Here is a 230686-nt window from a genome sequence, read left to right as displayed (position 1 = left end):
ACCTCGGTGGGCACCTCGAAGCGCTGTGAGAGCACCACCTGGAAGGCGTCCCCGGCCCGGATGTGCTCGCGGACCCGCTCCACGCCGTCCTCGAAGACCCCCGGCGCCATGTTGCTCTGCACCGCCGGCGGCGCGGCCGTGGCGAAGGTGGCCACCCCCGGCGGCGCGGCCTTGGCCAGGTCGGCGGCCATCGCGTCGAGCCGGGTGACCGCGTCGTCGTAGCGCTCCGACCCGTGCCCCTCTTCCCCGCCCCGAGCCGCCCCCGCGAACGCGTTGGCGATCAGCAGCACGGTGCCGTCGTGGTGGTCGAGCACCGCGAGGTCGGTGACCAGCATCAGCGAGAGCTCGGGCATGCCGAGGTCGTCGGTGGCGGTGACCGGCAGCCGCTCCAGCCGCCGGACCACGTCGTAGCCGAGGTAACCGACCAGGCCGCCGGTCAGCCGGGGCAGGTCGGGCCGGCGCGGCGAGCGGAGCCGGCGGGCCAGCGTGCGGACGGCGGCCAGCGGGTCGGCCGGCAGGTCGTCGGTGAAGCCGGGCAGCTGCTCGCCCAGCCACAGCGCGGCGCCGTCCCGCTCGGAGAGCACGCCGGCGCTGCGGACGCCGACGAAGCTGTACCGGCTCCACTGCTTGCCCTGCTCGGCGGACTCCAGCAGCACCGTGCCCAGGCGGTTGCCGGCGAGCTTGCGGTAGATGCCGACCGCGGTCTCGCCGTCGGCGAGCAGCCGCCGGGTGACCGGGACCATCGGCTGGTCGAGGGCCGCGAACGCCTCCCGCGACGGAGAGGTCTCACCGAGCCGCACCGGTGACCTCCAGCGGGCGGTGGAAGCACGAGCGCTCGCCGGTGTGGCAGGCCGGTCCCTCCTGGTCGACCAGGACCAGCAGCGCGTCGCCGTCGCAGTCCAGCCGGACGTCACGGACCCACTGGCGGTGGCCGGAGGTCTCCCCCTTCACCCAGTACTCGCGCCGGCTGCGCGACCAGTAGGTGGCCCGGCCGGTGGTGAGGGTGCGGCGCAGCGCCTCGTCGTCCATCCAGGCGACCATGAGCACCTCACCGGTGTCGTGCTGCTGGACGACGGCGGCGACCAGCCCGGCGGGATCGCGGCGCAGCATGGCGGCGACCGCGGGGTCCAGGGCCGACTCGGCGGCGGGGGCGGCGGACATGCGCCCGATCGTCCCACCCGCGCACCCCCGGCCGGCTCACCGGTGCGGGGACGTCCCCCTGGCGGGGTCCCCGCCGAACCACGCCCGGGCGGGGCGGCCCACCGACAGCCCCAGGGCGACCGCTGGCGCCGCGGCGGCGCAGAGGACGACGAACGGCAGCAGCCCCGACGCGGAGCCGAACGCGCCCAGCAGGCGCGCCATCCAGTAGCCGGCGAGCGCCAGCTGCAGCGCGCACGCGGCGCCCAGCGCCCAGCGGGCGAGGGGGCGGCGGCTGGTGAGCGCCAGGACCCCGGCGACCACCAGCACGACCACCGAGAGCAGCTGGACGACGGCGAGCACGCCGGCCTCGGCTGCCAGGGCGGCGGCGTCGGCCGGGAACCCGGGCTCGTCGGCGGCCGTCGAGAACACCGCCCCGAGCAGCCGGAGGTAGGCACTGGCCAGGGCGACCCCCGCGGCCTGGACGAGGGCGAGCACCGCGGCGGCGATCACCTGCGCCGGCCGCTGCGGCCGCGCGGGCGCCGGCGGCCAGGGCTGCGGCCACGCCGTCCCGTACGGCGTCGGGGGCGGCCAGCCGGGGGCGGGCCGGTGCGGCATTGTCGGCGGCGGCCCGGAGTAGGGGGCGCCGGGCTCGGTCTCCGTGGCCGGGTCCGACCAGGGGCTCGGGTACGGCGTCACGGCGTCATCCGTTCGCTCCCGCGGGGCGCTGCGCTCCGGCCCTCGCCAAGGGGCTTCCGCCCCTGTCCGCTCACAGCGCGGCCGCGAGCGCACGGCCCGCCACCCGGCCGGAGAACAGGCAGCCGCCGAGGAAGGTGCCCTCCAGCGAGCGGTAGCCGTGCATGCCCCCACCGCCGAAGCCCGCCACCTCGCCCGCGGCGTAGAGCCCGGGGAAGACCGCGCCGCCGGGCCTCAGCACGCGGCCGGAGAGGTCGGTCTCCAGCCCGCCGAGGGTCTTGCGGGTGATCAGGTTGAGCCGGACGGCGACCAGCGGGCCGGCCTCGGGGTCGAGCAGCCGGTGCGGCGGGGCCACCCGGATGAGCTTGTCGCCGAGGTAGCTGCGCGCGCCCCGGATGGCGGTCACCTGCAGGTCCTTGGTGAAGGGGTGGGCGACTTCGCGGTCGCGGGCGACGACCTCGCGCTCGACGTCGGCCAGCCGCAGCTCGGGAGTGCCGCCGGTGACCCGGTTCATGCCCGCGACCAGCTCGGGCAGGGTGCGGGCGACGACGAAGTCCTCCCCCCTGTCCAGGAAGGCCTGCACCGGCGGGGCGACGCCGGACCGAACCCGGTTGAGCAGCAGCTTGACGTCGCGGCCGGTGAGGTCGGGGTTCTGCTCGGACCCCGACAGCGCGAACTCCTTCTCCACGATCTTGTGCGTGGCGACGAACCAGGTGTGCTCGTGGCCGGTCTGCCCGATGTGCGCGAGCGTGCCGAGGGTGTCGAAGCCGGGGAACAGCGGCACCGGCAGCCGCTTGCCGGTCGCGTCGAGCCACAGCGACGAGGGCCCCGGCAGGATCCGGATGCCGTGCCGCTGCCAGACCGGCGAATGGTTGGCGATCCCCTCGGTGTAGTGCCACATGCGGTCGCGGTTGATCAGGTTCCCTCCGGCGGCCTCGGTGGCCTGCAGCATCCGCCCGTCGACGTGCGCCGGGACGCCGGAGAGCAGCCGCTGGGGTGCCGGGCCCAGGCGGGCGGGCCAGTTCTGCCGCACCAGGTCGTGGTTGCCGCCGATCCCGCCGGAGGTGACGACGACGGCCTGCCCGCGGATCTCGAAGTCCCCGACCGCCTCGCGGGAGCTGGCCTCCCCGCGCGGGACGTCGCTGGGCGCCAGGACGGCCCCGCGGACGCCGGTGACCGCGCCGCCGCTGACGACCAGCTCGTCGACGCGGTGCCGGAAGAGCAGCTGCAGCAGGCCGCGGTCGGCGGCGGCCCGGACCCGGCGGGCAAACGGCTCGACGATGCCCGGGCCGGTGCCCCAGACGATGTGGAAGCGCGGCACGGAGTTGCCGTGGCCGGTGGCGGTGTACCCGCCGCGCTCGGCCCAGCCGACCACCGGGAAGAAGCCGATGCCCTGCTCGCGCAGCCACGCCCGCTTCTCCCCCGCAGCGAACTGCAGGTAGGCCTCGGCCCACCGGCGCGGCCAGTGGTCCTCGCCACGGTCGAAGGAGGCGGTGCCGAACCAGTCCTGCCGGGCCAGCTCGAGCGAGTCGTGCACCCGCAGCCGCCGCTGCTCGGGCGAGTCGACGAGGAACAGTCCGCCGAAGGACCACCAGGCCTGCCCGCCGAGGGACTGCTCGGGCTCCTGGTCGAGCAGCACCACCCGCCTGCCCGCATCCGCCAGCTCCGCGGCGGCGACCAGCCCGGCCAGCCCCGCCCCCACCACCACGACGTCGGTGTCGATCACGTTCCTCCTCGCTGGGGCTCGTCGCCGACGTGATCGGCGATGCCGTGTCTCCGCGTGACCTCGCGAGCTCGGTCACGGTCTGCACGCTAGCCGGTGCGCTGTGTCCGGCGGCCCGGGTCGGCCGGTCGCGTCGCCCGTGCGGGGCGGGTCCACTCCCGGACCGGGCGGCGTGCGGCGAGCACCAGGCAGCCGACCGGTGCGACGAGCAGCAGCAGCGCCTGGCCCACCACCGCGCCCAGGCCGAGGGCGCCGAAGAGGACTGCGGTCCCGAGCAGGCCGAGCGCCAGGACGACGCTGACGACGGCCAGCAGCAGCCACGCCCGCGCCCGCGCCCGCCCCAGCAGCACGAGCGCCGCGCCGGCCAGGGCGAGCACGGCGAGCACCGCGGGGACGGCGACGGACCACGGGACCGCCACCTCCGGGTCGCGCAGCAGCCAGGCCAGCCACAGGTACTCGGCAGCGACCAGGACGCCGAAGGCGGCGGCGAACGGCACCAGCACCGGGCGCCCGGCCGCCGGGGGCGCGGGTGGCTGCTGGGGCGCGGCCCGCGGCGAGCGCCGCGCCGCCGCCCGGCCACGGGAGGAGGACGACGCCATGGCCGGCAGCGTAGGTCGGCCGGCTGCGGGGTCGCTGGACGTCGTCAGCGGCCGCGGCGGGACCGGACCGCGGTCAGCGGCCGCGGCGGGGCCGCCCGGCCACCCAGCGACGCACCCGCGGGGTCGCCGCCAGCACCCCGGCGAGCACCGGGGCGACCAGGAGCAGCAGCGGCAGGGCCGGGTTCCCGGCGTCCTCGGTGCCGGTGGCCGCCCAGACAACCGCACCGGCCAGCAGCGCGACCGGGACGACGGCCAGGACCAGGAGCAGCCAACTGCGGCGGGCCAGCAGCCACGTCGCGCCGAGGATCTGCAGCAGCGGTGCGGCGAGCGTCAGGTAGGCGAAGGGGTCGGGACCGGCATCGACGGAGAGCCCGCCGAGCGCCACGGCGATCACGGCGAGGAACAGCGTGGGCAGCGCCCCGATGAGCCCGAGGACGCCGGCGATCAGCGCGAGCGGCGGCATGCGCGCGTCCGGCGGCGGGAGGTCGGCGGCCGGACGGCCTCGGTCGCGGGGGGTGGCCACGACCGCAGGCTAGGCCCCCGGCTGGTGCGGTGGAGGTTGGCTCACGTACTCCGCCCGCCGCTCCGCCACCCACCGCCTGGAGGTCGGCGTCAGGGCCAGAGCGGCGGCAGCCGGCGAGATCGCCAGCTAGGGTCCCAGGGACAGCAGCAGGTCCAGCCCGTCCGCGCCGTGGCCAGAGAGGAACCCGAGCGCCGCGAGGGCGACGAGCCATCCGAGGACCAGCACGGGGGGCAGCGCGCACAGCACGAGCGGCCACCGCCTGCGGCGGCGCAGCAACCACACCGCGCTGACCACGTGCAGCACCGCGGCCAGGGCGAGCGCGGTCACGAACGGGTCGCCGAAGTCGCCATCGTCGCCATCCAGGGCGTGTCCGAGGAGGGCGAGCGCGGCCAGGACCAGGGCGCCAAGGACTCCCAGGACGCCTGCGATCCGTGCCGTGGTCGGTGGTCCGCTGTGTGAGGAGGTCGGGAGCCGTGACGGGACGGACGCCGACGGGTGAGGTGAGAGGGGCGGCATACCGACGGATCCTGGAGCCGGCTGCACCGGTGCGTGCCCGCCGCGGCAGGACTGTGGACGAGCAACAGGACTGTGGACGGCTGGTGCCCGTCGGGCCGCGGCCTGACCCGCGCCCTCGTCGCCTGTGACGCCGCACGGCGTGTCTCAGGCGGAGACGGCGCAGGTCAGGCCGCGGGCTGGGGCTCGCCCGCCGAGGACCGGCGCCAGGAGGCGTGCAGCCGTGCGTAGGGGCCCAAGGCGTCCACCAGCTCGGCGTGCGACCCGCGCTGCACCACCCGGCCGGCGTCGACGACCAGCACCTCGTCGGCCCGTTCGGCGGTGGAGAGCCGGTGGGCGATGGTGAGCGTCGTCCGGCCGTCGGTGAGCCGGTCGAGGGCGTGCGTGAGGCGGCGCTCGGTGGCCGGGTCGACGGCGCTGGTCGCCTCGTCGAGGACCAGCAGGTCGGGGTCGGCGACGTAGGCGCGCGCGACGGCGACCAGCTGCCGCTCCCCCGCCGACAGCGACTCCCCCCGCTGGCCGACCCGCGTGGCGACGCCCGCGGCCAGCCCGGCCACCCAGTCGCCCAGGCCCAGCTCCTCGAGGGCGGTGCGCACGTCCTCGTCGGTCAGGCCCGGCCGGCCGTAGCGCACGTTGTCGGCGACGGTGGCGTCGAAGAGGAAACCGTCCTGCGGCACCATGACCACCCGCTGGCGCAGCGAGGCGAAGGCGACCTGCTCCAGGGGGATCCCGGCGAGCAGCACCCGCCCCTCGGACGGGTCCATCAGCCGGGTGACCAGCTTGGCGAACGTCGTCTTGCCCGAGCCGGTCTCGCCCACGATGGCGACGCGCTGGCGCGGCGCGATCTCCAGGTCGACGTCCTGCAGCGCCGCCCGCGCCCCGGGCGCGTACCGGAAGGTCACGTGCTCGAAGCGGACGCCCAGCGGCGTGTGCGGCAGCTCCCGCGCGCTGCCCGGGTCGGCGACGGCGGGGTCGCGCACGTCGGGCTCGGTCTCCAGCACGTCGAGCACCCGGCGGAACCCGGCGATGGCGTTCTGCGCCTCGTTGAGCACCTCGCTGGCGGTCTGCACCGGCGCGACGAACAGCGTGACGAGGAAGAGGAACGCGACCAGGGTGCCGGGCGTGAGGCCGCCGCCCAGGCCGAGCAGCACGCCGACGACGACCACCGCGACGTTGGCGACCGCGGCCACGAACTCGCCGCTGACGAACACCGCCGCGGTGGTCCGCTGCGCCCGCACCTGCGCCCGGTAGTGCCGGTGGATGGCGCCGTCGAGGCGGGCGGCGGTGCGCTCGCGGATGCCGTAGGCCCGCACCGTGGGGGCGCCGACGACGGACTCCGACACCGCGGCCAGCACGTCGCCGACCCGTTCGCGCACCACGCCGTACACGACGGCCAGCCGCGCGGCGAAGAATCGGACGGCGATGGCCAGCGGGACGAAGCACAGCAGCACCACGAGGGTCAGCTGCCAGGAGTAGACCGCCATGACGACGGTGGCCACGAGCAGCTGCCCGAGGCTGACCACGCCCAGGACGCCGCCCCACTGCATGAAGGTCGACAGCTGGTCGACGTCGCTGGTGACCCGGGAGACCAGCGAGCCGCGGCGCTGCCCCTGCTGGTGCAGCACCGAGAGGTCGTGCACGTGGCGGAAGGCCCGCGCACGCAGCCCGGCCAGCGCGGTCTCCGTCGTCCGGAACAGCCGGACGTTCATCCGGTAGACCGCCACCACGGTCAGCAGCACGACGACGGCGCAGGCGAGCACGACGTTGCGGACCAGGTCGAGGTCCGGGCCGCCGGGGCCGGCCAGGCCGCGGTCGATGACCTGCTGGACGGCGATCGGCACGACCACCCGCCCGGCGGTGGCGACCAGCGCCAGGGCGAAGGTGGCCGGCAGGCCGCGGCGGAACTCCGGCATCATCCGCAGCCCGCGGCGCAGGGTGGCGAACGCCCCCTCCCCGCGGTGCTCGGCGAGGGCGCTCACGCCGCCACCTCCGTCTGCGCGTAGGCCCGCACCAGCGCCGCGTACCCGGGGACCTCGGCCAGCAGCTGCTCGTGGCTGCCGCGGGCGAGCACCCGGCCGCCCTCGAGCCAGACGACCTCGTCGGCCAGCGCGATGGTGGCCTGCCGGTAGGCGACCACGACGACCGTGGAGGGCCGCTCGGCGTCGCGCAGCGAGTCGAGGATGCGGGCCTCGACGGCGGGGTCGACGGCGCTGGTGGCGTCGTCGAGCACCAGCAGGCGGGGGCGGCGGACCACCGCGCGGGCCAGCGCGATCCGCTGCCGCTGGCCGCCCGACAGGGTCGCGCCGCGCTCGCCCACCCGGGTGTCGAGGCCCTCGGGCAGCCGGCGGACGACGTCGTCGACGGCGGCGACCCGCAGCGCGGCCCAGACCTCCTCGTCTGGGAGGTCGGCGCCCAGGGTGACGTTGCCGCGCACGGTGTCGTCGAAGAGGAAGGTGCCCTGCGGGACGAACGCCGCCTGGGCGCTGACCTCGCCCTCGCGCAGCGCGCGCACGTCGACCCCGTCGAGCAGCACCTCGCCGGTGCCCGGGTCGACCAGCCGGACCAGCAGCCCGGCCAGCGTCGACTTGCCCGAGCCGGTCGGCCCCACGACGGCGACCGTGCTGCCCGGCGCGACGTCGAAGGTGACGCCCGACAACGTGGGGCGGGCCGCGCCCTCGAAGCCGTAGTCGACCGCACGCACGCCCAGCCCCGCCCCGCCGGTGCCGGCAGCGGCGAGCTCGGCGCCGTGCGGCGTCTCGCCGGTCGCGTCGAGCACCGGCGTCACCCGGTCGAAGCCGGCGAGGGCGCGCGGCAGATCGGCCAGCACCCAGCCGATGGCGCGGATGGGCAGCGCGAGCAGGGTGAACAGGTAGGCGATGGAGACCAGGTCGCCGGCGTCGGTGGCGCCGTCGGCGACCCGGGAGGCGCCGATCAGCAGCACGGCCAGCGTGCCGAGGTTGGGCAGCGCCTCCATCAGCGGGTCGAACAGCCCGCGCACCCGGCCGACGGCGACCAGCCCGTCGCGCAACTCCTCGGCGCGCTCGGTGAAGCGGCGGGTCTCGACGTCCTCCCGGCCGAGGGTCTTGACGACCAGGGCGGCGTCGAAGCTCTCGTGGGCGATCTCGCTGACCTCGGCGCGCAGCTGCTGGGCCCGGCGCATCCGCGGGCTCATCGCCTGCGAGTAGACGGCGTTGAGCACGAACACCAGCGGGAACACCACCAGGCCCACCAGCGCCATCCACGGGTCGGTGGCGACCAGGGCGACCACGGTGATGCCGATCATCACCACCGCGCCGCAGGCGAACGGCAGCGGCGCGACGAAGAACCAGGCCGCCTCGACGTCGGAGTTGGCGTTGGACAGCAGCTGCCCGGTCGGGTGGCGCTGGTGCCAGGAGAGCGGCAGCCGCAGGTACTGGCCGGTGACCCGGCGGCGGTAGTCGGCCTGCAGCCGGTAGCCCATGACGCCCGCGAACAGCCGCCGGCCGAGGATGCCGAGGATCTTCAGGACGGCGACCCCGAGGATGGCGGCTCCCGCGAGGGTCAGCGCGCCGGCCGAGGTGACGCCGTCGTCCAGGGCCGGGAGGACGACGCGGTCGACGACCTCGCCGAGCACGTAGGCGCTGGCGACGGACATCGCGCCGTAGAGGGTGCTGGCGAGGAAGGCCAGCGTGAACATGCCCGGCTGCTCGACGATCGCGCGCCCGACGTGGCGCATCCCTCGCCGGACGACGGCGTCTCGGCGGCGGGGCACAGGTCTCCTCGGGGTCGTGCGGGGCGGCGTCTGCGACTGTACTTAGACGCGCTAAGGGAAGCGCGCGGTTTCCCGGACCCGCCCCGTCGGTAACCCCGCCCGGTGACCACCTCTTCCCGGCCGCTGGCCGCGCGCGAGCGGGCCGCGCTCGCCGACCTGCTCGACGAGCTGGGACCCGACGCCCCGACCCGCTGCGAGGGCTGGACGACGGCCCACCTGGCCGCGCACCTCGTCACCCGGGACCGCCGTCCGGACACCACGCCCGGGTTCGCCCTGGAGGCGACGCCGATCGGCCGGCCACTGGCCACCTGGTCCCACCGGGTGGAGGACCGGCTCCGCGCCGGCACCCCCTACGCCGACCTGGTCGCCCGGGTGCGCTCCGGGCCGCCGCGGTGGTTGCCCGCCGCGTGGCCACCGGTGGCCGCGGTGGTCGACACCGCGGAGTACGCCATCCACCACGAGGACGTCCGCCGGGCCCAGCCGGGCTGGTCCCCCCGCGAGCTCCACCGCGCCGACCAGGACCGCCTGTGGGGCAACGTCGTCTTCTTCGGCCGGGTCGCCGCCGGCCGGGTGCCGGGCACGCTGGTGCTGCGGCGCAGCGACGTGCCGGGGGTGGAGCGGCGCTACGGCAGCGGGACGCCGGAGACGGCGGTGTCGGGCGAGCCACTGGAGCTGCTGCTGTGGGCCAGCGGGCGGCGCGACGTCGCCCGGGTGACCACCGGCTGACGGGGTGGCAGCGGTGTCGTCCGGTAGGACGACGGTGTCACAGCGGGTGGTCGGCCTCTCGGCGGACGGGCACCCCGGCGTCGCCGAGGGCGGCCTTGACGTCGCCGATGCGCAGCTTGCCGAAGTGGAAGACGGTCGCGGCGAGCACCGCGTCGGCGCCGGCCTCCACCGCGGGCGGGAAGTGTGCGGGCTCCCCTGCGCCGCCGCTGGCGATGACCGGCACGGTGACCTCGCGGCGCACCGCGCGGATCAGCTCGAGGTCGAAGCCGGCTTCCGTACCGTCGGCGTCCATCGAGTTGAGCAGCACCTCGCCGACGCCGAGCTCGGCGGCCTGCACGACCCACTCCACGGCGTCCCGGCCGGTGCCGCGCCGCCCGCCGTGCGTGGTGATCTCGAAGCCGGAGTCGGTGACCGCCCCGTCGCGGCAGCGGCGGGCGTCGAGGGAGAGCACGAGCACCTGGTTGCCGAAGCGGTCGCTGATCTCGCTGATCAGCTCCGGCCGGGCGACGGCGGCGGTGTTGACGGCGACCTTGTCCGCGCCGGCGCGGAGCAGCCGGTCGACGTCGGTCACCGAGCGCACCCCGCCGCCGACGGTGAGCGGGATGAACACGCTCTCCGCGGTCCGACGGACGACGTCGTAGGTGGTCTCCCGGTCCCCGGAGCTGGCGGTGATGTCGAGGAAGGTCAGCTCGTCGGCGCCCTCGGCGTCGTAGACGCGGGCCATCTCCACCGGGTCCCCGGCGTCCCGCAGGTCGACGAAGTTGACGCCCTTGACCACCCGGCCGGCGTCGACGTCCAGGCACGGGATCACGCGGATCGCGAGACTCATGCCGGCGTCCCCCGGACCGCGTCGGCCTCGACCTCGACCAGCATCGCCGGGTCGATCAGCGCGGCGACCTGCACCATCGAGGTGGCCGGCCGGATGTCGCCGAAGACCTCGCCGTGCGCCCGGCCGACTTCTTCCCAGCGGGAGATGTCGGTGACGAACAGCCGGGTGCGGACGACGTCGGCGACGGTGAACCCGGCCCGCTCCAGCGCCTCGGCGATGGTGAGCAACGCCTGGCGGGTCTGCGCGCCGGCGTCCCCCGGGTGGACGACGGCCCCGTCGACGGTGGCGGTGGTGCCGCTGACCCAGGCCATGTCGCCGTGGACGACGACGCGGCTGTAGCCGACGACCGCCTCCCAGGGCGCGTCGGAGCCGAACCGGACGACGGTCACGCCAGCTCCTCGGTCACCCGCAGCGCCTCCGGCAGCGTGAACGCCCCGGCGTACAGGGCCTTGCCGACGATGGCACCCTCGACGCCGACCGGGGTCAGGCCGGTCAGCGCGCGGAGGTCGTCGAGCGAGCTGACGCCGCCCGAGGCGACCACCGGGCGCGACGTCGCGGCGCACACCTCGCGCAGCAGATCGAGGTTGGGGCCGCGCAGCGTGCCGTCCTTGGTGATGTCGGTGACCACGTAGCGGGCGCAGCCCTCGGCGTCGAGGCGGGCAAGGGTCTCGTAGAGCTCACCGCCCTCGCGGGTCCAGCCGCGGGCGGCCAGCCGGGTGCCGCGGACGTCGAGGCCCACGGCGATCCGGTCGCCGTGCTCGGCGATGGCGCGGGCGCACCACTCGGGCGACTCCAGCGCGGCGGTGCCGAGGTTGACCCGGCGGCAGCCGGTGGCCAGCGCCGCGGCCAGCGACTCGTCGTCCCGGATGCCGCCGGACAGCTCGACGTCGACGTCGAGCTCGCCGACCACGCGGGCCAGCAGCTCCCGGTTGCTGCCCCGGCCGAAGGCGGCGTCGAGGTCGACCAGGTGCACCCACTCGGCGCCGTCCCGCTGCCACTGCAGCGCGGCGTCGAGCGGGTCGCCGTAGGAGGTCTCGCTGCCGGCCTCCCCCTGCACCAGCCGGACGGCCTGGCCGTCGGCGACGTCGACGGCGGGGAGCAGCTGCAGCTTCGGCACGCTCCCCAGCCTAGGGACCCCGTGCCGGTGGCCCGCGTCACCGGCCGGACGCCGGCGCCGTCCCGCGGCCGCGGCGCCCGGGTCCCTGGGGGGTGGCAGGGTGGCGCGGTGGAGTTCGCTGACGTCGTCCGCCGGCGGCGCATGGTGCGCGACTACGACCCCGACCGGCCGGTGCCGCCCGAGGTGCGCGAGCGGCTGCTCGAGCACGCGCTGCGGGCGCCGTCGGCCGGCTTCACCCAGGGGTGGGCGTTCCTGGTGCTGGAGGACGCCGCCGACCGCGAGCTCTTCTGGTCGGCGACCACCACGGCCGGCGCCCCGGACGGCTGGCTGACCCGGATGCGGCGGGCGCCGCTGCTGGTCGTGCCGCTGTCGTCGAAGGCCGCCTACCTCGAGCGGTACGCCGAGCCGGACAAGGGCTGGACCGACCGCGACGAGGCCCGCTGGTCGGTCCCCTACTGGGACGTCGACGCCGGCATGGCCGCGCTGCTGATGCTGCTCACCGCCGTCGACGAGGGCCTGGGCGCGTGCTTCTTCGGGGTCCCCGCCGAGCGCGTGGACGCGCTGCGGACGGCGTTCGGCGTCCCGGACACCCACCGGCCGGTCGGCGTGGTGTCGGTCGGCTACCCGGGGAGGGCGGACCGCCGCTCGCCGTCCCTGCGGCGCGGCCGGCGCGGCGTGGAGGAGGTCGTGCACCGCGGGCGTTGGTGACCGGGGCCCTGGTTGACTGCCCGGCGTGAGCGAGTCCCGCGCCGTCCTGGTCACCGGTGGTTCGCGTGGCATCGGCCGCGCGATCGCCCACGCCTTCGCTGCCGCGGGCGACCGCGTCGCGGTGCACTGGGGCGCCTCCCAGGAGCGGGCCGAGGCGGTGCTCGCCGAGCTGCCCGGGGACGGTCACGTGCTGGTGCAGGCCGACCTGGGCGACGCCGACGCGGTGGGCCGGATGGTCGACGAGGCCGCCACGGCGCTCGGCGGACTGCACGTGCTGGTCAACAACGCCGGCGTGTTCACCGCCCACCCGCCGATGTCGGTCTCCTACGAGGAGTGGCAGGCGGCGTGGTCGCGGACGCTGGCGGTCAACCTGCTCGGCGCGGCCAACGCGACCTTCCGGTCGGTGCCGCACCTGGTGGCCGCGGGCGGCGGCGCGGTCGTCAACGTCTCCAGCCGCGGCGCGTTCCGCGGCGAGCCGGACACCCCGGCCTACGGCGCGTCCAAGGCCGGCCTCAACGCCTTCGGGCAGTCGATGGCGATCGCGCTGGCCCCGCACGGCATCTCGGTGGGCACGGTGGCGCCGGGGTTCGTGCAGACCGAGATGGCCCGCGAGGTGCTCGACGGACCGAGCGGGGACGCCGTCCGCGCGCAGTCGCCCTACGGCCGGGTGGCCCGCCCCGAGGAGGTCGCCTCGGCGGTGCTGTGGCTGGCCTCGCCCGGGGCGCGGTTCAGCACCGGCACGATTATCGACGTCAACGGGGCCTCCTACCTGCGCAGCTGACACACACTGGGGTCATGGCCCTGCCGTTGCCCCGCCGTGCCGGCCGGCGCACCAATGTGGGCCTGCTCGCGCTGTTCCTGCTGGCCTTGGGCACCGGCGTGCTGGCCTTCGCAGTCGGGTCGCCGGTCCCCGCGCGGCTGGTGGTCGCGGCACACGGGGCGGCCGGGCTCGGCCTGCTGCTGCTCGTCCCGTGGAAGTCCGTCGTGGTGCGGCGGGCGTGGCAGCGTCGACCGGCCGGCGGCGGTGGCGTCTCGCTGGGGGTGGCGACCGTGCTGACGCTGCTCACCGGCGTCCTGCACGCGGGAGGGGGAACCGGGCCGTGGTCCTGGTCGGCCGGCGTCCCGGTGCTGCACGTGCACGTCGCCCTCGGCGCGGCCACCGGCGCGCTGCTCGTCGTCCACGCGTGGGGACGGCGGCAGCGGCCGCGGGCCACCGACCTCGACCGCCGGGGGCTGCTGCGGGCGGGCGCGCTGGGCGCGGGGACGGTGGCGCTGTGGGGTGCGGGCGAGGCGCTGTGGCGGCTGACCGGCGCAGCGGGCGCCGCGCGCCGGGCCACGGGCTCGTTCGAGCGCGGCACCGACGACCCGGCGGCCATGCCGGTCACCCAGTGGATCTCCGACGCGGTGCCGGACTCTCCCGCTGCCGAGCTGGTGGTGACCACTCCCGGTCGGCGGGTGCGGGTGCCGGTCGGCGACCTCGACCAGGGGGACGTCTTCCGCGCGGTGCTGGACTGCACGGGCGGCTGGTACGCCGTCCAGGACTGGCGCGGCGTCCGGCTGGACCGGCTGCTCGCCTCCGTGGGCCGCGACCTGCCGGCCGACGGGGCGGTCGACGTCGTCTCGGTGACCGGCTTCCGGCGCCGGTTGCCGCTGTCCGAGGCGGGCGGGCTGCTGCTGGCCACCCACGCCGCGGGCCGGCCGCTGTCGCCGGGACACGGCGCACCGGTGCGACTGGTCGCCCCGGGACGGCGGGGCTTCTGGTGGGTGAAGTGGGTCGCGCGGGTCGAGGTCGTCGACGCGCCGTGGTGGCTGCAGTCGCCGTTCCCGCTGCAGTGAGTCAGCTCAGCGTCTGCAGCCAGTTGGTCAGCAGCTGGGCGCCGGCGTCCCCGGACTTCTCCGGGTGGAACTGGGTGGCCGACAGCGCGCCGTTCTCCACCCCGGCGACGAACCGGTCGCCGTGCTCGGCCCAGGTCACCAGCGGCGGGGCCAGCGGGGACGGCGCCCCCTCCGAGCCCAGCGGGAAGTTGCGCACGCCGTAGGAGTGCACGAAGTAGAAGCGCTGGTACTCGAGCCCGTCGAACAGCACCGTCTTCTGCGGCGCCTGCACGGTGTTCCAGCCCATGTGCGGCAGCACCGGCGCCTGCAGCTGCTCGACCACGCCGGGCCACTCGCCGCACCCCTCCGCGTCCTGGCCGTGCTCGACGCCCCGCTCGAAGAGCACCTGCATGCCCACGCACACACCCAGGACCGGCCGGCTTCCGGCCAGCCGGCGGCCGATCACCCGGGGACCGTCGACGGCCTTGAGGCCCGCCATGCACGCCGCGAAGGCACCGACCCCGGGGACGACGAGACCGTCGGCCTCCAGGGCGGCGTGCGGGTCGCCGGTCACCGTGACGTCGGCACCGACCCGGGTCAGCGCGCGTTCGGCCGAGCGGAGGTTGCCCGAGCCGTAGTCCAGGACGACGACCTTCTTCACGCTTGCCACGGTACGTGCCAGCGGTGCCGGTCCGGAGGGGATTCCCGCAGGTGGGGTGGCGGGCGTCGCAGTGCGGGAGCGGCGACGCATGTTCGGTCGAGGTGGCTCTGGGGGCGCCGCTCGCCGTCTCCGGCCAGGGAGGTGGACTCGAGGGCGACCCGGCGGCGGGGCTCTGCTACGACCGGGCGGGCAGGGACCGGGTTCTCCGGGTGCTGCTCGCGCTGGTCGTTGTCTCGCTCGTCGCCACCGGTCCGGTGGCCCTGCTCTCGTGGACCCCGCGACTCCTCGGCGGGGCGCGGGACCTCGAGCGGCGACCACCGGGCTCTCCCGCCGCTCGTGCACGAGCGACATCTGCGCTCACATCAAGCGCCTGGCTCGATCTGTGGACAGCCGTCTGAGCTGCGGATTCGCATGGCCGTGCCCCTGCGGATCGGTTAGGCTTCGAACATCTGATCGATCCGGTGGGAGGTGTCGTGGACGAACTGTTGGCCGGTCTGGATGCGCTCGCCGCCGAGGACCTGACCCCGCCGTTCGGCCCGGCGCTGCTGGAGCGGCTGCGGCCGCTGCTGGCCGCGCAGAACCGGCTGGCCGCCGAGATCGCCCGCACGGTGCGGGAGGCCGAGGTGTCCGGCGCGGCGGAGGTCGACGGGCTGACGACCATGTCCTCCTGGCTGCGGGGGCACGGGCACTTGTCGGAGACCGAGGCGGCGCGGGTGGTGCGCACCGGCCGGGCGCTGCCGCACCTGCCGGCCCTGGCCGCTGCGTTCGCCGCCGGGGCGGTGACCGGCGAGCAGGCCGGGGTGATCGCCCGGGTGGCCGAACCCGAGCACCTGACGGCCGCCGCCGAGCAGGGCGTCGACCTCGAGGTGGTGGACCGGCTGCTGACCGGCGTGGCCTGCGAGCGGCCGCACGCCGATGTGGCGAAGGCGGTGCACCACTACCTCGACCAGCTCGACGAGGACGGGCCGGAGCCCGATCCGACGGAGGACCGTCGGCTCGCCATGACCAAGCATGCCGACGGCAGCATCACGGGCCGGTTCGATCTGGACGCCGTGGGCGGGGAGAGGCTGCAGACCGCCCTGGAGTCGGTGGTGCAGGCCGGCCGGGGCGCCGGGGACGAGCGCACCCGCGCCCAGCAGCAGGCCGACGCGCTCGTGCAGTTGGCCGACAACGCCCTCGCCTCGGGGAGCCTGCCCATCCTGCGCGGCCACAAGCCCCAGCTCCTCGTCAAAGTCGCCCTCGACGACCTGGCCGACCCCGCGGTCGGCCGCGGTACCGCGCAGCTGGGCTTCGGCGCCACCATCTCCGCCGCCCGGGCCCGCTGGCTGGCCTGCGACGGGCAGATCACCCGCATCGTGCTGGGCCCCGACGGGCTGCCGCTGGAGCACGGCCGCACGCTACGGCTGTTCCCGCCGCACGTCCGCCGCGCCGCCGAGGTCCGCGACAGCGGCTGCGTGTTCGCCGGCTGCGCCGCGCCCACCTGGTGGTGCGACGTGCACCACCTGCTGGCCTGGATCGACGGCGGCGCCACCGACCTGGCCAACGCCGCGCTGCTGTGCGAACGGCACCACACCAAGGTCCACCACGGCTTCCGGGTCGAACGACAACCCGACGGCCGCTGGCGCACCTGGCGCCCCGACGGCACCGAGATCCACACCGGACCCCACCGCACCGGACCACCCCTGGTCACCGCCGCCTGACCGAATCACCTGGCCCAGCCGTGAGCCGGCGACCGACCGCCGCCCACCCCTCGGGGCCACGGTCGGCTGCCGGCTGCCCGAGCGCAGGGACCCTCACCGGTGCGGGATGCCGTCGTCCCAGGGCAGCACGGCCAGCTCCGGCCACACGCTGGTCCACCGCCGCGCCTTGGCCTCGTAGAGGTGTCGCGGCGCCGGGCTGTGCGGGTTGGGGCGCACGACCAGGGAGAACAGGCCGCCGTAGCCGTACGGGGCGTAGCCGCGGGGCCGGAACCGACTCTCGGCACTCACACCAGCCGGAGGACGCCCGACGCCGTGGCCAGCAGCGCGGCGACCAGCAGCACGACGGCGAAGGCGACCTGCGGGCCCGTACGCCCCTTCGTGTCGTGGTCGGCCCGCCAGATGCTCCACGCGCCGCCGAGCAGGAAGCCGCCGAGGACGATCAACAGGACCGCGAAGGTCATCCCTGTTACAGAGCGCCCTTCGTGGAGGGGACGTCGGTCACCCGCGGGTCGATCGCGACCGCGGCCCGCAGCGCCCGCGCCAGCGCCTTGAACTGCCCCTCGACGATGTGGTGGGCGTCCCGGCCGGCGTACAGCACGCGCACGTGCAGGCTGATCCGTGCGTTGAACGCGAAGGACTCGAGCACGTGCTTGGTGAGCGACGTCGGGTAGTCCGGCCCGATCATCGGCGTCATGTCCTCCGGCTCCGAGTGCACGAAGTACGGCCGACCCGAGAGGTCGACGGCGGCCTGCGCGAGCACCTCGTCCATCGGGATCGTCGCGTCGCCGTAGCGGGTGATGCCCTTCTTGTCCCCCAGCGCCTGCGCGAACGCCTGGCCGAGGGCGATGGCGACGTCCTCCACCGTGTGGTGGGCGTCGATGTGCAGGTCGCCGTCCGCCCGCACGGTGAGGTCGATGCCGCTGTGCTTGGACAGCGAGGTCAGCATGTGGTCGTAGAAGCCGACCCCGGTGCTGATCGAGCTCGTGCCGGTGCCGTCGAGGTCGAGCTCGACGACGAGCTTGGTCTCGCTGGTCTCGCGCTCGACGCGTGCGGTGCGGGTCATGAGGACGAGTCTCCCAGGTGCAGGCCGGCGACCACCTCACCCAGGGTGGTGCGAGACGTCTGCCAGCCGGCGCCCATCAGGCGGCACCCTGCTCGCGGACGACCTCGCCCAGCGCGGTGAGGAAGACATCGGTCTCCTCCGTGGTGCCGGCCGTCACGCGCAGCCAGCCGGGCAGCCCGACGTCGCGCACGAGGACGTCGTGCGCCAGCAGCGCCTTCCAGACCGCAGGGGCGTCGGCGAAGTGCCCGAAGAGGACGAAGTTGGCGTCGCTCGGGACGCTGGTCAGCCCCAGACCCGGCAGGGTGGCGACGATCCGGTCGCGCTCGGCCTTGACCGCGTCCACGGTCGCCAGCAGCGCGTCGGTGTGCGCCAGCGCCGTCCGCGCGGCCGCCTGGGTCAGCGACGACAGGTGGTACGGCAGCCGGACCAGCTGCAGCGCGTCGACGACGGCGGGGTCGGCGGCCAGGTAACCCAGCCGCAGACCGGCCATTCCGAACGCCTTGCTCATCGTGCGGCTCACCAGCAGCCGCGGGCGGCCGGGCAGCAGGGTGAGCGCCGAGCGGGTCCCGGTGCGCGCGAACTCGGTGTAGGCCTCGTCGACGACGACCACGCCGTCGGTGGCGTCGTAGACGGTGGTGATCGTCTCGAGCGCGACCGCGGTGCCGGTCGGGTTGTTCGGGCTGGTCACGAAGACGACGTCCGGGCGGACCTCGCGCACCTCCGCGGCGGCCTGCGCCGCGTCGATGGTGAAGTCCTCCCGGCGGTGCCCGTCGACCCAGGCGGTCCCGGTGCCCGCCGAGATGATCGGGTGCATGGAGTAGGACGGCGTGAAGCCCATAGCCGTCCGCCCCGCACCGCCGAACGCCTGCAGCACCTGCTGCAGCACCTCGTTCGAGCCGTTGGCCGCCCACACCTGCGCCGGCTCGACCGGCTCCCCGCTGGTGCGCGTCAGGTAGGCGGCGAGGTCACGGCGCAGCGCGAGCGCGTCCCGGTCGGGATAGCGGTTGAGCTCCAGCGCCGCGTGCCCGAGCGCCTCGCCGAGGTCGGCGAGCAGCTCGGGCGGCAACGGGTGCGGGTTCTCGTTGGTGTTGAGCCGGTGCTTGACCTGCAGCTGCGGGGCGCCGTAGGGCATGCGGCCGCGCAGCTCCGGCCGCAGCGGGAGCTCGTCGAGCGAGGTCATGCGCGCTGCCGGGCCCGGACGGCGGCGGCGTGCGCGGGCAGGTCCTCGGCGCCGGCCAGGGCGTCGATGTGCCCGGCGACGTCGGCGAGGGCCCGCTCGTCGTACTCGACGACGTGGATGCCGCGCAGGAACGACTGCACCGACAGGCCGCTGGAGTGCCGCGCGCACCCGCCGGTGGGCAGCACGTGGTTGGAGCCGGCGATGTAGTCGCCGAGGGAGACCGGCGACCAGGCGCCGACGAACACCGCCCCGGCGTTGCGCACCCGCATCGCCACCTCGCGGGCGTCCCGCGTCTGGATCTCCAGGTGCTCGGCGGCGTAGGCGTCGACCACCCGCAGGCCCGCGTCGACGTCGTCCACCAGCACGATGCCCGACTGGCTGCCCTCCAGGGCGGTGGTGATCCGGTCGGAGTGCTTGGTGGCGGCGACCTGGCCCGGCACCAGGTCGAGGACGGCGTCGGCCAGCCCCTCGCTGGTGGTCACCAGCACCGCGCCGGCCAGCGGGTCGTGCTCGGCCTGGCTGATCAGGTCGGCGGCGACGTGCACCGGGTCGGCGGTGTCGTCGGCGAGGATCGCCACCTCGGTGGGGCCCGCCTCGGAGTCGATGCCGATCAGGCCGCGCAGCAGCCGCTTGGCCGCCGTCACGTAGACGTTGCCCGGGCCGGTGACCATGTCGACCGGCTCGCACGAGCCCGCGCCGTACCCGAAGACGGCGATGGCCTGCGCCCCGCCGACGGCGTAGACCTCGCTGACGCCGAGCAGCGCGCACGCGGCGAGCACGCCGGGGTCGGGCAGGCCGCCGTGGTCGCGCTGCGGCGGCGAGGCGACCGCGATGGACGCCACCCCCGCGATCTGCGCGGGGACGACGTTCATCACGACGCTGGACAGCAGCGGCGCCAGCCCGCCGGGCACGTAGAGACCGACGCGGCGCACCGGCAGCCAGCGCTCGGTGACCGTGCCGCCGGGGACGACGTCGGTGGTGACGTCGGTGCGGCGCTGGTCGGCGTGCACCTTCCGGACGCGGGCGATGGCCTCCTCGAGGGCGGCGCGGACGGCGGGGTCGACGCCGGCGAGCGCGGCGTCGATCGCCTGCTGCGGGACGGCGAAGTCCGCCAGGTCGACGCCGTCGAGGCGGGCGGTGATCTCACGGACGGCCTGGGCGCCGCGGACCCGCACGTCCTCGCACAGCGGCCGCACCGTGGCGAGCACCGAGTCGATGTCGGTGGCGGCGCGAGGCAGCAGGCCGGCGAGCTCGCGCACCCCCGGCAGGGCGGATCCACGCAGGTCGATGCGGGTGAGCACGGGCGGACCTCCGGGGCGGGGACGGAACACCCCAGGGTAGCCGCCGGGGCGGGGCGGCCCGGCGTCCTGCCCGGGCCAGGGACCGGCGCACCCGTAGGCTCGCCTGCCGTGGACGTCATCCCGCTCTTCCCGCTGGGGACGCCGCTGTTCCCCGGGGTCGTCCTGCCGCTGCAGGTCTTCGAGCCGCGCTACCGGCGGCTGGTGCGCGACCTGCTGGAGCTGCCGGAGGGCGCTGCCCGGTCCTTCGGCGTGGTCGCCATCCGGCAGGGCTGGGAGGTCGAGCACGTCGCCCCGGCCGAGGCCCTCTACGACGTCGGCTGCACCGCCCGGCTGCAGACGGTGAGCCCGCAGTCCGACGGCGGGTTCCGCATCGTCGCGGTCGGCGCGGACCGGTTCCGCCTGCTCGACCTCATCGTCGGCGAGGACCCGCCCTACCTGCAGGCCGAGGTCGAGTGGCTGGCCGAGGAGGAGGCCGCCGAGGAGGCCGCCGGCGACCACGAGGGGCTGACCGCGCCCGGCGGGTGGCCCGCCGACCCGCAGCACGAGGACCTCGTGTCGGAGGTGGCACGCGGCTCGATGGGGGTGCTCGTCCGCGGGGTGGCCGACCTGTTCACCCGCTACGTCACCGCCGTGGCCACGCTGACCGGCGACGTCGACGGCGAGGAGGCCGAGATCGCCGACCTGCTCTCGTCGGTCTCCGGCGACCCGCGGGCGCTGTCCTACCTGGTGGCCTCGTCGGCGCTGCTGACCAGCGAGGACCGCCAGGAGCTGCTGGCCGAGTCCGCCACGCGCCGGCGACTGCGGACCGAGTCGCGGCTGCTGCGCCGCGAGCTGACCCTGCTGGAGACGGTCGGCGCGGTGCCCGCGCCGCTGCAGCGCTTCGTCGGCCCGCGCAGCGTCAACTAGGAGCCGGCTCCCCCAGCGTGGCCAGGAGGCGCCCGCGGGTGTCGAGAAAGCCACGGCCGCTCCGTCCCTGGGGTGAGGCGGCCAGGATGGGCCGCACCGCACGAGGGAGATCCGATGGCCAAGTACCTGCTGCTCAAGCATTACCGGGGCGCGCCCGCAGCGGTGAACGACGTCCCGATGGACCGGTGGACGCCCGCGGAGATCGACGCCCACGTGGCATACATGGAGGACTTCGCGACGCGGCTCGGGGAGTCGGGTGAGTACGTCGACGGACAGGCGCTGGCGCCCGATGGTGCGTGGGTCCGGTACGACGGCGAGGGGCGGCCGCCGGTCACCGACGGCCCGTTCCCGGAGACCAAGGACCTGATCGCCGGCTGGATGGTCGTCGACGTCGACTCCTGGGACCGCGCCGTCGCGCTGGCCGGGGAGCTGTCAGCGGCGCCGGGAGCCGGCGGGCGGCCGATCCACGAGTGGCTGGAGGTGCGGCCCTTCCTCGGCGTGCCGCCCACCGTCACCGAGTGACCGGACGGCGGCACGCGGGCACCGGCGTGGACGAGTCGAGGCTGCGGGAGCTGATCCCCGAGGTGATCGGCGTCCTCGTCCGGCGCGGAGCGGACTTCGCGTCGGCCGAGGACGCCGTCCAGGAGGCGCTGGTCGAGGCGCTCCGGACGTGGCCGGCGGACCCGCCGCGGGACCCCAGGGGGTGGCTGGTCACGGTGTCGTGGCGCCGGTACCTGGACCTGTACCGGTCCGAGCGCGCCCGCTCCGCCCGCGAGGTCGCCGTCGACCTGGAGCCGCCGCAGGGCCCGGTGTCCGCGGTCGACGACACCCTGCGGCTGTACTTCCTGTGCGCCCACCCGTCGCTGACGCCCGGCTCGGCGGTGGCGCTCACGCTGCGCGCCGTCGGCGGGCTCACCACCCGGCAGATCGCCGAGGCCTACCTCGTGCCGGAGTCCACGATCGCCCAGCGGATCAGCCGGGCCAAGCGGCGCATCGCGGACGTGCCGCTGGACCAGCCGGGCGACCTCGCCACGGTGCTGCGGGTGCTGTACCTGATCTACAACGAGGGCCACTCCGGCGAGGTCGACCTCGCCACCGAGGCGATCAGGGTGACCCGGCAGCTGGCGGCGGCCGTCGACGACCCCGAGGTCGCCGGCCTGCTCGCGCTGGTGCTGCTGCACCACGCACGCCGGGCCGCGCGCACCGACCCCGCCGGCCGGCTGGTCCCGCTCGCCGGGCAGGACCGGTCCCGGTGGGATCCCGCGCTGATCGCCGAGGGGGTGGCCGTCCTGCAGGCCGCCCTCGCCCGGGACCGGCTCGGCGAGTACCAGGCCCAGGCGGCGATCGCCGCCCTGCACGCCGACGCACGGCGGTTCGAGGAGACCGACTGGGTGCAGATCGTCGAGTGGTACGACGAGCTCGTGGCCCTCACCGGCTCGGAGGTGGCCCGGCTCAACCGCGCCGTGGCGGTCGGGGAGGCCGACGGCGCACCGGCAGGGCTGGCCGCGCTGGCCGAGGTCGACCCGGGTCTCCCCCGCCACACCGCCGCCTCGGCCTACCTCCACGAGAAGGCCGGACGGCTCGCGGACGCGGCCGACCTGTACGCCGCGGCGGCCCGGGCCGCGTCGAACACGGCCGAGCGCGACCACCTCACCCGCCGGGCCGCACGGCTCCGGCAGACCGCGTCCGGCTGAAGGGTCTCGCAGGGCCGGCGTCGCGACGGCCCTCAGAGCTCCCCGCGTCAGGAGCGGAGCGCGCCCTCGATGGCCGGGACGGCGGGCCGCGGGCCGCCGGCGAGCGGGACGTACCCCGCCGGGTCGGGCCGGTCGAGGTCCTCGGCGGCGGTGAGCAGGGTGGCCGCCACATAGCCCAGGACGGCGAGGAAGGGCGCCACCGCCAGCGCCGCCGGTGAGCCCAGCCTCAGCGGCGTGATCACCCGGGTGCCGACAGCGGCCAGCTCGGCCGGCGAGGGCCCGGCACCCAGCAACTCGCCGAGCTGCCAGGCGGCCAGCGAGGCCAGCACCGTGCCGACGGCGAGCGCGAGCACGGTCGCCACGCCGCGACGGCGGCGCAGCCGCCAGGCCACCAGTCCGGCGACCAGCCCGAGAGCGGCGAGCAGGAGGGTGAACACGCCGTCGTCGGCGATGGACAGCTCGGGCGAGGGCCGCCCGACGGGGACCGGGCCATCCGCGGTGACCTCGAAGGTCGCCCGCGGCGCCAGCACCCACCACAGCAGCCCGGCCGCGACCCCGGCCAGAGCGAGCACGCCGGTCAGCACCAGCGACGCGCGCAGGTCCGCGCGCAGCTCGGCGCGGCCGGACCACGGCGCTCCGGCGCCCCAGCGGGCGGGGCGGACCGGCGGCGGCCCGGCGGGAGCGGCTGCGGGTCTGGTGTCCACGACCCCAGTCAACCGCGCCCACCCGCCCGTCTCATCCCGGCGGCGGGGTGGCCGCTCAGCGCGCCGCCCCGGCCCGTCCCGCGTCGGCCCCGTCCAGAGGCTCACCGCGAGCCCGCGACGTACTGGAACGGCCACCCTCCGGCGGCCCGCCGGCCCCGTCCAGAAGCTCGTCCCGAGCCCCCGAGGGATGAGGACGGGGTCCTTCCACGAGGCGTGGGAGGAAGGGTGGCCCTCTCCTTCACAGCAGCGCGACGCTGGTCGGGCCCAGCAGCGCCTTGATGTCGCCCATGAGCGCCGTGCTGGGGCGTACCCGCAGGCCCTGGTCCAGCCGGAGCACAGTCTCCCGGCTGCCGTTGACCAGCTTCAGCTGCACCTCGGTCGTGCCCGGGTGGCTGCCCAGCACCTCGCGGAGCCGCTCGACGACCGGAGGGGTGCAGCGGGCCGCCGCCATCGAGACCAGGACCGGGCCGCGCGCCCCCTCGGTCAGCTCGGGGATGGTCACCTCGGAACCGAACAGCGAGGGCTGGTCGTCCCGGCGGCTGATCCGGCCCTTGACCACGACGATCTGGTCGCGGACGACCTTCTCGGACACCTCCGCCCAGGTCTTCGGGAAGAAGAGCACCTCGATGCCGGACTCGAGGTCCTCGAGGGTGGCGATCGCCCACGGGGCGCCCTGCTTGTTGGTGCGGGGGGCGACCGAGGTGAGGATCCCGGCGATGGTGACGTTGGCGCCGTCCTCGACGCCGCCGGCGTTGATCTCGACGATCGGCGTGTCCGCGTTGGCCGCGAGCACGTGCTCCACGCCGTGCAGGGGGTGGTCGGAGACGTAGAGGCCGAGCATGTCGCGCTCGAACACCAGGCGCTCGGACTTCGACCAGTCCGCCGTGGGGATCGCGATGTCCAGCGCCCCGCTGAACGGGTCGTCGCCGTCCTCGTCCCCGAAGCTGCCGAAGAGGTCGAACTGCCCCTCGGCCTCCTTGCGCTTGAGCGCCATGGCGGAGTCGACGGCCTGGGCGTGGACGGCGACGACGCCCTGCCGGGAGTGGCCCAGGGAGTCGAACGCCCCGGCCTTGGCCAGGGACTCGATGACCTTCTTGTTGCAGGCGACCGTGTCGATCTTGCGCATGAAGTCGGGGAAGTCCTTGAAGGCGCCCTTCTCCTCGCGGGCCCGACGGATCGAGTCGACGACGTTGTGCCCGACGTTGCGCACCGACGCGAGACCGAAGCGGATGTCGGTGCCGACGGCGGTGAAGTCCCAGGACGACTCGTTGACGTCCGGGGGGAGCACCTTGATGCCCATCCGCCGGCACTCGGCCAGGTAGATCGGCCGGCGGTCCTTGTCGTCACCGACGCTGGTGAGCAGCCCGGCCATGTACTCGGCCGGGTAGTTGGCCTTGAGGAACGCCGTCCAGTAGGACACCAGGCCGTAGGCGGCCGAGTGGGCCTTGTTGAACGCGTAGTCGGCGAACGGGACGAGGATGTCCCACAGCGTCTTGACCGCCGCACCGGAGTAGCCGCGCTCCTTCATGCCGGCCTCGAAGCCGACGAACTCGGCGTCCAGGACCGACTTCTTCTTCTTGCCCATCGCGCGGCGCAGCAGGTCGGCCTTGCCGAGCGAGTACCCGGCGACCTTCTGCGCGATCGCCATGACCTGCTCCTGGTACACGATCAGGCCGTAGGTCGTGCCGAGGATGTCCTCCAGCGGCTCGGCCAGCTCCGGGTGGATCGGCGTGATCTCCTGCTGGCCGTTCTTGCGCAGCGCGTAGTTGGTGTGCGAGTTCGCACCCATCGGACCAGGCCGGTAGAGGGCGCCGACGGCCGAGATGTCCTCGAAGTTGTCCGGCCGCATGAGCCGCAGCAGCGAGCGCATCGGGCCGCCGTCGAACTGGAAGACGCCGAGGGTGTCGCCGCGGGAGAGCAGCGCGTAGGTGGCCGGGTCGGTGAGGTCCTTGCTGATCTCGTCGAGGTCGATCGGCTCCTTGCCGTTCGCGACGATGTTGCGCAGCGTGTCGTCGATGACGGTGAGGTTGCGCAGGCCCAGGAAGTCCATCTTCAGCAGGCCGAGCGTCTCGCAGGTCGGGTAGTCGAACTGCGTGATGACGGCGCCGTCGGCCTCGCGCCGCATGATCGGGATGCTGTCGATCAACGGGTAGCGGCCGATGATGACGCCGGCGGCGTGCACGCCCCACTGGCGCTTCAGCCCCTCGAGCTTGCGGGCCTGGTCGACGACCTCGGCCGCGCCGGGGTCGGACTCGTAGCGGGCGCGGAACTCCGCGGCCTCCTTGTAGCGGGGGTGGGCCGGGTCGAAGATTCCCGACAGCGGGATGTCCTTGCCCATCACCGCGGGCGGCATCAGCTTGGTCAGCTCGTCGCCGACCGAGAACGGCCGGTCGAGCACGCGGGCGGCGTCCTTGATCGCGGCCTTGGCCTTGATGGTGCCGTAGGTGACGATCTGGCTGACCCGCTCCTCGCCGTACTTCTGCGAGACGTACTGGATGACCTCACCGCGGCGGCGGTCGTCGAAGTCGATGTCGACGTCGGGCATCGAGACGCGCTCGGGGTTGAGGAACCGCTCGAAGATCAGCCCGTGCGCCAGCGGGTCGAGGTCGGTGATGCCCATGGCGTAGGCGGCCAGCGAGCCCGCGGCCGAGCCACGGCCCGGTCCGACGCGGATGCCGTTGTCCTTGGCCCAGTTGATGAAGTCGGCGACCACGAGGAAGTACCCCGGGAAGCCCATCTGCGTGATGATCCCGACCTCGTAGTCGGCCTGCTTGCGCACGTGGTCGGGGATGCCGCCCGGCCAGCGCTTGTGCAGCCCCCGCTCGACCTCCTTGACGAACCAGGAGGTCTCGTCCTCCCCCGGCGGCAGCGGGAACCGGGGCATCAGGTCCGCGCCCTCGGTGAACTCCACCTCGCACTGCTCGGCCACCAGCAGCGTGTTGTCGCAGGCCTCGGGCAACTCGCTGAACAGCGCACGCATCTCCGCGGCGCTCTTCAGGTAGTAGCCGTCGCCGTTGAACTTGAAGCGGTTGGTCTCGTTGAGCCGCGACCCGGTCTGGATGCACAGCAGCGCGTCGTGCGCCTCGGCGTCCTCGCGGTGGGTGTAGTGCAGGTCGTTGGTGCCCAGCAGCGGGATGCCGAGCTCCTTCGCGATCTCCAGCAGCGCCGGGCGGGTCTTCTTCTCGATGGCCAGCCCGTGGTCCATCACCTCGGCGTAGAAGTTCTCCTTGCCGAAGATGTCCTGGAAGTCGGCGGCGGCCTGCCGGGCCTTGTCGTGCTTGCCGGCCCGCAGCCACATGTTCACCTCGCCCGACGGGCAGCCGGTGGTGGCGATGAGCCCCGTGCCGTACCGCTCGAGCAGGTCGCGGTCGAAGCGCGGCTTGCGGTACTGGCCCTCCAGGCTGGCCATCGAGGAGATGCGGAAGAGGTTGTGCATCCCCTCGGTGGTGCGCGCCAGCAACGTCATGTGCGTGTAGGCGGCCTTGCCGCGCGAGGAGCCGCCCTCGCCGTCCTCGTCGATGAGGTTGTCGCCGAAGTCGAACGGCGCGCGGTCGAAGCGCGAGCCGGGCGTGTAGTAGCCCTCCATGCCGATGATCGGCTTCACGCCGGCGGCCTTGGCCTGCTTGTAGAAGTCGTAGGCGCCGAAGACGTTGCCGTGGTCGGTCATCGCCAGCGCCGGCATCCCCTGCTCGGCGGCGGCCCTGGTGACCTCGGGCAGCTTCGCCGCCCCGTCGAGCATCGAGTACTCGGTGTGTACGTGCAGGTGCACGAACGAGTCGTTGCTCACGGTGCTGCGGCGCTCCTCACGGGTCGTGCTGGCCCAGCCGTCGGGTGCTCCGGCGGGCGACCGGCGGGGAAGACCGGGTGGTGCGGTGCGAGTCGCGGAGGACGTCGGACGCGGGCCCGGGCCGGTGCCCCCGATCCTCGCACTGGAAACTGTCTACGCCGAGGGTCTGACAGGACGTGTCTCGGCGGGCCGGGACGGCTCCGGGAAGGACCCCCTGCCCCCACCCTCGCAGGCTCGCGGCGGGCCCCTGCAGGGGGCCGCTCACAATCGCTTGCGCATGGTGAGGTGCGAGATGCCGGCCTCCTCGTACACGTCCCCGACCGCGGTGTAGCCGGCCCGCTCGTAGAAGCCCCGGGCGGTGAGCTGCGCGTGCAGCTCCACCTCGGCCAGGCCCAGCGCGGCGGCCTGCCGCTGCAACTCGGCGAGGACGGCGGCGCCGTACCCGTGCCCGCGCGCCGCGGCGTCGACCGCCATCCGGCCGATGACCGCCCGGCCGTCGCGGACCAGCAGCCGCCCGGTGGCCACCACGCGGCCCTCGTCGTCCTCGGCCAGGGCGTGCACGGCGGTGGCGTCGTGCACGTCCTGCTCCATCTCGGCGGGCACGCCCTGCTCCTCGACGAAGACGCGGGTGCGCAGCGCCGCCACCACCGGCCAGTCCGCGGCCGTGGCGAGCCGGGCGTTCACGCGGGCCGCCGGGCGACGTCGGGGATCGCCGAGGTCGGCACCAGCAGGAAGCGCAGGTCGACCAGCGCGTGCAGGACGACGGGCAGCAGCAGCGACCCGGTGCCGAGGTACAGCCCGGCCATGACCCCGCCGAGGACGCCGGTGCTCACGATGCCCGCGAGCCCCTGGTAGGCGTGCGCCAGCCCGAACGTCAGCGCACCGATCGCGACCAGCGCCGGCTCCGGCAGCCCGCCCCCGCCGACCGCGGCGACGACGGCGAGCAGGAAGCCGCGGTAGAGCCACTCCTCGCAGACGCCGGCGGTGACCCCCACCAGCGTGAACAGCCGCCGCTCCGCCGTCGTCCGCGGCAGCAGCGCCAGCGTGGCGTGCACGGCGGGCTCGGCGTGCCGCCCCTCCCCCGGCCGGCGCAGCTCGGCCGCCACCTGCGCCAGGGCGCCCGAGCGCAGCGCGCGGGTGGAGACGACGACGAAGCCGAGGACCAGCACGGTGGCCGCGACGGCGACCGGCCCGGGCCAGGCCTGCGGCCAGCGCAGGCCCACGGCCGCGGCGTCCACCCCGGGCGCGGACAGCCACACGACCAGGGCCAGCAGCGCGAGTCCCCACTCGAGCACCAGCAGCCGGGCGTAGAAGGACCGCCGGGCGCCCGCGTCGGTGCGCAGCCGGCCCTCGAAGCGCCGGTGCAGCACGTGCCCGACCACCGGCTCGCCGACCACCAGGTAGCCGGCGACGACGACCGCGGACAGCGCGGCCGGGCCGAGGTCGGCGAGCGAGTCGGGCAGGCCGACCGCGGTCACGGCCGGGCTCGCGGGCTCGCTGGCACCGGCGTCAGGACTCGGCGCGCAGGATGTCGAGCGCGCCGGCCAGGTCGGGCGGGAAGGGGCTGGTGAACTTCGTCCAGGAGCCGTCGGCCGGGTGCGGGATGCCCAGCCGGGCGGCGTGCAGCCACTGCCGGGAGACGCCGAGCCGGGCGGCCAGCGTCGGGTCGGCGCCGTACGTGGTGTCGCCGACGCAGGGGTGGCGCAGCGCGGAGAAGTGCACCCGGATCTGGTGGGTGCGGCCGGTCTCCAGCCGGATGTCGACCAGGCTGGCGGCCGGGAAGGCCTCGACCACCTCGTAGTGGGTCACCGACGGGCGACCACCCTGGACGACGGCGAACCTCCAGTCGTGTTTCGGGTGCCGGTCGATGGGCGCGTCGATCGTGCCGCGGGAGGGGTCCGGGTGGCCCTGGACGAGGGCGGCGTAGCCCTTCTCGACGGTGCGCTGCTTGAACGCCGCCTTGAGCGCGGTGTAAGCCCGCTCGCTCTTGGCCACCACCATCAGCCCCGTCGTCCCGGCGTCGAGCCGGTGGACGACGCCCTGCCGCTCGGCCGCGCCGGACGTGGCGATGCGGTACCCCGCGGCGGCCAGCCCGCCGACCACGGTGGGTCCCTCCCAGCCGGGGCTGGGGTGCGCGGCGACGCCGACGGGCTTGTCGACCACGACGATGTCGTCGTCGTCGTGGACGACGGTCAGGCCCGGGACCGGCTCGGGCGGGAGGAGCCGGGATGGGTGGGCATGTGATGGCGGGGGCAGCTCGACCTCCAGCCAGCTGCCGCCGCTCACCCGGTCGCCCTTGCCGCGGACCCGCCCGTCGAGGACGACCCGGCCCTCGTCGGCGAGGTCGGCGGCCGCACCGCGGGAGAGGCCGAAGAGCCGGGACAGCGCCTGGTCGACGCGCTGCCCCTCGAGCCCGTCGGGCACCGGGAGTGCACGGTGCTGGCCGGCGGGGGTGCTCACGGCGTCCATTCTGACCGTCGCGGCGACACGGCCCGCGCAGCACCGCCCGGGCGTGGTGAGGTGCTGGAACGGCCCCGCGTCAAGGGCCCGTCCCGAGCGTGCGAGGGATGGGGGACGCGGCGTCCTCCTTCAGTCGCGCGCCGGGGCGTCGCCCCCGGCGCGGCCGCCGGTGCTGCGGGTGCCGTCGAACTCGATGCCGCGCAGCGCGAGGACCACGCCCAGCAGGCCCCCGCAGACGATGGCGGAGTCGGCGATGTTGAAGACCGGGTAGAACTCGCCGTCCGGCGCGAACACCGAGATGAAGTCGACGACGCCACCGCGCAGGAAGCCCGGCTCGCGGAAGACCCGGTCGACGAGGTTGCCCACCGCGCCGCCGAGCACCAGGCCGAGCGCGACGGCCCAGCCGGTGGAGAACAGCCGCCGTGCCGTGCGCACGATGACCACCGCGACCACGACGGCGATGAGCGTGAAGACCACGGTGAAGCCCTCGGCGAAGGAGAACGCCGCGCCGGTGTTGCGGGTGTGCGTCAGGTACAGCGCCCCGCCGAGCAGCCGGATGTCGGCCCCGCGCCCGATCGTGGCGACGACGAGCAGCTTGGTGCCCAGGTCCAGGGCCAGCACCGCCAGCGCGAGCAGGAGGAGCAGCCGGGTGCGGGGACGCCGTCCGGGCGCGCCGGACGACGCGACGGCGCCGTCCTGGGGATCGCGCGGTCCGTCCGGGGCGTCGCTCGGTCTGGGCAGCAGGGCTCCTCGGTCGATGGCCTGGCGGGGGCCGGCGCCGGCCGGTGGGGCCGTCCCGACCGACCATAGCGGCGCGCGTCGAGCGCCCCGGCCGCCCATCGCGCCGGACCGCACCTCGGCTCCGGTGTGATCCATCTCATCGCGGTGTGCGGGGCATCCCACCACGGGGAGTGACATGTTCGTAGGTCCGCTGGTCGATGTCGGAGAAGCACCCTCTCCCTGAGCCGGAAGGCCGTCGTGTCCACCGATCTCGCCCCCGCCACCGACCCCGACGTAGTCCTCGTGGGCGGTGGCGTCATGAGCGCGACCCTGGCGTCGCTGCTCGGTGTCGTCGCCCCGGACTGGAGCGTCACCGTCTTCGAGTCCGGGCCCGCGGTGGCCGGCGAGAGCTCCGGCCCGTGGAACAACGCGGGGACCGGCCACGCGGCGCTGTGCGAGCTCAACTACACGCCGGCCGCCGGGGACGGGTCGGTCGACGTCACCAAGGCCGTGACGATCAACGAGCAGTTCCAGGTGTCGCGGCAGTTCTGGTCGCACCTGGTCCGCGCGGGGCTGACCGGCTCACCCAAGGACTTCATCACCCCGGTGCCGCACGTCAGCTTCGTGACCGGCGAGGCCGGCCGCACCTACATGCGCACCCGCCACCGGGCGATGTCCGCGCAGCCGGTGTTCGAGGGCCTGGAGTACACCGACGACGCCGCCGTCATGGCCCGGTGGCTGCCGCTGGTGATGGCCGGGCGCCCCGCCGACCAGGTGGTGGCCGCGACCCGGTCGGCCGCGGGCACCGACGTCGACTTCGGGTCGCTGACCCGGCTGCTGTTCGACGCGGCCGAGGAGCGGGGCGTGCACGTGCACGTCAACCAGCGGGTCACCGACCTCGAGCGGCGGGACGACGGTCGCTGGACCGTGACCGTGCGCGACACCGCGAGCGGCGAGGAGCGCACCGTCCGCACCCGGTTCCTGTTCGTCGGGGCCGGCGGTGGCGCGCTGCCGCTGCTGCAGAAGGCCGCCATCCCCGAGATCCGCGGCTTCGGCGGCTTCCCGGTCAGCGGCATGTTCCTGCGCACCGGCTCCCCCGAGCTGGTCTCCGCGCACCAGGCCAAGGTCTACGGCCAGGCCGCCGTCGGCGCCCCGCCGATGTCGGTGCCGCACCTGGACCTGCGGCTCATCGACGGCGACCACTCGCTGCTGTTCGGGCCCTACGCCGGCTTCTCCCCGAGGTTCCTCAAGGCCGGGTCGGTCTTCGACCTGCCGCTGAGCGTCAAGCCGGACAACTTCGGCTCGATGCTCGGCGTCGCCCGCGCCGAGCTGGCGCTGACCCGCTACCTGATCGGTGAGCTGCTCCAGTCGCGCAGCGCCCGGCACACGACCCTCACCGCGTTCGTGCCGCTGGCCGAGCAGCAGGACTGGGACATGGTCACCGCCGGTCAGCGGGTGCAGGTCATCAAGCGCGACCGGGCGACCGGCCGCGGCGTCCTGCAGTTCGGCACCGAGCTCGTCGTCGGCGGCGAGGGGACGATCGCCGGCCTGCTCGGCGCCTCCCCCGGCGCCTCGACCGCCGTCTCGGCGATGCTCACCGTGCTGGAGCGCTGCTTCCCGGACCGGATCGCCGCCTGGCGCCCGAGGCTGCAGGAGGTCATCCCCTCCTACGGCCACCGGCTCAACGAGGACCGGGCGCTGCTGGCCGAGGTCCGCGCCGACACGATGCAGACCCTGGAGCTCAACGGCTGAGTGATCGGTCGTACCGGCCGACGGTGACTCAGTCCACTTGGGTGGCGGCGCCGGTCTCGCCGCGCCAGCTGGCCAGCCGGCCGGCCCGGCTGACCGCGCGCAGCCGCCGCTCGGCCTCCGCCCGCGACCCGCGCGCGGACACCAGCAGGGCCTGGTCGCCGCGCATGAGGCGGGTCGTGGGGCCCGGCACGAACGACCGGCCGTCCCGCACGATGAGGACCACCGCCGCGTCCTCGGGCAGCCGCAGCTCCGGCAGGTAGACACCGTGCAGCCGGGACCCCTCCGGGACGGTCAGCTGCATCAGCTCGGCGTCCAACTCCTCCAGCGGCGCGGACTCGACCTGCACGTCGCGGGGCGTGACAGGGGTGGCGATCCGCAGCCGCCGCGCGAGCCACGGCAGCGACCACCCCTGGACGATCGTGAAGACGACGACCAGCACGAACACCGTGTCGAACACGGTCGCCGCCCCCGGGACCTGCTCGGTCAACGGGATGATGGCCGCGACGATCGGCACCGCCCCGCGCAGGCCCGCCCAGGAGATGAACACCTGCTGCGCCCACGGGAAGCGGAACCACACCAGGCTGGCCACCACCGACAGCGGCCGGGCGAGCAGCAGCAGCGCGCCACCCACCACGAGCGCCGGCCCCACGGCGTCGGACAGCCGGCCCGGCGACACGAGCAGACCCAGCAGGACGAACAGGCCGATCTGCGACAGCGAGGCCATGCCCTCGGCGAACCCGATGCTCGCCGCCCGGTGCGGCAGCGCGGCGTTGCCGAGCACCAGGCCGCAGAGGTAGACCGCGACGAAGCCCGAGGTGTGCGCGAGCGTCGCCGACGAGTACGCGAGCACGCAGAGCGCGAGGGTCGCCAGGGGGTAGAAGCCGGCCACGGGGAGCGCCACCCGGCGCAGCAGCGCGGCGCCCCCGAAGCCGATGCCGACCCCGATGACGGCGCCCCCGGCGAGCTCGGCGGCCACCACCAGGCCGATCAGCCACCACGGTTGCGTCGCCTCCCCGGTGAGCACCTCGGCCAGCGCGGTCACGAGCAGGATGACCGGGGCGTCGTTGAGGCCGCTCTCGGCCTCCAGGGAGGCGGCCAGCCGCCGCGGGAGGGGCAGTCGCCGCAGGGTCGCGAAGACGGCGGCGGCGTCGGTGGAACTGATGACCGCGGCCAGCAGGAGCGCGAAGCCCCAGTCGTAGCCGAGGACCAGGACGCCGACGGCCCCGGTCACCACCACGCTGACCACGACGCCGACGGTGGACAGCGCGACCCCGGGCCCGATCGCCCGACGCACGTCGCCCCACCGGGTCGTGAGGCCGCCCTCCGCCAGGATGACGACGAGGGCGGCGTACGCCAGCGTGTGGGTGAGGCGGTAGTCCTCGAACTGGACGCCGAGTCCGCTCTCGCCGAGGGCGATCCCGAGCGCGAGGTACAGCAGCAGGCTGGGCAGACCCAGGCGATCGGCCAGGCGGAGCGCCACGGCCGCCACGAGGACGACGACCGCGCCCGCGGCGAGCGCGACGGTGACCGTCGTGTTCACCGCGCGCCCCTGCCCACCTCCGCAGTCTCCCGTACCCCGAGGCCAGCACCGCCGTGCGACCCGGGGGTGCACCGGCGGCGGCCCCCGAACCGGGTCGCGCGGGGTGGGAGAATCGGCCCGTGAGCTCACCCGGCCCCTTCCGCGCGCTGCCCCCTCAGGTCGACCTGCCCGCCCTGGAGCAGGAGGTCCTGGGCCGCTGGGAGGCCGACAAGGTCTTCGCCCGCACGCTCGAGGCCTCTGCCGGCCGGCCGCAGTGGAACTTCTACGAGGGCCCGCCGACCGCCAACGGCCGCCCGGGCACGCACCACATCGAGGCGCGCGCGTTCAAGGACGTCTTCCCCCGGTTCAAGACCATGCGGGGCTGGCACGTGCCCCGCCGCGCCGGCTGGGACTGCCACGGCCTGCCCGTGGAGATCGCCGTCGAGCAGGAGCTCGCTTTCGCCGGCAAGCCCGACATCGAGCGCTACGGCATCGCCGAGTTCAACGCCCGCTGCCGCGAGTCGGTCATGCGGCACGTCGACGCCTTCAGCGACCTGACCCGCCGGATGGGCTACTGGGTCGACATGTCCACGGCCTACTGGACGATGGACCCGGCCTACATCGAGAGCGTCTGGTGGTCGCTCAAGCAGGTGCACGGCAAGGGCCTGCTCGTCGAGGACCACCGGGTCGCGCCCTACTGCCCGCGCTGCGGCACCGGCCTGTCCGACCACGAGGTCGCCCAGGGCTACGAGTCGATCACCGACCCCTCGGTCTACGTGCGGCTGCCGGTCACCGACGGCGAGTGGGCCGGCAGGGCCGACCTGCTCGTCTGGACGACGACGCCGTGGACGCTGCCCAGCAACACCGCGGTCGCGGTCAACCCCGACGTCACCTACCTCGTGGCCCGGCGCGGCGCGGACACGCTGGTGGTCGCCGAGCCCCTGCTCGCCTCGGTGTTCGGCGACACCGACGACGTCGAGGTGCTGGCCCGCACCACCGGCCGCGACTGGGAGCGGACGCACTACCGCCGTCCCTTCGACCTGGTGGGGTTCCCCGAGGGCCCCGACGGTCGGCCGGTCGACGCGCACTTCGTCGTCCTGGCCGACTACGTGACCACCGACGACGGCACCGGGCTGGTGCACCAGTCCCCCGCGTTCGGCGCCGACGACCTCGTCGTCTGCCGGGGCTACGGGCTGCCGGTGGTGAACCCGATCGACGCGACCGGGCACTTCCTGGCCGACGTCCCCCTGGTGGGCGGGCACTTCTTCAAGGCCGCCGACCCCGCCCTCGTCGAGGACCTGCAGGCCCGTGGCGTGCTGTGGCGCGAGCAGCGGTACGAGCACAGCTACCCGCACTGCTGGCGCTGCCACACGCCGCTCATGTACTACGCGCAGCCGTCCTGGTACATCCGCACCTCGGCGGTGAAGGACCAGCTGCTCGCCGAGAACGAGAAGACGCACTGGCACCCCGAGCACATCCAGTGGGGCCGCTACGGCGACTGGCTGCGCAACAACGTCGACTGGGCGCTGTCGCGCGACCGGTACTGGGGGACGCCGCTGCCGGTCTGGCGCAACGACGCGGATCCGTCACAGATGGTCGTGGTCGGCTCGCTGGCGGAGCTGTCGCAGCTGACCGGCCGCGACCTGTCCGACCTGGACCCCCACCGGCCGTTCATCGACGAGGTGACCTTCACGCGGCCCGGCGAGGAGGGCACCTACCGGCGGGTGCCGCAGGTCATCGACGCCTGGTACGACTCCGGCTCGATGCCGTTCGCCCAGTGGGGCGCGCCGTACCGCAACCGGGCGGAGTTCGAGGCGGCCTACCCGGCGCAGTTCATCTGCGAGGCGATCGACCAGACCCGCGGCTGGTTCTACTCGCTGATGGCCGTCGGCACGCTGGTGTTCGAGGAGAACTCGTACGAGAACGTGCTGTGCCTGGGCCACATCCTGGCCGAGGACGGCCGGAAAATGAGCAAGCACCTGGGCAACATCCTGGAGCCGATCCCGCTGATGGACCGGCACGGCGCCGACGCCGTCCGCTGGTTCATGCTGGCCGGCGGCTCGCCGTGGTCCGCCCGCCGGGTCGGGCACGAGACGCTGTCCGAGGTGGTCCGCAAGGTGCTGCTCACCTACTGGAACACCGCCAGCTTCTTCACGCTGTACGCCGAGACCAACGGCTGGGACCCGACCGCGAGTCCCGCCCCGGCGCCGGCCGAGCGGCCGCTGCTGGACCGCTGGGCGCTGGCCACCCTGGCGCAGGTCACCGAGGGCGTCACCGCGGCCATGGAGGACTTCGACACGCAGGGCGCCGGCCGGCTGATCGCGCAGTTCGTCGACGACCTGTCCAACTGGTACGTGCGCCGGTCGCGGCGCCGCTTCTGGGACGGCGACCCGGCGGCGCTGGCCACGCTGCACGAGGTGCTCGACGTGCTGACCCGGCTGATGGCGCCATTCACCCCGTTCGTCACCGAGGAGGTCTGGTCCCGCGCAGTTACCCCTGGTCTGGCGGATGCCGTCGACAGCGTGCACCTGGCCTCCTGGCCGGCGGTCGACGAATACGCCCGGGACGCCGCGCTGGTCGAGCAGGTGGCGCTGGTACGCCGGCTGGTCGAGCTGGGCCGCTCGGCGCGCACGTCGGCCAGGGTGCGCACCCGCCAGCCGCTGGCGCGCGCGGTCGTGGCGGCGCCGGGCTGGGCGGACCTGCCCCGCGACCTGGTCGCCGAGGTGGCCGACGAGCTCAACGTGCAGGAGCTCGCCGACCTGTCCTCCGTCGGCGGCGACCTGGTCGACGTCAGCGTCAAGGTCGACTTCCGCGCGGTCGGCCGTCGGCTCGGCGGGCAGGTGCAGGCGGTGGCCAGGGCGGTCGCCGCCGCCGACGCGCCGGCCCTGGTGGCCGCCTACCGCGCCGGGACGGCGTCGATCGATGTCGACGGGGCGGCCGTGCCGCTGCAGGAGGGCGACCTGGTCGTCACCGAGACCCCGCGCGAGGGCTGGACCGTGGCCAGCGGCGGCGGGCTGACCGTCGCGCTGGACCTGGCGCTGACCCCGGAGCTCGAGCGGGCCGGTTTGGTCCGCGAGGCCGTGCGACTCGTGCAGGAGGCCCGCAAGAACGGCGGGCTGGCCGTCAGCGACCGCATCGAGCTGTGGTGGACCGCGGACGGGGCCGGGGGGGAGCAGATGGCGCAGGCGCTCACCGAGCACGGCGAGCAGGTGGCCGACGAGGTGCTCGCCGTCCGGGTGCACGCGCAGCAGCCCGGGGACGGCGAGGGCGTCGAGGGCCCGGCCGGCTCGCGGTTCTGGGTGGCCCGCGCGGGCGGGTGAGCGGGCGGTCCTCGGGACGGGGCCGCTCCGGGACCGAGACGCCCAGGAGGGTCCTCCTTCAGTTGCCGCGCGCGGCCTGGCGGCGGGAGCGCTCGGTGTCGGCGAGGTGCCGCACGGGGCGACAGGTGGCGCACGGCGTGAAGCCGTCGGCGCGGGCCTCGACCATCGGCAGGCCGATGCCCTCCTGGCCCTCGAGGTACGGGCAACCGGGCAGGTGGTAGCGCGGGTGCTCGTCGACGACGAGCACCTCGTCGGCCAGGTCGACGACGAGCAGCAGGTCGGTGACCTCGACGTCCTCCTCGCCGGGCTCCCCCGTCGCCGGGTCGGCCAGGACCTCGCGGGGCTCGTGGGCGCCGCGACGGCCCGGCGTGTCCTCCCCGGGGCGGCCGTTGCCCGCAGCCGACCCCAGCGGCACGGCGGGCGCCGGCTCGGCGGCGGGGAGCGGCTCCTCGGCGGGTGCGGCGGCGGGCTCGTCGGGGCGCGACGCCACGGGAGCCGGCTCCGAGTCCGGTTCCGGCTGCGGCTGCGCTGCGGGCCCGGTCCCGCGGACGGCCGTCGCGCCGGCCGGCTCGCGCGGCGGTCCCGGCGTCCGGGGCGCCGCGGTCTCCGGTCCGGGCACCGTTGCCGGTGGCGGCGCCGTGCGGCCCGCGCCGGGCGCCCGGCTGCCCGCCGGGTGCGCCCGAACCCCGGCCCCCGAGGTCCTGCGGTCGGAGTCGCCGGCCTCACGCCTCATCCGCAGCCGGGCCACGACCAGCACCACGGCGGCCACCCCGCACGCCGCCACGCAGGCCCAGTAGAGGCCCGTCGTGCCAGTGACGACCCCGCCGACGAACGAGCCGAGGCCCAGGAGGACCAGCAGCCCTGCAGCCAAGATCACCCGCTGACTGTAACCGGGGCCACGGCCGCCTCACCGCTCCCGGGAAGGGCACAGGGCCCCCGGACGGTGTCCGGGGGCCTCTCCGTGAGGTGCTGGAACGGCCGCCCTCCAGGGGCCCCCCGCCTGAGCCTGCGAGGCGTGGGGAGGAGGGTGGTCCTTCTTCAGGCGCTGGCGTGCTGGTTCTGCCGGCTGTTGGACGCCGGCTCGGCCGAGCCGCGGCTGTCCAGGTCGCGCAGGTGCGACTCGAGGTAGGAGCGCAGCCGGGTGCGGTACTCCCGCTCGAAGGTGCGCAGCTCCTCGATCTTGCGCTCCAGGCTGCTGCGCTTCTCCTCGAGCGAGCCCATGACCTCGTTGTGGCGGCGCTCGGCGTCCTGGTCGAGGGCGGCGGCCTTGGCGCGGGCCTCGCGCTCCATCGTGTCGGCGCGGGTACGGGCGTCGCCGATCATCGAGTCGGCGCGCATCTTGGCCTCGCTGACCATCTGCTCGCTCTTGGCCCGCGCCTCGCTGACCGTCCGCTCGCTGTTGGTCTTGGCCGCGACGACCATCTGGTCGGCCTGGGCCTTGGCCTCGTTGACGTACTTGTCGGCGGTCTCGGTGGCCAGGGCCAGCATCCGCGACGCGCGGGCGCTGTCGTCCTCGCGCACGGGCGCCGGCGGGGGCGGCGGGGCGGCGACGACGGGCGCCGGGGTCGGCTCGGGCACGTCGGCCGCGCGGGGGGTGCGGCCGGTCGCCGATCCGGAACGCAGCTCGTTGTTCTCCTCGATCAGCCGGGCCAGCTCCGCCTCCACCACGTCGAGGAAGGCGTCCACCTCGTCCTCGTCGTAGCCGCGCTTGCCGATCGGGGGCTTCTTGAAGACGACGTTGTGCACGTCGGCAGGCGTGAGTGGCATCGACTTCACCTCGGGTCGGACAACGGGAACAGGGACGACGTCGGACGAGCGGCGGACGACTCGGATCGGCCGCCGCGGCCGCGGCCCCGGCCGGGAGCGACGGTCACGCGGCGGCGAGCGCGAGGTTGTCCACGATGCCACGCAGGATGTACACGGCGATCAGGAGCACCATAAACGCGAGGTCCAGGCGGATCGACCCCAGGTTCAGCGGCGGGATCACCTTCCGGATCGCCTTGAGCGGTGGGTCGGTCGTGGCGTAGACGACCTCGAGACCCGCCGCCACCAGCCCGGACGGACGCCAGCTGCGGGCCAGCACCATCACCCAGTCGACGACGAACCGTGCGAACAGCAGCACGAGGAAGACGAGCAGGACCGACGAGAGGATGTTCCAGAAGAGTGCCACGGTCCTCGCTCGTTCAAAGGCACCCGGGGTGCCGGTCCGGTCCTGCTGCCAGACCTAGGACTCGGCGGCGAAACCACCCTCGCGGATCCGCGCCTTGTCCTCGGCCGTCACGTCGACGTCCCGCGGGCTGAGGAGGAACACCTTGTTCGTGACGCGCTCGATGCTACCGCGCAGCCCGAACGACAGACCCGCAGCGAAGTCCACGAGCCGCTTCGCGTCGGCGTCGTCCATCTCGGTCAGGTTCATGATCACCGGCTTGCCGTCGCGGAAGCTCTCGCCGATCTGGCGGGCCTCGTTGTACGTCCGCGGGTGCAGCGTGGTGATCCGGTAGGGCTGCGGCGCCGGGGCGGGCGCGGGGGCCCGCTCGGGGGTGGCGGCGACCGGCTCGCGGACGGCGAGGCCCGCGGCACCCACCGGGCCGGACACGGCGGTCGCGGGGCCGGGCACCGACGCGGCGCCGGACAGTCCGCCGAGCCGGGCGGCGCTGGCGCCGTTCGGGGTGGGCGCCAGGCCGAGGTTGCGGTTGGCCGCGGGACGACGCGGCAGGGCGAGCGGCTCGGGGTCCGGCGCCGGGGGCAGGTCGGCGTCGAGGTCGGCGAAGCGGTCGTCGCCCCGGTAGCCGTCGTCGCGGTAGTCCGGCTCGTAGCGGTCGGCCACGTCGTAGCGGTCGTCGTACCGGGCGTCGGCGGCGTAGCCGTCCTCGGCGGCGTACCGGGAGTACCGACGCTCCTCGAGGCGGTCGTAGTGGTCGGCCTCCGCCTCGCGGGTGTCGTACCGGCCGTAGGCCCGGGCGTCGTCGTCCTCCACGAGCCCGAGGTAGATGCCCATCTTGCGCATGGCTCCGGCCATCAGCCCTGCCCCTCTTCGTCCGCGCGCGTGGTCACCCGGGCTGCTGCGACCCGTGTGACTGGTGTGACTCGTCTCCCGGGGAGGGTAGGGGCCGCGTCCCGAACAGCGCGGTTCCGACACGCAGGAGCGTGCTGCCCGCGGCGACCGCCTCCTCGAGGTCGGCGGTCATGCCCGCGGAGAGGTCGCGCGCCCCGGGGTGGTCGGCGCGGACCCGCTCGGCGAGGGCGGCCAGCCGCGCGAAGGCGGGGCCCGGCGCGACCCCGCGCGGGGCGACCGCCATGAGGCCGCGCAGCACCAGTCCCTCCTCGGCGGCGACGGCGTCGGCCAGCGCCGGCACCTCGGCCGGGTCGGCCCCGCCGCGGGCGGCCAGCTCCCCCTCGGGGCCGCCGAGGTCGACCTGCAGGAACACCTCGACCGGCCGCCCGGTCTCGGCGCCGGCCCGGGCCAGGGTCCGGGCCAGCGGGAGGCGGTCGACGGAGTGGACGACGACGCCGAGCCGGGCGACCGCGGCGGCCTTGTTCCGCTGCAGCTGCCCCACCATGTGCCAGCGCAACGCCAGGTCGGCCAGCTCGGCGGCCTTGCTGGTCAGCTCCTGGGCGCGGTTCTCCCCGAAGTCGGCGTGGCCGAGCGCGGCGAGCTCCCGGACGGCGGCCGCGGGCCAGGTCTTGCTCACCGCCACCAGCCCCACCTCGGCGGGGTCCCGGCCCGCCGCGCGTGCCGCGGCGGCGATGCGGTCGCGGACGGCCTGCAGGCGCTCGGCCGGAGAGGTCATGGCCGGATCCTCCCCCGCTCCGTGCCCACCCACGGCCCCCGGTCGCTCGCGTCCGCGGAGGTCCGTCAACCGAGCCAGACGACCCCGGCCTGGCGCCCGGTGACGCCGTCGCGGCGGTGGGAGAAGAGGAAGCGGTCCTCGACGGTGCACCGCGGGTCGTGCACGACCTGCCCGACGCCCGCGCCGCGCAGCAGCTCGGCCAACCCGGCCCGCAGGTCCAGCCCCGGCGTCCCGCGGCGGGTGCGCACCGCCGCGGCGGGCGCGACGCGGGCCACCTCGACCTGCATCGCCCGCGGCACCTCGTAGCAGGCGCCGCAGACGGCCGGGCCGAGCAGCGCGGTCACGTCGGCGGGGCGGCTGCCCAGACCCGCCATGACGGCCAGCGTGGCGGGGACGACGCCGGCGCGCACGCCCGCCCGCCCGGCGTGCACCCCGGCCACGACGCCTTCGACGGGATCGGCGAGCAGCACCGGGACGCAGTCGGCGACCAGCACGCACAGCACCAGCCCCGGGGTGCGGGTGACGACGGCGTCGGTGCCCTCCAGCGGGCCCTCGACCGGACCGTCGACGACGGCGACCCGCGTGCCGTGGACCTGGTCCATCCACACCAGCCGGTCGAGGGGGACGCCGAGCTCGCGAGCGAGTCGCCCGCGGTTGGCCGCGACGGCGGCCGGGTCGTCGCCGACGTGCCCGCCGAGGTTGAAGGAGTCGTACGGAGACGCGGACCGGCCGCCCCGCCGGTCGGTGACGACCCGTCGGGGTCGCACCGCCGGCGAGGCGGCCGGAACGGAGCTCACGGCGCGCGCCGAGCGCAGGGGGTCACGCGCGCGGCCCCCGTGCAGGGGCCCGCCACGAGCGTGGTGAGCGCCTGGAGCGGCCACCGTTCAGGGGCCCGCGCCGAGCCTGCGAGGCGTGGGGGGAAGGGTGCGGCCCCCGTGCAGGGGCCCGCCACGAGCGTGCTGAGCGCCTGAAACGGCCACCGTTCAGGGGCCCGCGCCGAGCCTGCGAGGCGTGGGGGGAAGGGTGGTCCTTTCACTGACGGAGGAACTCCGGGATGTCGAGCTCCTCCTCGAAGTCCTCGTTGGACAGCGGCCGACGGCCCGCGGCGTTGCCGTTGGCGTTGGCACCCGGCACGGGCGGCAGCGGCGGCACGGTGATGCCGCCGCCGGCAGCCGGGCGGCCGGGCAGCTGCGAGGTCGACGGCGGGTGGGGCTGCGCCTGCGGCGGCTGGGCCGAGCCGACCAGCCGCTCCCCCGTCGGGAGGCCCGCGACCGGCTGCGGCTGCACGACCGGCATCCGCGGGGCGGTCGGCGGGGCCACCGGCGCGGCGGCCGACACCGACGCCATCCCGGCCTCCTTGCGACCCTGCGGCTTGCCACCGTCGAAGCCGGCGGCGATGACGGTGACCCGCACCTCGTCGCCGAGGGCGTCGTCGATGACCGCGCCGAAGATGATGTTGGCGTCGGCGTGCGCCGCGTCGGAGACCAGCGAGGCGGCCTCGTTGATCTCGAACAGGCCGAGGTCCGAACCACCGGAGATCGACAGCAGCACGCCGTGGGCGCCCTCCATCGAGGCCTCCAGCAGCGGGCTGGCGATCGCCTGCTCGGCGGCCAGCAGCGCGCGGTTGTCACCGCGCGCGCTGCCGATGCCCATGAGGGCCGACCCGGCGCCGGACATGACCGACTTGACGTCGGCGAAGTCCAGGTTGATCAGACCCGGCGTGGTGATCAGGTCGGTGATGCCCTGGACACCGGAGAGCAGCACCTGGTCGGCGGTCCGGAAGGCGTCCATGACGCTGACGTTCCGGTCGCCGAGCTGCAGCAGCCGATCGTTGGGGATGACGATGAGCGTGTCGCACTCGTTGCGCAGCTCCTCGATGCCCGACTCGGCCTGCACGGCCCGCCGCTTGCCCTCGAAGGAGAACGGGCGGGTGACCACGCCGATGGTGAGCGCGCCGAGCTTGCGCGCGATCGAGGCGACGACCGGCGCGCCGCCGGTGCCGGTGCCACCGCCCTCGCCGGCGGTCACGAAGACCATGTCGGCGCCCTTGAGCACCTCCTCGATCTCCTCGCGGTGGTCCTCGGCGGCCTGCCGGCCGACGTCGGGCTGCGCGCCCGCGCCGAGCCCGCGGGTGAGCTCACGGCCGACGTCGAGCTTGACGTCCGCGTCGCTCATCAGCAGCGCCTGCGCGTCGGTGTTGATGGCGATGAACTCGACCCCCTTGAGGCCGACCTCGATCATCCGGTTAACCGCGTTCACCCCGCCGCCGCCGATGCCGACGACCTTGATGACCGCGAGGTAGTTGTGCGGAGGTGTCATGTGGGGCTCCCGACCTCGACCCTCATCCTCAAGTAAAGCCTTATAGTTATGTCAACTAGGTCGACGCGCACGAAGTTAGGTGGGCGTTCACCGGCGCTACAAGCACCCTCCTGGGACCGGCGTGTCGGGATGGCGTGTGCACACGCATCCCGGACAACGCACTGGCCACATCTGCACCACCATGCGTGACGACCCGCCTGGCCGCGACCTCAGGTGGGGGTCGAGGGCCGGAACATGCCCGGCACCGGGAACCGGTGAAGTGATCTGCGGCGTCGGGCGTGTCGGCGCGTCGCGCGTGTCGGCGGCGTCTCTCCCCGGACACGCCCTGGCACCGGACGGCGACCCAGCGCAGTCCCCGCTACTGCCGGGGCACCCGTCCCATCAGGAAGAACTCCTCGTTCGGCGGGATCGCCGCCCAGTGCGGCAGCCGGTTGGACAGCGCGAACAACGACGCGATCGCCCCGACGTCCCACACGTCGTCCTCGGTCAGGCCGTGGCCACGCAGCCGGTCGAGGTCGGCGGCGGTGACCGTCGCCGGCTGCGCCGCCAGCCGGACGGCGATCTCGAGCACGGCGTGCAGCCGCGCGGACACCGGCGCCTTGCGCCAGTCGACCGCGACCTGGTCGGCGAGGTACGGGTCGCGGGCGCGGATCCGCGCGATGGCCCCGTGGGCGACCACGCAGTGCAGGCAGTCGTTGGCCGCGCTGGTGGCGACGACGACCAGCTCCCGGTCGGCGGTGGACAGTCCCGGGGTGTCCTGGTCCATGAGCGCGTCGTGCAGCGCGAAGAACGCCGCCGCCTCGGCCGGCCGCCAGGCCAGCGCGGCGAAGACGTCGGGCAGGAAGCCCGCGCGCTCCTCGACGGCCGCCTAGCGCTCGCGCAGCTGCTCGGGCAGCTCGTCGCGCGGGGGACGGGGAAGCGGCTGGCCGGCCCGGTGCTCACCGGCCCACCTGCACCCGCCGGATGCGGCTCGGCCACCGCCACGGCGGCCCCGCCGGCCCCGTCGAGGGGCTCGCCGCGAGCCTGCGAGTGCTGAGGAGGACGGGGTCCTCCTCCTGGCGAGGGGTGGGGAGGACGGGGTCCTCCGATCACCGCAGGACGACCGCCGCCGGCGTGCTGACGTCGATGGTCCCGGCCGGTTCGAGTGCCCCGCTCTCCAGCTGCACGAGCAGTGCGACCAGCGCGTCGGCCTTGTCGCCGGCCCGCTCGGCGCTCCCCCACAGCACGGTGGTGCCGTCCTCGAGGGTGAGCGTGACGTCCTCGGCGCTGGTCGCCCGGGCGTCGGCCAGGTCGACGCGGACGTCCTCCGGCAGCGCGACCAGGGCGGCCAGCGCGGCGCGGGTGGCGGGGTCCTCGGGACCGGGGTCGGCCACCTCGAGCGGCACCACGCCGACCGGCGGGTACCCGGTGACCGTGTCGAAGAGGACGCCGTCGGCATCGACCAGGGAGCGGGCCCCGGACTCCTCCACCACCGCGACCGGTACCCGCTCCACCACGGTGACGACGACGCTGCGCGGCCAGCCGCGGGTCACCTCGACGTCGGCCACCTGCGGCAGCCGGGCGACCCGGGCCTCGGCGGCGTCGACGTCGACCCGCAGCAGCGGCGTCCCCTCGTCGATGCCGGCGACGTCGACGACCTCGGCGGCGGTCAGCGTGCCGGCGCCGTCCACCCGGACGGTGGCGACGGCGAGCACGGGGCTGCCCCACAGCAGCCAGGCCGACAGGCCCAGGACGGCGGCGAGCACGCCGCCGCGCACGAGCAGCCGCCGCCGGCGGGCGGCCGGGGTGTCCCGCCGCGGCCGCCGCCGGGCGGTCGGCCGGCGGCGGGGACGCGCCTCGGCTCCGGCCCGGGAGGACCCCCCGCCGCCGGCGCGGTCGCTGGTGGTCGTCCCCGAGCGGCTCACCGCGCGGTGCCTCCCGGGTCGCCGGTCCCCGGCGCGGACCGGGCGCGCAGGGCCTCGAGCACCTCCGGGCCGACCATCGACACGTTGCCCGCCCCCATGGTGATCACCAGGTCGCCGGGCTGCGCGCGCTCGGCCAGTGCCGGCGCCGCCGCCGACCAGGACGGCTCGAAGTGCACCTGCCCGGCCGGCAGGGCGACCGCGTCGGCGACCATCGCACCGGTCACGCCGGGGACGGGGTCCTCGCGGGCGCCGTAGACGTCCATGACCACGACCTCGTCGGCGAGGCCGAGCGCCGCGCCGAACGCGGCGGCGAACTCGCGGGTGCGGCTGTACAGGTGGGGCTGGAACGCCACCACCACCCGGCCGCTGCCGGCCACCGCCCGTGCGGCGCGCAGCTGGGCCTCGACCTCGGTGGGGTGGTGGGCGTAGTCGTCGTAGACCCGCACCCCGCCGACGCTGCCCTTGAGCTCGAAGCGCCGGTGCACCCCGCCGAAGCGGCCGAGACCGGTGATCAGCTGCTCCGCCGGAAGGCCCAGCTCCAGCCCGGCCAGCAGCGCGGCCGCGCTGTTGCGGGCCATGTGCTCGCCGGGCACCCGGATCGAGACCCGGCCGAGCACCGCGCCGTCGAGGACCGCGGTCCAGGCGGTGGTCTCCGGGCCGACCTCGACGTCGACCAGGCGCAGGTCGCTGTCCTCGGCGGCGCCGTAGGTGCGCACGCGGGCGGGGATGGGCACGGTGCGCAGCCGCGCCGAGCCCGGGTCGTCGGCGCACAGCACGACGAAGCCCGCGGGGTCCAGCGTCTGCAGGAACCGGTCGAACGCGGCCTCGACGGCGGCGAGGTCGCCGTAGTTGTCCAGGTGGTCGGCCTCGACGTTGGTGACGATCGCGCCGTGCGGGGCCAGCAGCAGGAAGGAGCGGTCGCTCTCGTCGGCCTCGGCGACGAAGACGTCGCCCTTGCCGGCGTGCGCGTTGCTGCCCGACTCGTTGAGGTCACCGCCGATGGCGAAGGAGGGGTCCACGCCGCAGGCCTGCACCGCGACGGTGAGCATCGAGGTCGTCGAGGTCTTCCCGTGCGTGCCGGCGACGGCGACGCTGCGCTTGCCGGCCATCACCGCGGCCAGCGCCACCGCGCGGGGCAGCACCCTCAGGGACCGCTCGCGGGCGGCGGCCAGCTCGGGGTTGTCGTCGCGGATGGCGGTGGAGACGACGACGGTGTCGGCGTCCCCCAGGTGCGCCGGGTCGTGCCCCAGCTCCACCCGGGCACCCAGCGCCCGCAGCGCCAGCAGCGTCGGGGTGTCGCGGCGGTCGCTGCCCGAGACGGGCACGCCGCGAGCCAGCAGGATGCGCGCGATGCCGCTCATCCCGGCCCCGCCGATGCCGACGAAGTGCACCGCGCCGAGCTCCTCGAGGCTCGGCACCGGATCGGTCCAGGCCGCCACGGCTGCGGCGCTCACGTGCCGGCCACCTCCAGCACGATGTCGGCGAGACGGTCGTCGGCGTCGCGGGCGCCGGCGGCCGCGGCGTGCTCGGCGTACCGGACCAGCGTGGCCGGGTCCGTGACCATCGGGATGACGTGCTCCTCGATCCAGGACGGCGACAGGTCGGCGTCGTCCACGAGCAGTCCTCCCCCGGCCTCGACGACGGGCAGCGCGTTGAGCCGCTGCTCCCCGTTGCCGATGGGCAGCGGCACGAACACCGCAGGCAGGCCGACCGCGGACAGCTCGGCAACCGTCACCGCCCCGGACCGGCACAGGGCCAGGTCGGCGGCGGCGTAGGCGAGGTCCATGCGCTCGAGGTAGTCGACGACGACGTAGGGGGCGTGCCCGGCCGCGCGCGGCGGCACGGTCACGTCGGTGTTCTTGGGCCCGCGGGCGTGCAGCACCTGCACACCGGCGGCGGCGAGCGCGTCGGCGGCGCCCACGGCGGCCCGGTTGAGCGAGGCCGCGCCCTGCGACCCGCCGAAGACGAGCAGCGTGGGCCGGTCGGCGTCCAGACCGAAGGCGGCCCGGGCCTCGGCGCGGCGGGCGGGGCGGTCCAGCGTGCTGATCGCCGTCCGCAGCGGCATGCCGACGTGCTCGGCGCCGTGCAGCGGCGTGCCGGGCGCGGTGACCGCCACCCGCGCGGCCACCCGCGCGCCGATGCGGTTGGCCAGGCCCGGCAGCGCGTTCTGCTCGTGCACGACGACCGGCACCCGCGCCCGGCGGGCGGCCAGGTAGGCCGGCAGCGCCACGTAGCCGCCGAAGCCGACGACGACGTCCGCGGACAGCTCCCGCAGCAGCGCCCGCGTCTCGGACACCGAGCGCACCACCCGGCCGGGCACCCGCAGCAGGTCGACGGTGGGCCGGCGCGGCAGCGGCACCGGCGGGATCAGCCGCAGGTCGAAGCCGCGGGCGGGCACCAGCCGGGTCTCCATGCCGCGGGCGGTGCCCAGGCAGGTGATCCGCAGCCCGCCCATCACCGCGCCGCGACGCAGAAGCGCGTCGGCCAGGGCGAGCATCGGCTCGATGTGCCCGCCGGTGCCGCCCCCGGCGAGGACGACGCTCGTGCGTGCGCTCATCCCGTGCTCCCTGCTGCGCTCCCGCGGGGCGCTCCGCTCTTCGCTCGTTCCTCGCCGACGGGCGCCCGCCCCCGTCCGCTCACCGCGGCCGCCGCGGCGACTCGGTGGCTCGGGCCCGCGGCGGCGGCTGCCGGCGGGCCTCGGGCACCCGGCCGCGGGCCTCCGTCGTCCGCCGCTCGCGGGCGGGCGCCCGCTCGCGCGGGGCACGCTCCCCGGGCGGGGCCGGGACGACCCGGGCGACGGTGCGCGCGCCGGGGCCCGGGGCGCGGCGGGCGAGCCGCTCGGGGGTGCCGTCGGACCCCTCGTCGGGCCGCTCGGGACGGCGGGCGCGGCGCGGGCGCACCGGGTCGACGACCCGCTCGGACACCGGCAGCAGCCAGCGGGACAGCCGGCCGCGGTCGGCCCGTCGCAGGTGCTCGACGGCCTCGGGCTCGGAGCGGGCGAAGCGGATGAGCAGGCCCACGATGAACAGGGTCAGCACCAACGAGGTACCGCCGGCGGAGACCAGCGGCAGCGTCAGGCCGGTGACCGGCAGCAGACCCACCACATAGCCCATATTCAGCGCCGCCTGGCCGACCAGCCACACGGTGATCGCCACGCAGGCCAGCTGCACGAACCGGTCGGTCGAGCGGCGGGCGATCCGGAAGCCGGCGTGGGCGAGCACGCCGTAGAGGGCGATCACGGCCAGGCAGCCGAGGAAGCCGAGCTCCTCGCCGATGATCGCGAAGATGTAGTCCGACTCCGCCTCGGGCAGCAGGTTCCACTTCATCGCGCTGTTGCCCAGGCCCACACCCCACAGCCCGCCGGTCGCCAGCGCGTAGAAGCCGCGGATGGCCTGGAAACCGGTGTCGGAGGGATCGGCGAACGGGTCGAGGAACGAGGTGATCCGCTCCATGCGGTAGGGCGCGACGACGACCATCAGCGCGACCATCGCGACCCCGGCCGCGGTGAACGCGGCGAACCAGCGGCGCGGCAGCCCGCCGGCCCAGAGCAGGCCCACCAGCACCAGGCCGAGGCTCACCACCCCGCCGAAGTCCGGCTCGAGGATGAGCAGCAGCGACAGGACGCCGAACACCGGCAGCAGCGGGACCAGCAGCGTCCGGACCGTGAGGAAGCGGTCCCGCAGCGCCAGGACGTGCGCGCCCCACAGCGCGAACACCAGCTTGGCCAGCTCGGAGGGCTGGAAGTTGGTGAAGCCGAGGTCGATCCAGGCGCGGGAGCCGTTGAGCTCCATCCCGATGCCGGGCACCAGCACCGCGACCAGCAGGACCGCGGCGACGACGAGTCCGACCGGCGCCCAGCGGCGGACCAGCCCGACCGGCAGCCGCACCGCCACCAGCAGCGCGACCAGGCCGATGACGGCGAAGACGACCTGGTCCACGCCCGGTCGCCAGGCGGGCTGGTCGTCGAGCGCGGCCTCGATGGCCGAGGCGGAGAAGACCATGACCAGGCCGATGGCCAGCAGCATGCCCGCCGCGCCGACGACGAGCTGGAAGCTCGTCAGGGGGCCGTCGAGCCAGGCCGGGGGCGCGAACCGGCGGACCGGCGTCCTGCGCCCGGCCCCACCGGTCCGGCGCCGCGCGGGAGCGGTCGGGACGCCGGAGGACTCCATCCGGCCATCGTCGCCGCTGGGGCCGGTTCCCCGGCGCACCGTGCGGGCGTGTCGCAGCGGTGAGGCGCTGGAACGGCCACCCTTCAGCAGGAGGAGTCCTCCCCCCCGACACTCGGAGAAGGACCCCGTCCTCCCCAACCCTCGCAAGCTCGGGACGGGGCCGGGGACCCTGCAGGGGGCCGACGCGGCGTGGGGGAAGGGTGGCCCTTCTTCACAGGCCCGTGACGGCGAGCCAGTCGGCGTAGAACAGGCCCAGCCCGAAGGCGACCGACATCCCGGTCACCAGCCAGAAGCGGACGATCACCGTGTTCTCGGTCCAGCCGGCCAGCTCGAAGTGGTGGTGCAGCGGGGCCATGCGGAAGACCCGGCGCCGGGTGGCGCGGAAGAAGGCCACCTGGATGACCACCGACAGCGTGACCGCGACGAACAGCCCGCCCAGCACGACCAGCAGCAGCTGGGTGCGGGTGACGACGGCGAGGCCCGCGAGCAGCCCGCCCAGGGCCAGCGAGCCGGTGTCGCCCATGAAGATCCGCGCGGGGCTGGTGTTCCACCACAGGAAGCCCAGGCAGGCGCCCAGCCCGGCGGCCGCCACCAGCGTGACGTCCAGCGGGTCGCGGACGATGTAGCAGCCCTCGATCAGCTCGCTGGTGCAGTCGTGGGTGAACTGCCAGAACGAGATGATCGTGTAGGCGCCGCAGACCATCGCCGAGCAGCCGGCCGCCAGCCCGTCGAGGCCGTCGGTGAGGTTGACCGCGTTGGAGAACCCGGCGATGAACAGGTACGCGAGGACGACGAAGCCGACCGAGCCCAGGAACAGCGGGTCGATGTCGCGGACGTAGGAGACGAACTCCGAGGCCGGGGTGATGCCGGCCTCGTCGGGGAAGTTCAGCGCCAGGACGGCGAAGGCGACCCCGATGACCAGCTGGCCGACCAGCTTGGAGGTCTTGTTCAGTCCGAGGCTGCGCCGGAAGCGGATCTTGAGGTAGTCGTCGAGGAAGCCGACGGTGCCCAGGCCCACCATGAGGAACAGCACCAGCAGCCCGCTGGCCGACGGCCCGCGGCCGGGCTGGTCGATCAGGAAGAGGTGGGCGATGAAGTAGCCGCCGACGGTGGCTCCGACGATGACGGTGCCGCCCATCGTGGGCGTGCCCTTCTTCGACAGGTGGCTCTCCGGGCCGTCGTCCCGGATCTCCTGGCCGAAGCCCTTGCGGCGGAACAGGTGGACGGCGACCGGCGTGGCCAGAATCGAGATGATCAGCCCAAACGCGGCCGCGATCAGGATCGATCTCACGTGCCTGCCCCGGCGGCGAGGAGGTCGGCCGCGAGCACCTCGAGCCCGTAGGACCGGCTGGCCTTCACCAGCACGACGTCACCGGGCACCAGCACCTCCGTCAGCAGTTCCCGGGCAGCCGCCCGGTCGGGCACGCGCACGGCGCCCTGGTCTCCGCCCTCGCCCCGACCCGCCCCCGCGGCGAGCGCGCCGTCGGCTATCCCTACCGCATCCGGTCCGACGGCCACGACCAGGTCGACCCCCGCGGCCACGGCGTCCCGGCCCAGCCGCTCGTGCTCGTCGGCGGCGCCGGGGCCCAGCTCGGCCATGCCACCCAGGACGGCGACCCGGCGCCGCGCGGGCAGCCCGGCCAGCGCGGCGAGCGCGGCGCGCATCGACTCGGGGTTGGCGTTGTAGGCGTCGTTGACCACGGTCACGCCGTCCTCCCGGCGGGTGACCTCCATCCGCCAGCGGCTGCGCGGCACGGCGGCCGACAGCGCGGTCGCGACGTCCTCGGGCGTCATCCCGGCCGCCAGCGCGGCGCCGGCGGCCGACAGCGCGTTGGCGACCTGGTGCTCGCCGACGACCTGCAACCCGACCGCCGCGCGCGCACCCCCGGTGACCAGCGTGAAGCCGGCGCGGCCGGCCTCGTCGAGGACGACGTCCTCCGCGCGCACCTCGGCGCCCACCGACCGGCCGGTGGTGACCACGCGGGCGCGGGTGCGCGGCGCCATGCCGACCACCCGCGGGTCGTCGGCGTTGAGGACGGCGGTGCCCTCGGCGGGCAGCGCCGCCACCAGCTCGCCCTTGGCGACGGCGATCCCGTCGGCCGAGCCGAACTCGCCCAGGTGCGCCGAGCCGACGTTGAGGACGACGCCGACGTCGGGACGGGCCACCCGGCACAGGCGGGCGATGTGCCCGGGCCCGCGCGAGCCCATCTCCAGCACCAGGAAGCGGGTGTCGCCGTCGGCGTCGAGCACGGTGAGCGGCAGCCCGATGTCGTTGTTGTACGAGCCGGGCGGGCTGACGGTGGCGCCGGCCGTGGCGAGCACCTGGCCGAGCAGGTCCTTGGTGCTGGTCTTGCCCGAGGAGCCGGTGATGCCGATCGTGACCAGGCGGTGTCCTCGCGCTCCGCCCGCGCCCGCCAGCCGGGTGTGCACCGCGGCGGCCAGCCGGCCGAGCGCGGCGACCGGCTCGTCGACGACCACGCAGGGCAGCGCGGGGTCCGGGCGGGTGGTCAGCGCGGCGACCGCGCCGGCGTCGGCGGCGGCGCGCAGGAAGTCGGAGCCGTCGACCCGCTCGCCGGGCACGGCGACGAACAGGTCGCCCGGTGCGACGGTGCGGGAGTCGACGGTGACCTTCCCCGTGATGGCGCCGCCGCCGGCGGTCAGCTCGCCACCCACCGCCTCGGCCACGTCGGCGAGGCTCAACTGGATCACGGGGTCTCCTCGCTGGCGCTCGTCAGCCCCGTGCTCCGGGATGCTGTGTGCTCGCGCGACCTGGCGAGCTCGGTCATGAGGATGGCTCCGCCCCGGCCGGCGCGCGCTGCGCCAGGGCCTCGCGCAGCACGGCGCGGTCGTCGAACGGGTGCAGGGTGCCGGCCACCTCCTGGCCGGTCTCGTGGCCCTTGCCCGCCACGAGAACGGCGTCGCCGGGCCGGGCGCGGTCGACGGCGGCGGCGATGGCGGCGCGGCGGTCGCCGATCTCGAGCACGTCCCCGCGCCGGTCGGCGGGGACGCCGGCCAGCATCGCCGCGCGGATGGCGGCGGGGTCCTCCGAGCGCGGGTTGTCGTCGGTGACGACGAGCAGGTCGCTGCCGCCCGCCGCGGCCTCCCCCATCGCCGCCCGCTTGCCAGGGTCGCGGTCGCCTCCGCAGCCGAGCACGGTGATCACCCTGCCGGGTGTCGAGGCGCGCAGCGCGGCGAGCGCGGTGGTGACGGCGTCGGGGGTGTGCGCGTAGTCGACGACGGCGACGAACGGCTGGCCGGCGTCCACCGGCTCCATCCGGCCGGGCACCACGGTCTCGGCGACGCCGGCCAGCGCTGTCCCCACCGGGACGCCGACCGCGTCGAGCAGCGCCACGGCGAGGACCGCGTTGGCGACGTTGAACCGGCCGGGCAGCCGCACCCGCGCCGGCCACGTGCGCCCGCCGGGACCGGTGAGGGTGAACGCCGTCCCGCCGTCGGGTGCGGGGGTCAGGCCGCTCGCCGCCCAGTCGGCGTCGGCGCCCTGGCTCGAGACGGTGACCGCGCGGCGGTCGCCGAGCATGCCGGCCAGCCGTCGCCCGTGCGGGTCGTCGACGTCGACCACCTCGACGGCGGCGCGGCCGTCGAAGAGGCGCGCCTTGGCCTGGAAGTAGTCCTCGAAGTCGGTGTGGAAGTCCAGGTGGTCGCGGCCGAGGTTGGTGAAGCCGGCCGCGGCGAAGGGGATGCCGCCCACGCGGCCGAGCACCAGCGCGTGGCTGGAGACCTCCATGACCACCGTCTGCACGCCGGAGTCGGCCATCCGGGCCAGCAGCGCGTGCAGGGCGGGGGCCTCCGGCGTGGTCCGCACGCTGGGCAGGGTGGTGACCGTCGGCGCGCCGTCGGCGGCCCGACCGCGGGTGCGGGTCTCGACGGTGCCGACCAGGCCGGTGCGGCGACCGGCGGCGGCCAGGCCGGCCTCGACCAGGTAACTGGTCGTCGTCTTGCCGTTGGTGCCGGTGATCCCGACGACCTGCAGCCGCCGGGCCGGCTCGCCGTACACGCGCGCGGCGACCGCGCCGAGCAGCGCACGCGGATCGTCGACGACGCAGACCGGGAGGCCGGTGGCGGCGGCCTGCTCGCGGCCGGTGGGGTCGGTGAGGACGGCGACCGCGCCCCGCGCCGCGGCGTCGGCGGCGTAGCGCGCCCCGTGGGTGCGGGCGCCGGGGAGGGCGGCGTAGAGGTCGCCCGGGCCCACGTCGGCCGACGCCAGCGTCACGCCGGTGACCGCAGTGGCGGCGTCCCCCTGGACGGGCGCGCCGAGCAGGTCGGCGAGGTCGGCGAGGGTCAGCGGTCCGGCCCCCGTCGGCCGGGACCTCGTCCCCCTCCCGCTCTCGCTCACGGGACTCCAATCTACCGGCGGGCCGGCAGCGGCCCGCCGCCCACACGCGGCGGGCGCGCCGCCGCCCGACAGCGGCCCCGTCCCGGCCCGGGTTCCTGCTGCTCGTCACCCGCTCCCGGGGCGCGAGCGGAGCGCCGGGTCCCCGTCAGTCGTCCTGGCCGTCCTCCGGGCCGGTCAGCACGAAGTCGGGGCGCGGCGTGCCCGACGGCACGATGCCGTCAGCGGTCAGCGCCTGGCGCATGACGTCGGCGAACACCGGCGCGGCCACCTGGCCGCCCTCGGCGTCGCTGGTCGGCCGCTCGAGGTCGACGGCGACCACGTACTGCGGGTCGTCGGCCGGCGCGAACCCGACGAAGGTCGTCACGTAGCCGCCGCCGGCATAGCAGTTGCACTCGGGGTTGGCCCGCTGCGCGGTGCCGGTCTTGCCGGCCACCCGGAAGCCTTCCACCTGGGCCAGCGGAGCGGTGCCGCCGGGCCCCACGACGGCCTCGAGCATGCCCGCCACGTCCTCGGCGGTGGACTCGCTGAGCACCCGGGTGCTCTCCGGCGCCTCGGCCGGCTCGCCGCCGACCGCGGAGACGACGCGCGGCTCGACGCGCACCCCGCCGTTGGCGATCGCCTGGTAGACCGACGCCATCTGCAGCGTGGTCACCGAGACGCCCTGCCCGATCGGCACGTTGGCCGAGCGGCTCTCGGTCCAGTCCGCGGAGTCCTGCAGGATGCCGGCGCTCTCGCCGGGCAGCTCGATGCCGGTGGGGCTGCCCAGCCCGAAGGCCCGCAGGTAATCCTCGAGCTTCTCGTCGCCCACCAGGCGGGCCAGCATGATCGTGCCGACGTTGCTGGACTTGGCGAGGATCCCGGTGACCGTCCAGTCGATCGGCGCGTGGTCGTGGGCGTCGCGCACCACGACGTCCCCCGCCTCGATGTGGCCGTCGACGCTCAGCACGGTGTCCGCCGTCGCCCTGCCCTCCTCGACCGCCGCGGCGAGGGTGACCGCCTTGAGCACCGAGCCGGGCTCGAACACGCTGGAGACGATCGGGTTGCCCAGCAGCTCCGGGTCGGTCCGCGCGTAGTCGCCGGGGTCGTAGCCCGGGCACGAGCCCATCGCGGCGACCTGGCCGGTGCGCACGTCCAGGACGACGGCGGAGGCCCGGGTGGTCGCGCCGTCCTGGCAGGCCTCCTGCAGCCGCTGCTCGGTGACGTACTGCAGGTCGGAGTCGATGGTCAGCTCGACGGTGCGGCCGTCGACGGCGGGGGTGGACTCGTCGATGCCCGAGGGGATGGGGTGCCCGCCGCTGCCCACCTCGACCCGCCGCTCCCCCGGCGTGCCGGCCAGCTCCTCGTCGAAGGTCTGCTCGATGCCGGCCAGCCCCCGGCCCTCCCGGCCGGTGAAGCCGACGACCTGCCCGGCGACCGACCCGGCGGGGTAGAGCCGCACCGGGTCGTCCTCGGAGAAGATGCCGGCCAGCCCGAGCTCGTCGATGGCGTCGACGGTCTCCGGCGGCACCTGCGAGGCCAGGACGACGTAGCGGCCGTCCTCGGAGAGCAGGTCGGTCAGCTCGGACACCGGGACGTCGACCAGCGTGGTCAGCGCCAGCGCGGTGCGGGCCGGGTCGGCCACCAGCGTCGGGTCGGCGGTGATCCGGGAGGCCTCGACCGTGTAGGCCAGCGGGTTGCCGTCGCGGTCCACGACCGCGCCGCGCAGCGGCGCGATGTCCTGCACGCGGATGCGGTCCTGGGTGGCGGCGAGCGCGTACTCGCCGCTGTCGACGCCCTGCAGCAGCCACAGCTTGCCGGTGATCACCAGCAGCGGGACGACGACGAGGACGAAGCCGACGCTCAGCCGACGGGAGCTGGTCTTCAGCGCGCCGGGCACCCGCCGGCTGCCGGGGGCGCGGCGGGAGGTGAAGGCACCGGTTCCCGCGCCGCGCAGGGGGGCGCGGTCGGCGGGACGCCGGCGGGGTGCGGGCGGGCGGGGTGGGGTGGCCACAATCAGTCCCCGCCACCGGCCACGGGCGGCGCGGGGAGCGCCGGGACCTCGCTGGGCTCCGGCTGCTCGGCCGGCACCGCCTCGCCGCGCAGGGTGACGCTGCCGTCCTCCCCGACGACGAGGTAGGCCGCCGGGCCGGCGGGCACCAGGCCGGCGTCGCGCGCCTCGCGGGCCAGCTCGGCAGGCGTGCCGCCGGCGATCACCTCCTGCTCCAGGCGCTGCACCTCCTGCGCGCGGTCCTCGTTGGCCGCCGCGAGCTGGGTGGCCTTGAGCGAGTTGACCGCGATGGCGGTGTTGAGGACGAGCAGCCCCAGCGTGGTGGCGACCAGCAGGGTCACCACGAACAGGACGAAGGGCGCGCGGTGGGCGCCGACCGCGCTGCGCAGGCGGGACGCCGGCGAGCCGGACGCGGGTCGCGGCGCTGGCGGAGCGGCCGGCGTGGGCTTCGCGGCGGTGCGGCTGCGCAGCGAGCCCGCGCGCACCGGCGCGGTGTGCGCACGGGCGGGCGCCGGGACGGCGGTCCGCACGGTGCTGCCCGTGGCGTGCGTCGGCGTTCCCGTCCGGAGGCTCGCCACGGCCCCGCCCCGGCGGCCTCCCTGCAGGGTCCCGCCGCGGCCCCGTCCCGGGCCGGCCCCGTCCAGAGGCTCGCCGCGAGCCTGCGAGTGGTGAGGACGGGGTCCTCCTCGGGGTCCTCCCACGGCGTGGGGGGCGGGGTCCTCCCTCGGGGGCGGCGGGGTGCGGCGGCCGGGCCGGTCCTCACCCGGGGTGCCCGCCGCGCGGGCGGTGGCGCTCATGTGACCTCCCCGTCGTGGGTCGGCCGCGTCCGCGGCTCGTGCGTCGTCCGTGTGCCCCTGTGCGGCAGAGCCGCCGCCGCGGCGCTCACGCGGCCCGCCGGGTGCGCTCGGCGGCCCGGACGCGGGCCGACGCGGCCCGCGGGTTGGCCGCGACCTCGGCCTCCGACGGCGGCTCGCCGCCGCGGGTCAGCAGCCGCAGCGTCGGGCTCATCTCGGGCAGCGGCACCGGCAGGCCGGGCGGCGTGCGGTCCACCGCGCCGGCGGCGAGGGTCTGCTTGACGATGCGGTCCTCGAGGGAGTGGAAGGTGATCACGGCGATGCGGCCGCCGACGGAGAGCGCGTCGAGCGCCGCCGGCAGCGCCCGCTCGAGGACGCCGAGCTCGTCGTTGACCTCGATACGCAGCGCCTGGAAGGTCCGCTTGGCCGGGTGGCCGCCGGTGCGGCGGGTGGCGGCGGGGATGGCGTCGCGCACCAGGTGCGCCAGCCGCTCGGTGTGCGTGAAGGGGGCGCGCTGCCGCTCCCGGACGATGGCCTGGGCGATGCGGGTGGCGAAGCGCTCCTCGCCGTGGACGCGCAGCACCCGCGCGAGGTCGGCGGCGGGATAGGTGTTGACGACGTCCGCGGCGGTCCGCGGGGCCGACGGGTCCATGCGCATGTCCAGCGGGGCGTCGGCGGCGTAGCTGAAGCCGCGGTCGGGGCGGTCGAGCTGCAGCGAGGAGACGCCGAGGTCGAACAGGACCGCCTGCACCTCGTCGAGGCCGAGCCGGTCGAGCACCTCCGGCAGCTCGTCGAAGACGGCGGGGACGACGGTGGCCCGGTCGGCGACACCGGCGTCGGCGAGCCGGCGGGTGGCCTCGGCGCGGGCGTCGGGGTCGCGGTCGAGGCCCACCAGCCGCAGCCCGGGGTGGGCGTGCAGCAGGGCCAGCGAGTGCCCGGCCAGGCCGAGGGTGGCGTCGACGAGGACGGCGCCGTCGGCGGCGCAGGCCGGGGCGAGCAGCTCGGTGACGCGGTCGAGCAGGACGGGCACGTGCACCGCGAGCGGCGCCGGCTCGGTGCTGCTCATCGTCGGCGGCTCCTGAACGGGTCGGGGCGCCCGGGGGCGCGGGGGCCCGTCCATGGTGGGGCTGGGCGGCGGTCTGCGGGCGGAGCGCTGCGGCGTTTCGCCGGCGGATCCGAGGCGGGTGGGGCGCGGTGGGGACCGGGTGGCCGCGCGACCGCCCGGTGGGGTCCCGACCCACGGCAGGCGCCCGGCCCGCCCCCCGCGGGGTCCGCCTGGCGCCGGGGAAGTACGTCAGGTGGAGCCCCGCGGGGACGGGCGGGCGCGGCAGCCGGTGGGGACCGGCGGTGCGCCCGGTGGGCGGTGCGTCTCCTCCGGTGCCGTGGGGTCCGAGCCGCGGGGAAGACGGCTCGGGCCGGCCGGTCGAGCCGCGGGGAAGTCGGCTCGGTCGGGGTGGGGCGCGGAGGGTCGGAGGGGCGGGACGGCGGGGTCAGGAGAGGGTGGGCATCCCCTCGCTCTCCATGTCGGCGTAGGTCGCCTCCTGCTCGGCCACGTAGGCGTCCCAGGTGGGGGCGTCCCAGATCTCGAACCGGGTGTCGACGCCGACGACGACCACGTCGCGGTCCAGGCCGGCGTACTCACGCAGGTTGGCCGGGATGGTGATGCGGCCGGTCTTGTCCGGCTCGACCTCGACCATCGAGCCGAAGCTCATGCGCGCGCGCATGCGGGCGGCGGCGGTGTCCGACGGGGCCATGGCGGCGGCCGCGGCGCTCTGCTCGGCGACCCGGGCCATGGTGAGTCCGTAGACGCAGCGCTCCTGGCCCTTCTTGATCACCATGCCGCCGGCCACCTGCTCGCGGAAGCGGACGGGGAGTGCGAGCCGGCCCTTCTCGTCGAGGCGCAACGGGTAGCTGCCGACGAACACCGGAACACCTCCCCCATCGCTCCTCCTCGTGCTCCGGGGCGCCCCCGGGACGGGCCGTGCCTCCCCACCGGGCCACACAGTAACCCACTACGCCCCACCGAACACCACTCGACACCATGTCGTAACCGGTCCTCCCCACGCCTGCTCCCGCAGGTCAGCGGCCCGGACGCCGGGTGCCGCCGGCGGGTGGGGCACGGTGGGGTGTCGTCCCACCGCGCCCCACCCCGTGGCCTGCTGGTGGCGGCGGTCGCCAGGTCTCCGGGGTGGGCTGGTGGGGACCCCGGACGCGGCGTGGGAGGGACGGGTCGCCGTGTGCGACGCCACGCCCGGGAGGCGCGCAGGCACGTACGGTTGAGGACGTGACCGACTCGCGTGGTCACGCATGGGGAGCGAACCGTCGGACACGCCGCCGACGAGCGCCGGCGAGGAGGGCTGCGTGACCGAGGTGACCCCGACCAGGGCCGGCACGGAGGTGCCGGTGGACGTCGCGGCGGAGGGCGCCCGCATCGCGGCCAACATGGCGCGCGTCGTCCACGGCAAGCCCGACGTCGTCCACCTGGCGCTGGTCGTGCTGCTGGCCGAGGGGCACCTGCTGGTCGAGGACGTGCCCGGGGTGGGCAAGACCACGCTGGCCAAGGCGCTGGCCGCCTCGGTCGACGCGAGCGTGCGGCGCATCCAGTTCACGCCCGACCTGCTCCCCAGCGACGTGACCGGGGTGTCGGTCTACGACCAGGAGAGCCGCGAGTTCGAGTTCAAGCCCGGCGCGGTCTTCGCCAACATCGTGGTGGCCGACGAGATCAACCGGGCCTCCCCCAAGACCCAGTCGGCGCTGCTGGAGTGCATGGCAGAGCGGCAGGTCACGGTGGACGGCGTCAGCTACGAGCTGGCCAGGCCCTTCCTGGTCATGGCCACCCAGAACCCGATCGAGATGGAGGGCACCTATCCCCTCCCGGAGGCGCAGCGCGACCGGTTCACCGCCCGGGTCTCCATGGGTTACCCCGACCGCGAGGCCGAGCTCGCGATGCTCGACGATCTCGTGACCGCCGACCCGCTGACCACGCTGGCCCCGGCCACCGACGCGGCAGGGGTGCGCGCGCTGGTCGACGCCGTCGGCCGGCTGCACGTCTCCGAGGCGGTGCGCCGCTACGTCGTCGCGCTGGTCGAGGCCACCCGGCGCTCCCCCGACCTGCGGCTGGGCGCCTCGCCGCGCGCGGGCCTGCAGCTGCTGCGCACCGCCCGCGCCGCGGCCGCGCTGGCCGGGCGCGACCACGTGCTGCCCGACGACGTGCAGACCGTCGCCGTGCCGGTGCTCGCCCACCGCCTGCTGCTCACCCCGGACGCCGCCGCCGCGCGCCGCACCGCCGAGCAGTTGGTGGCCGACCTGCTGAGGACCGTGCCCATCCCCCGCGGACGCTGAGGTGGCCGGCCCGGTCGCCGCCGCCCTGGCGAGCCTGACGCTCAGCGGCCGCTGCCTGGTCGCCGCCGGGCTCACCCTGCTGCTGCTCGGGGTGCTGCTGGGCGAGACGCCGCTGGTGCAGGTGGCGGTCTTCGTGCTGGCGCTGCCGCTGCTGTCGGCCGTCGCCGTCGCCCGGCACCGCTTCCGCGTCGCCTCCCGCCGGACCGTCACCCCCGCCCGCGTGCCGCGCGGGCAGGACGCCGAGGTCCTGCTCGAGCTGGGCAACGCCGGGCGCGGCACCGGCGGGCTCTGGCTGCTCGCCGAGACGCTGCCGCGCGAGCTGGGGCCCACCCCGGAGTTCGTGGTGGACCGGCTGCCCGGCGGCCGGACGGCGACGCTGCACTACCGCGTCCACGGCGGACGGCGCGGCCGCTACCGGCTCGGGCCGCTCAGGCTGCGGCTGGTGGACCCCTTCGGCCTGGTGCTGCGCAGCGTCGTCGGCGCCGACACCGCCACGCTGGTCGTGGTGCCGCGGGTGGTGCCGCTGGGCCCCGGCGGCCCGGGCAGCGGGCACGGCGGCGGCGCAGGCGCGCGCCGCTCGCTCGCCGTCCACGGGGAGGACGACGTCAGCACCCGGCCCTACCGGCACGGCGACGACCTGCGGAAGGTGCACTGGCGGGCGACCGCGCGCACCGGCGAGCTGATGGTGCGGCTGGAGGAACGGCCCTGGCGCGCGCAGGCCACCCTGCTGCTCGACACCCGGGCCCGTGCCCACCTGATCGCCCGTCCCCAGCCGGCCGACCGCCGGCCCGCCGCCACCGGCTCCGGTACGGCCCCGCCGGACAGCCTCGAGTGGCTGGTCGAGGCGGCCGCCAGCATCGGCACCGAGCTGATCGCTCGCGGCGCCACTCTGCGGCTGGTCACCGAGGGCGTCGAGCTGGCGGGCGCCTCCCCCGCCGCCGGGCTCGGTGCCGACGAGCTGCTCGACCGGCTCGCCGGGGTCTCGCCGTCCCGGCTGGCGGGCCTGGGTCCGGGCCTGGCACTGCTGACCCGCGCGGCCGGGGAGGGCCCGGTGGTGGCGCTGCTCGGGGCGATCGGGCCGGACGAGGCCGCCGAGCTGGTGCGGGTGCGCTCGGGACCGGCCGCCGACCTCGCCGTGCTCACCGACATCGGCAGCTGGGTCGAGGCCGAGGGTGCGCGCCGCCGCCGGCCGGTCGGCGCCGCGGCGCGTGCGGAGCTGGCCCGGCAGCAGGAGGCGGCGGCGGACCTGTTGCGCGCCGGCGGCTGGCAGGTGGCCGTGGCGGGCGCCGGCGACACGGTGGCCGACGTGTGGGCCGAGCTGGTGCGTCCCGGCGTCCTGCAGGGCGGTGCCCGGTGACCGGCGACACCGCGCGCGCCCTGCTGCGCGACGCCGGGACGACGCTGGCCGCGGCGGTCGCCACCGCCCTGGGCACGCTGGCGCTGGTGCCGGTGTTCACCGACGGCGACTGGCGGCCACCGGTGCTCGCGGCCGTCGTCGCTGTCGCCGCGAGCGGCCTGCTGCTGCGCGTGGCCGGCGCCGCGCTCGCCGACCGGCTGGGCCCGGGCGGGACGGCGCCGGGCTGGTGGACGACGCTGGTGATCCTCGCCGTCCCGTTCGGCCAGCTGGTCGTGCTGACCAGTGTGCTGACCGCGCTGTTCGCCCCGGAGCAGGCCTGGGGCGGCTGGCTGCCGACCAGCGAGAGCCTCGGCGACCTGGGCGCGGTGATGGCCGACGGCACGGTGGAGATGGCCGAGCAGAGTACCCCCGCCCTGCCCCTGACCGGACTGGTCACGCTGACCACGCTGCTGGCCGGGCTGGTCGCCGTCGCCGTCGACCTCGTGGCCGTCGGCGCCCGGCAGCCGGCGCTGGCCGGACTGGGGCTGCTGGTCCTGTTCTGCGTGCCGGTGAGCACGGTGACCGGGACGATCGGTGTGCTGCCGGTGGCCGCGCCGGCCGCCGGGTTGGCGCTGCTGCTCTTCGCCGACCAGCACCGGCGGCTGGGGCGGCGCTCGCCGGAGGGACGGCGTCCGCTGCTGGGGGCCGGGACGCTGACCGCCGTCCGGACCGGGGCGGTGGCCGTGGTGCTCGGGCTGGTGGTCGGCGCCGTCGTCCCCACGCTGACCGAGGGCACCTTCTCCGGCGGCTTCGGTGGCGGCGGGGGCGGGAGCTCGACCGGGACCGCCCTCGACCCGGCCGCGGCGCTGCAGGGCCAGCTGACCCTCGACGAGCCGGTCGACCTGCTGCGGCTGAACGCCTCGGTGCCCGACCCCGGGTACCTGCGGGTCGTCGCGCTGGAGGTCTACGACGCCGCGGAGGGGTGGACGATCGGCAACCTCGACGGGGAGACCGGCGTCGCCGACCAGCCCGAGCTCGCTCCCCTCCCCGGGCAGCGCGGGGGCCGGCCGGTGGACGCGCTGCTGACCGCCCTCGGCCACGAGGACCGCTTCCTGCCGGTGCTGTACGCCCCCCAGGCGGTCGACGTGGCCGAGCCCGACCGCTGGCGCTTCGACCCGGGCACCGGCACGGTGTTCGGTCGCGACGTGTCCACGGCCGGGCAGACCTGGTCGGTCGCGGCGGTCGAGCCGCGCCCCGCCCCCGAGGAGCTCGTCGCGGCCGCGCCGCTGGAACCGGAGCTGCCCCTGGTGCAGCGCTACACCGCCCTGCCCGACCTCGACCCCGGTGTCGACGAACTGGTGGCCTCGCTGACCGCCGAGGCGCAGACCCCCTACGAGCGGGTGCAGGCGATCTACGGGCACTTCACCGACCCGGCCAACGGCTACGAGTACTCGCTGACCACCGAGCCGGGCACCACCGATGACGACCTGGCCGACTTCCTCCGGCTGCGACAGGGCTACTGCGAGCAGTACGCGGGGGCGATGGCGGCGCTGGTCCGGGCCGCCGGCGTCCCGGCGCGGGTGGTCCTCGGCTACACCCCCGGGACGGCGCAGCCCGACGGCAGCCGGGTGGTGACCAGCGACGACGCGCACGCCTGGGTCGAGGTCTACTTCGACGACCTGGGCTGGATCCCCTACGACCCGACCCCGATCGACACCGACCGCGCCGTCGAGCTGCCGTGGGCACCCCGGCCGCAGGACCTCGAGGTGGACCCGCGCACCGACCTGACCACCGCTCCGCTGCCCGTGCCGAGCGCCCCGGCGCCGCGGGACCAGCCGACCCCGCAGGACGTGCCGGCGCCCCAGGCCGCGCCGCAGGAGGCCGCCTCCTGGGTGCCGACCGCGCTGCGCACCGCCGGCGTCGCCCTCGCCGTACTGGCGGTGGCAGCGGTCCCGGCGGGGCTGCGGGCGCTGCAGCGCCGACGCCGGCTGGCCACCGGTAGCCCGGCGGCGCTGTGGGACGAACTCGCCGCCACCGCGCTGGACCTCGGCCGGACCGCCGACCCGGCCCGGACGCCGCGGCAGGTGGCCGAGGCGCTCGCCGAGGCGGCCGAGCCCGGCGGCGGCGCGCACCGGTCCGGCCGGCGCCCGCACACGAGGTCCCGGGTGGCCGCGGCGGTCGCCCGGCTGGCCCGGGCCGAGGAGGCGGCCAGCTACGCCCGCCCCGGCAGCGCCCCCGTCGTCGGCCCGGAGCTGCGCGCCGACCTGGCCACCGCCCGCCGCGGGCTGCTGGCCGCGGCGCCGCGGGGAGCCCGGCTGCGCGCGCTGCTCTGGCCGCCGTCGCTGCTGGCCGGGCTGGCCGCGGCGCTGCCCCGGCCGCGGTGGGGCCGCGGGACGGCGCGGCGCAGCTGAAGAGGAAGGCCCCCTTGCCCCCCGCCACTCGCAGGCTCGCGGCGGGCCCCTGCAAGGGGGCCAGTTTCAGGCCGGCCGGTCGACCTGCAGGCGCAGCAGCCGCTCGGTCAGCTCGGTCAGCGGCACGGTGAGGGTGAACCGGCCGCCCTCCGACTGCAGGCCGGCCGCGCCGACCCCCGCGGCCGCCCAGTTCGGGATGGCGTCGAGCAGCGCCTCGACGTCCAGGAACACCGGCCCCTCACCGGGCTCGGCGTCGGGCAGCGACTCGAGCTCGGCCTGCTCCGCCGCCGTCCACAGCGGGACGACGTCGTGCCCGTCGCCGTCGGTCCACGGGGCCACGCCGTCCTCGTCGCCCCAGGCCCACAGGCCACCGGCAGTGGCGAGGTCGTGCCAGACGGCTGTCGTGTCGGGATCGGTCACGGTGCCTCCTGCGGGGTGGTCGGGGCCGGGGACGACGACAGCCGCCGTCCGGCGAGGACGGCGGCTGTCGTGGGGAGCCTGCGGGCTACTGGTCGTAGCGGCGGCGGAAGCGCTCCTCGAGCCGGTTCTTCAGCGGCTGCCGGCGGACCTTGCCGCCGCCGCCGCGCCCGCGACCGCCCCTGCTGGCGGTCGCGCCGCCGGACGGGACACCGGGACCGGCCTCGACCACCCCGGTGGCCGAGCGGTAGTTCAGGACGGTGAGGGCCAGCCCGCCGAACGCGACCAGGAAGCCGAGGGCACCCAGCGGCACCGAGGGGATCACCGCGCCACCGACGAGCGCCGCCATGCCCACCACGAACAGCGCGACGCCCACCTGCAGCATGCGGCGCGCCTTGCCGCGTCGGTCACCGGAGCGGACCGACGAGGCGAACTTGGGATCGTCATCGACGAGGGCGCGCTCGATCTGCTCCAGCAGTCGCTGCTCGTGCTCGGAGAGCGGCACGTCGACCTCCACATGGGCCAAAGCCAGGACCCGGCGGCGGTGCCCGCCGTCGGTGACACCGAGGATACGAGCCCTCCGCGGGGTGCGAAAGGCGAGCCGCGCCGGGCTCGCCGCGATCACCCCGGCGGGTGGCCCACGGCCTCGGCGGGGAGACGAACGGAGCGCGGCCGGAGTTCCCGCCACCCGGTCGGGTGCGATCCGTCGGGTGCCTCCCCGGCCGTCGTCCCCGGGGTGCCTGCGGCGCGCGGGTCACCGGGTGCGCGGCCCGCCGCGGTGCAGCAGCGTCGCCGGGCGGACCGCGCCGGCGCCGAACCGGCGGGCGGCGCGGTCGGCGGCCAGCTCGGCCTCGCGGCGGCCGCGCTCCCGGGCGCCCAGCTCCAGTTGGCGCGGCGTCTCGCCGGCCGGCACGAGGCGCTCGGCGCGGACGCCGACCAGCCGGATGCGGGCCCGGTCCAGGCCGAGGGCGTCGAAGAGGGCGCGGGCGGTGTCGTAGAGCTCCTGCCCGAGGTCGGTGGGGACGTCGAGGGTGCGGCTGCGGGTGATCGTGGCGAAGTCGGCGAAGCGGACCTTGATCGTCACCGTGCGGGCCAGCCAGCCGCCCGAGCGCAGCCGGCCCGCCGTCCGCTCGGACAGCCGCAGCAGCTCCCGGTGGATGACGGCAGGGTCGTCGACGTCGGTGCCGAAGGTCTCCTCGTGCCCGGTGGACTTCTCCGGCTCGTCGGGCACCACCCGGCGCGGGTCGCGCCCCCAGGACAGCTCGTGCAGGTGCGCGCCGGCCGCCGGGCCCACCGCCCGCTGCAGCGTGCGCACCGGCACGTGCGCCAGGTCGCCGACGGTGCGCAGCCCCAGCCGCAGCAGCACCTCCTCGGTCTTGGCGCCCACCCCCCACAGCGCGCCGACCGGCAGCGGGTGCAGGAACCCCATGACCTCGGCCGGCCGGACGACCAGCAGCCCGTCGGGCTTGGCGGCGGTGGAGGCGAGCTTGGCGACGAACTTGGTGCCGGCCACGCCGACCGAGCAGGTGATGCCCTGCTCGTCGAAGACGCGGGCGCGCAGGTACTCCCCGATCTCCGCCGCGTCGCCGAGCCGCCGCCCGGCGCCGGACACGTCGAGGAAGGCCTCGTCCATGCTGAGCGGCTCGACCAGCGGGGTGATCGAGCGGAACAGCGCCATGACCGCGCGGGACACCTCGGCGTAGAGCGCCAGGTCCCCCGGCAGCACCGTCGCCGTCGGGCACAGCCGCAGCGCGCGGGACGTCGGCATCGCCGCGTGCACCCCGTAGCGGCGCGCCTCGTACGTCGCCGAGGTGACCACGCCGCGGTTGCCCGCCCCGCCGACGATCACCGGCGTCCCGGCCAGCTCGGGCCGGCGGCGCACCTCGACGCTGGCGAAGAACGCGTCCATGTCGACGTGCAGCACCGTGCACCCCGCGGCACGCGACGACCCCGACGACACCGGACCCCTCCCCGCTGGTCGAACGCGCGTTCGACCGCCGGGGGGACGCTAACCCCCGCGGCACCCGGGCGACACCTCGACGCGGCGGGGGATCGAGGTCGCGAGGTCACGGGTCGGACACGGCACCACCCGGGCGCGGGTCGCCGGTCGGCAGGGACCCGGGACCGCGTCGTCGCCCGCCCCGTCACCGCTGGTCGAGGCGGGGGTGTGAGAGCAGGATGGAGGAGGTACAGCAACGCCCGGAGGGTCGCCGGCCGGCGGCCCGGACCCGACGTGATGGGAGACCCATGGCTCTCGACGACGACGACATGACCAGCACCGAGGGCCACGGCCCGGCCGACGGCGGGGCCGCCGGTGGCGGTTCGGACGGCGGTGCCGACGGCGGGGCCGACAGCGGCGCGGGTCACGGCCCGGCCGACGGCGGGGCCGCCGGTGGCGGCTCGGACGGCGGTGCCGACGGCGGTGCTGACGGCGGTGCGGACGGCGGTGCCGACGGCGGCGCGGACGGCGGTGCCGGTCACGGTCCGGCCGACGGCGGTGCCGTGGGCGGTGGGTCGGACGGCGGGGCCGACGGCGGCGCGGACGGCTCCGCCTGACCGAGGACCACACCGCGCAGGGCCGGCCGGACACCCGGCCGGCCCTGCGCCGGTGCACCGCTCTGGACCCGCGGGTCTTCGCCGAGGAGTACTGGGCCCGCCGGCCGCTGCTGACCCGCGCCGAGGAGACGGGCGGCTCCTTCGACGACCTGCTCGACCTCGCGGCGGTCGACGAGCTGCTGTCCCGCCGCGGGCTGCGCACCCCGTTCCTGCGGATCGCCAAGGACGGCGCGGTCGTCGACGCCAAGCGCTTCACGACCTCGGGCGGCGCCGGCGCCGAGGTGGCCGACCAGGTCTCCTCCGACGCGGTGCTGCGGCTGTTCGCCGACGGCAGCACCGTCGTCCTGCAGGGGCTGCACCGGCTCTGGCCGCCGCTGATCGAGTTCGCCGACCAGCTGGCCGCCGACCTGGGCCACCCGACGCAGGTCAACGCGTACGTCACCCCGCCGTCCTCGCGCGGGTTCTCCCCCCACTACGACGTCCACGACGTGTTCGTCCTGCAGGTGGCCGGCGAGAAGCACTGGACGATCCACGAGCCGGTGCTGACCGACCCGCTGCGCACCCAGCCGTGGACCGACCGGGCCGCCGCCGTGGCCGCCGCCGCCGAGCACGCGCCGGTGATCGACGCGGTGCTGCGCCCCGGTGACGCCCTCTACCTGCCCCGCGGCTACCTGCACTCGGCGACCGCGCTGGGCGCGATCAGCGCGCACCTGACCGTCGGGATCCACTCGGTGACCCGCTGGGCGGCCGCGGAGAGCGCGCTGGACCTGGTCCGCGTGCTGGCCGCCGAGGACCCGGAGCTGCGCCGCTCGCTGCCGCTGGGCGTGGACCTCGCCGACCCGGCCGCGGTGGCCGACGACGTCGCGGCGGTCGTGACCGCGCTGAAGGGCTGGCTGGACCACGTCGACCCCGCCGAGGTCGCCGACCGGCTGCGGTCCCGCACCTGGGCGCAGGTCCGCCCGGAACCGGTGGCCCCGCTGGCCCAGGCGACCGCCGCCGCGGCCCTCTCCCCCGACACCGTGCTGCGGCTGCGCCGCCGGCTGCGCTGCCGGCTGCGCGAGGCCGTCGAGGGCCGGGTGACGCTGGTGGCCGGACGGCGCTCCCTCGAGCTGCCCGCGGAGACCCGGCCGGCCGTGGCCGGGCTGCTGGCCGCCGGCGAGCTGAAGGTCGCCGACCTGCCGGGGCTCGACGCCGCCGACCAGCTCACCCTGGCCCGCCGGCTGGTGACCGAGTCGATCGCCACCGTGCCCGGTGCGACCGCGGAGGACGATGGGGGGCGTGAGCGCGCGCCCGGGAACGGATCGTGAGCCGGCCGGACGCCGTCCCGTGACCGAGCCGGCGAGGTCGGCCGCGTCCGCAATACCGCCAGTCACGGCCCAATCGAACGCGGGCGAGGAGGGCACGTGACCGCGCCGGCCGACTTCTGCCAGGTCGCGGCAGCGCCGGGACTGCCCGCGGGGCGCCTCGAGCCGGGCCGCTGCTCGGTACAGGCGCTGGTCCGCGGCGACTCGGAGATCGCCACCGCCTCGCCGGCGCAGCGCTGGCTGCTCGTCGAGCAGCCAGGGCCGTGGGGCGTCGACGCGCTCACCCAGTCCCGCTTCGACCCCGCCGTCGCGCCACGGCTGGCGCACCGGGCGCGGGTCGAGGGCGTGCGGGTGCTCCTGGTCCGCCGTCCCGGCGACCGGCTCACGGACTCGCAGCACCGCTGGGCCATCGTCGACGGCCGGCCCGGCGTCGAGGGCGTGTGGTGGTCGGTGCGCGACAGCGACGCCGAGCTGGTCGACGCGCCGTGGGACGGCTCGGTCGGCGAGCGGGCCGACCGGCCGCTCTACCTGGTGTGCGCGCACGGCGGGCACGACGCGTGCTGCGCGTTGCGCGGGCGGCCGCTGGCCCGGACGATGCCCGCCGACGACGTGTGGGAGAGCAGCCACCTGGGCGGCTGCCGGTTCGCCAGCAACGTGCTCGTGCTCCCGCACGGCTTCTACTACGGGCAGGTGCCCGGCGACGGCGCCGAGCTGGTCGAGGCGCACGCCGGCGGCCGGGTGGCGCTGCCCTGGCTGCGCGGCCGCTCCGGGCTGCCCGCGCCGGTGCAGGCCGCGCAGCACACCGCCCGCGGGGAGCTGTTCCTGCTGGGGGTCGACGACCTGCTGCCCCGCGACGTGCGCCGGCTGACCCCCGCCGGGGTCGAGGTCGAGCGGTGGGTGGTCACCCTCGCCGGGCCGGACGGCGACATCGTGACCGAGGTCGAGAGCCGCCCGTCGGAGGAGTCGGCGCCGCTGACCTGTCGGGCCGTGCACCCCGCGCACGGCCGCACCTGGCACGTGCGGCTGCTCTCCGGCGTCTGAGTCCCCGGGGTCAGGCCCCGGCGCCGGTCGAGGCGGGCCCGAGGGCCCCGTGCGCGTCCACCGTCTCGTACACCCGCGTCGCCAGAGCCCCGAGCTGGTCCTCGTCGGGTCTGCTGTTCAGGGCCATGGCGACGATCAGCCCGGACTCGGGGAAGTAGGCGTGCAGGAGGCGGAAGCCGAGCGTCTCACCCTCGTAGAACCAGAAGGTGCCCAGGGCGTCGGTCATCTGAGCGACCCCCAGGCCGAAACCCCTGGGGTCGCCGGGGCCCGTCGCCTCGATGGGCTCCCCCGTCGCCGTCGAGACCAGGCTCAGCAGCTCGGCCTGCTGCTGCGGCGGCAGCAGCCACCCGTCGTACAGGGCGCGCTCCCACCGAGTCATGTCCGCCGTCGTGCTCAGGATGGCGCCTGCGCCGCGCGCCCAGGACAACGAGGTCCGGCTGACGTCCTGTCCCACCAGCGGGGACAGCTCGGGCTCGTCGGTCCGGGTGTAGTAGCCGGCCGGCATGCGGTCGGCGATCCCCGGGGGGTAGAGGTGCGAGCGGTAGTACGTGTCCCGGAGTCCCAGCGGTACGAGGAGCCGGGCGGAGAGCTGGTTGGCGTAACCGGTCCCGGTCACCCGCTCGATGACCATCTCGGCCAGGACGTAGTTGGTGTTCGAGTAGCTGTACCCGGACGTGGCCGGGGCCTCGACCGCGTAGCCGACCAGCTCCTCCGGGGTGAACTCCCGGAGCGGGTCGGCGGCCTGGTCGGTGAGGAAGGCCGGCTGGTCGTCGTAGGTGGGGATGCCGCTGGTCATGTCCAGCAGCCGGCGGATGGGGACGTCGTGCCACTGCGGGTACTGCGGCAACCACCGGCTGACGGGGTCGTCGATCGAGAGGCGGCCCTCCGCCTCGAGCTGCAGCAGCAGCACCGACGTGAACGCCTTGGTGTTGCTGCCGACCTGCCAGAGGGCGTCCGGCTGCACCGGCACCGACCCGCCGAACTCGGTGGTCCCGGCGCTGACGTCGATCGTCTCCAGCTGGTCCGGGAGGCTGACGCTCAACCCGGCGGCCGAGGCGTGCTCGGCCTCCCCGCGCGCCAGGAGGTACTCCTCGAGGTCCCCCCGCAGGTCCGCCACCAGAGCGGGGTCGGCGCCGACGTCCGCTCCCGCCGGTGCGGTCAGCGGCGGAGCGGCCGGGGTCGCTGCTGCGGTACCAGGGGCGAGCAGGATGGTCGTCAGGACCGCCGCCGCGAGGGCCGTGGGGACGGATCGAGCTGGTCTGACGGTCATGGGGGCTCCGCCCTGCCGGGATCGGCACGTCGAGCGCCGGTCGCCGGGCACTGTCGTCCCCGCCGCCCGAGGGGTCAACGAGCGCGGACGTCCCGTGGTCAGACCAGGGCGCGGCCCCGCGCGGCGAGCAGCGGGATGGCCAGCTCGGTCGCGGTGAGTGAGCCGTGGTAGCCGACCAGCCGGCTCGGGCCGGGTTCCCGCTCCGTGGCGGTCAGCGCCCAGGTGCCGCGGGCGAGCGCCACGACGTCGCCGATGCGGGCGGCCAGGTGGTCGTCCACCGGGCCGAAGACGCCGCTGGCGACGGCCTCGTCCCGGCCGGCGACCCAGGCGCGGTCCCCGAGGACCTCCCGCCACCGCGCCAGCAGGTCGGCCTCGGCCCCCCGGACGGCGTGCAGGTAGCGCGCCCGCGGCTCGCCGGCCAGCAGCCGGACGCCCTCGGCGAGCTCGGGGGCCGCGTCGAGGTCGAGCCGGGTGTCGGGCGGCACGTCGAGCATGCCGTGGTCGGCGGTGACCAGCAGCGCGGCGTCGTCCGGGAGACCGTCGACGACCTGCTCGACGAGCCGGTCGACCAGCGCCAGCTGGGCGCGCCAGCTGGCCGAGTCGACGCCGCGGACGTGACCGGTGAGGTCGAGCTCGGCGGTGTAGCCGTAGACGAGGGTGCGCGGTGCGGCGGCCAGCGACTCCAGCAGGACGGCGGCCAGGTCCCCGGGGCCCACGGTGCCGGTGTAGCGGGCGCCGCGGTAGGCGACGTCCGACAGGCCCGACCCGCGGAACGCGTAGGGCGCCACGGCGGCGACCTCGACGCCCGCGTCGGCGGCCTGCTCGAAGACGCTGCGCCGCGACATCCAGACGGCGGGGTCGGGGTCGTCGGTCCACTGGACGTGGTTGAGGGTGCGCTCCTCGCCGGGCACGGCCGTGACGAAACCGAGGACGCCGTGGCTGCCCGGCGGCAGGCCGGTGCCCAGGGTGGTGAGGCTGACCGGGGTGGTGCTCGGGCAGGGCGCGGCGAGGTCCCCGGCGGGGGTGGCCAGCGCGGCCAGCGTGGGCGCGACGTCGCGGTGCGCGCGGACCAGGTCGGCGCCGAGCCCGTCGACGAGCAGGACGGCGACCCGGCGGGCCCCGGCCAGCGCGGCGGCGAGTCCGAGCGGGTCGGCCGGCAGGTCCCCGCGCTCGACGGGGACGCCGAGCGCGGTGGCCACGCCGGGGAGGACGTCGGCGAGGGTGGACCTGCCGTAGTCGGGCCGGACCAGGTCGACGGGCAGTGGAAGGGCCCCGTCCTCCCCACCCTTCGCAGGCTCATCAGAAGGACCCCCCTGCCCCCCGCCACTCGCAGGCTCGCGGCGGGACCCTGCAGGAGGGCCGCCGGGACGGGGCCGCGCGGGCGGAGCTGTCACGGGCGGGTCGCGAGCACGTGCAACCCGGCGGCGACGTCGCGGTAGGGCGAGCTGCCCGCCAGCGCCAGCTCGAGCCCGCGGACCGCCTCGGGATCGGCGCCGGAGGCGACGTCGAGCAGGTCGGCGACGACCGAGACGCCGCGCCAGGTGCCCGGCTGCAGTCCGGCGGCCTCGACGAGGGCGAGCAGGTCCTGGGGGGCGAAGCGCCGGCGGGCCGGGCGGCTGGCGCGCCGCGGGGCGGGATCGCGGTCCTCGAGCAGGGCCAGTGCCTCGACGGGGTGCCCGGCGACGGCCCGGGCCAGCACCGCGCCGGCCCGGTTGGCCGAGGCGACGCTGGCGGTGCCGCCGGGGCGCAGCGCGCGGGCGAGCTCGCGCAGCGTGGCGGCCGGGTCGTCGACCACCTCGAGCACCGAGTGGCACAGGGCCAGGTCGTAGCCGTCGTCCGCGCCGGCGGGCACGACCTCGTGCAGCCGGTCGCCGTCGCCCTGCACGCCGTGCACCCGCGGTCCGACGCCGGCGGTCGCGGCCCGCTTGTTCAGCGTGGCGAGGGCGTCGGCGCTGGGGTCGACCACGGTGACGTCGTGGCCCATCTGCGCCAGGCGGACGGCGGAGTTGCCACTGCCGCCGCCGACGTCGAGGACCCGCAGCGGGTGGCCTGCCGCGACGATCGGGTCGAGGGCGGCCCAGAGGGCGGCCGCGCGGGCGGGCAGCTGGTCCGCGGCGGACGAGGCGGGAGCAGACGGCGGCACCCGTCGGAGCCTAGCCGCGGTCGGTGCCGGCCACCGGTCCGCTCGCGGGGTGCGCCCGGCGGCGGTGTGCGTTCGGGGCGCATCCCGGGCCGGGGACGCGCCGTCCGCGCACACCGCCCACGGCGGACGCGTCCTCTCAGGCGGTGACCCCGTCGGCGGCCCGCTTGATCTCCTCGATGTCGATGCGGCGCATCTGCAGCATCGCCTGGGTCGCCCGCTGCGCCCGACCGGGGTCGGGGTCGTTGGTCAAGGACAGGAGCTCGACCGGTACCACCTGCCAGGAGACGCCGAAGCGGTCCTTGAGCCAGCCGCACATGCTCTCCTCGCCGCCGTCGGTCAGCCGGTCCCAGTAGTGGTCGGCCTCCTCCTGGTCGGCGCACATGATCTGGAAGGAGATCGCCTCGCTGAACGAGAACTGGGGGCCGCCGTTGAGGCCGACGTACTCCTGGCCGTCGAGGGTGAAGCTGACGGTGAGGACGTGCCCCTCCTTCATCGGCGGAGGCATGTCGGGCCCGTAGCGGGTGACCTCGGCGATCGAGGAGTTGGGGAAGATCGAGGTGTAGTGCTGGGCGGCCTGCTCGGCCTGGCCGTCGAACCACAGGCACGGGATCTGCTTGGGCATGGGGGGCGTCCTCTCGGGTGGGTGGAGCGGGTCACTCCGGCGTCGAGGAGTAGACCGCCGTCCCGCCCGGAGGTCATCGGTCGCCGGCGCGGCGGTCCGACCGCGTGGACCGCGGGCGTGGGGGCGGCTGGGGCCTCGTCCCGGGTCCGCCCGAGCCTGCGAGGAGGCCGGGGTCCTCCCTCAGTGGCCGGAGCTGCCAGGGCTGGAGTGCCACAGCTTGCGCGGCGCCGACGACGTCCCCCGGCGGGTGGCGTCGCGGCGCGCCACGGTCATGGCGTCCTCCCCCGCCGGCTTGATGTCGGCGTAGGGCGACATCCGGAAGCCCGTGGGGTGCACCAGCACCGGCTTGACCACCACCGGCCGGGAGCCGCGGGAGGCGGCCGCGCCGGCGATCGACTGCTCGGTGTACTCCCCAGGGGCCGCCATCTGCTCGGCCACCGCCTCCAGCCCGCCGGTCTCCCAGGCCTCGTGCAGCGCCGGCAGCTCCCACGCGCCGGTGGCCCGCAGCGAGACCCCGCGCGGCCCGGTGCGCCGCAGCACCCCGCGGATGACCAGCAGCCACGAGTGGAAGACCGTCGAGGCGTAGGGGCCCTGGGCGTCCTCGAAGAAGGTGGAGTCGGTGCAGCCGGTGCCGTCGTCGAGGGTCACGAAGACCACCCGGCGACCGGAGCGGATCGGCGGCGTCTGGGTGGCCACCTTGACCCCGGCGACCAGCACCTCGGCCCCGCTGCGGCTGCCGAGCAGCTCGCCCGCCGGCACCGCGCCGATCGCGGCGAGGAACGGCCGGTAGAAGTCGACGACGTGCCGGCTGGCGTCCAGGCCGAGCACCTCCAGCTCGGCGCGCACCAGCTCGGCGTCGGTGAACTCCGGCAGCCCGCTGCCCTCGGCCCAGTCCAGCCCCGGCTCGGCCTCCTCGACGGGCAGCTCCGTGCCCCCCATGTCGAGGCCCATCAGGTCGAGGCTGAGCTGCCCGGTCGTGGCGGCCTTCGCGCCGCTGCGGCTCCACCGGTCCAGCTCGCCGATCTGCAGCAGCAGGTCGCGGCGGGTGACCTGCCGGCGGCTGCGGGTGGGCCGGCCGGCCTCGCGGTCGCGGACCCCGAAGCCGTAGAGGGAGTCGAAGCCGCCGGCCAGCACCAGCCGCTCCACCACCGGCCGGGACACCGACGCCCGGTGCCAGAAGTCGGTGAGCGAGCGGTAGGGCTGCCCGGCGACGACCCGCGCCACCTCGTCGTCGGAGATGCCCTTCACGTCGGCCAGGGACAGCCGGATGCCGTAGCGGGACGGGTCGGGCATCGCCGCCGGCATCCACTCCGGGCGCGTCCAGCTGCCCTCGACCTCAGGTGCACCCTCAGGGTCGGTGGTGGACCCGAGCCGCTCGACCCGGTAGGTGCCGGCCGAGGCGTTGACGTCCAGGCCCATCACCCGGACGCCGAAGTTGCGGGCGTCGTCGAGGATCAGCCGCTTCGGGTACATCCCCGGGTCGTGGGTGAGCACGCCGGCGAGGAACGCCGCCGGGTGGTGGGTCTTCAGCCAGGCCGACTGGTAGGTGGGTAGGGCGAACGCCGCGGCGTGGGCCTTGCAGAAGCCGAACGAGCCGAAGGCGACCAGCACCTCCCACACCTGCTCGACCACCTCCACCGGGTAGTGCTGCAGCGCCTCGGGCATGAACCAGGCGCGCACCTCGGCGTGCAGCTCGCGGTCCCCCAGCGCCCGGCGGGCCTCGTCGGCCTGGGCCAGGTCGCAGCCGGTCATCCGGGCCACGATCTGCAGCACCTGCTCGTGGAAGACCACGACGCCGGCGGTCTGCTCCAGGAACGGCGCGAGGTCGGGGTGCGGGTAGACCGGCTCCCGCCAGCCGTTCCGGGCCAGCAGGAACGGGGTGACCATGTCGCTCTTCACCGGGCCGGGCCGGAACAGCGAGATGTCGATGACGATGTCCTCGAACGTCTCCGGCCCGAACTTGCCGACCAGCTCCCGCTGCCCCGGCGACTCGATCTGGAACATGCCGAGGGTCCGGGTGCTGCGGATCAGCTCGAACGTCGTCGGGTCGTCGCGCGGGACGGCGTCGATGTCGACGGTCTCGCCGTCGACCCGGGCCACCTCGTCGAGGGCGTGCGCGATCGCCGACTGCATCCGGATGCCGAGCAGGTCCAGCTTGAGCAGCCCGAGCTCCTCGACGTCGTCCTTGTCGAACTGGCTCATCGGATAGCCCAGGTAGCTGTTCTCCACCGGGGTGCGGTCGAGCAGCGTGGCGTCGGAGATCAGCACGCCGCACGGGTGCAGCGCGATGTGCCGGGGCAGCCCGTCGAGCCGGGCGACCAGGTCGAACAGCAGGTCGAGGTCGCCGGTGCCACCACCGCGCCGCGAGCCCAGCCGGCTGGCCCGCAGCTCGGGGAGGTCCTTGAGCGCGGCGTGCACCTGGTTGGCGCGGATGTGCGGGAACGCCTTGGCGACCGCGTCGACCTCGGCCGGCGGCAGCCCGAGCGCGGCCCCGACGTCCCGGATGGCGTGCCGCACCCGGTAGGTGTCCATCATCGAGATGCAGCTGACCCGGTGGGCGCCGAAGCGGTCGAGGACCGCGTCGTACACCTCCATCCGGCGGGCGGACTCCACGTCGATGTCGACGTCGGGCAGCTGGTGGCGCAGCGGGGAGAGGAAGCGCTCCATCAGCAGGCCGTACCGGATCGGGTCGACGTCGGAGATGCCCAGCAGGTAGGTGACCAGGCTGCCGGCGCCCGACCCCCGCGCCGCGGCCCGGACCCTCAGGCTCGTGATGAGGTCGACCACGTCGGCGACGGTGAGGAAGTAGGACGGGTAGCCGAGGGTGTCGATGACCGCCAGCTCGTCGTCCAGTCGCCGGGCCACCTCCGCCGTGCGGGCCATGCCCCGCCGGCCCAGCCCGGCCTCGCAGCGGGCGCGCAGCACCGCCGGGGGGCTCATCCCCTGCTCGGCCGGGATGGTGACCACGTCGAGCTCGGGGTAGCGGACGGTGCCGACGCCGAGGTCGGCCCGGATGTCGACCGCGCACTGCTCGGCCAGCCGGGCGGTGCGCTCCAGCAGCCGCAGCGCGGCGTCCCGGTCGGGGCCGACGAGGTCGTCGGCGACCTCGGCCATCTCCTTGCCCGACTTCAGGTACCCCTCGGCGGTGCGCCGGTCGACGTGCCGGGCGTCCAGGGGGACCAGCCGGCGCGCCGCGTCCAGGACGTCGGCGGTGGGCGCGTCTAAGGCGTCGACGTAGCGGACCGCGTTGGTCAGCACCGCCGGCACTCCCTCCGCGGCGGCGAAGCGCAGCAGCGCCTGGGCTCGGGAGCGGTCGCCCCGGCCGCGGTGGTGCACGACCTCGAGCACCAGCGAGCCGGGGCCGAAGACCGCGCGCCAGGCGGCCAACCGGGCGGAGGCCACGTCGGCCCGCCCGGCGGCCAGGGCCCGGCCCACCGGGGAGTCCGGGCCCAGCAGGGCCACCAGCCCGGGCGCGTGCTCGGCGGCCAGCGCGAGCGAGCTCACCGGCTCCCCGCGCGTGCCGCGCAGGTGGGTCGCGCTGGTCAGCCGGCACAGCGAGCGCCAGCCCGCGCCGTCGCGGGCGAGGAAGGTGACCCGCGGCAGCCGCGGGTCGACGCTGGCCCCGCCGCGGGCCGGCGAGCGGCGGCCGGCGCGGCCGGGGGCGTCGTCCGGCACACCCGGCCGGCGGGCCCGTGCCCGCTGCGCCGAGTGCGCCCCGCCGATCACCGGCGCCAGAGCCGGCGGGACGGTCGAGTCCACCGAGGGCATCACCGCCAGGTCCACCCCGAACAGCGGCCGCACGTCGGCCGCCCGGCAGGCCAGCGCGAACTTCACCGCGCCGTAGAGCCCGTCACGGTCGGTGAGCGCCAGGGCCCGCATGCCGTGCTCGACCGCCCGCTCGACCAGGTCGGCCGGGTGGTTGGCCCCGTACTGCATGGAGTAGCCCGAGGCGACGTGGAGGTGGACGAAGGGGTCGGCCCTCACCTCCCGTTCCGGTGCTCGGACCCGCCGACCACCCGCGGGCGCGCGCGCCGGGGCGACTCCAGCGGCGGCGTGCCGCCCAGCGCGTTGTCGACGACGGCGAGGAAGGCGCGCACGTCGCGGACCAGGTCATCGGCCTCACGGTCGGTGACCGCGTGGGACAGCCCGGCCTCGGCGGCGGCCCGCTTGGCCGCGCCGGCGGCGAAGAAGGTGGCCCACTCCCCCAGCTCGGGCGCGACCTGGCCGAGCAGCACCCAGGCGCTGCGCGGGCGGCGCCGCCCGGCCTCCGGCCGGGTGCGGGCGGCCAGCACCGCGGCGGCGGCGCGCAGCGCGCCCAGGTGGGCGGTGGCGTAGCGCTGCCGGGCGTCGGCGCTCGCCGCCGCCTCGGCCAGCGCCCGGGAGGCCTGGCCGAGCAGCTGGCGGGCGGCCGGGGGCAGCGGCGGCGGCAGGGGCAGCTGGTCGGCCATGGCGCGGACGGCTCCCATCAGTCGTGCACCCGCACGAGCGACCAGCGGTTGTCCGCCGACTGCCAGCTGAGGTCGAAGACGCCGGCGAAGCTCATCCGCGACCGGCCGGCCCGGACCGCCTCGACCCGCCACACCTGGCGGCTGGCGACCAGCTCGGCGGAGGCGCCACCGGATCCCGCGGCACCGGGCTGCCACCACGGGGCGGTCTCCACCCACGAGTCGAGCAGCTCGCCGACGACGTACCGCGACTGCCCGCGCCAGAACTGCGCCGGCCCGAGCGGCCCACGCTCCACCTGCACCTCCTCGCCGACCCGCTCGCCGACCCCGCCCGGCACCCGGCTCATGACAGACTCCCCACCGCTCCGCCGCCCCACCGGCCCCGGCCCGCCGCACCGGGTGGGGAAGGACCCGGTACGGCGGGGGGCCGACGTCGTTCGAACGCGTGTTCGAACGACGTCGAGTACACCCGACGGCACCGACATCGTCAAGCCGACGTACGACAGGACCTGGGACGTCGTCGCCCGGGCCCGGAGCGGACCGCCCCGGCCGATGGCAGGATCGACGCATGAGCCGACCCGAGCACCCACGGGTGGCCGCCATCTCCTCGCTGCTGGCCGCGTCCGGTGCGACCGGCCGGGTGCTCGAGCTCACCGGCAGCGCCCGCACCGCCGCCGAGGCGGCCGGAGAGCTCGGCGTCCCGCTCGGGGCCATCGCCAACAGCCTGCTGTTCGACGTCGACGGCGCACCGCTGCTGGTCCTCACCAGCGGCTCCCACCGGGTCGACGTGGCGAGAGTGGCCGCGCTGCTCGGCGTCCGCGACGTGCGCCCGGCGTCGGCGGACTTCGTGCGCCGGCACACCGGCCAGCCCATCGGCGGCGTCGCGCCGATCGGCCACCCGGAGCCGATCGGCACGCTGGTCGACATCGAGCTGGCCCGGCACGACCAGGTCTGGGCCGCGGCCGGCCACCCGCACGCGGTGTTCCCGACGAGCTACGAGGAGCTGCTCCGGCTGACCGGCGGGACCGCCGCCGAGGTCGGGGACGGCCCGGTGGTCCTGCCCGAGACGGTGCGCGCGTGACGGGGACGACGCCCGCGGCGCGGGTCACCGAGCTGCCCACCGGCTGGCTGCGCGACCACATGCACGAGGCGCTGGCCATCTACGGCGAGGCGATGGGCTACAGCCCCTCGGTGGTCGCCGGCCGGTACGGCTACGCCATCCAGCACACCGAGCGCCCCGGGTTCCGCGCGGTCGGCGCCTTCGTGGCGACCCGCGACGGGGAGGTCCTCGCCGGGTTCGGCTACGGCTACCTGATCGCGCCCGGGCAGTGGTGGCACGACCAGGTGCGCGCCGCCCTCGACCGGCGGACGGCGAAGCGCTGGCTGCCCGGCGCCTTCGAGGTCTGCGAGCTGCACGTGCACCCCGACCACCAGAGCCGCGGGCTGGGCCGCCAGCTGCTGCACGCCTTGCTGGCCGGGCTGCCCTACCCGACGGCGCTGCTGTCGACCCCCGACAACGACACCAAGGCCTTCCGGCTGTACCACGCCGACGGCTTCGTCGACCTGGCCCGCAACCACCGCTTTCCCGGCGACTCGCGTCCCTTCGCCATCCTCGGCGCCCGCCTGCCGCTCCCGGCACCGGCGCCCCGGCCCGACCGCACGTGAGCGAGCCGGCGAGCTCCCCCAGGGACGCAGCAGGGCCGCCGCGGCCGGCGAGCGCCGGCGAGCCGGCCGCGGACGGCGACACCACCGTCGACGCCGTCGTCGTCGGCGCCGGGCACAACGGGCTGGTCGCCGCCTGCTACCTGGCCCGGGCCGGGCTGCGGGTGGAGGTGGTCGAGCGCGACGAGGTGCTCGGCGGCGCGGTCTCGACCGTGGAGCGCTGGCCGGGCGTGCGGGTCGACCGCGGCTCGAGCGCGCACGTCATCATCCGGCAGAGCGGCATCGTCGAGGAGCTCGACCTCGCCGCACACGGCCTGCGCTACGTCGACTGCGACCCGTGGGGCTTCGCGCCCGCCCCCTCCCCCGGCGCCCCCGGCCCCGACGGCCGGCCGCTGGTGTTCTCCGTCGACCTCGACGCCACCTGCGCCTCCGTCGCCGCCGCCTGCGGACCGGAGGACGCCGCCGCCTACCGCCGCTTCGTCGAGGTGTGGGCCCCGCGCAGCCGGGCCGTCGTCGGCTCCTTCGGGCGGCGGCCCACGGTGGGCGGGCTGGCCCGCTCGTTCTGGCCGCTCGGTGCCCCCGCCGACGGCCGGCCCCGGACCCCCGGCGGCGACCTCGCCGTCGACTTCCTCGGCTCCGGCGACGCGCTGCTCGACCGCTGGTTCACCAGCGAGCGGCTCAAGGCCGCGCTGGCCTGGTTCGGCGCGCAGTCCGGCCCGCCGGTGTCGGAACCGGGCACCGCCGCGATGGTCGCCTGGGCGACGCTGCTGCACGACGTCCCGCCCGGTCACCCGGTGGGCGGCTCCGGCGGGCTGACCCAGGCGCTGCGCCGCCGGCTCGAGGCCGACGGCGGGCGGGTCGTCCTGGGGGACGGCGCCGCTCGGCTGCTGGTGGAGGACGGCCGGGTGGCCGGTGTCGAGACGGTGTCGGGACGGCGGGTCGCGGCCCCGGTCGTCGTCGCCGCGTGCCACGTGGTGGCCACCCGCGACCTGGCCGGGGAGCACGCCCCGCCGGCGCTGGCCGACGCCGCCCCGCCGGTGGGCAACGGCTTCGGCCTGGTGGTCCGGGCGCTGACCGACGGCCCGCCGGCCTACCCCGGGGTCGCGCCCGAGCAGGCGCTGGGCGGGCTGCAGCTGCTGTGCACCGACCGCGCGCAGCTGGCCGCCGCGCACGGCGACTGGCTGGCCGGCCGGCTGCCCCGCGAGCCGGTGCCCCTGGCGATGTGCTTCTCGGCCACCGACGACACCCTCGCCCCGCCCGGTCAGCACGTGGTCACCGTGTGGGGCCAGTGGTACCCCTACGCGTTGGCCGACGGCGCCGACTGGGACGCGCTCGCGCAGGCCGAGGCCGACCGGCTGGTCGCCGCCGTCGACCGCTTCGCCCCCGGCTTCGCCGCCTCGGTGCGGCGGACGTACGTGCAGACCCCGCTGCTGCTGGAACGGGAACTGTCACTGCTGCGTGGCAACGTCATGCACGTGGAGATGGGGCTGGCCAGCATGTTCGCGTTCCGGCCGACGCCGGCGCTGTCCGGCTACCGGGTGCCCGGCCTGGCCGGCCTCTACCTCGCCGGCGCCTCCACCCACCCCGGCGGCGGGGTGTCGGGCAACTCCGGGCGGACGGCGGCGCGCGTCGTGCTCGGCGACCGCGGCGTCCCGGCCCGCGCCCGCGAGGCCCTCCGGCGCGGCCTGGCCCGGGTGCGCCGGTGAGCGGTCTGGCCTCCGCGCGGCAGGTCAGCCGGCCCGCCGCGCTTCCGTGGGTGCCCGCGGTGCTGCTGGTGCTCACCGCGATCGCCTACCCGCTGACCGACGCCGGCGGCGCGGTCCGGGACGCGGTCAGCTGGACGATCGTGCTGCTCGGCTCGACGGTGTCCGTGGTGCACGCGACGGTCAGCCGGGGCGCCCGCACCGGGGGCGGGGTCCTGCTGGTCACCGCGGCCACCGCCGTGGTGTTCGAGTCGGTCGGCCTGGCCACCGGGTTCCCCTACGGCGAGTACTCCTACAGCGACGACCTCGGGCCCACGCTGTTCGGCGTCCCGTTCCTCGTGCCGCTGGCCTGGCTGATGATGGCCTGGCCGAGCTGGCTGCTGGCCCACCGGCTCACCCACGGACGCGCGGCCCGCGTGGGGGTGGCCGCGGCGGTGTTCGCCGCGTGGGATGTCGTCCTCGACCCGCAGATGGTGCAGGCCGGCTACTGGACCTGGGCGCACCCGCGGCCCTCGCTGCCCGGCATCGACACCGTCCCGCTGACCAACCTGGCCGGCTGGCTGCTGGCCGGGCTGGTCCTGATGACGCTGCTCGACCTGCTGGTGGCCCGCACGGCGTCCGGGCCGGACACCGGTGACGGCGCCCCGCTGCTGGTGCTGGGCTGGATGACCCTCGGCGGCGCGGTCGCGCACGCCGGCTGGCTGGGGCTGCCCGGGTCGGCGGCGTGGGGCGTGCTGCTCGCCGTCCCGGTGCTGGTCGCCCTGGCGGTGCGGGCGCGCCGGTGAGCGGGCGGCTGCTGCGGGTCCTGTCCGGCGCGGCGGTCGCCGGGGCGCTGCACGCGGCGGTCAACGTGGCGCTGCTGCGCCGTCCCCCGACGGGCCCGCCGCCGGTGCGCCGGCCGGTCACCGTCGTCCTGCCGGTGCGGGACGAGGAGGCGCAGGTCGGGGGCTGCCTGGCCGCGGTGCTCGCCCAGCACGGCGTCCCGGACCTGCGCGTGGTCGTGGTGGACGACGGCTCCACCGACGGCACCGCCGACGTGGTGCGCGCGGTCGCCGACCCGCGGGTCCGGCTGGTCGCCGCCGCCGAACCGCCGCCGGGCTGGCTGGGCAAGCCGCACGCCTGCGCCACGGGGGCCGACCTCGACCCGGACGACGACGGGGTGCTGGTCTTCCTGGACGCCGACGTCCGGCTCTTCCCCGACGCGGTGGCCGCAGCGGTCGCCGTCCTCGAGGCGCACGACCTCGACCTGGTCTCGCCGTGGCCGCGTCCGGTGACCGCGACCGTGGCCGAGCGCCTGGTGCAGCCGCTCGGCCCGTGGCTGTGGGTGACCACGCTGCCGGTGCGGCTGGCCGAGCGCTCGCCGCGGCCGTCGCTGACCGCGGCCAACGGCCAGTTCCTCGCCGTCCGGCGGTCGGCGTACGCGCGGGCCGGCGGGCACGCCGCGGTGCGCGGCGAGGTGATCGAGGACGTCGCACTGGCCCGGGCGGTGAAGCGGGCCGGCGGCCGGGCGGTGCCGGTCGACGGGTCGCGGCTGGCCGCCTGCCGGATGTACGACGGCTGGCCGGCGCTGCGGGCCGGCTACGCCAAGTCGCTGTGGGCCTCGGTCGGCGGGTCGCCCGGTGCGAGTGCCGCGGTGGCCGCAGGGCTGACCGCCGTCTGGGTGCTGCCCGCGCTGGCCGCGCTGCGCGGGTCGCGGGCCGGGCTCGTCGGCTACGCGGCGGGGGTGGCCGGGCGGGCGGCGTCGGCCGCGGCGACGGGCAGCCGGGTCTGGCCGGACTCGCTGGCGCACCCCGCGTCGGTGCTGCTGTTCGACGTCCTGCTGGCCGGGTCGCTGACCGGGCGGCGGCGCGGCACGCTGTCGTGGCGCGGCCGCCCGGTCGGCGGCGTCCCGGCGGCGCGGGAGACCATGGCCGGGTGACCAGCCCGAACGCGCGCGTGCACTTCGACCCGGCGGCCATGGACGGCGGCGCCTTCTACCGGGTGCTCAACTCGATCGTGGTCCCCCGCCCGATCGCCTGGGTGGCCAGCCGCTCGACCGGGGGTGTGGTGAACCTGGCGCCGCACTCCTTCTACACGGTGGCGTGCGTGTCGCCGCCGGTCGTGCAGTTCACCTCCGTCGGCCGCAAGGACACCCTCGACAACGTGGAGGCGACCGGCGAGTTCACCGTCAGCCTCACCCCGGAGTGGCTGTTCGAGCAGGTCAACGCGACGGGCACGGACTTCCCGCACGGGGTCAGCGAGGCCGAGGAGGTGGGCATCGCGCTGGAGCCGAGCGAGCGGGTCGGGGTCCCGCGGGTCGCGGAGTCGCCGGTGGCGGTGGAGTGCACGCTGCACTCGACGGTCCGGCTGGGCGACAGCACGGTGGTGTTCGGCCGGGTGGAGCTGATCAGCGTGTGGGAGAGCGCGGTCGAGAGCGGACGGCCGCGCATCGAGCACCTGCGGCCCCTGGCCCGGTTGGGCGGCAACGAGTGGACCGCGCTCGGGGAGGTCCGCGAGATCAAGCGGATCCCCTACCGCCGCTGGTCCGAGGACCCGACCATCGGCGCGCAGCTGCGCGAGCCGTAGCGAGCACACCTCAGGCGCCCCCTCCCGACCCGGGACAGGGCGCCTGACGTGTGTTCGCCCGTGCGCCACTTCCGGGAAGTCGCTGTTCCGGTGCCCGACCGGGGCGCACCTCCCCCGACTCGCGGGAGGATCGTGGGCCGAGCCGGCTCAGCCGGGAAGGTGCGCGGCGATCTCCTCGGCGGCGTCGGGACCGAAGGCGTCGGTGAAGCGCTCGAGGAAGGGCTCGCGCCGCAGCTCGTACTCCTGGGTGCCGACGACCTCGACCGCCTCAGTGGCGACGGCCGACCCCAGCTGGGTGGCCCGCTCCAGACCCAGCCCCCACACCCGGCCGGCGATGAACCCGGCGCGCAGCGCGTCCCCGCCGCCGGTGGGCTCGACCGGCTTGGTCTCCGGCACGGCGATGACCTCGATCGGCTCGGCGCCGGCCTGCCGGACGAGCACGCCGTCGGCCGCGCGGGTGGTCACCCACGTGCCGACCCGGTCGAGCACCTCGGCGTCGCTCCAGCCGGTCTTCTGCAGCAGCAGCGCGGCCTCGTACTCGTTGGTGAACAGCAGGTCGGCGCCGTCGACGAGGTCGCGGATCATCTCGCCGTCGGCCCAGGCCAGCTGCTGGCTGGGGTCGGCGGCGAAGGGGTAGCCGCGGTCCCGGCACTCCCGGGTGTGCCGCACCATCGCCGTCGGGTCGTTGGGCCCCACCACGACCAGGTCCAGCGCGCCCACGCGGTCGGCGACGGGGGCCAGCTCGATACACGCCGCCTCGGACATCGCACCCGAGTAGAACGACGCGATCTGGTTGTTCACCGCGTCGGTGGTGCAGACGAAGCGGGCGGTGTGCTTCAGCTCCGACCAGTGCACGCTCGCGGTGTCCACACCGTGTCGGGTGAGCCAGGCGTCGTAGTCGGCGAAGTCGCTGCCGACGGCGCCGACGAGCACCGGCGCGAGGCCGAGCAGGCCCAGCCCGTAGGCCATGTTGGCCCCGGCGCCGCCGCGGTGCTGGACCAGGTCGTCGACCAGGAACGACAGCGACACGTTCTCCAGCTGGCCCTCGATGAACTGCTCGGTGAACTTCCCCGGGAACGTCATCAGGTGGTCGGTGGCGATGGAGCCGGTGACGGCGACGGGCACGGGGACGCTCCCTCGGGACGGCGTTCGGCGGGACGCCCGGTGGACGTCGGAGGACGACCCCAACACCCTAGGAGCCGCCCGGGTCGCGCGCCGGGCGGCCATCCTCCAGAGTCCCGCCGACTCCGTCCAGGGCCCACCGCGTGCCGGCGAACAGTGGACGGCGACCACTCCCAGGGTCCCGTGCCGAGCCTTCGAGGCGCGGGGGGAAGGGTGGTCCTTCCTTCAGTCGGCCAGCGCCCGCCGCAGCGACGTCCCGAGCTGGGCGACGCCGACGACGCCGAGCAGACAGCCGACCGCCGTCCCGGAGGTGACCACCGCCGCGTCCCAGCCGAGGCCGGCCACCACACCGGCCCCGCCGAGGGTGAAGCCGGTCATCGCCACCCGGGTCGGGCGCTCCCAGACCGACAGCTGCCCGGTCTCGGCGACGCCGGCCTGCCCGGCCCGGGCGCGCAGGTAGTCCGGCAGCCAGCACAGGGCGCCGAAGCCCGCGGCCAGCCAGCCGGGGGCGCCGGCCACCCAGAGAGCGGCGGCGAACGCCCCCTCGCTGAGCCGGTCGACGGCCGAGTCGAGGACGAAGCCGCGGCGCGAGGCCCGGCCGGTGGCGATCGCCAGCGCGCCGTCGAGCCCGTCGAGGACGGCCGAGAGCCCGACCAGCACCCCGGCGAGCACCAGCCACCGACCGCCGACCCAGGCGGGGACGACCGCGGCCGCCGCGACGAGCAGCCCGGCGACGGTGACCGCGACCGGCGGCAGGCCGGCGACCCGGCGGGCCAGCGCGTAGACCCCGGACAGCCAGCCGTGCACCAGCCGGCTGGCGGCCGGGTCGGCCCCGCCGTGCCACGTCGACCAGGCGGCGAGGTACTCCTCGCGGCTCAGCACGGCGCCCGCTCCATGTCGGCAGTCCACCAGGCCCGGCGGGGCGGGGACAGTGGTGGGGTGCTCGCCGGTCTCGCCCCCGCCCGACGCCGCCTGGTCGTCGCCGTCCTGGCCCTCGTGGTCGTCGCGGTCCTGGTCACCGGGGCGGCGCTGCTGCTCGGCCGGCCGTCGGGTGCCGCCGGTCGCGAGCCGGTGTCCCAGGGCACGCCCGGCCCGGTGCTGCTCGTGCCCGGCTACGGCGGGTCGACCGCGGGGCTGCAGCCGCTGGCCGACCGGCTGGCCGCCGCGGGCCGGGACGCGACGGTGGTGGCGCTGCCCGACGCGGGCACCGGTGACCTGGCCGCCGCCGCCGAGGCGCTGGACGAGGCGGCCGGCGCGGCCCTGGAGCGCACCGGCGCGGCGAGCGTGGACGTCGTCGGCTACTCCGCGGGCGGCGTGGTCGCCCGGCTGTGGGCGGCCGACGGCGGCGCGGGCCTCGCCCGGCGGATCGTGACGCTGGGCTCGCCGCACCACGGCACCGCGCTGGCCGACCTGGCCGGGCAGGTGGCGCCGGAGCAGTGCCCGGAGGCCTGTCGCCAGCTGGCCCCCGGCAGCCCGCTGCTGGCCACGCTCAACGCGGACGACGAGACGCCCGAGGGGCCGGCCTGGGTGTCGATCTGGACCGACCAGGACGAGACGGTGACCCCGCCGGAGTCCGCCCGGCTGGAGGGCGCGCTGGAGCTGCCGGTGCAGTCGGTGTGCCCCGGCGCCCGCGTGGGCCACGGCGAGCTGCCCCGCGACCCGCTGGTCCAGGCCATGGTGCTCGAGCAGCTGGGCGCGGCGGCACCGGCCGCGCTGGGTCCCGACGACTGCGCTCGCCTCGGCGGCTGAGCGAGGGCTCCCCGCTCCCACCACGGGTCAGCACGGCGTCGTTGACACATGCAGGCATTCACCTGCATGATGCGGTCGTGGCCGCCGGTACCCGGGACGTGGACAGGGTCTTCAAGGCCCTGGCCGACCCCACCAGGCGGCTGTTCCTCGACCGGCTGCGCGAAGTCGACGGGCAGACGCTGGGTGAGCTCTGCGCCCGGCTCGGCATGGCCCGCCAGTCGGCCACGCAGCACCTCGACGTCCTCGTCCACGCGGGCCTGGTGACCGTCGTCCGCCGCGGACGGGAACGGCTGCACTTCCTCAACCCGGCGCCCCTGCACGACATCGGGGAGCGCTGGATCTCGTCCTTCGACCGACCCCGCCTGGTGGCGCTGTCCGCCATCCGGTCCCGAGCAGAGGAGCTCGTCGTGTCCGACTCCGTCCCGACCTACGTGTACGTCACCTACGTCCGCGCCCGCGCCGAGCAGGTGTGGCACGCGCTCACCGACGCCGACCTCACCGCCCGCTACTGGGGCCACGCCAACGTCTCCGACTGGCAGCCCGGCTCCCGGTGGGAGCACCGGCGCACCGACGACCCGGGGGTCGCCGACGTGGCCGGCCGCGTGCTCGAGGCCGACCGCCCACGGCGCCTGGTGATCACGTTCGGCTCCCCCGACGGCGAGCGGGCGCCGGGCGGCGACTCGGTCGTGACCTTCCTCCTCGAGGAGCAGGGCGGGATCGTCCGGCTCACGGTGACCCACGAGAACCTGGCCGACGAGACCGCGCTCGGCGAGATCTCGCACGGCTGGCCCGCGGTGCTGGCCAACCTCAAGTCGCTGCTGGAGACCGGCGAGGTGCTGCCGGAGGCGCCGTGGGAGATGGCACCCGCCGGACGGTCGTCGTGACGGGCACGGTCCGGCTCGAGGTCCCCGCGGAGGTCGCCCTCTTCGCGCGTGCCGCCGGTTACGCGCTGGAGAGCCTGGCGGAGGTCCCCGACGCCGACCTCGGGCGGCCGACGCCGTGCGGGGACTGGGACCTGCGGACGCTCCTGCTGCACCTCGCCGACACCGCCGACGCCCTCACCGGCCTGGCGCTCACCGGGGAGCTCACCCTGCCGACACCGCTGCGCCCGGACGGCGCCGACCCCGCGGCCGTCGCCCGGGACCGGGTGCTGCACCTGCTCGACACCCTCACGTCGGCCACCGCGGACGACCGGCCGGACACCGGGGACCGCGCCGCGCACGCTCCCGCGGCCGCCCGCGGCGGCGCCATCGAACTCGCCGTCCACGGCTGGGACGTCGCCACGGCCTGCGGTTCGCCCCGCGTCATGGCACCCCGGCTCGCCACCTCGCTCCTGCAGGCGGCGGTGTCGCTGGTGGAGGACGACGCCCGGCCTGGGCTGTTCGCTGCACCCGTGGCCCCGCCGCCGGACGCGGACCCGGAGGCCCGCCTGATCGCCTTCCTCGGCCGTCGGCCCGCGGCAGGTCGCCACCGCGGGAGCTGACGCTCCGCCGATGAGTCCGCGGGCCGGCGGGGGTCTGCACCCCGAGGACCCGAGGAGGCGCCCCGCGCCGAAGCTGCGCGTGCACATGATGTCGGTGTCCCTCGACGGTTACGCCGCCGGACCCGACCAGGGCCTCGACGCCCCGCTGGGCGTCGGCGGTGAGGCCCTGCACGACTGGGCGGTCGCCACCGCCACCTTCTCCCGCATGCAGGGGCGGCCCGGCGGCACCACGGGCGTGGACGACGAGCTGGTGCGCCGCGGCGAGGAGGGCATCGGCGCGACGATCATGGGGCGCAACATGTTCGGCCCGGTGCGCGGGCCCTGGGACGGCAGCGACTGGACCGGCTGGTGGGGCCCCGAGCCGCCGGACCACCACCCCGTCCTCGTGCTCACCCACCACGCCCGCGACCCGGTGGAGATGGCCGGTGGGACGACCTTCACCTTCGTGACCGACGGCATCGAGTCCGCACTCGAGCAGGCGTTCGCCGCGGCCGGCGGCCGGGACGTCCGGCTGGGCGGCGGGGCGGCCACCGTGCAGCAGTACCTGCGCGCGGGCCTGGTCGACGAGCTGCACGTCGCGGTCGTCCCGCTGCTGCTCGGCGGGGGCGAGCGGCTGTTCGCCCACCTCGAGGGGGCACCGCCGCTGGAGTGCGCCGAGGTGCTCTGCTCACCGACCGCGGCGCACATCCGCCTGGCCCGCTCCTAGGCATCCCGAGCCTGCGAGGGAGTCAGGAGGGCGGCCCCGTCCCGGGTCCCGCCCCGAGCCTGCGAGGGGTGGGGAGGACGGGGTCCGTCAACTGGTGACGTCCTTGGTGGTGAAGTTGGCCCAGGCCGCGGCCAGCAGCACGCCGACGTAGACGCCCTGCAGCGCCAGCCCGCGGACGACGTCCCGCCACAGGATGGGGTCGCGGAACAGGTCGACGAACGCCAGCCAGTACCGGGTCGGCAGGTACGGCGCGATCGGCGAGGCGGCGTCCAGGGTGAACAGCAGCGACGAGGTGACGAGCACGGCCAGCGCGCCGAGCGCGGCGGCCAGCGGCGAGTCGGTCAGCGTGGAGAAGAACAGCCCGAAGGCGGCGACGCCGAGCATCGACACCGTCACGTAGCCGATGGCCATGAGGCTGCGGCCGGCCAGCTCCTGCTGCGTCAGCGAGGTGCCCGACACCGACGTCCCGCCGCCGACGGGCTGCGCGTCGAACAGCGTCGTCCCGACGACGTAGCCCACGCCGGCGACCACCAGCACGGTGGCCAGCACGAACGCGATGACCGCGACCAGCTTGGCGACCAGCAGCCGGGTGCGCCCGGCCGGCCGGACGAGCAGGTAGCGCAGCGTGCCGGCCTGCGCCTCGCCGGCGACCGCGTCCCCGGCGACGACCGCGACCGCGATCGGCAGGAACAGCGGCAGCACGATGGCCAGCGCGGCCAGCGGGAACAGCGCGCCGTTGGTGAGGACGGCGGAGAGGAACGGCGGCCCCTCCCCCGGCCGCGGCGCCAGGTCGGTCAGCTGCACCAGGACGGCGACCAGCACCGGCAGCGCGTTGAGGACGGCGATCGTCACCCAGGTGCGCGGACGGCGGAACAGCTTGCGCAGCTCGACGCCGATCACGGGGCCGCCGCCACCCGGTCGGCGCTGCTGCCGGCCGCGGCGAGCACGACCTGCTCGAGCGTGGGCCGCTGCAGCGCCAGCCCGGTGACCGGCACTCCTGCCCCCACCAGCAGGGCGTTCACCTCGGCCGGGTCGTCGCCGCGGATCACCACCCGCGAGCCCTCGACGGCGAGCACCCGGCCGTCGAGCACCGCCCGCACCCGGTCGGCGGCGGGGGTGTCCACCACCGTCGCGCCGGTGGGCGCGATGAGGCGGGCCAGCTCGTCCTGCAGCACCAGCCGGCCGCGGTCGAGCACGCCGACGCGGGTGCACAGCTGCTCGACCTCGGCCAGCAGGTGGCTGGAGAGGAAGACCGTCGTCCCGCCGCGGTGCAGCTCGAGCAGCAGCTCGCGGATCTCGGTGATGCCCTGGGGGTCCAGGCCGTTGGTCGGCTCGTCGAGTACCAGCAGCTCGGGACGGCGCAGCAGCGCGGCGGCCAGCCCGAGCCGCTGCCGCATGCCGAGGGAGTAGGCGCGCACCGGCCGGCGGTCGATGCCGCCCAGGCCCACCTGGTCGAGCACCTCCCCGATCCGGGCGCGGCGGGTGCGCCGGGAGCCGCCCGGCCCGGCGGCGTCGATGAGCGCGAGGTTGGCCCGGCCGGACAGGTGCCCGTGGTGCGCCGGCCCCTCCACCACCGCGCCGACCCGGGGCAGCACCCGGCGGCCGGCCCGCGGCATCCGCTCGCCCAGCAGCTCGACCTCGCCGGCGGTCGGCAGCACCAGGCCGAGCAGCACCCGCACGGTCGTCGTCTTGCCCGAGCCGTTGGCGCCAAGGAAGCCGTAGACGTCGCCGGCCCGGACGTCGAGGTCGATGCCGTCGACCGCGCGCAGCCGGCCGTAGCGCTTGACCAGGCCTCGAGTGCGGATCACCGCGGTCACGACGCGGCCCCGGGCAGCCGGCGGGCGGCGTCGGCGAGCGCGTCGAGGGTGACCGTGCCGGTGAGCACGTAGGCCGGGCCGTCGGGCGGGGTGACCAGCATCAGGCCGAGCGGGCCCGCGGCGACCCGGGTGCCGAGCTCGTCGGTCACGGCGTCCGGGCTGGCGGTGAGCGCCTCGCGCAGCCCCCCGGCCAGCCGGCCCGGCAACGGCGCGGCCGCCAGCAGGGTCACCCCGCGGCCGTACACGCCGACCGCGTCGGGCACGCCCGCGAAGGTCCGGCGCGGCAGGCCGGCGAGTTCGTCGGGCAGGGAGACGTCCGGCGCCCGCTCCTCGGCCTGCGCGATGAGCTCCTCGGTGTCGGGTGCGGGGAGCACGGTGGCGTCCGGCGGCGGGGTGAAGGCGACCACGTCGGCCGGGGGGACGGCGAGGTCGAGGTCGAGGAAGCGGGTGTCCAGCGCCGGCAGGTCGGCGTCCTCGGCGAACACCTCGACCTGCAGCGGCAGCCCGCTGGCCGGGTCGACCCACACGTCGACCCGGCCGACCGACGAGGCGGCATCGGCCGGGACCACCCGCAGGCCGAGGGCGTCGCGGCCGGCCACCCGGCGGGCGCCGGCCCGGGAGAGCTCGTCCTCGGCGGCCTCGGACAGCAGCCGGCGGCCGAGTGCGGCGGGCAGCAGGTCCGGCGGGCTGGGCAGCGCCAGGGACGCCGGACTGCCGCGGGTGGCGGTGGCGGCCTCGAAGTCCCAGGTCCAGGTGCCGCCGGGGTCACGGTGCACGCCGGTCTCGCCCGCCGCGGTCACCACGTCGACCCGGTGCTCCTCCGGGCCGCGCCACCACACCCGGACGAGCGTGCGGTCGCTGAACAGGTCGGCGACCGCGGTGAGCCGGTCGGACACCGGGAGGGCGAGCCCGCCGGCCGAGACCGCGTAACCGGAGAAGCCGACGTCCGCGCTCGCCAGGACGGCGGCGCGCAGGTCGGCCGCGGGGACGTCGGCGTCGTCCGCCGGCAGCGCCGCGACCACCGAGGGGAGGGCCACGAGCAGCGCGACGAGCAGGCCGACCGCCGCCCAGCGCGGGGTCGCTCCGTACCCCCGTGCGGCCATGCGCCCCACGGTACGAGCGGCTGCCGAGAGGACGACGTCAGCGGCCCCCTGCAGGCGGAAGGACCCCGTCCTCACGCCTCGCAAGCTCGGCGCGAGCCTCGGGACGGGGCCGCTCGCGTCAGTGGGAGCCGGTGTGCGCCTTGCGCCGGTGCACCGTGAGGTTCATGACCAGCACGATCAGCGCCCCGACGACGAGCCCGACGAGTGCGCTGGCCAGAGTGTTGACGAGCCATCCCACGACCCCGCCGAGTGCCCCGGTGGCCTCGTGCGCCAACTCCTCCAGGTGGTGCACGGCGCCGTAGACGGCGTGCAGCCCCAGCTCGTCGGAGCCCACCAGCAGGATGTGCCCGCCGACCCACAGCATCGCGGCGGTCCCGATCACGGTCAGGGCGGTGAGCAGCCGCGGCATCGCCTTCACCAGTCCGTGGCCGAAGCGGGAGATCCCCTTCCCCGGGCGCTGGGACAGGGACAGCCCGACGTCGTCCATCTTCACGATCAGGCCGACGACGCCGTAGACGAGGATCGTGATGCCGACCGCGACGATCGCGAGGATCACCGTGCGGGACCAGAAGCCCTCGTCGGCCACCTCGTTCAGCGAGATCACCATGATCTCCGCCGAGAGGATGAAGTCGGTGCGCACGGCCCCGGACACGATCGTCTTCTCGTCCGGGAGCGCCTGCTCCTCCGATGCGTGGGCCTCGTGGTGGCCGCTGAGCTTGTGCCAGACCTTCTCCGCGCCCTCGTAGCAGAGGTAGGCACCGCCGATCATGAGGATCGGGGTGAGCAGCCACGGCAGGAACTGGCTGAGCAGCAGGATGGCGGGCAGGATGATCAGCAGCTTGTTGCGCAGCGAGCCCAGGGCGATGCGCCTGATGATCGGGATCTCCCGCTCGGCGGCCAGGCCGTGCACGTACTGCGGTGTGACGGCGGTGTCGTCGACGACGACACCCGCGGCCTTGACGCTGGCTCGTCCTGCAGCCGCCCCGATGTCGTCGACGGAGGCGGCAGCGGCGCGCGCCAAGACCGCCACGTCGTCGAACAGGGCTACCAGTCCACCGGCCACGGAACGTCCTCCCAGTTGGTCAGCACTCGTGTGCAGTCTCGGTGATCGTGGTCCGTCCGGCCGCACCGGGCTACTGCCCGTCCGGCGTCCTGCGCAGGACTACCCGGCTGGGGACACGCCGAACGCCCGGTGGGGGTGCGTCCTCCGGCGGCCAGGACCGGCACCCTGGAGCGACGGGTTGCTCACCGAGCGCAGCAGGAGGGCAGGACCATGGGGACGGCGGACGACGAGGGCGCGGCGCTGTGGCCCGACCGGTACCTGACCGAGGGCCGGCTGGTCGTCGTCCGCTCGCCGCCGCGGGAGCCCACGTCGCGGTGGGCGCGGCTGCGCGCGGCCGCCGTCCGGCTGGACCGGGCCGCCCGCGCCCGGCTGGGCCGGCCGTCGCCCGCTCCCGAGCCGCCGTCCCCGGCACCCGAGGCGGCCTTCGCGGCGTGGGACACCACCGAGGCCCGGGTCGCCGCGGCCGCCGGGCGGGCGTGGGCGGAGACGGTGCGCGAGCCGTCCTGGTCCTCGCCGCTGCTGGCGGCGAGCCGCTTCGACGGCCGGGCCGAGGTCGACCGCATCGTCGACCTCGCGCTGCGGATCCGGTCGGCCCGCGTGTCCCTCGGGGTGCGCCCGGCCGGAACGGCGGCGGAGTACTGGGACCGGCAGTCCGCCGCGCTGGAGGCCGCCGCGCGCCGGCTCGGGCACCGCGCCGACGCGCTGATCCGCCACCGCGACCAAGCTGCGCTGCTCTCGGCCGAGCTGCGCCAGCTGGCCGACCTGGAGCGGCTGGAGCGCAGCGCGGCGGAGGTCGACGGCATCACGGCCGCGACGTCGGCGCTGCCTGGCCGGGGGGACGGCGACCTGGGCGCGGTGGCCGACCAGATCGCCGCGGTGCGGGCGGCGGTCACCGAGCTGGTCGAGCTGATGACCCGCACCCGTGCCCCGCTGGCCGAGCCGCCGGGCTGAGCTGTCCTGGTGCCGCGGCGATGTGCACCCGTGGCGTGGTCCGGAGCGGGACCGCGCCGCAGCCGCACGGTGCTCCCGCATCCGGCGTCTCCGCGGGAACGCCCATCGGCTCCCCTGCGTCACAGGCGCCGAGACTTCCCCACCCGATGGCGGCGTCCTCGGCCGCGATCACGTGGCACCGTTCGGTCGGAACCTGCTCGGGTTCCGGCGGACGCGATGGACGACGGTCCCGCGGGAACGCGTTCATGCATGGCCCGGCCGCGCCCGCGGGTAGAGCGACGCCATGGCGCCTCAGATCAGTGACGCGGTCGTCGTCGACGTCCTCCGCCGGGTGCACCTGCTGACGACCCCGCTGGTCCGCCGGCTCGGCCGGCCTCCGGAGCTGCCCCAGGCCGAGCGCGAGCAGTGGTGGGCCGAGCGGGTCGGCGGCGTCGCTGCCGGCGTCAGCGCCGTCCCCCGCCTCGCCGGCAAGCTCGCCGATCTACTGCCGCTGCAGAACACGCTGGGCTCGGCGGTCCAGGCCGTGGTGGTCGGCGGCGTGGCGGCCGAGCACGGCGTCGAGGACGAGGCCGAGCGGGTGTCGCTGCTGGCGCGGGTGCTGCTCGACCGCGACCTGCCCGCCGAGCGGGTGCGGCCGCTGCTGGCGCGGGCGCCGGGCGCGTACGCCGACGAGGTCCTCGGCGAGCGCGAGGACCGCAGCGCCGTCCGCACGCTGTGGCGGGTCGCCCGGCTGCTCGGCCGCATCGACGACACCCTCGACGCCCGCCCCAAGGGCAGGCCGGTGCACCGCGCCCTGTCGAACCTGCCGGTGGTCGGCACGGTCGGCGGCTACGCGGCGGAGCGGGAGGGCCTGCGCCGGGCGGCGGCGCAGACCGCGGCGCTGCTGGCCGGGGACGCTGCCCCGCCCCGGGTCGGGAGCCTCCCGGCCGACCCGGCTCAGTGAGGCGAACCGACCGCGGCCAGGTTGGCGTGGACCTCGCGGGTCGCCGTCGACCGGTTCATGGTGATGAAGTGGATGCCCGGCACGCCCTCGTCGAGCAGCGTCCGGCACAGCTCGGTGGCCACCTCGACGCCGTAGGCCCGCACCGCCGCCCGCGCCTCGGGGGTGTCGCCGTCGAGCTCCGCGAAGCGGGCCGCGAGGTGCTCGGGGAAGGCCTGCCCGGACAGCTGCACGATGCGGGTGATCTGCCGGGCGTTGGTCACCGGCATCACCCCGGCGATGATCGGCACCTCGCAGCCGGTGGCGGCCACCCGGTCGCGCAGCCGCAGGTAGTCCTCGGGGCGGAAGAACATCTGCGTGATCGCGAAGTCGGCCCCGGCCCGGCACTTGCGCACGAACATCTCGACGTCGGTCTCGAAGTCCGGCGAGCGCGGGTGCCGCTCGGGGAACGCGGCCACGCCGACGGAGAACTCCCCCATCGAGCGGATCAGCTCCACCAGCTCGGCGGCGTACGTCAGCCCCTCGGGGTGGGCCACCCACTCCGCCTGCGGGTCCGCCCCCGGCGGGTCGCCGCGCAGCGCCAGCAGGTTGCGCACCCCCGCAGCGGCCAGCCGGCTCACCACGTGCCGGAGCTCGGCGACGCTGTGGTCGACGGCGGTCAGGTGGGCCAGCGGGGTCATCGTGGTCTCGGTGGCGATGCGCTCGGTGACCGACACGGTGCCCTCGCGGGTCGACCCGCCGGCGCCGTAGGTGACCGACACGAACGACGGGTGCAGCCGCTCGAGCTCCCGCAGCGCCGTCCACAGCTGGGTGGCTCCCTCGGGAGTCTTGGGCGGGAAGAACTCGAAGGACCACGTCGGCCGGCCCTCGGCAAGCAGCTCGCGCACGGTCCGGGTCATGGACAGCGAGGATACGGACCCGCCGGTGTCCGGCCGGGGCTGCATCCGCCCGGCACGCCGCCGCAGAAGGTCCTCCGGCACCGCCGCAACCCCGGCCCCAGGAGGCAGACCCCGTGGCCCTGACCGACTCCGCCCGGATCCCGGCCGCACCCGATCGGGTCGCGCGCGATACTCGGACCGTGACCGCCGGGGCGCAGCAGCGCGAGACACCCCTCCTCCCCCCGGCGCCCCCGCCGGCCGCCGCCGAGATAGACCGCGTCCGCGCGGCGGTGTGGGCCGCCCTCTCGGACTTCCTCGAGGTGCAACGGGAGACGCTCGCGGCGATGGACGAGTCGCTGCTCCCGGTGATCGACGAGGTCTGCGCCGTGGCCGACGGCGGCAAGCGGCTGCGCCCGCTGTTCGCCTACTGGGGGTGGCGCGGCGTCCGAGGCGAGGGACCTGGGGAGTCCGACGAGGCCGTGCTGCGGGCGGTCGCCGCACTGGAGTTCGTGCACGCCAGCGCCCTCGTGCACGACGACGTGATGGACGGCGCGCTGACCCGCCGCGGCCGCCCGGCCACCCACGTCGGCTTCGCCTCCCGGCACGGGGACGGCGCGCTGGCCGGAGACGGCGACGCCTTCGGCGTGGCCGCGGCGATCCTCGTCGGCGACCTCGCGCTGGTGTGGTCCGACGAGCTGCTGCGCTGCTCGGGCATCTCCCCCGCCGCGCTCGCCCGGGCCCGCGCGGTCTGGGACACCATGCGCACCGAGGTGACCGCCGGGCAGTACCTGGACCTGCTGCGCGCCGCCGGCGGCCTGCCCGGCGCCCAGGGCGCGCTCACCGTGGCCCGCTACAAGAGCGCCGGCTACACCGTGCAGCGCCCGCTGCAGCTGGGGGCCGCCATCGCCGGCGCCGGCGAGCGCGCCGCCGAGACCTACACCGCGATCGGGCTGCCGCTGGGCGAGGCGTTCCAGCTGCGCGACGACGTCCTCGGGGTGTTCGGCGACCCGTCGGTCACCGGCAAGTCCGCCGACGACGACCTGCGCGAGGGCAAGCAGACGCTGCTGGTGGCGCTGGCCGAGGAGGCCGCGGACGACGCCGGCCGGCGGCTGCTGGCCGAGGCCCTGGGCAACCCGGCGGCGGGACCGGCCGAGTTCGACGCGCTGCGCGCGCTGATCGAGTGCACCGGCGCCCGCGCGCAGGTCGAGGAGCGGATCGCCGAGCGCACCGCGCTGGCCCGCACCGCGATCGCCGAGGCCCCGCTGGCCGCTGACGCCCGGGCCGCGCTCGACGCGCTGGCCGTCGCCGCGACCACCCGCACCGCCTGATGGTCCGCACCGTCCCCGGGCGCACCGACCGCGTCGTCGTCGTCGGCGCGGGCCTCGCCGGGCTGTCCGCGGCGCTGCGGCTGCGCGGCGCCGGCCGCGAGGTCACCGTCGTCGAGCGGGCCTCCGGCCCGGGCGGACGCGCCGGCCGGATCGAGGAGCGCGGCTACGCCCTCGACACGGGCCCGTCGGTGTTCACCGCCCCCGAGCTGGTCGCCGACACCCTCGCCGCGGTCGGCGAGAAGCTCGAGGACCGGCTGGAGATGGTCCCCCTGGCGACCACCTACCGCGCGCAGTTCGCCGACGGCTCGCACCTGGACGTGCACGCCGACGTCGACGCCTTCGCCGCCGAGGTCGAGGCGCTGTGCGGGCCGGGCGAGGCCGCGGCGCTGCGCCGCTACCTCGCCGACCTCGCCGCGCTCTACCGGCTGCAGCTGTCCACCTTCATCGACCGCAACCTCGACACCCCGCTGGACCTGCTCGGCCCCGAGCTCGTGCAGCTGGTCCGGCGCGGCGGCTTCGGCCGGCTGTCCCGGCACGTCGAGCGGTTCTTCACCGACGACCGGCTGCGCCGGCTGTTCAGCTTCCAGGCGCTCTACGCCGGGGTCTCGCCCTACCGCGCGATCGCCGCCTACGCCGTCATCGCCCAGCTCGACATCGGCGCCGGCGTCTGGCACCCGGTGGGCGGGATCGCCGCCGTCCCGCGGGCGATGGCCGCCGCGGCCGCCGACGCGGGGGTGGCGCTCCGCTACGACGCCGGGGTCCGCGAGCTCGAGCTCGACGGTTCCCGGGTCACCGGCGTGCTGCTCGACGACGGCGAGCGGCTGCCCGCCGACGCCGTCGTCGTCACCGTCGACCGACCGGAGGCGCTGGTGCCGGGGTTCCGGCGGGTGCGGCGGCCGGTGTACTCGCCGTCCTGCGTGGCGGTGCACGTCGGCGTCCACAGCGAGCTGCCCGGCCAGGCGCACCACACCATCAGCTTCGGCGCCGCCTGGCGGGAGGTGTTCGACGAGCTCACCCGGGACGGCCGCCCGATGACCGACCCGAGCCTGCTGGTGAGCATGCCCTCGCACACCGACCGCAGCCTCGCCCCGGAGGGCGGCCAGGTGCTCAGCATCGTCGCGCCCACGCCGAACCTCGACCCGCGCAGCGGCGGCAACCCCGACCTGGACTGGACGACGCTGGGCCCCCGCCACCGCGACGAGGTGCTGGCCGTGATGGAGCAACGCGGCTGGACGGGGCTGACCGGCGCCATCGAGGTCGAGCACGTCGACACCCCGCTGACCTGGGCGGCGCAGGGCATGGCCGCCGGGACGCCGTTCGCGCTGGCGCACACCTTCGGCCAGACCGGCCCGTTCCGGACGCCGACGCTGCCCCGGCGCGGCCCGGAGAACGTGGTCCTCGCCGGCTCCTCGGTGCAGCCCGGCGTCGGCGTCCCGATGGTCGTCATCAGCGGCCGGCTGGCGGCGGAACGGATCACCGGGTGACACTCGCCGACCCGCCACGCACCCGGGCCGAGCAGCAGGCGCTGCTCGACGCCGCCTACCGGCACTGCGCCGCGATCAACGCCGAGCACGGCAAGAGCTACCACCTGGCCACCCGGCTGCTCACCGCCGACCGGCGCCCGGCCATCCACGCCCTCTACGCCGCCGCGCGCACCGCCGACGACCTCGTCGACCACCCCGGCCCCGACCCGGCCGGCGACCTCGCCGAGTGGTCCCGGGCGGTGCTCGCCGAGCTGGCGGCCGGTTGGTCCGACGACCCGGTGCGGCTGGCGCTGGTGCACACCTACCGCCGGTACGGCATCCCCGTCGAGCACCTCGTCGACTTCCTGGCCGCCATGACCAGCGACCTCGACGTCACCGGGTACGCCGACATGGACGCCCTCGACCGCTACATGTGGGGCTCGGCGTCGGTCATCGGCCTCCAGGTGCTGCCGGTGCTGGGCACCGCGCCGGGCGTGGCCCGCGAGGAGGCCGCCCCGCACGCGATCGCCCTGGGCGAGGCGTTCCAGCTGACCAACTTCCTGCGCGACGTCGCCGAGGACGTCGACCGCGGCCGCGTCTACCTGCCCGCCGACCTCATGGCCGCGCACGGCGTCACCCGCGAGCAGCTCGCCGAGAAGCGCCACGACGCCCGGTTCGCGGCGCTGATGCGGGAGATGGTCGCGATCGTGCGCCGCCGCTACGACGACGCCGCGCCGGGTACGCCGATGCTCGCGCCGGAGTCCCGCGACTGCGTGCGCGCGGCGACCGACCTCTACGGCGGCATCCTCACCGAGATCGAGCGGGCCGACTACCGGGTGCTCGACCGCCGGGTGCGGGTGTCGAAGCCGCGGCGCCTGGCGGTGTTCGCCCGCCGGTTGACCGCCGCCCAGCTGGCCAGGGTCAGGGTGACCATGGCGAAGCCGAACAGCAGGTCCTCGACCGGCGCATAGGCGATCCGCGGGCCCCAGATCGCGTCGGGGTCGTAGGTGACGACCTCGAGGCCGGTCAGCACGCCGTTCATCAGCAGCTGGAAGGTGATGATGATCGCGTAGGCCACCCAGAACACCGGCCGGGTGACCATCCGGGTGCGGTAGACGGCGAGGTCCAGCACGAGGACGGCGACCACGGCGATCACCGCGAGAGCCGAGTAGCTCATGCGTCGGCCTCCTCGGCGGTGTTCATCTGCCCGAGGCTGTCGGCGGCCGGGTAGCCGGCGTCCCAGCCGGTGACCTTGCGCACCGCCTCCAGCGCCAGCACCGAGCACAGCGGGACGACGAGGAAGAACAGCACCTCCTCCACCGGGATCCCCCCGGGCAGCCGGACGCCGAGGGTCAGCACGTCGGAGTAGTCCCAGTGTCCCTGCGCGATCGCGTACAGCACCCAGACGACGAAGACGGCGAACTCCGGCGCCACCGCGACCAGCAGCCGCCGCCAGCGGGCGTACACCCGCACCCGCAGCAGCAGCTCCAGCGGCGCGGTGACGACCAGGCAGCCGGCCAGCAGCGCGAGGTAGGTCAGCTGCCCCATGCTCCGACGCTCAGAACGCCAGGGCCTGGGCGCGCCGGGTGACCTCGGTGTGCCGGTCGCCGCGCAGCGCCGCCACCGGGGTGCCCGGCAGCGTGTCGTCGGCGCGGAAGAGCCACTCGAAGGTCTCCTCGTCGCTGAAGCCGCCGTCCTTGAGCACGGTGATCAGCCCGGGCAAGTGCTTGAGGACGGTGCCGTCCTGCAGGAAGTCGGCCGGGATCCGGCTGTTGCCGCTGCCGGGGACGGCCATGAGCTTGTGCTCGCGCAGCAGCTGGCGGACCCGGTTCGGCGAGACCCCCAGTACGCCGGCGACCTCAGCGGGGGTGAGCGTCTCCATGACGTCCGAGCCTATGACCCCCGCGCTCCGCCGTCCCCGGGACGCCGACCTGCCCTCCGGCTCCCCGATACGATGGTCCGGGGCCGTGACTGGCGCTGCTGAGGTGGACCACCACCGGGGAGCGGCCCGCACCACCCCGCCGGGCGCCTGGGCACCCACCCGTCGTCCCCTCGCGCTGGAGCCCTCCATGACCGACGTCACTCCGACCGACGCCACCGCCTCCTCCGTCGCCGCCACCGCCTCGGCCGCCTACCGCAGCGCGCTGCAGGTGATCGGTGCGGTCGAACCCCGCGTGGCCGACGCGATCGGCGCCGAGCTCGCCGACCAGCGGGCCTCGCTGAAGCTGATCGCCAGCGAGAACTACGCCAGCCCCGCCGTGCTGCTGACCATGGGCAACTGGCTGTCGGACAAGTACGCCGAGGGCACCGTCGGGCACCGCTTCTACGCCGGCTGCCAGAACGTCGACACCGTCGAGGCGCTGGCCGCCGAGCACGCCCGCGAGCTGTTCGGCGCCCCGCACGCCTACGTGCAGCCGCACTCGGGCATCGACGCCAACCTGGTCGCCTTCTGGGCGGTGCTGGCCTCCCGCGTGGAGGCCCCGGCGCTGGAGAAGGCCGGCGTCCGGCACGTCAACGAGCTGACCGACGCCGACTGGGCGGCGCTGCGCCGCCAACTCGGCGACCAGCGGATGCTGGGCATGTCCCTGGACGCCGGCGGCCACCTGACCCACGGCTTCCGGCCCAACATCAGCGGCAAGATGTTCGAGCAGTCCTCCTACGGCACCGACCCCGGGAGCGGGCTGCTCGACTACGACGCCGTCCGCGAGCGGGCCCGGGAGTTCCGGCCGCTGATCCTCATGGCCGGCTACTCGGCCTACCCGCGGCGCGTCGACTTCGCGAGGATGCGCGAGATCGCCGACGAGGTGGGCGCCACCCTCGTCGTCGACATGGCGCACTTCGCCGGCCTGGTCGCGGGGAAGGTGTTCGCCGGCGACTTCGACCCGGTGCCGCACGCGCACGTCGTCACCACGACCACGCACAAGTCGCTGCGCGGCCCGCGCGGCGGCATGGTGCTGGCCCAGCCCGAGTTCGCCGACGCCGTCGACCGCGGCTGCCCGATGGTGCTCGGCGGCCCGCTGCCGCACGTCATGGCCGCCAAGGCAGTCGCCTTCGCCGAGGCCCGCCAGCCCGCCTTCGCCGGCTACGCGCAGCGCATCGTCGACAACGCCGTCTCCCTCGCCGAGGGGCTGACCCGCCGCGGCGCGACGCTGGTCACCGGCGGCACCGACAACCACATCGTGCTCGTCGACGTCTCCGGGTTCGGCCTCACCGGCCGCCAGGCGGAGTCCGCGCTGCTGGACGCCGGCATCGTGACCAACCGCAACGCCGTCCCGGCCGACCCGAACGGCGCCTGGTACACCTCCGGCATCCGGCTGGGCACCCCGGCGCTCACCACCCGCGGCTTCGGGGCGGACGAGTTCGACCGCACCGCCGAGCTGATCGTCGACGTCCTGTCGAGCACCACGCCGACCGCCACCCGCGACGGGTCGCCGTCCAAGGCGAAGTACGCCACGGCCGACGGCCTGGCCGACCGGACCCGCGACGCGGCCGCCGAGGTGCTCGACCGCCACCCGCTCTACCCCGGCCTGGAGCTCTGAGGGAAGGAGCGCGGCCGAGGGTCTCGCCGAGCGGGGGGCCGGAGGCTCCCCCGAGGCGGGACGGTCGAAGGACCCCCTGCCCCCCACCGCTCGCAGGCTCGCAGCGGGACCCTGCAGGGGGCCGACACGGCACGTGGCCGCGGGTTCCGCCGAGCGGGGGGCCGGAGGCTCCCCCGAGGCGGGACGGGTAGGGCTCCGCGCCGGCCGGGGACGGCACGTGGCCGCGGTGGCGTCCGGAGGACGCCGAGGTGGGTGTGACGGGTGAACCCGTCACACCCACCGGCGCTCCGCGTGTACGGACGGCGCAGCGCCGACCCGCTCCTACACTCGGCCGGGTGGACACCGCCGTGACCGACCCCGTGGTCGGCCTCGTCCTCGAGGGGAGGTACCTGCTCGAGGAGCGCCTCGCCCGGGGCGGCATGTCCACCGTCTACGCCGCCACCGACCTGCGGCTGCACCGCACCGTCGCGGTCAAGGTGATGGCCGAGCACCTGGCGCACGACCCGACGTTCGTCGACCGGTTCACCCGCGAGGCGCGGGCCGCGGCGATGCTCAGCCACCCCAACGTCGTCTCCGTCAGCGACCAGGGCAGCGACCAGGGCCTGGTGTTCCTGGTGATGGAGCTGGTCCGCGGCCGCACGCTGCGCGACCTGCTGCAGGCCCGCGGCCGGCTCACCGTCGCCGAGGCCTTCGCCGTCCTGGAGCCGGTGCTCGCCGGGCTGACCGCCGCGCACCGCGCCGGAATCGTGCACCGCGACATCAAGCCCGAGAACGTGCTCATCGGCGCCGACGGCGTGGTCAAGGTCGCCGACTTCGGCCTGGCCCGCGCGCTCACCGGCACCGGGCAGACCAGCCACACCGGCGGCGTGCTCATCGGCACCGTCGCCTACCTCTCCCCCGAGCAGCTGGAGCGGGGCAAGGCCGACGCCCGCAGCGACGTCTACGCCGCCGGCGTCGTCCTCTACGAGATGCTCACCGGTCACCCGCCCTACGGCGGCGACACCCCGCTGGCCGTGGCCTACCAGCACGTGCACCACGACATGCCCACTCCCTCGGACGAGGTGCCCGGCCTGCCCTGGGAGGTCGACGAGCTGGTCGCGCGCACCACCCGCCGCGAGCCCGCGATCCGCCCGCTGGACGCGGGCGCGTTCCTCGCCGACCTCGAGGACGTGCGCACCGACCTCGGCATCGAGCGCGTGCCGGTGCCCACCGGGCGCAGCACCGCGACCGCCGAGACGCTGCGGCCGACCAACCGGCCCAGCCGGCCGACGCGGCACACCGGCGAGCCGGGCGCCCCGCGCACCGAGGTGCTCGGCCCCGGCGGCACCCGCCCCGGCCGCGGCAGCAGCCGCACCTCGATGCTGCCCGGCCCCGGGTCCGGCACCGACCCCGGTGTTCGACGGCCCGCGTCCGAGCGCGTCCGCCCCGGCGTGCCGGCGCACATCCGCCGCCGCCGGGCCCGCTTCGCCCTCGCCCTGGTGCTGCTCACCGCGATCACCATCGGCGCCGTCGGCTGGTGGCTGGGGTCCGGGCGGTGGACGACGGTGCCGCAGCTGGCCGGCAAGGAGCAGGCGGCCGCCATCGACCTGCTTCAGGAGGCCGGGCTGACGCCTGACTGCTGCGAGGAGCAGTTCAGCGAGGACGTCGCCGAGGGCGTGGTCATCTCCGCCCTGCCCGACGGCGGCGAGGCCATCCGCGGCAGCGACGTCCGGCTGGTCGTCTCCCAGGGCCCGGAGCGGTTCGAGGCCTCTCCGTCCCTCGTCGGCCGCCCGCTGGACGAGGTCCGCGCCGAGCTGCGGAACGTCCCGGTGGTCACCAGCGAGGTGCAGGACTACGACAACGACGTGCCGGTCGGCCACGTGACCGGCTTCAAGCCGGAGGCCGGCACCGAGCTCATGCGCGACCAGGAACTGGTCATCTACGTCAGCCGCGGACACGAGCCGGTGGCCGTGCCCGCCGTCGTCGGGCTCTCGCCCGAGGAGGCGACGGCCAACCTGACGGCGCTCGGCTTCACCGTCGAGCGCACCGAGGGCCGCAGCGCCGACGTCGACCCCGGCGAGGTCATGGCGGTCACCCCGGCCACCGGCCAGCAGGCCGCCTACAAGAGCACCGTCACCCTGCAGGTGTCGATCGGGCTGCCGCAGGTGCAGGTGCCCGACGTGGTCGGCCGCAGCCAGCAGGAGGCGACCGCGCTGCTCCAGCAGGCCGGTCTGCAGGTGCAGGTCAGCCAGTTCTTCGGCGACCGGGTGATCCGCCAGAGCCCGGCCGCCGGGCAGACGGTCGACATCGGCACGTCGGTGACCATCCTGCTGTCGTTCGGACAGGACTGAGGACACTGCGCACAGCACCAGGTGTGCCGCCGATCGGGGCGCACGTCCAGATCAAGGGCGGGCTGGCCTCGGGCGGCCTGGCCTACACCGACGCCGTGGCCGCGCGGGCCGTGCAGGTCTTCGTCGGCAACCCGCGCGGCTGGAGGCTGACGGCGGGCGACCCGAGGCAGGACGCGCTGTTCACGGCCGGTTGCGCCGAGCGCGGGGTGCCCTCCTTCGTCCACACGCCGTTCCTGGTCAACGTCGGCTCCCCCACCGAGGCGACCATCGAGCAGTCGATCGCGACCATCGCGCACAACCTCGCCCGCGGCGCCCGGCTCGGCTGCCAGGGCGTCGTCGTCCACGCCGGGTCCGCCGTCGGCGAGGACCGCTACGAGGACGCGCTGCGCCAGCTGCACGAGCGGCTGCTGCCCGTGCTCGAGGCCGCGCCGGACGACGGCCCTCGGCTGCTGGTCGAGCCGACGGCCGGTGGCGGGAGGTCGCTGGCGGCGACGGTCGAGGACCTCGGCCCGTACTTCGCCGCCCTCGAGCACCACCCGCTGCTCGGCGTCTGCTTCGACACCTGCCACGCCTGGGCGGCCGGCCACGAGCTGACCGCGCCCGGCGGGATGGCGGCGACCCTGGACGCCCTCGAGGCCACCGTCGGTCCCGGCCGGCTGGGTCTGGTGCACGCCAACGACTCGCTCGACGAGTGCGGCTCCAAGCGGGACCGGCACACGACCATCGGGGAGGGCTCGATCGGGGTGGCGCCGTTCGCGGAGCTACTGGCCCACCCGTCGCTGGCCGGCGTCCCGGTCGTGGTGGAGACACCCAGCGAGCGGGACGGCGTCGCCTCGGCCGGGCACGCGGCCGACATCGCGCTGCTGTGTTCCCTGCGCGACGGCGACGCCGCGGCCGGCGAGGCCTCCGCCGCCTGAGCCCGAACGCTCCGAGAGGTCGCCAGGTGGGTCCTGGCCGAGTGGGCGAGGTCCCCACAGCAGCGTGATCCGGTAGGTGCAGACCACCCGCCCCCGACCTCTCGTCCACCGGGCCGTGGAGCCGCAGCGGCTCGACCTCGTCCTCGGTCAGGCGCTCGTCGGCGGAGGAGATCCCTCGTGCGGCTCGACGCTGACGGTCTCCCGGTTCGCCACGCCGACCCGTCACGCCAGGATCACCACAGCGTCCGCCGGACGACGTCGGTGGTGACCGGCGACCTCCCGGGGCGGACTCCTGCAGGCGGGTTCACGACCCTCCACCGGCCCAGGGGCCAGCCCCAGCGACGCTCTCCCTCACTCACCGTGAACGACGGACACGGTTGATGAATTCGACCGTGCTAGTGTATTGATGCTCTCGCAGAACCATTCACGTGATCCTGACCGCGGATGTCCCGCTCGATGACGTCGGTTCATCCAACTCGCAGCACCTTGTGAGCAGAATTGTGTTGGGTGGCAGACATGGGCTTGTCGGAGGGGCGTCACCGGTCCCCGGAACTCGCGCGTCTGATCGAAGTCCGGCAGGCCGTGAAACACTACGAGAGTGCGGCCGGGGTGTTCACCGCGCTCAACGGCGTGAGCCTCGGGATCGATCCCGGCGAGTTCGTGGCCGTGATCGGCAAATCCGGTAGCGGCAAATCGACACTCCTCAACATCATCGCCGGTATCGACCGCCCGACGTCAGGAGAGGTGTTCGTCGACGGCACGGCCGTGCATTCCCTCCGCGAGCGGCGGATCGCCCCCTGGCGTGGGCGGACCCTCGGTGTCATCTTCCAGTTCTTCCAACTGCTGCCCACGCTCACGGTGATCGAGAACGTCATGCTGCCGATGGACTTCTGTTCCACGTTCCCCCCGCGGGAGCGGCGAGAACGGGCGATGGACCTGCTGGTCCAGGTCGAGTTGGCGGACCATGCCGACAAGCTCCCCACGGCACTGTCCGGCGGCCAACAGCAGCGCGTGGCGATCGCCCGGGCGCTGGCCAACGACCCACCGATCCTCCTCGCCGACGAGCCCACCGGGAACCTCGATTCGCAGACCGCCGGAGCAGTCTTCCGGCTGTTCACGGATCTGGTGGACGCGGGGAAGACGATTCTGATGGTGACGCACGACGCCGATCTGGCGCGACAGGTCACCCGGGCCGTCGTCCTCCGCGACGGGGAGGTGGTCGACGAGGTCACGAACCATCGCCCATCCCTCGTCGGAAGTGACTGATGACCCGCCCCCGCTGGCGCAAGGTGTTGCGCGACGTCCGGGGCAACAAGACGCGTACGTTCCTGGTCGCGCTGTCGATCGCCGTCGGCGTCTTCGCCGTCGGCACGACGGCCGGCACATGGGTCATGATGTCGCGCGATCTGTCCGCCGACTACGCCGCGATCGACCCCAGCAGTGCGATCCTCTTCACGGCACCCTTCGACGAGGAGCTCATCCGCTCGACACGGAGCATGGCGGATGTGCGTGAGGCCGAAGGCCGCTTCAGCTTCGTCGTGCGCCTGAGGACCGGGCCGGACGAGTGGCGCAATCTGCGGCTCGAGGCGATCGACGACTTCGATGACATCCGGCTCAACAGGGTCAGACCGGAACGCGGAGCGTGGCCGCCGCCCGAAGAGGAAGTGCTCATCGAGCGCGCCGCGCTCGGACTGACCGATGCGGACGTCGGCGACTCCCTGGTGGTCAGGCCGTCCGACGGCACCGAGCGCGAGCTGCGCATCGCCGGTCTCGCCCATGACCTGAACAAGGTCCCGGCCTCGTTCTCGGGAACGCCTTACGGGTACATCACCTTCGACACCCTCGAACGGCTCGGCTACCCCCGCGCCTTCAACACACTGCACCTCCTCGTCGACGGGAACACCGCCGACGAGCACCACGTCCAGGCAGTGATCGACGACGTCAGGGACGAGGTGGAGCTGAGCGGGCGGACCGTCGACTGGATGTGGATCCCCGAGCCGGGCACGTTCGCCGCCGACGACGTCCTGCAACCGATGGTCGTGGTCCTCGGTGCGATCGCCCTGCTCTCGCTGCTGCTCAGCGGCTTCCTGGTCGTCAACACGATCTCGGCACTGCTGATGCAACAGGTACGCCAGATCGGCATGATGAAGTCGATCGGGGCGCGCAACGGTCAGCTCGTGCGGCTCTACCTCGGTCTCGTGCTGATCCTCGGTCTGATCGCACTGTGCATCGCGATCCCCCTGGCCTCGATCGCGGCGTACGGGATCTCCCGGTACCTCGCGAGCCTGATCAACTTCGATTCCACCGGCTTCCGCATCCCCGTGCAGGTGCTCGCACTGGAGATCGCCGTCGGTCTGCTGGTTCCACTGGCAGCCGCGCTGTACCCGGTCGTCTCCGGCGTCCGCATCACCGTCCGGGAAGCACTGGGCTTCCATGGCGTCGGCGGCGGCCACTTCGGACGGAACCGCGTCGATCGGATGATCCAGCGGATACGCGGCCTCTCCCGTCCACTGCTGCTCTCGTTGCGCAACACGCTTCGGCGCAAGACGCGACTGCTCCTCACGATCGCGACGCTCACGCTCGGTGGAGCGATCTTCATCGCCGTCTTCAGCGTCCGCGCATCCCTGCTCACCACACTCGACGAGTCGACCTCCTATCTGAACTACGACATCAGCGTGGACTTCGACGCGGCTTACGACGCCGGGACGATCGAGCACACGGCGATGCAGCTACCGGGCGTCGCGGCAGCGGAGAGCTGGGGCAGCAGCACCGCGCGCCAGGTAGGTCCGGGCGGGAGCGAGGGCTCCAGCTTCGAGCTGGATGCGCTACCGGCCGACACCGATCTGCTCCGTCCGGTCATCCTGGAAGGACGTTGGCTGCGTCCGGAGGACGACCGCGCGATCGTGCTGGACACCGACGCGCTGGGGAACGCACCGGACGTCGGTGTGGGCGACGAGATCACACTCAGGATCGAGCGGCGCGAGACGACCTGGGAGGTGGTCGGCATCGCCCAGACGACGCTGTCCGCGACGTTCATCCGGATCGGCACGGGCTACGTCGACCTCGACGACCTCTCGAGTGTCGTTCCGCCGTCGGAGCTCGACAGCAGTCTGCGCGTCGGGACGACGCAGCACGACGCCGCGTTCCAGACGTCCGTCGCCGCCGCTCTGCAGGACCGGTACGACGACGCCGACTCGAGGACGACATCGATCAGGACGACAGCAGCGAACAACGAAGCGATCCAGTCCCAGTTCGACGTGTTGACCGTGTTCCTGTCGATCCTGGCGACGCTGCTGGCCATCGTCGGTGCGCTGAGCCTGATGGGCACGATGAGCATGAACGTCCACGAGCGCGCGCGAGAGATCGGCGTCATGCGCGCCATCGGCGCATCGGACGGCGGAGTGCTGCAGATCTTCGTGGTCGAGGGCATCCTCATCGGCCTGCTCAGCGCTCCCGTCGGCGCTGCGCTCGCGGTGCCGATCAGCACGGTGCTGAGCGACGTCGTCGGAGAAGAGTTCACCCGCGCGCCACTGAGCTACACCTTCTCGCTGGGTGGCGCCCTGTTCTGGGTCGCGCTGGTCGGCATCCTCGCCGCGCTGGCCAGCCTCCTACCCGCGTGGCATGCCGCACGCCTGAGCGTCCGGCAGGTACTCGGCTACGAGTGACTGCGACGCGGCCAGGAGGCGGCAGCGGTCGCTCGCGGCCGTGACCCGGCGACGAGCCCTCGTCACCACCGGCCACCTCGCACGCGTCCGAGTCAGCCACCCGCAGCAGCTCGCATCCCGACAGCGCAGGAGCCGGTGCGCAGGACCGGGCACGCGACCCATGCCGCACGGTGTGCCGGCCGACGGGCCTCCAGACCGTGGGATCCCGCTGCACCGGACCCGCGGCTCCTCCCCCGCCGACGCGGCGACCGTCGACGCGCCGTGGCGCCCGCCCCGCCGGCGACCGGCCCATGTGCAGGACGGGGATCGGCACCTGCGGTACTCCCGAGGCTCGCATGACCTGGCGGGAGGTCAGCGGCTGGCCGGCCGGGCGCTCCGTCGACGCGCGGACACGGTGGCGTTCCGGTTCCTTTCCGGCGCGGTTCTCCATTGACAGCAGCGCGCCACGACGGGACGGTATGCGGACGTCGGCGGGACCTCCCTTGATGGGATGTGGACGATGAAACGAACCTGAGGACGTCGATCCAGCCAACCGCTGCCAGGTGGGTCCGCCAGGGCACCTGGCTCACCGATTCCGCTCGGTCGAACGGCTTCCGCAGCGTGATCCCGGCGCACGTTGCGGGTACGGCGGCGACCCGTCGCCACAACATCGGCCCATTTCGCTTCGCAGTTTCTCGACATTTTTCCGAGATCCCGGCCCTCGCCGTCGATTTTCCACATCCCCGCCACGCGTGACCACGGCACGGCCGAGAAGACCCAGGCCTCCTGTCACATCCCTGGCGGCCCGACCTGCTCGGTCACGCCGCGGTGCGGAACGGGGCGGGATCCTCACCCAGCAGCGCAGGACCTGGGCGTCAGCGCGCCCGTAGATCCCCCAGCCGAACAGCCCGTTCCCGTCGGCGGTGCAACACGCCGGCTCGAATCGAGGGAATGACGGATGAGCCAGCCCGAGCACGACACGGCACCTCTCCCCGGTCATGGGGTCCGCCCCGGTCACCGGACAGAACCGATCGCGATCGTCGGGATGGGTTGTCGTCTCCCGGGTGGAGCGAACGATCCGGCACAGTTCTGGCGCCTGTTGACCAACGGCGTCGATGCCATCACCGAGGTGCCCGAGGACCGTTGGCACGTCCGCGCCTTCTACGATCCGGACCCGGCCACTCCGGGCAAGACGTATGCCGCCAGGGGCGGGTTCATCCGCGGTGTCGATCAGTTCGACGCCTCGTTCTTCGGCATGTCCCCACGTGAGGCGACGCGAGCGGATCCCCAGCAACGCTTGCTCATGGAGGTCGCCTACGAGGCGATCGAGGACGCCGGGATGGCACCGGAGCGACTCGCCGGGACGAACACCGGCGTGTTCATCGGCATCGCGACCCTCGATTACGGCGGCATCCAGACCAGCACGATCGAGCGTCGTTCGATCAACGCCTACACGAATCTCGGACTGGCGCTCTGCATCGCCGCCAACCGCCTCTCCTATCTCTTCGACCTCCACGGGCCGAGCTTGGCGATCGACACCGCCTGCTCCTCGTCACTCGTCGCCACCCACATGGCCTGTCAGAGCATCTGGACCGGCGAGTGCGACGTGGCGCTGACCGGTGGCGTCAACCTGATCCTCAGGCCCGAAGGGACCATCGGGTTCAGCAAGGCGTCCATGCTGGCCCCCGACGGCCGCTGCAAGAGCTTCGATGCGAGTGCCAACGGGTACGTCCGTTCAGAGGGCGCCGGTGTGCTCGTCCTGAAGCCGGTGTCCCGAGCTCTGGCCGACGGTGATCCGATCCATGCCGTCGTACACGGCACCGCCGTCAACCAGGACGGCCGGACCGCTGGCATCTCGCTGCCCAACCGCGCCGCCCAGGAGGCGATGCTCCGCGACGCCTACCGGCAGGCCGGGATCTCACCGGAGCAGGTCCAGTACGTCGAAGCCCATGGCACCGGCACACCGGTGGGTGACCCGATCGAGCTGAAGGCGATCGGCGCCGTCCTCGGCCGTGATCGCCCGGCGCAGGACACGTGCATCGTCGGCTCGGTGAAGACCAACGTCGGTCATCTCGAAGCGGCATCGGGTGTCGCCGGGCTCATCAAGACGGCGCTGAGTCTCGAGCACGGACAGATACCGCCGAACCTCCACTTCACGGCACCGAATCCCGACATCCCCTTCGACGCCTTGCACCTGCGCGTCCCCCGGACCGTCGAGCAGTGGCCGGACACCGGCGCGGGACCACGTCTGGCCGGTGTGAACTCGTTCGGGTTCGGCGGCACGAACGCCCACGTCATCCTGGGAGCGGCTCCCCCACGACTCGACGACAGGCCGGACGACGGCACGCGCCGTGACCGCGCGCTGCTCGTGCCGTTGTCCGCTCGCGGCCCCGAGGCGTTGGAGGCCCGTGCACGGTCCCTCGTGTCGTTCTTGACGGACCCGACCTCGAGTAGCGAGGTGTCACTCCACGACATCGGCTACACCACCAGCCTGCGGCGAGGACACCACGACCACCGCCTGGCGGTCGTGGCCCGATCCCCGGAGGAACTGGTCGAGCGGCTGGAAGCCTTCGTGGCGGGACAGACACGACCGCAGATGTCGTCCGGGCGTGGTGTCGCCAGGCGCGCGCAGAAGCCGGCCTTCGTGTTCTCCGGCATGGGCCCGCAGTGGTGGGCCATGGGACGGCAACTGCTCAGCGACGAACCGATCTTCCGCCAGGTGATCGAGCAGTGTGATGACCTGCTGCGACAGCATGCCGAGTGGTCGCTGTGGGACGAGCTGACCGCTGAGGAGACGCGCTCGCGCATGCGGGAGCCCGCCGTCGCCCAACCCGCCACGTTCGCCCTCCAGGTCGCACTGGCGGCGCTCTGGCGATCCTGGGGCATCGAGCCGGCGGCGATCGTCGGGCACAGTGTCGGCGAGGTCGCCGCCGCACACGTCGCGGGTGTGCTGGACCTGGGGGACGCCGTCCGGCTGGTCTTCCACCGCAGCCGCCTGCAGCAGCAGACCGCTGGTCAGGGGAAGATGCTGGCCGTCGGACTGCCGGTCGAGGAAGCCGAACACCTGCTGGCCGGCCGTGAGGATCGCGTCTCGATCGCGGCGGTCAACAGTCCCGCTGACGTCACGCTGTCCGGTGACGCCGCACTCCTCGAGGACATCGCAGCGTCCCTGCAACCGAGGTCGACCTTCTGCAGCTTCCTCCAGGTGGACGTGCCGTACCACAGCCCGCGCATGGACCCGCTCAGGTCCGAACTGCACCGCTCGCTGCACGACCTGCGTCCTCGGCCGGCCACGATCCCGTTGTTCTCCACCGTCACGGGCGGATCGGTCGAGGGTCCCGAACTCGGGGCCGCCTACTGGTGGAGCAACATGCGGGAGCCGGTGCGCTTCGCGGCGGCGATGGAAGCACTCCTGGAGGGGGACCACGATCTCTTCCTGGAGATCAGCGCACACCCGGTGCTGGTGCCGTCGATCGCGAAGTGCATCGCGGGGGCGAAGAGGGAGGCAACCGCGCTGCCGTCGCTCCGGCGCGAGGAACCGGAACGGGCGCAGCTGCTCGGCACCCTGGGCAGGCTCTACACCTCCGGGTACCCGATCGACTGGCAGCGGCAGTACCCCGAGGGGGGCCGTCTGGTCCGGCTCCCGTCCTACCCCTGGCAGCGAGAGCGCTGCTGGCACGAGTCGGACCGGGGCCGGCGCGAGCGGCTCGGCACGAAGCGGCACCCCTTGCTGGGCAACCAGTTGGAGGCGGCGTACCCCGTCTGGCACACCGATCTCGACACGGAGACGCTCCCCTACCTGGCGGACCACCGCATCCAGGACACGGTGGTCTACCCCGCTGCGGGCTACGTGGAGATGGCCCTCGCGGCCGCGCGGGAGAGCTCCGGCCAGCAGCCGTACGTCGCGGAGGACATCGCGCTCCAGCGCGCCATGTTCCTGTCCGACGGGCACCCGCTCGCGGTGCAACTGGTCCGCAGTCCGGGCCAGGCGTCCTTCGACATCTACAGCCGCGCCGACGGCGCGGACCAGGAGTGGGTGCGGCACGCGACCGGCAAGCTGGGCCGCGCCGACGACGGCGAGGCTCCCGGGAACACGCCCCTGGAGCTGATCCGCGGCCGCTGCGGTCGTGAGATCGCCAAGGACCACGTCTACCGGCTCTTCCACGCGGCGGGCATGCAGTACGGCCCCCGCTTCCAGGGCATCGAGCGACTCTGGATCGGCGAGGACGAGGCACTGGGACAGATCGAGCTGCAGGGTGCACCGGAGGACGACTTCGACGACTACGAGGTGCACCCGACGATCCTGGACGCCGCATTCCAGGTGTTGCTGGGTGCGCTCGCGTCGAAGGGCACGGGCCAGGCCGACGCGGAAGGTGCCTACCTGCCGGTCCAGATCGACCAGGTCCGTCTCTTCGACCGCCCCGGTCGCCGGGTCCACGTCCACGCGCGGCTGGTCGAGCACGGCCCGTCGCGGATCAAGGGCGACATACGACTGCTGGACGAGGCCGGAACCGTCCGGGCGGAAGTCCGGGGATTCGTGTGCCGGCGGGTCGGACGCGGTACCGAGCGGTGGGACGACTACCTGTACGAGTACCAGTGGAAGCTGAAGGCGCGCTCCGGTTCCGGAGAGGTGCGCCGCCCGCCCGACCACCTCCCCTCCCCCTCCGAGATCGTCGATCGGCTGCGGCCGGTAGCGGCTCGTCTGGCGGAGCAGCTCGACCGGAGGCGGTACTACGAGGAGCTGGAGCCGCAGGACAGCGTCCTGGCCCGGGCCTACATCCTGCGGGCACTGCAGCGACTCGGTTGGCGACCGGATGCGGACGTGCGCTCCACGGCGGACGCGCTCGCCGACCGGCTCGGCGTCGTGCCGCAGCACCGGCGGCTGTTCGAGCGGTTGCTCGGCATCCTGGCGGAGGACGGGCTGCTCGAGCACACCGACCGCCACTGGCGCGTCGTCGGCATCCCCGACGCAGCCGATCCGGAGCTCATCTGGAGGGAGCTGTGGACGCGGTTCCCGGCCTACCAGGCGGAACTCACGCTCATCCGCCAGTGCGGCGACAAGCTGGCCGAGGTGCTCCACGGTGACATCGACCCGCTCCAGCTCATCTTCCCCCAGGGGTCGCTGACGACGTCGGAACACCTGTACCAGGACGCACCGACGTACCGGATCTACAACCTGCTGTCGCAGGAGGCGGTCGCGGAGGCGCTGGGACGGCTGCCGGAAGGCCGCACCGTGCGCATCCTGGAGATCGGCGGTGGCACCGGCGGGATGACCTCCTACGTCCTCCGCAAGCTGCCGGCCGATCGGACGACGTACGTCTTCACGGACATGACGCACTTCCTCCTGGCGCACGCCGAGCAGAAGTTCCACGCGCACCCCTTCGTCCAGTACCAGGTCCTCGACATCGAGGCGGATCCGATCGCCCAGGGATTCGAGCCGCACTCCTTCGACCTGGTGGTCGCATCGGACGTCCTGCACGCGACCCGCGATCTGCGCCGCACGTTGACGAACGTCAAGGCCCTGCTGGCTTCCGAGGGACTGCTGCTGCTCCTGGAAGGGACCAGGACCCCCCGCTCGGCCACCCTGATGTTCGGCCTGCTCGAGGGCTGGTGGCGCTTCGAGGACGTCGGTCTCCGCGGATCGGACCCCTGGATCCCGCAGACGGCGTGGCAACAGGTCCTCCAGGACGTCGGGTTCACCGACGTCGCCTGGGTGACCGATACCGAACCCGTCGACCGAGCCGTGCACTCGGTCCTGCTGGCGCGCGGCCCCGCCGTCCAGCAGGCGCCCCAGGACGGCGAGGCAGCCGCTCCCCCCGCGCAGGAGCCGGGTCGCTGGTTGATCCTCGCCGACAGCAACGGCGTCGGGCGTCAGGTGGCCGATCGACTCCGCAGCTGCGGCGCGACGCCGATCCTGGCATCCGCCGGCGAGACCTACCGGCGCCTCTCCGCTGACCGCTTCGAGGTCCGGCCGGCACGGATCGACGACATGCGGCAGCTGGTCGAGGACGCCTGCGGTGGTGGGCAACCGTGCCGGGGCGTGATCCACCTGTGGAGCCTCGACACCCCACCACCGGAGCAGACCACGACAGCCGCACTCGAGGCGGCGCAGCGCCTGAGCAGCACCAGCGCGCTCCACTTGGCACAGGTCCTCGCCGGAGCGGACGGGGACGAGAGCCCACGGCTCTGGCTGGTCACCCAGGGTGCAGAGGTCGCGGGCCCGTCGGCTCGAGCGGTCTCGGTCGCCCAGGCCCCCCTGTGGGGCTTGGGCAGGGTCATCGTCAACGAGCACCCGCAGCTCCACTGCACCCTGGTCGACCTCGGCCCGAACGCCTCCTCCGTGGAGATCGGGTCGTTCGTCGAGGAACTGCGGGCACAGGACGGGGAGGACGAGGTCGCGCTTCGTGGCGAAGCCCGGTACGTCCACCGGCTGCGGAACGTCTCGCTCGCCCCGGTGGCCCGTCGGCACCAGGACGTCGTCCCGCACGGAGCGCAACCGTCCTTCCAGGTCGAGATCCCCAGACCAGGCGTCCTCGACAACCTGACGTTCGTGGAGGCCCCGCGCACCGCACCCGGCCCCGGCGAGGTGGAGATCGAGGTGCAGGCGGTCGGCCTCAACTTCAAGGACGTCATGATCGCCTTGGGGTTGTTGCCGGATGACGCCCTGGAAGGCGGGTACACCGGCAAGGCGCTCGGGATGGAGTGTTCCGGGACGATCAGCGCAGTGGGCCCGGGCGTGGACGGGCTCGAGGCGGGCGACGCGGTGATGACGTCCGCCCCCGGGGCGTTGCGGACCCACGTGACCATCGATGCACGGTTCGTGGTCCCCAGACCGGCTCACATCGGCTTCGAGGAAGCTGCCACGATCCCGATCACCTTCCTCACGGCGTACTACTCCCTGCACCACCTGGGCCGCATGCAGGCCGGTGACCGGGTGCTCGTCCACGCCGCCGCCGGCGGAGTGGGGCTGGCGGCGATCCAACTGGCCCAGCGGGCCGGGGCCGAGATCTTCGCCACCGCCGGCACCCCGGGAAAGCGCGACCTGCTCCGGGCGATGGGTGTGGAGCACGTGATGGACTCCCGGTCCCTGGCCTTCGCCGACGAGGTCATGCAGTCCACCGGTGGCCGAGGCGTGGACATCGTCCTGAACTCGTTGGCCGGTGAGGCGATCCCCAAGAGCCTGTCGATCCTGGGCGCCTACGGGCGGTTCATCGAGATCGGCAAGCGCGACATCTACGAGGACAGCAAACTCGGGCTGCGCCCGTTCCGGAACAACCTGTCACTGTTCGCCGTCGACCTGGACAAGTTGTGCGCTCAGCGTCCCGACCTCGTCCGATCGTTCCTGCACGACATCATGCAGGGCTTCGCCGACGGCTCCCTCCATCCGCTGCCGCACCGCGTCTTCTCCGTCCCGGACACCGTGAGCGCCTTCCGCTACATGGCGCAGGCCAAACACACCGGCAAGGTCGTGGTGTCCATGCTCGAGGACGTCGCGGTGACTCCTCGGCCGAAGGCCGCGCTGGCGCTGCGGGACGACGGCACGTACCTGGTCACCGGCGGCTTGGGCGGATTCGGTCTGGCCGTCGCACGGTGGCTCGCGGACCACGGAGCGCGCCATCTCGTCCTGATGGGCCGCAGCGGTCTCTCGTCGGCCGCTGCCGAGGCAGCCGTGACAGCTCTGCGCCAGTCCGGGGTCGAGGTGGTCGTCGCAGCGGCAGACGTGACGGCGGAGTCCCAGGTCGCCGCGCTACTGGCCGAGATCCGCCGGTCGATGCCGCCGTTGCGTGGTCTCGTCCACGCAGCCATGGTGCTGGACGACGCGCTGTTACAGCAGCTCGACGGGGCGCGCATGCGCGCGGTGATGGCCCCCAAGGTGCTCGGCGCCTGGAACCTCCACACCCAGACCCGCACCGATCCCCTCGACTTCTTCGTCTCCTTCTCCTCGTTGACGTCGATGATCGGCAATCCGGGACAGGGCAACTACGTGGCGGCGAACGCGTTCCTGGACGCTCTCGCACACCACCGGAGGCTCCAGGGGCTGCCGGCGCTGACCGTGAACTGGGGGGCGGTCTCCGGGGTCGGGTACGTCGCGCAGAACCCGGAGATCGGCGAGAAGCTCGACCACGTGGGCGTGAAGTCGCTGCCCGCGCACCAGCTGCTGAGGATCCTGGGAGAACTCCTCCGGCACGACGCCGTGCAGCTCGGCGTGGGGCACATCGACTGGCCTCGGCTGGCGAAGGTGCACCTGATCCGGGCGACGCCGCGCTTCGCTCACCTGACCGAGGCCACGCCGGGGGACGACGGGGACGGGGTCGCTGCCTCACTGGTCGACGCGCTCCTGGCCGTGGACCCGTCGGAGCGTCGACCGTTCTTGTCGGTCCAGATCCGGGACCAGCTGGCACGCGTGCTCGGGATGTCACCGGAGAAGCTCGACGTCGAGCAGCCGTTGCTCAACCTGGGACTCGACTCCCTCATGGCCGTGGAGATCGGCAACCAGATCGAGGCCATGGTCGGCGTCGAGGTGCCGACCATGAAGTTCATGGAGGGTCTGAGCATCGCAGGCCTGTCGGCGTACGTGATCGAGCAGTTGGGCGGAGAGGTCGCGCCTCCAGCGACGGCACCGTCGGGGCAGCCGACGGCGGAGCAGGTGTTGGAACAGGTGGCGCAGCTCTCCGACGAGGAAGTGTCAGCGATGCTGCAGGAGATGGTGGCCGGCGAGATCAGCGAGGAGGCGAACCCGTGAGCCAGCCGCCTCCCGACCTGTCTCTGCTGTCCCCGGCGGAGAAGCGGGCGCTGCTGACGGAACTGCTCGAGCGGAGGGCACGGGGCGTTCCGACTGCTGCGTCCGCGCCACAGCCGCCCAGGAGCGCGCGCGACCAGTTCGCGGCCCGTGTCTCCGATCTGGCCGCCGAGGTGGAGCTGGATCCGGCCATCCGACCGGACGGGCCGCCCGGCGGACGGCCGGCCGAGCGGGCACACGTGCTCCTGACCGGCGCCACGGGCTTCCTGGGAGCCTTCCTGCTGCACGAGCTGCTCGAGCAGACCGGAGCAGTCGTCTCCTGCCTGGTGCGGGCCGCTGACGTGGACGAGGCCCGACGGCGGATCGAGCGGAACCTCGCGTACTACGTGCCGGATCGGGAGGATCGCCGATCACGCGTCGTCCCCGTCGTGGGCGACCTGTCGAAACCGCTGCTCGGCCTGACCCAAGAGCAGTTCGACGACCTCGCGGCGCGCGTCGACGCCATCTACCACAACGGCGCCGCCGTCAACTGGATCTCCTCCTACAGTCGGCTGAGGCCCGTGAACGTAGCGGGTACGCAGGAGGTGCTACGTCTGGCCAGTCGTGGACGGGCCAAGCCGGTGCACGTCGTCTCCTCGCTCTCGGTCTTCCCCCTGGCCGGTGGCCCCGGGGACACGGTCGTCCGGGAGCAGGACAACCTCGATCACGGCGGGATCCTCTTCGGCGGGTACACGCAGAGCAAGTGGGTCGCCGAGAAGGTGGTGACCGTCGCACGGTCCCGAGGCCTCCCTGTGGTCGTCTATCGACCCGGCATCATCACCGGGCACAGCGGAACAGGGGCATGGAACACCGATGACTTCGTCGCCCAGCTCCTGAAGAGCTGGGTCGAGCTGGGCGTCGCTCCGGACCTGGATGGCGCGATCGACATGACGCCTGTCGACTACGTCAGCAGAGCGATGGTCCACCTGTCGCTGTCCGAACAGGCGCTCGGTAACGTCTTCCACCTCGTCAATCCCCGGCCGGTCCACCTGCGGGAGCTGGTCGACTGGATCCGCTCGTCCGGCTATCCGCTCGAGCTCCGCTCGTACGACCGGTGGAGGACCGAGCTGCTCAGCCGTGCCGGGCGTGCCGACGGGCGGGCGGTGTCCCCGCTGACGCCGCTCTTCTCAGCGGCCCCGACGGCACCCTCACGAGAACGGGACCGGCCAGGGTCGGCGGATCAGGACACGGTGGACCGGATCGGCAGCATCATGGCCACCCAGTACGCGGCTCAGTCGGTGCGGTTCGACGATCAGCAGGCACGCGACGGACTCGCCGGCACCTCGATCGTCTGCCCGCGGATGGACGAGGACGTCTTCGCCCGTCACGTGTCGCACTTCGTACGGACCGGCTTCCTCCGCCCACCGGTGCACGCTGATCGACGGGTGCTCGTCGGTCCCCCGTATTGACCTTCGTCCAGGAGGAGGTCGTCGTGTGGGGCTCCGTCCTGGACGTGCTCCAGGGGACGTTGCTCGTCCTCATCGCGAGCAACGTGCTGTGGACCGCCTTCATGCACCTGTGCACCTGGACCTACCTCACCGGCCACGGTTCAGCCCACTCGTCGAGGACGTACGAGCCGGACGTGTCGGTCGTCAAGCCCACCAAGGGCGTCGACCAATCGGCCCTCGAGAACTTCGGCAGCTTCTGTTCCCAGGACTATGGCGGCCGGTACGAGCTCCTGTTCTGCGTCGAGGAGTCATCCGATCCGGCCGTGCCGGTCATCCGTCGGGTCATGGCGGAGCACCCCGACACCCGGATCAGGTTGGTCTTCAGCGAGTCGGCGGACTCACGGTCCTTCGGCAAGCTGAAGAACATGGCCGCCGGTGTCGCGGCGAGTTCCCACGACGTCATCGTCTTCAGCGATTCCGACGCCCGCGTCCCACCGACGTTCCTCCGCGACACCGTCGCCTGCACCCGTGATCCCTCGATCGGGATCGCCTTCGGCGCCCCGGCGTACACGGGCTCCGACGACTGGCCGGCAGCCCTGACCAGCATCTCCGTCAACGAGCTCGCACTCAGGATCGCGACGCTGCACCTCTTCGGGCTCTTCGACGGCGCGATCGGGACCACGATGGTGGTCCGCAGAGGGGTCATCCGTGAAGTCGGCGGGATCGAGCAACTGGGCTGGCACATCGCCGACGACATCCAGCTCGCCAGGGTCATCCGGCAACGCGGATACCGGATCCACCTGCTGAGGCAACCCGCACGAGTCATCCACCACCACGACAGCTTCGCGGGCTGGTGGTCACACCGGCACCGCTGGCTGGTCATCATCCGTCACTACTGGCCGGTCAACTACGCGCTCATGAACCTGGTGGACCTCGCCCTGACCTGGGGCATCGTGTACCTGGGGATCGCACTGTTCCAGGGCAGCGAGGTCCCTGTGGCGCTGGGTCCGCTGCTCGTGGCCCTGACGACAGCACTGCTCTCGACTGCGGCCGTCAACACGGTCCTGGCTCGCAACGAGAAGCTCTGGCGGTTCCCGTGGGTCGTCCTGGTCCAGGAACTGTTCCGCCTGCCGCTGGTCCTGCACAGCCTCGTCACCGACGAGATCGTGTGGCGGGGCAGGAGGTTCCGGGTCCACTCGGACGGTACGGCCAGCATCGTCGAGCCACGAGCAGTCGGTCATGGCACCGCGTGAGGAGGCGTGGGACTTCCCGGCCCCACGTCTCCGGACCCCCCGGGGTGCGATCCACGTCTGGCGCGCGTCGTTGGATCCGCCCGCACGCCGACTCGAGAGCTTGCTGCGCATCCTGTCGGATGCAGAACGCAGCCGAGCGGCGCGGTTCTGCTTCGAGCGAGATCGCCGGTGGTTCATCACCGGACGCGGCGTCGTCCGCATGATCCTGGGCTCGTACCTGACGATCCCCCCCGACCGTCTGCAGTTCCGCCCCGGCGGAACGGGGAAACCGGCGCTGTCAGCGCCTCAGGGTGGCGGCATGGAGTTCAGCGTGTCGCACTCCCGCGGGCTGATCCTCTGCGCGGTGACGTGCGACCAGCGGATCGGCATCGACCTCGAGCGGATCCGCACCCTCTCGAGCACGGGGTGCACGGCCGGGCGGGTTCTCTCGCCCCGCGAGCACACGGTCTTCCAGGCTCTCGCTCGTGAGCAGCGGCAGACAGCGCTCTTCCGTGGTTGGACCCGCAAGGAGGCCTACCTGAAGGCCTGCGGGGAGGGCCTGTCGCGATCGCTGGACCGCGTCGACGTCTCGCTGCCACCGTTCGAACCGGCGCGCAGGCTGACCGTCGACGGCGATCCCGGAGCCTCCTCCCGTTGGTGGCTCCGGGACCTCGCGCCGGCCCCCGGCTACGTGGCTGCGCTCGCCAACGAGGGGGACCAGGTACTCCCGATGACCTGCATGCAGTGGCCGGAGTGGTTCTAGCCCACGGACGATGCGGAGAGCTGACATGACGGTGGCTTCTGGTGGCGGCCGGTCGGGTCCGGCCGAGACACTTCGGGTCTTCCTGGCCAGCTGGTTCTTCACCAGCCTGTACGGCATGACGCTCGGTGAGTACGTGCGCCTGCTGCGGAAACACCACTTCGCGGTCGCTCCGGCGTACTGGCCGCGGGCGGCGTTCATGGCCGGCGCGGGAGTCGTGAACTCAGTCGTCGGTGGACACGAGACGAGGGTCTACGGGCCTGGACTGGCCGACGTCCAGATCGGGCCCCCTCTCTTCATCCTCGGGCACTGGCGCAGCGGGACGACGCACCTGCACAACCTGCTGGCCACCGATCCCCAGTTCGCCTATCCGAACGTCTACCAGGTGCTCAACCCCCACACGTTCCTCACCACCGAACGGTATTCCAAGGTCCTCTTCGCGTCTCCGAGGACGCGCATCATGGACGATGTACCCCTCAATGCCGAGGTGCCCTTCGAGGACGAGTTCGCGACCTGCGGAACACTGCACTCCCCGTTTCTGACCTGGGCGTTCCCGCGCGATGCCGAGCAGTACCACAGGTACTTGACATTTCGAGAGGTCCCCGAGTCGGAAGTCGCCGAGTGGATGACGGCACTGACGCTCTTCTACAGCAAGTTGACGTGGAAGTACGGTCGCCCGCTCCTGCTCAAGTCGCCGCCGCACACCGCCCGCATCAAGTTGCTCCTCGACACGTTCCCCGACGCGCGCTTCGTGCACATCCACCGCAATCCCTACGTGATATTCCAGTCCACGCAGCGACAGAACCAGGTGAGCCTCCGCACCATGGGTCTCCAGCACTTCGACGTCGGGCGTATCGCAGATGTGGTCATCGAGCGTTTCAAGATCATGTACGATGCGTTCTTCGAGGAGCGTTCGCTGATCCCTGAGGGTCGGTTCCACGAGGTGTGCTTCGAGGACCTCGAGAAGGACCCGGTAGGACAGGTGGAGCGGATCTACGACAACCTCGGCCTATCCGGCTTCGACGCCGTGCAGTCGCCCTTGCGGCGCTACGTCGACTCCATCACCAGCTATCGGAAGAACACGTATCCGGAGCTGTCGTCGTCACTGCGCCGCGATGTCGGGCGCGCCTGGCGGCGGAACTTCGAGGAGTGGGGATACGCCATTGGTTGACGCGGTGGGCAGGACGACGGAGCAGAACTCGGGCCGGCACGCGAGCACCCGCAGTCATCGGCCAGCACGGCGGGGCCGACCAGGCCGGGGCAGGGTGGTCGACGGCTCCCCGACCCGGTTGCCGGCGACGGCCGGCACCGGACGAATGCTCGGCGACCGGGCCGGTGGACCTGCTGCCCGGCCCGGCGGCGGCAGAGCACCTGGCGCAGCGACGCCTCCGACGCCGCGGCGTCCGGGCGGCCCGGCAGCCGCCGGGCCGTGCTCACGTGCCGCGGCAGCCCGCGCACCACCGCGGCCTGGTCAGCGACCGCGGCCGGGTCGGCGGTTGCGTGGCCGGGTCGGCGGTCGCGTGGCCGGGTCGGGCTCCGACCGGCACCGCTCCCGGCGCCGAGAGGAGCACCGAGCGCAGACAGTGATGGCGACCCCGCCGGTGACGCGGTCGGGAACCGCGTCCCTCCTCCCCCGGTCGGTGGCTCGTCAGCCACGGGCCCGGCCCCGCGCAGCCTCCTGTGACGGATCGGTCCTCTGGTCGGCGGATGGCGGTGCGTCGTCCCGCATCGGTCCGGAGGTGCGGTCCTGACGTGGGCGATCGCTCCAACGAGAGGCCTCGGCGTCCTGAGGTCGGCGATCCCCACGGGTGGGCTCTTCCAGATCGGATGGCCGTACGGCGCACCGCGGGCCCCTCGGCCCACGACTCGGGCGGCAGGCTGGAGGTCCGATGGGTTGGTGGGATCCGGCGATCGCCGCGGCCGGCTTGCTGGTCGGTGTCGTCGTCGGGCTGACCGGCATGGGGGCCGGTGCCCTGATGACCCCGATCCTCGTCTTCTTCTTCGGCGTCGCACCGCTGGCCGCGGTCTCCAGCGACGTCGTCGCCAGCTTCTTCATGAAGCCGGTCGGCGGGTTGGTGCACCTGCGCCGCGGCACCGTGCACCTCGGCCTGGTGCGGTGGCTGTGCCTCGGCTCGGTGCCGGGTGGCTTCTGCGGGGTGCTGCTGTTGCGGCTGATCGGGGACGGCGCCGACGTGCAGGACGTCATCCTGTTCGCGCTCGGCGCCGTCCTGGTGCTCGCCTCCCTGGGCATGGCGGCACGGGCCTACCTGGCACTCCTCGCACGGGAACGGGCCCGCACGAACTCGGGGGGCGACACCACAGCCCGGCTGTCGACGATCCGGCCACGGCCGCTCGCCACCGCGCTCGTGGGTGTCGGCGCCGGACTGGTCGTGGGGATGACGTCCGTCGGCGCCGGCTCGCTGATGATCGTCTGCCTGCTGCTGCTCTACCCCGCCCTGCAGGCCCGCCAGTTGGTCGGCACCGACCTGGTGCAGGCCGTACCACTGGTGGCCTCGGCCTCCCTGGGGCACCTGCTGTTCGGGGACTTCACCCTGGTCCTGACCGCCAGCATCCTCGTCGGTGCGATCCCCGGGGTCTGGCTCGGAGCGCGGATCTCGTCCCGGTCGACGGGCAGCCTCGCCCGCCGCGCGGTGCCGGTGGTCCTGCTCGCGTCCGGGGTCAAGTTGCTCGGCGCCCCGACCGCTGTGGTCCTGGTGATCGGCGGGGCGGCGGCCGTCGGGGGGACGGCGTTCTGGGCGTGGCTGCGGGTCCGCCACGGAGAGCCGGCATTCGTGTCCCTGCACCACAGCCGCCTGCGGAGGACGGCGTGACGCGGGCTGGATCAGCCCTGGAAGGGGATGCCGATCGGCACGGCCAGCCGAGAACGCAGTCGGAGTGCCAGCGTCTGGGGGCCGGCGAGCGAGTGGGTGTCGAAGAAGGTCACCTCGTTCATCCGGCCGGCCAGCGGCAGGACGCGGGAGTCGATGAGTGGACACGAGCGACCGTCGGCGTCGGCCAGCCGGTAGGCCTGCCGGAGGCTGCAGTGGACGTCGCCGTGCAGCCACGGCCAGGACAGGTGGAGGCTGACGCTGTCCAGCCACTCGGTCACGAGAAGGAGGTGGACCGGAGGGGTGCCGGGCCCCTCGACCACGATGCCGGGGGCGTGCACCTGCCGGACGTGACCGGTCTCGGCCCGCCAGATGGCCGTCACGCGGTGCTGCACGGCCACCACGCCCGCTGTGCGTGACGTCCCGGGCCCCGATCCGGTCGACCTGCCTGCACGGTTGATCCCGGTGGTGCGGCGAGGTCCCGTGCCGCAGGACGCGGACCACCGTGTGCAGGTCGCGGACGAGGACCGTCGGCTCGCCTGCCGCATCGCGGCGCTGACCTGCGCACCGTCGTCTCCGCTCTCCGGTGATGAGCCAGGCTCCGGGGCAGGCTAGCGGCCCGCGGTGGTCCAGCGGTCGAAACCCTCCCGCTCGGCTGCGCCGGCGTCATCGTCCGCGCCGGCTCCGCCGCCGGCGCCGGGCGCGGCGAGGACGTCCTCCGGCAGTTGCACCAGCGGCTCCTGCCGGCTCTGGGAGCCATGGTCGAGGACCTGCGCCCGCACCCCGGCGGCGCTGGACCCCCGTTGCCGACGTCTGTTCCGACACTTGCCACGCCCGGGCTGCCAGGCGCGACGTGTTGGTGCCCGGCGGTGTGACCGCCACCCTCGACGCTCTCGAAGCGACCTCCGCGCCGGGCGGCCCGGCCTGCTGTACCCGATGGTGGGCGTCGGCGCGCCGCTCGTGGTCAGGACCCGCGCGTCAGCGCACAGCGTCGGCCCGCACGGCAGGCCTCAGCAGCCCAGGAGCTCCGCGAGGACGTCGGCGGCGCGCTCGACGCCGGCGCGGTCGACACCGAGGTTGGTCACCAGCCGCAGCCGCTGCGGGCTGACCTGGGAGACCAGGACCCCCTGCGCCTTCGCCGCCTCGGCCACGACCGGCGCCGGGACGTCGTCCAGCCGCACGATGTTGGTGTGCACGGCGGCGGGGTCCGCGCCGAGCCGCTTCGCCAGCAGCTGGGCGTGCTCGTGGTCCTCGGCCAGCCGGTCGAGGTGGTGGTCGAGCGCGTACCGTCCGGCCGCGGCCAGCACCCCGACCTGCCGCATCCCGCCACCGAGCCGCTTGCGCCACAACCGGGCGGCGGCGATCCGCTCGGCGGAGGCGACGAGCACCGAGCCGATCGGCGCACCCAACCCCTTGGACAGGCACACCGAGGCGGTGTCGGCCAGCCCGCCGTAGGTGGCCAGGTCGACGCCGGAGGACACGGAGGCGTTCCAGATGCGCGCGCCGTCGAGGTGCACGTCGACCCCGGCCTGCCGCGACCAGTCCCACAGCGCCTGCAGCTGCTCCAGCGGCTGCACGAGGCCGCCGCCGCGGTTGTGGCTGTTCTCGACGGCCACGGCCGCCGTCGCGGTGAGGTGCCAGTCGCCGTGCGGACGCACCTGCTCGACGAGCGCGGCGGTGTCCAGCCGGCCGCCGTCGGAGACCACGGTGCGGGTGGAGATGCCGAAGAGCACCGCCGCGGCGCCCATCTCGTAGGTGACGATGTGCGCGTCGGCGTCGCAGAGCACCTCCTGGCCCGGCTCGCAGACCAGGCGCAGGCCGATCTGGTTGCCCATCGTCCCCGACGGCACGAACAGGCCGGCCTCGTGGCCGAACAGCCCGGCCACGTGCTCCTCGAGGGCGGTGACCGTCGGGTCCTCGCCGTAGACGTCGTCCCCGACCTCGGCCTCGGCCATGGCCCGGCGCATGCCGGGGGTGGGCTTGGTGACGGTGTCGGAGCGCAGGTCCACCTGCTCGGTCACTGCGGCCCCGTCCAGAGGCTCGTCCCGAGCCTGCGAGGGATGAGGAGGACGGGGTCCTTACCCACGCAGCATCTCCGCGACGAGGAAGGCCAGCTCGAGCGACTGCCCGGTGTTCAGCCGCGGGTCGCAGGCGGTCTCGTACCGGCTGTTGAGGTCCTCGTCGCTGATCTCCATGGCCCCGCCGAGGCACTCGGTGACGTCCTCGCCGGTCAGCTCGACGTGGATGCCGCCGGGCCAGGTGCCCAGCGCCCGGTGGACGTCGAAGAAGCCGAGCACCTCGTCGACGACCCGGTCGAAGTGCCGGGTCTTGTAGCCGGTGGACGACTCGTGGGTGTTGCCGTGCATCGGGTCGCACTGCCACACGACCTGGTGGCCGCTGGCGGTGACCTTCTCGACGATCGGCGGCAGGACGTCGCGGATCTTCCCGTTGCCCATCCGGCTGATCAGGGTGAGCCGGCCGGGGACGCCGTCCGGGTCGAGCCGCTCGACCAGCTCCACGGCCTGCTCCGGCGTGGTGGAGGGCCCGACCTTGACGCCGATCGGGTTGGCGATCCGCGACATGAACTCCACGTGCGCGCCGTCGAGCTGGCGGGTGCGCTCGCCGATCCAGACGAAGTGCGCCGAGGCGGCGTAGGCCCGGCCCTCGTGCACCCGCAGCAGCGCCCGCTCGTAGTCGAGGATCAGCCCCTCGTGGCTGTTGTAGAGCTCCACGCCGCGCAGCGCGGTGTCGTCGACCCCGCACGCCTTCATGAAGGCCAGCGCGCGGTCGATCTCCCGGGCGATGACCTCGTAGCGCACGCCCGCCGGCGACCTGGCCACGAAGTCCTTGTTCCAGTCGTGGACGGCGTGCAGGTCGGCCAGCCCGCCACGGGCGTAGGCGCGGATCATGTTCATCGCGGCCGCGGAGTTGGCGTAGGCGCGCACCAGCCGGTTCGGGTCGGGGATGCGCTTCTCGAGCACCGGCTCCAGCGAGTTGACCATGTCGCCGCGGTAGGAGGGCAGGCCGAGGGCGTCGGTGTTCGACGAGCGCGGCTTGGCGTACTGCCCGGCCACCCGGCCCACCTTGACGACGGGCACGCTCGCGCCGTAGGTCAGGACGACGGCCATCTGCAGCAGCGTGCGCGTGGTGCTCTGCAGGTGGGCGTCGGTGTTGAGGTCGAAGGTCTCGGCGCAGTCGCCGCCCTGGAGCAGGAACGCCCGGCCCTGCGCCACCTCGGCCAGCCGCGTGCGCAGCTCGTCGACCTCGCTGGGCGCCACGATCGGGGGCACCGAAGAGAGGGTGGACAGCACGGTGTCCAGGGCGGCGCGGTCGGGCCACTCCGGCTGCTGGGCGGCGGGCAGCTCCCGCCAGCGGTCCAGGTCGGGCAGCGCGGCAGCCGGCTCGGAGAGGGTCACGCCCTCAGAGGGTACCGGCGGCCCTCCCACCACCCTCCGAAGCGGCTCCCCTGCGGGGTCCCGCCGCGAGCCTGCGAGGGGGCAGGACGATCCTCTTTCAGCCGAAGAAGACCTCGACCTCGGCGTAGCGGTCGACGGGCACGAGCTTCAGCTGCGCGGTCGCCTCGGCCAGCGGCACCCGCACGATGTCGGTGCCCCGCAGCGCCACCATGACCCCGCTCGCGCCGTCGTGCACCGCGTCGAGCGCGGCCAGCCCGAAGCGGGTGGCCAGCACCCGGTCGAACGGCGAGGGGGTGCCGCCGCGCTGGATGTGCCCGAGGACGACGGCCCGCGCCTCCCGGCCGGTGCGCTGCTCGATCAGCGACGCCAGCGCCGTGCCGATGCCCCCGAGGCGGACGTGGCCGAACGCGTCGCGCTCCCCCGTCGCGAGCACCAGGTCGCCGTCCTTCGACGAGGCGCCCTCGGAGACCACCACGATCGGCGAGTAGCCGGAGTCGAAGCGGTGCTGGCAGTGCTCGACGACGGCGTCGACGTCGAAGGGCTGCTCGGGGATGAGGACGACGGTGGCCCCGCCGGCCATCCCGGCGTGCAGCGCGATCCACCCGGCGTGTCGGCCCATCACCTCGACGACGAGCGTGCGGTGGTGGCTGTCACCGGTGGTGTGCAGCCGGTCGATGGCCTCGGTGGCCACGCCGAGGGCGGTGTCGAAGCCGAAGGTGTAGTCGGTGGCATCGAGGTCGTTGTCGATGGTCTTGGGCACACCGACCACCCGGACGCCGGCCTCCGCGAGCTTCCTGGCCACGCCCAGGGTGTCCTCGCCGCCGATCGGGACGAGCGCGTCGATGCCCAGCCGCTCGAGCGTGGCGAGCACCCGGTCGCCGCCGCCCTGCAGCGCGTAGGGGTTGGTGCGCGACGTGCCCAGCACGGTGCCGCCGCGGGGCAGGATGCCGCGCACGGCGGCGAGGTCCATCGGCACGGTGTCGGCCTCGAGCACACCGCGCCAGCCGTCGCGGAAGCCGATCACCTCGTCGCCGCACTGGACGCTCTTGCGGACGATGGCGCGGATGACCGCGTTCAGGCCCGGGCAGTCGCCGCCCCCGGTCAGGATGCCGATGCGCATGGGGCCGTCCTCCGGGAAGGGTCGTGGGCCGACGGTCGTTGGCGGAGTCATGGTGGTGCAGGTCAGAGGCCGGATCGTATGCCCCACGTGATCGCTGTCACAGGGGCGACCGGCGCGCTCGGCCGACGTGTCGTCGATCGGCTCGCCGGCCGGGCCGACGCCCGGCTGCGGCTGGTCGTGCGTGACGCCGCGCGCGCCCCCCGCGTGCCCGGCGCGGAGGTGGTCGCCGTCCCCGCCGGGTACACCGACGGGCCGGGCCTGGCCGCCGCACTCGCCGGGGTGCACACCCTGTACCTGGTGTCGGCCGCCGAGGCCGAGGACCGGTTGCAGCAGCACCTCACCGCTGTCTCCGCGGCGGCCGCGGCCGGGGTGCAGCGGGTCGTCTACACCTCCTTCCTGGGCGCCGCGCCGGACGCAGTCTTCACCCTCGCCCGCCAGCACGCCGCCACCGAGGCGGCCCTGGCCGCCACCGGGGTGCGCACCACCGTGCTGCGGCACGCCATGTACGCCGACTTCGTGCCGTTCTTCGCGGTGCGCGAGGACGGGCAGGCGGTGATCGCGGCACCGGCCGGTGACGGGCGGGCGTCCTTCGTCTCGCGCGACGACCTGGCCGACGTCGCCGCCGCCGCCCTGCTCGACGACTCCCCCGCCCTCGACGGCTCCGTGGTCGACGTGACCGGGCCCGCCGCGCTGTCGCTGGACGAGGCGGCCGCCGTCCTGACCGAGGTCACCGGACTGCCCGCCGTCTACCGCCGCCAGACGGTCGAGGAGGCGTGGGTCACCCGGCGCCCGTCCGGGCACCCGGACTGGGAGATCGAGGGCTGGGTCACCAGCTACCTCGCGATCGCCGCGGGCGAGCTGGCCCGCGTGACCGACGCCGTGGCCACCCTGGCGGGCCACCCGGCGCGCACCGTCGCCGAGCACCTGCGGGCACACCCGGAGGACTGGGCCCACCTGCGCTCCTGAGCCCTACGACCGGAACCGTGGGGCCCGTAACCCCCAGTTGCGCAGTTCCGGTTCACAACCGGCCGCAACCGGGCGACCGGGACAGGCCGCTCGGGACGAACAGGGGTTGGACCGTTGCGCTGGGACATCAGGACCAAGGTGGTGGCACTCGCGACCGGGTGCGTCGTGGCCACGGGGATCACGGTGGGCGGGGTGAGCGCTTGGCAGAGCAGCGAGTTCGCCGACGAGGCCCGCGCCGACGTCGAGGAGCTCGTCGCCGACGACCTGACGCAGACCGCGGGCGGCGTCTACGACGTGGTGGCCACGCAGGGCGCCTCGACCGCGGCCAAGGTGGACTCCGACCTCGCCGTCGCCCAGCACGTGCTGGCGCAGGCCGGCGGGTTCCGGCTCGACCGCGGCACGGTCACCTGGCAGGCCAAGAACTAGTTCAGCGGCGAGGTGACGCCGGTCGAGCTGCCCCGTGCCGCGGCCGGCGGCACGTGGCTGGGCCAGAACACCGACCCCGGCGTGCCGACGCCGGTCGTCGACCAGGTCCGGGACCTCGTGGGCGGCACGGCGACGGTCTTCCAGCGGACCGGCCCGGCCGGCGACATGCTGCGCGTGGCCACGAACGTCGTGGGGGCGACGGGCTCGCGGGCGATCGGCACCTACATCCCCGCAACCAACCCCGACGGCGCGCCGAACCCGGTGCTGGCCGCCGTCCTCGCCGGGCAGACCTACCGCGGCAATGCCTTCGTCGTCGACTCCTGCTACGTCTCGGCCTACGCGCCGCTGTTCGACGGCGCCGGCCAGGTGGTCGGCATGGTCTACGTCGGCCAGAAGCAGCAGAACCTCCCGGCCTGCGCGAGAGCCTCGAGGGGACCACCGTCGGCGAGCACGGCGGGGTCGAGGTCTTCGGCGGCACCGGCGACCTGCGCGGCCAGGTGCTCGTGAGCCAGGGCGGGGTCCGCGACGGGGAGTCCCTGTTGGACGCGACCGACGCCGAGGGCACCCGCTGGGTCGAGCAGGTGGTCGACGCCGCGGTCGCGCTGCAGCCGGGCGAGCAGGCCACCGTCCGCTACGTCGACGCCGAGACCGGCCCGCACACCGTGCGGGTGGCGTACTACCAGCCGTGGAACTGGGTGATCACGACGATCGCCCGGGACAGCGACTTCGCCGGCCCGGTCGAGCACCTCGACGCCGGCCGCTCGGCGATGCTCACCGGGGTCGCCGTCGCCGCCCTGCTGGTCGCTGCTGCCGGTGGCGCACTCGCCTGGCTGGTCGGCCGCCGGCTGACCGCGCCGCAGGAGCGGCTGCGGGCGCGCATGGCCGAGATCGCCGACGGCGAGGGTGACCTGACCCAGCGGATGGACGAGTCCGGCCGCGACGAGGTCGGCGACCTGTCGCGGGCGTTCAACCGCTTCGTCGAGAAGGTCTCGGGGACCATCCGCGACGTCGGCGCGTGCGCCCGCACGCTGGCCGCCTCGGCCGGCACGGTCGCGACGGTCGCCGAGGGCCTCGGCGACCGGGCCGACCGCAGCCGCGACCAGGCCCGCACCGCCCAGGAGGCCGCCGGCGACATCAGCGCGGGCGTGACCTCCGCCGCGGCCGGCGCCGAGCAGATGGGCGCCTCGATCGCCGAGATTGCGCGCAGCGCCAGCGAGGCGGCCCGGGTGGGCCGGAGCGCCGCCGACCTCGCCCGGCAGACCGAGTCCACGGTGGCCACCCTGGGCGCGAGCTCGGCCGAGATCGGCGACGTCGTCAAGGTGATCGCCGCGGTGGCCGAGCAGACCAACCTCCTGGCCCTCAACGCGACCATCGAGGCCGCCCGGGCGGGCGAGGCGGGCAAGGGCTTCGCCGTCGTCGCCAACGAGGTCAAGGAACTGGCGCAGGAGGCCTCCCGGGCCAGCGAGGAGATCGCCCAGCGGGTGCAGGGCATCCAGGCGGACACCTCGGCGGCGGTGGGCTCCATCGGGCGCATCGCCGAGGTCGTGCGTGACATGAACGACCACCAGACCACGATCGCCAGCGCGGTCGAGGAGCAGACGGCGGTCACCAACGAGCTCACCCGCAGCGTCGGCGCGGCCGCCGACGCGGCCACGGCGTTCACCAGCACGCTCACCGCGGTCAGCGAGGACGCCGATCGCTGCGCCGAGGACGTGGACAACGCCCGCACCGCGGCCCGCGAGCTCGACCGGCTCTCGCAGGAGCTGACCCGCCTGCTGGGGGCCTTCACCGTCTGAGAGGACCGCTTTGGGTCCCCCCGAGCCCCTCGCGGGCCCGGACGGGCCCGTCGTCCATCAACATTCCGTTGACAACGCCGTGTTGAGAGATGATCCTCACGGGCGTGACCTCCCCCGGCGACGCCGATCAGGCGGCGGCCGAGGCCGACGCCCGCAGCCGGCTGCTCGGCGCCGGCGGCGCGGACCTGCCGCGGCCCCCGTGGCTGCACGGGAGCCAGCCGCCGTCCGCGGTGGACCTCGTGCACCTCGCACTGTGGCGGGCCCGGCGCGGCGCCGAGGACGACGCGGACCTCCTCGCGGCGCTGCGGCTGCTGCCGGCCGCCCGCGCCGAGCTTGACCAGCTCGAGGCCGCACTGCTGTTCACCGCCCGGTCCGCCGGACTGTCGTGGCGGCGGGTGTCGGAGGCGATGGGACTGGCGTCCCCGCAGGCCGCGCAGCAGCGGTTCGACCGGGTCACCGGCCGCGTGGACTCCCGCGGCGGCGACTGAGGTGGGCCACGCCTCCGACCCGGCGGACCTGGCCCTGCACGGTGTGCGCGTCCTCGGCTTCCCGACGACCGCGCGCATCGCCGCCCGCTTCGGCCTGGACCGGGACGCCGTCGAGGAGGACCTCCTCGACGCCGAGGCCCGCGGCTGGGTGCGCACGCTGACCTTCGGCGCCACCTCGGGCTGGTCGCTGACCGACGCCGGGCGAACCGAGGGCGAGCGCCGGCTCGCCGCCGAGCTGGCCCTAACCGGGTCCAGGGCGGCGGTCACGTCGGTGCACGCGCGTTTCTTGCCGCTCAACCGGCGCTTCGGCGTCGCCTGCACCGACTGGCAGGTGCGCCCCACGCGGCTGGACCCGATGGCGCTCAACGACCACACCGACTGGCGGTGGGACGAGCGCGTGCTGCGGACGCTGGCGTCCCTCGAGCGGGCGTTCCGCGACCTCTGCGACGAGCTCGCCGCGCTGCTGACCCGGTTCGACGGCTACGGCGACCGCTTCGCATCGGCGGTGCGCGAGGTGCAGGCGGGACGGCGTGCCTGGCTCGACGCCCCGGACCGCGACTCCTGCTCCCTGCTGTGGATCCAGTTCCACGAGGACCTGCTGGCCACCCTCGGCATCCCGCGCGGCTCGGACGCCTGACCGGTCAGCGCCGGGCGCCCTCCATCGCCTGCCACCGGGCCAGGTTGTACCGGGCGTCGACCAGCGCGTCGTGGGTGCCGCTCGGCCGGGGCGGCAGCGGCGGCTGCCCGAGGTCGTCCCAGCGCTGGCGCAGCTCGCGGGTGAACCGCGGGATCGGCCGCGGTAGCGCCGGCATCGCCCCCCACAGCTGGCAGAGCGCGACGTGGTCGTAGGCAGCGAACCAGGCCCACAGCTCGACCTCCTCGCCGGGGCCGGTGAGGAAGGCCAGCAGGTCGTCGCGGATGCGCTGCCGGCTGCGCCAGGCCCGGTCCGACGGCGGCGGCAGCTGGTCGAGCACGTTGCGTCGCACCCACGGGATTGCCCGGCGCTCGTCGAACTCGGTGCTGACCGCGTAGAACTCCCGGCCGGTCTCGTCCACGACGCCGACGGAGACGAGATCGATGGTGGTGCCGTCCTCGATGAACTCGGTGTCGTAGAAGAAGCGCCGCACCGCCTCACGGTAGGTGGCCGGGGGGCGGGCGCCCTTCGCGCCGCGGCGCCTCGCGGGGGACGCCGGGCTAGCGTGCCCCGGTGAGCCCGCCGCACCCGGACCTGCCGACCAGCATCCGCAACGAGGACCTGGTCGACTTCCTGCTCACCCGGTTCAACGAGGACGAGGAGGCCGCGCGGTTCGCCGCGCTGCGCGCGTCGCGGTCCAAGGCGTCACTGGTCGCCCACGTGCTGCGCGACGTGCGGGCCAAGCGCGACCTGGTCCACTACTTCCGCGACCTGGAGCAGCGGGGGCCGCGCGGGGCCACCATGGAGCACGCGCTGCGGTTGATCGCCCAGGCCTACGCCGACCACCCGCACTATCACGAGCACTGGCGGCCGTGAGAGCGGACTCCCTGCGTCCGCTCGCCCGCGTCCCGGAGGCCGCCGCCCCCCTGCAGGGTCCCGCCGCGGGCTCGCGAGTGGTGGGGCAAGCGGTCCTCCGTCAGCCGGCCAGGGACTCCGGGGCCCGGTCGGCGGCCTCGTCGGCGAGCGGCTGCAGCCGGCTGACGACCTCCGACGCGCTGGCACCGCTGGCGTCCATCGACTTCTTCACGCGGGCGCCGTAGACATCGACGTACTCCTGCTCCGACAGGGTCATGATCTCGTACATGATCTCGTCGGTGACCGAGCGCTCGACGAAGCGGTCGCCGGCCAGGCCCTCGTAGCGCGAGAAGTCCAGCGGCTCGCCGAACCGGACGGTCACCGCCGGGACGTTCCAGCCGACCAGCGGCAGGCGGCGCGGCCGGTAGGTCATCGCGACGGGAACGACGAGCACCCCGGTCTCCAGCGTCATCCGCGCCACGCCGGTCTTGCCGCGGTAGAGCCGGCCGTCCGGCGACCGGGTGCCCTCGGGGTAGATGCCGAGCAGCCGGCCCTGCCGCAGGAGGCGCAGCCCGGTCTGGATGGCGGCCTCGGCGGCCGAGGCGCTGGACCGGTCGATCGGCACCTGGCCGGCGCCGGTGAAGAAGGCCCGCTGCAGGAAGCCCTTCACGCCGTGGCCGGTGAAGTACTCGCGCTTGGCCAGGAAGGTCACCCGCCGGCGCACCGACATCGGCATGAAGACCCAGTCGGCCGCGGACAGGTGGTTGCTGGCCAGGATCGCCGCACCGCGGGGCGGCACGTGCTCCACGCCCTCCGCCCGTGGGCGGATCACCAGCTTCACGACCGGGCCGAGCGCCACGAACTTGAGGAACCAGTAGAACAACACGCCTCCCTCGGGGGCTGCCAGACTATTGATCCCGGAGGCGGAAGGACAATGCCACCCCCGCAGCACCCTTTCCCACCGGCTCGCCCGCCGGCCGTCGAGGAGGTCCCGTGCCCCAGCCCGCCCCGATGACCGGCGCCCCCGCGGCCGCCCTCCCCCGCCGGGCGGAGGCGTGAGCGCCCGCGGGCGGGGCCGCCGGGACAACGGCCTCGACGCCGCCCTGTGGACCCCGCTGCGCGACGTCGACCCGCGGGTCGGGGAACACCTGCTCGACGTGCTCCGGGAGGCCGGGGTGGCCGCCTACCTGGAGCCGTCGGCCGACGTCGAGCCCTACACCCGGACCGTCTCGCTGCCCAGCCCGCCCAGCGACCGGCTGTTCGTCGACCGGGCCCGCACCGGCGAGGCCCGCGCCCTGGTCGACGAGCACGCCGACGACCACGTCGCCGAGCGCACCCGCGCCCGGCAGTCCGCGCGGCGCGACGTCGACGAGGACGCCGAGTGGGCGCGCATCGTGGCCGCCTTCGAGGCCGAGCACGGGCGCACCGCCGTCGACGAGGCCCCGGCCGACGCCCCGCCCCCGGCGCCGGCCGAGCCGTCGGTGCTCGACCGGCCGGAGGAGCACTACGAGCCGCCGCCGCCCCCGCCGGTGCCGGCCCCGGCGCCGGCCTCGCTGTACGCGGTGCTGCTCATCGCCGCCGGCGCGGTCCTCGTCGTGGCGCCCCGGGTGGTCGGCCTGTCCGCCGACCTCGGGCTGGTGCTGGGCGTGGCCGCCGTCGCCGGCGGGGTCGGGGTGCTGCTGTCGCGGATGCGCGAGCGCAGCACCGACGACGGCGACGACGGCGCCGTCGTCTGAGGACGAGCACTGTCGTGAGGAGTGGGGGCCCGGAGGGTCCCCGCGAGGAACGACGCAGCAGCTCAGCCCCACGGGGGGACGGCACCTGGCCGCGAGGTCGTGACGAGTGGGGGCCCGGAGGGTCCCCGCGAGGAACGACGCAGCAGCTCAGCCCCACGGGGGGACGGCACCTGGCCGCGAGGTCGTGACGAGTGGGGGCCCGGAGGGTCCCCGCGAGGAACGACGCAGCAGCTCAGCCCCACGGGGGGACGGCACCTGGCCGCGAGGTCGTGACGAGTGGGGGCCCGGAGGGTCCCCGCGAGGAACGACGCAGCAGCTCAGCCCCACGGGGGGACGGCACCTGATCGCGGTGTCGCCCGGTAGGGCGACGGTGTGATCGCGAGGTCGCCCGGTAGGCCGAGGGTTGCTACGCCTGACCCTCGGCGACGGCGCGGCGGACCAGGTCGGCCGCGCCCACGATCCCGGCCTGGGCGCCCAGCCGGGCGCCCACGACCCGCGGGCCGGGACGGAAGCCGCGGCCCGGCAGCGCCCGCTCCAGCCGCTCGCGCGCCGGGCCGAGCAGCATCTCGCCGAGCACGCTGACCCCGCCGCCGATGACGACGACCTCGGGGTCGAGGACGGCGGCGAGGTCGGCGATCCCCTGCCCCAGCCACGAGCCGACCTCGGCGAGCAACTCCAGCGCGAGCGGGTCGCCCTCGGCGGCGGCGGTCGCGACGTGCTCGCCGGTGAGCCGGTCGGGGTCGTCGTCCACCCGTTCGAGGAGCAGCGCCGCCGCGGCCGGGGAGCTGCGGGCGACCTCGCGCGCGGTCTGCCCCAGCGCCGTGCCGCTGGCGTACTGCTCCCAGCAGCCGCGGTTGCCGCACGCGCACAGCCGCCCGTCGGGGACGACGCGCATGTGGCCCCACTCCCCCGCGACGCCGTGCGAGCCGCGGTGCAGCCGGCCGCCCATGACGATGCCGCCGCCGATGCCGGTGCCGAGGGTGATCATGAGCGCGAGGTCGGCCCCGCGGGCGGCGCCGTAGCGGTACTCGGCCCAGGCCGCGGCGTCGGCGTCGTTGCCCACCCACATCGGCCGCTGCAGCCGGGCGGCGAGGTCCTTGCGCAGCGTCGAGTGCCGCCAGGCCAGGTGCGGGCTGAACAGCACGGTGTCGCCGGTGCGGTCGAACCAGCCGGCCGCGCCGACGCCGACGCCGACCAGCGGCCCGTCGTGCCCGCGGGCGAGGACCTCGACCACCGCGGCGATGGCGTCCTCGGTCTCCACCACCGACGAGCCGGGGGTGGCCCGCCGCGCGGTCGCCAGGACCGTGCCGTCCGGGGCGACGACGCCGCCGGCCACCTTCGTGCCGCCGATGTCGATGCCCAGGGCGGGCAGCGTGGCGGCGTCGCCCGCGGGGGTCTGCACGGCCACTCAGGCGATCTCGATGTGCTGGACCGGCGCGGCCGGCGCCACGGGCTCCTCCGCCTCGGCCTCCGGCGCGGGAGCCGAGGCCCGCTCGGCGACGGTGCGCAGCGCCGCTGCAGCGGCGGTGAGGACGTCGGCCAGCGCGTTCGTCACCTCGGGGCGCTCGCCGCGCACCACGGCCGCCACCTGGCACACCGGGCACCAGCGGCAGTCGGTCGGATGGGCCCCGGCGGCGTCGGGTTCGCGCAGGGCCGAGCCGAGGGTCTCGCCCAGCCCGGTCACCAGCCGGCGGGCCTGCTCGACCCAGTCCGGTGCGTCGTTCATGGTGTGCTCCCCTCGGCGGCCAGCAGGTCGGCCGGCCACAGCTGCGGATCGGGTGTGAAGGAGACCTCCAGCTGCGCCCGTGCGGTGCCCGCGTCGGCGAGCGCGCCGCCGGTGACCACGCAGCGGCGCAGCAGTGAGTCCAGCCGGACGGACCGGCGCGTCCCGGCGACGGTCACGACCAGGTCGTCCTGCCAGCGGGTCAGGTCCAGGCCGGCGCGCTCTGCCCAGGGCAGCGGCAGCACCAGCCGGCGGACGCCCTCGGCCCGGTCGACCGACGGGGCCAGGGCTGCGGCCGGCGCGACGCCGTCCCCGCTGGACAGGAGTGCGGCCAGCGCCGCGGCCTCCGCCGGCTCGCGCGCGGACTCCGTCACGCGGCGCAGCGGGGCCAGCTCGGCGAGGGCGGCGAGGGCGGCGTCCTGCTCGGCGGCGCGCACCGCCCACCACTCCCCCCGGCCGCCGTCCGGCAGCACCCGGGCGAGGACGGCGACCGGCTGCTGGCCGTGCAACGCCAGCGCGGTCACCGCGCGGCGCAGCGCCGGGACGGCGCCGGCCCGCGGCACGGCGACCAGCCGCACCTCGGTGGCGGCCGGGTCGTCCAGCGGCAGCCGGTCCAGCGCCGCCTCCAGGGGCGGGAGGGCGTCGAGGACGGCGTCGACGGGTCCGCGCGACGCCGCACCGGAGCGCACCGCGGCGGTCCGGACGGCGCCGAGCACCCGGACCCGCGTGGGCAGTGCCTGGTCCAGCCACCACCGCAGCGCCCCGGGCAGGCCGACCAGCGCGGTGCCCGCCTCCAGCGGGCCGGCGTCGACGACCACCGTGTCGGCCTCGTCGTCGGCGGCCGCGCGGGCCAGCCGGGCGAGCAGGGCCAGCTCCGCGGACCCCGGCAGCGGCACCACCGAGGTGGGCGGAGGTGGCGTGAGCCCGGGGACGGCGCCCAGCGCGTCACCGGCCGACGTCCACAGCGACTCGGCCGCGGCCAGCGGCGAGACCGACGCCACGGCCAGCCCGGGGACGCCGTCCAGCCCGGCGGGGCGCGGGCCGGGACGGGTGAGCAGCAGCGTGCGGGTGCCGGCGGCCGCCGCTCGGACGGCGGTGGCCGCCGCGAGGGTCGAGGTACCGGCCCCACCCGGGCCGGTGAGGAGGAGCGTGCGCACCTGCCGCCTAGCCCTCCACGCGCTTCTTGAGCTCCTTGAGGGCCGTGTCGAGGATGACCTTCTCGGCCTTGCGCTTGATCATCCCGAGCATCGGGATGGAGAGGTCGATCGCGATCGTGTACGTCACCTCGGTGCTGCCCGGCGCGGTCTCGGCGAGGGCGTAGGAACCCTCCTGCCGCTTCTGCATCTGCCCCTGCACCAGGTGCCAGGACACCCGCCGGTCGCCCTCCCAGGTGTACTCGAGGACGTAGTCGTCCTTGACCGCACCGGCGTCGAGCACGAAGTGCACGCGGCGGGCCCGGCCCTCCGATCCGGCCTCGAGGACATCGACCCGCTTGGCCGCAGCCACCCACTCCGGGTAGGACGGGAAGTCGGCGATCACCGCCATGACGTCGGCCGGTGGTGCGGCCACCGTGATCGACTGGGTGGACTGGTCGGCCATGCGGAGCAGGCTAACCGCTCGGCCTCACCCGAGCGGGCTGCGACGGCCGCTGTCCCTACTCACGGGTAGTGAGCAGCGGCTAGATTTCTCCGGGACGGCCCCGCGTCGGGGTCCGGGCGACGGCGCCCGGACCGGGCGGGCAGGAGAGGACGAGGCGTGCGCGAGTTCAGCGTCCCCGCGACCACCGAGGTCGGCTCGGACGAGGCCCTGACCGACATGCTGGTCGAGAACGTCACCCGACACGGCGACGACACCGGCCTGCGGCGCCGGGTCGACGGCCGGTGGGTCGACGTGACGTGGCGGCAGTTCGGCGAGGAGGTCCGCGGCGTCGCCAAGGGCCTGATCGCCGCCGGCGTGGCCGCCGGGGACCGCGTCGCTCTGCAGGCCAAGACCCGGTACGAGTGGACGGTGTTCGACTTCGCGATCTGGACCGCCGGCGGCGCCGTCGTCCCGATCTACGAGACCTCCAGCCCCGACCAGGTCGCCTGGATCCTGTCCGACTCCGGCGCCACCGCCATCGTGGTGGAGCGTGACGAGCATGCCGCGGCCGTCGAGTCCGTCCGCGACCAGGCGCCGGACCTCGCGTCCGTCTTCGTCATCGACGACGACGCCGTCGGGACCCTCACCGTCGCCGGCCAGGACGTCCCCGACAGCGAGCTCGACGCCCGCCGCGCGACCCTGACCGCCGACAGCCTGGCGACGCTGATCTACACCAGCGGCACGACCGGCCGGCCCAAGGGCTGCGAGCTCACCCACCGCAACTTCCTCTTCGAGGTCGGCAACGGGATGAGCCTGCTGGGCCGCTTCATGAACCCGGAGGGCTCGCTGCTGCTCTTCATCCCGCTGGCACACGTGCTGGCCCGCGTCCTGCAGGTCGGCGCGGTCAAGACCCGCACCGTCATCGGTCACACGCCGGACGTGAAGAACCTGGTCGAGGACCTCGGCGAGTTCCGGCCGACCTTCGTGCTCGCCGTCCCCCGGGTCTTCGAGAAGGTCTACAACGGCGCCAAGGCCAAGGCGGAGGGCGACGGCAAGGGCAAGATCTTCGACAAGGCCGCCCAGGTGGCGATCGACTGGTCGCGCGCCCAGGACACCGGCGGCCCCGGCCTGGCGCTGCGTGCGCAGCACGCGCTATTCGACCGGCTCGTCTACGGCAGGCTGCGCGCCGCGCTCGGCGGCCGATGCCAGGGCGCCATCTCCGGCGGCGCCCCGCTGGGCGAGCGGCTGGGCCACTTCTTCCGCGGCATCGGCGTTCCCGTCTTCGAGGGCTACGGCCTGACCGAGACGACCGCCGCCGCGTCGGTCAACCACGACGACGCGCTGCGCGTCGGCACCGTCGGCCGCCCGCTGCCCGGCGTCGGCTTCGCGATCGCCGAGGACGGCGAGATCCTCATCCGCGGCGGCATCGTGATGCGCGGCTACTGGAAGAACGAGGCCGCCACTGGCGAGGCCATCGACGCCGACGGCTGGTTCCACAGCGGCGACCTCGGCGAGATCGACGCCGACGGCTTCGTGAAGATCACCGGGCGCAAGAAGGAGATCCTGGTGACCGCCGGCGGCAAGAACGTCGCCCCGGCCGTGCTCGAGGACCGGCTGCGCGCCCACCGCCTGGTCAGCCAGTGCATCGTCGTCGGTGACCAGCGCCCCTTCATCGCCGCGCTGGTCACCCTCGACGAGGAGGCCCTGCCGCTGTGGCTGCAATCCAGGGGCAAGGACGAGGGCCTCACCGCGGCCCAGCTGGCCGAGGACCCCGACGTGCGCGCCGAGATCGAGGCCGCGGTGGCCGACGCGAACAGGGCAGTCTCCCAGGCCGAGGCGATCAAGAGGTTCCAGGTGCTGGGCACCGACTTCACCGAGGACAACGGGATGCTGACCCCGAGCCTGAAGCTCAAGCGGTCCGTGGTGCTCAAGGAGTTCGACGCCGAGGTGGAGGCCCTCTACAACCGCTGACAGAGGACCGTCCTCTCCACCCCTCGCACGCTCGGGGCGGGGCCCAGGACGGGGCCGCGGGTCCTGCAGAGGGCCTAAGGCTGCAGGAGGCCGGCGAAGGTGTCGGCGATCGACGTCCAGGACCAGCGCTGCTCGACCCACGCCCGGCCGGCCGCGCCCATCCGCCGCGCGCGCCCCGGGTCGTCGAGCAGCCCGGTGAGCACGGCGGCCACCGCGTCGGGTGACCGCGGGTCGCCCACCACGTGCCCGGTGACGCCCTCCTGCACCGTCTCGGGGGCGCCGCCGGAGGTGCCGGCCACCACCGGCCGGCCGCACGCCGCCGCCTCGAGGTAGACCATGCCCAGCCCCTCCACGTCCAGCCCACCGCGGCGGGTGCGGCAGGGCATGGCGAAGACGTCGCCGGCGGCGTAGTGGTCGGGCAGCTCCTCCAGCGGCACCGGCCCGGTGAGGACGACGGAGCCCGTCAGCCCGCGCGCGGCCACCTCCCGGCGCAGCCGGTCCTCCAGCGGGCCGCCGCCGACCAGCAGCAGCCGCGCCCCGGGGTGCCGGGCCAGCACCCGCGGCCAGGCCGCGACCAGCACGTCCTGGCCCTTGCGGGGCACCAGCCGCGACACGCAGGCGACGACGGGCGCATCGCCCAGCCCGTACCGCGCCCGGACGGCCGCCCCGTCGACGTCCGGGGTGAAGCGGTCGACGTCCACGCCGGGCGACAGCTGCGCCATGCGGGTGACCCCGCCCACTGCCGGCGCCAGCCGGTCGCGGGTGTAGTCGCTGATGTAGGTCAGCACGTCGAGGCCGGCGGCGATCCGCCGCATCAGCTGCCGCGCGCCGGGCAGCGCCACCCAGCCGGTCTCGTGGCCGTGGGTGGCGCCGACCAGGTGCCGCACCCCGGCGTCCCGGAGCGCCGGCGCGAGCAGGCCCAGCGGAGCCGCGGCGCCGAAGAAGGCGGTGCCGCAGCCGTGCCGGCGGGCCAGCCCGGCCGCGGCGCGGGCCACCCCGGGCGTGGGCAGCAGCACGCCCGTCGGGTGCCGGACCACCTCGTAGGGCAGGGCGGCGTCGTGGGCCTCCCAGCCGGGCGAGCGGGAGGCGAGCACCGCCAGAGACTCGGGCGGGCGGCGGGCCAGCAGCGCGGCGACGAAGGTCTGGATGCCGCCCTGGCGCGGCGGGAAGTCGTTGGTGACGACCAGCGTCCTCACCCGGCGTCCGCCAGCCGCCGCCAGTCCTCCGCGAAGGCGATCCGCTGCGCGCCGGTCGGGTGCGAGCCGAAGAACCACTGCCAGGCCGCGGGCGGGTCCGGGTCGCTGAGGTTGGTGGCGGCCAGCCCGCGCTGCATCGAGGCGAACGCCCCGGCGTCCCCGGTGAGGTCGAGCGCGCGCAGGTCCGCCCGCGTCTCCACCTGCCGGGAGACCAGGTTCTGCACCGGTGTGCTCAGCAGCCCGCCCACCGACAGCAGGAGCAGCAGCAGCGGGACGACGGCCGGGTCGGCGGGCGACCGCGCGCCCACGCGGCGCAGCAGCGGCGTCCAGGAGAGCAGCCAGCCCGACAGCGCCACGGCGGCCCCGGCCCCGAGTGCCCCGACCAGCGTGCCGGTGAGCACGTCGCGGTGGACGACGTGGCCGAGCTCGTGCGCGACGATCGACTCGACGCCCTCGTCGGGCAGGCGTTCGAGGGTCGTGTCGTAGAGGACGATGCGGCGGGTCGAGCCGAAGCCGGAGACGTAGGCGTTGAGCGCCGTCGTGCGCCGGGAGGCGTCGGAGACCAGCACGTCCTGCACCGGCGTGCCGTTCTCCTGCGCCAGGGCGAGCAGCTCGGTGCGCAGCTCACCGGCGGGCAGCGGCGCGAAGCGGTTGAACGCCGGCTCGATGACCACCGGGTAGAGGAACGACCCGACGACGACGAAGCCGGCCGCCACCGCCGCACCCCACGCCCACCAGGTGCGCGGCGCCCGCCGCACCAGCCAGAGGAGGGACAGCAGCGCCAGAGCGGTGACCGCGGCGCCGATGGCGGTCGAGACCGCGACGTCGCGCAGCCACAGCCCCCAGCTCCGGGTCGAGATGCCGTACCGGTGGCGGACCACCTCCGCGTACGCCGACACCGGCAGGGTGGCCAGCCGGCCGAGGACCACCACCGCCGCCGTGCCGAGAAGCACCTGGGCGACCCGCCCGCCGCCGAACGGTCCCGCCACCGTCCGCACCAGCCGTGCCCCGAGCGGGGTCAGCCCCAGCGCGGCGGAGACCGCCAGGCCCAGCAGCAGCGAGGTCAGCGAGGCCGGGCGCAGCGCGCCGGCGTAGGCCTCGGCCCGGGCCAGGAGCTCCGGCGGCAGGACCGACGACGGGTCCGCCGGAGTGCGGCCGCCGGCCGGGTCGGGCAGCAGGGCCCACGGCGTGACGACCACCAGGACGACGACGAGCGCGGCGCCGAGCACGACCGCGGCCACCAGCGCGGCCCGGCGGGAGCCCACCCCGCCCGCCTCGCTCACGCGGCCGATCCTAGGTCGGGCCGAACGGCGGCCGGGACGGCACCTGGCCGGAGTCGACCGGTCGCGGGGGGTCGGGAGGACCTCCCCACCGGGACACGGACAGCGGCTCAGCGGCGACCGGGCAGGGCCCTCGGGTGTCGGGTCGAGGAATGGGGGCCGGAGGCCTCCGCGACGAGGCCCGGGAGGAGCTCCACGCCCGTCGGGTACGGCTCCTGGCCGCGGTGTCGGCCGGTGGGCCGACGGTGACCACGGACCGTGGGTTCGGGGTCCCTTCTGGTCGGCGCCACGTCGACTGCCGCCCGCACGACGCGCACGGACCGCCGTCGCACCCCGCTCACCCGGTGCGCCGTCCCACGGCCGGGCCGCCGGCCCGACGCTGCGGTGCCGCCCGCCGGACCGGAGCCGGCCGCGTGGCGGGCCGGTGGCGCAGCGGCGGCACCAGACCGGCGTCCGCCAGCACCTGCACGGCGCGGCGCTCGACCTCGTCGAACTCCACGACCACCCCGGGCGGCAGCACGACGACGTCCTCGGCGGACAGCCGGTCCTCCTGCCGGCCGGTCATCGGCACCACCGTCGGGTCGCTCCCCTGCCAGCCCGGCGGCGCCCCGAGGAGCACGGTGACGACGCAGTCGCCGCAGCCGGTGCCGCGGGCGCTGCAGGTGTCGCAGTCGATGTACACGTCCACTCCTCTGCTGGCCGACCCTCGTCGGGGAAGCCGTCCGTGGCTCCGGTCGATCCGGGCAGGACGCTAGGAGCGGGCACCGACAGTTCCGGGTCAGGCGCCGGCGTACTCCCAGTGCCAGGGTTCCTCGCGGCCGTTGCCGGGGTCGGCCCACCGCGGGTGGCGGAAGCCGAAGCGGCCGGCGTTGGCGACCATCCACGCGTACTGCGCCGTCCCGAACCGCTCGACGCCACCGCACAGGTCGACCGCCAGGCCCCAGCCGTGGTCGCTGGTGCCCGGCACCGCCGCGAGCGCCGGCTTCTCGCCGTACAGCTGCACCTGTCCGGCGTAGCTCCGGTAGGAGTCGGTGAGGCACAGCGGTGTCCCGAAGACGCCGGCGTAGGCGCTGCTCATCGCCCGGTAGGCCGCCGCCGCGTCGCAGCGCAGCAGGTGGCCGGCGACCCCCGGCGGGCACATCGCGCTCGGCGGGACCAGCCCGTTCGGGAAGCCGCCCCACGCCCGCCCGCCGGACGTCTCGGGCGGGTACCGCACGTCGCCGCACTCCACGGGCAGCGGCCCGCCGGACGGTTCGGTCGCGGGGGCGGCCGCGCGGAGCCCGAGGCTGGGCCGCCCGGCACCGAGCACCCGGTCGGCCCCTGGACGGCCGACCACCACGGCACCGGCGCGGGCGTCGGCCGCCAGCACCGTCCGCCCGTCGAGGGCGATGCCCACGTTGCCGGGACCGGACCGCCCGGCGCCGAGGAAGACCAGGTCCCCCGGGAGGACGTCGGCCGGGTCGACCGGCGTGGTCCTCGCGTGGAGCCCCGCCTGGTCGTCCGGGAGGTCGATCCCCACCGAGGCGTAGACGGCGTGCACCAGCGATCCGCAGGACCACGCGTCCGGCCCCGCCGCTCCGGAGGCGTAGGGCAGCTCCAGGGCGTCAACCGCGGCGCTGACCGCGGCGACCGCCTCGGCGGAGGGGACGACCAGGGGACCCGGTCCGCCGGGCAGCTGGGCCGCCCCGGCCTGCACGCCGCCGCCGGACGCCGGCACCGGCACCAGCCCGTCGGGCAGGCCCGCCGCCGGGTCGCGCAGCGCCGCGGCGGGCGGCGGCGCGACGCCGGCCGCGGCCAGCTCGGCGAGGTACCCGTGCCAGTCGGCAGCCGCCTGCCGGCCGGCCGCCCGCTGCTCCTCCCGCTGCCGGCCCAGCTGCCGGTCGACGGCGGCGACGGCGGCCTCCAGGTCCCGGCTCGCCGCGGCCGCGGCCGCCTCCAGCTCGGCGGTCTCGGTCGTGAGCTCTCCCGCTCGCGCACGGGCGGTCTCCCGCGTCCGCTCCGCCTCCGCCCGCCGCGCCGCCGCCTCCTGCCGTCGACGCTCCGCCGCGCCGACCACCGCGGCCGCGTGCTGCTCGGCCGCGTCGAGCAGGCCCGCCGCGGCGACGACGTCCCCGGGACCACCACCGGACAGCAGCACCGACAGCGGCGTGACCTCGCCCGCGTCCCGGTACACCGCCGAGGCGTGCCGGGCCACCTCGGCCCGCGCCCGCGCGAGGTCGGCGTCCGCCGCGACGATGTCGGCCTCCGCCTGCGCCGCGGCGGCCTCGGCAGCGGCGAGGGCCTCCCGGGCCGCGAGGACCCGGGACTGCCGCTCCTGCAGCTCGGCCTGCACACCGGCGGCGCGCCGCTGCAACTCGTCGAGCTCGGGGCTGTCCAGCAGGCTGGCGGTCGCGACGCCCGAGCCCGTCGGGTCGGCTCCCGCGTGCGCGGTCGGCAGCAGGACGACGGCGAGCGCGACGACGCCCAGCGACAGGGCCGCCACCACGCGGGACCGGGGGAGCGAGTGCATCGACCACCTCTGCGGCTCGGGACCGCAGCGGTCCGACGACGAGATGGTGTCGGGGGTCAGGCGCCCCCCACCAGGGCACGTCGGACCGTTCCCCCCGGACGAGCGAGGTCTCCCCCGCCCGCCCCGGACCCGGCGCGCGTCCCCGGGACTGTCAGCACCGCGACCTACCGTCCGCCCGTGCGCCCTTCCCCCGCCCGGCCGGTGCCGCTCTCCCCCGCTCGCCTGGCCGGGACGGCGGCCCGCGCCGCCGCCGGGCTGCCCCGCTACGAGCAGGCCACCATCGACGAGCTCGGCACCCCGCTGGCGGAGGTCACCTTCGTCGTGGTCGACCTGGAGACCACCGGCGGCTCGCCGAAGGACTGCGCGATCACCGAGATCGGGGCGGTCAAGGTGCGCGGCGGGGAGGTGCTCGGCGAGTTCCAGACCCTCGTCGACCCCGGCTGCGAGATCCCGCCCTACATCAGCGTGCTCACCGGGATCACCTCGACGATGGTCGCCGCGGCCCCGCGGATCGGCGCCGTCCTGCCGCACTTCTTCGAGTTCGCCCGCGGCGCGGTGTTGGTCGCCCACAACGCCCCCTTCGACCTCGGCTTCCTGCGGGCCGCCTGCGCGGAGAACGGCATCCCCTGGCCGGCCACGGCCTCGGTCGACACCGCCGTCCTCGCCCGCCGGCTGCTCACCCGCGACGAGGTGCCCAACTGCAAGCTGGCCACCCTCGCGCCGTACTTCCGCACCAGCACCGAGCCCTGCCACCGCGCGCTGGCCGACGCCCGCGCCACCGTCGACGTGCTGCACGGGCTGTTCGAGCGGCTGGGCCCGCTGGGCATCACCACCCTCGAGGAGCTGACCGGCCTCACCCGGCAGGTCGACCCCGAGCGGCTGCGCAAGCGGCACCTGGCCGACGACGTCCCGCACGGCCCGGGCGTCTACCTGTTCCGCGGCCCCCGCGACGAGCCCCTCTACGTCGGGACGTCGACCGACCTGCGCAGCCGGGTGCGCAGCTACTTCACCGCGGGCGAGCAGCGCAGCCGGATGACCGAGATGGTGGCGCTCGCCCAGCGCGTGGACGCGATCCCGTGCGCGCACGACCTCGAGGCCGCGGTCCGCGAGCTGCGGCTGATCGCCGAGCACAAACCGCGCTACAACCGGCGCTCCCGCTTCCCCGAGCGCGCGCTGTGGGTGCGGCTGACCGAGGAGCCCTTCCCGCGGCTGTCGGTGGTGCGCCGCGTGCGGCCGGGCGCCGGGGTCTTCCTCGGGCCCTTCCCCGACCGGCGCGCGGCCGACGCCGCCGTGGCCGCCGTCCACGAGTCGCTGCCGCTGCGCCAGTGCACCGGCCGGCTGTCGGTGCGGGTGCTCGGCACCGCCTGCGCGCTGGCCGGCATGGGCCGCTGCGGAGCGCCGTGCACCGGCGCCCAGTCGGTCGAGGAGTACGGGGCGGTCGCCGCCGTCCTCCGCACCGCGGTGGCCGCCGACCCGCACGGGCTCCTGGCTCCGCTGCTGGGGCGGGTGGAGCGGCTGGCCGGCGAGGAGCGCTACGAGGACGCCGCCGTGCTGCGCGACCGCGTCGCCACCCTCGTGCGCGCGGTGCGGCGGCGGCAGCGGCTGGAGTCCCTCGCCGCGGTGACCGAGCTGGTGCTGGCCCGCCCGGACGGCGAGGGCGGCTGGCAACTGTCCGTCGTGCGCCGGGGGCGGCTGGTGGCCGCCGGGTGCGCGGCCCGCGGCGTCTCGGTGCGGGCCACCCTCGAGGGGCTGCTGGCGACGGCGGAGACGCCGGTCGGCCCTGACGGCGAGCTGGCCGCCTCGGTCGACGAGACCGAGCTGGTGCTGCGCTGGATGGAGAAGCCCGGCACCCGACTGGTGCAGGTCGACGGCACGCTGGCCTGCCCGGTCCCCGGCACGGGCGGCTACACCGGCTTCCTCGACCGGGTGGAGGCCGGCCGCGCCGGGCGCGACCCGTTCGCCGACGGCCGCTCGCTGGGCACCCGGGCCCGGCCCGAGCGGGTCTCCCCCGGGGCCGCCATGAGCCGGTGACCTGCTGGAACGGCTCTCCTGCAGGGGCCCGCGCCGAGCCGGTGACGTGCCGGAACGCCCCCGCTGCAGGGACCCGCCGCGAGCGGAGCGAGTGGTGGGGGGCAGCGGGGTCCTTCTAGCATCCCCGGCGTGATCACCGCCATCGTCATGATCGACGCGGCCACCGACGCGATCCCCGAGGTGGCCGAGGCCGTCGCCGAGCTCGACGGGGTCAGCGAGGTCTACTCCACCGCCGGCGAGGTCGACCTCATCGCGATCGTCCGGGTCCGCGAGTTCGAGCAGGTGGCCGAGGTGATCGCCGGGCGCATCAACAAGGTGCCCGGGGTGCTCGAGACCGAGACCCACATCGCGTTCCGCGCCTACTCGCGGCACGACCTCGAGGCCGCGTTCTCCATCGGCCTCGAATAGCGGCCCATCCCGGCCCCTGCAGGGTCCCGCCGCTGGCCCCGTCCCGGGCCCGCCCCGAGCCTGCGAGGGTGGGGAGGACGGGGTCCTTCCACGGTGGCGGGCAGAGGGTCCTCTCTCAACTCCGCAGCGCCCGGCTGGTCTCCACCCAGCGCGCCAGCCGGGCCTCCGCCCCCCCGTCGTCGACCGCCGCCGCCGCCTGCTCCAGTCCCGCGGCCAGCGCGTCGTGCAGCCGGCTGGGCCGCTCCGCGAAGGCGGCCAGCGCGGCGGCGGCGTTGAGCAGCACAGCGTCGCGCACCGGGCCGGGCTCGCCGGCCAGCACCCGCCGGAACACGTCGGCGTTGAACGCCGGGTCGCCGCCCCGCAACGCGTCCGCCGGCGGCTGTGCGATGCCCAGCGCCGAGGGGTCGACCCGGTCGGGCTCCACCTCACCGCCGCGCACCACCCACACCGAGGACGTCGTCGCCGTCGTCAGCTCGTCGAGGCCGTCGTCCCCCCGGAAGACGAGCGCCCGCACGTCGCGCGCGGCGAGCACCTCGGCGACGACGGGCGCCATGCGGGCGTCGGCGACCCCGATGGCGGCCGCCGCCGGGCGCGCGGGGTTGGTCAGCGGCCCGAGAAAGTTGAAGACCGTCGCGATGCCCATCTCCCGCCGGGGGACGGCCGCGTGCCGCATGCCCGGGTGGAACACCGGCGCGAAGAAGAACCCGATGCCGGCCTCCTCGACGCAGCGCGCCACCGCCGGCGCGGGCAGGTCGATCACCACGCCGAGGGCCTCGAGCACGTCGGCGGCCCCGGAGGACGACGACGCCGCGCGGCCGCCGTGCTTGGCGACCGGCACCCCGGCGGCCGCCGTGACGACCGCGGCCATCGTGGAGATGTTGACCGTGTGCGCACCGTCGCCCCCGGTGCCGACGATGTCGACGGAGGTCAGCGGCAGCTCCACCGGCGTCGCCTGGGCGAGCATCTCGGCGGCCAGCCCGCCGAGCTCCTGCGGCGCCACGCCCTTGGCCCGCAGCGCGACGGCGAAGGCGGCGATCTGCGCGGGCGTGGCCTCACCGGTCATCACCTCGCGCATGGCCCACGTCGTGTCCTCGGCGGCGAGATCCTCGCGGGCGAGCAGGCGGTTGAGCAGCGCCGCCCAGGTCCGGCCGGCGCTCACCGGGCGACCGGGCGCCGTCCCACCCGGTCCCGCAGCAGGCCGGCGACGACGGCGGGGGCGGTCAGCGGGTCGACCGGGAGCGGCAGGGTGGCGTCCGCCTGCGACCAGTGCGCCAGCCAGCGGTCGGGCTGGCGCGCGACGAGCACGCACAGCGCCGGGCGGTCGGCCACCTCCACGGTCAGCTGGCGGGCCAGCGCCAGGCCGCCGGTCGGCTGCGCCTCGCCGTCGAGGATGCACAGGTCCACCCCGCCGGCGTCCACGGTGTCGACGACGTCCTCGCCCGTGGCGCACTCGACCCAGGTCAGCGGCCCCACGTCGGCGGCCGGGCGGCGGCCCACGGCGGTGCGCACGGCGGCCCGTACGTCGGGCCGGGAGCTGTAGACCAGGACGGTGGCCGGGGCGGCGTTGCTCACGGCGCCGAGCGTAGTGGCAGCGGGGCCGCCGACCAGGCAGCGCGGGGACTCGGTATCGAGGAGGTCACGGCGCCGCCGAGATCGCACCCGCGGTCGTGGCCTTGCCTGGAGCGATGCCATGATGGGCCTCGTGACAACGGCTCCCCTGGCGAGCGGCACCTTCGACACCTCCCGGGTGCACTCGCTGACCCGACCGAACCTGGTGAGCGTCGGCACGATCATCTGGCTCTCCAGCGAGCTGATGTTCTTCGCCGGTCTGTTCGCCATGTACTTCACGGCGCGCGCCCGGGCCCTCGAGGGGTGGCCACCGGAGCCGACCGAGCTGAACCTGCCCTACGCGCTGACGTTCACGATCATCCTGGTGGCCTCCTCCGTCACCTGCCAGCTCGGCGTCTTCGCGGCCGAGCAGGGCAACGTCTACGGCCTGCGGCGCTGGTTCACGATCACCTTCCTGATGGGCCTGACCTTCGTCCTCGGGCAGGGCTTCGAGTACATCCAGCTCGTCGAGGAGGGCACCACGATCTCCTCCAGCACCTACGGATCCGTCTTCTACCTGACGACCGGCTTCCACGGCCTGCACGTCATCGGGGGCCTCGTCGCCTTCGTGTACCTGCTCATCCGGTCCACCATGGGCCGCTTCACGCCGGCACAGGCGACCTCAGCGATCGTGGTCTCCTACTACTGGCACTTCGTCGACGTCGTGTGGATCGGGCTCTTCGCCACGATCTACCTGATCCGCTAGGGAACCGGTGTCCACCACGAACCCGCAGTCCGACGCCCCGTCCGACGAGGGGGCGCCCCGCGGCCTCCGCCGCTGGTCCCGCCGTCCCGCCGACGGGTCCCCCGCCGCCGCGGCGCGCGCCCGTCGCCGTTCCAAGCACCGTCGCCGCGTCGCCAACGTGGCCGGCCTGATGGCCGCGCTGGTGCTCACCGGCACGCTGTACTCGGCGCTCTCCCCCGCGCAGGCGACCGAGGAGAGCGGCGCCACCGAGTCCTCGGCCGAGGCCGCCGGCCGCGAGCTGTACGAGCGCAGCTGCATCACCTGCCACGGCGAGAACCTCGAGGGCGTGCCCACCCGCGGCCCCTCGCTCATCGGCGTCGGCGAGGCCGCCGTGTACTTCCAGGTGCACACTGGCCGCATGCCACTGGTCCGCCAGGAGGCCCAGGCCCCCGATAAGCCGGCGGTCTTCTCCGACGAGGAGATCGACCAGCTCATGGCCTACGTCCAGGCCAACGGCGGCGGTCCCACGCTCCCCTCCGGCGACCTGCGTGAAGGCGACCTCACCGAGGGCGGCGAGCTGTTCCGCCTCAACTGCGCGTCCTGCCACAACTTCGTCGGCGAGGGCGGCGCGCTCTCCTCCGGCAAGCGGGCGCCCAGCCTCGAGGACGCCAACGACCTCGAGATCTACACGGCGATGCTGTCCGGCCCGGAGAACATGCCGGTCTTCGGGGACAACCAGCTGACCCCCGAGGAGAAGCGCGCCATCGTCAACTACGTGCAGACGATCAAGGCGCAGGCCGACCCCGGCGGTGCCGGCATCGGCCGCATCGGCCCGGTCGCCGAGGGCGTCGTCATCTGGGTCGTCGGCGTCGCCGCGCTGCTGTTCGGCATCTTCTGGATGGGCAGCAAGGCGTGAGCACGCGCACCATCTCCACCACGGCACCACGAGCGCTGACCACGGCTGTCGGCGAGGAGGAAGCGTGAGCACGCGCGAATCGGCCCCCGGGAGCACCGGCGGCGCGGACGTCCCCGGCCCCCTGCACGGCGGTCCGGACGACGACTACACCCCCGAGCAGCTCGCGACCCTGTCGCGCGAGGAGCTCGACCTGCTGGGCGCCCGGTACGACGACGTGCAGGTGCTGCACGTCGACCCGGGCCCCGAGCCGGGCTCCTCGGTGGAGCGGCAGGCCGTCCGCCAGGTCGCCCTGACCTTCGGCCTCGCGGGGCTGGCCGCGTTCGCGGCGTTCGTCATCTACGTCGGCTCCGGCTGGTTCCTGCCCGACTGGCAGTGGACCATCACCGAGGGCGGCTGGAGCGCCATCTTCACCCCGATGATCGGGGCGCTCGGCGGGCTGGCCCTGATCCTGGTCGGCGTCGGCATGGTGGTGTACACGAAGAAGCTGCTGCCGCACGAGACCGCCGTCCAGGACAAGCACGACGGGTCGCACTTCGACCGGGTCACCACCGGCGCGACCCTCGTCGGCGGTCTGCACAACAGCGGCCTGGCCCGCCGCAAGCTCATCACCCGCTCGCTGGTGTTCATGGGCGGCGGAGTCGGGCTCATGCTGCTCATGCCGCTGGGCGGCCTGATCCGCAACCCCAACACCGGCAACCCGCTCGGCACCACGAGCTGGGGGGAGGGCGTCCGCCTCCTCCGCGACGACGGCAGCCCGATCCGTCCCGGCGACCAGCAGCCCGGCTCGCTGGAGACGGTCTTCCCGGAGGTCCCCGGGGGCAACCGGGAGTCCGACGCCGCCACGATGCTCATCCGGCTGCGCCCGGAGCAGGTGCAGGTCGACCGGCCCCGCACCGGCCAGGAGGAGTTCGGCTACGGCGACTACGTGGCCTACTCCAAGATCTGCACGCACGCCGGCTGCCCGGTCTCGCTGTACGAGCAGGAGACCAGCCGCATCCTCTGCCCGTGTCACCAGTCGCAGTTCGACGTGACCCAGGGCGCCAAGCCGGTCTTCGGCCCGGCTACCCGCCCCCTCCCGCAGCTGCCGATCACCGTCGACGACGAGGGCTTCTTCGTTGCGCGTAGTGACTACATTGAAGCTGTTGGCCCCACCTACTGGAACCGGGAGCGCATCTGATGGCTCGCACCGCCACAGCGCCGGGTGTCCCGACCACGCCACTGGGCAAGGCTGCGCTGGAGGTCGACGACCGCCTGATCGTCGCCGGTCCGCTGCGGCGCACGCTGAACAAGGTCTTCCCCGACCACTGGTCGTTCCTGCTCGGCGAGATCGCGCTCTACTCGTTCGTCGTCCTGCTGCTGTCCGGCACGTACCTGACCTTCTTCTTCGACGCCTCCATGCGGGAGGTCGTCTACGAGGGCACGTACGCGCCGCTGCGGGGCGCCGAGATGTCGGCTGCCTACGAGTCGACGCTGTACATCTCGTTCGACGTCCGCGGCGGCCTGTTCATGCGCCAGCTGCACCACTGGGCGGCGCTGCTGTTCGTCGCGTCGATCGTCGTCCACCTGACGCGCATCTTCTTCACCGGCGCCTTCCGGCGTCCGCGCGAGACGAACTGGCTGATCGGCGTCGCCCTGCTCGTCCTGTCGTTCGCCATGGGCTTCACCGGCTACTCGATGCCCGACGACCTGCTCTCCGGCACCGGGCTGCGGATCGTCTCGGCGATCATCCTGGCGATCCCGGTGGTCGGCACCTGGGTGCACTGGGCGGTCTTCAACGGCGACTACGTCGGCGAGTTCATCGTCGGCCGGATGTACATCGTGCACGTGCTGATCGTCCCGGCGATCATCCTCGCGCTGATCGCCCTGCACCTGCTGATCCTGGTCAAGCAGAAGCACACCCAGTTCCCCGGCCCGGGGCGGACCGAGCACAACGTGGTCGGCAACCGGCTGTTCCCGGCCTTCGCCGGCAAGGCCGGTGGTCTGTTCTTCATCGTGTTCGGCGTCTGCGCCGCGCTCGGTGGCCTGGTGCAGATCAACCCGGTGTGGCTGTGGGGCCCGTACAACCCGGCGCAGGTCTCGGCGGCGTCCCAGCCCGACTGGTACGTCATGTTCCTCGACGGCTCGACGCGTCTGTTCCCGGCGTGGGACATCAACCTGCCCGGCAACTACACGATCCCGGCGCTGTTCTGGCCGACCCTGGTGCTCCCGGGCATCCTCTTCACGCTCCTGGCGCTGTACCCGATGATCGAGCGGAAGCTGACGCGGGACACGGCCTCGCACCACCTGCTGCAGCGTCCGCGTGACGTCCCGGTGCGGACGTCGCTGGGCATGATGGCCGTCACCTTCTACGTGGTCCTGATGATCTCGGGTGGCAACGACGTCATCTCCGAGAAGTTCGACATCAGCCTCAACGCGATGACCTGGGTCGGCCGCATCGGGCTGGTGATCCTGCCCCCGATCGTCTACGTGCTCACGTACCGGATCTGCCTCGGCCTGCAGAAGCACGACCGGGAGGTCCTGGAGCACGGCCTGGAGACCGGTGTCATCCGGCGGCTGCCGCACGGCGAGTTCATCGAGGTGCACCAGCCCCTCGGCCCGGTCGACGAGCACGGCCACGGCGAGCTGGCCTACGGCGGTGCTCCGGTGCCCAAGCGGATGAACCAGGTCGGTGGCGCGCGGCGTGCCATCCGCGGGTTCTTCAAGCCGATCGAGGAGCCGGCGCAGGTCGAGCTCGAGCAGCGTCGCGACGAGCACGGTCTCGCCGCCGCGGAGTCCCGGGAGCTCACCACCTCCGGGCGCCCCTCCGACGGTGGCCGGCCGCAGGAGCCGCGCGACTGACGAAGGACCCCCTGCCCCCGCCACTCGCGAGCTCGCGGCGGGACCCTGCAGGGGGGCCACGCACCACGCAGGGCCCCGACGGGATCTCCGTCGGGGCCCTGCTGCATCCCCGGCCCGTCCCCGACACCGCTCCGTCCACCTCCCTCGCCGGCGGTGGGCGTCGGGCGCAGCCAGCCGATGGCCCGGACCGCGGACGGCGGTGCCCCACGGCCCTCAGGGCGCCCGGAGCCGCGAGGTGCAGGTGAGGTAGCCGGTCACACCACCCAGCCCGCTCAGGCGCCCCTGGGGCCCGCGCCGGCGCCGTCCCGCCCCTGGGGCCCCCGGCGCCGCCCAGGGCTCCGCCTTGGCTCCGCCCCGGCTGGCGTCGCCCACGGGCGTCCGGCGGGCCCTGGGAGGCCGCTCGCGGCGCGCCACCGGCGTCCCCGTCGGCCAGCCGCCGTCCGCACCGTGCAGGACCGCCCACGGCGACGGTCCGGACGGGTCCCCGATCGCTCTCCGCCCGACGGGAGCGCCGCGGCCCGTCGTCCGGACGCCCTCGGCAGCGAGCCCCCCCCGGCAGGACCGCCACCCACCGCCTGCCGCACACGGACCGCACACCGGGCCCGACCTGCTCCGGCGCTCCCGTGCGCCGGCTCCCGGGGGCGGGTCCCGCCGGGGGCATCGGGGCGGCCTCGGCCCCAGCGCGGCCCGTGGGGCGCCGTCCGCGCACCGGTCCCTCGGAGACGGACGAGGGCCCCTTCCCGCAGTAGCGCGAGGGGCCCTCGAGGCGGGTGGTGCGCTCAGCCCTGCGCGTTCTGCCCCACGTAGTACTCGAACAGCAGGCCGCCGATGGTGATCAGCAGCGCCGCGCCGGCGAGGATGATCAGCCAGGGGTAGAAGAACGCCAGCGCCAGACCCATCAGGCCGGCCGAGAGGGCGATGGCGAACGGCCAGTAGCTGCCCGGGCTGAAGAAGCCCAGCTCGCCGGCGCCGTCGGCGATGTCGGCGTCCTTGCTGTCCTCGGGGCGGGGGTCGATGCGCCGCGAGATGAACCAGAAGAACCCACCGACGAGGAACGTCAGCCCGCCGGAGAGGACGAGGGCCGTGGTGCCGATCGGCTCACGCGACCAGACGCCGTAGACGACGGCCGCGATGATGCAGAAGACCCCGATGCCGTTGAAGATGAGCGCTTCGACCTTCACGGTCGTCCCTCCTGCTGCGTGGTGTGCGGTGCGCGGGTGGCGGGCACGTCAGCCGTCGGCCCGCTGCGCGTCGTCGACCAGGTCGAACGGCGAGGTGCTCGTCGCCGCGCCCGGCTGGCCGATGCTCTCCAGCGCGTCGAACGTGCTCAGGCCCGACTCGCGCGCGGCCAGGTAGGCCTCGTAGTCCTCCGCCGACACCGCCCGCACCTCGAAGTTCATGTAGGCGTGGTAGGTGCCGCAGAGTTCGGCGCAGCGGCCGACGAAGGCGCCCTCCTCGCGGATGGTCACCTCGAAGACGTTGTCGCGGCCGTTCTCGTTGCCCGGGATGACGTCGAGCTTGAAGAGGAACTCCGGCACCCAGAACGAGTGGATGACGTCGGCCGAGGCCACCTCGAAGCGGATGTCCTGATCGGTGGGCAGGACGAGGATCGGGATCTCGTCGCTGTTGCCGACCGTGTTGATCGGCTCGCCGTCCTCACCGGTGGTCTCCGGGTAGACGAACTGCCAGTTCCACTTGAACGCGTTGACCGCGATGGTGACGTCGGGGTCGGCACTGCGCTCCTGCACCCGGTTCTGCACGACCACCGTGAAGAAGAACAGCCCGGCGATGATGAGGAACGGGATGATCGTGTAGACGATCTCCAGCGGCAGGTTGTACGCCGTCTGCTTGGGCAGCTCGTCACCGCGCTTGCGGTGCATCACGACCGACCAGCCGATGAGGGCCCACACCGCGATGCCGACGATCAGGGCCGCGATGACCGACCAGATCCACAGGTCCCGTGTGACTGCCGACTCGTCGGTGACGCCGTCAGGCCAGCCCCAGCGCCAGAACTCGTTGTTCGGGGTGCACCCGGTCAGGGCGAGCACCGCCAGGAGACCGAGCGCGGCGACCCGCGCGAGCCTGCTGCCTCGAGCCACTGCTCGCTGCCTCCTCGTCCTCGTCCGGTACCCCCGGACGGTCGTCCCGGCGGGCCGTCAGCCGGTCCCCGGCGAACGGCGCCTGTGCCGACCACAGTCTGCGGCGAGACTAGCCGACCCCGCACGGCGGCCGACCACCGGAGACACCGGAACGGCGGGTCGGGCGGGCGGCGGCCCCGGAGCCCGGGCGGACGGCGGCCGGCCCCCACGGCGCACGGTGAGCCCTCTCACCGGAGCCCCCTCCCGGAGGGCACCGCCGGTTACAGTCGAGGCCGTGTTCTCCCGGCTGCTGACCCCCAAGTGGGTGCTCGGGCACCTGGTGGTGGCCGCCCTCTTCGTGGCCACCTTCTTCCTCGGGTACTGGCAGCTGTCCAAGGCCGAGGCCGGCGGCGGCGCGGTCAACTGGAGCTACGCCCTCCAGTGGCCGCTGTACGGGTTCATGGGCCTCGGCTTCTACGTGAAGATGTGCCTCGACGAGGTCCGTCGCCACCCCGACGAGGACGAGCCGGGCAGCGACCTGGTCCTGTACCAGCGGCCGCGCATCGACACCACCGGAGACCCCGAGCTGGCCGCCTACAACGCCTACCTCGCCGACCTCAACGAGCAGGCACTGCGGCAGCGGGCCGAGCATGGCGGCTGAACCGACGACGGCGTCGCGACTGCCCCGCGCGCTCGCCCGCCGGGTCGGCCGCGACGTCCCCGCGGCGCTCACCCGCTACCGGGTGATGGCCTGGATCGTGGGCGTCCTGCTCATCGCGCTGGTCCTGGTCGCCGTCCCCCTGAAGTACCTCGCCGACATCGAGGAGCCGGTCACCGTCCTCGGCACCCTGCACGGCTGGCTGTACTTCGTCTTCTTCCTGACCGCCTGCGACCTCGCCCTGCGCGCCTCCTGGACGTTGCGCGGCACGGTTCTCACCCTGGTGGCCGGCACCGTTCCGATCCTGTCCTTCGTGGCCGAGCGCAACGCCACGCGCAAGACCCGCGCCGGCGCTCGCGTCTGACCCTGCCGCGGCCACTCCGCCGGCACACCACGACCCTCGGAGAACCACGCCCATGTGCGGCCTGCTCGCCTACCTGTCCACCGACGCCGACCGCGTCGACGACACCCGCGTCAAGGAGGTGCACGAGGCGCTGCACTGCCTGCGCCACCGCGGTCCCGACGAGACCCAGGTCTGGCACGACGCCCGGGTCGCCTTCGGCTTCAACCGGCTGTCCTTCATCGACATCGAGCACAGCCACCAGCCGATGCCCTACGCCGACGGCCGGTACCGGATCGTCTTCAACGGCGAGATCTACAACTACGTGGAGCTGCGCGAGGAGCTGGCGGCGCTGGGCGCCCGGTTCGCCACCGAGGGCGACACCGAGGCCATCGTCGCGGGTTACCACTACTGGGGCCAGGACGTCGTCCGGCGACTGCGCGGCATGTTCGCGTTCGTCATCTGGGACACCCACACCGGGACGGCGTTCGGCGCGCGCGACCCCTTCGGCATCAAGCCGCTGTTCACCGCCCGCCTGGCCGACGGCGCGCTGGTCTTCAGCTCCGAGAAGAAGGCGGTGTTCGAGCTGCTCGGCGGCAGCGACGCGGCCGGTGGTGTGGACTCCGCCTCGCTGCAGCACTACCTGACGCTGCAGTACGTGCCCGAGCCGGCCACGCTGCACCGCGGCATCCGGCGGATCGAGAGCGGCACCAGCTTCATCGTGGCGGACGGCGAGCTGCACACCAGCCGCTACTTCCACCCGACGTTCCCCGTCCGGCCGGTGCCCGCCGACGAGCAGCAGGGCGTCTACGACCGGATCGCCGAGGTGCTCGACGACTCGGTGCGGGTGCACATGCGCGCCGACGTCACCGTCGGGTCGTTCCTCTCCGGCGGCATCGACTCGACCGCGATCGCCGCGCTGGCCAAGCGGTACAACCCCGACCTCATGACCTTCACGGTCGGCTTCGAGCGCGAGGGCTACTCCGAGATCGACGTCGCGGCCGAGTCCGCGGCCGCGATCGGCGTCGAGCATGTGACCAAGGTGGTCACGCCCCAGGAGTTCGCCGAGTCGATCCCGCTGGTCGTCTGGTACCTCGACGACCCGGTCGCCGATCCCGCGCTCGTGCCGCTGTACTTCGTCGCCCGCGAGGCCCGCGAACACGTGAAGGTGGTGCTCTCCGGCGAGGGCGCCGACGAGCTGTTCGGCGGCTACAACATCTACCGCGAGCCGCTGTCGCTGGCGGCGTTCGACAAGCTGCCCGGGGGGATCCGGCGGGCACTGGGTGCCCTCTCGTCTCGGCTGCCCGACGGCATGCGCGGCAAGGACCTGCTGCGCCGCGGCTCCATCCCGCTCGAGCAGCGCTACTACGGCAACGCGCGGATCTTCCGGGACGACGAGCTGGGCTTTCTCGAGCGGCGCGACCCGGATCTGTCGCACGTCGCCGTCACCCGCGAGCTCTACGAGCGCACCCGGGCGGCGGGCTACGACGACGTGACCGCCATGCAGTACGTGGACCTGTTCACCTGGCTGCGCGGGGACATCCTGGTCAAGGCCGACAAGATGACCATGGCCAACTCGCTCGAGCTGCGGGTGCCCTTCCTGGACCCGGAGGTCTTCGCGGTCGCCGGCGCGCTGCCGGTCGGGCAGCGGGTGACGAAGGAGACGACGAAGTACGCGCTGCGCAGGGCGCTCGAGCAGATCGTGCCGCCGCACGTGCTCAACCGCCGCAAGCTCGGTTTCCCGGTCCCGACCCGGCACTGGCTGGCCGAGGACCTGCACGACTGGGCGCGGCAGGTCGTCGAGGAGAGCCAGACCGACGAGTGGCTCGACCGGCGGCAGATCCTCTGGATGCTCGACGAGCACCGGGACAACCACCGAGCCGGCTCGCCGGTCGACCTCTCCCGCAAGCTGTGGACGCTGCTGGTGTTCATGGTCTGGCACGGCGTCTTCGTCGAGCAGCGCGTCAAGGTCGACGTCCCGGAGACCGTCTACCCCGTCCGGCTGTAGCCGGACACGACGAGGGCCCGGTGCCTCCCGCGGGAGGCACCGGGCCCTCGTCGTGTCAGCCGTGCGGTCCGGGGACCGCCGTGACGTCGCTCAGCTGAAGGAGTCGCCGCAGGCGCAGGAGCCGGTGGCGTTCGGGTTGTCGATCGTGAAGCCCTGCTTCTCGATCGTGTCCACGAAGTCGATCACGGCGCCGCCGAGGTACGGGCCGCTCATCCGGTCGACGATGACCTCGACCCCGCCGAACTCGTAGGTCTGGTCGCCGTCGAGGAACCGCTCGTCGAAGAACAGCTGGTAGCGCAGGCCCGAGCAGCCGCCGGGCTGGACGGCGATGCGCAGGCGGAGGTCGTCGCGACCCTCCTGGTCCAGCAGCGCCTTGACCTTGGCGGCAGCGGGGTCGCTGAGGATGACCCCGGTGGCCGTGGTGTCCTGCACCGTCATGTTTGAAGTCCTCCCACGTTCGAGGGTGCCTGCTGCGGCACGTCCTGCAGCAGGCGAACGCCGCCGAGGCGGAGCCTCTTCCCACTGTACGGCGTGAAGTGCCGGGCGGACCGGGATCGGCCGAGGTCACACGTAGACTCGCGGTCGTGAAGCTCCGCCTGCCCGGGCGCCGCGACCGCACCGAGGCCGCGCCCGACCCCGCCGCCGACCCGACCGCGCAGTTGGTGAAGACGGGCGGCAAGGGCCGGCCCACGCCCAAGCGCCACGAGGCCCAGGGACGACGTCCGGGGCCTCCCCCGCCGCCTCCGCAGACCCGCAAGGAGGCCTACAAGCGGATGCGCGGGCAGCAGGCGGCCAACCGCGGGACCGCCCGCGCCGGCGCGGCGCGCGGCGACGAGGCTCACCTCCCGGCCCGCGACCGCGGCCCGGTCCGCAAGCTGGTCCGAGACGTCGTCGACGCCCGCCGCAACGCCGGCAGCTTCTTCCTCGTGGTGGCCGCGCTGGTGCTCATCGGCAACTTCGTGCCCGACGAGCAGGTGCGCAGCTACACCGTCTCCATCTGGCTGGTCTTCTTCCTGCTCATGATCGCCGACTCGATCGTCCTGGGCCGGCGCATCAAGAAGAAGGTGCTCGAGCGCTTCCCGAACGGGGACCACAAGATGAAGGGCCTGGTCTGGTACGGGATCAGCCGGGCGACCATGATCCGCCGCTGGCGCTTCCCGAAGCCCGAGGTCCGGCTGGGCGCGCAGGTCTGAGGAAGGGGCCCGTCCCTCCCCACCCTTCGGAGAAGGACCCCCTGCCCCCCGCCACCCGCAGGCTCGCGGCGGGACCCTGCCGGGGCCGGGGGGCCTGAGGCGGGACCGGTCCGGCCCGTCACCACGCTCGGGACGCTGGGCCGGCCCGCGGGGCTAGCGTCGGCGACCGTGGAATCCCGACGACTGGGCCGCTCCGGCCTGAACATCTCCGCGATCGCCTACGGCAACTGGCTGACGCACGGCGGCCAGGTCGAGGAGGACGCCGCGCAGGCCTGCGTCCGCGCCGCGCTCGACGCCGGCATCACCACCTTCGACACCGCCGACGTCTACGCCGGCACCCGCGCCGAGGCGGTGCTCGGCCGCGCCCTGGCCGGCCAGCGCCGCGAGGGGCTCGAGGTCTTCACCAAGGTCTACTGGCCGACCGGCCCGGGCCACAACGACCGCGGCCTGTCCCGCAAGCACGTCACCGAGAGCTGCCACGCCTCGCTGCGCCGGCTGCAGACCGACTACGTCGACCTCTACCAGGCGCACCGCTACGACCCGACGGTGCCGCTCGAGGAGACGATGACCGCGTTCGCCGACCTCGTCCGCGCCGGCAAGGTGCTCTACGTCGGCGTCTCGGAGTGGAACGCCGAGGAGATCGCCGCCGGCGCCGCGCTGGCCCGCGACCTCGGCGTCCAGCTGATCAGCAACCAGCCGCAGTACTCGATGCTGTGGCGGGTCATCGAGGACGAGGTCGTGCCCACCTCCGAGAAGGAGGGGCTGTCGCAGATCGTGTGGTCCCCGCTGGCGCAGGGCGTGCTCACCGGCAAGTACCTGCCCGGCCAGCAGCCGCCGGCCGACAGCCGCGGCGGGCACGCGGAGGCCGGCGGGTCGATGCGGCGGTTCCTGCGGGACGACGTCCTGACCCGGGTGCAGGAGCTGCGGCCGGTCGCCGAGGACCTCGGCCTGTCCATGGCCCAGCTCGCCATCGCGTGGGTGCTGCAGAACCCCAACGTGGCGGCGGCGATCATCGGCGCCACGCGGCCGGAGCAGGTGCAGGACAACGTGGCGGCGGCCGGGGTGACCCTCGACGGCGACGTCATGACCCGCATCGACGAGGTCCTGGGAGACGTCGTCGAGCGCGACCCCACCAGGACCGCCCGCGGCTGACGGAGGGGCCCGCTCGCGAGCTCGGGTCGGGACCTGGGACGACGACCCCGTCCAGGGGCCCGTCCCGAGCTCGCGAGGGGTGGGGAGGACGGGGTCCTTCCTCAGGTGGGGGCGAGGCCCATCGGGCCGTAGACCTCCCGTTCGCCGTCGAAGAGGGTCACGGTGGCCACCCCGCGCTCCAGCAGGTCCCGCCAGTTCTCCCCCAGCCAGGACTCAGCGTCGCCCTGGTTGTCCGCCCGCGGGACCTCCACCCCGACCGCGGCGGGGTCGAGCTCCGCCTCCGAGGGGTCCTCCAGCCGCCAGTACCAGCTCATGCGCGCTGAGGTTAGTGAGCCCGGCGACCGCACCCGGAGTGTGACCCGCACCTGGTTACCCGGGCGATCATCGGGGGCATGTGAGGACATCGACAGTCTCGCCCGTCCCGGAGGACCGATGACCGACCCGACCACGGGCGCCACTCGCGTGAGCGCCCCACCCCCCACCCCCGAGGACGCCTCGACCGGCCAGCTCATCGGCCAGCTGACCGAGCAGATCAGCCGGCTCGTCCGCGACGAGGCCCGGCTCGCGCAGGCGGAGGTCACCCAGAAGGCCAAGCGCCTGGGCGTCGGCGCCGGCCTGTTCGGCGGCGCGGGCCTGTTCGCCTTCCTCGGCCTGGCCGTGCTCATCGCGGCCGTCGTCCTGGCCCTCGCCCTGGTGGTGCCCGGCTGGCTGGCCGCGCTCATCGTCGCCGTCGTCCTCTTCGCCGTCGCCGGCGTACTGGCCCTGGTCGGCAAGAAGGACGTCGAGAAGGGCGCTCCCCCGGTGCCCACCGAGGCCATCGCCAGCACCAAGGAGGACATCGCGACGGTGAAGGAGAGTGCACGCCGGTGAGCACGCCAGCCAGCTCGGACCAGAACGGCGACGGCCGGACGACGTCCGGCAACACGACCCCCGCCGACCCCGACGCCATCAAGGCCGACATCGAGGCCACCCGCGAGCAGCTCAGCCGCACCGTCGACGAGCTGTCGCACCGGCTCGACGTCCCCGAGCGTGCCCGCGAGCGGGCCTACCGGGCGCGCGACACCGCCGTGGAGACCTACCGGGAGAGCCCGCCCGCGGTCATCGGCACCGGCGCCGGCGTCGCCGCACTGCTGGGCCTGCTGGTCTGGCGCCGCAGCACGAAGGACCGCCGGGTCGCCAAGCGCGCGGCGAGGCGTGAGGCGAAGCGGGCGGCCAAGGTGGCCGCCGCCCGCCGCGCCGCGACGGCGAAGGCGGCACGGAAGAGGACGAAGCAGGCGGGGAAGAAGGCCGCGAAGGCCCGCCGGGCCGTGAGGAGGACGAAGTGACCAGCAGCAAGGGAGCCAAGCTCGTCTACCGGCCGATCGGCCTGCTCGGCGGCGTCCTGGCCGGCGTGATCTCCGGTGCCGTCTTCAAGCAGGTCTGGAAGCGGGTGTCGCACGAGGAGGACGCGCCCGACGCGCTGCAGAGCGAGTACCGGATGCGGGAGGTCGTGCTCGCCGCGGCCCTGCAGGGCGCCATCTTCGCGGCGACCAAGGCGGCCATCGACCGCGCCGGGGCCCGCGGGTTCACCAAGCTGACCGGCAGCTGGCCGGGCGACTGACGTGGCCGGCACCCAGAACCGCGAGAGCGCCGTCGACCGCATCCGCGAGCGGGTCGAGGAGAAGGCGGCGCGGCGGGCGGCGGCCAAGGCGGCGGAGGCCCGCGGCCCGCACCCGCAGGCCGACCGGCTGCCGCCGGGCGCACCGAGCGAGGAACAGCTGCCCGGCGTCACCGCGGACAAGCCGACCGAGATCCCCTGGCGGGGCTGGAAGCAGATCGTCCGGCGCGCCTGGGCGGAGAACAACGCCGACAACATGCCGATCATCGGCGGCGGCGTGGCGTTCTTCGGCTTCCTGGCGATCTTCCCGGCGCTGATCGCGATGATGAACATCTACGGGTTGGTCGCCTCCCCGGAGACCGTCGCGCGGCAGGTCGAGGACCTCTCGGCGCAGCTGCCGGAGAGCGCCGCGGACCTGATCGGGGACCAGCTCAACAGCATCGTCACCAACAGCGGCGGGGCGCTCAGCTTCGGGCTGGCCGCCTCCGTGCTCGGCGCGCTGTGGAGCGCCTCCGGCGGCGTCGGCAACGTGGTGACCGCGGTGAACCTCGCCTACGACGAGGTGGAGACGCGCGGCTTCGTCAAGCGCAAGGCGATCTCCCTGGGGCTCACGCTCGGCGCGATCCTCTTCGTGCTGATCACGTTCGGTCTCGTCGCGGTGGTCCCGAACCTCCTGGACGCGCTGCCGCTCGGCCCGTTCGCCACCGTGCTCGCGCAGGTGGTCCGATGGGTCCTGCTGCTCGGCATCTTCGCCGGGTCGCTGGCGGTGTTGTACCGCGTCGCCCCGGACCGGGACGCACCACGGCTGCGCTGGGTCAGTCTCGGGGCGGTCTTCGTCACCGTGATCTGGGCCCTGGTCAGCCTCGGCTTCAGCGTCTACGTCGACAACTTCGGGTCCTACGACAAGACCTACGGGGCCATCGCCGGCGTCATCGTGCTGATGCTGTGGCTGTACCTGACCTGCTACCTGATCCTGCTGGGCGCGGAGATCAACTCCGAGGCCGAGCACCAGACGGCGGAGGACACCACCGAGGGACCGCCCCAGCCGATGGGCCAGCGCGACGCCACGATGGCCGACGAGCTGCCCGACCCGCCGGTGCCGACCAAGGAGTCACACCAGCGCAGCTGAACGACGGCCCCGTCCTCCTCGCCCCTCGCATGCTCGGGTGAGCCCCGGGACGGGGCCGCTCAGCGCACGTGCGAGGGGACGAAGGGCGGCCGCACGACCTCCACGGGCTGCGGCCGCCCGCGCACGTCCACCGCCAGCTCACTGCCCTCCGCCGCCCCGGACGCCGTGTCCAGGAGGGCCAGGGCGATGCCGGTGCGCAGGGACGGCGAGAACGTCCCGCTGGTCACCTCGCCGACCCGGGCACCGTCGGCGTCGAGCACCGCCATGCCCGGGCGCGGGATGCCCCGCCCGGGCGCGCGCAGCCCCCACAGCAGCCGGGCCGGCCCGGCCTCCTTCTCGGCCAGCAGCGCCCCGCGGCCCCAGAACGCCGACTTGCGCCAGCCCACGGCCCAGCCGGCGCGGGCCTGCACCGGCGTGATGTCGGGAGAGAGCTCGTGACCGTGCAGGGGATAGCCCATCTCGGTGCGGAGCGTGTCGCGGGCGCCCAGCCCGCACAGCCGCAGCCCCTCGTCCTGCCCCGTCTCGACCAGCACGTCCCACAGCTCACCGGCCCGGTCGGCCCCCACCAGCAACTCGTAGCCGTGCTCGCCGGTGTAGCCGGTGCGGCACACGGTCACCTCGGCGGAGCCGCCGCCGACGCCGGTCACGAAGGACATGTAGGCCAGCTCACCCGGCAACCCGAGGAAGGCCAGCAGCTGGGCGGACCGGGGCCCCTGCACGGCGAGGACGGCGACCTCGGTGTGCCGGTCGGTGACCGTCACCCCGGCCGGTGCCGCGTCGGTCAGCCGGGCCACGACCTCGGGGGCGTTGGCCGCGTTGGGCACGAGCAGGACGTCGTCCGGGCCGTGCAGGTAGACGATGAGGTCGTCGACCACTCCCCCGGCCCGCGGGTCACCGTCGGGCAGGCAGCACATCGTGTACTGCGCCTGGCCGGGCCCGATGCGCGACAGGTCGTTGGTCAGGCAGCTGTCGACGAAGGCCGCCGCCCCCGGGCCGCGCACCGTGGCGGTGCCCAGGTGCGAGACGTCGAACAGCCCGACACCGGTGCGGACCGCCTCGTGCTCGGCCAGCACCCCGCCACCGGCGTACTCGATCGGCATGGACCAGCCGCCGAAGTCGGCCAGCTTGGCGCCGGCCGCGACGTGCCGATCGTGCAGGGGGGAGGTCAGCGGGGCCACTCCCGCACGCTATCGGTGCCGGTGGCGGCCGGGTGACCGCGTGCAGGCGGAGACCTCCCCCCGCTCGGCCCGCGCACGATCGGGCCGGACCCTCCGGGTGAGGCCTGCCTGCGAACGCTGGGAGTCCCCAGCAGGGGCCCGCCGTGAGCCGGTGAACGGTGAGGGGGAGGGCGGCCCCTGCGGGGGCCCGATGTGGCCTGCGAGCGTCGGGGGGCAGGGGGTCCTCTTAGGATCGAGCGGTGCCGCCGACGATCTCCGCCACCGACCGCCCGCTCGAGAAGCTCTCCGCCGACGCCCTCGTCGTCGGCATCGGCAAGGGGCCCGACGGCCTCCTCCCGACGCCCGGCGCGGAGGCCGTCGACCGGCTGCTCGGCGGCCGGCTGCTGCCCGCCCTGGCGGACCTGGGCGCGCGCGGCGCGGAGGACGAGGTCACCCGGGTGGCCGCGCTGGGACAGGGCCCGTTCCCGGTCGTCGCCGCGGTCGGCCTGGGCACGCCCCGGACCGGGGGCGGGTACGCCGACGAGGCGGTCCGCCGGGCCGCCGGCGCCGCCAGCCGGGCACTGTCGGGCCGCGGGTCGGTCGTCACCCTGCTGGCCGCCGTCGGCGGGACGCCCGACGAGCCGCGCCTGCACGCCGTCGGCGAGGGCAGCCTGCTCGGCGCCTACGAGTTCACCGCCTACAAGTCCGACTCCGCCGGCCGGCCCGTCCCGCCGCGGGAGTTCACCGTCGTCGTCCCCGACGCCGGTGCCGCGAAGGGACCGCTGGAGCGGGTCCGCGTCGTCGCTCACGCGGTCACGCTGGTGCGCGACCTGGTCAACACCCCGCCCAACGACCTCTTCCCGGCCGAGCTGGCCGCCCGCGGCGCCGCGGCGGGCAAGCGCGCCGGGCTGGACGTCGAGGTGCTCGACGAGCAGGCCCTGGTCGCCGGCGGCTACGGTGGCGTGCTGGCGGTGGGCGGCGGTTCCGCCCGCGGGCCCCGGCTGCTCCGGCTGACCTACCGGGGGAAGCGGGCGCGCAAGAAGGTCGCGCTGGTCGGCAAGGGCATCACCTTCGACAGCGGCGGCCTGTCCATCAAGCCGGCCGCCAACATGCACCACATGACCAGCGACATGGCCGGGGCCGCCGCCGTGATCGCCACCGTCTGCCTGGTCGCCGAGCTCGGCCTGCCCGTCGAGGTCACCGCCACCGTGCCGATCGCCGAGAACCTGCCCAGCGGCACGGCCTACCGCCCCGCCGACGTGGTCACGTTCCGCAACGGCAAGAAGGCCGAGATCACCAACACCGACGCCGAGGGCCGGGTGATCCTGGCCGACGCCCTGGCCCGGGCCGCCGAGGACTCCCCCGACGCCATCCTGGAGACCTCCACGCTGACCGGCGCCCAGCTGGTCGCCCTGGGGTCGCGCACCGCGGGCGTGATGGGCAGCGACGACATGCGCGACGCGGTCGTGGCCGCGTCGGCCCGCTGCGGCGAGGCGATGTGGGCGATGCCGATGCCGGCCGAGCTGCGCCGCGGGCTGGACTCGCCGGTCGCGGACTTCGTCAACGCCAACGCCGACCGGATGGGCGGCATGCTGGTCGGGGCGCACTTCCTCGCCGAGTTCGTGCCGGACGGGTTGCCGTGGGCGCACATCGACATCGCCGGCCCGAGTTACAACACCGGCGCCCCGTGGGGGTACACGCCCAAGGGCGGGACGGGCGTCCCGGTGCGCACGCTGCTGGCCACCATCGAGGACCTCATCGCCGCCAGGTGACGTGCTGGAACGGCCCCCGGTGACGCGTTGGAACGGCCCCGCTGCAGGGGCCCACCGCGAGCGGAGCGAGGGGTGGGGGGCAGCGGGGTCCTTCTACTTCCGCCAGTCCCGCATCCGCTGCGGGTAGCCGGTCACCTGTGCGTCGTAGACGGGGATGCCGAGCTCACGGGAGAGCCGCCGGGCGGTCTCCGGTCCGTCGATCCGGCGCCGCGTCCACTCGCCGTCGGCGGCGACCAGGACGATCGTGGTCTCGGTGACCGCCGTCCGGGGCTCGACGTACCCCTCGACGCCGCGCCGCGTGGCGACGAACTGCTCGAGGTGGGCGACGTCGGCCCGCCCCGAGCCCCGGTCGAGCGTGCCCCGGCCCGGCGTCCGGCCCCGCAGTCGACCCCACAGCCCCATGTCCGCTCCCGTCCCACCCGGGCCGCGCTCGGAGCGCGACGTCCGCGGTGGCAACGGTGCTGCCCACGGCCGCGTTCCCGGAGTGGCAGGATGGACGCGGACCATCCCCCGCCCGTGTGAACGCAGGCGGGCCCCGGCACCCGAGGAGTACTCGTGAGCGCACCCACCTCCCCCGCCGACCTGGTCATCCTCGGTGGTGGCTCGGGTGGCTACGCCGCCGCGCTGCGCGCCGCCGAGCTGGGCATGTCCGTCGTCCTCGTCGAGCGGGACAAGGTCGGTGGCACCTGCCTGCACCGCGGCTGCATCCCCACCAAGGCCTTACTGCACGCCGGCGAGGTCGCCGACCTGGCCCGCGAGGGTGAGCAGTTCGGCGTCAAGACGTCACTGGCCGGCATCGACATGGACGGCGTCAACAGCTACAAGGACGGCGTCGTCTCCCGGCTCTACAAGGGCCTGCAGGGCCTGATCAAGAGCCGCAAGATCCAGTACGTCGAGGGCGAGGGCCGGCTGGTCTCCCCCACCGCGGTCGAGGTCGGCGGGCAGCGCTACGAGGGCAAGCACGTGCTGCTGGCCACCGGCTCCTACGCCCGTTCGCTGCCCGGCCTCGACATCGACGGCACCCGGGTCATCACCAGCGACCACGCGCTGGACATGGACCGGGTACCCGCCTCGGCGATCATCCTGGGCGGCGGCGTCATCGGCTGCGAGTTCGCCAGCGCCTGGAAGTCCTTCGGCGTCGACGTCACCATCATCGAGGCCCTGCCCCACCTGGTGCCGCTGGAGGACGAGTCGTCCTCCAAGCTCCTGGAGCGCGCGTTCCGCCGCCGCAAGATCGGCTTCGAGCTCGGCAGTCGCTTCTCGGGCGTGCAGCACACCGAGAACGGCGTCAAGGTGTCGCTGGAGAACGGCAAGGAGTTCGAGGCCGAGCTGCTGCTGGTGGCCGTGGGCCGCGGCCCGGTCAGCCAGGGCCTGGGCTACGAGGAGGCCGGCGTCGCCATGGAGCGCGGCTACGTCCTCGTCGACGAGTACCTCCGGACCAACGTGCCCACCATCTCCGCCGTCGGCGACCTGATCCCGACGCTGCAGCTGGCCCACGTCGGCTTCGCCGAGGGCATCCTCGTCGCCGAGCGGCTGGCCGGCCTCGAGCCCGCCCCGATCGATTACGCCGGCGTCCCGCGGATCACCTACTCCGACCCCGAGGTCGCCTCGGTCGGTCTCACCGAGGCGCAGGCCAAGGAGCGCTTCGGCGAGATCAAGACGCTGAACTACGACCTCGGCGGCAACGGCCGGAGCCAGATCCTCAAGACCGCCGGCGCGGTCAAGCTGGTGCAGGCCGTCGACGGCCCCGTCGTCGGCGTCCACATGGTCGGTAGCCGGGTCGGCGAGCTGATCGCCGAGGCGCAGTTGATCTACAACTGGGAGGCCGAGGCCGACGACGTCGCCGCCCTCATCCACCCGCACCCGACGCAGAGCGAGGCCCTGGGCGAGGCCCACCTCGCGCTCGCCGGCAAGCCGCTGCACGTGCACGGCTGAGCCACCGCACCACTTCCCCCCACCCCACCCGCGCCAGAAGGAGCCCCGCCCCGATGCCGACCTCCGTCACCATGCCCGCCCTGGGCGAGAGCGTCACCGAGGGCACGGTCACCCGATGGCTCAAGCAGGAGGGTGAGCAGGTCGAGGTCGACGAGCCCCTCCTCGAGGTCTCGACCGACAAGGTCGACACCGAGATCCCCTCCCCGGCCGCCGGCGTCCTCAGCAGGATCCTGGTCGCCGAGGACGAGACGGTCGAGGTGGGAGCCGAGCTCGCCGTCATCGGTGGAGAGGGCGACGGCGGCGGCTCCGGCGGCCCCGCATCGGCCGAGGACGCCGACACCACCCCGCAGACCCCGGCCCAGCAGGTCGAGGACGCCGACGCGGCGCCGCCGGAGGAGCAGCAGCAGGAACCGCAGCCCGCGTCGGCCTCGGCCGACGGCGGTGGCGATGGCGGTGGCGGTGGCGGTGGCGGTGGCGGCCAGGGGACGCCGGTGACCATGCCGGCGCTCGGGGAGAGCGTCACCGAGGGGACCGTCACCCGCTGGCTGAAGTCCGTCGGTGACGAGGTGACCGCCGACGAGCCGCTCCTCGAGGTCTCCACCGACAAGGTCGATACCGAGATCCCCGCACCGGCGTCGGGGACCCTGCTGTCGATCTCGGTGAACGAGGACGAGACGGTCGAGGTCGGCGCGGAGCTGGCCGTCATCGGCTCCGGCTCCGCCGGCGGGGGCGCCCCGGCGCAGGCCCCTTCCGCCCCGGCCCAGCAGGAGCCGCAGTCGCAGGAGGAGCCGCGGGAGCCGGCGCCGCCGGCGCAGGCGAAGGCCCCGACCCCGCAGGCCGACCCGACCCCGCAGCGGGCGCAGCCGGCCTCGGAGCAGCCCGGTGCGGACTACGGCTCCGGCGGTGTACTGCCGAGCACCTCCCCCACCGACGCGCCCTCGCCCGCGCAGGCGGTGGCTCCGCAGGCGCCCGCCCAGCCGAAGACCCCGGCTCCCGCGCCCGCGGGTGACGGCGGCGGTCAGTACGTCACCCCGCTGGTGCGCCGGCTGGCCGCCGAGCGCGGCGTCGACCTCTCCTCGGTGTCCGGCACCGGCGTCGGCGGGCGGATCCGCAAGCAGGACGTCATCGCCGCCGCCGAGCAGGCGGCCGCCCCGGCGGAGGCGCCGGCCCCCGCCGCCGCCTCCGGCCGGCCGGCCCCGAGCCCGTCGCCGGCCGCCCAGCCCGACACCTCGCTGCGCGGGCGCACCGAGAAGCTCTCCCGGCTGCGCACCGTCATCGCCCGCCGGATGGTGGAGTCGCTGCAGGTCAGCGCCCAGCTGACGACGGTCGTGGAGGCCGACGTCACCGCCATCGCGCGCTTGCGGGACCGCGCCAAGCGGGACTTCGAGGCGCGCGAGGGCGTGAAGCTCTCGTTCCTGCCGTTCTTCGCCAAGGCGGCGGTCGAGGCACTCAAGGCCCACCCGGCCGTGAACTCCTCGATCGACCTCGAGGCCAATACGGTGACCTACCACGACGCCGAGAACCTGGGCGTCGCGGTCGACACCGAGCGCGGCCTCCTGGTCCCGGTCATCAGGGACGCCGGTGACCTGAGCATCGGCGGGCTGGCCCGCAAGATCGCAGACCTGGCCGAGCGGACCCGCACCAACAAGGTCACGCCGGACGAGCTCGGCGGCGGCACCTTCACGCTGACCAACACCGGCAGCCGGGGCGCGCTGTTCGACACCCCGATCATCAACCAGCCGCAGGTGGCGATCCTGGGCGTCGGCACCGTGGTCAAGCGCCCGGTCGTCGTCCAGGACCCCGGCCTCGGCGAGGTGATCGCGGTCCGGTCGATGGTCTACCTGGCGCTCACCTACGACCACCGGATCGTCGACGGCGCCGACGCGGCCCGCTTCCTGGGCACGGTGAAGGAGCGGCTGGAGGCCGGTCAGTTCCACGGCGAGGTCGGCCTCGCCTGAACGAGGACCCCCTGCCCCCATCGTTCGCGAGCTCACGACGGGACCCTGCAGGGGCCAATCGGGGCCCCGGCAGCAGCCGGGGCCCCGATCGCGTCCGCCCCCGCCTGAAGGAGACACATGAAGGTCGCGGTCACCGGCTCCTCCGGGCTGATCGGGACGCGCCTGGTCGCGGCACTGCGCACCGGCGGGCACGACGTGCTGCGGCTGGTGCGCCGGACGCCGCGGACGGCCGACGAGCACCGCTGGGACCCCCACCACCGGCGGATCGACCCCGCCCTGTTCTCCGACGTCGACGCCGTGGTGAACCTGGCCGGCACCCCCATCCGACCGCGCCCCTTCACCGCCGGCTACAAGGAGCAGCTGCGCTCCAGCCGGCTCGACAGCACGCTCACGGTGAGCGAGGCGCTGGCCGCGGCGGTCGCGGCCGACCCGGGACGTCGCCGGGTGCTCCTGTCGGCGTCGGCCGTGGGCTACTACGGCGACACCGGTGACCGGCCGGTCCAGGAGGATGCGCCGCCCGGCAGTGACTTCATCTCCCGGCTGTGCGTCGACTGGGAGGCCGCGACCAGCGCAGCGGCGGACGCCGGCGTGCGGGTGGTGCACCTGCGCACCGGGCTGGTGGTCGGCCGCGACGCCATGCTGGTACGCATCCTGGGCCTGGTCTTCCGAGCCGGCCTGGGCGGGCGCATGGGATCGGGGCGCCAGTACTGGCCGTGGATCAGCCTGGACGACGAGGTCGACGCGATCCGGTTCCTGCTGACCGCCGATGTCTCGGGTCCGGTCAACCTCACCGGTCCCGAACCGGTCCCCAACGCCGAGTTCGTCCGTCGCCTCGCCGCGGCGGTGCACCGGCCCGCCGTCCTGCCGGTTCCCGGCTTGGTGCTGTCGCTGGCGCTCGGCGAGTTCGGCCGGTCCAGCGTGCTGGCCGGCCAGCGCGCGGTCCCGGCGGCGCTGCAGCAGGCCGGCTACCGGTGGACCCACCCCGACCTCGACGACGCGCTCCGGACGGCCCTCCGGCGCGGCTGAGCCGGGTTCAGGTCACCCGCTCCGCCGTCGCGATCCGCCATCCCGCGGGGCCCGCCTCCAGGGTCATCCGCACCTCCGCGTCGCCGCGGCCCAGCAGCGACCGCAGCGCCGGCCCGTCGACGTCCGCGGCCGGCACGACCGCGTAGGGCGGCCATCGGTCGACCACGCGCAGGGTCACCCGGCCATCGGCGGCCGAGCCGTCGAGGACGGCCGCGCTGACCACCTCGGGGGCGAAGCCGCGGAGCACCTGGCCGGCGGTCTCGAGGCCCTCGACGGTGTCCCGGTCGGCGGCGAGGAGGGTGCTGCCGGGGACGTACACCTCGTCGAGCAGGGGCACGGATCCGGTGGTCAGGGCCTCCACCCGCCGCTGGTAGAGCTCGGCGAGCCGGACCTGCCACTCCCCCTGCGGCTCCGCGGCGGCCTGCGGCGCGGGCGTCGGCGCGGCGGTGACCCCAGGCGTCTGCACGGCGGTGGCCTCCGGCGCGGGGGTGGTCTCCGGCGCGGGGCCGACCGACGGACCGGCGGCCGACGGACCCGTGGCCGACGGACCGGCGACGGACGGCCCGGCCGGCGACGGCGCGACTGCGGACGGGCCCGGCGCCGGCCGCGGCGCGCGTGGCGTGCCGGCGGCGCGGTCGGCCACGGCCGCCGGCTCGGGTGCCGGCGCACCGCCCCACCAGCCGCCCAGCAGCGCCACGATGGCCACGGCGGCGGCCACGGCGGCGGCCACGGCGGCCAGCACCGCGGCACGGCGCAGCAGCGGACCGGACGTCGCCAGCCGGGCTCGCAGCCCGGCGCGGTCGGCCGGCACCTCCTCGGGGACCCGCCGGTGCCGCCCCGGGACCTGGTGGGTGAGCTCGGTGCGCAGGCCGCGGCCGGTGCCGTCGGGCTCCTCGTCGGACACGCCGGCGCGCGGCAGCCGCACCGGCTCCGGACGGCAGGCGTGTCGCAGGTCCAGCGCCAGGGCGGCGGCCGACCCGCGGTCGTGCGGATCGGCCGAGAGCCCGCGGGCGATGACGGCGAGCAGGTCCGGTGGCGCGTCGGGGGCCAGCTCGGCGAGGTCCGGCGGCGTCCCGTCCGCGGCCACCCGCAGCCTGTCCGCCGGCGTCGCGGCGTTCCACGGTGCGACCCCGGTCAGCGCGTGGAAGGCCGCGGCGGCGACACCGAAGACGTCGGAGGCCGGTCCGGGTGCGCCACCGCGGGCCACGGTGGGGTCGACGTAGGCCGGCGTGAGCTCGCGGGCGGCCTCCTCACCCAGCACCCGCGCCACACCGAGGTCGGTGAGCACCGGTCGCCCCTCGGCCGTGAACACGACGTTGCCGGGCGAGAGGTCACCGTGCACCACCCCGCGCTCGTGCGCGTGAGCCAGCGCCGCGGCCACCGGAGCGAGGGCCGTGACCACCTCGCCAGGCCGCAGCCGGCCGCGGCGGGCCAACAGCGCGGCGAGGCTGCCGCCGGCCAGCAGGTCGAGCACCAGGGCCACGCGCGGCCGGCCGCCGCGACGGGGCTCGTGCACCACCTCGTGCAGCCGGACCAGGTGCGGGTGGTCGAGCTCCCCCAGCAACGCCGCCTCGCGCGCCTGTCGCTCGGCGTCCCCGGCGACCAACAGCTTGACGGCGACCGGCGGCCCACCGGACCGCGGCACCGCGCGCCACACCTCCCCGGAGCCGCCACGGCCGAGCAGCTCCTCGAGCCGGTAGCCGGGGACGACGGGCGCGGGAGGGGACGCGGGCATGGCGGGCACCGTAGGCGGACGGGCGGCCACTCCGCCGACGTCGTCCACAGGCACCGGCCGCGTCCACGGACCCGGCCCCGGACGGGTGGCACGACAGCGGGCGTCCTAGGTTCGGGCCATGCCACTGCCCGCCCGCGCCCAGGTCGTCGTCGTCGGGGCCGGGCTCGCCGGCCTGTCGGCGGCGGTCCGGCTGCGCGCCGCGGGCGTCGACGTGCACGTCGCCGAGGCAGCCCGCCACACCGGTGGCCGACTGGCCACCGAGCGGATCGACGGGTTCGTCGTCGACCGCGGCTTCCAGGTGCTCAACACCGGCTACCCGCGCGCCGCCGACCTCGACCTGGCGGCCCTCGACCTCGGCTGGTTCTGGCCGGGGGCGGTCGTGCGGGTCGACGGCCGGGCGTCGCGGGTGGTCGACCCGCGCCGGCGGCCCGCGGCGGCGCTCGACACGCTGTACGCGCCACTCGGGTCCCCGCTGCGCAAGGCCGCGATCGTCGCCTACTCGGCGCGGGCCGGCTACACACCGGTCCCCCGGCTGCTGCGGGAGCCGGAGACGACCGCCGAGGAGCGGCTGCGGCGGGCCGGCGTGGGCGACACGGCTCTCGAGCGCTTCTTCCGCCCCTTCCTCGCCGGGGTGCTGCTGGAGGACCGCCTGGAGACGTCGAGCCGGTACCTGGACCTGCTGTGGCGCAGCTTCGCCCGCGGCGCCATCGGCCTGCCGGCCCGGGGCATGCAGTCGGTCGGCGAGCAGCTGGCCGACCGGGTCGGCGCCGAGCGCCTGCACCTGGGCGTCCGGGTCACGGCCGTGGGCGGGGACGCGGTCACCACGGACGCCGGGCGCACCCGCGCCGACGCCGTCGTCGTCGCCACCGACCCCGCCACCGCCGCGGCGCTGGTGCCGGGGGTGACGGCGTCCGCGCCGCGCCGGGTGACCACCCACCTGCACGTGCTCCCCGCCTCCCCGTCCGGCGAGCCGCTGCTGGTCCTGGGCACGCCGAGCGGGCAGCTCGTCAACAGCGTCGTGCTCACCGACGCCCAGCCCGCCTACAGCCCCGACGGCCGGGCACTGGTCGCCAGCTCCAGCCTCGCCCCCACCCGCGAGGCCGACGTGCGAGCCGAGATCGCCGCCCTGCACGGCATCGGGACGGGCGACCTGGCACACCTCACCTCGGTGACCGTGCCGCAGGCCCAGCCGGCCGCCGTCCCGCCGCTGCACCTGCGCCAGCCGGTCGACCTGGGCGGCGGGCTGTACGTGGCCGGCGACCACCGCGACACCCCGTCCATCCAGGGCGCCATGGCCAGCGGGGCGCGGGCCGCCCGCGCCGTCCTGCGTGGCCTGCAGACCCGTCAGCGAGGAGCTGCCTGACCGTGCCGGCCACCGCCCCGACCATCCTCGCCACGAGCATCGGCTTCGACTCCCGGCGCCGTGGCCCCTACGACTGGGCACCGGGGCCGGTCTTCGACTTCGCCTTCCAGCTGGCGGGCGCGGCCGAGCGTCCGCGGCTGTGCTACCTCGGCACCGCCACCGGCGACGACCCGGTGCGGGTCGCCGGCGTGTACGGCGCCTTCGCCGGCAGCGGGGTGCAGGTCAGCCACCTGAGCCTCTTCCCCATGCCCACCGTCCCCGACGTCCGCGCGCACCTGCTCGCCCAGGACGTCGTCTGGGTCGGCGGCGGCAGCGTGGCGAACCTGCTCGCGGTGTGGCGGGTGCACGGGCTCGACGAGGTGTTCCGGGAGGTGTGGGAGGCCGGCGTCGTGCTGGGCGGGGTGTCGGCTGGGTCGCTGTGCTGGCACGTCGGCGGCACCACGGACTCCTACGGCCCCGACCTGCGCCCGGTCACGAACGGCCTCGGGCTGATCCCCACGTCCAACGGCGTCCACTACGACTCCGAGGAGCAGCGCCGTCCGCTCTACCACCGCCTGGTCGCCGACGGCACGCTGCCCGGCGGGCACGCCACCGACGACGGCGTGGGCCTGGTCTACCGCGGCACCGGACTCGTCGAGGCGGTCGCCGACCGGCCCGACAAGGCCGCCTACCGGGTGGCGCGCGGCCCCGACGGCACCGCGGTGGAGACCCGCATCGAGCCCCGCCGGCTGCGCTGACCGGCCCCGCCCGGGCGCCCCGGGGCTCGCGGAGGTCGGGGAGGACCGGGGTCCTCCCCCGGTGAGGGCAGGTGGCCCCTGCAGGGTCCCGCCGCGAGCCCGCGGGGGGGCGGCGGGCCTTCACTAGGCTGGGGACGTGAGCGAACTGCGGGTGGTCCGGGCGGGCACGGTCCCCTACGAGGAGGCGTGGGCACTGCAGCGCGAGCTGCACGCGGCCCGGGTCGCCGACGAGGGCCCCGACACGCTGTTGCTGCTGGAGCACCCGCCGGTCTACACCGCGGGCAAGCGCACCGAGCCGCACGAGCGTCCGTTCGACGGCACCCCGGTCATCGACGTGGACCGTGGCGGCAAGATCACCTGGCACGGCCCCGGCCAGCTCGTCGGCTACCCGATCGTCCGGTTGGCCGACCCGGTCGACGTCGTCGCCCACGTGCGGCGCCTGGAGGCGGCGCTCATCGAGGTCTGCGACGGTCTCGGCCTGGCCACCGAGCGGATCGAGGGGCGCAGCGGCGTGTGGGTGCGCGCCGACCGGGCGGGCGGGCAGAGACACCGCCCGGACCGCAAGGTCGCCGCCATCGGGGTCCGGGTGGCCAGGGGCGTGACCATGCACGGGTTCGCGCTCAACTGCGACCCCGACATGTCGGCGTTCGGCAACATGATCCCCTGCGGGATCGTGGACGCCGGCGCCACCTCGCTCACGACCGAGCTCGGCCGCGACGTGACCGTCGCCGAGGTCATCGACCCGGTCGAGCAGGCGGTGCGCGAGGTGCTGACGACAGCGTCGCCCTACCGGGCGACACCGCGGCCAGGAGCCGTTCCCCTGCCCGGCTGAGCCGCCGGCCCCGTCCAGAGGCTCGCCCCGAGCCCCGACGGCCCCCTTGCAGGGTCCCGTCGCGAGCCTGCGAGTGGCGAGTGGCGGGGGGCAAGGGGGTCCTTCACGAGGGGGACGGGGTCCTTCAGCCCACGACGAAGTTGACCAGCCGGCCGGGGACGGCGACGACGCGGCGCACCGTCTTCCCGTCCAGGTGCGCTGCCACCTTCTCGTCGGCGCGGGCAGCGGCCTCCAGCGCGGCGGCGTCAGCGTCCGCCGGCACGGTCACCTGGGCCCGAACCTTTCCGTTGACCTGGACGGCGACCTGCACGGTGTCCTCGACCAGCCACCGCTCGTCAGCGACCGGGAACGGCTCCCATGCGCAGGAGCCGTCGTGTCCCAGCCGCGTCCAGAGCTCGTCGGCCATGTGCGGGGCCAGGGGCGCGACCAGCAGCACCAGGGGCCCGACGACGGAGCGCGGCACCGGGGACTCGGCGCCGTACGCCTGCGTCAGGTGATTGGTCAGCTCGGTGATCCGGGCGATGGCGATGTTGAACCGCAGCGTCGAGAACCCGTCGCGGACGCCTGCGATCGCGCGGTGCAGCGCGCGCAGCGTCTCTTCGGCCGGCTCGACGTCGTCGGCCGCGCGCACCGCTCCGGTCCGCTCGTCGACGACCACCCGCCAGATCCGCTGCAGCAGGCGCTGTGACCCCACGACCGCCTTGGTCTCCCACGGCCGCGACTGGTCCAGCGGCCCGGTCGACATCTCGTAGACGCGGAAGGTGTCGGCGCCGTAGGCGCCGATCATCTCGTCCGGCGTCACCATGTTCTTCAGGCTCTTGCCGATCTTCCCGTACTCGCGGTTGACCGGCTCGCCCTCGTAGAAGAACCGGCCGTCCTTCTCCTCCACATCGGCCGCGGGCACGTAGAAGCCGCGCTCGTCGGTGTAGGCGAAGGCGGAGATGTAGCCCTGGTTGACCAGCCGGCGGAACGGCTCCTCGCTGGAGACGTGGCCCAGGTCGTGCAGCACCTTGTGCCAGAACCGCGCGTACAGCAGGTGCAGGACGGCGTGCTCGACCCCGCCGACGTAGAGGTCCACGCCGCCGACGTCCCCGTCGCCGCGCGGGCCCAGCCAGTACCGCTCCAGCTCCGGGTCGACCATCCGCTCGTCGTCGGCGGGGTCCAGGTAGCGCAGGTAGTACCAGCACGACCCCGCCCAGTTGGGCATCGTGTTGGTCTCGCGCCGGTACTTGCGCGGCCCGTCGCCCAGGTCCAGCTCGACCGTCGTCCACTCCGTGGCCCGTGACAGCGGCGGCTCGGGCGAGGAGTCGGCGTCGTCGTCGGCGAAGGTCTTGGGCGAGTAGTCGTCGACCTCGGGCAGGAGCACCGGCAGCATCGACTGCGGGACGGCGACCGGCAGGTCGTTCTCGTCGTAGACGATCGGGAAGGGCTCGCCCCAGTAGCGCTGCCGGCTGAACAGCCAGTCGCGCAGCTTGTAGGTCGTCGTCGCCTCGCCGTGGCCGTGCTCGACCAGCCAGTCGGTGATGGCGGCGATCGCGGTGGCCTTGTCCAGGCCGTTCAGCGAGATCTCGTCGTTGGCCGAGTTGATCATCGGGCCGGCGCCCGTGTACGCACCGCCGTCGAAGCCTTCCGGCGGCTGCACCGTCCGGATCACCGGCAGCCCGAACCTCTCCGCGAACTCGAAGTCGCGGATGTCCTCACCGGGCACGGCCATGATCGCGCCGGTGCCGTAGCCCATCAGCACGTAGTCGGCGACGAACACCGGCAGGTCACGGCCGTTGACGGGGTTGACGGCGGTGACGCCCAGCCAGACGCCGGTCTTGTCCCGGCCCTCGGTCTGCCGCTCCAGCTCCGACCGCCGGGACGCCTCGCGCCGGTAGGCGTTCACGGCCTCCGCCGGGCTGGCCGCCCCACCGGTCCACCGCGGATCGACGTCCGCCGGCCAGGCGGACGCGGTCAGCGCATCGACCAGCGGGTGCTCCGGCGCCACCACCATGTACGTCGCGCCGAACAGCGTGTCCGGCCGCGTGGTGAAGACCTCGATCGTCTCGCTGCCGCAGGAGAACCCGATCCGCGCACCGGTCGAGCGGCCGATCCAGTTGCGCTGCATCAGCTTCAGGGAGTCCGACCAGTCCAGCCGGTCCAGGTCGTCCAGCAGCCGGTCGGCGTAGGCGGTGATCCGCATCATCCACTGGGTCAGCGGACGCCGGAACACCGGGAAGTTGCCCCGCTCGGAGCGCCCGTCGGCGGTGACCTCCTCGTTGGACAGCACCGTCCCCAGACCGGGGCACCAGTTCACCGGCGCCTGGTGCAGGTAGGCCAGCCGGTGCGCGTCGACGACCTTGCGCTGCTCGACCTCGTCCAGCTCACCCCAGGGACGGCCGGACGGGTTGGTGCCGATGGCGGGCGCACGGGTGCCCGCGTCCAGCTCGGCCACCAGCTCCTCGATGCGGCGGGCCTTGCCGCCGGCCTCGTCGAACCAGGAGCCGAAGATCTGCAGGAAGATCCACTGGGTCCACTTGTAGTAGCCCGGGTCGATCGTGGCGAAGCTGCGGCGGTCGTCGTGGTCGACGCCCAGCCGGCGCAGCTGCGCCCTGATCGCCGCGATGTTGGCCTCGGTGGTGACCCGCGGGTGCTGCCCGGTCTGGACGGCGTACTGCTCGGCGGGCAGGCCGAAGGCGTCGTACCCCATCGGGTGCAGCACGTTGTCGCCGTCCATGCGGCGGAACCGGCTGGTGACGTCGGTGCCCAGGTACCCCAGCGGGTGACCGACGTGCAGCCCGGCGCCCGAGGGATACGGGAACATGTCCATCGCGAAGTACTTGGGCCGGTCGGCGACCTTCTCGAAGCCCTCGGACAGCCGGCCGGTCGGGTTCGGGGTGTGGAACGTCCCCTCGGCCTCCCAGCGGTCCTGCCAGGCGAGCTCGATCCGCTGCGCCAGGGCGGGCGTGTAGCGGTACGGCGGGACGTCCCCCACCGGCTCGACACTCGGCTGGTCGGCCGTCTGGCTCATCGTCGTGCTCCTGGTCCTCGAGGCTCGTACCGGCGGCGAACAGCAAAAGACCCCTCACGCAGGAGGGGTCGCCGTGCTGACTGGGGGTCTCAGGTCAGCACGGCCGCGCAAGCAGGAGCCGCCTGGTCACGCCTCGATCGTACCGCGCGCGGCCACCCGGCCCGGGCTCACCCGCAGTGGGGAGAACGCGCGGGTCGGGTGGAGCCCGGCTGCGCTCCGGCCGATGTCGGTCACGTGCGACCCACCCGGCACACCGCCGCCCCGTCCCGCCGCGCCCTCACGCTGACGCTGGCGGCCCTGGCCCTGTTCAGCACCGGGGTGTGGAGCCGTCCGGACGGCGAGGCGTGGGCGGTCGCCTACGACCTCGTCCTCTACAACCTCGTGTACGTCGGGGCCGCCCTGGTCTGCGCCGCCGCGGCCCGCCGCGCGCAGGCCGACCGGATGGCCTGGCGGGCGATGACGGCCTCCCTCGTCTGGGGCCTCGTGGGCAACCTGGTCTACAGCCTGGTGGTCGCGCCGATGGCCGAGGAGCCGTTCCCGTCGGTCGCCGACGCCTGCTTCCTCGTCTACTACGTCCCGCTCTACGTCGCGCTGATCGGGTTGATCCGCGCCCGCGTCGCGCGGTTCCACGCCAGCATGTGGCTCGACGGCGTCGTCGGCGCCCTCGGGGCGGGCGCCGTCGCGGTCGCCGTCCTGCTGGGTCCGGCCCTCGAGGTCACCGAGGGCGATGTCGCCGCCGTGCTCACCAGCCTCGCCTACCCGGTGGCGGACGTCGTCCTGCTGGCCCTGCTGGTCGGCGTGAGCGCGATGCTGGGTGTCCGGCGCGAGCGCACGCTGCTGCTCGTCGGCGCCGCGATCGCGGCCAACCTGGTCGGTGACATCGTCTACCTGGACCTCGCCACCGCGGGCGTCTACGTCGAGGGCGGGCCGCTCGACCTCGCCTGGCTCTCCGCGATGGCGCTGTTCGCGCTGGCCGCGCACAGCAGCGACCCGGACGCCGTCCGGGCATCGGCTCAGGCCGGCGCACGGGCGGGCACACGGGTGGGCTGGCGCGTCCTGGCTCTGCCCCTGGCCTGCAACCTGGCCAGCCTGGTGATCCTCGCCGCCGGCTACGGCGACCGGTTCTCCTCCGCGGCCGCCTGGCTCGCCGTGGGCTGCGTGGTCGCCGCGCTGGCCCGCACCGCGATCACCTTTCGCGAGGTCCGCGCCTTCAACGAGGTCCGCGAGCAGGCCCTGACCGACGAGCTGACCGGCCTGCCCAACCGGCGGGCGCTGATGGACGAGGCCCGCCGGATGCTGACCACCGCCAGCGCCCGCCGCCCCGCCGCCCTGCTGCTGCTCGACCTGGACGGCTTCAAGGAGGTCAACGACAGCCTGGGGCACCACGCCGGCGACAGCCTGCTGCGCCTGGTCGGGCCCCGGCTGCACGGCGCGCTGCGCGGCTCGGACACGCTGGCCCGGCTCGGCGGTGACGAGTTCGCCGTCCTGCTGCCCGACGTCACCCTCGACGAGGCGCAGGAGCGGGCCGTGGGACTCCGCGAGCTGCTGCTGCAGCCGTTCACCGTCGAGGGGACCCGCCTGCACGTGGGCGTGAGCATCGGGGTCGCGACCGCCCCGGTCCCCGCCGCGACGGTGCAGGAGCTGCTCCGCTGCGCCGACGTCGCGATGTACGCCGCCAAGAGCAGTCGGGACGGCGTGCGCGCCTACGTCCCCGACCCGAACGGCGGCACGGGTGACCGGCTGCACACCATGGAGGAGTTGCGGACGGCGCTGGACGAGGGCGGCCAGCTGCTGGTCCACCTCCAGCCGCAGGTCGATCTCTCCGACGGACGGGTCGCGGGCGTCGAGGCCCTCGTCCGCTGGCAGCACCCGACGCGGGGACTGCTCTCCCCCGCGCACCTGCTCCCTGCCGCGGAGCAGGCCGGTCTGCTCCGCCCGCTGACCGACACCGTCCTGGAGCTCTCCCTGCAGGCGGTCGCCGGCTGGTGGGAGTCCACGCGCGTGCCGGTCTCGGTGAACCTGTCGGCGGCGAACGTCTCCGATCTCGACCTGCCCAGCAAGGTGGCGGTCGCCCTGCTGCGGCACGGACTGCCCACCCAGGCGCTGACCCTGGAGCTGGTGGAGGACACCCTGATGGCCGACCCCGAGCGGGGCCGGACCGTGCTCGGCGAGCTGCGCCGCCTGGGCATCCGGACGTCGATCGACGACTACGGCACCGGCTACAGCTCGCTGGCCTACCTGCGGCACCTGCCGGCCGACGAGCTCAAGCTCGACCGGAGCCTGACCCTGGACGTCGGCCGGGACCACCGAGCGGCCGCGATCGTGCGGCACACGGTGGCGCTGGCCCACGACCTGGGGCTCAGCCTCGTCGCCGAGGGCGTGGAGGACGAGGCGACCGGCCGGGCGCTGGCGGCGCTCGGCTGCGATGTCGCCCAGGGCTACGCGATCGCCCGCCCGATGCCGGTCGACGCGTTCGTCCGCTGGTTGGCGGACCGGGCGCACGTGCCGGTACAGCCGCTGTAACGGCTCCGCACCCCCGTCCCGCGCAGGTGTGTCGCCGTCACCGCGACACCGTGCGGCCGCTCCCCGGAGATCGCACTCGGGGGTGTGCCGTCCGCGGTGACCGGGCAGGATGGCCGCCGACACGATCAACCGGAGGTGCATCCCGTGTTCCGCAAGAAGACGCACGGCCAGATCATCGGCGAGGAGCTGCAGGAGGGCCTCGCCCACATCGGCACGGCGGTGGCGGAGGCCCGGCAGGCAGCGGCGGAACAGCTCGCACCGCGGGTGGAGGCCGCCCGCGAGGCGAGCGGCCCGGCGCTGGACGCCGCCATGGCCGCGGTCGCGCCCAGGGTCGCCGCCGCGGTGGCCGTCGCCGCGCCCGCGGTCGAGGCGGCCCGCGAGGCGCTCGGCCCACGCGTGGAGGTCGCCCGCGACGCGGCCACCAGGGCCGCCGCGGACCTCGCCCCCCGGGTGGAGGCCGCCCGTGAGGCGCTGTCCCCTCGGGTCGAGGCCGCCCGTGACGCCGCGGTGCCCCACCTGACCGCCGCGGTGGCCGCCGCCCAGGCCGCCGCCACCAGGGCCGTCGCCGACCTCACCCCCCGCGTCGAGGCAGCCCGCGGTGCGGCGCAGAAGACGCTGGCGACGGACGTCGTCCCCCGGCTGACCGCCGCGCAGGCCGCCACGCTGGCCTACGCGGCACCCCGGGTGATCGCCGCCCGCGAGGCGGTGACGCCGGTCCTGGAGAGCACCCGCGAGTCGCTCTCCTCGGGGCTGGGCAGCGCCCGCGATGAGTTTGACCTGCGTCGTCTCGAGCTCGCCGCCCTCACGGCCAATGCCGCGAAGAAGCGCGGTCAGCTGGAGAAGGCGGCGGCGAAGAAGCGCCGAGAACTGGAGAGGAAGGCCGCGAAGGCGGGTAAGGGAGTGGGGCGGAAGGTCGGGATCGAGCCCCGGCCACGGCGCTGGCCGTGGCTGCTCGCCGTCCTCGGCATCGCCGCCGCCGTGGCGGTGGTGCTGCGCCGCCGCAGCGGCTCCGACGACCTGTGGACCCCCGCCCCCACCGGCGACGGGCCCGTGCCGAGCTACCGAGAGGACCCCGTGCCCAGTTCCCCGAGCAACTCCGGCAAGACCGTCTCGTCCGCCCAGATGACGCCGGGCGACGCCACCCCACCGGACACCGACGCCGGGTCGTGGGCGCAGCAGTCGGTCCCCTCCGAGAGCCCCGGCTCCAGCACTCCCGACACCGCGACGACGAGTTCGAACGACCCGGCCCTGGACACCGCCACGGCCTCGCCGGACGACCAGCCGCAGACCGGTACCGCCGGTCTGGGCTCCGACGCGGACGACGAGCGCAACCCGTCGAGCTGACCGCGACCCGCCCCTGAGCAGCAACGCCCGCCTCGGTCGAGGCGGGCGTTGCCGTTCCCGGGGGTACCGTGGCCGATCATGAGCGAGACGGTGGCCCCGACCCCCTCCACCGACACCCCCGCGGCGCCCTCCGGGCGCAAGCTGCTGCGCCTCGAGGTCCGCAACAGCCAGGTCCCGATCGAGCGCAAGCCCGAGTGGATCAAGACCCGGCTCAAGACCGGCCCGGAGTACACCGAGCTGAAGTCGCTGGTCCGCCGTGAGGGCCTGCACACCGTCTGCGAAGAGGCCGGCTGTCCCAACATCTACGAGTGCTGGGAGGACCGCGAGGCGACCTTCCTCATCGGTGGGGACCAGTGCACCCGGCGGTGCGACTTCTGCCAGATCGACACCGGCAAGCCCGCCGACTTCGACGCCGACGAGCCGCGGCGGGTCGCCGAGAGCGTGGCCACCATGCAGCTGCGCTACGCCACGGTCACCGGCGTCGCCCGCGACGACCTGCCCGACGGCGGCGCTTGGCTCTACGCCGAGACGGTGCGGCAGATCCACGCCGCCGTCCCCGGCTGTGGCGTCGAGCTGCTCATCCCCGACTTCAACGCCGACCCGGACCAGCTGGCGGAGGTCTTCTCCTCCCGGCCCGAGGTGCTCGCGCACAACGTCGAGACCGTGCCGCGCATCTTCAAGCGGATCCGCCCCGGCTTCCGGTTCGAGCGGTCGCTGGAGGTCCTCACCGCCGCCCGCGAGGCCGGCCTGGTCACCAAGTCCAACCTCATCCTCGGCATGGGCGAGGAGCCCGACGAGGTCGTCGAGACGATGCGGGCGCTGCACGAGGCGGGCTGCGACCTGCTGACGATCACCCAGTACCTGCGCCCCTCACCGCGGCACCACCCCGTCGTCCGCTGGGTCAAGCCCGACGAGTTCGTCGGCTTCCAGCAGGCGGCCGAGGAGATCGGCTTCCCCGGCGTGCTCGCCGGGCCGCTGGTGCGCAGCTCCTACCGGGCCGGCCGGCTGTACCAGCAGGCCGTCGAGGCCCGCGGGCTGACCCGCTCGATCTGAGGACGTCGCGGCCGGTCCGCGGGGACCGGCCGCTGGCGGCCCTATCCTGGGGACATGGCACGCAGCAGGCCCACCGACCCCTCCGCGCCGCCCGGCACCGGCAAGGCCGCCACCGGGCCCGGTCCCCGGGGCCGCGGCCGGGGCGCCACCAAGGCCGGCGGGGACGGCCGGCCCAAGGTCGGCCGGCTCAAGAGGGTCGGCAACCAGGTCCGCATGATCAAGCAGGCCTACTCCCTGACCCGGAAGAACGACCCCAAGCTGCCCTGGGTCATGCTCATCGCCTTCGTGGCGGTGGCCGCGGTCATCGAGCTGATCGCCATCCTCTTCGGGGCGCCGTTCCTCTTCCTGCCCATCGCGATCCTCTTCGGCGCGCTGGCCGCGATGATCGTCTTCGGCCGCCGCGCGCAGGGCTCGGCCTACCGCCAGGTCGAGGGCCAGGCCGGTGCCGCGGCGTGGGTCCTCGAGGGCATGCGCGGCGACTGGCAGGTCAACGCCGGCGTCGCGGGCACCACGCAGCTCGACGCCATCCACCGGGTGCTGGGCCGCCCGGGCGTGATCCTGGTCGGCGAGGGGTCGCCGTCGCGGGTGCGCCCGCTGCTGGCCCAGGAGAAGAAGCGCATCGCCCGGATCGCCGGTGACGCCCCCATCTACGACGTCCTGGTCGGCGACGAGGAGGGCCAGGTGCCGCTGCGCAAGCTCAGCGCCCACGTGATGAAGCTGCCGCGCAACCTCTCCGGCGGAGAGCTCAACGCGCTGCGCAAGCGGGTCGCCGCGCTCGGCGGCGCGCGGATGCCGGTGCCCGGCGGCCCCCTCCCCGGCGGCCGGCAGATGACCGTCAGCCAGCGCCAGGTCCGCCGCAGGTAGGCCGGAGGCTCCCGCGAGCGAGCGAGCGAGCGAGCGAGCGCCGGGCTGGGCTCAGCGGTGGCCGGGGACGGCTCCTGGCCGCGGCGGCCACCGGCGGCCCCCCGCGAGGCGGTGCGAGGAGTGGGGGCCGGAGGCTCCCGCGAGCGAGCGCCGGGCTGGGCTCAGCGGTGGCCGGGGACGGCTCCTGGCCGCCGTGCGATCCGGAGGATCGCCAAGAACTCAGTCCCGGACGACGGCGGTGTCGGTCAGCCGGTCGTGCAGCCCGCGGCCGTCGGCGTCCACCACGAGCGCGGGCACGAGCAGCATGAGCAACCCCGTCCGGACGACGGCCCGCCACAGCGCCAGCCGCTCGCCCGCCCGCGGGTGCGCCAGCCGCAGCCCCAGGAGCCGCATCCCCGGGGTCTGGCCGAAGGCCACGAGCGTGCCCACGGTGATCACCCCGAACGGCAGAAGGCTCCAGTTGCCGGGCAACGAGGGCGCGGTGACCAGGCCCGCGACCAGTGCCGCGGCCACGGCGTCGACGAGGAAGGCGCCGATCCGGGAGCTGAAGGAGGCCAGCGAGCCGGGCCCGGCGGCGGGCAGACCCAGTGCGGCGCCGCGCGGGCGTTGCTGAGAGGGTGGCTGCGCGTCCCCGACCATGGCCTTCAGCGTAGGAGGCGCCTGCAGGACGCCTGCCCGACCGGCGGGAACGTCGACGGCGACACGCCGTGGGGCGTTGTTACCGGCCCGAAACACTCGAGACACCCGAGGGCAACCGCCCGCTCGTAGGTTCGTCACCGGCTGTCCGCCCCAACCCGGAGGATCGATGTTCACCAGTCCCGACGAGGTCGCCACCTACATCCGCGACAACGACGTCGAGTTCGTCGACGTCCGCTTCTGCGACCTGCCCGGCGTCATGCAGCACTTCACGATCCCCGCGTCGACGTTCGGCGAGGACACGTTCTCCGAGGGTCTCGGGTTCGACGGCTCCTCGATCCGCGGCTTCCAGGCGATCAACGAGTCGGACATGCTCCTGCTCCCCGACGCCAACAGCGCCTTCGTGGACCCGTTCCGCAAGCACCGCACGCTCAACATCAACTTCTTCATCCACGACCCGATCACCCGCGAGGCCTACAGCCGTGACCCGCGGAACGTGGCGAAGAAGGCCGAGGCGTATCTCGCCAGCAGCGGCATCGCCGACGCCGCCTACTTCGGCCCGGAGGCGGAGTTCTACGTCTTCGACTCGGTCCGGCACTCGACCGGCATCAACGAGGGCTACTACCACATCGACGCGGTCGAGGGCTCCTGGAACTCCGGCTCGCTGACCGGCGAGAACGGCGGCCCGAACCTGGGCTACAAGACCCGCCCCAAGGGCGGCTACTTCCCGGTCGAGCCCTACGACCACCAGAGCGACCTGCGCGCCGACATGATGCTCAACCTGACCCGCGCGGGCCTCGAGCTCGAACGCGGCCACCACGAGGTGGGCACCGGCGGCCAGGCCGAGATCAACTACAAGTTCGACACGCTGCTGCGCTCGGCCGACAGCCTGATGCTGTTCAAGTACATCGTTAAGAACACCGCCTGGGCCGCCGGCAAGACCGCCACCTTCATGCCCAAGCCCCTCTACGGCGACAACGGCTCGGGCATGCACTGCCACCAGTCGCTCTGGAAGGACGGCGAGCCGCTCTTCCACGCCGAGACCGGCTACGCGGGCCTGTCCGACACCGCCCGCCACTACATCGGCGGCCTGCTGGCCCACGCTCCGTCGCTGCTGGCCTTCACCAACCCGACGGTGAACAGCTACCACCGCCTGGTGCCCGGCTACGAGGCCCCGATCAACCTGGTCTACTCGGCCCGCAACCGCTCGGCCTGCTGCCGCATCCCGATCTCCGGCGACAGCCCCAAGGCCAAGCGCATCGAGTTCCGCGTGCCCGACCCGTCGGCCAACCCCTACCTCGCCTTCTCGGCGATGCTGATGGCCGGCCTCGACGGCATCAAGAACAAGATCGAGCCGCCGGCGCCGGTCGACAAGGACCTCTACGAGCTGCCGCCCGAGGAGGCCCTCGGCATCGAGAAGGTGCCGGCCTCGCTGGACGCCGTCCTCGACCGGCTCGAGGTCGACCACGAGTACCTGGTCGACGGCGGGGTGTTCACCCCCGACCTGATCGAGACGTGGATCGAGTACAAGCGGGAGAACGAGATCGACCCGATCCGGCTGCGCCCGCACCCGCACGAGTTCGCGATGTACTACGACATTTGACCTGCGCGGTCCTCGTCGCGGCCCCCGTCCTCCCCGCGAGGACGGGGGCCGCGGTGCGTCCGCGGCACCAGGCGGCCCGGCCGCCCGGCAGCGACCCCCGGTACCGTGCAGGTCGATGTGTCATTTCCCGGGGACGAGGTCGTCCGGGACGATCCGAGTCGTCCGGACCTCGTCGCCGCGGGTCCAACAGCGAGAAGGCGAGAGTTCATGACCACCGACGGCAACCGCAGCAGCGTGGCCGTGATCGGCGCCGGCCCCGCCGGGCTGACCGCTGCCTACGAGCTGGTCCGTCGCCAGGTGCCGGTCACCGTGCTGGAGGGTGACTCGATGGTGGGCGGGATCAGCCGCACCGCCGAGCGGGAGGGCTGGCGCTTCGACATCGGCGGTCACCGGTTCTTCACCAAGGTCCCCGAGGTGGAGGCCCTCTGGCACGAGATCCTCCCCGACGAGGACTTCCTGCTCCGGCCGCGGATGAGCCGCATCTTCTACGACGGCAAGCTCTACGACTACCCGCTCAAGGCCGGCAACGCCCTCGGCAACCTCGGCCCGGTCGAGGCGGTGCGGTGCGTGGCGTCCTACCTGTGGGCGCGGATCCGCCCGCCGAAGAACCAGGACACCCTCGAGGGCTGGATCGTCGCCCGCTTCGGCAAGCGCCTCTACGAGCACTTCTTCAAGACCTACAACGAGAAGCTCTGGGGCGTCCCGGTCGACCAGCTGCCGGCCGACTTCGCCGCCCAGCGGATCAAGAACCTTTCGCTGACCGGCGCGGTGATCAACGCGCTGACCCCCAAGCGCAACCAGAAGGAGATCACCTCTCTCATCGAGGAGTTCCAGTACCCCAAGTACGGGCCCGGGATGATGTGGGAGACCGCGGCGCGCAAGGTGCAGGAGCGCGGCGGCACGGTGGTCATGGAGGAGAAGGTCCGCACCGTGCACTGGGAGCCCGGTCGCGGGGTCACCGGCCTGACCACGGAGGTCACCGGCGGCTACGGCTCCGGCGCGGGCGCACCCGACGCCAGCCGCACCGACATCGGCGCCGAGAAGCACTACGAGGCCGACCAGGTCATCAGCTCGATGCCGTTCTCCTCGTTGGTGCACGCCCTCGACCCCAAGCCCCCGGCGGAGGTGCTGGCGGCGGCCGACGGCCTGAAGTACCGGGACTTCCTCACCGTGGCGCTCGTGCTCCCGGTCGAGGCGGGCTTCCCGGACAACTGGATCTACATCCACTCCCCCGACGTCCAGGTCGGCCGCATCCAGAACTTCGGCTCGTGGTCGCCGTACCTGGTCAAGGACGGGCGCACCTGCCTGGGCCTGGAGTTCTTCGTCAACGTCGGCGACGACACCTGGAACCGGTCCGACGAGGAGCTCATCGCCCAGGGCGCCCGCGAGCTCGAGCAGCTGGGGCTGGCCGAGGCCGCTGACGTCGAGCGCGGCTTCGTCGTCCGGATGCCGAAGGCCTACCCCTTCTACGACGCCGGGTACAAGGACAACGTCGAGGTCATCCGGCGCTGGATGGAGACGAACACGCCGAACCTGCACCCGGTCGGGCGCAACGGCATGTTCCGCTACAACAACCAGGACCACTCGATGATGACGGCGATGCTGACCGTCCAGAACATCGCCGACGGCACCAAGCACGACATCTGGGACGTCAACGTGGAGGAGGACTACCACGAGGAGGTCTCGTCGAAGCGCTCGGACGCCACGGCGGACGACCACGGGAGTCCCCGCCCCACCGCGGCGTGACGCAGGCACCCGGCGCCCGCCGCCGGCCGGAGTCCCTCGAGGACCCCGCGCCGGCGGCGGGCGCGTCCGCGTCCGGGGTGGCTGACGCCCCGCGTCCCGGACCGGTGGCCCGCGCGCTGCGGCTGGTCCGCCGGCACGCCGTCTTCCTCGTCGTGCTCGCCCTCGCCGCGGTCGCGCGCGGCTACGTGACCGCGGCGTACTCGACGGCGCTGTGGTTCCCCGACTCGGGCACCTACGTCGACCGGGCCGAGTGGGTCGAGCCCGCCGTCGACCGGCCGTGGGGCTACTCGGCCTTCCTGGCCCTGCTGAACCCGGTCACCACGTTCCGCGAGGTGGCGATCGTCCAGCACGTGCTCGGCCTGGCGGTCGTGGTGCTGGTCTACGCGCTGCTGCAGCGCCGCGGCGTCCCCCGCTGGCTGAGCCTGCTCGCCGTCCTGCCGCTGGGGTTCGACGCCTACCTGCTTAACGTCGAGCACTTCATCCTGGCCGAGACGCTCTTCGTGTTCCTCATGGCCGTCGCGCTGGTGCTCCTGCTGGTCCGTGAGCGGCCGGGACCCCCGCTGGTCGCGGCGGTCGGCGCCGTCCTGGGCCTGCTGACGCTCACCCGCACGGTGGGGCTGTTTCTCGTCGGCGTGGTGTTCGTCTACCTCGTCGTCCGGCTGCTGGTCCGGACGCTGCGCTGGCCGGCGGTCGTGGCGTTCCTCGGCGGCGTCGCGGCGGTGCTGGTGCCCTACGCCGCCTGGTTCGGCAGCGTGCACGGCTCGTTCGGGCTCACCGACTACACCGGCCACTTCCTCTACGGGCGGGTCGCCACCTTCGTCCAGTGCGAGGAGCTGGACGTGCCCGAGCGGCTGCAGCCGCTGTGCCCAGACCTGCCGCCCGAGGAGCGCCGCCCCGGCGACCAGTTCGTCTGGTTCGCCGACAGCCCGGCCAACGCCGTGGTCGACGGCGAGCGGGTGTGGTCGGAGGAGGAGCTCGCGGAGTTCGCCACGATCGCGATCGCTGGGCAGCCGTGGGACTACCTCCGCCAGCTGCTCTCCGAGACCGTGCACTACGTCGAGCCCGGCCGGGTCTCGGGCCCGCAGGACACCTGCCCGACGTGGTGGGCGTTCCCCCGGCCCGAGCCGGTGGAGCAGTACGACTGCACGCCGGTGCTCGCCCCCGGCCCCTTTGGCTACGACGAGGAGATGGTCGGCGACCTGCGCTCCTACCAGCGCTACTTCTACACACCCGGCCCGCTGCTCGGCGTGTGCATGCTGGTCGGCCTCGGTGCCCTCTTCCTGCGCCGGCGTGGGTGGCGGGACCGGCTGGACCCGGCGCTGCTGGCGCTGATCGGGCTCACCCTCATGGTGGGGCCCGCGGCGACCGCCTCGTTCGACTTCCGCTACGTGCTGCCCACGCTGGCCGTCCTGCCGCCGGCCGCCGCGCTGGCGCTGCGCGGGGTCACGCTGCGACGACGGCGGGAGGAGCCGGGCCCCGCGGAGGAGCCCCGTCCCGAGCCCGCGCCCGCGGCCGGCTGAGGGACCGAACCCCTGCAGCCCCGTCGCTGGCCCGGCCCCGTCCAGAGGCTCGCCGCGAGCCTCGTGAGGTGCTGGAACGGCCTCCCTGCAGGGTCCCGCCGCGAGCTGGCGAGTGGCGGGGGGCAGGGAGGTCCTTCTTCAGGCCGCGTCACCCTCCAGGTCGAGGTCGTCGAGACCGACCATGACCTCGTTGGCCTGCAGGGTCACCAGCCAGGCGAGTGCGTGGTCCTCCACCGGCCGGCCCGAGACGTCGGCGATCGCCTCGAGCTGGGCGGCGACCAGGCCGCGGGCGGCCTGGTAGACGTCCGCCGCGGTCACCGCCCTCCCCAGCTCGGCGAGCCAGAGCCGGCCGTCCCGCAGCACGCGGACCTCGGGCTGGGCGCCCACCCCGAGATCGGCAGCCGCGCTGGCGAGCAGGGACATGCCGGTGGACAGCTCGGTGCGGCGACGGTCGGGCGACGACGGCACGGACACGGGTGCCACCTCTCGGACGGGCCCGTGGGGCCACGGCAACGTGCCCCCGATCTCGGCAGCCCCGCGCGCCGGGTGGACGGGCTCCGCACATGGGTGTGACGCCGCGGGTTTCCCGTGACGGGCGAGCCGGCCCGGGACGCACCGCGGCCCCGGTCCCCTCGGCAGGGGGCCGGGGCCGCGGTCGTCAGCGGCTCAGCAGCAGCGGCTGACCGGGTTGCGCTCCCGCTCGTCGGCGCGGCGCCGCTCGAATTCCCGCCGGCTCATCGGCTGGTGCCCGTGCTCGGAGCAGTGCCGCAGGTAGTCGTCCCACCGCGCCTCTCCGGTGAGCTCCTTGAGGTACCAGTGCACCCCTCTCAGAGCCCGGGTGACAGCTGACCGGACGGCGGTGGCGTTCCCCCCGGTCACCGCGACGGACCCTCCTGCGTGAAGGTGCCGTGGCCCCGCGCGCCCGCGCCGACCAGCCGCTCCTGCTCGGCCATGGCGCGCTTCTCCTCCGCGGTCGCGAACAGGCCGGCGGGCTCGACGATCGACGACGGCACTGCCGGCTCCTCGGTGGTCGGCACCGCGCCGCGGGCCCGGAGCGCCCGGGCGATCACGACGACGGCGTTCACCACCACCACGAGGACCAACAGCGCGAAGACGGCCTGCAGCACGCCGTTCAGCGTCGAGTTGTAGATGATCCGGTCCATCTGGTCGGCGTCCTGCGCCGGTGCCAGGAGCTCCCCCGCCGCTTGGGCGTCGGCGTACCGCTGCCGCTGCGCGAAGTAGCCGACCCTCGGGTCGGCCGAGAACACCTTCTGCCAGCTCGCCGTCATCGTGATGATGAGGTCCCAGGCCAGCGGGATCCCGGTGACCCAGGCGTACTTCGCCTTGCCGTGCTTGATCAGCAGCACGGTGACGAGGGTCAGGGCGATGCCGGCCAGCAGCTGGTTGGCGATGCCGAACAGCGGGAAGAGCTGGTTGACGCCACCGAGGGGGTCGGTGACCCCGACGTAGAGGATGTAGCCCCACAGCGCGACCACCACGGCGCTGGCCATGATGTTGCCGGGCCGCCAGGACAGGTCGCCGAAGCGCTTCCAGACGTTGCCGATCGTGTCCTGGAGCATGAACCGGCCCACGCGGGTGCCGGCGTCGACGGCGGTGAGGATGAACAGCGCCTCGAACATGATCGCGAAGTGGTACCAGAAGGCCGCCATCCCGGCGCCGAACGCCTGCGACAGGATGTTGGCGATGCCGACGGCCAGGGTCGGCGCGCCGCCGGTGCGGGAGACCAGGCTCGGCTCCTGGATCGCCGCGGAGGCCGCTGCCAGGTCCTGCGCCGTGGTGTCGAAACCCAGCCCGTTGACGTAGGAGGCGGCGCTCTCCGCCGTGCCGCCGGTGACGCCGGCCGGCGCGTTCATCGCGAAGTAGAGCCCCTGGTCGATGACCACCGCCGCGATCAGGGCGCTGATGGCGACGAAGGACTCCATGAGCATGCCGCCGTAGCCGATGAGGCGGACCTGGCTCTCCTTGGCGACCATCTTCGGCGTCGTCCCGGACGAGATCAGGGCGTGGAAGCCCGACAGCGCGCCGCAGGCGATGGTGATGAAGACGAACGGGAACAGCGACCCGGCGAAGACCGGGCCGGTGCCCTCCCGGGCGAACTCGCTGACCGCGTCGGCCTGCAGCACCGGCCGGGCCAGGAGCAGGCCGATGGCGAGCAGGACGATGACACCGATCTTCATGAACGTCGACAGGTAGTCGCGCGGGGTGAGCAGCAGCCACACCGGCAGCACCGAGGCCACGAACCCGTAGACCACCAGGGCGAGGACCAGCCACTCCTTGGAGAGGGTCAGCGCCTCACCGAGCCCGGTGTCGTCGATCAGGCCGCCGCCGATGACCGCGGCCAGCAGCAGGACGACGCCGATGGCGGTGGCCTCGAGGACGCGGCCTGGCCGGATGATCCGCAGGTAGACGCCCATGAACAGGGCGATCGGGATGGTCAGGGCGATGGAGAACACGCCCCACGGGGACTCGGCGAGCGCGTTGACGACGATCAGCGCGAGGACGGCCAGGATGATGATCATGATGGCGAAGACGGCGATGAGCGCCGCGATGCCGCCGACGATGCCGATCTCCTCGCGCACCATCTGGCCCAGGCTCTTGCCGTTGCGGCGCATCGAGAAGAACAGCACCGTCATGTCCTGCACCGCGCCAGCGAAGATGACGCCGACGACGATCCAGATGGTGCCCGGTAGGTAACCCATCTGCGCGGCGAGCACGGGCCCGACCAGCGGGCCGGCGCCGGCGATCGCGGCGAAGTGGTGGCCGAACAGCACCCGCCGGTCGGTCACGTCGAAGTCGATGCCGTTGTGCAGCCGCTCGGCCGGGGTGGCCCGCCGGTCATCGACCCTGAGGACCCGGTAGGCGATGAACCGGGCGTAGAAGCGGTAGGCGATCGCGTAGGAGCAGAGCGCGGCGAAGAGGATCCAGAGGGCCGAGACGGTCTCCCCGCGTGCCAGCGCGAGCACCGTCCAGGCGACGGCGCCGACGATCGCCACCGCCGTCCACACCAGGACGCTCTTCAACGTCGGACGGCGACGGCCGGCCCCTCCCGGGGGTCCTCCGTCGGTGTCGGACCTGCTGACGGTGGTGGACACGTTCGTCCTCCCTGCATGCGCGGACGGCGCCCGGACGACGCCGTCTCCGTGGACCCAGCGAGCATGCCAAGGGCGCGGCCCGTCCCACCAGCCAGGAACCTGGTCGCGGCCGGGTCGTGACCGGCCCGTGACCCATCAGGCGTGGCCCCAGACCTCCTGGGCGTCTCGACGACGAGCGCCAGCTCGGCGACCTGCTCGTCGCGGGTCAGCGCGTTGCCCTCCAAGGTCGAGGAGAACCCGCACTGCGGAGACAGCGCCAGCTGCTCCGCAGGCCGACGTCCCCCTGCAGCCGGACGACGTCGGTGATCGCCTCGTCCTCGATGCCGCGCAGCTCGGCCGCGTCGATCTCGCCGGCGGCGTAGCGGGCGCGGGCGTCGAGCAGGCGCTGCGGGCGCGGGACGCTGCCGACGTGGTCGGCGCGGAAGGGCGGTCCGGAGGCGTCGGTCATGCCTCCGAGCCTGGCCGAGGCCGGGCTCCGGCGAACCGGTTCCGAGCCCGGCGACCGTGGGCCCGGCGGCCGGGCCGTCTCAGGGGCGACCGAAGGTGGCGATCGTGTCGACGCGCAGCTCGAACAGCACCCGCCGCTCGTCGCGACCGGGGTCGCGCAACCCGTAGGACCCCTCGTCGCCCGTGTACTTCCGCCAGATGCGGTCGAGCTGCGCGGTCACCCGCGGGCCCTCCTCCGGGTCGTCCTCGGAGATCTCCCGGGTGACCGTGGCCTTGATGCTGAGCCAGTGGTAGGGGTTGGCCGGGTTCATGAGCAGGAAGGTCGCCTGGGGGTCGGCGCGCAGCCAGTCGACCTTCTTGCGGTGGGTGGCGAGGTTCAGCAGGACCGTGTTGCCCTCGTAGTCGAACCAGACGGGGGTGAGGTTGGGTCGCCCGGTCGAGCCCATGACCGCGACGACCGCCGTGACCGGCTCGTCGATGAGCTGCTTGTAGACGGGATCCAGGTCCTCGAGGCTGTCGACCGCCTCGTGGTCCCCCACCTGGAACTGGCCGGGCTGCGTACCGTCGGCGACGTCCCGGAACTTCGCCACTGTGATCGCCATGCGTGCGTCTCCCCACGTCACGGCCGTCCGCTCCGTCGCGGACGGGCTCGCCGGGACGCTAACCAGCGACTCCGCGTCCGTCGACCGGTAAGGTCACCACTCGCAGGCGCCGGGCTTGTCGCCGTCCACAAGGAGCCGTCCCCGCCGCCGGCCGGACGCCGACCGCTCCGGGCGGCCCGCCATGCGGGGAGGCCGGCCACCCGGCGCCTCGGGCGGTGCCCGGGCCGCCCGCTGGGTAGGCGAGGGGACATGACCGACCCCTTCGAGATCGAGACGCAGGGCGAGTCCGAGTTCCTCGTGCGGCTGCGCGACGACGGCGCGGAGACGGAGTCCTGGTTCCGGCTCAGCCCGGGCTCCGCGAGGAGCTCGGCCTGGACGTGGACGACGAGGAGCTGGTCCGGCGGACCGTCCGCTTCCTCCTCGGTCACCAGGACGCGGCCGACTTCCCCGACATCGTCGAGGTCGAGGACGTCGCCGCGGCCTACCCCGACTACCTCGACGCCGTCCGCGGCTGATCACTGCGGGCGCTCCGCGGATCGTGCAGGTCCGTGAACTCCCGGCGTCCCCGGGGCCGTTCCTCGGCGACCGGCTGTGGCCGCGCGGGACCCCGGCTCCCCGTCGGGCCGGATCAGGGGCCCGACGAGGAGCGCACCCGGACGAGATCAACCCTTCTTGGTCCACTCGATGCGGATGTCGTCCTTCACCCGCTCGTCACGGCAGCCGTCGCGATCCGCATCCGCGCACCACACCACGTACTGGGTGCCGGGCTTGCTGTCGTTGTTCAGCCGGGCGTGGAACTCGAGGTCACCGGGCTTGCCGGTCTGCTGGTAGCTGGACTGGAAGCACAGGTCCATCCGGCCGTCGCGGTCGGTGTCCGACAGTTTCGCGTACTCGGGGCCGGCACCGTCCGGGTCGGGGCAGGCGCTGATGTAGCCGACCCCGGAGCTCTGGAAGGAGGCCGGGCCGTTCTTCTTCTGGCCCTTGCGGTCGAGGAAGCAGGCGTCGTTGTGCACGTTGCGGTTCGTCGCACCCCGGTCGCTGAGCTGCTGCCGGTCCTTCTGGTCGGGCCGGGCGCAGGACGAGTCGTCCTCGACGTCCGGGTTCTCCGTCGGCATGCCGTTGTCGGGGTTGATGTAGGAGGTGGCGCGCACGCCGCCGTAGCTGCCGCCGTCGCCACCGCCGTAGCCACCGTGGGCCAGCGCAGGGGAGGCGCCCAGTCCCAGCGCGGCAACGCCCATGGTCGTGATCACTGCGGTCCGGATTGCCAGTCGCATGAGGAGCTCCTTCGGTGTGGCCCATCGTCCCGACCCGGCAGGCGCGGGTCACCTGTACGTACGGGGCATCACTGCGATCCGTTGGAGATCCGCACGACCTTTCTGTGTCCGGGGTCACCGCCGATGGCCGCCGGCCCCCATCGGTCGCGTACCGATCGGTGCACTCGGCGCGATGGGCGCAGCGGCTTGTCACGCCTCAGGTGCGCCTACTCACGTCGGACCCGGACGCTGGAGGCCCGACGGATCCTCTCGGGCGCCAGCCGGACCACTCCGATGTCCTCCTTCCAGCCGGGCGCAGAGCGCGGTCACGGTCTGCTCACCCCTCCCGCAGCGGGCTGCGCACGGTGCCGAGCGGGATCGGGACCTCACGAGCGATCGGCACGTCGTCGTGGCCGACGATCGCGACGTCCTCCTCTGCGCGCCCGACCACCTCGAGGAGGCGGTCAGCCGGTGGTCCGGGTCACGGCGGGTCGTGACGGAGGCCGGCGAGGCCCTCCGGCGGGAAGGTGCAGCCCGTGTCGCCGAGCAGCAGGGCGCGGTAGGTGGCCGTGGCCGCCTCCTCCAGGTTGAGCGCCCGTCGGAAGGCCATGCCGACGTCCGGTCCCAGCGCCGAGCAGCCGTGGTGGGACAGGACGATGCAGTCGTGCTGCCGCGCCTGCTCGGCAGCCCCGTCGGCGAGCTCATCGGAGCCGTTCGGGGAGTACGGGACCGTGCCGACCGACCGGACGTACCAGGCGTGGTCGAGGGTGATCAGCCGGATCCGGTGGCCGAGGGCGTCGACCAGGACGGCGTGCTGCGGGTGCAGGTGGACGACGGCGTTCACGTCCGGGCGGGCCCGGTACGTGCGCTGGTGCAGCTTCCACTCGCTCGACGGCTTCGGGGCACCGGGGGTGACCGCGCCGTCCAGGGTCACCACGCTGAAGTCCGCGGAGGTCAGCCGGTCGAGCCACGTGCCGGCCGCGGTCACCACGAACTCGGTCTCCCCCGGCAGCCGGGCGGAGAGGTTGCCGCCGCTGGCCAGCACCAGCCCGCGCTCCACCGCCAGGCGGCCGACCTCGACGAGCTGGCCGACCGCCTCGTCGCGGGTCGCGGGTGCCCTCATGCGGCGAAGTAGGAGGCCACGTCGGACGGCGCGAACCGCCCGCGGTCGGTGACCACGACGCCGACGAACCGCGGCGGGGTCACGTCGAAGGCCGGGTAGACACCGGTGACGGATCCCGACGCCGTGCGGTGGCCGAGGCAGTGCAGCACCTCCCGCCCGTCCCGGTCCTCGAGCTCGACGGCGGCCGCGTCCGGCGCGTGCCGGTCCGGGGCCTGGACGAGCGCCAGGTACGGCACGCCGAAGGTGTGCGCGGCGATCGCGATCTGCAGGGTGCCGATCTTGTTCACGACCGAGCCGTCCATGGTGACGCGGTCGGCGCCGGTCACGAAGGTGGTGACGTCGCCGCGGCTCATGAGGTGTGCAGGCATGCCGTCGGTGACCAGCCGCGTGGGGACGCCCATCTCCGCGAGGCTCTCCGCCGTCAGGCGGGCGCCCTGCAGGTAGGGCCGCGTCTCGGTGCACACGGCGTCGATGCGCTTGCCCGAGCGCAGCACCGCCGCGACGGTCTCGGTGAGGTAGGACTCCGCCCAGCAGTGGGTGAGGACCGTGGCGCCGTCCGGGATCAGCGCGGCAGCGTGCTCCCCGAGCCGCCGGTGGCCGGCCCGGTGCCGTTCCGCGACCACCCGGGCGGCGCGCTCGACGGCGGGCCCCGGCAGCTCCCCGGCGTCCACGGTGGCGGACGCGACCGTCAGCAGCTCGGCCACGACGTCCCGGATGGCGTTGTTGGTCGGCCGGGTGGCGACCAGCCGGCGGCCGGCACCGGTCAGGAACTCCCGCCGCGCGCGTGCCGTCGGGAGCCGGTCGGCCTCCCGGGCCGCGAGCGTCATCCCGCCGGCGGCCGCGAACAGCGGGCCGAGGCTCTGGGTGACCATCTCCTCGATCGCCCGGGCCACGTCCTCGTGGCTGCGGCAGGTCACCCAGGTCCGCTCGAGCGGGAAGACGCGGCGGTCCAGGATCCGGACGGTGTCCGGCTCGACGACGACGCTCTGCCCGACCAGGGTCGGGACCGGGACGTCCGTCGTGATCGTCGTCAGGTGGTCGGCCGACACGCCGGCGGGGACAGCCACCCGACGATGATCGTGGCTGGAGCGGGCCTCGGCTAGGTCCCCGTGACATGCTCCGGCCGGATCGGCACCCGGCGCAGCGGCCTCCCGCAGGCGACGCGCACCGCGGCGGCGACCGCCGGGCCCGACGAGATGGTCGGCGGCTCTCCCACCCCGCGGACGCCGTAGGGCGCGTGCGGGTCGGCGTACTCGAGCACCTCCACCCGCATCGGCGGCATGTCGAGGATCGTCGGCAGCAGGTAGTCGGTGAACGACGGGTTGCGCACGTGGCCGTCGGCCACCACCACCTCCTCCATGAGCGCCAGCCCCATGCCCTGCGCGGATCCGCCCTGGATCTGGCCGACGACGGCGTCGGGATTGAGCGCCCGGCCGACGTCCTGGGCGGTGTCGAGCGCGACCACCTTCACCAGGCCGAGCTCGACGTCGACGTCGACCACCGCACGGTGCGCCGAGAAGGCGAACTGCACGTGCGCGTCGCCCTGGCCGGTCTCCGGGTCGACGGCGTGGGTGGGCCGGTGCCGCCACTCGACGGTCTCCTCGACCGCGTCGTCCCCCAGGAGGTCGGCCAGCCCGGCGAGCACCTCGCCGCCGGCACCGACGACCTTGTCGCCGTCCAGCGCCAGCCCGGCCACCGGCCCGCCCAGCGCGACGGCGGCCCGCTGCAGCACCGCCGTCCGCACCGCCTCGCAGGCGGCCTTCACCGCCCCGCCCGTGACGTAGGTCTGCCGGGACGCCGACGTCGACCCCGCCGAGCCCACCGTGGTGTCGGCCGGGACGACGACCACCCGTTCCACGCCCAGCTCGGTGCGGGCGATCTGCTGCTGCACGGTGACCAGGCCCTGGCCGACCTCGGCAGCCGCGGTGTGCACGGTGGCCACCGCCTCGCCGGCGACCACCTGCAGCCGCACCCGTGCGGTCGAGTAGTCGTCGAAGCCCTCGGAGAAGCCGACGTTCTTGTAGGTCACCGCGTAGCCGACGCCGCGGCGGACGCCCTCGCCGTGCGTGGTGTTGCCGACCGCGCCGGGCAGGTTCCGCAGGTCGGAGGTCTCCAGCGGCGGCGGCAGTGGCATCGCGGCGACTCGCTCCAGCAGCTCGGCGACCGGGGCGGCGGAGTCGATGACCTGGCCGGTGGTGGTGCGGTCGCCCTCGCGCATGCCGTTGCGCTGCCGGATCTCCACCGGTGAGACGCCGACGGCGGCGGCGAGCTCGTCCATCAGCGCCTCGTGCGCGAACGCCGCCTGCACGCAGCCGAAGCCGCGCATCGCACCGCACGGCGGGTTGTGGGTGAACACCCCGTACGCGTCTACGGCCACCGACGGGATGCGGTAGGGGCCCAGGCCCAGCAGCCCGGCGTTGCCGACCACGGCGGCGGTCGAGGAGGCGTACGCGCCGCCGTCGAGCAGCACGTCGGCCCTGGCGTAGACCAGGGTGCCGTCGCGCTCGGCGCCGAACTCGTAGGTCATCGTCGCCGGGTGCCGGTGCACGTGGCCGTGGAAGGACTCCTCGCGGCCGTAGCTCATCTTCACCGGCCGGCCGGTCCGCAGCGCCAGCAGGCAGGCGTGCACGTGCACCGAGAGGTCCTCCCGGCCGCCGAACGCGCCGCCGACGCCGGCCAGCGTCAGCCGCACCTTCCCGGGCGGCATGCCGAGGGCCAGGCACACCTGCCGCTGGTCGACGTGCAGCCACTGGGTGGCGACGTAGAGGTCGACGCCGCCGTCCTCGGCCGGGACGGCGAGCCCGGACTCCGGCCCGAGGAAGGCCTGGTCCTGCATGCCGACCTCGAAGTCGAGGCTCACCACGACCGGCGCCGTGGGCGCGGGGTCGCCGCGGCGCACCCGCAGGTGGCGGACCAGGTTGCCGCCGGGGTGCACCTCCGGCGCGTCGTCGTCCAGGGCCCGGCGCGGGTCGGTGAGGGCGGGCAGCACCTCGTAGTCGACGCGGATGCGCGCCGCCGCCCGGCGCGCGGTCTCGGGGTGGTCGGCGGCGACCAGCGCCACCGGCTCGCCCTCGTAGCGCACGACGTCGGCGGCGAGCACCGGCTGGTCGGCGTGCTCGAGGCCGTAGGCGTTCTCGCCGGGGACGTCGTCGGCGGTGAGGACGGCGCTGACGCCCGGTACGGCAAGCGCCTCGGCGACGTCGATGCGGCGGATGCGGGCGTGCGGGTGCGGGCTGCGCAGCGTGACGCCCCAGACCATGTCGTCGTGCCAGAGGTCGCTGGCGTAGGCGAACTCGCCGGTGACCTTAAGGGTGCCGTCGGGGCGCTGCGCGTTGTCGCCGATCCGGCCGGCGGTGCGGGCGCCGGTCTGCGTGGTGGTCATCGGGTCGCCTGCCGCCGGGCGGCCAGCCGGACGGCGTCGAGGATCTTCTCGTAGCCGGTGCAGCGGCACAGGTTGCCGGCCAGCGCCTCGCGGATCTCCGGGTCCGACGGCTCGGGCACCCGGGCCAGCAGGTCGTGCGCGGCCACGACGAGGCCGGGCGTGCAGAAGCCGCACTGGACGGCCCCGGCCTCGACGAAGGCCTCCTGTACCGGGTGCAGCGACTGCCCGTCGGCCAGCCCCTCGACGGTGGTGACCTCGCGGCCGATCGCCTGCCCCGCCGCGACCAGGCAGGCGCACACCGGCTCGCCGTCGAGGTAGACGGTGCAGGAGCCGCACTCCCCCTGCTCGCAGGCGTTCTTGGCGCCGGGCAGGCCCAGCCGCTCGCGCAGCAGGTACAGCAGGCTCTCCCCCGGCCAGACGTCGTCCGCGGTGCGCTCGGTGCCGTTGACGGTCGTGGTGACGCGCATCAGGCGGCCCTCCTCAGGTCGTCCCAGGCCCAGGTGACGGCGCGGCGGGCCAGCACGGCGAGCGAGTGCCGCCGGTAGGCCGCCGTCCCCCGGACGTCGTCGATGGGTGCGGCCGCGGCGGCCACCCGCTCGCCGAAGGCCCGCGCCAGGCCCTCGGGCAGCGGCCGGCGGGCGGCCCAGTCCAGCTCGCCGGCGAGGAACTCCTCGGCCTCGGGGGCGCACCGCGGGGTGGGCGCGGCCGACCCGATGCCGGTGCCGACGGCCTGCCGGTCGGGGTGCAGGGCGAGGGCGAACGCCGACACCGAGATGACCATGGCGTTGCGGGTGCCGACCTTGCAGAACTGCTGCGGCCCGGCGGCCGTCGGCACCAGGACGGCGGCGATGAGCTCGTCGGGCTCCAGGACGTTGCGCTTGACGCCGGTGAAGTAGTCCGCCACGGGGACCCGCCGGGTGCCGCGGGCGGCGGAGGCCACCTCGACCTCCGCGCCCGCGGCGAGCAGCGGCGGGTGCGCGTCGCCGGCCGGGGACGCCGACCCCAGGTTGCCGCCGACCGTGCCGCGCACCCGGATCTGCGGCGAGCCCACGGTGCGCGCGGCCATCGCCAGGCCGGGCAGCCGGTCGCCGAGCTCGCCGATCACCCGGGCGTAGGGGACGCCGGCCCCGAGCCGCACCCTGCCGCCGTCCTCGACCGACCACTCGCGCAGCTCGCCGACGCGGGTCAGGTCCAGGAGGGCGCCGGGACGGCGGCGGTCGAAGTTGAGCTCGACCATGACGTCGGTACCGCCGGCAATCGGCAGCGCGTCGGGCCGCTCGGCCCGGATCGCCAGTGCCTCGTGCCACGACGACGGCTGCAGGAAGTCCATCGCCTCTCCTCGTCCCCCCGCTCGGTCTGCGAGCACTGTGCACGAGGGACGTTACGAACAGGGGACGGTGCGTCGCGCCGGGCCGACGCGGCGGGTCAGCGGACGGTCGGCTCCAGGGTGCACACCATCTCGTCGAGGACGGCGACCGCGCGCTCGTGGTCGCCGCCGGGCAGCTCGACGGCGTCGGCGACCAGGGTGCGGCCGTCCAGGTCGAGGGCCCACGTCGTGATGTGCGTGCCCTCGGGGTACAGGCCCAGCGTCGTCACCTGCTCGGTGCGCACCGCCGGCCGGCCGCCGACCTCGACCTCGGTGCGCGACACCTCGTCCGGCAACGGCCCGGCGACCTGCGCGAGGGGCGCGTCGACGACCTGCAGCGTGACCGGTGCGGTGCGGACGTCGGAGGCCTCGGGGACGACGACCTCGCCGGGCCCGAACCAGCTGCAGGGCGGCAGCACGCCGGCCTCGTTGGTCGACCAGTCGGCGGGGTACCGCACCCGGTAGCCGGCGGGGCTGGCGCAGCCGTTCCCGTCGCCGCCCTGCCGGGTCGCGGGAACCGCCTGCGCGGCGGGCGAGACGTCGACCGCCGTGGGAGCCGGGCCGGTGGCCAGGGACGCGCAGGCGGCGAAGGCGATCAGCGGGGCGGCGGCAGCGGTGGCTCGGAGGTGGCGCACGGTCTCGGCGTCCTCCCGGTCGGGGTCGGCGGTCACCTCTCCCGTGCCCAGGAGGCGCGGGTGCCGAAACGCCACGGCGGCGACCCCCGCGAGGGATCCGCCGCCGTGGCGTGCTGGGAGTACCGGGATCAACCCACGGTGATCCGGTCCGTCGCGGGCGGGCTGACCGGCCGGGTGGCCTGCAGGTAGGCCACGAAGGCGTCCAGGTCGATCGAGCTGGTGACCGGTCCGGTCCCCTCGGTCAGCACGGTGAAGCCGTCCCCGCCGCCGGCGAGGAAGCTGTTCACCGTGACCTGGTACGTGGCGGCCGGGTCGACGGCGACGCCGTCGATCGTCAGACCGTCGACCCGCTGCCCGGAGCAGGGGTCGGCGGCGGTGCCGGCCGGGGCGGTGGGGGTGACGGTGTATCCGACGGTCGCCGAGGGCTGCAGCACCCGGTTGACGACGTACTGCTGCTCGAGCAGGCAGTCCAGCTGGGCCCCGGTCAGCCCCAGCGTCACCAGGTTGTTGGCGAACGGCTGGACGGTGAAGGCCTCCTCGTAGGTGACGTCGCCGGCGCCGAGGTCGGCGCGCACCCCGCCGGGGTTCATGAAGGCGGCGACGGCGCCCTCGTCCCGCGTGTCGGCGAGCTGGGCGTCGGCGATGAGGTTGCCCAGGGGGAACTCGCCGGAGGGTGCCGCGGTCCGGGTGATGTCGGCCGTGGCCTGGCCGACGACCTCGGTGGCGATCGGGCCGAGCGCCTCGCGGTAGCGGGCGATCAGCGCGGTCTGCTGCTGGTCCGCGGCGACGGCGCGCTCGACGACGACGTTGTCCACCCGCTGGCTGCCGTCGACGACGTCCCCGGTGCGCCGGTCCAGCTGGAGGTCGATGTCGGTCACGAGGCGCCCGTTGCTGCCGGCACTGGTGACGACCTTGCCGTCGGCCTGGCAGGTGTAGGCCTGGTGGGTGTGCCCGCTCACCACGACGTCGATGGCGTCGGACATGCCGTTGGCGATGTCGACGATCGGACCGGTGAGGCCGTTGCACCCGTCGACGTCCCAGGCGCCCTCCCCGGTCTGCGAGCCGCCCTCGTGCAGCAGGACGACGATCGCCTCGACCCCCTGCTCCTGCAGCTCGGCGGCGTACCGGTTGGCCGTCTCGACCTCGTCGACGAACTCCAGCCCGGCCACGCCCTCCTGACTGACGATGGCGCCGGTGCCCTCCAGCGTCATGCCGATGAAGCCCACCTTCACGCCTTGGACGTTCTCGATCGCGTAGGGCGCCAGTAGCGGCTCCCCCGTCTCGGTGACGAAGGCGTTGGCCGACAGGTACCGGAAGTCCGCACCCTCGTAGGGGGTGCCGTCGGTGCAGCCGTCGACCGGGTGGCAGCCGCCGTTCTGGATGCGCAGCAGCTCGGTCGCGCCCTCGTCGAACTCGTGGTTGCCGACGCTGGCGTAGTCCAGGCCGGCCAGGCCGAGGGCCTCGATGGTCGGCTCGTCGTGGAACGCGGCCGACAGCAGCGGCGTGGCACCGATCAGGTCGCCGGCGGCGACAGTGACGGTGTTCTTCCTGGGCTGCTCCTCGGCCAGAGCGGCCAGCTGGGTGCTCAGGTATTCCACACCGCCGGCGTCCACCGTGGGCGCGGTCGCGGACCCGGAGCCGTCGGGGTCCGGCCCGGTCTGCACCCGGCCGCCGGAACCGGTCGGCGGCTCGAGGGCGCCGTGGAAGTCGTTCAAAGCCAGCAGCTGCAGCTCGACCGGCTCGGGTCCGGCGGGCGCGGCGCCCGGCTCGGCGCCGGCGGGCACGGCCGCGGCCACGGTGAGCCCGGCCAGGGTGGTCGTCACGGCGGCCGCGACAGTGGCGCGGCGGACGGTCGGTCGCATCGGTTCTCCCAGGGAGGCAGGCCGAACCGTTCCGGTCCGACACCCGACTCTAGGTAGTGGGAGGTGGACGTCGCGTGTCGGCCGTGGATCCGGCGGGACAACAGCCTGCTGCCCCGCGACCGGCCCGTCCAGGCGCCGCCGGGTCAGCCGGTGCGCTCCGCCACCATCCGCGCCGCGATCCGGCGGATCCGGTCGGCCTGCCGGGAGAGCACCAGGTCCAGCACCCGGTCCACCGGCGGCACCTCGCCCAGCCGGGCCAGCCCCATCCACCGCGGGACGGCGACCGTGCGCGACCAGGGCGAGGTCAGGCAGCCCGCCACCTGGTCGGCCACCCGGTCGGGGTGCACGCCGGGCGAGAGCCGGCCGCGGGCGTCGTCGTCCGACACCGGTGGCGAGCCGTGCCCGCGGGCCAGCCACTCGGTCCGCACCGGACCCGGGTTGACCGTGTGCACCCGCACGCCCCGGGCGGTCACCTCCCGGCGCAGCCCCTTGACGAACCCCCGCACCCCGGCCTTGGTCGCCGAGTAGACGGTCAGCGGGGGCACCTGCGACCACGCCGCCGCGGAGGCGACGGTGACGACGTCGGCCCTCCCCCGCTGCGCCGCCGCGCTCAGCAGGTGCGGGAGGGCGCTGCGGGTCAGCTGTACGACGCCGGTCAGGTTCAGCCCGATCAGCCGCTCGACGGCGTCCCCGGGCATGTCCTCCACCAGCCCGGCCCACCCGAGCCCGGCGTTGAGGACGACGGCGTCGAGCCGCCCGTGCTCGTCGAGGACGCGGTCGAGCAGCCGGTCGCGGTCGGCGGCGTCCGCGACGTCGGCCACGACCGTGCTCACCCCGGGCAGCCCGCCGGCGGCCTGCTCCAGCCGGTCGCCTCCCCGGGCGCAGGTCACCACCCGGGCGCCGTCGCGGGCCAGCCGGTTCACGGTGCTGCGGCCGATGCCGGCACTGCCACCGGTGACGAGGACAACGCGGGCCGGGGAGCTGGCATCCATGGACCCCCTCTACCCGTGGACGGACACCACACCCCCGAGGTGCATCGACGGGCCCGGCGGTGGGCATGGGAGGAACCATGCGCCTGCCCGAGCCCCGGGGACCCCTGACCTCCGCCCTCTGCACCGACCTGACCAGCGGCACGCTGGCCCCCGCGACCGTCGAGCTCGCCGAGCGGACGGCGTCCGCCGCGACCGACCCGCTCGCCGACGAGGACCTCCAGCTGGCGCTCGCCATCTGCTACGAGCTGCACTACCGCGGGTTCGACGACGTCGGCGAGGACTGGGAGTGGGACCCGGACCTGCTGCGGTTGCGCGCCCACCTGGAGCGGGCGCACACCGCGGCGCTGCGCGCGCTGGTCGGGGAGCCCGAGGTCACCGACGAGCCGGTCGACCGGCAGCTCACCGCGCTCATCGCGGCCGACGACGGCCCCTCGCTGTCGACGTACATGTCGCGCAGCGGCTCGCTGGAGCAGTGGCACGAGTACCTCACGCTCCGCTCGGTGTACCACCTCAAGGAGGCCGACCCGCACACCTTCGCCGTCCCCCGGCTGTCCGGGCGGGCGAAGGCGGCGATGGTGGAGATCCAGGCCGACGAGTACGGCGGCGGGTCGGCCGAGCGCATGCACAGCCAGCTGTTCGCCGGCATGATGTGCGACCTCGGTCTCGACGCCGGCTACGGCGCGCTGTGGGACGACGCCCCGGCCGCCGCGTTCGCCTCGGTCAACACCATGTCGCTGTTCGGCCTGCACCGGCGCTGGCGCGGCGCGGCGCTGGGGCACCTGGCGTGCGTGGAGATGACCTCCTCCGAGCCCTCCCGCCGTTATGCGGCGGGGCTGCGCCGGCTGGGCTTCGACGGGGCGACGACCGTGTTCTACGACGAGCACGTCGAGGCCGACGCCGTCCACGAGCAGATCGCCTCGGTGGACATGTGCGGCTCGCTGGTGGCCGACGAGCCCGCGCTCACCGCCGACGTCCTCTTCGGGGCGGCGTGCTCGCTGGCGATGGACGGCCTGGCGGCCCGCCACCTGCTCGGCGCCTGGGAGGCCGGCCGGTCGGCCCTGCGCCGGGAGCGCGCGCTGGCGGCCTGAACCCGCGTTCCGGGTGGACTCTCCGGTCCGGCTGCCGATGACAGAGCGGGAGCCCAGGAGAGGACGCCGATGAGGATCCGCAGTACCCGCGCGCCCCAGGTCGCCGCACCGACGGGGCCGCCGCCCCGGGACAGCGAGGCCCTCGAGCACGTGCTCGAGGCGCTCGACGCCGGCGTGACCGGCGAGGCCGACGCCCACCGGCGCGTCGTGCGGGCCCTCGCCGAGGCGCTGGAGCTGCCCTACGCCGCGGTCTGGCTGGCCGAGCCCTCCGGCGGGTTCCGCCTCGACGCCGAGTTCGGCCGGCTGGCCGGGGAGCTGCCGCGGGACCCGCAGCACGGTGCGACCCTGCCGGCGGCGTCGGCCCTCGTGCAGCGGGCGACCCGCACGCGGGTGGCCGTCGCCAGCGGTGACGGCGGGCCGGACGCCGCCCGGCGCCGGGAGGCCGCCGCCGCCCTCGGCACCCCGGAGGGGGCGTGGCTGCCGGTGCTCTCCGGCGACCGGCTCGTCGCGCTGCAGGAGTTCTACGCCGACTTCCCGCTGCCGTTCCTGGGCGCTCGCGGCCAGAAGTGGACGTCGCTGAGCCGGGTGGCCGCGCACGCCCGGCAGGGTGCCGTGGCCACGGTCGCCCTGCGCGAGGCCGTCGACGACCGCGTGGCCGTCGCCGAGGTGGCCAAGCGCCTCGGCCAGGCTCACAGCGCGGACGCGGCGCTGCGGACGGCGCTCGACACGGTCCGCGCCGCGTTCGGCTGGGCCTACGGCTCCTACTGGGAGCTCGATGAGGAGGAGCGCGTGCTGCGCTTCGCCGTCGAGTCCGGCTCGGCCGGCGAGGAGTTCCGGCGGGTCACCCTGGCGGCGAGCTTCGCCGAGGGCGTCGGGCTCTCCGGCCGCGCCTGGCGGGCCCGTGACCTGGTCTTCGTCCGCGACCTCGCCGAGGTCTCCGACTGCGTCCGCGCACCGGCCGCCCAGCGGGCCGGCGTCCGCTCCGGCGTGTGCTTCCCCGTCGAGGTGGACGGGCGCGTCGTGGGGACGATGGACTTCTTCGTCACCGAGACCGTGGACCTGTCCGAGTCCCGGGCCTCGGCGCTGCGCAACGTCCAGCAGCTGGTCTCCCAGCGCATCGAGGTGCTGCGGCGCACCGAGCTGGATGGGGAGAACGCGCGGGCCCTGCTCGACACGGTCGCCCAGCTGCGGGAGGCCGCCGCGGACGCCGGCCGGGTCGCCGAGGAGGCCGTCGCCCGGGCCTCGGCGATGACCAGCGAGGTCGAGGCGCTGAGCCAGGCGTCGGCCTCCGTCAGCGACGTCATCCGGATCATCTCCGCGATCGCCGACCAGACGAACCTGCTGGCGCTCAACGCCACGATCGAGGCCGCCCGCGCCGGGGAGCTCGGCCGTGGCTTCGCCGTCGTCGCCGGTGAGGTCAAGGACCTCGCGCGGGAGACGGCCGCGGCCACGCAGCGCGTCTCCACCCAGATCACCGGTATCCAGACCAGCACCGGGTCGGTGGCGGCCGGCATCCACGCGACCAGCGAGGTGATCGGTCAGCTCGACGCCGTCCAGGCCCGGATGGGCGCGGCGCTCGAGGCGCAGGAGCGGATGGCGCAGACCTTCGAGGGTCGCTGAGCCGCTAGGTGTACCCGGCCATCAGGTTGGTGCCAGGCGGCTGATCGGTGGCCGACCGCCGAGCGCGCTGTGGCGGCGTCGAGTGTTGTAGTGCTCGAGCCAGGGGGCAAGGGCGGCGGTGCGCTCGTCGTTGCTGGTGAACGCCTGCCGGTAGGCCCACTCGGTGACCAGGGTGCGGTTGAGTCGTTCGACCTTGCCGTTCTGCCAGGGGCAGTGCGGCTTGATGAACTTCTGCCGCGCTCCGAGCGCGGCGCACACGCCCTTGATGGAGTGCTGGTAGGCCCAGGCGTTGTCGGTCATCACCCGCTGGATCTGGTCGATGCCGTGGCCGGCGAAGGAGGCCGCGGCGCGGGTGAGGAAGCCGGCGCAGGTGAGGCCCTTCTCGTCGGGCAATACCTCGGAGTAGGCCAGCGGGAGTGGTCATCGACCAGGGAGTGCACGTAGTCGTAGCCGACCTTGGTGGCCCGGTCACGGCTGATGCTGCCGGCGCCGCGGCCGTGCGCGCGCCAGCCACCGCCGTCGGGGATGCGGGCCAGCTTCTTCACGTCCATGTGCACCAGCTCGCCGGGCCGGGACCGCTCGTAGCGGACCGCGGTCGTCTTCGAGGACCGGATCACCTCGCCGGTCATCGGGTCCAGGACACACAAGCGGGGCTGCCCGCGGCGGACCAGGACGCGAGAGACCGTGCGGGCCGGCACCCCCAGCTCGGCGCCCAGCCAGGCCGGGCCCCGGCGCTGCCGGTGCCGCAGCTCGATGATGCGGTCCTCGGTCTCGACCGAGGTCCGGGTCGGGCTGGTGTGCGGGCGGCTGGACCGGTCGGCCAGTCCGGCCTCGCCCTCGGTGTCGTAGCGGGTGATCCAGGTCCGTACGCACTTGCGCGAGATCCCCATCGCCGCGGCGATGTGGGCCTGCGCCCAGCCGGCCTGGTAGCGGGCGACGATCAACTTCCGGCCGTGCACGGTCAGTCGGGCGTTACCGTGGGACACGAGAATCTCCGAGCGGATCTGGGCCTTCGACAAGCCACACCCCACTCGGAGGTTCTCCTTCGATCAAGCCGGACCGCTGGCACCAACGTCCTGGCCCGGTACAGCTAGGGCGTGTCTGACGGATCCATGCCGAAGGGCGTGTCGGCGCGCGACGCGTCGTCCCCCCGGGCCTCCTGCAGGATGCGGTCGGCCGGCCGCGGGCGGCTGGGCGCGCTCGGGGCGGAGAACCCGGCGCGCTTGTGCGAGCCGTCGCAGAACGGCTTGATGCCGGACTTGCCGCACCGGCACAGCGCGATCGTCCCGCGGCCCGGGTCGATCGCGTTGCCGTCCTGGTCGAGCAACCGGAAGTCGCCGCGGACGATCAGCGGGCCGTCCCGGTAGGGCGTGATGGTGGCGCCGCCACCGGACGTCGGGGTGGGGTCCTCGGGGGCCACGGGCTGGGGCTGCGACACGCCCCTCCCCTGCCCCCGCCGGGCCCCGCGCACACCCGCGGCGCCTGCCGGGCCGTCAGCGGCGGTCCTCGCCCCAGCGCACCCACGACGCCAGCAGCGGGTGCTCCGCCGCGAACTCCTCCGCCGCGCTGCGCTGCCGCGCCGTGCGTCGCGGGTGCGGGTGGTCGCGGTGGTGCAGCTGCTCCTCGCACTTGCTGTGGCTCAGGTAGTGCTGGAGCGCCGCGGCTGGGTCGACCCGCCGGCCGCGGGCGGCCACGTCGTGGCGGGCCTCCCACTCAGCGGCCAGCTTCTCGGCGACCGACATGGTGTCCGCGCTCGACGAGCGCTCCGGCGAGCGGTGGACGGGGTCCGACATCGCGCTCTCCTCCCGGACGGTGAGGTCCTGCCCCGATCGTCCTCCTCGCCTGGCCGAGGTTCCAGACCCCCGGCCACCGCGGGGATGCCGCGCCGGGCCGGGCGTCAGGGGCCGGCGGCGGGCTGCCCGTAGAAGACCTGCTCGACGACGATGCGGGCGTGCCGGGTCGCCCGCCGGTAGTCGTCGAGGAACTGACCGGGGTCGGCGTCCGGGCCGTACCCGCTGGCCCGGGCGACGCCGGCCAGCTCCACACCCGGCCGGGGCAGCTGGTCGCTGGGCCGGCCGCGCACCAGGAAGACCGCGTTGCGCGCCCGGGTGGCCAGCTCCCAGGCCCGCTGCAGCGCCTCGGCCCGGTCGCCGTCGAGCAGCCCGTCCTCGCGGAGCGCGGTCAGCGCGCCGACCGTCGCGGTCACCCGCAGCCCCGGGTGCTCGCCGGCGTGCTGGAGCTGCAACAGCTGGATGGTCCACTCGACGTCGGCGAGCCCGCCGCGGCCGAGCTTGGTGTGCGTCGTCGGGTCCGCACCGCGCGGCAGCCGCTCGCGCTCGACGCGGGCCTTGATCCGGCGGATCTCGGCGACCTGCTCGGCCGAGATCCCCTCGGCCGGGTAGCGGATCGGGTCGACCAGCTCGACGAACGCCGCGCCGAGGGCCTCGTCGCCGGCCACCGGCACGGCACGCAGCAGCGCCTGCACCTCCCACACCGACATCCAGCGGTCGTAGTACTCGCGGTAGGAGTCCAGGCTGCGCACCAGCGCACCCTGGCGACCCTCGGGGCGCAGGTCGGCGTCGACCTCGAAGGCCGGGTCGGGCGCCGGCTCGCCGAGCAGCCGGCGCAGCGTGTGGGCGACGGCGTTGGCCGCCGCCGTGGCCCGGCCCTCGTCGGCGCCCGGCCGCGGCCGGTGCACGAACAGCACGTCGGCGTCCGAGCCGTAGCCCATCTCGCCGCCGCCGAGCCGGCCCATGCCGACGACGGCGAGGTCGGTCGGCAGGTCCCCGGGCGCGGCGCCGGACTCGGCGGCGTGCGCGCGCACCGCGACGTCCAGACCGACCTGCAGCGTGGCGACGGCGATGTCGGTCAGCGCCCGGCCGACCTGCGCGACGTCGAGCATGCCCAGCAGGTCCGCGGCGGCGACCCGCAGCAGCTCGGAGCGGCGCAGCCCGCGCAGCACCCGGACCCCGCTGGCCGGGTCCGCGGCCCGGCCAGCGGCCTGCCGCCACGCCGCCGCGAGCGCGGCCGCGGTGCGGGGGCGCAGCTCGTCGTCGGTCGCGAGGATCCGCAGCGCCTCGGGGGTGCGGGTGAGCAGCGCGGCCACGTACTGGCTGGAGCCGAGCAGCGCGGCGAGCCGCTCGGCGACCTGGCCCTCGTCGCGCAGCAGCCGCAGGTACCACTGGTTGCCGCCGAGGGCCTCGCTCACCGTGCGGTAGGCCAGCAGCCCGGCGTCGGGGTCGGCGCAGTCGGCGAGGGTCTGCAGCACCACGGGCAGCAGGTACTTCTGCATCGACGCCGACCGCGACACCCCGCCGGTGAGGGCGGCCATGTGCCGCAGCGCGCCGTCGGGGTCGGCGAAGCCCAGCGCGCGCAGCCAGTCGCCGGCCGCCTGGGACCCCAGCTGCGCGGCCTCCGGCGGCACCTTCGCCACGGCCGACAGCAGCGGGCGGTAGAAGAGCTTCTCGTGCAGCCGGCGGACCTCGCGGGTGTGCAGCGACAGCTCGGCGTCGAGCACGGCGACGGCGTCGCCGCGCTGGTCGGGCTTGTACCCCAGCGATCGGGCCAGCCAGCGCAGCTGCTGCTCGTCGGTGGGCAGCAGGTGGGTGCGGCGCAGCCGGAGCAGCTGCAGCCGGTGCTCGACGGTGCGCAGGAACCGGTAGGAGGCGATGAGGGTGTCGGCGTCGTCGCGGCCGACGTAGCCGCCGGCGCGCAGCGCGTGCAGTGCCGGCAGCGTGCCGCCGACCCGCAGCCGCACGTCCACCCGGCCGTGCACCAGCTGCAGCAGCTGGACGGCGAACTCGACGTCGCGCAGCCCGCCGCGGCCGAGCTTGAGCTCGCGCTCGGCCTGCGCCGGCGGGATGTTGTCGAGCACCCGCCGGCGCATGGCCTGCACCTCGCCGACGAAGCCGGGGCGCTCACCGGCCTGCCAGACGAGCGGGAACAGCTCCTCGACGTAGGCCCGGCCCAGGTCGGGGTCGCCGGCGACCGGGCGCATCTTCAGCAGCGCCTGGAACTCCCAGGTGCTGGCCCAGCTGCGGTAGTAGGCCGCATGCCCGTGCAGCGTGCGCACCAGGGCACCGGCCTTGCCCTCGGGGCGCAGCGCCGCGTCGACCTCCCAGGCCGCCTCCCGGCAGATCCGCATGAGGGCCGCGGCCACGCGGGTCGCGCTCCTCACCGCGGGGCCGGCGTCGACCTCCTCGCCGGCCTGGCCCGACGGGCCGACCGGCTCGGCGACGAAGACGACGTCGACGTCGCTGACGTAGTTGAGCTCCCGGCCACCGGTCTTGCCCAGCGCGATGACCGCCAGCCGGCAGGCGGGCGCGTCGGCGGGCTGCTCGGCGACGGCGACGGCCAGCCCGGCGGTCAGCACCGCGGCGGCGATGTCGGCGAGCTCGGCGGCGACGTCCTCGGCGGCCAGACCCTCGCCCAGGTCGCGGCCGGCCAGCGACAGCACCGCCCGCCGGTAGGCCAGCCGCAGGTCGGCGACCCGCTGCGGGCTCGCGTCCGGCGCAGCCTTCCCCAGCCGCAGGCCCCACGGCGGGTCGTCGGGGTCGGCGCCGACGGCGACGAGCATCTGCCGCTCCAGCGCCTGCGGCGTGGGCCGGGTCGGGCCCCGGGAGGAGTCACCGTCCCCGTCGAGGACGGTCCAGTCGCCGGGGTGGGCGGCCAGGTGGTCGGCGAGGCCGGAGCTGGCGCCCAGCACGCCGAGCAGCCGGGACCGCAGCAGGGCCGACCCGCGCAGCCGGGCGAGCAACGAGGCGGCCGAGCCGCCGGTGGGGTCGGCGGCGTCCAGGGCCTCGATCAGCCGGCGCAGCGCGCGGACGGCGAGGTCGGGGTCGCCGGTGCGGGCCAGCGCCGAGACGACCGGAGCGGCCTCGGGGTCGGCGGGCTCGTTGCGCGCGAGGTCCCACAGCCCCATCTCGGGCTCGGACAGCAGTCGGGCGGCCCGCTCGCCGTCGAGGAACCCGAACCGGACCAGCCGGACGACGGCCCGGCGCGGGATCTCCGGTGCGTCGCTGGTGGTCACGCCGTCCCCGCCCCGGCGCGGGCGCGGCTGGCGACCAGGTCGGCGAAGCGGCCGGCGAACGGCGCCCACACCTCCTCGAGGTCGGGGTGCACCGCGGCGGCGCGGGCGCAGATCGTCTCCCGGTCCAGCCCGCTGGCGGCCACGCCGACGACGTCCCGCTCGGCCCACTCGGCGACGATCTCGGGGGTCGTCTCGATGTGGAACTGCAGGCCGTAGACGTGCCGGCCCACGCGGAAGGCCTGGTGCGCGTACCCGGGGCTGCTCGCCAGCAGGGTGGCCCCGCGGGGCAGCTCGGCGATCTCGTCGTGGTGGAACTGGATCACGTCCGGGCTCAGCGGCAGGGGCCGGAACAGCGGGTCGGCGTCGGCGGCGTCCCGCTTGGCCACCAGCAGGGCGCCGACCTCGGGCCCGTCGACCCCCTGGCGGACGCGACCACCGCCGACCTCGGCGAGCAGCTGGGCGCCCAGGCAGACCGCCAGCGTGGGGACGTCGCCGGCCAGCGCCTCGGCCAGCAGGCGGCGCACCCCGACCAGCTCCGGGCTGGTCCGCTCGTCGTCCATCGCCGACTGCGGGCCGCCGAGGACGAGCAACCCGTCGTACCCGTCGAGGCTCTCCGGCAGGTCGTCCTCGGTGCCCGGCCGGCGCTCGTCGAGCTCGAGCCCGGCCTCCCCGAGCCACTGCCCGAGCCGGGCGGGCGGATCGGTCGGGTGCGGGACGACGACGAGCAGGCGGGCCACGCCGCCGAGGGTAGTCAGCCGTCCCTCCGGCGGTTTCCGCGGAAACCGCCGGAGCGGCCCCCTGCAGTCGAAGGACCCCGTCCTCCTCTTGAAGGACCCCCTTGCCCCCCGCCACTCGCAGGCTCGCGGCGGGACCCTGCAAGGGGGCCGTCAGAGCTCGGGCCCTGCCCGGGACGAAGCCCCGGCGGTGGGGGGAAGGGTGGTCCCTCCTCAGAGGCCGGGCAGGTACCGGGTCAGCTCCCACGGGGTCACGTTCTGCCGGTAGGCGTTGAACTCGGCCCACTTGTTGCGCAGGAAGAACTCGAAGACGTGCTCGCCGAGGGCCTCGGCGACCAGCTCGCTGCCCTGCATCGCGGTGAGCGCCTCCCCCAGGGACACCGGCAGGTCCTCGTAGCCGGCGGCGCGGCGCTCGGTGTCGGTGAGCGACCAGACGTCGTCCTCGGCCTCCGGCGGCAGCTCGTAGCCCTTCTCGATGCCGCGCAGCCCGGCGGCCAGCAGGACGGCGAAGGTCAGGTAGGGGTTGCACGCGGAGTCCGGCGAGCGGACCTCCACCCGCGCCGACTGGCCCTTGTTCGGCTTGTAGGAGGGCAGCCGCACCAGCGCCGAGCGGTTGGCCCGGCCCCAGGTGGCCGCCGTCGGCGCCTCGGTGCCGGCCAGCAGTCGCCGGTAGGAGTTCACCGTCTGGTTGGTGACGGCCGTGTACTCCTTGGCGTGGGTGAGCAGCCCGGCGATGAACTGCTTGCCGGTGGTCGACAGCTTCATCGGGTCGGCCGGGTCGTGGAAGGCGTTGCGGTCGCCCTCGAACAGCGACAGGTGGGTGTGCATCGCCGAGCCGGCCAGGTCGGTGAACGGCTTGGGCATGAAGGTGGCGTGCACGTCCTGGGCGAGCGCGACCTCCCGGACGACGTGCCGCAGCGTCATGATGTTGTCGGCCATCGACAGGGCGTCGGCGTAGCGCAGGTCGATCTCCTGCTGGCCGGGCGCGACCTCGTGGTGGCTGAACTCCACCGAGATGCCCATCGCCTCCAGCGCGAAGACCGCCTGGCGCCGGAAGTCGTGCGCGACGTTGTGCGTGGAGAGGTCGAAGTAGCCGCCGGTGTCGGCCGGCTCGGGGGCGCTGCCGTCGGTCGGGAGGTCCTTGAGCAGGAAGAACTCCACCTCGGGGTGGGTGTAGAAGGTGAAGCCCATGTCCGCGGCCTTCGACAGCGCCCGCCGCAGCACGTGCCGGGGGTCGGCCCAGGACGGCGACCCGTCGGGCAGCGTGAGGTCGCAGAACATCCGCGCGGTGTCGCTGGGCTGCCCCTTGGCCGCCGGCATCACCTGGAAGGTCCCCGGGTCGGGCTTGGCCAGCATGTCCGACTCGTAGACGCGGGCGAAGCCCTCGATCGCCGAGCCGTCGAAGCCGATGCCCTCGGCGAAGGCCGCCTCGATCTCGGCCGGCGCCACGGCCACGGCCTTGAGGTAGCCGGAGACGTCGGTGAACCACAGCCGCACGAAGCGGATGTCGCGTTCCTCAAGGGTGCGCAGGACGAACTCCTGCTGTCGGTCCATGCTCGGCATGATCGCGTCCAGTCGTTTCCGGGGTGTGACGTCGCCACCCAGCCTGCCTCCTGGCCGGGAGCGACGGCACCCCGGCACGCCCGCCGGCCCGGGGTCCTACCCCGCGAGCAGCTCCAGCGGCGTGTCGGGGTCGGTCAGCCTCGCTGGCTGCACCTGTCGCCGCGACCGGATCAGCTGCTGGATCGGCGCCGTGACGTCCCAGACGTCCACGTTCATCCCGGCGGTCACCCGGCCGTCGGCCATCCAGCAGGCGATGAACGCCCCGCCGTCCGGCTCGCCGCGGCAGACGACCGTGTCGCCGGGACCGGCGAGCTCGTCGCGCAGTGGCAGCTGCTGGAGTTCGCCGTCCTCGACGTCATCGGCTCGGGACGGCAGGTCGCCGCCGAGGTCCGGGCGTCGTTCGCGCTGCCGGACGGCGGACGCTTCGCCGACGAGGAAGTCCACCTGTGGACCTTCGGCCACACCGGCCGGGTCGTCCGCTCCCGGCACTACCTCGACACCGCTAAGCACATCGCCGCGGCTCGCGGCGAGGACACGGTCGGCGCCTGACCTCCGCACCCGAGATCCCCCGTCCGGCGACTCGCGGGACCGCCGGGCGGGCGTTCCGGACGTACGATCTCCCCGCCGTTCCGGGACGCCCGGGTGAGGCGTCGGAGCGACGCCGGAGGCGCGAGATGGACGTCGTCCTCGCACTGCTCGCCGTCGCCGTCCTCGGGCTGCTGCTGCTCGTGGGCGCGAGCGTCCGGGTGGTGACCCAGTACCAGCGCGGAGTGGTCCTGCGGTTCGGCCGGCTGCTCGGCGACGTCCGACCGCCGGGTCTGACCGTCATCGCCCCGGGCGTCGACCGGCTGCACAAGGTCAACATGCAGATCGTCACCATGCCGGTGCCGGCGCAGGAGGGGATCACCCGGGACAACGTCACCGTCAAGGTCGACGCGGTCGTCTACTACCGGGTGTTCGACCCGGTGCGGGTCGTCGTCGACGTGCAGAACTACCAGGCCGCGATCGCCCAGGTGGCGCAGGCCTCGCTGCGGTCGATCATCGGCAAGAGCGACCTCGACGACCTGCTGTCGAACAGGGAGAGGCTGAACCAGGGCCTGGAGCTGATGCTCGACAACCCGGCCGTCGACTGGGGGGTCCACATCGACCGCGTCGACATCAAGGACGTCGCGCTGCCCGAGTCGATGAAGCGGTCGATCGCCCGGCAGGCCGAGGCCGAGCGGGAGCGCCGCTCGCGCGTGATCACCGCCGAGGGCGAGCTGCAGGCCTCGGAGACGCTCTCCCAGGCCGCGCAGGTGATGGCGACCCAACCGGCCGCGCTGCAGCTGCGTCTGCTGCAGACCATGGTGGAGGTGGCCGCGGAGAAGAACTCGACGGTCGTCCTGCCGTTCCCGGTCGAGCTGCTCCGTTTCCTGGAGCGCGCCACTCCCCCGGGTGCGGAGGCCGTCGATCCCGCTCCCGCGGTGAACGGCGTCCCCGTCCCGCGGCCGACGACGCCGCCGGTGGCCGCCGGCTGACCCGTCCGCTCAGGGGGTACGGAGGCCCTCCGGGGTCCGCGTCGCCACCCTCGACGCCAGGGCCAGCGCGGCCTCCAGGGCCAGGAACGCCCCGGTCGGCCAGGCGGTGAGTCGGCGCTCGACCAGGCAGCCGGCGAGCCGCGCCGCGGCCATGCCCGCGCTGGCAGCGGCCACCGTGTGCAGGACGGCGTCGTCGGCGGGTGTCGACCCGCGCGCCCCCGTCAGGGACGCCGCGAGGGCCAGGGGGATGCCCGCGTACACCGCCCGGATCTCGGTCCGGGCCTCCGGTGTGCCGGCCGTGCCGCCGAAGAGCTCCGGGACCCGCGCGGGCGCCAGGGCGGCGACGACGCCGATCGCGGCGTAGGCGGCCGCTACCGACCGGCGCAGGTTCGAGCGGAGGGTCATCCGGCGGAGGCTAGGCCGTACGTGATCACCCGGACAGCCCCCCCGTCTGGCTCAGGCCCGGGGCCGCGGACCAGGATGGGTCCGTGAGCGAACCCGTGCAGCTCAGAGTGGCCCTCGCCCAGGTCGACACCCGGGTCGGCGACCTCGCCGGCAACGCCGAGCTGGTGACCCGCTGGACGGCGGACGCAGCGGCCGCCGGCGCGCACGTCGTCGTCTTCCCGGAGATGACCCTGACCGGGTACCCGCCCGAGGACCTCGTCCTCCGCGAGTCCTTCGCGCAGGCCAGCGAGAAGGCGCTGGTCGAGCTCGCCGGCGATCTCGCCGACCGGGGACTCGGCGACACCGCGGTCGTGGTCGGCTACCTCGCGCACACCGAGGGCAGCGGCCCGGCGCCGGCGGAGTCCATGCCGGGGGACGACGACCGCCCGGCCGACGCCAACCCGCGCCGCGGCGCGCCCCGCAACGCCGCCGCGCTGCTGCACGGCGGCGAGGTCGTCGTCCGCTACTACAAGCGGCACCTGCCCAACTACGGCGTCTTCGACGAGGCGCGGTACTTCGTGCCCGGCACCGAGCTGCCGGTCGTCCGGCTGCACGGCGTGGACCTGGCGCTGACCGTCTGCGAGGACCTCTGGGTGGAGGGCGGGCCGTGCGGCGTCGCCGGCCAGGCCGGGGTGGACCTGGTGCTCTCCCCCAACGCCTCGCCCTACGAGCGCGCCAAGGACGACCTGCGGCTGCCGCTGGTCCGCCGCCGGGCGGCCGAGGCACGGGCTCCCGTCGTGTACTGCAACCAGGTCGGCGGCCAGGACGAGCTGGTCTTCGACGGCGACTCGATGGCCGTGTCCGCGGACGGCGAGCTGCTGGGCCGGGCGCCGCAGTTCGTCGAGCACCTGATGTGCGTGGACCTGGCGATCGACCCGTCGTCCGTGCCCGAGCGCCGGGAGGGCCGGATCGGCTCGATGACGGTGACCCGGCACGTGCTCTCCGAGGACCCGGTGCCGGCGTTCGACCCCCGGCCGGCGTCGGTCGCCGCGCCGCTGTCGGACCCCGAGGAGGTCTGGCGGGCGCTGGTGCTGGGCCTGCGGGACTTCATCGACAAGAACGGCATGCCCTCGGTGGTGCTCGGCCTCTCCGGCGGCATCGACTCCGCCGTGTGCGCCGCCCTCGCCGTCGACGCGCTGGGCGCCGACCGGGTGTACGGCGTCGGCCTGCCCTCGACGTACTCCAGCGAGCACTCCCTGGCCGACGCCGAGGACCTCGCGCGGCGGACCGGGCTGCACTACTCCGTCGTCCCGATCGCGCCGATGGTCGACGCCTACCACGCGTCGGTGGAGCTCAGCGGCGTCGCCGCGGAGAACCTGCAGGCCCGGGTGCGCGGCACGCTGCTGATGGGGCTGTCCAACCAGCACGGCCACCTGCTGCTGACCACCGGCAACAAGAGCGAGGTCGCGGTCGGCTACTCGACCCTCTACGGCGACTCGGCCGGCGGGTTCGCGCCGATCAAGGACGTGCCCAAGACGCTCGTCTGGGCTCTTGCCCGGTGGCGCAACGAGCACGCGCGGGGCCGCGGGGAGACCGAGCCGATCCCGCAGAACTCGATCGACAAGCCGCCGTCGGCCGAGCTCGCGCCCGGCCAGGTCGACACCGACTCGCTGCCCTCCTACGAGGAGCTCGACGCGGTCGTCGCCGACTACGTCGACCGCGACCTCGGGATGGCCGACTTGCTCGAGCGCGGCCACGACCCGGAGGTGGTGGCGCGGGTGCTGCGGCTGGTGGACGCCGCGGAGTTCAAGCGCCGGCAGTCCGCGCCCGGAACGAAGATCAGCCTCAAGGCGTTCGGACGCGACAGGCGGCTGCCCGTCACCAACAGGTGGCGGGAGACGCTGCCCACCGTCCGCGAAGGAGCGGCATCACACTCATGAGCGAATCAGTGCTCTACGGCGGGACGTCCACCGCCCGGGTGCGGGTGCACCACCTGCAGCAGGCCAAGGAGCGCGGTGAGAAGTGGGCGATGCTCACCGCCTACGACACGTTCAGCGCGGCCGTGTTCGAGGAGGCCGGCATCCCGGTGATGCTGGTCGGCGACTCGGCCGGCAACGTCGTCCTCGGGCACACCTCGACCGTGCCGGTGACCGTCGAGGACATCCTGGTGCTGACCAAGGCGGTGACCCGGTCGACGAAGCGGTCGCTCATCGTGGCCGACCTGCCCTTCGGCAGCTACGAGGCCTCGCCGCAGCAGGCGTTCACCACCGCCGTCCGGATGATGAAGGAGGGCGGCGCGCAGGCGGTCAAGCTCGAGGGCGGGGTGCGGGTCGCACCGCAGACCCGGGTGTTGACGGAGAACGGCGTCCCGGTCATGGCGCACGTCGGGTTCACGCCGCAGAGCGAGCACGCCCTCGGCGGCTTCCGGGTGCAGGGTCGCGGGGCCGGGGCCGAGCAGCTGCTGGCCGACGCGCACGCCGCGCAGGAGGCCGGGGCGTTCGCCGTCGTCCTGGAGATGGTGCCCGCCCCGCTCGCCGCCCAGGTGACCAAGGAGCTGACCATCCCCACCATCGGCATCGGCGCGGGCGCCGACTGCGACGCCCAGGTGCTGGTGTGGCCGGACATGGCCGGGCTGACCGGCGGTCGGGTGCCGCGCTTCGTCAAGAAGTACGCCGACCTGCGCGGCGAGCTGCTGCGGGCCGCCCGCGAGTACGCCGACGAGGTGCGCGACGGCGTCTTCCCGGGGCCCGAGCACTCCTTCGAGTAGCCGCCCGGCCCCCGGTCCGGCCGAGTGGGCAGGTGCGGTCGTCGACACGCGCGGACACGCCGCCGTGGGCGACCGCACCTGCTCACCGGCCGACCCGCAGGTCGCGCCGGCAGGCCTCCCGCGGGACGGGTCCGGCGACCGGGCTGACCCGGTGCGCGCCGGCGGTGAGCCGGGTCAGCGCTCGGACACGTCGCCGAAGAGCTTGCGGAACTGCGAGGCGGCGACGTCTCCCGCAGCCTCGACGATCTTGCCCACCACGGGGTGGACCACCAGCCCCGTGACCGTGCCGGCCAGCTTCGGCAGGTTCTTCACGAACCAGTTCCGGACGTACTGGAGGGTGGTGAGGTCGGGTTCCTCCGCGACGACCGCCTGCTCGACCTCGTCGACCCTCTCGAGGGCCGCGGCCTGCTGCTCCGGTGGCGCCTCGGCGCGGATCCGGGCCCTGACCTCGTCCACGGCGTTGCGGAGCTCGGCGAGGTCCGCCTCGGTGACGGTCGGCGCCTGCTGCGAGCCCGAGACGTGCTGCTGGTGGATGTGCTCGCCGACAGCGAATTGACCCTCCACCGAACCACCGACGTTGACCTGGTGGCCACTGACCATTCCTGAGTCATCGATCACGACAGGTACCTCCCATTCCCAGGCTGACGGCGCGGCCCTACTCAACGATGTTCTCGGCGACGACCCCGAGAGCGACGCTGCTGCCGCACTCTGCTTCCTCGCCAGCACCAGGGCTGCTCGACACCACCGTGCTGACCTCGTAGTCGGGGGTCACCGTGCCCACCTCCAGGCCCGCGTCCTGGATCGCCTGCTCCGCGTCGGTCCGCGAGAGCCCCACGACCTTCGGCACGGTGCACGGCGGCGGGCCGGAGGAGACGACGATGGTCACGGTGCTGCCGCACTCCACCGTCGAGCCCGCCGCCGGCTGGATATCGAGCACGGTTCCGGCCTCGTCGCTCGAGGACCCGGATCGCTCGGCCGCCGCGAGGCCGGCATCCCTGACCGCCGCCACCGCGGCGTCCCGCTGCGCGCCTTCCACGTCCGGGACGGTGCACGGCGGCGGGCCGGAGGAGACGACGATGGTCACGGTGCTGCCGCACTCCGGCGTCGCTCCCGCGGCCGGAGTGGAGCGCAACACCTCACCCTCGGCGGCGGAGGGACTGGCCTCGGTGCCCCCGTCGGCTGCCGCCAGTCCGGCCTCCCGGATTTCCGCGGCCGCCTGGTCCCGCGGCTGGCCGACCACGTCGGGGACGGTGCACGGCGGCGGGCCGGAGGAGACGACGATGGTCACGGTGCTGCCGCACTCCGGCGTCGCTCCCGCGGCCGGAGTGGAGCGCAACACCTCACCCCTGGCGGCCGAGGGACTGGCCTCGGTGCCCCCGTCGCCCACCGCCAGCCGGGCGTCCGAGATCGCGGTCCGGGCCTCCTGCTCGGTCAGGCCCACCACCTGCGGCACGGTGCAGGGCGGTTCGACGGCGATGACCAGGGCCACGGCACTGCCGCACGATGCCTCCGAACCCACCGCCGGCGCGGTCCTGATCACGGTGCCCGGGTCGGCAGACACGCTCGACTCCTCGGACACGCCTCCCATCTCCAGCCGGGCGTCCTCGATCGCCGCGGCCGCTCGATCGCGCGTCATGCCCACCACGTCCGGTGCGACGCAGTCGACGACGGGCGCAGTGGTGGCGACGACCAGGTCGACGGGGCTGCCGCACGGCAGCGACGAACCGGCAGCCGGGTCGCTCTCCAGCACGGTGCCCGCCTCGAGGCTGGGGTCCGAGCCCTGGGTGACCCGCCCGACCGACAGATCGGCCGCACCCAGCGCCGCGGCAGCGTCGTCCTGGGACAGCCCGGACAGCTCGGGCACCGCGCACGGGGGTACGGCGGAGACCACGAGGTCGACGTCGCTGCCGGCCGCCACCTGCGTCTTCCCGGGTGGCGAGCTCTCGAGCACGACACCGGCCTCGGCACTCGGGTCGGGGCGTTCGGACACCGAGCCGACCCGCAGGCCGGCGTCCAGGAGCACCTGGGCCGCTTCCGAGCGGCTCAGGCCCACCACGTCGGGCACCGGCACGAGGGGCGGGCCGCTGGAGACGAGGAGGTCGACCGCCCCGCCCGCGGGAAGGGGGACGCCCGCACGCGGCGACTGGTCGGCGACGGCACCCTGCGGGATGTCGGGGTGCGGCACCTGCTCGATCCCGCCGGTCGCGAGACCGGCTCCGGTGAGCCGCTGTTGGGCCTGCGTGAGGGGCAGCCCGATGACGTCCGGCACCAGCGGCGTCCGGCCGTCGCGACCGACGCCCGACAGCACGACCGCCGCGTCGGGGAAGCCCTCGGCGGTGAGCAGCAGGACCCCGGAGTGCGACCCCGCGGTCGTCGGCGCGAAGCGCACGGTCAGCACGCAGGACCCGCCCGGCGTGACGGCCGCACCGGCGCAGGCGGCCCCGTCCAGCCGGAACGCCCCCGCGGCGCTCATGGCGGCACCCGTGGCGAGCTGCAGGGGCCGGTCCGCCCGGTTGGTCACGACGACGTCCTGCGGCGGGCTGAGGTCACCGACGAGGACCTCGGAGAAGTCCAGGGCCCTCGGCGAGATGTCGGGCGCGGCGGCCGGTGGCGCCGTCCCGGACCCGCTCAGCGGCACGGCGGGCCCGTCACCGCCGATAGACAGCTGCGCCGTCCGGTGACCTTCCGTCACCGGGGCGAACACCACGGTGACGACGCAGTCCTGGCCCGGCGACAGGGAGACCGGGCACGTCGCCTGGGTGACGGCGAAGTCGGGCGAGCCGACGACGGACACGGTCGCGACGTCCAGGGGCGCCTGACCGGAGTTGGTCAGCACGACCTGCTCGGGCGAGGAGGGGCTGCCGACCGGCCGGACACCGAAGGACAACGCCCGGGGGTCCACCCGGAACGCCGGGTCCGACGGTGGGGGGACGCCGCTGCCGTTGAGCGGCACGGTGACCGCGGGGACGCCCTCGGGTCCGGGCAGGGTGAGCAGGCCCTGCCGCGTGCCCGCACCGGACGGCGTGAACCGGACGCCGACCGAGCACGTCGCCCCGGGCACCAGCTGGGCGCCCGAGCAGCCGTCGCTCTCGACGACGAAGTCCGCGGCGTCGAGTCCCGACAGCCCGGACGACCCGAGGACCACGGGGACACCGGGCGCCCCGGTGACGACGACCTGCCGCCGTCCACTGGACGCGTTGAGTGGTTGGTCGCCGAAGGAGAGCGCGCTCGGCACGGCGGTCGGCGACGACCCGTCCGGTTCCGTGCTTGTGCCGGACAGCGTCGCGGTCGGGTCCTCGTCCACCTCGCGGACGTCGACCATCAGCGACGCCTCGCGTGGTCCGGCACCGGTCGGGCTGAAGACGACGTCCGCGGTGCAGGTCGCGCCGGCCGCGATCTCCCGGTCGCGGCACGTGCTGGTGGTGACGACGAAGTCCGAGGAGTTGGCCCCCGACGTCCGGAAGCCGTCCAGGTGGATCGCGGTCCCGCCCAGGTTGCGCGCGGTCAGGGTGCGGGATTCGCCGGCCTGGTTGACCGCCGCGGCGCCGAACGACAGGTCCTGCTGGTCGAGCGCCACGGCCGCGCCCGCGGGGTCTCCCGACCGGAGGATCACCAGCCCGGCCACGAGCGCCGGGACGACGACCAGCGACGCCCCGATGGCCAGCACCTTCCCCGAGATGGTGGTCGTACCGGCCCCCACCCCGGAGCCCGACGACGAGCGCACGGCGGTCGCGCCCGCGTGCCCCTGCGAGCCGATCGGGGCGCCGTCCTGCCAGGAGCCCAGGACCCCGTGGTCGTCATCGAGCGCCGTGGAGCCGCCGTCGTCCTCGGACCCCGCGGTGTCGTCCGGTTCGTCCGGCGGCGGCGGGGGCGCCAGGAGGAGGGACAGGTTGTGCTGCGTGACCGCGGCCGCCGCGGAGGCGCCGATGGCCGTCCGCAGCCGGAGGGCGGCCTGCAGCAACTCCCTCGCGGTGGACGTGTCGCCGACGCACAGCGCCCGTGTCCCGAGCTGGTGCAGGGCCCTGGCCTCGGCGGCCCGGTCCTCCAGTGCCCGGGCGGCCGTCAGCTCGTGCTGCGCGACCTGGCGCCAGGCGTCCCACCGTCCGCTTAGTGCGTAGGCCGCGCCGAGCAGGACACCCAGGAGGAGCACGTACCGCCACTCGCGGTGCCGGGCGGCATCGGCGTGGACGGCGCGCAGGGTCTCCGCGGGGGCCCCGGGCGCCAGCAGCGTCTCGCTGCGCTGCTCCGCCAGGTCCAGGAAGTACTGCCGCACCTCCGCCCGCCGCTGTTCCATCTGCCACCCGGGGGGTGGGCCGAGCTCCACCCCGTCGGCGAGGCTGTAGGCGATGCGGGCGCGGGTGGACACCGGGGGCGCGGACGTGAGCACGAGCCCCCGGGCCACCAGCCGGTCGAGCCGCTCCTGCACGTCGCCGGCGCCGGTGATCGCCGACAGCTCCTCGACGTCGAGCGCGACGCCGGGGATCGCGGCCAGCAGCCCGAGCAGCCGCACGTCCTCGGCGGAGTCGACGGGGATCGGCGGGGCTCCGGACGCCGCGGCGCTCTCCGCGAACTCGGCCAGCGTGCCGTCGGAGGTCCGGGCCGCGGCAGCGAGCCGCAGCAGGCCGGCAGGGGCACCACGGACCAGGCCGCAGAGCACGTCGACCGCCGGCTGCTCGTCGGGACCGACCGGACGGCCCAGGGCGCGGGCGACCAGCGCCCGGGCGGCGGCACCCTGCAGGCCGGTGAGCTCGATGGACAGTGCGTCGCCGGCGTCGGTGCCGGACGTGGTCGTGAGGACGAACCCGCACTCGGGCGCGTGGTCCTCGACGTCGGCGACGTCGTCCTCCACCAGTGTGACGTCGTCGAGCAGCAGCGCCGCACGGGCGTGCTGCAGGTAGTGCCGGAGCTCGCCCGGCGTCGGCCGCACCGGGATGTCGGATGAGTAGAAGACGTCGAACAGGACCTGCAGCAGGTCGTCGTGCGAGAGCCCGCGGGCGGACAGGTGCGCCATCCCGCCACACGCCTCGGTGACCGGCAGGTGGTGGGCGAGGGAGCGCAGCAGCGTGGACTTGCCCATGCCCGCCGGCCCGTTCAGCTCGACCGGCCGCCGGGTCGAGAGGGCCTCGACCGCGAGCGCCGTCTCGTGCTGGCGGCCGACGACGAAGGCGGGCCGGCGGGGCACCAGGCTGATCGGCACCGGCCGGGGGGTGACGTTGGCCCGGGCGTCCGGCGGGAGGACGGTCACCAGGTTGCCGAGCACCGTGTCCACGCGCATCTGCACGATGTGCGAGCCGACGGCGAGCTGCCCGGTGACGTCCCCGCCCACGGTCACGCTGGTGCGGATCTCGCCGACGGGCTCGCCCGCTCTCCGGCCGGAGTCGGCGACGTCGTCCCCGGCAGGCTGCGCCATCGCTCACCCCCAGCAGCACCGCTCCGGGCCGTGGGAGGCGCCGGGGCCACCGGTGGCCGCCTCGCACGGACCCACCGTCGGCCGGGCCGTCGGCGGTGGGGAGCGCTCGGAGCGGTTCGTCTCCTCGTCGTCGGTGTCAGGGCATGACCCGTCCGCGCGACGCTAGGAGGCGTCCGTCACCGGACCGTCACCGGTCGCCGACCACCCGGGAGATGGCCCCCTGCAGGGTCCCGCCGCGAGCCTGCGAGTGACGGGGGGCAGGGGGTCCTTCGTCAGACGTCGGTCACGCGGATGCCGGCGTGCGCCTTGTAGCGGCGGTTGACCGACACGAGGTTGATGGTCAGGGCCTCGACCTGGCGGGCGTTGCGCAGCCGGCCGGCGTAGATCCCGCGCATGCCGGGCAGCCGGCCGGCCAGCGCCTGGACGGTGTCGGTCGCCTCGCGGACGTCGCCGACGACCATCACGTCGCCGTCCAGCGTGGGGCGGGAGAGGTCCTCGAGCAGCCGCGCCGACAGGTGGTGGAAGGCGCCGACCACGTGTGAGTCGGGCAGCAGCGCGGCGGCCTGCTGGGTCGCCGAGCCCTCGGGGACGTCGAGCACGTAGGCGCCGAGCTCGTCGAAGGCCATGGGGACGACGCAGTCGACGACGACCTTCCCCGCCAGCGGAGTGGCCAGCTCCGCGAGGGTGTCGGCGTGCCCGGCGTAGGGGACGGCCACGATCACCAGGTCGGCCGCACCGGCGACGTCAACGTTGGCGCCGCCGGTCACCGAGACCTCGACGCCTCCACCCGCGGCCGTGGCGCGCTCGGCGACCTGCGCGGCGACCTCACCGGCGCGCTCGGCGTCCCGCGACCCCAGCAGCACGCGCTGCCCGGCCGCCGCCAGCCGGACCGCGAGGCCGCGGCCCTGCGGACCGGTGCCACCCAGCACGCCGACGACCAGGCCCTCCACCGAGCGTCCGTCGCTCACGTCCCACCTCCCGCGTCCGCCGGACCCCCCGGCGTTCCCCGGGGATCATGCCCCGGCACGCAGGCGGCCCCGTCCGGAGGCTCGCCACGAGCCTGGTGACGTGCTGGAACGGCCCTGCTGCAGGGTTCCGCCGCCGGCCCCGTCCCGGGTCCCACCCTGAGCTCGCGAAGGGTGGGGAGGACGGGGTCCTTCCACGGTGGGGGCAGCGGGGTCCTTCCTCAGTCGCCGTCCCGCCAGGCGCGGTCCTCGGAGGTCAGCCGCTCCTCGCGCTCGGCCACCGACTGCAGCGCGTGCTCGGCCTCCTCGCGGGTCGCGTACGGGCCCAGCCGGTGCCGCTCGGCGCAGCCGTCCCGGTCCTCCACGGTGTGGTGCTTGAGGCAGTAGAACCACGGCCCCTGCGCCATCTCGTCCTCCTGGTGCGCCGTCCTCCCGAGGTCACGCTGGACGCTACGCCCGGCCCCCGGTCCCGGCCCGGCGTCGGGAGACGACCGGGTCCTACCCCGGCCGGGACCGATCCCCCGCGCGTCCGCCGCCGAACCAGTAGACGACCTGCAGGTCGGTCATCGTGCAGCCGCTGGTGCAGTCGAACGTCGAGGGCGCCTCGCGGACCCCGCCGTCGGGTCCCCGGTAGAGGTGCCTGCCGATCGCCGCGCGGTCACCGCAGGTGGGGCAGTCGATCCAGGTGATGCGTTCGTCGCGCACGCCGCTCCTCGCTGCGCACGGCCCGGGCGGTGCCGCCCGGGACCAGCCGGTCCCGGCGGGGTCAACGAGGGAGCGGCCGGGAGGATGTGGGTCCGGCGTGTCGGGCGGTACGCGGCCGCCACCTGGGCCCCGTGTGCGGCTGTGGCGCGTCCCTGCCACCGGGACGCGTGGTGACGAGACGGCAACCGGGTATTCCGGCGGAACCGCCTCGTGCGGGATGCTGCATCCCGTGAGGATCCCGCGACGCAAGGACACCGCCACACTGCTGCGGGGGTACGGCACCTCGGTGAGCCGCGGGCCGGAGCACCGGGTGGCGGCGCTCACGCTCGCCGCACTCACCCTCGTCGCCGGCCTCATCGGGACGGCGAACCTGTTCGTCGACGGGACGCTGCACCAGGGCGCCACCCGCATCACCTACACGGTCGCGATGGCGGCGTGCCTGGTGGCCGCCGCCGCACTGGCGGTCCGCCAGCGGGCCGGGCGCTGGCAGACCTTCGGGCTGGTGATGCTGGCCGAGGTGGTCTACGTGATCGTCGTCCTGAGCGTCTCGGTGCCGGCGCAGGCGACCCCGCTGATGCTGCTGTTCCCGACCTTCGTCGCGGCCTGGTTCCTGGGTCCCTGGATGCTGGGTGCGACCATGGTGGCGACCGGGGCCGCCTGCTCCATCGCCCTGGGCCACACCTACGACGGCGCCCTGTCGATCGCGGTGCAGGTCGCGATCAGCGCCGGCGCGCTGAACACCGCCGCGGTCGGCGTCTACGTGCTGCGCCGCCGGGTGCAGCGACTGCTCGAGGCCACCGAGGCGCTGTCCCACCAGGACCCGCTCACCGGGCTGGCCAACCGGCGCGTCCTCGTCGAGCAGGCGCCGCGGGTCTGGCGGCAGGCCCGCCGCGAGGGGTCGAGGGTGGCCGCGATGGTCCTCGACCTGGACCACTTCAAGCAGCTCAACGACGCGCACGGGCACGCCGCCGGTGACGCGGTGCTGCGGGCGGTCGCGTCGTCGCTGGCGGCCACGGTGCGGCCCAGCGACGTGCTGGCGCGGGCCGGCGGCGAGGAGCTGATCGTGCTCGGCCTGGTGAGCGACCCGGCGGAGGCCCACCGGCTGGCCGAGCGGCTGCGCGCGGCGGTGCGGACCAGCCGCACGGACGACGGCCACTCGGTGACCGCCTCGATCGGCATCGCCCTGACCCGCCCGACGGACGGCGAGGACCCCGCCGACGCGATGTGGCGGCTGGTCGACCACGCCGACGGCGCCATGTACGAGGCCAAGCAGGCCGGCCGCGACCAGGTGGCCGCGGTGCTGCCGCGGCAGCGTGCCGGGCGGTTCGCCGACAGCATCCCGCCGGGCGGCCGGCTGGGCGCCTGACGGAGGACCACGTCCTCCGCACCGCTCGCAGACCTGCGGCGAGCCGTCGGACGGGGCCGCCTCGTTCGAGCGGTGGGGACGCCGGTTCTCTGCTCCACTCTTCCCATGACGCTCGTCGCGCCGGACCCGACCCGGACGGTGCCGTTGCCGCTCCGCGAGCAGGCCGACGTCCGCGACCGGTGGCTGACCCAGCGGCTGCTGGACCTGCTCCCCGGCCTCATGGACCGCGCCGGCATCGACCTGTGGCTGGTCGTCGGCCGCGAGTACAACGAGGATCCGGTGCTGGCCACGCTGCTGCCGGCGACCTGGCTGTCGGCCCGCCGCCGCACCATCCTCGTGCTGCACCGCAGCGACGACGGCGTCACCGCGGCCGCGGTCTCCCGCTACCCGGTCGGCCAGTTCCTGCCGGCCTGGTCCCCCGGGGACGGCGACCGGCCCCCCGCCGAGGACACCCAGTGGGCCGAGGTGCGCCGGATCGTCGAGCAGGCCGCGCCCCGGCGGATCGGCATCGACGTCTCCGCCGACTTCGCCCTCGCCGACGGGCTCTCGCACACCGAGCACCAGCAGCTCACCGAGGCGCTGGGGACGTGGGCCGACCGGCTGGTGTCGGCCGAGGAGCTGGCCGTCGGCTGGCTGGAGACGCGGCTGCCCGAGGAGATCGCCGCGCTCGACCGGCTCAACCACCGGGTGCGCGAGGTGGTGGAGGAGGCCTTCTCCCCCGCCGTCCTGACCGCCGGTGTCTCCACCGCCACCGACCTGGCCTGGTGGATCCGCCAGCGGCTGGCCGACCTGGGCGTCGAGCCGTGGTTCCACCCGGTGGTCGACGTGCAGCGCGCCGGCGTGCCACCGCTCCGGCAGCAAGGGGCCCTGCTGCCCGCCGTCCCCTACGACGTGCCGGTGGAGCCCGGCGACCTGGTGCACTGCGACGTCGGGCTGTCCAGCCTGGGGCTGAAGACCGACAGCCAGCGCACCGGCTACGTGCTGCGCCGCGGCGAGACCGAGGCGCCGGCCGGGCTGCGGCAGGCGCTGGCCGTGGGCAACCGCCTGCAGGACCTCACGACGGCCGAACTGGTGCCCGGCCGCACCGGCAACGAGGTGCTGGCCGCGGCCCGGTACGCCGCCGCGTCCGAGGGCATCGACGGCGTCATCTACTCGCACCCGGTCGGGGTGCACGGCCACGGGGCGGGGCCGGCGATCGGGCGCTGGGACGACCAGCGCGGCGTCCCGGGCGCCGGCGACCGGGTGCTGCACCCCGACACCGTCTACGCCCTCGAGCTGTGCGCACACGTGTCCGTGCCCGAGTGGGGCGGCCAGCCGGTGCGGATGGCGCTCGAGGAGGGCGTGGCCCTGACCCGGGACGGCGTGGTCTACCTCGGCGACCGGCAGACCGAGCTGCTGCTCATCCCCGGCTCCTGACGCCGACGGTGCGCCCACCCGGTCGCAGGTGGGCGCACCGCCCGGCTCACCAGCTGACCGGCTTCCCTGGCGTGTCGATCCAGGTGGTGACGAAGGCGCCGAGGTCCTGACCGCTGACCTCCTCGGCCAGGGCGACCAGGTCGGCGCCGCTGACGTTGCCGCCGGCGTTCTCCGTCACCCACCGGCGCAGCAGGGTGCGGAACGGCTCCTCCCCGACCTCCCCCCGCAACGCGTGCAGGGCCGCCGCGCTGCGGTCGTAGACCGCCGGGGCGAACAGGTCGGCCGGGCCCGGGTCGCCGGGCGGGACGGCCCAGAACGGGTCCTCGGCCGGCGTCGCGTGGACCTCCTCGAACCGCTGCTGCGCGGTCGGGCCGCCGCGGGACTCGGCCCACATCCACTCCGAGTAGGTCGCGAAGCCCTCGTTGAGCCAGATGTCGCGCCAGGTCTCCGGCGAGACGCTGTTGCCAACCCACTGGTGGGCGAGCTCGTGGGCGACGGTCGACTCACTGGCGACCCCTGAGTAGACCGGCCGCGTCTGCGTCTCCAGCGCGTACTCGACGGAGTCGTCGTCGACGATCGCGCCGAACGAGCTGAACGGGTACGGGCCGTACAGGGCGACGAAGAAGTCGATCATCTGCGGCTGCAGCGCCAGGCTGGCCTCGGTCGTCGCGCGGTCGGCCGCGGTGAGGTCGCGCTCCACGAACTCGAGGATCGGCAGGCCGCCGGGTCCGGTCCGCGTCGTCGAACTCCAACAGCTACGGGAGGCGCACCGTCACCGTCACGCACACGGGGAACTCCTCCCCACGCGTCAACGTCGGGGCGTAGCCGCCTCCGGCGTCACAGCCGGCACCGGCTCGGGGCGTAGGCGACGACGACGTCGGTGGCCTCGACCGACTGGTCCCCGTTCTGAGAAGGGGTCGGGACAGGGATCGAGCCGTGCTCTGGATGGTGGCCCCGCTCATGGCGACTCCGTCGATCCCCGGACAGGTCTGCACGTCACCCCGTCGGTGAGGTGGACGCCTCGTCCTCCTGCGTCGTCTCGGTCGCCGTGGTCTCCGGCGTCTCCGGCGCCTGGGCCGTCTCCGGCGCCTGGGCCGTCTCCGGCGCCCGGGTGGTCGGCGTCTCCGGCGCCCGGG

At 74.7% G+C, this 230686-nt stretch carries 203 protein-coding genes, 2 pseudogenes and 1 riboswitch (1 of these 206 only partly in view); of the genes and pseudogenes, 88 read left to right on the top strand and 117 right to left on the bottom strand.

From position 1 onward, the window contains the following. The 9 genes from BLW63_RS11460 to BLW63_RS11420 all read right to left on the bottom strand — a co-directional run. Positions 1-800: the 5' portion of an anthranilate synthase component I gene (locus BLW63_RS11460; RefSeq protein WP_091155628.1), read on the bottom strand. It extends 727 nt beyond the left edge of the window; 800 of the gene's 1527 nt are visible here — the first part of the coding sequence; its start codon is at positions 798-800; the stop codon falls past the left edge of the window. Beyond that, complete coding sequence (hisI, locus tag BLW63_RS11455; protein ID WP_139263526.1) at positions 787-1161, bottom strand: phosphoribosyl-AMP cyclohydrolase; 375 nt, start codon at positions 1159-1161, stop codon at positions 787-789. Before hisI ends, BLW63_RS11460 begins: the two co-directional genes overlap by 14 nt. A gap of 36 nt (positions 1162-1197) precedes the next feature. Continuing rightward, positions 1198-1836: a hypothetical protein gene (locus tag BLW63_RS11450; protein WP_091155625.1), complete on the bottom strand. Its 639-nt coding sequence runs from the start codon at positions 1834-1836 to the stop codon at positions 1198-1200. A 70-nt stretch (positions 1837-1906) separates the two neighbouring features. Then, the gene (locus BLW63_RS11445; RefSeq protein ID WP_091155621.1) at positions 1907-3559 is read right to left on the bottom strand and encodes an FAD-binding dehydrogenase; all 1653 of its coding nucleotides are present in this window, start codon (positions 3557-3559) and stop codon (positions 1907-1909) included. A gap of 86 nt (positions 3560-3645) precedes the next feature. After that, positions 3646-4155: a hypothetical protein gene (locus BLW63_RS11440; RefSeq protein ID WP_139263525.1), complete on the bottom strand. Its 510-nt coding sequence runs from the start codon at positions 4153-4155 to the stop codon at positions 3646-3648. 73 nt (positions 4156-4228) lie between these two features. Then, a complete protein-coding gene (locus tag BLW63_RS11435) occupies positions 4229-4678 on the bottom strand; it encodes a hypothetical protein (protein WP_091155614.1) in 450 nt (149 codons plus the stop codon). Positions 4679-4804: 126 nt separating this feature from the next. Next, on the bottom strand, positions 4805-5005 hold the full coding sequence (locus BLW63_RS11430; RefSeq protein WP_091155611.1) for a hypothetical protein: 201 nt from the start codon (positions 5003-5005) through the stop codon (positions 4805-4807). 353 nt (positions 5006-5358) lie between these two features. After that, a complete protein-coding gene (locus BLW63_RS11425) occupies positions 5359-7170 on the bottom strand; it encodes an ABC transporter ATP-binding protein (protein WP_244522510.1) in 1812 nt (603 codons plus the stop codon). Further along, on the bottom strand, positions 7167-8942 hold the full coding sequence (locus BLW63_RS11420; protein ID WP_244522509.1) for an ABC transporter ATP-binding protein: 1776 nt from the start codon (positions 8940-8942) through the stop codon (positions 7167-7169). The genes BLW63_RS11425 and BLW63_RS11420 overlap by 4 nt, the downstream gene beginning before the upstream one ends. Positions 8943-9044: 102 nt before the next feature. Here BLW63_RS11420 and BLW63_RS11415 point away from each other — a divergent pair, with 102 nt between their 5' ends. Next, on the top strand, positions 9045-9668 hold the full coding sequence (locus tag BLW63_RS11415) for a TIGR03085 family metal-binding protein (RefSeq protein WP_091155607.1): 624 nt from the start codon (positions 9045-9047) through the stop codon (positions 9666-9668). A 37-nt stretch (positions 9669-9705) separates the two neighbouring features. On the opposite strand, the gene hisF is transcribed toward BLW63_RS11415, so the two are convergent. Genes hisF through priA form a run of 3 tightly spaced genes read right to left on the bottom strand, consistent with a single transcriptional unit; the run spans position 9706 to position 11614 of the window. Then, positions 9706-10497 (bottom strand): imidazole glycerol phosphate synthase subunit HisF, encoded by a 792-nt coding sequence (hisF, locus tag BLW63_RS11410; protein WP_091155604.1) that lies wholly within the window; start codon positions 10495-10497, stop codon positions 9706-9708. Further along, complete coding sequence (locus BLW63_RS11405; protein ID WP_091155601.1) at positions 10494-10886, bottom strand: RidA family protein; 393 nt, start codon at positions 10884-10886, stop codon at positions 10494-10496. Before BLW63_RS11405 ends, hisF begins: the two co-directional genes overlap by 4 nt. Continuing rightward, complete coding sequence (priA, locus tag BLW63_RS11400) at positions 10883-11614, bottom strand: bifunctional 1-(5-phosphoribosyl)-5-((5-phosphoribosylamino)methylideneamino)imidazole-4-carboxamide isomerase/phosphoribosylanthranilate isomerase PriA (RefSeq protein WP_091155597.1); 732 nt, start codon at positions 11612-11614, stop codon at positions 10883-10885. The genes BLW63_RS11405 and priA overlap by 4 nt, the downstream gene beginning before the upstream one ends. 108 nt (positions 11615-11722) lie before the next feature. Here priA and BLW63_RS11395 point away from each other — a divergent pair, with 108 nt between their 5' ends. From BLW63_RS11395 to BLW63_RS11385, 3 genes are read left to right on the top strand one after another with little or no spacing between them, the layout of a single operon-like run. Beyond that, entirely contained in the window at positions 11723-12322 is a 600-nt protein-coding gene (locus tag BLW63_RS11395) for a nitroreductase family protein (RefSeq protein ID WP_091156199.1), read from the top strand. A gap of 25 nt (positions 12323-12347) precedes the next feature. Next, positions 12348-13103 (top strand): SDR family NAD(P)-dependent oxidoreductase, encoded by a 756-nt coding sequence (locus tag BLW63_RS11390; protein ID WP_244522508.1) that lies wholly within the window; start codon positions 12348-12350, stop codon positions 13101-13103. Between the two features lie 14 nt (positions 13104-13117). After that, a complete protein-coding gene (locus tag BLW63_RS11385; protein WP_091155590.1) occupies positions 13118-14158 on the top strand; it encodes a molybdopterin-dependent oxidoreductase in 1041 nt (346 codons plus the stop codon). Between the two features lies 1 nt (position 14159). On the opposite strand, the gene hisH is transcribed toward BLW63_RS11385, so the two are convergent. Next, positions 14160-14798 (bottom strand): imidazole glycerol phosphate synthase subunit HisH, encoded by a 639-nt coding sequence (gene hisH, locus BLW63_RS11380; RefSeq protein WP_091155587.1) that lies wholly within the window; start codon positions 14796-14798, stop codon positions 14160-14162. A 473-nt stretch (positions 14799-15271) separates the two neighbouring features. Between hisH and BLW63_RS11375 the strand changes: the two genes are divergently transcribed. Then, positions 15272-16498 (top strand): HNH endonuclease signature motif containing protein, encoded by a 1227-nt coding sequence (locus BLW63_RS11375; protein WP_091155584.1) that lies wholly within the window; start codon positions 15272-15274, stop codon positions 16496-16498. Between the two features lie 93 nt (positions 16499-16591). On the opposite strand, the gene BLW63_RS27345 is transcribed toward BLW63_RS11375, so the two are convergent. The 5 genes from BLW63_RS27345 to hisD form a co-directional block, all read right to left on the bottom strand. Next, positions 16592-16786: a nucleotidyltransferase family protein gene (locus BLW63_RS27345; protein ID WP_091155581.1), complete on the bottom strand. Its 195-nt coding sequence runs from the start codon at positions 16784-16786 to the stop codon at positions 16592-16594. Continuing rightward, complete coding sequence (locus BLW63_RS27340) at positions 16783-16959, bottom strand: hypothetical protein (protein WP_211517084.1); 177 nt, start codon at positions 16957-16959, stop codon at positions 16783-16785. Before BLW63_RS27340 ends, BLW63_RS27345 begins: the two co-directional genes overlap by 4 nt. 5 nt (positions 16960-16964) lie before the next feature. Further along, positions 16965-17561, bottom strand: a complete 597-nt coding sequence (hisB, locus tag BLW63_RS11365) for an imidazoleglycerol-phosphate dehydratase HisB (protein WP_091155576.1) — start codon at positions 17559-17561, stop codon at positions 16965-16967. Between the two features lie 76 nt (positions 17562-17637). After that, positions 17638-18741 carry a histidinol-phosphate transaminase gene (locus BLW63_RS11360; RefSeq protein WP_091155572.1) on the bottom strand — a complete coding sequence of 368 codons (1104 nt, stop codon included), beginning with the start codon at positions 18739-18741 and terminating at the stop codon, positions 17638-17640. Next, a complete protein-coding gene (gene hisD / locus BLW63_RS11355; RefSeq protein ID WP_091155570.1) occupies positions 18738-20042 on the bottom strand; it encodes a histidinol dehydrogenase in 1305 nt (434 codons plus the stop codon). The genes BLW63_RS11360 and hisD overlap by 4 nt, the downstream gene beginning before the upstream one ends. Positions 20043-20150: 108 nt before the next feature. Here hisD and BLW63_RS11350 point away from each other — a divergent pair, with 108 nt between their 5' ends. From BLW63_RS11350 to BLW63_RS11340, 3 genes are all read left to right on the top strand, one after another. Further along, the gene (locus tag BLW63_RS11350; protein WP_091155567.1) at positions 20151-20948 is read left to right on the top strand and encodes an LON peptidase substrate-binding domain-containing protein; all 798 of its coding nucleotides are present in this window, start codon (positions 20151-20153) and stop codon (positions 20946-20948) included. A 114-nt stretch (positions 20949-21062) separates the two neighbouring features. Beyond that, on the top strand, positions 21063-21470 hold the full coding sequence (locus tag BLW63_RS11345; RefSeq protein ID WP_091155563.1) for a YciI family protein: 408 nt from the start codon (positions 21063-21065) through the stop codon (positions 21468-21470). Further along, positions 21467-22642, top strand: a complete 1176-nt coding sequence (locus tag BLW63_RS11340; RefSeq protein ID WP_244522507.1) for an RNA polymerase sigma factor — start codon at positions 21467-21469, stop codon at positions 22640-22642. The genes BLW63_RS11345 and BLW63_RS11340 overlap by 4 nt, the downstream gene beginning before the upstream one ends. Before the next feature lie 47 nt (positions 22643-22689). On the opposite strand, the gene BLW63_RS11335 is transcribed toward BLW63_RS11340, so the two are convergent. The 6 genes from BLW63_RS11335 to lspA form a co-directional block, all read right to left on the bottom strand. After that, a complete protein-coding gene (locus BLW63_RS11335) occupies positions 22690-23346 on the bottom strand; it encodes a DUF2567 domain-containing protein (RefSeq protein WP_170856734.1) in 657 nt (218 codons plus the stop codon). A 238-nt stretch (positions 23347-23584) separates the two neighbouring features. Continuing rightward, a complete protein-coding gene (gene dnaE / locus BLW63_RS11330) occupies positions 23585-27133 on the bottom strand; it encodes a DNA polymerase III subunit alpha (RefSeq protein WP_244522506.1) in 3549 nt (1182 codons plus the stop codon). Positions 27134-27394: 261 nt separating this feature from the next. After that, positions 27395-27817: a GNAT family N-acetyltransferase gene (locus BLW63_RS11325; RefSeq protein WP_091155557.1), complete on the bottom strand. Its 423-nt coding sequence runs from the start codon at positions 27815-27817 to the stop codon at positions 27395-27397. Beyond that, the gene (locus BLW63_RS11320; protein WP_091155553.1) at positions 27814-28611 is read right to left on the bottom strand and encodes a CPBP family intramembrane glutamic endopeptidase; all 798 of its coding nucleotides are present in this window, start codon (positions 28609-28611) and stop codon (positions 27814-27816) included. Before BLW63_RS11320 ends, BLW63_RS11325 begins: the two co-directional genes overlap by 4 nt. A gap of 31 nt (positions 28612-28642) precedes the next feature. Then, the gene (locus BLW63_RS11315) at positions 28643-29602 is read right to left on the bottom strand and encodes an RluA family pseudouridine synthase (RefSeq protein ID WP_091155548.1); all 960 of its coding nucleotides are present in this window, start codon (positions 29600-29602) and stop codon (positions 28643-28645) included. 120 nt (positions 29603-29722) lie between these two features. Then, complete coding sequence (gene lspA, locus BLW63_RS11310) at positions 29723-30469, bottom strand: signal peptidase II (protein WP_244522505.1); 747 nt, start codon at positions 30467-30469, stop codon at positions 29723-29725. 102 nt (positions 30470-30571) lie between these two features. On the opposite strand from lspA, the gene mqo reads away from it, so the two are divergent. Further along, the gene (gene mqo, locus BLW63_RS11305; RefSeq protein ID WP_091155545.1) at positions 30572-32065 is read left to right on the top strand and encodes a malate dehydrogenase (quinone); all 1494 of its coding nucleotides are present in this window, start codon (positions 30572-30574) and stop codon (positions 32063-32065) included. A 28-nt stretch (positions 32066-32093) separates the two neighbouring features. Here mqo and BLW63_RS11300 read toward each other — a convergent pair whose 3' ends face one another. Next, complete coding sequence (locus tag BLW63_RS11300; RefSeq protein ID WP_091155542.1) at positions 32094-33605, bottom strand: potassium/proton antiporter; 1512 nt, start codon at positions 33603-33605, stop codon at positions 32094-32096. Positions 33606-33724: 119 nt separating this feature from the next. Between BLW63_RS11300 and ileS the strand changes: the two genes are divergently transcribed. Continuing rightward, entirely contained in the window at positions 33725-36904 is a 3180-nt protein-coding gene (gene ileS, locus BLW63_RS11295; RefSeq protein WP_091155538.1) for an isoleucine--tRNA ligase, read from the top strand. 58 nt (positions 36905-36962) lie between these two features. Here the strand turns inward: ileS and BLW63_RS11290 are convergent, their stop codons facing one another. The 19 genes from BLW63_RS11290 to mraZ all read right to left on the bottom strand — a co-directional run bounded on the left by BLW63_RS11290 (position 36963) and on the right by mraZ (position 58147). Next, complete coding sequence (locus tag BLW63_RS11290; protein ID WP_091155534.1) at positions 36963-37781, bottom strand: hypothetical protein; 819 nt, start codon at positions 37779-37781, stop codon at positions 36963-36965. 161 nt (positions 37782-37942) lie between these two features. Next, on the bottom strand, positions 37943-38671 hold the full coding sequence (gene wag31 / locus BLW63_RS11285) for a DivIVA-like cell division protein Wag31 (protein WP_091155532.1): 729 nt from the start codon (positions 38669-38671) through the stop codon (positions 37943-37945). Positions 38672-38774: 103 nt separating this feature from the next. After that, positions 38775-39074: a YggT family protein gene (locus BLW63_RS11280; protein ID WP_091155528.1), complete on the bottom strand. Its 300-nt coding sequence runs from the start codon at positions 39072-39074 to the stop codon at positions 38775-38777. Between the two features lie 54 nt (positions 39075-39128). Next, complete coding sequence (locus tag BLW63_RS28570; protein ID WP_091155524.1) at positions 39129-39923, bottom strand: cell division protein SepF; 795 nt, start codon at positions 39921-39923, stop codon at positions 39129-39131. Positions 39924-39954: 31 nt separating this feature from the next. Then, positions 39955-40695 (bottom strand): YggS family pyridoxal phosphate-dependent enzyme, encoded by a 741-nt coding sequence (locus BLW63_RS11270; protein ID WP_091155520.1) that lies wholly within the window; start codon positions 40693-40695, stop codon positions 39955-39957. A gap of 65 nt (positions 40696-40760) precedes the next feature. Continuing rightward, complete coding sequence (gene pgeF / locus BLW63_RS11265) at positions 40761-41492, bottom strand: peptidoglycan editing factor PgeF (protein WP_211517083.1); 732 nt, start codon at positions 41490-41492, stop codon at positions 40761-40763. 235 nt (positions 41493-41727) lie between these two features. Further along, positions 41728-43014, bottom strand: a complete 1287-nt coding sequence (gene ftsZ / locus BLW63_RS11260; RefSeq protein WP_091155518.1) for a cell division protein FtsZ — start codon at positions 43012-43014, stop codon at positions 41728-41730. Positions 43015-43372: 358 nt separating this feature from the next. Beyond that, positions 43373-43834: a peroxidase-related enzyme gene (locus BLW63_RS11255; RefSeq protein WP_244522539.1), complete on the bottom strand. Its 462-nt coding sequence runs from the start codon at positions 43832-43834 to the stop codon at positions 43373-43375. Between the two features lie 268 nt (positions 43835-44102). After that, complete coding sequence (locus BLW63_RS11250; RefSeq protein WP_244522504.1) at positions 44103-44918, bottom strand: cell division protein FtsQ/DivIB; 816 nt, start codon at positions 44916-44918, stop codon at positions 44103-44105. Further along, positions 44915-46372: a UDP-N-acetylmuramate--L-alanine ligase gene (murC, locus tag BLW63_RS11245; RefSeq protein WP_091155515.1), complete on the bottom strand. Its 1458-nt coding sequence runs from the start codon at positions 46370-46372 to the stop codon at positions 44915-44917. Before murC ends, BLW63_RS11250 begins: the two co-directional genes overlap by 4 nt. Then, positions 46369-47475, bottom strand: a complete 1107-nt coding sequence (murG, locus tag BLW63_RS11240; protein ID WP_091155511.1) for an undecaprenyldiphospho-muramoylpentapeptide beta-N-acetylglucosaminyltransferase — start codon at positions 47473-47475, stop codon at positions 46369-46371. Before murG ends, murC begins: the two co-directional genes overlap by 4 nt. 79 nt (positions 47476-47554) lie before the next feature. After that, a complete protein-coding gene (gene ftsW, locus BLW63_RS11235; protein WP_091155508.1) occupies positions 47555-49087 on the bottom strand; it encodes a putative lipid II flippase FtsW in 1533 nt (510 codons plus the stop codon). A 211-nt stretch (positions 49088-49298) separates the two neighbouring features. After that, positions 49299-50378 carry a phospho-N-acetylmuramoyl-pentapeptide-transferase gene (gene mraY / locus BLW63_RS11230; protein WP_091155504.1) on the bottom strand — a complete coding sequence of 360 codons (1080 nt, stop codon included), beginning with the start codon at positions 50376-50378 and terminating at the stop codon, positions 49299-49301. Further along, a complete protein-coding gene (locus BLW63_RS11225; RefSeq protein ID WP_091155501.1) occupies positions 50375-51796 on the bottom strand; it encodes a UDP-N-acetylmuramoyl-tripeptide--D-alanyl-D-alanine ligase in 1422 nt (473 codons plus the stop codon). The genes mraY and BLW63_RS11225 overlap by 4 nt, the downstream gene beginning before the upstream one ends. Before the next feature lie 73 nt (positions 51797-51869). Next, positions 51870-53441: a UDP-N-acetylmuramoyl-L-alanyl-D-glutamate--2,6-diaminopimelate ligase gene (locus BLW63_RS11220; protein ID WP_091155497.1), complete on the bottom strand. Its 1572-nt coding sequence runs from the start codon at positions 53439-53441 to the stop codon at positions 51870-51872. A gap of 145 nt (positions 53442-53586) precedes the next feature. Further along, on the bottom strand, positions 53587-55431 hold the full coding sequence (locus BLW63_RS11215; protein ID WP_091155494.1) for a peptidoglycan D,D-transpeptidase FtsI family protein: 1845 nt from the start codon (positions 55429-55431) through the stop codon (positions 53587-53589). Between the two features lie 2 nt (positions 55432-55433). Next, entirely contained in the window at positions 55434-56006 is a 573-nt protein-coding gene (gene ftsL / locus BLW63_RS11210; RefSeq protein WP_091155492.1) for a cell division protein FtsL, read from the bottom strand. A 304-nt stretch (positions 56007-56310) separates the two neighbouring features. Beyond that, the gene (gene rsmH / locus BLW63_RS11205; RefSeq protein WP_091155489.1) at positions 56311-57288 is read right to left on the bottom strand and encodes a 16S rRNA (cytosine(1402)-N(4))-methyltransferase RsmH; all 978 of its coding nucleotides are present in this window, start codon (positions 57286-57288) and stop codon (positions 56311-56313) included. A gap of 424 nt (positions 57289-57712) precedes the next feature. Then, positions 57713-58147 carry a division/cell wall cluster transcriptional repressor MraZ gene (mraZ, locus tag BLW63_RS11200; protein ID WP_091155486.1) on the bottom strand — a complete coding sequence of 145 codons (435 nt, stop codon included), beginning with the start codon at positions 58145-58147 and terminating at the stop codon, positions 57713-57715. A gap of 436 nt (positions 58148-58583) precedes the next feature. Here mraZ and BLW63_RS11195 point away from each other — a divergent pair, with 436 nt between their 5' ends. From BLW63_RS11195 to BLW63_RS11185, 3 genes are read left to right on the top strand one after another with little or no spacing between them, the layout of a single operon-like run. Continuing rightward, positions 58584-59564 carry an AAA family ATPase gene (locus BLW63_RS11195; protein WP_091156176.1) on the top strand — a complete coding sequence of 327 codons (981 nt, stop codon included), beginning with the start codon at positions 58584-58586 and terminating at the stop codon, positions 59562-59564. A 1-nt stretch (position 59565) separates the two neighbouring features. After that, positions 59566-60921 (top strand): DUF58 domain-containing protein, encoded by a 1356-nt coding sequence (locus tag BLW63_RS11190; RefSeq protein WP_091155482.1) that lies wholly within the window; start codon positions 59566-59568, stop codon positions 60919-60921. Then, complete coding sequence (locus BLW63_RS11185; protein ID WP_091155479.1) at positions 60918-63311, top strand: transglutaminase-like domain-containing protein; 2394 nt, start codon at positions 60918-60920, stop codon at positions 63309-63311. The genes BLW63_RS11190 and BLW63_RS11185 overlap by 4 nt, the downstream gene beginning before the upstream one ends. 66 nt (positions 63312-63377) lie before the next feature. On the opposite strand, the gene BLW63_RS11180 is transcribed toward BLW63_RS11185, so the two are convergent. The 3 genes from BLW63_RS11180 to dinB form a co-directional block, all read right to left on the bottom strand. Next, positions 63378-63731: a DUF2750 domain-containing protein gene (locus tag BLW63_RS11180; RefSeq protein ID WP_091155477.1), complete on the bottom strand. Its 354-nt coding sequence runs from the start codon at positions 63729-63731 to the stop codon at positions 63378-63380. An 85-nt stretch (positions 63732-63816) separates the two neighbouring features. After that, positions 63817-64233, bottom strand: coding sequence for a DUF3040 domain-containing protein (locus tag BLW63_RS11175; protein ID WP_091156173.1), 417 nt, complete (start codon positions 64231-64233; stop codon positions 63817-63819). Positions 64234-64482: 249 nt separating this feature from the next. Continuing rightward, on the bottom strand, positions 64483-65652 hold the full coding sequence (dinB, locus tag BLW63_RS11170) for a DNA polymerase IV (RefSeq protein WP_244522503.1): 1170 nt from the start codon (positions 65650-65652) through the stop codon (positions 64483-64485). A gap of 323 nt (positions 65653-65975) precedes the next feature. On the opposite strand from dinB, the gene BLW63_RS27335 reads away from it, so the two are divergent. The 3 genes from BLW63_RS27335 (at position 65976) to BLW63_RS11155 (ending at position 68629) form a co-directional block, all read left to right on the top strand. Further along, a complete protein-coding gene (locus BLW63_RS27335) occupies positions 65976-66284 on the top strand; it encodes a BatC protein (RefSeq protein WP_091155471.1) in 309 nt (102 codons plus the stop codon). A gap of 281 nt (positions 66285-66565) precedes the next feature. Next, positions 66566-67591, top strand: a complete 1026-nt coding sequence (locus tag BLW63_RS11160) for a cupin domain-containing protein (protein ID WP_342028706.1) — start codon at positions 66566-66568, stop codon at positions 67589-67591. A 96-nt stretch (positions 67592-67687) separates the two neighbouring features. After that, complete coding sequence (locus tag BLW63_RS11155) at positions 67688-68629, top strand: ferredoxin family protein (RefSeq protein WP_091155464.1); 942 nt, start codon at positions 67688-67690, stop codon at positions 68627-68629. A gap of 10 nt (positions 68630-68639) precedes the next feature. Here the strand turns inward: BLW63_RS11155 and BLW63_RS11150 are convergent, their stop codons facing one another. The 7 genes from BLW63_RS11150 to BLW63_RS11120 form a co-directional block, all read right to left on the bottom strand. After that, complete coding sequence (locus BLW63_RS11150) at positions 68640-69899, bottom strand: serine hydrolase domain-containing protein (RefSeq protein WP_091155460.1); 1260 nt, start codon at positions 69897-69899, stop codon at positions 68640-68642. A gap of 98 nt (positions 69900-69997) precedes the next feature. Next, positions 69998-71098, bottom strand: coding sequence for an alkaline phosphatase family protein (locus BLW63_RS11145; RefSeq protein ID WP_244522502.1), 1101 nt, complete (start codon positions 71096-71098; stop codon positions 69998-70000). A gap of 191 nt (positions 71099-71289) precedes the next feature. After that, the gene (locus tag BLW63_RS11140) at positions 71290-72042 is read right to left on the bottom strand and encodes a class I SAM-dependent methyltransferase (protein WP_091155457.1); all 753 of its coding nucleotides are present in this window, start codon (positions 72040-72042) and stop codon (positions 71290-71292) included. Between the two features lie 136 nt (positions 72043-72178). Beyond that, a complete protein-coding gene (locus BLW63_RS11135) occupies positions 72179-72664 on the bottom strand; it encodes a VOC family protein (RefSeq protein ID WP_091155453.1) in 486 nt (161 codons plus the stop codon). 180 nt (positions 72665-72844) lie between these two features. Further along, complete coding sequence (locus tag BLW63_RS11130) at positions 72845-76648, bottom strand: DNA polymerase III subunit alpha (protein ID WP_091155450.1); 3804 nt, start codon at positions 76646-76648, stop codon at positions 72845-72847. Then, positions 76645-77130 (bottom strand): SAV_6107 family HEPN domain-containing protein, encoded by a 486-nt coding sequence (locus BLW63_RS11125; RefSeq protein ID WP_091155446.1) that lies wholly within the window; start codon positions 77128-77130, stop codon positions 76645-76647. Before BLW63_RS11125 ends, BLW63_RS11130 begins: the two co-directional genes overlap by 4 nt. After that, positions 77130-77456 (bottom strand): DUF6504 family protein, encoded by a 327-nt coding sequence (locus tag BLW63_RS11120; protein ID WP_091155443.1) that lies wholly within the window; start codon positions 77454-77456, stop codon positions 77130-77132. Before BLW63_RS11120 ends, BLW63_RS11125 begins: the two co-directional genes overlap by 1 nt. Positions 77457-77677: 221 nt before the next feature. On the opposite strand from BLW63_RS11120, the gene BLW63_RS11115 reads away from it, so the two are divergent. The 6 genes from BLW63_RS11115 to BLW63_RS11090 are packed head-to-tail and all read left to right on the top strand — an operon-like array spanning position 77678 to position 83039. Further along, positions 77678-78190, top strand: a complete 513-nt coding sequence (locus BLW63_RS11115; protein WP_091155440.1) for a YbaK/EbsC family protein — start codon at positions 77678-77680, stop codon at positions 78188-78190. Beyond that, positions 78187-78774: a GNAT family N-acetyltransferase gene (locus tag BLW63_RS11110; RefSeq protein ID WP_091155436.1), complete on the top strand. Its 588-nt coding sequence runs from the start codon at positions 78187-78189 to the stop codon at positions 78772-78774. Before BLW63_RS11115 ends, BLW63_RS11110 begins: the two co-directional genes overlap by 4 nt. Next, the gene (locus tag BLW63_RS11105) at positions 78771-80477 is read left to right on the top strand and encodes a phytoene desaturase family protein (RefSeq protein WP_244522501.1); all 1707 of its coding nucleotides are present in this window, start codon (positions 78771-78773) and stop codon (positions 80475-80477) included. The genes BLW63_RS11110 and BLW63_RS11105 overlap by 4 nt, the downstream gene beginning before the upstream one ends. Continuing rightward, a complete protein-coding gene (locus BLW63_RS11100) occupies positions 80474-81259 on the top strand; it encodes a carotenoid biosynthesis protein (protein ID WP_091155429.1) in 786 nt (261 codons plus the stop codon). Before BLW63_RS11105 ends, BLW63_RS11100 begins: the two co-directional genes overlap by 4 nt. Next, positions 81256-82392, top strand: coding sequence for a glycosyltransferase family 2 protein (locus BLW63_RS11095; RefSeq protein ID WP_170856733.1), 1137 nt, complete (start codon positions 81256-81258; stop codon positions 82390-82392). Before BLW63_RS11100 ends, BLW63_RS11095 begins: the two co-directional genes overlap by 4 nt. Further along, complete coding sequence (locus BLW63_RS11090) at positions 82389-83039, top strand: flavin reductase family protein (protein WP_211517082.1); 651 nt, start codon at positions 82389-82391, stop codon at positions 83037-83039. The genes BLW63_RS11095 and BLW63_RS11090 overlap by 4 nt, the downstream gene beginning before the upstream one ends. Positions 83040-83186: 147 nt before the next feature. Here the strand turns inward: BLW63_RS11090 and BLW63_RS11085 are convergent, their stop codons facing one another. Continuing rightward, positions 83187-84164, bottom strand: a complete 978-nt coding sequence (locus tag BLW63_RS11085) for a carbohydrate kinase family protein (protein ID WP_091155424.1) — start codon at positions 84162-84164, stop codon at positions 83187-83189. A 222-nt stretch (positions 84165-84386) separates the two neighbouring features. Beyond that, entirely contained in the window at positions 84387-85043 is a 657-nt protein-coding gene (locus BLW63_RS11080; protein WP_091155420.1) for a CDP-alcohol phosphatidyltransferase family protein, read from the bottom strand. 57 nt (positions 85044-85100) lie between these two features. Between BLW63_RS11080 and BLW63_RS11075 the strand changes: the two genes are divergently transcribed. The 4 genes from BLW63_RS11075 (at position 85101) to BLW63_RS11060 (ending at position 88099) form a co-directional block, all read left to right on the top strand. Beyond that, the gene (locus BLW63_RS11075; RefSeq protein WP_091155418.1) at positions 85101-85910 is read left to right on the top strand and encodes a lipase family alpha/beta hydrolase; all 810 of its coding nucleotides are present in this window, start codon (positions 85101-85103) and stop codon (positions 85908-85910) included. A 77-nt stretch (positions 85911-85987) separates the two neighbouring features. Then, on the top strand, positions 85988-86794 hold the full coding sequence (locus BLW63_RS11070; RefSeq protein ID WP_244522500.1) for an ArsR/SmtB family transcription factor: 807 nt from the start codon (positions 85988-85990) through the stop codon (positions 86792-86794). After that, positions 86791-87393 carry a TIGR03086 family metal-binding protein gene (locus BLW63_RS26785; RefSeq protein ID WP_170856732.1) on the top strand — a complete coding sequence of 201 codons (603 nt, stop codon included), beginning with the start codon at positions 86791-86793 and terminating at the stop codon, positions 87391-87393. The genes BLW63_RS11070 and BLW63_RS26785 overlap by 4 nt, the downstream gene beginning before the upstream one ends. 10 nt (positions 87394-87403) lie before the next feature. Further along, positions 87404-88099 carry a dihydrofolate reductase family protein gene (locus tag BLW63_RS11060; protein WP_091155415.1) on the top strand — a complete coding sequence of 232 codons (696 nt, stop codon included), beginning with the start codon at positions 87404-87406 and terminating at the stop codon, positions 88097-88099. A gap of 87 nt (positions 88100-88186) precedes the next feature. On the opposite strand, the gene BLW63_RS11055 is transcribed toward BLW63_RS11060, so the two are convergent. The 4 genes from BLW63_RS11055 to BLW63_RS11040 form a co-directional block, all read right to left on the bottom strand. Next, positions 88187-88999: an ABC transporter permease gene (locus tag BLW63_RS11055; RefSeq protein WP_091155411.1), complete on the bottom strand. Its 813-nt coding sequence runs from the start codon at positions 88997-88999 to the stop codon at positions 88187-88189. Beyond that, a complete protein-coding gene (locus BLW63_RS11050; protein ID WP_170856731.1) occupies positions 88996-89907 on the bottom strand; it encodes an ABC transporter ATP-binding protein in 912 nt (303 codons plus the stop codon). The genes BLW63_RS11055 and BLW63_RS11050 overlap by 4 nt, the downstream gene beginning before the upstream one ends. A gap of 5 nt (positions 89908-89912) precedes the next feature. Continuing rightward, positions 89913-91019, bottom strand: coding sequence for a sigma-E factor regulatory protein RseB domain-containing protein (locus tag BLW63_RS11045; protein WP_091155404.1), 1107 nt, complete (start codon positions 91017-91019; stop codon positions 89913-89915). A 118-nt stretch (positions 91020-91137) separates the two neighbouring features. After that, complete coding sequence (locus tag BLW63_RS11040; RefSeq protein WP_091155400.1) at positions 91138-92082, bottom strand: DUF808 domain-containing protein; 945 nt, start codon at positions 92080-92082, stop codon at positions 91138-91140. 210 nt (positions 92083-92292) lie between these two features. Between BLW63_RS11040 and BLW63_RS11035 the strand changes: the two genes are divergently transcribed. Then, positions 92293-93033, top strand: coding sequence for a hypothetical protein (locus BLW63_RS11035; RefSeq protein WP_244522499.1), 741 nt, complete (start codon positions 92293-92295; stop codon positions 93031-93033). Between the two features lie 283 nt (positions 93034-93316). Beyond that, on the top strand, positions 93317-93976 hold the full coding sequence (locus tag BLW63_RS11030) for a hypothetical protein (RefSeq protein WP_091155397.1): 660 nt from the start codon (positions 93317-93319) through the stop codon (positions 93974-93976). Here the strand turns inward: BLW63_RS11030 and metF are convergent. Then, the gene (gene metF / locus BLW63_RS11025) at positions 93970-94872 is read right to left on the bottom strand and encodes a methylenetetrahydrofolate reductase [NAD(P)H] (RefSeq protein WP_091156148.1); all 903 of its coding nucleotides are present in this window, start codon (positions 94870-94872) and stop codon (positions 93970-93972) included. The two genes, BLW63_RS11030 and metF, sit on opposite strands and share 7 nt — an antisense overlap. Positions 94873-95051: 179 nt before the next feature. On the opposite strand from metF, the gene BLW63_RS11020 reads away from it, so the two are divergent. From BLW63_RS11020 to BLW63_RS11010, 3 genes are read left to right on the top strand one after another with little or no spacing between them, the layout of a single operon-like run. Then, complete coding sequence (locus tag BLW63_RS11020; RefSeq protein WP_091156145.1) at positions 95052-96179, top strand: polyprenyl synthetase family protein; 1128 nt, start codon at positions 95052-95054, stop codon at positions 96177-96179. Next, positions 96179-97663 (top strand): phytoene desaturase family protein, encoded by a 1485-nt coding sequence (crtI, locus tag BLW63_RS11015; RefSeq protein WP_091155393.1) that lies wholly within the window; start codon positions 96179-96181, stop codon positions 97661-97663. Before BLW63_RS11020 ends, crtI begins: the two co-directional genes overlap by 1 nt. Beyond that, the gene (locus BLW63_RS11010) at positions 97660-98613 is read left to right on the top strand and encodes a phytoene/squalene synthase family protein (protein WP_211517081.1); all 954 of its coding nucleotides are present in this window, start codon (positions 97660-97662) and stop codon (positions 98611-98613) included. Before crtI ends, BLW63_RS11010 begins: the two co-directional genes overlap by 4 nt. Here BLW63_RS11010 and BLW63_RS27925 read toward each other — a convergent pair. The 3 genes and pseudogenes from BLW63_RS27925 to BLW63_RS10995 form a co-directional block, all read right to left on the bottom strand. Then, positions 98610-98819, bottom strand: a pseudogene (locus BLW63_RS27925) (lycopene cyclase domain-containing protein); the annotation flags it as partial. The gene BLW63_RS11010 and the pseudogene BLW63_RS27925 sit on opposite strands and share 4 nt — an antisense overlap. Further along, entirely contained in the window at positions 98816-99190 is a 375-nt protein-coding gene (locus tag BLW63_RS11000) for a lycopene cyclase domain-containing protein (protein ID WP_091155386.1), read from the bottom strand. The pseudogene BLW63_RS27925 and the gene BLW63_RS11000, both read right to left, overlap by 4 nt. Before the next feature lie 10 nt (positions 99191-99200). Then, a complete protein-coding gene (locus BLW63_RS10995; protein ID WP_091155383.1) occupies positions 99201-99524 on the bottom strand; it encodes an Rv2175c family DNA-binding protein in 324 nt (107 codons plus the stop codon). Positions 99525-99599: 75 nt separating this feature from the next. Next, positions 99600-99684, top strand: a riboswitch (ZMP/ZTP riboswitch). 27 nt (positions 99685-99711) lie between these two features. Here BLW63_RS10995 and BLW63_RS10990 point away from each other — a divergent pair. The 11 genes from BLW63_RS10990 (at position 99712) to BLW63_RS10935 (ending at position 123062) form a co-directional block, all read left to right on the top strand. Beyond that, entirely contained in the window at positions 99712-101181 is a 1470-nt protein-coding gene (locus tag BLW63_RS10990) for a glycine hydroxymethyltransferase (RefSeq protein ID WP_091155379.1), read from the top strand. Positions 101182-101516: 335 nt separating this feature from the next. Further along, the gene (gene pknB / locus BLW63_RS10985; protein WP_170856730.1) at positions 101517-103511 is read left to right on the top strand and encodes a Stk1 family PASTA domain-containing Ser/Thr kinase; all 1995 of its coding nucleotides are present in this window, start codon (positions 101517-101519) and stop codon (positions 103509-103511) included. A 23-nt stretch (positions 103512-103534) separates the two neighbouring features. Then, entirely contained in the window at positions 103535-104428 is an 894-nt protein-coding gene (locus tag BLW63_RS10980) for a deoxyribonuclease IV (RefSeq protein ID WP_091155376.1), read from the top strand. Positions 104429-104944: 516 nt separating this feature from the next. Beyond that, positions 104945-105694, top strand: coding sequence for an ABC transporter ATP-binding protein (locus tag BLW63_RS10975; RefSeq protein WP_091156139.1), 750 nt, complete (start codon positions 104945-104947; stop codon positions 105692-105694). After that, complete coding sequence (locus BLW63_RS10970; RefSeq protein WP_091155373.1) at positions 105694-108093, top strand: ABC transporter permease; 2400 nt, start codon at positions 105694-105696, stop codon at positions 108091-108093. The genes BLW63_RS10975 and BLW63_RS10970 overlap by 1 nt, the downstream gene beginning before the upstream one ends. 937 nt (positions 108094-109030) lie before the next feature. Beyond that, on the top strand, positions 109031-116815 hold the full coding sequence (locus BLW63_RS10965) for a type I polyketide synthase (RefSeq protein WP_091155369.1): 7785 nt from the start codon (positions 109031-109033) through the stop codon (positions 116813-116815). Next, positions 116812-118260 (top strand): thioester reductase domain-containing protein, encoded by a 1449-nt coding sequence (locus BLW63_RS10960; RefSeq protein WP_091155365.1) that lies wholly within the window; start codon positions 116812-116814, stop codon positions 118258-118260. The genes BLW63_RS10965 and BLW63_RS10960 overlap by 4 nt, the downstream gene beginning before the upstream one ends. A 23-nt stretch (positions 118261-118283) precedes the next feature. Next, positions 118284-119492, top strand: coding sequence for a glycosyltransferase (locus tag BLW63_RS10955; protein ID WP_139263522.1), 1209 nt, complete (start codon positions 118284-118286; stop codon positions 119490-119492). Next, positions 119479-120234 carry a 4'-phosphopantetheinyl transferase family protein gene (locus BLW63_RS10950; RefSeq protein ID WP_091155359.1) on the top strand — a complete coding sequence of 252 codons (756 nt, stop codon included), beginning with the start codon at positions 119479-119481 and terminating at the stop codon, positions 120232-120234. Before BLW63_RS10955 ends, BLW63_RS10950 begins: the two co-directional genes overlap by 14 nt. Before the next feature lie 25 nt (positions 120235-120259). Further along, complete coding sequence (locus BLW63_RS10945) at positions 120260-121402, top strand: sulfotransferase family protein (protein WP_091155355.1); 1143 nt, start codon at positions 120260-120262, stop codon at positions 121400-121402. Between the two features lie 718 nt (positions 121403-122120). Further along, complete coding sequence (locus tag BLW63_RS10935) at positions 122121-123062, top strand: sulfite exporter TauE/SafE family protein (protein WP_091155348.1); 942 nt, start codon at positions 122121-122123, stop codon at positions 123060-123062. Between the two features lie 11 nt (positions 123063-123073). On the opposite strand, the gene BLW63_RS10930 is transcribed toward BLW63_RS10935, so the two are convergent. The 4 genes from BLW63_RS10930 to BLW63_RS10910 all read right to left on the bottom strand — a co-directional run bounded on the left by BLW63_RS10930 (position 123074) and on the right by BLW63_RS10910 (position 127595). Beyond that, on the bottom strand, positions 123074-123460 hold the full coding sequence (locus BLW63_RS10930) for a hypothetical protein (protein WP_211517079.1): 387 nt from the start codon (positions 123458-123460) through the stop codon (positions 123074-123076). Between the two features lie 609 nt (positions 123461-124069). Beyond that, entirely contained in the window at positions 124070-125080 is a 1011-nt protein-coding gene (locus BLW63_RS10920; protein WP_091155337.1) for a threonine aldolase family protein, read from the bottom strand. 57 nt (positions 125081-125137) lie between these two features. Further along, complete coding sequence (locus BLW63_RS10915; RefSeq protein WP_091155333.1) at positions 125138-126475, bottom strand: class II 3-deoxy-7-phosphoheptulonate synthase; 1338 nt, start codon at positions 126473-126475, stop codon at positions 125138-125140. 97 nt (positions 126476-126572) lie between these two features. Next, on the bottom strand, positions 126573-127595 hold the full coding sequence (locus tag BLW63_RS10910) for a 6-phosphofructokinase (RefSeq protein WP_091155330.1): 1023 nt from the start codon (positions 127593-127595) through the stop codon (positions 126573-126575). A gap of 78 nt (positions 127596-127673) precedes the next feature. On the opposite strand from BLW63_RS10910, the gene BLW63_RS10905 reads away from it, so the two are divergent. The 6 genes from BLW63_RS10905 to BLW63_RS10890 all read left to right on the top strand — a co-directional run bounded on the left by BLW63_RS10905 (position 127674) and on the right by BLW63_RS10890 (position 131908). After that, complete coding sequence (locus BLW63_RS10905; RefSeq protein ID WP_091155327.1) at positions 127674-128561, top strand: NmrA family NAD(P)-binding protein; 888 nt, start codon at positions 127674-127676, stop codon at positions 128559-128561. Positions 128562-128753: 192 nt separating this feature from the next. Further along, the gene (locus tag BLW63_RS27920; protein ID WP_244522497.1) at positions 128754-128987 is read left to right on the top strand and encodes a hypothetical protein; all 234 of its coding nucleotides are present in this window, start codon (positions 128754-128756) and stop codon (positions 128985-128987) included. Positions 128988-128999: 12 nt separating this feature from the next. Beyond that, positions 129000-129494 (top strand): Cache 3/Cache 2 fusion domain-containing protein, encoded by a 495-nt coding sequence (locus BLW63_RS27915; protein ID WP_280140510.1) that lies wholly within the window; start codon positions 129000-129002, stop codon positions 129492-129494. After that, on the top strand, positions 129401-130783 hold the full coding sequence (locus BLW63_RS27910) for a methyl-accepting chemotaxis protein (protein ID WP_280140515.1): 1383 nt from the start codon (positions 129401-129403) through the stop codon (positions 130781-130783). Before BLW63_RS27915 ends, BLW63_RS27910 begins: the two co-directional genes overlap by 94 nt. A gap of 104 nt (positions 130784-130887) precedes the next feature. Continuing rightward, on the top strand, positions 130888-131271 hold the full coding sequence (locus BLW63_RS10895) for a hypothetical protein (protein ID WP_211517078.1): 384 nt from the start codon (positions 130888-130890) through the stop codon (positions 131269-131271). A gap of 1 nt (position 131272) precedes the next feature. Further along, complete coding sequence (locus BLW63_RS10890) at positions 131273-131908, top strand: transcriptional regulator (protein ID WP_091155320.1); 636 nt, start codon at positions 131273-131275, stop codon at positions 131906-131908. Between the two features lie 4 nt (positions 131909-131912). Here the strand turns inward: BLW63_RS10890 and BLW63_RS10885 are convergent, their stop codons facing one another. After that, positions 131913-132398 (bottom strand): polyadenylate-specific 3'-exoribonuclease AS, encoded by a 486-nt coding sequence (locus BLW63_RS10885; protein WP_091155317.1) that lies wholly within the window; start codon positions 132396-132398, stop codon positions 131913-131915. Between the two features lie 80 nt (positions 132399-132478). Between BLW63_RS10885 and BLW63_RS10880 the strand changes: the two genes are divergently transcribed. Continuing rightward, positions 132479-132781: a DUF6221 family protein gene (locus tag BLW63_RS10880; protein WP_091155314.1), complete on the top strand. Its 303-nt coding sequence runs from the start codon at positions 132479-132481 to the stop codon at positions 132779-132781. Between the two features lie 100 nt (positions 132782-132881). On the opposite strand, the gene BLW63_RS10875 is transcribed toward BLW63_RS10880, so the two are convergent. Then, entirely contained in the window at positions 132882-133646 is a 765-nt protein-coding gene (locus tag BLW63_RS10875; protein ID WP_091155311.1) for a lysophospholipid acyltransferase family protein, read from the bottom strand. A gap of 169 nt (positions 133647-133815) precedes the next feature. Between BLW63_RS10875 and BLW63_RS10870 the strand changes: the two genes are divergently transcribed. Then, a complete protein-coding gene (locus BLW63_RS10870; RefSeq protein WP_091155309.1) occupies positions 133816-134496 on the top strand; it encodes a hypothetical protein in 681 nt (226 codons plus the stop codon). Between the two features lie 406 nt (positions 134497-134902). Here the strand turns inward: BLW63_RS10870 and BLW63_RS10865 are convergent, their stop codons facing one another. From BLW63_RS10865 to BLW63_RS10850, 4 genes are read right to left on the bottom strand one after another with little or no spacing between them, the layout of a single operon-like run. Continuing rightward, entirely contained in the window at positions 134903-135898 is a 996-nt protein-coding gene (locus BLW63_RS10865; RefSeq protein ID WP_091156136.1) for an ROK family glucokinase, read from the bottom strand. Between the two features lie 6 nt (positions 135899-135904). After that, entirely contained in the window at positions 135905-136222 is a 318-nt protein-coding gene (locus tag BLW63_RS10860; protein ID WP_091155307.1) for a hypothetical protein, read from the bottom strand. Next, on the bottom strand, positions 136219-137376 hold the full coding sequence (locus tag BLW63_RS10855; protein WP_091155303.1) for an ArsA-related P-loop ATPase: 1158 nt from the start codon (positions 137374-137376) through the stop codon (positions 136219-136221). Before BLW63_RS10855 ends, BLW63_RS10860 begins: the two co-directional genes overlap by 4 nt. 7 nt (positions 137377-137383) lie before the next feature. Beyond that, positions 137384-137818, bottom strand: coding sequence for an SRPBCC family protein (locus BLW63_RS10850; RefSeq protein ID WP_091155300.1), 435 nt, complete (start codon positions 137816-137818; stop codon positions 137384-137386). Between the two features lie 156 nt (positions 137819-137974). Between BLW63_RS10850 and BLW63_RS10845 the strand changes: the two genes are divergently transcribed. Further along, complete coding sequence (locus BLW63_RS10845; RefSeq protein WP_091155296.1) at positions 137975-139768, top strand: AMP-dependent synthetase/ligase; 1794 nt, start codon at positions 137975-137977, stop codon at positions 139766-139768. Between the two features lie 74 nt (positions 139769-139842). Here BLW63_RS10845 and BLW63_RS10840 read toward each other — a convergent pair whose 3' ends face one another. The 4 genes from BLW63_RS10840 to BLW63_RS10825 form a co-directional block, all read right to left on the bottom strand. Continuing rightward, positions 139843-140964, bottom strand: a complete 1122-nt coding sequence (locus BLW63_RS10840) for a glycosyltransferase family 4 protein (RefSeq protein ID WP_091155292.1) — start codon at positions 140962-140964, stop codon at positions 139843-139845. Beyond that, complete coding sequence (locus tag BLW63_RS10835; protein WP_091155289.1) at positions 140961-142247, bottom strand: M48 family metallopeptidase; 1287 nt, start codon at positions 142245-142247, stop codon at positions 140961-140963. Before BLW63_RS10835 ends, BLW63_RS10840 begins: the two co-directional genes overlap by 4 nt. A gap of 334 nt (positions 142248-142581) precedes the next feature. Continuing rightward, complete coding sequence (locus BLW63_RS28565; protein WP_091155286.1) at positions 142582-142926, bottom strand: hypothetical protein; 345 nt, start codon at positions 142924-142926, stop codon at positions 142582-142584. Positions 142927-143022: 96 nt separating this feature from the next. Next, positions 143023-144753, bottom strand: a complete 1731-nt coding sequence (locus BLW63_RS10825) for a D-alanyl-D-alanine carboxypeptidase family protein (protein ID WP_091155283.1) — start codon at positions 144751-144753, stop codon at positions 143023-143025. Positions 144754-144930: 177 nt separating this feature from the next. Here BLW63_RS10825 and BLW63_RS10820 point away from each other — a divergent pair, with 177 nt between their 5' ends. Together BLW63_RS10820 and BLW63_RS10815 are read left to right on the top strand one after the other, a co-directional pair. Next, entirely contained in the window at positions 144931-146784 is a 1854-nt protein-coding gene (locus tag BLW63_RS10820; RefSeq protein WP_244522496.1) for a DEDD exonuclease domain-containing protein, read from the top strand. Positions 146785-146913: 129 nt separating this feature from the next. After that, positions 146914-147192 (top strand): Lrp/AsnC family transcriptional regulator, encoded by a 279-nt coding sequence (locus BLW63_RS10815; protein WP_091155277.1) that lies wholly within the window; start codon positions 146914-146916, stop codon positions 147190-147192. Between the two features lie 115 nt (positions 147193-147307). On the opposite strand, the gene trpD is transcribed toward BLW63_RS10815, so the two are convergent. Together trpD and BLW63_RS10805 are read right to left on the bottom strand one after the other, a co-directional pair. Next, positions 147308-148351: an anthranilate phosphoribosyltransferase gene (trpD, locus tag BLW63_RS10810; RefSeq protein WP_091155273.1), complete on the bottom strand. Its 1044-nt coding sequence runs from the start codon at positions 148349-148351 to the stop codon at positions 147308-147310. Beyond that, positions 148348-148764 carry a response regulator gene (locus BLW63_RS10805; protein WP_091155270.1) on the bottom strand — a complete coding sequence of 139 codons (417 nt, stop codon included), beginning with the start codon at positions 148762-148764 and terminating at the stop codon, positions 148348-148350. The genes trpD and BLW63_RS10805 overlap by 4 nt, the downstream gene beginning before the upstream one ends. 130 nt (positions 148765-148894) lie before the next feature. Here BLW63_RS10805 and ctaE point away from each other — a divergent pair, with 130 nt between their 5' ends. From ctaE to qcrB, 4 genes are all read left to right on the top strand, one after another. Then, on the top strand, positions 148895-149506 hold the full coding sequence (gene ctaE, locus BLW63_RS10800; protein WP_091156132.1) for an aa3-type cytochrome oxidase subunit III: 612 nt from the start codon (positions 148895-148897) through the stop codon (positions 149504-149506). Positions 149507-149513: 7 nt separating this feature from the next. Beyond that, the gene (qcrC, locus tag BLW63_RS28560) at positions 149514-150401 is read left to right on the top strand and encodes a cytochrome bc1 complex diheme cytochrome c subunit (RefSeq protein WP_091155266.1); all 888 of its coding nucleotides are present in this window, start codon (positions 149514-149516) and stop codon (positions 150399-150401) included. 64 nt (positions 150402-150465) lie between these two features. Then, positions 150466-151578, top strand: coding sequence for a cytochrome bc1 complex Rieske iron-sulfur subunit (gene qcrA, locus BLW63_RS10790; RefSeq protein ID WP_211517077.1), 1113 nt, complete (start codon positions 150466-150468; stop codon positions 151576-151578). Next, entirely contained in the window at positions 151578-153239 is a 1662-nt protein-coding gene (gene qcrB / locus BLW63_RS10785; protein WP_091155262.1) for a cytochrome bc1 complex cytochrome b subunit, read from the top strand. The genes qcrA and qcrB overlap by 1 nt, the downstream gene beginning before the upstream one ends. Before the next feature lie 779 nt (positions 153240-154018). On the opposite strand, the gene BLW63_RS10780 is transcribed toward qcrB, so the two are convergent. Continuing rightward, positions 154019-154420: a cytochrome c oxidase subunit 4 gene (locus BLW63_RS10780; protein WP_091155259.1), complete on the bottom strand. Its 402-nt coding sequence runs from the start codon at positions 154418-154420 to the stop codon at positions 154019-154021. 48 nt (positions 154421-154468) lie between these two features. Next, positions 154469-155338 carry an aa3-type cytochrome oxidase subunit II gene (ctaC, locus tag BLW63_RS10775; RefSeq protein ID WP_091155256.1) on the bottom strand — a complete coding sequence of 290 codons (870 nt, stop codon included), beginning with the start codon at positions 155336-155338 and terminating at the stop codon, positions 154469-154471. A 274-nt stretch (positions 155339-155612) separates the two neighbouring features. Here ctaC and BLW63_RS10770 point away from each other — a divergent pair, with 274 nt between their 5' ends. Genes BLW63_RS10770 through asnB form a run of 3 tightly spaced genes read left to right on the top strand, consistent with a single transcriptional unit; the run spans position 155613 to position 158323 of the window. Then, entirely contained in the window at positions 155613-155978 is a 366-nt protein-coding gene (locus tag BLW63_RS10770; protein ID WP_170856726.1) for a metalloprotease, read from the top strand. After that, complete coding sequence (locus BLW63_RS10765) at positions 155968-156339, top strand: DUF3817 domain-containing protein (protein ID WP_091155248.1); 372 nt, start codon at positions 155968-155970, stop codon at positions 156337-156339. Before BLW63_RS10770 ends, BLW63_RS10765 begins: the two co-directional genes overlap by 11 nt. Before the next feature lie 52 nt (positions 156340-156391). Then, complete coding sequence (asnB, locus tag BLW63_RS10760) at positions 156392-158323, top strand: asparagine synthase (glutamine-hydrolyzing) (RefSeq protein ID WP_091155245.1); 1932 nt, start codon at positions 156392-156394, stop codon at positions 158321-158323. A 90-nt stretch (positions 158324-158413) separates the two neighbouring features. Here the strand turns inward: asnB and BLW63_RS10755 are convergent, their stop codons facing one another. After that, a complete protein-coding gene (locus BLW63_RS10755) occupies positions 158414-158761 on the bottom strand; it encodes a HesB/IscA family protein (RefSeq protein ID WP_091155242.1) in 348 nt (115 codons plus the stop codon). 146 nt (positions 158762-158907) lie between these two features. Here BLW63_RS10755 and BLW63_RS10750 point away from each other — a divergent pair, with 146 nt between their 5' ends. Together BLW63_RS10750 and BLW63_RS10745 are read left to right on the top strand one after the other, a co-directional pair. Further along, positions 158908-159516 carry a DUF3043 domain-containing protein gene (locus BLW63_RS10750; RefSeq protein WP_091155238.1) on the top strand — a complete coding sequence of 203 codons (609 nt, stop codon included), beginning with the start codon at positions 158908-158910 and terminating at the stop codon, positions 159514-159516. Between the two features lie 168 nt (positions 159517-159684). Next, positions 159685-160668, top strand: coding sequence for an aldo/keto reductase family protein (locus tag BLW63_RS10745; RefSeq protein WP_091155235.1), 984 nt, complete (start codon positions 159685-159687; stop codon positions 160666-160668). A gap of 101 nt (positions 160669-160769) precedes the next feature. Here BLW63_RS10745 and BLW63_RS10740 read toward each other — a convergent pair whose 3' ends face one another. After that, positions 160770-160982 carry a hypothetical protein gene (locus tag BLW63_RS10740; protein ID WP_091155232.1) on the bottom strand — a complete coding sequence of 71 codons (213 nt, stop codon included), beginning with the start codon at positions 160980-160982 and terminating at the stop codon, positions 160770-160772. A 118-nt stretch (positions 160983-161100) separates the two neighbouring features. On the opposite strand from BLW63_RS10740, the gene BLW63_RS10735 reads away from it, so the two are divergent. Genes BLW63_RS10735 through BLW63_RS10720 form a run of 4 tightly spaced genes read left to right on the top strand, consistent with a single transcriptional unit; the run spans position 161101 to position 163394 of the window. Next, complete coding sequence (locus BLW63_RS10735) at positions 161101-161538, top strand: phage holin family protein (RefSeq protein WP_091155229.1); 438 nt, start codon at positions 161101-161103, stop codon at positions 161536-161538. Then, the gene (locus BLW63_RS10730) at positions 161535-161993 is read left to right on the top strand and encodes a DUF3618 domain-containing protein (RefSeq protein WP_091155226.1); all 459 of its coding nucleotides are present in this window, start codon (positions 161535-161537) and stop codon (positions 161991-161993) included. Before BLW63_RS10735 ends, BLW63_RS10730 begins: the two co-directional genes overlap by 4 nt. Continuing rightward, the gene (locus tag BLW63_RS10725) at positions 161990-162268 is read left to right on the top strand and encodes a DUF4235 domain-containing protein (RefSeq protein ID WP_091155222.1); all 279 of its coding nucleotides are present in this window, start codon (positions 161990-161992) and stop codon (positions 162266-162268) included. Before BLW63_RS10730 ends, BLW63_RS10725 begins: the two co-directional genes overlap by 4 nt. A gap of 1 nt (position 162269) precedes the next feature. Continuing rightward, positions 162270-163394, top strand: coding sequence for a YihY/virulence factor BrkB family protein (locus BLW63_RS10720; protein ID WP_091155219.1), 1125 nt, complete (start codon positions 162270-162272; stop codon positions 163392-163394). A gap of 59 nt (positions 163395-163453) precedes the next feature. Here BLW63_RS10720 and gcvT read toward each other — a convergent pair whose 3' ends face one another. Then, a complete protein-coding gene (gene gcvT / locus BLW63_RS10715) occupies positions 163454-164572 on the bottom strand; it encodes a glycine cleavage system aminomethyltransferase GcvT (protein ID WP_091155216.1) in 1119 nt (372 codons plus the stop codon). A gap of 239 nt (positions 164573-164811) precedes the next feature. On the opposite strand from gcvT, the gene BLW63_RS10710 reads away from it, so the two are divergent. Further along, positions 164812-166323: a leucyl aminopeptidase gene (locus tag BLW63_RS10710; protein WP_091155213.1), complete on the top strand. Its 1512-nt coding sequence runs from the start codon at positions 164812-164814 to the stop codon at positions 166321-166323. A 93-nt stretch (positions 166324-166416) separates the two neighbouring features. Here the strand turns inward: BLW63_RS10710 and BLW63_RS10705 are convergent, their stop codons facing one another. Then, positions 166417-166725: an oxidoreductase gene (locus BLW63_RS10705; RefSeq protein ID WP_091155210.1), complete on the bottom strand. Its 309-nt coding sequence runs from the start codon at positions 166723-166725 to the stop codon at positions 166417-166419. Between the two features lie 153 nt (positions 166726-166878). On the opposite strand from BLW63_RS10705, the gene lpdA reads away from it, so the two are divergent. From lpdA to BLW63_RS10690, 3 genes are all read left to right on the top strand, one after another. Beyond that, on the top strand, positions 166879-168258 hold the full coding sequence (gene lpdA / locus BLW63_RS10700) for a dihydrolipoyl dehydrogenase (protein WP_091155207.1): 1380 nt from the start codon (positions 166879-166881) through the stop codon (positions 168256-168258). 53 nt (positions 168259-168311) lie between these two features. Next, entirely contained in the window at positions 168312-170216 is a 1905-nt protein-coding gene (sucB, locus tag BLW63_RS10695) for a 2-oxoglutarate dehydrogenase, E2 component, dihydrolipoamide succinyltransferase (protein WP_091155205.1), read from the top strand. Positions 170217-170333: 117 nt separating this feature from the next. Further along, positions 170334-171242, top strand: coding sequence for a TIGR01777 family oxidoreductase (locus tag BLW63_RS10690; RefSeq protein WP_091155201.1), 909 nt, complete (start codon positions 170334-170336; stop codon positions 171240-171242). A gap of 7 nt (positions 171243-171249) precedes the next feature. Here BLW63_RS10690 and BLW63_RS10685 read toward each other — a convergent pair whose 3' ends face one another. Next, a complete protein-coding gene (locus tag BLW63_RS10685) occupies positions 171250-172977 on the bottom strand; it encodes a serine/threonine-protein kinase (protein WP_244522495.1) in 1728 nt (575 codons plus the stop codon). A gap of 118 nt (positions 172978-173095) precedes the next feature. Between BLW63_RS10685 and BLW63_RS10680 the strand changes: the two genes are divergently transcribed. The 3 genes from BLW63_RS10680 (at position 173096) to lipB (ending at position 175909) form a co-directional block, all read left to right on the top strand. Continuing rightward, entirely contained in the window at positions 173096-174340 is a 1245-nt protein-coding gene (locus BLW63_RS10680; protein WP_091155194.1) for a protoporphyrinogen/coproporphyrinogen oxidase, read from the top strand. Between the two features lie 2 nt (positions 174341-174342). Continuing rightward, positions 174343-175077, top strand: a complete 735-nt coding sequence (locus BLW63_RS10675) for a Type 1 glutamine amidotransferase-like domain-containing protein (protein WP_091155191.1) — start codon at positions 174343-174345, stop codon at positions 175075-175077. A gap of 136 nt (positions 175078-175213) precedes the next feature. Further along, positions 175214-175909, top strand: a complete 696-nt coding sequence (gene lipB / locus BLW63_RS10670) for a lipoyl(octanoyl) transferase LipB (RefSeq protein ID WP_091155188.1) — start codon at positions 175214-175216, stop codon at positions 175907-175909. A 124-nt stretch (positions 175910-176033) separates the two neighbouring features. Here lipB and leuS read toward each other — a convergent pair whose 3' ends face one another. After that, positions 176034-178922, bottom strand: coding sequence for a leucine--tRNA ligase (gene leuS, locus BLW63_RS10665; protein ID WP_091155185.1), 2889 nt, complete (start codon positions 178920-178922; stop codon positions 176034-176036). A 234-nt stretch (positions 178923-179156) separates the two neighbouring features. Between leuS and BLW63_RS10660 the strand changes: the two genes are divergently transcribed. The 4 genes from BLW63_RS10660 (at position 179157) to BLW63_RS10645 (ending at position 184706) form a co-directional block, all read left to right on the top strand. Beyond that, positions 179157-181445, top strand: coding sequence for a putative bifunctional diguanylate cyclase/phosphodiesterase (locus tag BLW63_RS10660; protein WP_091155181.1), 2289 nt, complete (start codon positions 179157-179159; stop codon positions 181443-181445). 144 nt (positions 181446-181589) lie between these two features. Continuing rightward, on the top strand, positions 181590-182789 hold the full coding sequence (locus BLW63_RS10655) for a hypothetical protein (protein WP_091155178.1): 1200 nt from the start codon (positions 181590-181592) through the stop codon (positions 182787-182789). A gap of 78 nt (positions 182790-182867) precedes the next feature. Beyond that, positions 182868-183842 carry a lipoyl synthase gene (gene lipA / locus BLW63_RS10650; protein ID WP_091155175.1) on the top strand — a complete coding sequence of 325 codons (975 nt, stop codon included), beginning with the start codon at positions 182868-182870 and terminating at the stop codon, positions 183840-183842. Between the two features lie 54 nt (positions 183843-183896). After that, positions 183897-184706, top strand: coding sequence for a DUF4191 domain-containing protein (locus BLW63_RS10645; RefSeq protein WP_091155172.1), 810 nt, complete (start codon positions 183897-183899; stop codon positions 184704-184706). Between the two features lie 219 nt (positions 184707-184925). Here the strand turns inward: BLW63_RS10645 and BLW63_RS10640 are convergent, their stop codons facing one another. Further along, the gene (locus BLW63_RS10640) at positions 184926-185345 is read right to left on the bottom strand and encodes an RDD family protein (protein WP_091155167.1); all 420 of its coding nucleotides are present in this window, start codon (positions 185343-185345) and stop codon (positions 184926-184928) included. A 166-nt stretch (positions 185346-185511) separates the two neighbouring features. On the opposite strand from BLW63_RS10640, the gene glnA (BLW63_RS10635) reads away from it, so the two are divergent. The 3 genes from glnA (BLW63_RS10635) (at position 185512) to BLW63_RS10625 (ending at position 190211) form a co-directional block, all read left to right on the top strand. After that, a complete protein-coding gene (glnA, locus tag BLW63_RS10635) occupies positions 185512-186945 on the top strand; it encodes a type I glutamate--ammonia ligase (protein WP_091155163.1) in 1434 nt (477 codons plus the stop codon). A 207-nt stretch (positions 186946-187152) separates the two neighbouring features. Beyond that, on the top strand, positions 187153-188691 hold the full coding sequence (locus BLW63_RS10630) for an NAD(P)/FAD-dependent oxidoreductase (RefSeq protein ID WP_091155155.1): 1539 nt from the start codon (positions 187153-187155) through the stop codon (positions 188689-188691). After that, the gene (locus BLW63_RS10625) at positions 188688-190211 is read left to right on the top strand and encodes a phospholipid carrier-dependent glycosyltransferase (RefSeq protein ID WP_091155152.1); all 1524 of its coding nucleotides are present in this window, start codon (positions 188688-188690) and stop codon (positions 190209-190211) included. The genes BLW63_RS10630 and BLW63_RS10625 overlap by 4 nt, the downstream gene beginning before the upstream one ends. Before the next feature lie 138 nt (positions 190212-190349). On the opposite strand, the gene BLW63_RS10620 is transcribed toward BLW63_RS10625, so the two are convergent. The 5 genes from BLW63_RS10620 to BLW63_RS10600 form a co-directional block, all read right to left on the bottom strand. Then, a complete protein-coding gene (locus BLW63_RS10620; RefSeq protein ID WP_091155148.1) occupies positions 190350-190685 on the bottom strand; it encodes a hypothetical protein in 336 nt (111 codons plus the stop codon). A 192-nt stretch (positions 190686-190877) separates the two neighbouring features. After that, on the bottom strand, positions 190878-191090 hold the full coding sequence (locus BLW63_RS10615; protein ID WP_091155144.1) for a CstA-like transporter-associated (seleno)protein: 213 nt from the start codon (positions 191088-191090) through the stop codon (positions 190878-190880). Next, positions 191087-193252: a carbon starvation CstA family protein gene (locus tag BLW63_RS10610; RefSeq protein WP_244522494.1), complete on the bottom strand. Its 2166-nt coding sequence runs from the start codon at positions 193250-193252 to the stop codon at positions 191087-191089. The genes BLW63_RS10615 and BLW63_RS10610 overlap by 4 nt, the downstream gene beginning before the upstream one ends. Before the next feature lie 277 nt (positions 193253-193529). Next, positions 193530-193772: a hypothetical protein gene (locus BLW63_RS10605; RefSeq protein ID WP_244522493.1), complete on the bottom strand. Its 243-nt coding sequence runs from the start codon at positions 193770-193772 to the stop codon at positions 193530-193532. Between the two features lie 79 nt (positions 193773-193851). Next, positions 193852-194373, bottom strand: coding sequence for a TIGR03618 family F420-dependent PPOX class oxidoreductase (locus tag BLW63_RS10600; protein ID WP_091155137.1), 522 nt, complete (start codon positions 194371-194373; stop codon positions 193852-193854). A gap of 377 nt (positions 194374-194750) precedes the next feature. Here BLW63_RS10600 and BLW63_RS26780 point away from each other — a divergent pair, with 377 nt between their 5' ends. Continuing rightward, a complete protein-coding gene (locus tag BLW63_RS26780; RefSeq protein ID WP_170856725.1) occupies positions 194751-194888 on the top strand; it encodes a hypothetical protein in 138 nt (45 codons plus the stop codon). A gap of 147 nt (positions 194889-195035) precedes the next feature. Here BLW63_RS26780 and BLW63_RS10590 read toward each other — a convergent pair whose 3' ends face one another. The 9 genes from BLW63_RS10590 to BLW63_RS10550 all read right to left on the bottom strand — a co-directional run bounded on the left by BLW63_RS10590 (position 195036) and on the right by BLW63_RS10550 (position 204986). Continuing rightward, on the bottom strand, positions 195036-195647 hold the full coding sequence (locus BLW63_RS10590; RefSeq protein WP_139263520.1) for a hypothetical protein: 612 nt from the start codon (positions 195645-195647) through the stop codon (positions 195036-195038). Positions 195648-196107: 460 nt separating this feature from the next. Further along, a complete protein-coding gene (locus tag BLW63_RS10585; RefSeq protein ID WP_091155127.1) occupies positions 196108-196749 on the bottom strand; it encodes a class II aldolase/adducin family protein in 642 nt (213 codons plus the stop codon). Continuing rightward, positions 196746-197816, bottom strand: coding sequence for a s-methyl-5-thioribose-1-phosphate isomerase (locus BLW63_RS10580; RefSeq protein ID WP_211517076.1), 1071 nt, complete (start codon positions 197814-197816; stop codon positions 196746-196748). The genes BLW63_RS10585 and BLW63_RS10580 overlap by 4 nt, the downstream gene beginning before the upstream one ends. A gap of 32 nt (positions 197817-197848) precedes the next feature. After that, a complete protein-coding gene (gene pucD / locus BLW63_RS10575) occupies positions 197849-200131 on the bottom strand; it encodes a xanthine dehydrogenase subunit D (protein ID WP_091155122.1) in 2283 nt (760 codons plus the stop codon). Continuing rightward, complete coding sequence (locus BLW63_RS10570) at positions 200128-200598, bottom strand: (2Fe-2S)-binding protein (protein WP_091155119.1); 471 nt, start codon at positions 200596-200598, stop codon at positions 200128-200130. The genes pucD and BLW63_RS10570 overlap by 4 nt, the downstream gene beginning before the upstream one ends. Further along, entirely contained in the window at positions 200598-201461 is an 864-nt protein-coding gene (locus tag BLW63_RS10565) for an FAD binding domain-containing protein (RefSeq protein ID WP_091155116.1), read from the bottom strand. Before BLW63_RS10565 ends, BLW63_RS10570 begins: the two co-directional genes overlap by 1 nt. Before the next feature lie 95 nt (positions 201462-201556). Beyond that, a complete protein-coding gene (locus BLW63_RS10560; RefSeq protein WP_091155112.1) occupies positions 201557-202168 on the bottom strand; it encodes a hypothetical protein in 612 nt (203 codons plus the stop codon). 92 nt (positions 202169-202260) lie between these two features. Next, a complete protein-coding gene (locus BLW63_RS10555; RefSeq protein ID WP_091155110.1) occupies positions 202261-203994 on the bottom strand; it encodes a bifunctional metallophosphatase/5'-nucleotidase in 1734 nt (577 codons plus the stop codon). Between the two features lie 143 nt (positions 203995-204137). After that, entirely contained in the window at positions 204138-204986 is an 849-nt protein-coding gene (locus tag BLW63_RS10550; RefSeq protein ID WP_091155105.1) for an SDR family oxidoreductase, read from the bottom strand. A 77-nt stretch (positions 204987-205063) separates the two neighbouring features. Here BLW63_RS10550 and BLW63_RS10545 point away from each other — a divergent pair, with 77 nt between their 5' ends. After that, positions 205064-206074, top strand: a complete 1011-nt coding sequence (locus BLW63_RS10545; protein ID WP_091155103.1) for an iron-containing redox enzyme family protein — start codon at positions 205064-205066, stop codon at positions 206072-206074. A gap of 69 nt (positions 206075-206143) precedes the next feature. Next, on the top strand, positions 206144-207694 hold the full coding sequence (locus tag BLW63_RS10540; protein WP_091155102.1) for a methyl-accepting chemotaxis protein: 1551 nt from the start codon (positions 206144-206146) through the stop codon (positions 207692-207694). Positions 207695-207715: 21 nt separating this feature from the next. Here the strand turns inward: BLW63_RS10540 and BLW63_RS10535 are convergent. From BLW63_RS10535 to BLW63_RS27330, 7 genes and pseudogenes are all read right to left on the bottom strand, one after another. Further along, positions 207716-208680, bottom strand: a pseudogene (locus tag BLW63_RS10535) (IS481 family transposase). Positions 208681-208784: 104 nt separating this feature from the next. Further along, positions 208785-209132: a CDGSH iron-sulfur domain-containing protein gene (locus BLW63_RS10530; protein ID WP_211517075.1), complete on the bottom strand. Its 348-nt coding sequence runs from the start codon at positions 209130-209132 to the stop codon at positions 208785-208787. A gap of 55 nt (positions 209133-209187) precedes the next feature. Beyond that, the gene (locus BLW63_RS10525) at positions 209188-209487 is read right to left on the bottom strand and encodes a hypothetical protein (protein ID WP_091155101.1); all 300 of its coding nucleotides are present in this window, start codon (positions 209485-209487) and stop codon (positions 209188-209190) included. A gap of 104 nt (positions 209488-209591) precedes the next feature. Beyond that, complete coding sequence (locus BLW63_RS10520) at positions 209592-212723, bottom strand: bifunctional [glutamine synthetase] adenylyltransferase/[glutamine synthetase]-adenylyl-L-tyrosine phosphorylase (RefSeq protein ID WP_091156119.1); 3132 nt, start codon at positions 212721-212723, stop codon at positions 209592-209594. Continuing rightward, positions 212720-213460, bottom strand: coding sequence for a type 1 glutamine amidotransferase (locus BLW63_RS10515; protein ID WP_091155100.1), 741 nt, complete (start codon positions 213458-213460; stop codon positions 212720-212722). Before BLW63_RS10515 ends, BLW63_RS10520 begins: the two co-directional genes overlap by 4 nt. Positions 213461-213670: 210 nt before the next feature. Next, positions 213671-215011, bottom strand: a complete 1341-nt coding sequence (gene glnA, locus BLW63_RS10510; RefSeq protein ID WP_091156115.1) for a type I glutamate--ammonia ligase — start codon at positions 215009-215011, stop codon at positions 213671-213673. Positions 215012-215116: 105 nt separating this feature from the next. After that, positions 215117-215464: an oxidoreductase C-terminal domain-containing protein gene (locus BLW63_RS27330; RefSeq protein WP_211517074.1), complete on the bottom strand. Its 348-nt coding sequence runs from the start codon at positions 215462-215464 to the stop codon at positions 215117-215119. A 230-nt stretch (positions 215465-215694) separates the two neighbouring features. On the opposite strand from BLW63_RS27330, the gene BLW63_RS10500 reads away from it, so the two are divergent. Continuing rightward, positions 215695-216537 (top strand): slipin family protein, encoded by an 843-nt coding sequence (locus BLW63_RS10500; RefSeq protein WP_091155097.1) that lies wholly within the window; start codon positions 215695-215697, stop codon positions 216535-216537. 9 nt (positions 216538-216546) lie between these two features. Here the strand turns inward: BLW63_RS10500 and BLW63_RS10495 are convergent, their stop codons facing one another. After that, positions 216547-216942: a DUF4345 family protein gene (locus tag BLW63_RS10495; protein WP_091155094.1), complete on the bottom strand. Its 396-nt coding sequence runs from the start codon at positions 216940-216942 to the stop codon at positions 216547-216549. Positions 216943-217025: 83 nt separating this feature from the next. Here BLW63_RS10495 and BLW63_RS10490 point away from each other — a divergent pair, with 83 nt between their 5' ends. Together BLW63_RS10490 and panB are read left to right on the top strand one after the other, a co-directional pair. Continuing rightward, complete coding sequence (locus BLW63_RS10490; protein ID WP_091155092.1) at positions 217026-218861, top strand: NAD+ synthase; 1836 nt, start codon at positions 217026-217028, stop codon at positions 218859-218861. Then, complete coding sequence (gene panB, locus BLW63_RS10485) at positions 218858-219688, top strand: 3-methyl-2-oxobutanoate hydroxymethyltransferase (protein WP_091155090.1); 831 nt, start codon at positions 218858-218860, stop codon at positions 219686-219688. The genes BLW63_RS10490 and panB overlap by 4 nt, the downstream gene beginning before the upstream one ends. Before the next feature lie 174 nt (positions 219689-219862). On the opposite strand, the gene BLW63_RS10480 is transcribed toward panB, so the two are convergent. From BLW63_RS10480 to BLW63_RS10460, 5 genes are all read right to left on the bottom strand, one after another. Beyond that, entirely contained in the window at positions 219863-220306 is a 444-nt protein-coding gene (locus BLW63_RS10480) for a hypothetical protein (RefSeq protein ID WP_139263519.1), read from the bottom strand. Positions 220307-220343: 37 nt separating this feature from the next. Continuing rightward, positions 220344-225098 carry a PASTA domain-containing protein gene (locus BLW63_RS10475; protein WP_091155084.1) on the bottom strand — a complete coding sequence of 1585 codons (4755 nt, stop codon included), beginning with the start codon at positions 225096-225098 and terminating at the stop codon, positions 220344-220346. A 272-nt stretch (positions 225099-225370) separates the two neighbouring features. Next, the gene (gene npdG / locus BLW63_RS10470; protein WP_091155081.1) at positions 225371-226066 is read right to left on the bottom strand and encodes an NADPH-dependent F420 reductase; all 696 of its coding nucleotides are present in this window, start codon (positions 226064-226066) and stop codon (positions 225371-225373) included. Positions 226067-226284: 218 nt separating this feature from the next. Beyond that, positions 226285-226470 (bottom strand): hypothetical protein, encoded by a 186-nt coding sequence (locus BLW63_RS10465; RefSeq protein ID WP_091155078.1) that lies wholly within the window; start codon positions 226468-226470, stop codon positions 226285-226287. A 91-nt stretch (positions 226471-226561) separates the two neighbouring features. After that, a complete protein-coding gene (locus tag BLW63_RS10460; protein WP_091155076.1) occupies positions 226562-226768 on the bottom strand; it encodes a hypothetical protein in 207 nt (68 codons plus the stop codon). Positions 226769-226997: 229 nt separating this feature from the next. Here BLW63_RS10460 and BLW63_RS10455 point away from each other — a divergent pair, with 229 nt between their 5' ends. Both BLW63_RS10455 and BLW63_RS10450 read left to right on the top strand, forming a co-directional pair. Beyond that, entirely contained in the window at positions 226998-228134 is a 1137-nt protein-coding gene (locus tag BLW63_RS10455) for a GGDEF domain-containing protein (RefSeq protein ID WP_244522492.1), read from the top strand. 105 nt (positions 228135-228239) lie between these two features. Then, on the top strand, positions 228240-229550 hold the full coding sequence (locus tag BLW63_RS10450) for a M24 family metallopeptidase (protein ID WP_091155068.1): 1311 nt from the start codon (positions 228240-228242) through the stop codon (positions 229548-229550). A 46-nt stretch (positions 229551-229596) separates the two neighbouring features. On the opposite strand, the gene BLW63_RS10445 is transcribed toward BLW63_RS10450, so the two are convergent. After that, entirely contained in the window at positions 229597-230250 is a 654-nt protein-coding gene (locus BLW63_RS10445) for a M1 family aminopeptidase (protein ID WP_211517073.1), read from the bottom strand. Positions 230251-230686: the final 436 nt, after the last annotated feature.

The organism is Geodermatophilus africanus (genome assembly GCF_900107105.1).
GTDB lineage: Bacteria > Actinomycetota > Actinomycetes > Mycobacteriales > Geodermatophilaceae > Geodermatophilus > Geodermatophilus africanus.
Note: the sequence above shows the minus strand (reverse complement) of the source record. Positions and strands in the feature narration are given on the sequence as shown.

What these genes read in the sequence shown, in the direction of transcription:
- hisI (WP_139263526.1), bottom strand. Translation starts at nt 1,161, where the DNA reads ATGTCCGCCGCCCCCGCCGCCGAGTCGGCCCTGGACCCCGCGGTCGCC.
- BLW63_RS11440 (WP_139263525.1), bottom strand. Translation starts at nt 4,155, where the DNA reads ATGGCGTCGTCCTCCTCCCGTGGCCGGGCGGCGGCGCGGCGCTCGCCG.
- hisF (WP_091155604.1), bottom strand. Translation starts at nt 10,497, where the DNA reads ATGAGTCTCGCGATCCGCGTGATCCCGTGCCTGGACGTCGACGCCGGC.
- BLW63_RS11385 (WP_091155590.1), top strand. Translation starts at nt 13,118, where the DNA reads ATGGCCCTGCCGTTGCCCCGCCGTGCCGGCCGGCGCACCAATGTGGGC.
- BLW63_RS27340 (WP_211517084.1), bottom strand. Translation starts at nt 16,959, where the DNA reads ATGACCTTCGCGGTCCTGTTGATCGTCCTCGGCGGCTTCCTGCTCGGC.
- hisB (WP_091155576.1), bottom strand. Translation starts at nt 17,561, where the DNA reads ATGACCCGCACCGCACGCGTCGAGCGCGAGACCAGCGAGACCAAGCTC.
- BLW63_RS11360 (WP_091155572.1), bottom strand. Translation starts at nt 18,741, where the DNA reads ATGACCTCGCTCGACGAGCTCCCGCTGCGGCCGGAGCTGCGCGGCCGC.
- BLW63_RS11345 (WP_091155563.1), top strand. Translation starts at nt 21,063, where the DNA reads ATGGCCAAGTACCTGCTGCTCAAGCATTACCGGGGCGCGCCCGCAGCG.
- BLW63_RS11315 (WP_091155548.1), bottom strand. Translation starts at nt 29,602, where the DNA reads ATGGACGCCGTGAGCACCCCCGCCGGCCAGCACCGTGCACTCCCGGTG.
- lspA (WP_244522505.1), bottom strand. Translation starts at nt 30,469, where the DNA reads ATGGATCACACCGGAGCCGAGGTGCGGTCCGGCGCGATGGGCGGCCGG.
- wag31 (WP_091155532.1), bottom strand. Translation starts at nt 38,671, where the DNA reads ATGCCACTCACGCCTGCCGACGTGCACAACGTCGTCTTCAAGAAGCCC.
- BLW63_RS28570 (WP_091155524.1), bottom strand. Translation starts at nt 39,923, where the DNA reads ATGGCCGGAGCCATGCGCAAGATGGGCATCTACCTCGGGCTCGTGGAG.
- BLW63_RS11270 (WP_091155520.1), bottom strand. Translation starts at nt 40,695, where the DNA reads ATGACCTCTCCGGCCGAGCGCCTGCAGGCCGTCCGCGACCGCATCGCC.
- ftsZ (WP_091155518.1), bottom strand. Translation starts at nt 43,014, where the DNA reads ATGACACCTCCGCACAACTACCTCGCGGTCATCAAGGTCGTCGGCATC.
- murG (WP_091155511.1), bottom strand. Translation starts at nt 47,475, where the DNA reads ATGAGCGCACGCACGAGCGTCGTCCTCGCCGGGGGCGGCACCGGCGGG.
- ftsW (WP_091155508.1), bottom strand. Translation starts at nt 49,087, where the DNA reads ATGGAGTCCTCCGGCGTCCCGACCGCTCCCGCGCGGCGCCGGACCGGT.
- rsmH (WP_091155489.1), bottom strand. Translation starts at nt 57,288, where the DNA reads ATGAGCAGCACCGAGCCGGCGCCGCTCGCGGTGCACGTGCCCGTCCTG.
- BLW63_RS27335 (WP_091155471.1), top strand. Translation starts at nt 65,976, where the DNA reads ATGGCTCTCGACGACGACGACATGACCAGCACCGAGGGCCACGGCCCG.
- BLW63_RS11150 (WP_091155460.1), bottom strand. Translation starts at nt 69,899, where the DNA reads ATGACCGTCAGACCAGCTCGATCCGTCCCCACGGCCCTCGCGGCGGCG.
- BLW63_RS11135 (WP_091155453.1), bottom strand. Translation starts at nt 72,664, where the DNA reads ATGCCCAAGCAGATCCCGTGCCTGTGGTTCGACGGCCAGGCCGAGCAG.
- BLW63_RS11125 (WP_091155446.1), bottom strand. Translation starts at nt 77,130, where the DNA reads ATGGGAGCCGTCCGCGCCATGGCCGACCAGCTGCCCCTGCCGCCGCCG.
- BLW63_RS11120 (WP_091155443.1), bottom strand. Translation starts at nt 77,456, where the DNA reads ATGAGCCGGGTGCCGGGCGGGGTCGGCGAGCGGGTCGGCGAGGAGGTG.
- BLW63_RS11115 (WP_091155440.1), top strand. Translation starts at nt 77,678, where the DNA reads ATGAGCCGACCCGAGCACCCACGGGTGGCCGCCATCTCCTCGCTGCTG.
- BLW63_RS11060 (WP_091155415.1), top strand. Translation starts at nt 87,404, where the DNA reads ATGAGTCCGCGGGCCGGCGGGGGTCTGCACCCCGAGGACCCGAGGAGG.
- BLW63_RS11045 (WP_091155404.1), bottom strand. Translation starts at nt 91,019, where the DNA reads ATGGCCGCACGGGGGTACGGAGCGACCCCGCGCTGGGCGGCGGTCGGC.
- BLW63_RS11035 (WP_244522499.1), top strand. Translation starts at nt 92,293, where the DNA reads ATGGGGACGGCGGACGACGAGGGCGCGGCGCTGTGGCCCGACCGGTAC.
- BLW63_RS11030 (WP_091155397.1), top strand. Translation starts at nt 93,317, where the DNA reads ATGGCGCCTCAGATCAGTGACGCGGTCGTCGTCGACGTCCTCCGCCGG.
- metF (WP_091156148.1), bottom strand. Translation starts at nt 94,872, where the DNA reads ATGACCCGGACCGTGCGCGAGCTGCTTGCCGAGGGCCGGCCGACGTGG.
- crtI (WP_091155393.1), top strand. Translation starts at nt 96,179, where the DNA reads ATGGTCCGCACCGTCCCCGGGCGCACCGACCGCGTCGTCGTCGTCGGC.
- BLW63_RS11000 (WP_091155386.1), bottom strand. Translation starts at nt 99,190, where the DNA reads ATGGGGCAGCTGACCTACCTCGCGCTGCTGGCCGGCTGCCTGGTCGTC.
- BLW63_RS10995 (WP_091155383.1), bottom strand. Translation starts at nt 99,524, where the DNA reads ATGGAGACGCTCACCCCCGCTGAGGTCGCCGGCGTACTGGGGGTCTCG.
- BLW63_RS10990 (WP_091155379.1), top strand. Translation starts at nt 99,712, where the DNA reads ATGACCGACGTCACTCCGACCGACGCCACCGCCTCCTCCGTCGCCGCC.
- BLW63_RS10975 (WP_091156139.1), top strand. Translation starts at nt 104,945, where the DNA reads ATGGGCTTGTCGGAGGGGCGTCACCGGTCCCCGGAACTCGCGCGTCTG.
- BLW63_RS10970 (WP_091155373.1), top strand. Translation starts at nt 105,694, where the DNA reads ATGACCCGCCCCCGCTGGCGCAAGGTGTTGCGCGACGTCCGGGGCAAC.
- BLW63_RS10965 (WP_091155369.1), top strand. Translation starts at nt 109,031, where the DNA reads ATGAGCCAGCCCGAGCACGACACGGCACCTCTCCCCGGTCATGGGGTC.
- BLW63_RS10950 (WP_091155359.1), top strand. Translation starts at nt 119,479, where the DNA reads ATGGCACCGCGTGAGGAGGCGTGGGACTTCCCGGCCCCACGTCTCCGG.
- BLW63_RS10945 (WP_091155355.1), top strand. Translation starts at nt 120,260, where the DNA reads ATGACGGTGGCTTCTGGTGGCGGCCGGTCGGGTCCGGCCGAGACACTT.
- BLW63_RS10935 (WP_091155348.1), top strand. Translation starts at nt 122,121, where the DNA reads ATGGGTTGGTGGGATCCGGCGATCGCCGCGGCCGGCTTGCTGGTCGGT.
- BLW63_RS10910 (WP_091155330.1), bottom strand. Translation starts at nt 127,595, where the DNA reads ATGCGCATCGGCATCCTGACCGGGGGCGGCGACTGCCCGGGCCTGAAC.
- BLW63_RS10905 (WP_091155327.1), top strand. Translation starts at nt 127,674, where the DNA reads ATGCCCCACGTGATCGCTGTCACAGGGGCGACCGGCGCGCTCGGCCGA.
- BLW63_RS10860 (WP_091155307.1), bottom strand. Translation starts at nt 136,222, where the DNA reads ATGAACGACGCACCGGACTGGGTCGAGCAGGCCCGCCGGCTGGTGACC.
- BLW63_RS10850 (WP_091155300.1), bottom strand. Translation starts at nt 137,818, where the DNA reads ATGGCCGACCAGTCCACCCAGTCGATCACGGTGGCCGCACCACCGGCC.
- BLW63_RS10825 (WP_091155283.1), bottom strand. Translation starts at nt 144,753, where the DNA reads ATGCACTCGCTCCCCCGGTCCCGCGTGGTGGCGGCCCTGTCGCTGGGC.
- qcrB (WP_091155262.1), top strand. Translation starts at nt 151,578, where the DNA reads ATGGCTCGCACCGCCACAGCGCCGGGTGTCCCGACCACGCCACTGGGC.
- BLW63_RS10765 (WP_091155248.1), top strand. Translation starts at nt 155,968, where the DNA reads ATGGCGGCTGAACCGACGACGGCGTCGCGACTGCCCCGCGCGCTCGCC.
- asnB (WP_091155245.1), top strand. Translation starts at nt 156,392, where the DNA reads ATGTGCGGCCTGCTCGCCTACCTGTCCACCGACGCCGACCGCGTCGAC.
- BLW63_RS10755 (WP_091155242.1), bottom strand. Translation starts at nt 158,761, where the DNA reads ATGACGGTGCAGGACACCACGGCCACCGGGGTCATCCTCAGCGACCCC.
- BLW63_RS10740 (WP_091155232.1), bottom strand. Translation starts at nt 160,982, where the DNA reads ATGAGCTGGTACTGGCGGCTGGAGGACCCCTCGGAGGCGGAGCTCGAC.
- BLW63_RS10735 (WP_091155229.1), top strand. Translation starts at nt 161,101, where the DNA reads ATGACCGACCCGACCACGGGCGCCACTCGCGTGAGCGCCCCACCCCCC.
- BLW63_RS10705 (WP_091155210.1), bottom strand. Translation starts at nt 166,725, where the DNA reads ATGGGGCTGTGGGGTCGACTGCGGGGCCGGACGCCGGGCCGGGGCACG.
- sucB (WP_091155205.1), top strand. Translation starts at nt 168,312, where the DNA reads ATGCCGACCTCCGTCACCATGCCCGCCCTGGGCGAGAGCGTCACCGAG.
- BLW63_RS10690 (WP_091155201.1), top strand. Translation starts at nt 170,334, where the DNA reads ATGAAGGTCGCGGTCACCGGCTCCTCCGGGCTGATCGGGACGCGCCTG.
- BLW63_RS10685 (WP_244522495.1), bottom strand. Translation starts at nt 172,977, where the DNA reads ATGCCCGCGTCCCCTCCCGCGCCCGTCGTCCCCGGCTACCGGCTCGAG.
- BLW63_RS10680 (WP_091155194.1), top strand. Translation starts at nt 173,096, where the DNA reads ATGCCACTGCCCGCCCGCGCCCAGGTCGTCGTCGTCGGGGCCGGGCTC.
- leuS (WP_091155185.1), bottom strand. Translation starts at nt 178,922, where the DNA reads ATGAGCCAGACGGCCGACCAGCCGAGTGTCGAGCCGGTGGGGGACGTC.
- lipA (WP_091155175.1), top strand. Translation starts at nt 182,868, where the DNA reads ATGAGCGAGACGGTGGCCCCGACCCCCTCCACCGACACCCCCGCGGCG.
- BLW63_RS10645 (WP_091155172.1), top strand. Translation starts at nt 183,897, where the DNA reads ATGGCACGCAGCAGGCCCACCGACCCCTCCGCGCCGCCCGGCACCGGC.
- BLW63_RS10640 (WP_091155167.1), bottom strand. Translation starts at nt 185,345, where the DNA reads ATGGTCGGGGACGCGCAGCCACCCTCTCAGCAACGCCCGCGCGGCGCC.
- glnA (WP_091155163.1), top strand. Translation starts at nt 185,512, where the DNA reads ATGTTCACCAGTCCCGACGAGGTCGCCACCTACATCCGCGACAACGAC.
- BLW63_RS10630 (WP_091155155.1), top strand. Translation starts at nt 187,153, where the DNA reads ATGACCACCGACGGCAACCGCAGCAGCGTGGCCGTGATCGGCGCCGGC.
- BLW63_RS10605 (WP_244522493.1), bottom strand. Translation starts at nt 193,772, where the DNA reads ATGACCGACGCCTCCGGACCGCCCTTCCGCGCCGACCACGTCGGCAGC.
- BLW63_RS10600 (WP_091155137.1), bottom strand. Translation starts at nt 194,373, where the DNA reads ATGGCGATCACAGTGGCGAAGTTCCGGGACGTCGCCGACGGTACGCAG.
- BLW63_RS10590 (WP_139263520.1), bottom strand. Translation starts at nt 195,647, where the DNA reads ATGCGACTGGCAATCCGGACCGCAGTGATCACGACCATGGGCGTTGCC.
- BLW63_RS10585 (WP_091155127.1), bottom strand. Translation starts at nt 196,749, where the DNA reads ATGAGGGCACCCGCGACCCGCGACGAGGCGGTCGGCCAGCTCGTCGAG.
- pucD (WP_091155122.1), bottom strand. Translation starts at nt 200,131, where the DNA reads ATGACCACCACGCAGACCGGCGCCCGCACCGCCGGCCGGATCGGCGAC.
- BLW63_RS10570 (WP_091155119.1), bottom strand. Translation starts at nt 200,598, where the DNA reads ATGCGCGTCACCACGACCGTCAACGGCACCGAGCGCACCGCGGACGAC.
- BLW63_RS10565 (WP_091155116.1), bottom strand. Translation starts at nt 201,461, where the DNA reads ATGGACTTCCTGCAGCCGTCGTCGTGGCACGAGGCACTGGCGATCCGG.
- BLW63_RS10555 (WP_091155110.1), bottom strand. Translation starts at nt 203,994, where the DNA reads ATGCGACCGACCGTCCGCCGCGCCACTGTCGCGGCCGCCGTGACGACC.
- BLW63_RS10550 (WP_091155105.1), bottom strand. Translation starts at nt 204,986, where the DNA reads ATGGATGCCAGCTCCCCGGCCCGCGTTGTCCTCGTCACCGGTGGCAGT.
- BLW63_RS10545 (WP_091155103.1), top strand. Translation starts at nt 205,064, where the DNA reads ATGCGCCTGCCCGAGCCCCGGGGACCCCTGACCTCCGCCCTCTGCACC.
- BLW63_RS10540 (WP_091155102.1), top strand. Translation starts at nt 206,144, where the DNA reads ATGAGGATCCGCAGTACCCGCGCGCCCCAGGTCGCCGCACCGACGGGG.
- BLW63_RS10525 (WP_091155101.1), bottom strand. Translation starts at nt 209,487, where the DNA reads ATGTCGGACCCCGTCCACCGCTCGCCGGAGCGCTCGTCGAGCGCGGAC.
- glnA (WP_091156115.1), bottom strand. Translation starts at nt 215,011, where the DNA reads ATGGACCGACAGCAGGAGTTCGTCCTGCGCACCCTTGAGGAACGCGAC.
- BLW63_RS10500 (WP_091155097.1), top strand. Translation starts at nt 215,695, where the DNA reads ATGGACGTCGTCCTCGCACTGCTCGCCGTCGCCGTCCTCGGGCTGCTG.
- BLW63_RS10495 (WP_091155094.1), bottom strand. Translation starts at nt 216,942, where the DNA reads ATGACCCTCCGCTCGAACCTGCGCCGGTCGGTAGCGGCCGCCTACGCC.
- panB (WP_091155090.1), top strand. Translation starts at nt 218,858, where the DNA reads ATGAGCGAATCAGTGCTCTACGGCGGGACGTCCACCGCCCGGGTGCGG.
- BLW63_RS10475 (WP_091155084.1), bottom strand. Translation starts at nt 225,098, where the DNA reads ATGGCGCAGCCTGCCGGGGACGACGTCGCCGACTCCGGCCGGAGAGCG.
- BLW63_RS10465 (WP_091155078.1), bottom strand. Translation starts at nt 226,470, where the DNA reads ATGGCGCAGGGGCCGTGGTTCTACTGCCTCAAGCACCACACCGTGGAG.
- BLW63_RS10450 (WP_091155068.1), top strand. Translation starts at nt 228,240, where the DNA reads ATGACGCTCGTCGCGCCGGACCCGACCCGGACGGTGCCGTTGCCGCTC.